The sequence below is a fragment of the Hydrotalea lipotrueae genome (assembly GCF_019249625.1).
In the GTDB taxonomy this organism is placed as follows: domain Bacteria; phylum Bacteroidota; class Bacteroidia; order Chitinophagales; family Chitinophagaceae; genus Hydrotalea; species Hydrotalea flava.
The window spans coordinates 1-166,030 of sequence record NZ_JAESDL010000005.1; the positions used below are offsets into that span (position 1 = coordinate 1).

The 166,030-nt window shown below is 36.1% G+C and carries 146 protein-coding genes, 6 tRNA genes, 1 other RNA gene, 2 pseudogenes and 2 riboswitches; of the genes and pseudogenes, 66 read left to right on the forward strand and 89 right to left on the reverse strand.

Annotated features, from left to right (window positions below; translation table 11 throughout):
- The first annotated feature begins 155 nt into the window (after positions 1–155).
- Positions 156–2,405 carry a Tex family protein gene (locus tag JK139_RS04610; protein WP_074420786.1) on the forward strand — a complete coding sequence of 750 codons (2,250 nt, stop codon included), beginning with the start codon at positions 156–158 and terminating at the stop codon, positions 2,403–2,405.
- A gap of 52 nt (positions 2,406–2,457) precedes the next feature.
- On the opposite strand, the gene JK139_RS04615 is transcribed toward JK139_RS04610, so the two are convergent.
- Both JK139_RS04615 and JK139_RS04620 read right to left on the reverse strand, forming a co-directional pair.
- Positions 2,458–3,762, reverse strand: a complete 1,305-nt coding sequence (locus JK139_RS04615) for a RagB/SusD family nutrient uptake outer membrane protein (RefSeq protein WP_074417787.1) — start codon at positions 3,760–3,762, stop codon at positions 2,458–2,460.
- A 24-nt stretch (positions 3,763–3,786) separates the two neighbouring features.
- Positions 3,787–6,711 carry a SusC/RagA family TonB-linked outer membrane protein gene (locus tag JK139_RS04620; protein WP_074419603.1) on the reverse strand — a complete coding sequence of 975 codons (2,925 nt, stop codon included), beginning with the start codon at positions 6,709–6,711 and terminating at the stop codon, positions 3,787–3,789.
- A 213-nt stretch (positions 6,712–6,924) separates the two neighbouring features.
- On the opposite strand from JK139_RS04620, the gene JK139_RS04625 reads away from it, so the two are divergent.
- On the forward strand, positions 6,925–8,079 hold the full coding sequence (locus JK139_RS04625; RefSeq protein WP_074420785.1) for an MFS transporter: 1,155 nt from the start codon (positions 6,925–6,927) through the stop codon (positions 8,077–8,079).
- 293 nt (positions 8,080–8,372) lie between these two features.
- On the opposite strand, the gene JK139_RS04630 is transcribed toward JK139_RS04625, so the two are convergent.
- The 3 genes from JK139_RS04630 to JK139_RS04640 all read right to left on the reverse strand — a co-directional run bounded on the left by JK139_RS04630 (position 8,373) and on the right by JK139_RS04640 (position 14,424).
- Positions 8,373–11,144 (reverse strand): OmpA family protein, encoded by a 2,772-nt coding sequence (locus JK139_RS04630; protein ID WP_074420447.1) that lies wholly within the window; start codon positions 11,142–11,144, stop codon positions 8,373–8,375.
- A 229-nt stretch (positions 11,145–11,373) separates the two neighbouring features.
- The gene (locus JK139_RS04635; RefSeq protein WP_074420448.1) at positions 11,374–12,357 is read right to left on the reverse strand and encodes a PorP/SprF family type IX secretion system membrane protein; all 984 of its coding nucleotides are present in this window, start codon (positions 12,355–12,357) and stop codon (positions 11,374–11,376) included.
- Between the two features lie 15 nt (positions 12,358–12,372).
- A complete protein-coding gene (locus JK139_RS04640; RefSeq protein ID WP_218330681.1) occupies positions 12,373–14,424 on the reverse strand; it encodes a gliding motility-associated C-terminal domain-containing protein in 2,052 nt (683 codons plus the stop codon).
- A gap of 121 nt (positions 14,425–14,545) precedes the next feature.
- Here JK139_RS04640 and JK139_RS04645 point away from each other — a divergent pair, with 121 nt between their 5' ends.
- From JK139_RS04645 to rplT, 4 genes are all read left to right on the forward strand, one after another.
- Positions 14,546–14,770 carry a hypothetical protein gene (locus JK139_RS04645; protein ID WP_218330682.1) on the forward strand — a complete coding sequence of 75 codons (225 nt, stop codon included), beginning with the start codon at positions 14,546–14,548 and terminating at the stop codon, positions 14,768–14,770.
- Between the two features lie 592 nt (positions 14,771–15,362).
- Positions 15,363–18,548: a WD40/YVTN/BNR-like repeat-containing protein gene (locus JK139_RS04650; RefSeq protein ID WP_218330683.1), complete on the forward strand. Its 3,186-nt coding sequence runs from the start codon at positions 15,363–15,365 to the stop codon at positions 18,546–18,548.
- 258 nt (positions 18,549–18,806) lie between these two features.
- Complete coding sequence (gene rpmI / locus JK139_RS04655; protein WP_074417781.1) at positions 18,807–19,004, forward strand: 50S ribosomal protein L35; 198 nt, start codon at positions 18,807–18,809, stop codon at positions 19,002–19,004.
- Positions 19,005–19,047: 43 nt separating this feature from the next.
- Positions 19,048–19,392 (forward strand): 50S ribosomal protein L20, encoded by a 345-nt coding sequence (rplT, locus tag JK139_RS04660; protein ID WP_068241817.1) that lies wholly within the window; start codon positions 19,048–19,050, stop codon positions 19,390–19,392.
- Positions 19,393–19,595: 203 nt separating this feature from the next.
- Here rplT and lpdA read toward each other — a convergent pair whose 3' ends face one another.
- The 3 genes from lpdA to JK139_RS04675 form a co-directional block, all read right to left on the reverse strand.
- Positions 19,596–21,002, reverse strand: coding sequence for a dihydrolipoyl dehydrogenase (gene lpdA / locus JK139_RS04665; RefSeq protein ID WP_074420440.1), 1,407 nt, complete (start codon positions 21,000–21,002; stop codon positions 19,596–19,598).
- 149 nt (positions 21,003–21,151) lie between these two features.
- On the reverse strand, positions 21,152–21,982 hold the full coding sequence (locus tag JK139_RS04670) for an SAM hydrolase/SAM-dependent halogenase family protein (protein WP_074420441.1): 831 nt from the start codon (positions 21,980–21,982) through the stop codon (positions 21,152–21,154).
- A gap of 27 nt (positions 21,983–22,009) precedes the next feature.
- Positions 22,010–22,813: an SDR family oxidoreductase gene (locus JK139_RS04675; RefSeq protein ID WP_074420442.1), complete on the reverse strand. Its 804-nt coding sequence runs from the start codon at positions 22,811–22,813 to the stop codon at positions 22,010–22,012.
- Between the two features lie 134 nt (positions 22,814–22,947).
- On the opposite strand from JK139_RS04675, the gene JK139_RS04680 reads away from it, so the two are divergent.
- Positions 22,948–23,020 (forward strand) — tRNA-Lys (locus tag JK139_RS04680).
- Between the two features lie 278 nt (positions 23,021–23,298).
- Here JK139_RS04680 and JK139_RS04685 read toward each other — a convergent pair.
- From JK139_RS04685 to JK139_RS04820, 28 genes are all read right to left on the reverse strand, one after another.
- Positions 23,299–23,628 (reverse strand): 2Fe-2S iron-sulfur cluster-binding protein, encoded by a 330-nt coding sequence (locus tag JK139_RS04685; protein ID WP_074420976.1) that lies wholly within the window; start codon positions 23,626–23,628, stop codon positions 23,299–23,301.
- Positions 23,629–23,636: 8 nt separating this feature from the next.
- Positions 23,637–23,966, reverse strand: coding sequence for a metal-sulfur cluster assembly factor (locus JK139_RS04690; protein WP_074420975.1), 330 nt, complete (start codon positions 23,964–23,966; stop codon positions 23,637–23,639).
- Positions 23,963–25,225: a hypothetical protein gene (locus JK139_RS04695; protein WP_074420974.1), complete on the reverse strand. Its 1,263-nt coding sequence runs from the start codon at positions 25,223–25,225 to the stop codon at positions 23,963–23,965. Before JK139_RS04695 ends, JK139_RS04690 begins: the two co-directional genes overlap by 4 nt.
- 4 nt (positions 25,226–25,229) lie before the next feature.
- A complete protein-coding gene (locus tag JK139_RS04700) occupies positions 25,230–26,060 on the reverse strand; it encodes a DUF2249 domain-containing protein (protein WP_074417774.1) in 831 nt (276 codons plus the stop codon).
- Between the two features lie 36 nt (positions 26,061–26,096).
- A complete protein-coding gene (locus tag JK139_RS04705; protein WP_179853779.1) occupies positions 26,097–26,261 on the reverse strand; it encodes a hypothetical protein in 165 nt (54 codons plus the stop codon).
- 348 nt (positions 26,262–26,609) lie between these two features.
- On the reverse strand, positions 26,610–27,551 hold the full coding sequence (ric, locus tag JK139_RS04710; RefSeq protein ID WP_074420514.1) for an iron-sulfur cluster repair di-iron protein: 942 nt from the start codon (positions 27,549–27,551) through the stop codon (positions 26,610–26,612).
- Between the two features lie 25 nt (positions 27,552–27,576).
- Entirely contained in the window at positions 27,577–28,038 is a 462-nt protein-coding gene (locus tag JK139_RS04715; RefSeq protein WP_074417771.1) for a hypothetical protein, read from the reverse strand.
- Between the two features lie 58 nt (positions 28,039–28,096).
- The gene (locus JK139_RS04720; protein WP_074419709.1) at positions 28,097–28,492 is read right to left on the reverse strand and encodes a group III truncated hemoglobin; all 396 of its coding nucleotides are present in this window, start codon (positions 28,490–28,492) and stop codon (positions 28,097–28,099) included.
- 57 nt (positions 28,493–28,549) lie between these two features.
- Positions 28,550–28,957 (reverse strand): cytochrome C, encoded by a 408-nt coding sequence (locus JK139_RS04725; RefSeq protein ID WP_074417769.1) that lies wholly within the window; start codon positions 28,955–28,957, stop codon positions 28,550–28,552.
- Positions 28,958–29,033: 76 nt separating this feature from the next.
- Entirely contained in the window at positions 29,034–29,306 is a 273-nt protein-coding gene (locus JK139_RS04730; RefSeq protein ID WP_074417768.1) for a hypothetical protein, read from the reverse strand.
- Between the two features lie 19 nt (positions 29,307–29,325).
- Complete coding sequence (locus tag JK139_RS04735) at positions 29,326–30,354, reverse strand: cbb3-type cytochrome c oxidase subunit II (protein ID WP_218330684.1); 1,029 nt, start codon at positions 30,352–30,354, stop codon at positions 29,326–29,328.
- A 20-nt stretch (positions 30,355–30,374) separates the two neighbouring features.
- Positions 30,375–32,555, reverse strand: a complete 2,181-nt coding sequence (locus JK139_RS04740) for a cbb3-type cytochrome c oxidase subunit I (RefSeq protein ID WP_228733121.1) — start codon at positions 32,553–32,555, stop codon at positions 30,375–30,377.
- A gap of 44 nt (positions 32,556–32,599) precedes the next feature.
- A complete protein-coding gene (locus tag JK139_RS04745; RefSeq protein WP_074420116.1) occupies positions 32,600–33,031 on the reverse strand; it encodes an RrF2 family transcriptional regulator in 432 nt (143 codons plus the stop codon).
- A 109-nt stretch (positions 33,032–33,140) separates the two neighbouring features.
- On the reverse strand, positions 33,141–34,703 hold the full coding sequence (locus JK139_RS04750; protein WP_074420115.1) for a TSUP family transporter: 1,563 nt from the start codon (positions 34,701–34,703) through the stop codon (positions 33,141–33,143).
- Positions 34,700–35,344: a DUF2490 domain-containing protein gene (locus JK139_RS04755; protein ID WP_074420114.1), complete on the reverse strand. Its 645-nt coding sequence runs from the start codon at positions 35,342–35,344 to the stop codon at positions 34,700–34,702. Before JK139_RS04755 ends, JK139_RS04750 begins: the two co-directional genes overlap by 4 nt.
- Before the next feature lie 77 nt (positions 35,345–35,421).
- A complete protein-coding gene (locus JK139_RS04760) occupies positions 35,422–37,092 on the reverse strand; it encodes an NADPH-dependent assimilatory sulfite reductase hemoprotein subunit (protein ID WP_074420113.1) in 1,671 nt (556 codons plus the stop codon).
- Between the two features lie 24 nt (positions 37,093–37,116).
- Entirely contained in the window at positions 37,117–38,811 is a 1,695-nt protein-coding gene (locus tag JK139_RS04765) for a diflavin oxidoreductase (RefSeq protein ID WP_074420112.1), read from the reverse strand.
- Positions 38,795–39,649 carry a uroporphyrinogen-III C-methyltransferase gene (cobA, locus tag JK139_RS04770; RefSeq protein ID WP_074420111.1) on the reverse strand — a complete coding sequence of 285 codons (855 nt, stop codon included), beginning with the start codon at positions 39,647–39,649 and terminating at the stop codon, positions 38,795–38,797. The genes JK139_RS04765 and cobA overlap by 17 nt, the downstream gene beginning before the upstream one ends.
- A 69-nt stretch (positions 39,650–39,718) precedes the next feature.
- Positions 39,719–40,630 (reverse strand): cysteine synthase A, encoded by a 912-nt coding sequence (cysK, locus tag JK139_RS04775; protein WP_074420110.1) that lies wholly within the window; start codon positions 40,628–40,630, stop codon positions 39,719–39,721.
- A gap of 16 nt (positions 40,631–40,646) precedes the next feature.
- Positions 40,647–41,495 (reverse strand): serine O-acetyltransferase, encoded by an 849-nt coding sequence (locus tag JK139_RS04780; RefSeq protein WP_228733122.1) that lies wholly within the window; start codon positions 41,493–41,495, stop codon positions 40,647–40,649.
- Positions 41,496–41,555: 60 nt separating this feature from the next.
- Positions 41,556–42,797, reverse strand: coding sequence for a sulfate adenylyltransferase subunit 1 (locus tag JK139_RS04785; protein WP_074420108.1), 1,242 nt, complete (start codon positions 42,795–42,797; stop codon positions 41,556–41,558).
- 20 nt (positions 42,798–42,817) lie between these two features.
- Positions 42,818–43,726, reverse strand: coding sequence for a sulfate adenylyltransferase subunit CysD (gene cysD, locus JK139_RS04790; protein WP_074420107.1), 909 nt, complete (start codon positions 43,724–43,726; stop codon positions 42,818–42,820).
- Between the two features lie 20 nt (positions 43,727–43,746).
- Positions 43,747–44,484: a phosphoadenylyl-sulfate reductase gene (locus JK139_RS04795; protein ID WP_074420106.1), complete on the reverse strand. Its 738-nt coding sequence runs from the start codon at positions 44,482–44,484 to the stop codon at positions 43,747–43,749.
- 276 nt (positions 44,485–44,760) lie between these two features.
- Positions 44,761–46,011 (reverse strand): NAD(P)/FAD-dependent oxidoreductase, encoded by a 1,251-nt coding sequence (locus JK139_RS04800; RefSeq protein WP_074420105.1) that lies wholly within the window; start codon positions 46,009–46,011, stop codon positions 44,761–44,763.
- Between the two features lie 18 nt (positions 46,012–46,029).
- Positions 46,030–47,031, reverse strand: coding sequence for a 4-hydroxyproline epimerase (locus JK139_RS04805; protein ID WP_218330685.1), 1,002 nt, complete (start codon positions 47,029–47,031; stop codon positions 46,030–46,032).
- A 109-nt stretch (positions 47,032–47,140) separates the two neighbouring features.
- Positions 47,141–48,616, reverse strand: coding sequence for an aldehyde dehydrogenase (NADP(+)) (locus JK139_RS04810; RefSeq protein WP_218330686.1), 1,476 nt, complete (start codon positions 48,614–48,616; stop codon positions 47,141–47,143).
- A gap of 54 nt (positions 48,617–48,670) precedes the next feature.
- The gene (locus JK139_RS04815) at positions 48,671–49,582 is read right to left on the reverse strand and encodes a dihydrodipicolinate synthase family protein (protein ID WP_228733123.1); all 912 of its coding nucleotides are present in this window, start codon (positions 49,580–49,582) and stop codon (positions 48,671–48,673) included.
- Positions 49,583–49,937: 355 nt separating this feature from the next.
- Positions 49,938–51,518, reverse strand: coding sequence for a S41 family peptidase (locus JK139_RS04820; protein WP_074420103.1), 1,581 nt, complete (start codon positions 51,516–51,518; stop codon positions 49,938–49,940).
- A gap of 102 nt (positions 51,519–51,620) precedes the next feature.
- On the opposite strand from JK139_RS04820, the gene JK139_RS04825 reads away from it, so the two are divergent.
- From JK139_RS04825 to JK139_RS04845, 5 genes are all read left to right on the forward strand, one after another.
- The gene (locus JK139_RS04825; protein ID WP_081301292.1) at positions 51,621–52,463 is read left to right on the forward strand and encodes an N-acetylglucosamine kinase; all 843 of its coding nucleotides are present in this window, start codon (positions 51,621–51,623) and stop codon (positions 52,461–52,463) included.
- Positions 52,464–52,472: 9 nt separating this feature from the next.
- The gene (murQ, locus tag JK139_RS04830) at positions 52,473–53,303 is read left to right on the forward strand and encodes an N-acetylmuramic acid 6-phosphate etherase (RefSeq protein ID WP_074420102.1); all 831 of its coding nucleotides are present in this window, start codon (positions 52,473–52,475) and stop codon (positions 53,301–53,303) included.
- Entirely contained in the window at positions 53,296–53,859 is a 564-nt protein-coding gene (locus JK139_RS04835; protein ID WP_074420101.1) for a hypothetical protein, read from the forward strand. The genes murQ and JK139_RS04835 overlap by 8 nt, the downstream gene beginning before the upstream one ends.
- A gap of 86 nt (positions 53,860–53,945) precedes the next feature.
- Positions 53,946–56,171: a patatin-like phospholipase family protein gene (locus JK139_RS04840; RefSeq protein ID WP_074420100.1), complete on the forward strand. Its 2,226-nt coding sequence runs from the start codon at positions 53,946–53,948 to the stop codon at positions 56,169–56,171.
- 52 nt (positions 56,172–56,223) lie between these two features.
- Positions 56,224–56,865 (forward strand): J domain-containing protein, encoded by a 642-nt coding sequence (locus JK139_RS04845; RefSeq protein ID WP_074420099.1) that lies wholly within the window; start codon positions 56,224–56,226, stop codon positions 56,863–56,865.
- An 18-nt stretch (positions 56,866–56,883) separates the two neighbouring features.
- On the opposite strand, the gene JK139_RS04850 is transcribed toward JK139_RS04845, so the two are convergent.
- The 4 genes from JK139_RS04850 to JK139_RS04865 all read right to left on the reverse strand — a co-directional run bounded on the left by JK139_RS04850 (position 56,884) and on the right by JK139_RS04865 (position 63,188).
- The gene (locus tag JK139_RS04850; RefSeq protein WP_074420098.1) at positions 56,884–57,651 is read right to left on the reverse strand and encodes a DUF4197 domain-containing protein; all 768 of its coding nucleotides are present in this window, start codon (positions 57,649–57,651) and stop codon (positions 56,884–56,886) included.
- Between the two features lie 132 nt (positions 57,652–57,783).
- Positions 57,784–59,064: a RagB/SusD family nutrient uptake outer membrane protein gene (locus tag JK139_RS04855; protein ID WP_074420097.1), complete on the reverse strand. Its 1,281-nt coding sequence runs from the start codon at positions 59,062–59,064 to the stop codon at positions 57,784–57,786.
- A 17-nt stretch (positions 59,065–59,081) separates the two neighbouring features.
- Positions 59,082–62,162: a SusC/RagA family TonB-linked outer membrane protein gene (locus JK139_RS04860; RefSeq protein WP_074420887.1), complete on the reverse strand. Its 3,081-nt coding sequence runs from the start codon at positions 62,160–62,162 to the stop codon at positions 59,082–59,084.
- Positions 62,163–62,441: 279 nt separating this feature from the next.
- Positions 62,442–63,188 (reverse strand): DeoR/GlpR family DNA-binding transcription regulator, encoded by a 747-nt coding sequence (locus tag JK139_RS04865; RefSeq protein WP_074420541.1) that lies wholly within the window; start codon positions 63,186–63,188, stop codon positions 62,442–62,444.
- A gap of 84 nt (positions 63,189–63,272) precedes the next feature.
- Between JK139_RS04865 and dnaG the strand changes: the two genes are divergently transcribed.
- A complete protein-coding gene (gene dnaG / locus JK139_RS04870) occupies positions 63,273–65,201 on the forward strand; it encodes a DNA primase (protein ID WP_074420886.1) in 1,929 nt (642 codons plus the stop codon).
- Position 65,202: 1 nt separating this feature from the next.
- On the opposite strand, the gene JK139_RS04875 is transcribed toward dnaG, so the two are convergent.
- The 7 genes from JK139_RS04875 to rpsO form a co-directional block, all read right to left on the reverse strand.
- Positions 65,203–65,730 carry a class IV adenylate cyclase gene (locus JK139_RS04875; RefSeq protein WP_074420885.1) on the reverse strand — a complete coding sequence of 176 codons (528 nt, stop codon included), beginning with the start codon at positions 65,728–65,730 and terminating at the stop codon, positions 65,203–65,205.
- A gap of 3 nt (positions 65,731–65,733) precedes the next feature.
- Positions 65,734–66,423, reverse strand: a complete 690-nt coding sequence (locus JK139_RS04880) for a YdeI/OmpD-associated family protein (protein ID WP_074420884.1) — start codon at positions 66,421–66,423, stop codon at positions 65,734–65,736.
- Between the two features lie 132 nt (positions 66,424–66,555).
- Complete coding sequence (locus tag JK139_RS04885) at positions 66,556–67,395, reverse strand: M48 family metallopeptidase (RefSeq protein ID WP_081301373.1); 840 nt, start codon at positions 67,393–67,395, stop codon at positions 66,556–66,558.
- 179 nt (positions 67,396–67,574) lie between these two features.
- A complete protein-coding gene (gene plsY / locus JK139_RS04890) occupies positions 67,575–68,222 on the reverse strand; it encodes a glycerol-3-phosphate 1-O-acyltransferase PlsY (protein ID WP_074420883.1) in 648 nt (215 codons plus the stop codon).
- A gap of 163 nt (positions 68,223–68,385) precedes the next feature.
- The gene (prmA, locus tag JK139_RS04895; RefSeq protein ID WP_218330687.1) at positions 68,386–69,201 is read right to left on the reverse strand and encodes a 50S ribosomal protein L11 methyltransferase; all 816 of its coding nucleotides are present in this window, start codon (positions 69,199–69,201) and stop codon (positions 68,386–68,388) included.
- Positions 69,202–69,283: 82 nt separating this feature from the next.
- Complete coding sequence (pnp, locus tag JK139_RS04900; RefSeq protein ID WP_218330688.1) at positions 69,284–71,443, reverse strand: polyribonucleotide nucleotidyltransferase; 2,160 nt, start codon at positions 71,441–71,443, stop codon at positions 69,284–69,286.
- Between the two features lie 159 nt (positions 71,444–71,602).
- Positions 71,603–71,872: a 30S ribosomal protein S15 gene (gene rpsO, locus JK139_RS04905; protein WP_068241899.1), complete on the reverse strand. Its 270-nt coding sequence runs from the start codon at positions 71,870–71,872 to the stop codon at positions 71,603–71,605.
- A 202-nt stretch (positions 71,873–72,074) separates the two neighbouring features.
- Here rpsO and JK139_RS04910 point away from each other — a divergent pair, with 202 nt between their 5' ends.
- A complete protein-coding gene (locus JK139_RS04910; protein ID WP_228733124.1) occupies positions 72,075–73,178 on the forward strand; it encodes a glycosyltransferase in 1,104 nt (367 codons plus the stop codon).
- Entirely contained in the window at positions 73,154–74,287 is a 1,134-nt protein-coding gene (locus JK139_RS04915; protein ID WP_074420880.1) for a glycosyltransferase, read from the forward strand. The genes JK139_RS04910 and JK139_RS04915 overlap by 25 nt, the downstream gene beginning before the upstream one ends.
- A 3-nt stretch (positions 74,288–74,290) precedes the next feature.
- Here JK139_RS04915 and JK139_RS04920 read toward each other — a convergent pair whose 3' ends face one another.
- The 6 genes from JK139_RS04920 to JK139_RS04945 form a co-directional block, all read right to left on the reverse strand.
- A complete protein-coding gene (locus tag JK139_RS04920) occupies positions 74,291–75,025 on the reverse strand; it encodes a tyrosine-protein phosphatase (RefSeq protein ID WP_074420879.1) in 735 nt (244 codons plus the stop codon).
- A 46-nt stretch (positions 75,026–75,071) separates the two neighbouring features.
- The gene (locus JK139_RS04925; RefSeq protein WP_074420878.1) at positions 75,072–75,536 is read right to left on the reverse strand and encodes an acyltransferase; all 465 of its coding nucleotides are present in this window, start codon (positions 75,534–75,536) and stop codon (positions 75,072–75,074) included.
- Between the two features lie 161 nt (positions 75,537–75,697).
- Entirely contained in the window at positions 75,698–76,720 is a 1,023-nt protein-coding gene (locus tag JK139_RS04930; protein ID WP_074420877.1) for a Gfo/Idh/MocA family protein, read from the reverse strand.
- A 9-nt stretch (positions 76,721–76,729) separates the two neighbouring features.
- Complete coding sequence (locus tag JK139_RS04935; protein WP_074420876.1) at positions 76,730–77,221, reverse strand: KdsC family phosphatase; 492 nt, start codon at positions 77,219–77,221, stop codon at positions 76,730–76,732.
- 17 nt (positions 77,222–77,238) lie between these two features.
- Positions 77,239–77,760, reverse strand: coding sequence for a UpxY family transcription antiterminator (locus tag JK139_RS04940; protein WP_074420875.1), 522 nt, complete (start codon positions 77,758–77,760; stop codon positions 77,239–77,241).
- A 118-nt stretch (positions 77,761–77,878) separates the two neighbouring features.
- Positions 77,879–80,020 (reverse strand): carboxy terminal-processing peptidase, encoded by a 2,142-nt coding sequence (locus tag JK139_RS04945; protein WP_074420891.1) that lies wholly within the window; start codon positions 80,018–80,020, stop codon positions 77,879–77,881.
- Between the two features lie 169 nt (positions 80,021–80,189).
- On the opposite strand from JK139_RS04945, the gene JK139_RS04950 reads away from it, so the two are divergent.
- The 8 genes from JK139_RS04950 (at position 80,190) to JK139_RS04985 (ending at position 86,428) form a co-directional block, all read left to right on the forward strand.
- Positions 80,190–80,263 (forward strand) — tRNA-His (locus tag JK139_RS04950).
- Positions 80,264–80,309: 46 nt separating this feature from the next.
- A complete protein-coding gene (locus JK139_RS04955; protein WP_074420874.1) occupies positions 80,310–80,918 on the forward strand; it encodes a DUF445 domain-containing protein in 609 nt (202 codons plus the stop codon).
- A gap of 124 nt (positions 80,919–81,042) precedes the next feature.
- Entirely contained in the window at positions 81,043–83,733 is a 2,691-nt protein-coding gene (locus JK139_RS04960; protein WP_081301371.1) for a TonB-dependent receptor domain-containing protein, read from the forward strand.
- A gap of 230 nt (positions 83,734–83,963) precedes the next feature.
- Positions 83,964–84,362, forward strand: a complete 399-nt coding sequence (locus tag JK139_RS04965; RefSeq protein WP_143439544.1) for a hypothetical protein — start codon at positions 83,964–83,966, stop codon at positions 84,360–84,362.
- An 18-nt stretch (positions 84,363–84,380) separates the two neighbouring features.
- Entirely contained in the window at positions 84,381–84,923 is a 543-nt protein-coding gene (locus JK139_RS04970) for an inorganic diphosphatase (protein ID WP_074420872.1), read from the forward strand.
- A gap of 51 nt (positions 84,924–84,974) precedes the next feature.
- A complete protein-coding gene (locus tag JK139_RS04975; protein ID WP_074420871.1) occupies positions 84,975–85,811 on the forward strand; it encodes a sulfite exporter TauE/SafE family protein in 837 nt (278 codons plus the stop codon).
- A 3-nt stretch (positions 85,812–85,814) separates the two neighbouring features.
- A complete protein-coding gene (locus tag JK139_RS04980; RefSeq protein WP_074420870.1) occupies positions 85,815–86,201 on the forward strand; it encodes a DUF1634 domain-containing protein in 387 nt (128 codons plus the stop codon).
- A 68-nt stretch (positions 86,202–86,269) separates the two neighbouring features.
- Positions 86,270–86,428: a hypothetical protein gene (locus tag JK139_RS04985; RefSeq protein WP_179855922.1), complete on the forward strand. Its 159-nt coding sequence runs from the start codon at positions 86,270–86,272 to the stop codon at positions 86,426–86,428.
- A gap of 45 nt (positions 86,429–86,473) precedes the next feature.
- On the opposite strand, the gene JK139_RS04990 is transcribed toward JK139_RS04985, so the two are convergent.
- On the reverse strand, positions 86,474–87,223 hold the full coding sequence (locus JK139_RS04990; protein ID WP_074420869.1) for a C40 family peptidase: 750 nt from the start codon (positions 87,221–87,223) through the stop codon (positions 86,474–86,476).
- Positions 87,224–87,294: 71 nt separating this feature from the next.
- On the opposite strand from JK139_RS04990, the gene JK139_RS04995 reads away from it, so the two are divergent.
- Positions 87,295–87,879 carry an RNA polymerase sigma factor gene (locus tag JK139_RS04995; RefSeq protein ID WP_074420889.1) on the forward strand — a complete coding sequence of 195 codons (585 nt, stop codon included), beginning with the start codon at positions 87,295–87,297 and terminating at the stop codon, positions 87,877–87,879.
- A gap of 40 nt (positions 87,880–87,919) precedes the next feature.
- The gene (locus JK139_RS05000) at positions 87,920–88,288 is read left to right on the forward strand and encodes a hypothetical protein (protein WP_074420868.1); all 369 of its coding nucleotides are present in this window, start codon (positions 87,920–87,922) and stop codon (positions 88,286–88,288) included.
- Between the two features lie 283 nt (positions 88,289–88,571).
- Here JK139_RS05000 and ssrA read toward each other — a convergent pair.
- The 4 genes from ssrA to JK139_RS05020 all read right to left on the reverse strand — a co-directional run bounded on the left by ssrA (position 88,572) and on the right by JK139_RS05020 (position 93,264).
- Positions 88,572–88,944: a transfer-messenger RNA gene (gene ssrA / locus JK139_RS05005) on the reverse strand.
- Between the two features lie 81 nt (positions 88,945–89,025).
- Positions 89,026–90,393 (reverse strand): RIP metalloprotease RseP, encoded by a 1,368-nt coding sequence (rseP, locus tag JK139_RS05010; RefSeq protein ID WP_218330689.1) that lies wholly within the window; start codon positions 90,391–90,393, stop codon positions 89,026–89,028.
- 92 nt (positions 90,394–90,485) lie between these two features.
- Complete coding sequence (locus JK139_RS05015; protein ID WP_074420866.1) at positions 90,486–91,646, reverse strand: 1-deoxy-D-xylulose-5-phosphate reductoisomerase; 1,161 nt, start codon at positions 91,644–91,646, stop codon at positions 90,486–90,488.
- Between the two features lie 124 nt (positions 91,647–91,770).
- Positions 91,771–93,264: a GH3 auxin-responsive promoter family protein gene (locus JK139_RS05020; RefSeq protein WP_218330690.1), complete on the reverse strand. Its 1,494-nt coding sequence runs from the start codon at positions 93,262–93,264 to the stop codon at positions 91,771–91,773.
- A 174-nt stretch (positions 93,265–93,438) separates the two neighbouring features.
- Between JK139_RS05020 and rplU the strand changes: the two genes are divergently transcribed.
- The 4 genes from rplU (at position 93,439) to JK139_RS05040 (ending at position 96,093) form a co-directional block, all read left to right on the forward strand.
- A complete protein-coding gene (gene rplU / locus JK139_RS05025) occupies positions 93,439–93,744 on the forward strand; it encodes a 50S ribosomal protein L21 (RefSeq protein WP_074419484.1) in 306 nt (101 codons plus the stop codon).
- A 64-nt stretch (positions 93,745–93,808) separates the two neighbouring features.
- Complete coding sequence (gene rpmA, locus JK139_RS05030; RefSeq protein WP_074419483.1) at positions 93,809–94,075, forward strand: 50S ribosomal protein L27; 267 nt, start codon at positions 93,809–93,811, stop codon at positions 94,073–94,075.
- A gap of 68 nt (positions 94,076–94,143) precedes the next feature.
- On the forward strand, positions 94,144–94,320 hold the full coding sequence (locus tag JK139_RS05035) for a hypothetical protein (RefSeq protein WP_218330691.1): 177 nt from the start codon (positions 94,144–94,146) through the stop codon (positions 94,318–94,320).
- A gap of 90 nt (positions 94,321–94,410) precedes the next feature.
- Positions 94,411–96,093, forward strand: a complete 1,683-nt coding sequence (locus tag JK139_RS05040) for a DNA polymerase/3'-5' exonuclease PolX (RefSeq protein WP_218330692.1) — start codon at positions 94,411–94,413, stop codon at positions 96,091–96,093.
- On the opposite strand, the gene JK139_RS05045 is transcribed toward JK139_RS05040, so the two are convergent.
- Both JK139_RS05045 and mazG read right to left on the reverse strand, forming a co-directional pair.
- Positions 96,090–99,851: a sensor histidine kinase gene (locus JK139_RS05045; protein WP_074419481.1), complete on the reverse strand. Its 3,762-nt coding sequence runs from the start codon at positions 99,849–99,851 to the stop codon at positions 96,090–96,092. The two genes, JK139_RS05040 and JK139_RS05045, sit on opposite strands and share 4 nt — an antisense overlap.
- Entirely contained in the window at positions 99,848–100,627 is a 780-nt protein-coding gene (gene mazG, locus JK139_RS05050) for a nucleoside triphosphate pyrophosphohydrolase (protein WP_074418416.1), read from the reverse strand. Before mazG ends, JK139_RS05045 begins: the two co-directional genes overlap by 4 nt.
- A 171-nt stretch (positions 100,628–100,798) precedes the next feature.
- Here mazG and JK139_RS05055 point away from each other — a divergent pair, with 171 nt between their 5' ends.
- Positions 100,799–101,629 carry a hypothetical protein gene (locus JK139_RS05055; protein WP_141676805.1) on the forward strand — a complete coding sequence of 277 codons (831 nt, stop codon included), beginning with the start codon at positions 100,799–100,801 and terminating at the stop codon, positions 101,627–101,629.
- Positions 101,630–101,689: 60 nt separating this feature from the next.
- On the opposite strand, the gene JK139_RS05060 is transcribed toward JK139_RS05055, so the two are convergent.
- The 5 genes from JK139_RS05060 to JK139_RS05080 all read right to left on the reverse strand — a co-directional run bounded on the left by JK139_RS05060 (position 101,690) and on the right by JK139_RS05080 (position 104,991).
- Positions 101,690–101,775 (reverse strand) — tRNA-Leu (locus JK139_RS05060).
- 44 nt (positions 101,776–101,819) lie between these two features.
- Positions 101,820–101,892: transfer RNA gene (locus JK139_RS05065), tRNA-Gly, on the reverse strand.
- Positions 101,893–101,972: 80 nt separating this feature from the next.
- Positions 101,973–102,176 carry a hypothetical protein gene (locus tag JK139_RS05070; protein WP_074418409.1) on the reverse strand — a complete coding sequence of 68 codons (204 nt, stop codon included), beginning with the start codon at positions 102,174–102,176 and terminating at the stop codon, positions 101,973–101,975.
- Positions 102,177–102,217: 41 nt separating this feature from the next.
- Complete coding sequence (locus tag JK139_RS05075) at positions 102,218–103,246, reverse strand: glycosyltransferase (RefSeq protein ID WP_228733125.1); 1,029 nt, start codon at positions 103,244–103,246, stop codon at positions 102,218–102,220.
- 116 nt (positions 103,247–103,362) lie between these two features.
- The gene (locus JK139_RS05080) at positions 103,363–104,991 is read right to left on the reverse strand and encodes an ABC-F family ATP-binding cassette domain-containing protein (RefSeq protein ID WP_074418411.1); all 1,629 of its coding nucleotides are present in this window, start codon (positions 104,989–104,991) and stop codon (positions 103,363–103,365) included.
- Between the two features lie 151 nt (positions 104,992–105,142).
- Here JK139_RS05080 and JK139_RS05085 point away from each other — a divergent pair, with 151 nt between their 5' ends.
- Positions 105,143–106,309, forward strand: coding sequence for a sensor histidine kinase (locus JK139_RS05085; protein WP_074418412.1), 1,167 nt, complete (start codon positions 105,143–105,145; stop codon positions 106,307–106,309).
- A gap of 107 nt (positions 106,310–106,416) precedes the next feature.
- On the opposite strand, the gene JK139_RS05090 is transcribed toward JK139_RS05085, so the two are convergent.
- The 3 genes from JK139_RS05090 to glgB all read right to left on the reverse strand — a co-directional run bounded on the left by JK139_RS05090 (position 106,417) and on the right by glgB (position 109,690).
- Positions 106,417–107,001 carry a phosphatase PAP2 family protein gene (locus JK139_RS05090; protein ID WP_074418413.1) on the reverse strand — a complete coding sequence of 195 codons (585 nt, stop codon included), beginning with the start codon at positions 106,999–107,001 and terminating at the stop codon, positions 106,417–106,419.
- 2 nt (positions 107,002–107,003) lie between these two features.
- Positions 107,004–107,534 carry a phosphatase PAP2 family protein gene (locus JK139_RS05095; protein WP_074418414.1) on the reverse strand — a complete coding sequence of 177 codons (531 nt, stop codon included), beginning with the start codon at positions 107,532–107,534 and terminating at the stop codon, positions 107,004–107,006.
- Between the two features lie 131 nt (positions 107,535–107,665).
- Entirely contained in the window at positions 107,666–109,690 is a 2,025-nt protein-coding gene (glgB, locus tag JK139_RS05100; protein WP_228733126.1) for a 1,4-alpha-glucan branching protein GlgB, read from the reverse strand.
- Between the two features lie 112 nt (positions 109,691–109,802).
- On the opposite strand from glgB, the gene JK139_RS05105 reads away from it, so the two are divergent.
- Positions 109,803–112,565: an outer membrane beta-barrel family protein gene (locus JK139_RS05105; RefSeq protein ID WP_218330693.1), complete on the forward strand. Its 2,763-nt coding sequence runs from the start codon at positions 109,803–109,805 to the stop codon at positions 112,563–112,565.
- A 60-nt stretch (positions 112,566–112,625) separates the two neighbouring features.
- The gene (locus JK139_RS05110) at positions 112,626–113,366 is read left to right on the forward strand and encodes a GLPGLI family protein (protein WP_218330694.1); all 741 of its coding nucleotides are present in this window, start codon (positions 112,626–112,628) and stop codon (positions 113,364–113,366) included.
- 54 nt (positions 113,367–113,420) lie between these two features.
- Here the strand turns inward: JK139_RS05110 and JK139_RS05115 are convergent, their stop codons facing one another.
- The 4 genes from JK139_RS05115 to JK139_RS05130 form a co-directional block, all read right to left on the reverse strand.
- Positions 113,421–115,277: a glycoside hydrolase family 13 protein gene (locus JK139_RS05115; RefSeq protein WP_218330695.1), complete on the reverse strand. Its 1,857-nt coding sequence runs from the start codon at positions 115,275–115,277 to the stop codon at positions 113,421–113,423.
- 22 nt (positions 115,278–115,299) lie between these two features.
- Positions 115,300–116,655: an SLC45 family MFS transporter gene (locus tag JK139_RS05120; RefSeq protein WP_218330696.1), complete on the reverse strand. Its 1,356-nt coding sequence runs from the start codon at positions 116,653–116,655 to the stop codon at positions 115,300–115,302.
- A 90-nt stretch (positions 116,656–116,745) separates the two neighbouring features.
- The gene (locus tag JK139_RS05125) at positions 116,746–118,029 is read right to left on the reverse strand and encodes a glucose-1-phosphate adenylyltransferase (protein ID WP_074420454.1); all 1,284 of its coding nucleotides are present in this window, start codon (positions 118,027–118,029) and stop codon (positions 116,746–116,748) included.
- A gap of 55 nt (positions 118,030–118,084) precedes the next feature.
- On the reverse strand, positions 118,085–119,500 hold the full coding sequence (locus JK139_RS05130; RefSeq protein ID WP_218330697.1) for a glycogen synthase: 1,416 nt from the start codon (positions 119,498–119,500) through the stop codon (positions 118,085–118,087).
- A gap of 147 nt (positions 119,501–119,647) precedes the next feature.
- Between JK139_RS05130 and JK139_RS05135 the strand changes: the two genes are divergently transcribed.
- Together JK139_RS05135 and JK139_RS05140 are read left to right on the forward strand one after the other, a co-directional pair.
- Entirely contained in the window at positions 119,648–121,261 is a 1,614-nt protein-coding gene (locus tag JK139_RS05135) for an MFS transporter (protein WP_218330698.1), read from the forward strand.
- Positions 121,262–121,293: 32 nt separating this feature from the next.
- Positions 121,294–122,268 (forward strand): ROK family protein, encoded by a 975-nt coding sequence (locus JK139_RS05140; protein WP_074420457.1) that lies wholly within the window; start codon positions 121,294–121,296, stop codon positions 122,266–122,268.
- Positions 122,269–122,353: 85 nt separating this feature from the next.
- Here the strand turns inward: JK139_RS05140 and JK139_RS05145 are convergent, their stop codons facing one another.
- Genes JK139_RS05145 through JK139_RS05155 form a run of 3 tightly spaced genes read right to left on the reverse strand, consistent with a single transcriptional unit; the run spans position 122,354 to position 124,181 of the window.
- On the reverse strand, positions 122,354–122,965 hold the full coding sequence (locus tag JK139_RS05145) for a low molecular weight phosphatase family protein (RefSeq protein ID WP_218330699.1): 612 nt from the start codon (positions 122,963–122,965) through the stop codon (positions 122,354–122,356).
- A 21-nt stretch (positions 122,966–122,986) separates the two neighbouring features.
- Positions 122,987–123,829, reverse strand: a complete 843-nt coding sequence (locus JK139_RS05150) for an arsenite methyltransferase (protein WP_218330700.1) — start codon at positions 123,827–123,829, stop codon at positions 122,987–122,989.
- Between the two features lie 19 nt (positions 123,830–123,848).
- A complete protein-coding gene (locus JK139_RS05155) occupies positions 123,849–124,181 on the reverse strand; it encodes an ArsR/SmtB family transcription factor (RefSeq protein ID WP_218330701.1) in 333 nt (110 codons plus the stop codon).
- Between the two features lie 149 nt (positions 124,182–124,330).
- A riboswitch (Fluoride riboswitch) is annotated at positions 124,331–124,397 on the forward strand.
- Positions 124,398–124,437: 40 nt separating this feature from the next.
- Between JK139_RS05155 and JK139_RS05160 the strand changes: the two genes are divergently transcribed.
- The 13 genes from JK139_RS05160 (at position 124,438) to JK139_RS05220 (ending at position 136,537) form a co-directional block, all read left to right on the forward strand.
- The gene (locus JK139_RS05160; RefSeq protein ID WP_218330702.1) at positions 124,438–126,153 is read left to right on the forward strand and encodes a DUF190 domain-containing protein; all 1,716 of its coding nucleotides are present in this window, start codon (positions 124,438–124,440) and stop codon (positions 126,151–126,153) included.
- Positions 126,154–126,173: 20 nt separating this feature from the next.
- Complete coding sequence (gene crcB, locus JK139_RS05165) at positions 126,174–126,542, forward strand: fluoride efflux transporter CrcB (RefSeq protein ID WP_218330703.1); 369 nt, start codon at positions 126,174–126,176, stop codon at positions 126,540–126,542.
- Between the two features lie 27 nt (positions 126,543–126,569).
- A complete protein-coding gene (locus JK139_RS05170; RefSeq protein ID WP_074419996.1) occupies positions 126,570–127,010 on the forward strand; it encodes a universal stress protein in 441 nt (146 codons plus the stop codon).
- Between the two features lie 25 nt (positions 127,011–127,035).
- Positions 127,036–127,105, forward strand: a riboswitch (Fluoride riboswitch).
- A 94-nt stretch (positions 127,106–127,199) separates the two neighbouring features.
- On the forward strand, positions 127,200–128,396 hold the full coding sequence (locus JK139_RS05175; RefSeq protein ID WP_218330704.1) for an MFS transporter: 1,197 nt from the start codon (positions 127,200–127,202) through the stop codon (positions 128,394–128,396).
- On the forward strand, positions 128,389–128,808 hold the full coding sequence (locus JK139_RS05180) for a hypothetical protein (RefSeq protein ID WP_218330705.1): 420 nt from the start codon (positions 128,389–128,391) through the stop codon (positions 128,806–128,808). The genes JK139_RS05175 and JK139_RS05180 overlap by 8 nt, the downstream gene beginning before the upstream one ends.
- Positions 128,809–128,848: 40 nt before the next feature.
- The gene (gene eno / locus JK139_RS05185; RefSeq protein WP_218330706.1) at positions 128,849–130,159 is read left to right on the forward strand and encodes a phosphopyruvate hydratase; all 1,311 of its coding nucleotides are present in this window, start codon (positions 128,849–128,851) and stop codon (positions 130,157–130,159) included.
- A gap of 1 nt (position 130,160) precedes the next feature.
- Positions 130,161–130,718, forward strand: coding sequence for an inorganic diphosphatase (locus JK139_RS05190; protein WP_228733127.1), 558 nt, complete (start codon positions 130,161–130,163; stop codon positions 130,716–130,718).
- Positions 130,719–130,816: 98 nt separating this feature from the next.
- Entirely contained in the window at positions 130,817–131,593 is a 777-nt protein-coding gene (locus JK139_RS05195; protein ID WP_218330707.1) for a metallophosphoesterase family protein, read from the forward strand.
- Between the two features lie 38 nt (positions 131,594–131,631).
- Positions 131,632–132,402, forward strand: a complete 771-nt coding sequence (locus JK139_RS05200; protein ID WP_218330708.1) for a metallophosphoesterase family protein — start codon at positions 131,632–131,634, stop codon at positions 132,400–132,402.
- A gap of 5 nt (positions 132,403–132,407) precedes the next feature.
- Entirely contained in the window at positions 132,408–134,105 is a 1,698-nt protein-coding gene (locus tag JK139_RS05205; protein WP_218330709.1) for a dynamin family protein, read from the forward strand.
- Between the two features lies 1 nt (position 134,106).
- The gene (locus JK139_RS05210; protein ID WP_218330710.1) at positions 134,107–135,420 is read left to right on the forward strand and encodes a MutS-related protein; all 1,314 of its coding nucleotides are present in this window, start codon (positions 134,107–134,109) and stop codon (positions 135,418–135,420) included.
- A gap of 83 nt (positions 135,421–135,503) precedes the next feature.
- On the forward strand, positions 135,504–135,920 hold the full coding sequence (locus tag JK139_RS05215) for an NUDIX hydrolase (protein WP_218330711.1): 417 nt from the start codon (positions 135,504–135,506) through the stop codon (positions 135,918–135,920).
- A gap of 149 nt (positions 135,921–136,069) precedes the next feature.
- Positions 136,070–136,537: an HIT family protein gene (locus JK139_RS05220; protein WP_218330712.1), complete on the forward strand. Its 468-nt coding sequence runs from the start codon at positions 136,070–136,072 to the stop codon at positions 136,535–136,537.
- 124 nt (positions 136,538–136,661) lie between these two features.
- On the opposite strand, the gene JK139_RS05225 is transcribed toward JK139_RS05220, so the two are convergent.
- Positions 136,662–138,860, reverse strand: a complete 2,199-nt coding sequence (locus JK139_RS05225) for an outer membrane protein assembly factor BamB family protein (RefSeq protein ID WP_228733128.1) — start codon at positions 138,858–138,860, stop codon at positions 136,662–136,664.
- 311 nt (positions 138,861–139,171) lie between these two features.
- Here JK139_RS05225 and JK139_RS15835 point away from each other — a divergent pair.
- The 3 genes and pseudogenes from JK139_RS15835 (at position 139,172) to JK139_RS05245 (ending at position 140,261) form a co-directional block, all read left to right on the forward strand.
- Positions 139,172–139,356: pseudogene (locus JK139_RS15835) on the forward strand (DUF4372 domain-containing protein).
- Positions 139,357–139,605: 249 nt separating this feature from the next.
- Positions 139,606–139,983 (forward strand): annotated as a pseudogene (locus JK139_RS15840) (transposase); the annotation flags it as partial.
- 2 nt (positions 139,984–139,985) lie between these two features.
- Positions 139,986–140,261 (forward strand): hypothetical protein, encoded by a 276-nt coding sequence (locus JK139_RS05245; RefSeq protein WP_074420009.1) that lies wholly within the window; start codon positions 139,986–139,988, stop codon positions 140,259–140,261.
- Positions 140,262–140,364: 103 nt separating this feature from the next.
- Here JK139_RS05245 and JK139_RS05250 read toward each other — a convergent pair.
- Positions 140,365–140,438: transfer RNA gene (locus JK139_RS05250), tRNA-Pro, on the reverse strand.
- A gap of 89 nt (positions 140,439–140,527) precedes the next feature.
- Here JK139_RS05250 and JK139_RS05255 point away from each other — a divergent pair.
- From JK139_RS05255 to JK139_RS05295, 9 genes are all read left to right on the forward strand, one after another.
- Entirely contained in the window at positions 140,528–141,790 is a 1,263-nt protein-coding gene (locus JK139_RS05255) for a dihydroorotase (RefSeq protein ID WP_218330716.1), read from the forward strand.
- An 11-nt stretch (positions 141,791–141,801) separates the two neighbouring features.
- The gene (locus JK139_RS05260; RefSeq protein ID WP_074420010.1) at positions 141,802–142,311 is read left to right on the forward strand and encodes a DUF4199 family protein; all 510 of its coding nucleotides are present in this window, start codon (positions 141,802–141,804) and stop codon (positions 142,309–142,311) included.
- Positions 142,312–142,318: 7 nt separating this feature from the next.
- Positions 142,319–143,260: a glycosyltransferase gene (locus tag JK139_RS05265; protein WP_218330717.1), complete on the forward strand. Its 942-nt coding sequence runs from the start codon at positions 142,319–142,321 to the stop codon at positions 143,258–143,260.
- A gap of 4 nt (positions 143,261–143,264) precedes the next feature.
- Positions 143,265–144,407, forward strand: coding sequence for a glycosyltransferase (locus JK139_RS05270; protein WP_218330718.1), 1,143 nt, complete (start codon positions 143,265–143,267; stop codon positions 144,405–144,407).
- An 11-nt stretch (positions 144,408–144,418) separates the two neighbouring features.
- Positions 144,419–145,444, forward strand: coding sequence for a GHMP family kinase ATP-binding protein (locus tag JK139_RS05275; protein WP_074420013.1), 1,026 nt, complete (start codon positions 144,419–144,421; stop codon positions 145,442–145,444).
- Between the two features lie 11 nt (positions 145,445–145,455).
- Positions 145,456–146,031, forward strand: a complete 576-nt coding sequence (gene gmhA, locus JK139_RS05280; RefSeq protein WP_218330719.1) for a D-sedoheptulose 7-phosphate isomerase — start codon at positions 145,456–145,458, stop codon at positions 146,029–146,031.
- 81 nt (positions 146,032–146,112) lie between these two features.
- Positions 146,113–146,802, forward strand: a complete 690-nt coding sequence (locus JK139_RS05285; RefSeq protein WP_074420015.1) for a nucleotidyltransferase family protein — start codon at positions 146,113–146,115, stop codon at positions 146,800–146,802.
- 26 nt (positions 146,803–146,828) lie between these two features.
- Complete coding sequence (locus JK139_RS05290) at positions 146,829–147,386, forward strand: D-glycero-alpha-D-manno-heptose-1,7-bisphosphate 7-phosphatase (RefSeq protein WP_074420016.1); 558 nt, start codon at positions 146,829–146,831, stop codon at positions 147,384–147,386.
- Between the two features lie 73 nt (positions 147,387–147,459).
- Complete coding sequence (locus tag JK139_RS05295; protein WP_074420017.1) at positions 147,460–148,446, forward strand: hypothetical protein; 987 nt, start codon at positions 147,460–147,462, stop codon at positions 148,444–148,446.
- Positions 148,447–148,589: 143 nt separating this feature from the next.
- On the opposite strand, the gene JK139_RS05300 is transcribed toward JK139_RS05295, so the two are convergent.
- Positions 148,590–148,663, reverse strand: a tRNA-Asp gene (locus JK139_RS05300).
- A 130-nt stretch (positions 148,664–148,793) separates the two neighbouring features.
- Between JK139_RS05300 and JK139_RS05305 the strand changes: the two genes are divergently transcribed.
- The 3 genes from JK139_RS05305 (at position 148,794) to cmk (ending at position 151,482) form a co-directional block, all read left to right on the forward strand.
- Entirely contained in the window at positions 148,794–149,789 is a 996-nt protein-coding gene (locus JK139_RS05305) for an acetyl-CoA carboxylase carboxyltransferase subunit alpha (protein WP_074418221.1), read from the forward strand.
- A 79-nt stretch (positions 149,790–149,868) separates the two neighbouring features.
- Positions 149,869–150,759, forward strand: coding sequence for a 4-hydroxy-tetrahydrodipicolinate synthase (gene dapA, locus JK139_RS05310; protein WP_218330720.1), 891 nt, complete (start codon positions 149,869–149,871; stop codon positions 150,757–150,759).
- A 39-nt stretch (positions 150,760–150,798) separates the two neighbouring features.
- Positions 150,799–151,482, forward strand: a complete 684-nt coding sequence (gene cmk, locus JK139_RS05315; protein ID WP_074418219.1) for a (d)CMP kinase — start codon at positions 150,799–150,801, stop codon at positions 151,480–151,482.
- Between the two features lie 78 nt (positions 151,483–151,560).
- Here cmk and JK139_RS05320 read toward each other — a convergent pair whose 3' ends face one another.
- Genes JK139_RS05320 through JK139_RS05330 form a run of 3 tightly spaced genes read right to left on the reverse strand, consistent with a single transcriptional unit; the run spans position 151,561 to position 156,105 of the window.
- The gene (locus JK139_RS05320) at positions 151,561–153,234 is read right to left on the reverse strand and encodes a sodium:solute symporter family transporter (protein WP_218330721.1); all 1,674 of its coding nucleotides are present in this window, start codon (positions 153,232–153,234) and stop codon (positions 151,561–151,563) included.
- A gap of 28 nt (positions 153,235–153,262) precedes the next feature.
- A complete protein-coding gene (xylA, locus tag JK139_RS05325) occupies positions 153,263–154,591 on the reverse strand; it encodes a xylose isomerase (RefSeq protein ID WP_074420019.1) in 1,329 nt (442 codons plus the stop codon).
- An 11-nt stretch (positions 154,592–154,602) separates the two neighbouring features.
- A complete protein-coding gene (locus JK139_RS05330; protein ID WP_074420020.1) occupies positions 154,603–156,105 on the reverse strand; it encodes a xylulokinase in 1,503 nt (500 codons plus the stop codon).
- A gap of 169 nt (positions 156,106–156,274) precedes the next feature.
- Between JK139_RS05330 and JK139_RS05335 the strand changes: the two genes are divergently transcribed.
- Positions 156,275–157,123 (forward strand): AraC family transcriptional regulator, encoded by an 849-nt coding sequence (locus JK139_RS05335; RefSeq protein WP_068242888.1) that lies wholly within the window; start codon positions 156,275–156,277, stop codon positions 157,121–157,123.
- On the opposite strand, the gene JK139_RS05340 is transcribed toward JK139_RS05335, so the two are convergent.
- The 4 genes from JK139_RS05340 to JK139_RS05355 all read right to left on the reverse strand — a co-directional run bounded on the left by JK139_RS05340 (position 157,124) and on the right by JK139_RS05355 (position 161,332).
- Complete coding sequence (locus JK139_RS05340) at positions 157,124–157,987, reverse strand: universal stress protein (RefSeq protein WP_074420021.1); 864 nt, start codon at positions 157,985–157,987, stop codon at positions 157,124–157,126. It abuts the gene before it with no gap.
- Positions 157,988–158,142: 155 nt separating this feature from the next.
- Complete coding sequence (locus JK139_RS05345; protein ID WP_218330722.1) at positions 158,143–159,033, reverse strand: OmpA/MotB family protein; 891 nt, start codon at positions 159,031–159,033, stop codon at positions 158,143–158,145.
- 158 nt (positions 159,034–159,191) lie between these two features.
- Entirely contained in the window at positions 159,192–160,583 is a 1,392-nt protein-coding gene (locus tag JK139_RS05350; protein ID WP_218330723.1) for a sensor histidine kinase, read from the reverse strand.
- A gap of 50 nt (positions 160,584–160,633) precedes the next feature.
- Positions 160,634–161,332 carry a response regulator transcription factor gene (locus tag JK139_RS05355; protein WP_176712979.1) on the reverse strand — a complete coding sequence of 233 codons (699 nt, stop codon included), beginning with the start codon at positions 161,330–161,332 and terminating at the stop codon, positions 160,634–160,636.
- Between the two features lie 183 nt (positions 161,333–161,515).
- Between JK139_RS05355 and JK139_RS05360 the strand changes: the two genes are divergently transcribed.
- Positions 161,516–162,919: a chloride channel protein gene (locus JK139_RS05360; RefSeq protein ID WP_218330724.1), complete on the forward strand. Its 1,404-nt coding sequence runs from the start codon at positions 161,516–161,518 to the stop codon at positions 162,917–162,919.
- Positions 162,920–163,017: 98 nt separating this feature from the next.
- Here JK139_RS05360 and JK139_RS05365 read toward each other — a convergent pair whose 3' ends face one another.
- Positions 163,018–163,356: a hypothetical protein gene (locus JK139_RS05365; RefSeq protein WP_218330725.1), complete on the reverse strand. Its 339-nt coding sequence runs from the start codon at positions 163,354–163,356 to the stop codon at positions 163,018–163,020.
- Positions 163,357–163,572: 216 nt separating this feature from the next.
- On the reverse strand, positions 163,573–163,884 hold the full coding sequence (locus tag JK139_RS05370; protein WP_218330726.1) for a hypothetical protein: 312 nt from the start codon (positions 163,882–163,884) through the stop codon (positions 163,573–163,575).
- 154 nt (positions 163,885–164,038) lie between these two features.
- Between JK139_RS05370 and JK139_RS15625 the strand changes: the two genes are divergently transcribed.
- Positions 164,039–164,167, forward strand: coding sequence for a hypothetical protein (locus tag JK139_RS15625; protein WP_262900165.1), 129 nt, complete (start codon positions 164,039–164,041; stop codon positions 164,165–164,167).
- Positions 164,168–164,219: 52 nt separating this feature from the next.
- On the opposite strand, the gene JK139_RS05375 is transcribed toward JK139_RS15625, so the two are convergent.
- A complete protein-coding gene (locus JK139_RS05375; protein WP_218330727.1) occupies positions 164,220–164,621 on the reverse strand; it encodes a hypothetical protein in 402 nt (133 codons plus the stop codon).
- A 4-nt stretch (positions 164,622–164,625) separates the two neighbouring features.
- A partial coding sequence (locus JK139_RS05380) for an RHS repeat-associated core domain-containing protein (protein WP_317196293.1) occupies positions 164,626–166,030 on the reverse strand: 1,405 nt, incomplete at its 5' end.

Here is a 166,030-nt window from a genome sequence, read left to right on the forward strand (position 1 = left end):
TTGCAACTTTTAAATTTTTATTGCAACAATATTTTTAATCGAACATTGAAAATTACTTTTTGAGGGTTGACTATTTATTTTAAAAATTTTTTTTTACTGCACAGCCCATATATTCGCTGCCCTAATTGATTTGTATATAAATAATTCATAAAACTATGTCTGAACAAAACATTATTTCGCTGGTTGCTGCTAACGTTCAAATTTCATTGAAGCAGGTTGAAACTGTTATTCAGTTATTAACCGAAGGTGCCACCATTCCATTCATTGCCCGATACAGAAAAGACCGTACCGGTGGTTTAGATGAAGTGCAAATTGAAAAAGTTCAGGAAGAGCATAAACGCTTACAACAATTTTTCCAATTAAAAGCCAGTATTGAAAAAACTATTACAGAACAGGGAAAAATGACAACGGCTTTACAGGAACAATTAAACAAAGCCACCACCGTTGCAACTTTAGAAGATATATATCTTCCTTTTAAACCCAAAAGAAAAACCAAAGCTCAAACGGCCCGTGAAAATGGATTAGAACCTTTAGCCACCTTAATTCTGAAACAAAAAAATATTGACCTCGAAGAGGCTGCTGTTCAATTTTTGAATGAAACCATCACAGATACCAATGCAGCACTGCAGAGCGCCAGAGATATTATTGCGGAAACCATAAATGAAGATGCTGAAATAAGAGCCAAACTCAGGTATTTGTTTGAACAAAAAGCGATATTTCAAAGTAAGGTACTCACTGATAAAGAAAATGAGGGAATTAAATTTAAAGATTATTTTGACTTTCAGGAACCTGTTTCCAAAATTCCTTCACACCGCATCCTGGCAATACTTCGCGGATTTTTAGAAGGGTTTTTACGAATCAGCATTGCCCCCAACGAAGAGGAAGCCATTGCTATTATAGAAGAAAAATATGTTACAACTTTTGGAAACCCATCGGCCGAACAAATCAAAAAAGCCATTAAAGATGCCTATAAAAGACTTTTGCAGCCTAGTCTTGAATCGGAATTAAGAACCGCCTTAAAACTAAAAGCAGATGAGGAGGCCATTCAGGTATTTGCTGAAAATTTAAAACAACTATTGTTGAGTGCGCCATTAGGCAGCAAAAGAATTTTAGCAATTGATCCCGGCTACAGAACCGGATGTAAAGTAGTTTGCTTAGATGAAACCGGAGCTTTATTACACCACGATTTGATTTATATACATGAAGCCAACAAAAAACAGCAAAGCGCTACCGTTATTGTATCATTGATTCAAAAATATGCTATTCAGGTATTTGCAATTGGCGATGGTACTGCCGGTAGGGAAACAGAGCAATTCATTAAACAACTGCAAACAGGATTGCCGGTGTTTTTGGTAAATGAAGATGGTGCCTCTATTTATTCTGCTTCTGAAATTGCCAGAGAAGAATTTGGTAATTATGATGTTACGGTTCGCGGAGCAATAAGTATAGGCAGAAGGTTAATGGATCCTCTGGCCGAATTGGTGAAAATTGATCCTAAAAGCATTGGTGTTGGCCAGTACCAGCACGATGTAAATCAATTCAGATTGAAAGAAAAGCTTGACCAGACTGTCATTAACTGTGTGAATGCGGTAGGCGTAAACATAAATACTGCCAGCAAACATTTATTAAGTTATGTAAGCGGTATTGGTGGCACATTGGCGGCACAAATTATTGAATACAGAAACACCATTGGAAAATTTACCGATAGAAAGCAATTATTGAATGTACCGCGATTAGGTCAAAAAACTTTTGAACAATGTGCAGGCTTTTTGCGGATACAAGCGGGTGATAATCCTTTAGATGCCAGTGCCGTGCATCCGGAAACTTATCCAATTGTTGAACAAATTGCCAAAGACTTACAAACAGATGTGCAACACATTATTGGTAATGAAACTTTATTGCAATCAATAAAACCTTCAAAATACATTTCTGAAACCATTGGTACTTTAACCATTCAGGATATTTTAAATGAACTGAAAAAACCCGGCTTAGACCCCAGAAATGAAATAGAGCAATTTGAATTTGCAGGTATTTACAGCATTGATGATGTAAAACCGGGTGTTATTTTACCCGGTATTGTTACCAATATTACCCGCTTCGGTGCTTTTGTGGATATTGGTGTAAAACAGGATGGTTTGGTGCATGTGAGTGAAATTGCCAATCGGTTTATTTCAGATCCATCAGAAGCATTAAAACTAAATGATAAGGTAAAAGTAAAAGTATTAGAAGTAGACGCAACCAGAAAAAGAATTGCCCTATCCATTAAACAGGCCGAGGAAACACCACAACAGTATAAAAAAACAAATAAACCGATCCACAAAAAACAGCATCAGCAAACTGACGATTTAAGTAATTTAAGCGTTACCGATGCACTTTCATTATTAAAAAAGAAGTTTGGCAAATAAAAAACAACCGCAGCAATTCAACTGCGGTTGTTTTCTGAAAATATTAGTATAATTAATTTTCTGAGAAAGGCAAAGGAAACTCTTTCCAGATATGATCGGTAGGGCGATCTAAAGGCAATGTGTTCAGTAAATTATACCTGCGCACATCAATCCATCTGTATCCTTCATAAAATAATGAGTACCTTCTTTGTTTTAACATTTCGGTAAGCAAGGCTGTCTGTGTTAAAGGGCCACTGTAATTCGGCAAGTTGTGCCCGTTACGAATAATATTAATAGCAGTTTGTGCATCGGTCAAAGCATTACTTTGAATTTTTGCTTCAGCATAAATTAATATCAATTCTTCATTACGAATGATTGAAACCGGATCTATATTTGTTTTGAATATAGCCAAATCGTAATTGCTGGTTAAACCACTTTGTGTAGCAGGTGCTGATCGTAAAGCTACTTTATGAATTCTGTCATCACCAGGCTCAATATCAGTAACATAGGATGGTTGCGCCAGGCGATTTTCACCGGTATTGTTTAAAGGCAGGTACAGTGGATTTAACTGATCACCGGATGCAGTAGAAAAAACATGATAAATACCTGTATTAAAATTTCCATTCAAATTAAAGAATGATGCATTTAAGTCAGTTAAAGCTGCCGTCCAGTTTTGTTGATAAACATCTACTCTTGCAGCCAGAGCTCTGTTAAACTGAACCAAACCGCTGGCTGTTGTAAAGCCGCTAAACCCAGATGACAAATTAAAAATAACATTACTTCCGTTTAAATCTGCCTGGCCCTGATTCAACAAGTTAGTGATTGCCGTTAATGCTTCATTCAAACTAACTATCGGTCCCATCTTATTATAATCAGCCACATCAACTCTGATACCATTTTCATAGGTTAAATTTAAATTCAATAACAGTTGATACGCAATAATGGTTTTGGCCCATCCGGTATAAGCCTTTCTTTGTGCATCAGTTAAATAAGATGAATTCGTTGCTGCCTGAATTAAGATATAAGCATTACGAATGGTATTGTAACGAGAACCCCAGGGATTGGTTAAATAAAATGTATTGTTATCCAAAATTGCACTCCCTGCGCCCAGTAAGTCGGATGTATAACGCGGTTCAGAACCGGAAAAACGATATCCTTCTCGTCCAATCATGCTTACCACATCCAAATATATAGAAACATTATTGCGCAAAGACGATTCAGTACCGGTTACCAGATTATTCAATTCGCTAATCGTAGCATCTGTGGTTATTTGTTGTGAAGTAGGGCCATTCAAATAAGGGATGGGTTCTTTTTTACAGGCAGTATTCATTAGAATAAATATACTAATGATGCCGATTCGTACAAGATATTTTTTCATATATAAATATTTTTATTTATAAAATTAGAATGCAATGGATACATGAAACTGAACACGTTTAGATGTTGGAAATGGTGTTACATCAACTCCGGATGAGAAACCCACACCAAAATTTGAGACTTCCGGATCGTAACCAACATATGGCGTAATTACAATAAGATTATTACCGGATACACCTAACTGAATTCTGTCAATATTTTTTATTTTATATGGTAGCGTATAATACAAACCAATTTCTCTGAATTTTACAAAACTTGCATTTTGCACAAATGGTCTGGATGAAACACCTAAAGCTGCAATTCTGTTTGCTCCTGCAGTTTTGCCATTGCTTTGCAGTACATCAAAATCAGGACTGGTACCACCTAAATCTGTTAACAACTGTGTTAAGTTAATCACATCGCCACCTTGTTTCCAATGTATTAAAAAGCGCAATGACCAGTTTTTGTGAATGGTAAAATCATTCAGAAAATTCATTTGAAAATAGGGCTCAGCATCGCCAAGTTTACCAACTCCACCATTCCCATTCAGCCCTACAATTTGGGTAGCAGTGGCACCTTGCTGGATGAAATAGGTACCCAGAGTGGTTCCAAATGCACCTAACGGAAAGGCAGGTATATTTAACTGTGTAATCAATGAACGGTTCATCCAAAAATTAGTAGTTGAACTCCATCTGAAATTTTTATTATCTACCGGTATGGCTTTTAAACTTAGTTCAACACCTCTGTTTCTTAAACTGCCTGCATTCAAATAGCGGGTACTAAAACCGGTTGATGCAGGTACCTGACCTTGTAACAGTAAGTCTTTCACTACTTTATTGTAGAAAGTTGCTTCCAAACTTAGTTTACCTTCTAAAACACTTACATCCACACCAGCCTCTAATTCTGTTTGCCGCTCTGAACCAATGTTGCCATCTCCTAAAACAGTAGTTACCAACGAGCCTGCATAACCTCCTATATTAGCAGAATTCAGTGGTGTAAATCTGCTGATGTAAGCAGGAAAATTACTTGACTCACCATAAGCAACTCTTAATTTCAAATCATTAATGGTATTGCTTTTCCAAAAATTCATTTTAGATAAATTCCAGGCCACATTGGCTTTGGGATAAGTAAAGTATTTTTTATAATCCCCATTGTTGGTTGACTGGTCAAACCGAACACCGGCAGTGATGTTCAAATAATTATTCAAAGCAAATTCTTCCTGCACAAATGCACCATCGTTTTTATATTTTATTCTAAACTGCGATACATTGATGGCGCCTGCCTGATCAAGATTTGTTTGTATACCAATTAATTGCGTTGCAACATTCAGAATATTATCATACTTGCCAAATTCATGCGTAATACCGGCAGTAGTTACAAATGAAAGTTTATCTGAAGGCTTATAAGAATTTACCAAAAAGCCAGCCCAATTGGTATTTACATTATTGGTATTTCCCTGAATACTATGTCCCTTTGTAGTGTTCACCTCAAATTGTAATGAAGATGGAAATAAGGCTGTTGTTTTTAAATTATAGTAATCTAAACCGCCACGTGCAATGAGTTTTGTTGTCATTTTTGCTGACTCCTGCAAAATGGCTTCTACATTTACTCCACCAATATACCGATTGGTTAATTCATTATTCGTCATCAAATCTCTTGTTTGCAAAGGATTGGAAGCCGCAAAAGGATTATTGGGATAAATACCATTGGCATCTGGAAACAATTGCGCAAAAGAAGGGGTAGAAGATAATGCCACTCCAAATGAAACACCGGCATTATCATTATTGGTTAGCCCTCGGTTTGCAGATGAATTTATATAAGTTGAACTATAACTTAGTTTAATTTTATCACTAATATGATGGTCAATATTTACCCGCAATGAATTATTAGCATATCCGGTACCTTTAATAATTCCATCTTCATTTCGTAAACCACCAGCCATATAAAAAGTGGTTTTATCATTTCCGCCACTAATAGATAAGCGGGAGTCGCGAATAAAGCCTTTTTGTCCATACATTTCTTTTTCATAATCATATAATTTTCCTGCTGCTTTGGCTGCATCATAAGCTGCAACATCCCAACCCTGATCCTGCACTATTTTATCGGTTAATGGTCGCTGACCTAAGTATTTAATAATTGAGTTGAATCCAACATCCTGTGAAAGATTAAAACGCGTTTTACCTGCACGACCTCTTTTTGTGGTGATAATGACCACACCGGCAGCAGCCTGTGCACCATAAATACTGGCAGCAGAAGCACCTTTTAATACCTCCACAGTTTGTATGTCTTCAGGATTTAAATCAGCAATTCGATTCGATGCATTATCCTGATTGGATGAATTCCCGGCGGTAGCAGCAGCAGTTACTGCATTCAAACCGGCAGAAGTGGCTGAATTGTTCACAATTACTCCATCTACCACAAACAAGGGCTGCGAATTTCCAAAAATGGTAGTAACTCCACGTAATTTAATAGATGTACCCCCACCGGGCGCACCTGAATTGGCAATAATATTTGCCCCCACTACTTTACCGTTCAAAGCAGCATCAAAAGTTTGAGCCGGTGCCGTACCTGCTAACTCACGGGCACCAATTACAGCAACTGCATTGGCAGCATTGCTTCTTTTAACTGTAGTTGCCAAACCCGTAACAACTACTTCATCTAAACGAGCATAGTCTTCCTTTAAAGCAATATTAAAGGAATTGGTTTCATTCGTAATTTTTAAAGTTTGTGTTCTAAAACCGGTAAAACTAATTTCAATGGTTGCACCAACAGATACTTTCAATGAAAAATTACCCTGCGCATCACTCATAGTACCACCTGTACTGCCTTTTACTGCAATGTTGGCGCCCGCTACAGGACTTGCATTTTGGTCTGTAATTTTTCCGCTAATGTTTTTTTGTTGTGCAAATGCTATTGCGGGCAAAAGCAACAATAGCCAACACAATAGCAACATACTTGATTTGTTTTGCATAAGTGTAGTTTTGGTGAAAAATCTGAATCTTAAAAATAGCTTATTATTATTGAATTTAAAACCGTTTTTAAATATTTTTATCATAATTAAATAATTTAGCAATTGATATAAAATATCATCCATATTTACGATCTCTGGCAGCTAAAAAAACATTGTAAAAATGTATTCAAAACAGAATTTGCAGACTACATACAATATCCCCAATTTTGCGCCATGCATTTACAAAAGAAAGATGTGGTTTTAATGGCCATTTGCACCGGATTAATTGTTGCCAATATTTATTACATACAACCCCTGATTGTTTTAATTGCACAAAGTTTTCATGTGCCGGAAAATGTAGCCGGAAGCACAACCTATTTAACACAGGCCGGCTACGCAACAGGGCTCCTGATTTTAGTACCCTTAGGTGATATGATGGAGCGTCGTAAACAAATTATTGCCACCACAGTATTGGCAATTGTTGCTTTGATAGGTGTAGCCAAAGCGCCCAATTTTTTAACCTTGCAGATTTGCTGTTTTTTTGTTGGCGCAGGCTCTATTGTACCACAACTTATTCTGCCATTGGCAGCTACCCTCTCCGATCCCACTCAAAGAGGTAAAGTAGTGGGAACCGTTATGAGTGGGCTTTTGGTGGGCATTTTACTTTCGAGAACATTAAGTGGAGCTGTTGCAGAATGGCTGGGTTGGCGAAGTATGTTTTGGATAGCAGCCATACTGTGCATTTTTTTAGCCTTTTTCATGCAAAAAAGATTTCCTCAAAATCAGGTTGTTTTTGAAGGCCACTATGGCCACCTGATGCAATCTTTAATTCATCTGATTAAAGAGCAACCTATTTTAAGAGAAGCTACTGCCATTAATATGTGTTGTTTTGCCGTGTTTGGCAGTTTTTGGACAACCATGGTTTTACTGCTTTCCAAAGCTCCCTTTCATTTTGCTACTCATCAAATTGGTTTATTTGGTATTGCCGGTGCGGCCGGTGCCATAACTGCACCTTTTGTTGGTAAATTAAGCGATAAGGGCACACCACGTAACACTTTAAAAGTAGGGTTATTGCTGTTTCTCATAAGTTTATCGGTTTTATATTTTGGCCGAAGCAGTGTTATACTGATGATTATTGGCACCATTTTGATTGATATTGCACAGCAATCCGTTCACGTTACCAACCAAACAAGGGTTTATGCATTGATGCCCGAAGCCCGAAATAGATTAAATACTATTTTCATGAGTCTTAGTTTTGTAGGCACCACATTGGGTTCTGCAATGGGGCTGTTGCTTTGGAAATGGGCATTGTGGCCTGGTGCAATAGCCGGATCCGTTAGTTTAATTATTTTAGGTTGGATTATATTTTTGCTAACAGGCAAAAAATAAATCATCGGTTTTTATATAGTATATAAATTGGCTTCTCCATTTTCTTGCATCAATGCCAGCTCAATAAAATAATAATACCGGCATTTGTTTTACATGGCATCGCCTGTTGCGTCGCAATCACTTCATCGTTCCGAAAATTTGGCAGCAGGCATACATGTATACATGTTCATCACATCCAAAATTTATGATTACGCGTTTCCCGTTCATCCAGTTACCTGTTGTATATAAAAAACCCTCTTCAAACAAAATTTAAAAAGGGTTTGCAATACCAAAGGAATAGAAATGGTTAGTAATTATTGCTTCTTCAATTTTACAAAGTAAATAATAGTATTATGCATTAAATCGTTCGAAATACTTACTTCAGTGCGTTTTCCCTGATCATCTGTAATTACCAGCAATGCAGAGTTAGGTGGTATATCGCCTAAATTCTCAGCAAAGAATATCATCTCATTCTTTTTCTCATTCGGCTCTACTGGCACTTTAAAAGTAATGGCTCTATCAGTTTTCAATTCCTGTTTGTACACCACTATTTCTGAATTGTAAATTACAGATACACTATCGTGATCAAAAGTCCCATTGTCATACAAATCAACATGTACAGAATCGGAGGTAGTATAAACCGTAAACACCTGATTGATGGATCTGTGATTAATGGCAGTTAACAACAATCTGCTCTTGATTTGTGAAATAGAATCGAGTGTGGCAATTTTTTTGTCTTTTTGTAACAACTCGTTTCCAATATGCGGTGGTATATTATTTTTAGTAATAGCTGCATTATTGTTAACTTTTGATGGTTTTGCAGTTACATACGGATTAGTATCCGCAACAGTTTGTTGATTTTTTTGTTTGTATGCTTCTGCACGTTTGGCTTTTCTTTCTGCCTGTAATCTGGCTTTGTGTTCAGCTGCTTCCCTTACCTTTTTTGCTCTTCTTAAGCGTGCAGCTTCTTCCTGCTTATGTTGTTTTAATTTTTTTTCTGCTCTCACCTCAGCTAAATGTTCTGCTCTGGCTCGTGCTTTTTCTTCCCGTAGTAATTGTCTTTCTGCTTTTAAATTGTTGTTGGATTTAGTTGTGGGTTCATCCGGCTCAAATCTGTACGGACGCCTTCCATTTCTAATATCATCTAAAATTTGGTCAATATCCAACTCCTTACCTGATGGAACCCATTTGGGATTTTTAGATCTGGTTACAATTACATCCGATCTGCGATTTACAATTTGTTGTGCAGTATCGTAAGTATCATCATCTTTACAAGGCAATATTAAATGCTGTTCACCATAAAAATCAACATTAATTCTGGATGCATTAATATGATGTTTAATCAGGTACATTTTTACTGCCAATGAACGGGCTTTCGATAAACGCAGGTTCAATTCAAATTTGCCTTTGCAATCGGTAAACGAACCAATTACTACATTTAATTCCGAATTTTCTTTCAATAATTGTATAATGGTATCTAAACTATTCCTGTCTTCCGAACGTACTTTCGCTTTGTAGAAATCAAAATTAACAGATACTCTTTTTACAGTTGCGTTGTTTAATGAATCGAGTATATGCCTGCGCATTTGTTCTTCATCACTTAACTTATTTACCGGCACTGTAATAACAGGGGGTGCATTTTGTACAGTAGTATTATCTGTTTGATTAGCTTTTGATGTATCAATAGCTGACTCTTTTGAAGTATCTGGTAATGGTGGTAATTTAATAGACTGAAAAACTTCTAAACAACAGGGTGATTCACGATCGGAAGTAAAATAAGCAGTATCGGCATCGCCAATGCTGTTGTAATAAATATCATCTTTTACAGAGTTAATGGGTAATCCCAAATTTTGAGCAGTATTCCACTGGTTGGTAACGATGTTGCCTTTACTTTTATAAATATCCATACCACCTAAACCAACTCTTCCATTCGAACTAAAATACAAAAGGGCACTATCCGCAATAAAAACTGGCGCAACATCATCTTCACTGGTATTAATGGCGGCACCTAAATTATCAGGTGTACCGGTTGGTAAACCATCTTCTAAAGCAATTTTCCAGATATCATATTTTCCCATGCCGCCGGGCCTGTCTGAAGCAAAAAATAAAAATTTACCATCTCTTGTAACAAATGGATGACGTGCATTGTGGCCTTTTGCATTCACCAAAGTATCTAAAGGATAAGGCGCATCCCACGGAGCATCCAAACCTGAACGTGTTGCGGCATATATGATGTATTTATTGGCTTCGTTTTGCTGATCTTCATTCCATCCGGTAAAATAAATATGCAATCCATCTGCCGAAAACTGTGCTGCGGCAGCATCATAAGCTAAACCTTGCGGAAAAGCTTTACTAATATTGTTTTGATTGGTATTAAACTGATACAGTGTTGATCGGTAGACTACCTGTTTATTTTTTCCAACAGTATCTGGTCTGGAACTGCTAAAAACAAAAATGCTGTCATTTAATTTAGTATACGCATAATTAGACCCTAACGCATTCACAGGTGCAGGCATTTTTTGTATTGAAAAACGTTGCAGGTTTTGTTGTTGTTCAATATTAAAACGACAATCTGCCATTTCTTTTAAAGCCAAAGCTGAGTAAGCATCTTCCTGTGTATGTTCTGCCGTAAATTTCGATAATGCTTTAATCGCTTTATCCGGTTCGTTCATGGCACGCAGTGATATTCCATACCATAAATAGGCCATGATATCCGGTTTTTTTTCAAGACTTAGGTATCGTTCATAGTTTGGCAAAGCATCCTGATAATCGTGGTATAACCGGTATGATTCAGCTAATTGATGGGTAATATAAATTTCTTTTGCCCCTTTTGGCTTTCTGCCGCTTTTATGCACTCCAGGTATATAAGGCAATACTCCATTCCCATTAGCAATGTTACCATTAAGTGCTTTATGATACAACTGTGCAGCTCCATAATAATTTTTTTCCTTGAACAACTGGTCTGCTCTTTTCGTGTAAGCTCTGACAGATTGACCATTTACAACAGATACGCAAAAAAACACCACTAAAAATATAGTAATGCGTTTAAATAAAAAACAGGTTAGTAATGTAACTCTATACAGCATGCTAATGTTATAAAAGAGATTTTCTATGTATGAATATAGGCACACTTTACAGGAAGGATGTAAAAACAGCCCAATAAGTTTTTAACATTATGTGGGTAACATTTATTGCATATTTGAAAATTTATTAGAAATTATACCGACGAAGCATGCAAAGTGTGCAGTATTAAAATAAAAAAGTTATTCTGTAATGCAACAGAATAACAATTCACTAACCTGAATAGCAGTTGGATTAAAGACGGGGACAAATAAACTTAGTAGCCGGTATTTTTTTGCGATGTACATAACTGATTGAAATTTCATAACCGCCCCGGTAAGCCGACGCACTGTTTAGGGTTGAAATATTGATATCATAACTAAGCCCCACAATAAAACCATTTAAATTAATTCCAATATTAGGCGCAATGGCATCATTGTTTCTGTACATAACCCCTGCAATAAGATCTTTGGTATAATCAAGTGTATAATTTAGATATAATCCACCGGCAATTTCAGATGCAGCACCCTGTCTTTCATAAATAACATGTGGCGTTAATTGCAATAAATCGTTCACTGCAATTCTGGTACCTGCATGAATGGAATAACGTACCGGTATAAAACTATTACTGGCTTGTAAAAATTTATCAGTTGGTTGTGTGGGATGGTATAAACTTACTCCAATAAATGGATTTACTTTTTTATTAGGATCACCATCATAATACATTACGCCAACGCTTCCATCCAAAGTATATGCTGATGTTTTTGAAAAAATTTCATTCGACGGAAAGGTGGGATCGTAACCTACCAATGGATTAAACTGGTTGCCAAATTTTAGTTTGGAAGGATCAACACCCCGATAAATAAATCCGAATTGAAATCCACCACTTAATCTTTTATATTCACTTAAATGAACTTGATAAGAAAGTGATAAATAACTATTGGTGTAATTATAACCACCATCGCCCGCTGATTGATTTAAAACCATTAAACCAACTCCAAAACTATTCGGTAATGCTGCATCTAAACTAATCCCTTTCGTTAATAATGGTGTAGCAACAGATGCCCATTGATTACGAATATTAGCTGTAGTTCGATAATCTCCGTCTATTACCCCTGTCATTGCAGGATTTAACCACATAGGGCTTGCATAATACTGTGTAAAATGAGGGTCTATTTGCGCTTCTGCAATAGAAACGCAAAATAATAAACCAATCATTAAGTATCTCATTTTAATCATACAATCCTGATTTCCTTAACGAATAAGTGTTATTGAACCCCTTCGTTTTACTTTTTCATTACTCTGTAATGTTGCTTCGAAGGAATAATAATATACACCTACCGGCATTTTTGTACCATTATAACTTCCATCCCATCCTTGAGATTGTGTGGAAGTATAAAAAATTAATTGCCCCCACTGATTGTATATAGACAATTTCATTGTCTTTATAGTATTCCCATAAACAAAGAATAAATCATTATTACCATCTCCATTGGGCGTAAATGAATTAGGAATAAAAATGGCATCACCAATAGGGTTTAAAGTTGTAACTGTAATACTGCCCGGTGCACTTTCCTGACAAGCCAACTTACCTAAGGCTTTTACTTTAAAATTGATAGTTTGGTTGGGTACTAATCCGGTTACCAATTCTTCTAAGGCAGTGAGGCCGGCAGCGGGTAACTGAAAGGTGGCACCGTTGTCTAAACTGATTAAATAACTCACTGCTCCTGGAACCGGTAACCAACTAAACAAAACACTGTTTGCGGTTATGGTGTCTGCCTGAACAACGGGTGTGCTTAATGCAGAAGCTACCTGAATGCCAATAGATGCATTTGTAGCTGCACAAATAGGTGGATTTGTGTTGGCTAATACAACATAATTGGTAGCCTGACTAATGGGTTGTGTTGTATATGAAGTACCAGTAAATAAAAGTGTATTGTTACCCACTTTATACCAATTATAATTTACGCCTGTTTCAGGATTCACTATGGATAATGTATCGGCTGTACCCGGGCAAACTGTATCTGATGTTGCCTGAATGGTAAAAGGTTTCGGACTTGTTGCAAATTGAACTTTTGTACTATCGGTAACCGTACAAATACTATCTGTTACTTTAACTTTATATACTCCATTTGAATCAACAGTAGTAGATGCCGTTGTATCGCCGGTTGACCATAAGTAACTGGTGAAGCCTGTACCGGCATTCAATACTTTAGAAGTGTCATTACAAACAGTTGTGGTAGCAGCTAACAAAGTTTTTAGCGCATCCACCTTTATTGTAACCTGATCTTTACAAACATAAGGACTGTCGGTATAGGTAACAGAATATGTGGTAGTTTGTGAAGGATAAACTTTGATGGTAGTAGTAGTATCACCGGTAGACCATACTAATGTTGGTTTGGGTTGTTTTATAAGAGAAGAATCAGGATAATATGCCCAAATTCCATCGATTCTAGCCCATATCACTCTTTTATCAACCGGATCATAATATGCATAACCGTTGGATGCATTTAAAGGAGCAGCAGGTGGTACTGCACCTGTTCCTACAAACTCACTGAATCCATTATCAGTTCCCCAGTTAAACCGAAAAGTTTTTTTGGTATTCACTAAATATTGATTCAATGGGTAATCGCCTGTTGGTTGAAATCCACCGAATAAATAAAATCTATTCTTGTCATAATCGTAAGTCATAGCACCTTCATATTGAATAGTGCTGTTATTAGTGGGCAAAATATTGGTAAAGGTATACGTATTTAAATCCAATGCATATAAATCTTTCAACCAGCAAAACATACCATTGGCTGTAGCCCAAGGACTTCCTAAAGAACAGGTGCCGCTTAATTCATTCCCATCGCAACTACCCTGCCCCGAAAATAAAAATAAAGTTTTCCCATCAGCAGATGTGCCCATTAAATTTCCACCTTTTGGTGGATTACAATCACTTAAATTGGGGCGTTTTTGTATCCAGGATAAATTATTTTCATAAATCCAGTTCTTAACAGTAAACCCACCATAACCTCCATAAAAACCGGGACTATTTGTTATGGGATTCCAGTATGAGCTGGCGTTATAGTCAGCATTATCAAAAGCACCGTTGCCTATTTGTGTCCATGCACCACCGGTAGCCGGTACTGCATAAACATTGTCTTTTCCTGCACGCCATAAAATCAGCCTGTTGTTGGTATAGTCATACGTAAATTCGGTATAGTTACCAGGCCATCCCGGCCAGTTATTGGCAAAAATTTCGGTACTGGTTTTGTTCTTTAAATCGTACCGAATAATTCTTTTGTTAATGATTGAATACAAATACTGATTTACCTTATCATAACCATATGCCTTGAGGTTAAAAGCAGTTTGGTCAATATTATTTCCACTAATTAATAATACCCAAACCCCGGGTGGTTCACTGTCAACATGTACCGGTTTAATGGCAGTAAGGGTAACGGTATCTCCTTTACAAATTGTGGTATCTTTTTGTACAATTAACTTAGCCGGACAAGAAAAAGGAGCAATTGCACTATCAAATGAAATGGATATAGGATTATGTTCGTTTGAAAATGCAGGTTTTATTTTGACAGATGTATTCCTTTCAAAGGAAGGGAATGTTATTTCCCCTAATGAACTGTTTGCATTATGTAAAGAATGTACATGAAAAAACCACCAGGTGCAAAACCCAGTAAACCAGTGCTAAAAACTACCAATAAGAACGATAAAGTAAAATACTTATTCATGCGTTCAAAATAAAAGTGATACTCCCGTTTTATATCCAAAAAAATTATTCTGAAACTGGGAGTCGTAATTGTTTTTTTTATTTTTCATGAATTATCACCCAGATAAGCATCAATGAAAAACCATTATATAATTACTTAATTTCATTAAACGGCAGAGGGAATAAAATATTGTATAAGCATGTTAAAATACACATTATTTTCAATAAAACCGGTATTCTATCGATAAATTCTAAGCAAATTATTATTTTTTTTAATTATATTTTATTTTAAATACTTGCATTACAGCCGGTAATAACTTTCTTCCACATTTTACAATTGTAATAAAGAAGATTCAATTTTTGCAAAACATGCTGCTTTTTTATAAACTTTTGGCGAAAAAGTGAAAATTCAGACATTATAAAACAATTAAAATAGCATAGTGTTGGTTAAAAGAAAAAAATAAATTTTAAATTTATATATTAGTATACTGGAAATATTTTTTCCGATTTTAATCATATTTACAAGACTAACACTATGCTTCCATTCAAATGCTTTTCTAAAAAAATCTGTTTAGGTATTTTATTGATAGGCACATTGCTGCAAGTATCTGCTCAGGATCAAAGCACTTCAAAAAACAAACCCGTCTATGACCTTCATTTATACAATGGGATGCATTGGCGTAATATTGGCCCATGGCGTTCAGGCCGGTGTTTGGCGGTAATGGGTATACCCAATGATCCACACACCTACTATGCCGGACAAACCGGAGGCGGCGTATGGAAAACAACAGATGGGGGTAATTCCTGGAAATGTGTATCTGATTCTTTTTTTACCTCAAGTTCAGTGGGTGCCATTGCTGTAGCACATATCAATCAAAATATAGTTTATGCCGGTACCGGTGAGGTAGAAATGCGTAACAATATTTCTTTTGGAGATGGTATCTACAAATCTACCGATGCTGGTAAAAGCTGGAAGCATATTGGCTTAGAAAAAACTTATGCCATTGGAACCATTGCCATTAATCCTGAAAATGATAATCAGGTTTATGCGGCTGCCATGGGTAAAGTATATGGAGCCAATAAAGAACGCGGATTATATCGTTCCAATGATGGGGGCAATACCTGGCAACAAATTTTGTATGTGAATGATAGTACCGGTTGTGTGGATGTGAAAATAGATCCGGTAAACCCATTCATTGTTTATGCTTCCATGTGGCAGGCTTATCGAACTCCTTATTCATTAAGCAGCGGTGGCAGGGGCTCGGGTTTATATAAGTCGCTGGATGGGGGCAATACCTGGCAGTTGCTTTCCGAAAATCCGGGTATGCCCAAGGGATTAAAAGGAAAAATGATTTGCACCATCTCTCCGGTGCAGCATGAAAGAATTTGGGCCATTGTTGAAAATGAACACAGTGGTGTATTTCGTTCAGAGGATGGTGGTGCTACCTGGCAATTGGTAAGTACCAAAAACGATTTAACCCAACGCCCATGGTACTTTAGCCAGATTTTTGCCGATACCAAAAACCCCAATACAGTTTATGTGTTGAATGTAGAATTTTGGAAATCGATTGATGGTGGCAGTAACTGGGAAAAAATTACCAATAGGCATGGCGATAACCATGATATGTGGATAAATCCTCAAAACCCATCTAACTGGATAATGGGCGATGATGGTGGCCCACAAATTACTTTTGATGGTGGTAAAAATTTTACTGCACCTGATTTACCTACTGCTCAGTTTTACCATGTAAACTTAGATAATGAATTTCCATATCATGTATATGGTGCACAACAAGACAATACAAGTGTTAGAATTGCCAGCCGAACTGCCAATGAAGCAATTGGTATACGTGACTGGTACCCGGTGGCAGGTGGAGAAGCCGGTTATATTGTACCTGACCCCCTGAATGCACAAATCACTTATGGAGGAGAATATGACGGACAACTTAGTACCTACAATAAATCAACCGATCAAAACAGAAATATATCCGTTTATCCCGAACAGCACAGTGGAGAAGGGGCTATTGTAATGAAATATCGCTTTAATTGGACCTATCCCATCGTTTTTTCTCCGCACAATAATAAAATGATGTATGTTACTTCTAATCATGTACACAGAACAACCGATGGCGGACAAACTTGGGAAACCATTAGCCCGGATTTAACCAAAAATGATCCGGCAACCCTTCAGCCCAGTGGCGGACCCATTACTTTAGATAACAGTTTAGCCGAAGTATACGGAACCATTTTTGCATTTGCAGAATCGCCTGTGCAATCAGGTGTTTTATGGGCCGGTTCAGATGATGGGTTGGTGCATGTAAGTAAAGATGATGGCAAAACATGGCAAAACGTTACACCATCGGCCCTACCAAAATGGGCACTCATTAGTTATGTGGAACCCTCTCATTTTGATGCAGCTACCTGTTATGTTGCTGCTACACGCTATCAAAGTGATGATATCAAACCCTATTTATTTAAAACACATGATTATGGCAAAACCTGGACATCTATTTCTGAAGGTGTTCAAAGCTATAACCGCTGTATTCGACAAGACCCAACCCACCAAAACATTTTGTATTGCGGCACAGAAACCGGTATTCTTGTTTCGTTTGATGAGGGAGAACATTGGCAAAGCCTGCAACTCAATTTACCCAACACACCGATAAGAGACATACAGGTACAAACCCGCGATAATGATTTGGTGGTTGCAACACATGGCCGGTCATTTTGGGTATTAGATGACATTACACCGCTTTACCAGTTAAATGAGCAAATGGCAATGAATAAGGCTTTTTTATTTAAACCAAAATGTACATACAGAACTCCTTTAGGGAATAATAACCCAACCCCACCCGTGCATGAGGGGCAAAATGCCCCTGCTGGTGCTATTGTGCATTATTATTTCAAAAATAAACCATCCGGTGAAGTTCGTTTAGCAATTCAAACTGAAAAGGGCGACAGTGTTATTACCTATTCTTCTCAAAAAAATTATTTTGGCGAACCCATCACCCCCACTCAAAATTTTATTGAAAATCGCAAGAAAAAACAATCCGGTATTTTAACAGCAGATAGCGGAATGAATACATTTATCTGGGATTTGCGTTACCCGGATGCAAAAGCTGATACTTCTGCCACTTTTGAAGGTGCTTTAACCGGCCCAGTGGCAGTGCCCGGAAATTATACCATTGCATTGTATGTTGGTGATAAATTGATTCAGAAACAACCCCTCACCATTGTAAACGACCCAAGAAATACATTTGGAACAAATGATCTGGCAAAGCAATTTGAATTAGCCCAACAAATTCACAATACACTCAATGCAATTGGAACTACAACAAAAAACATACGGCAGATCAGGAAAAAAATTCAGGATTTTGCCGGCATACTTTCCCATTCAGATTCTATTCAACAATTCAATGCACTAACAAAACCATTATTAGATAGTTTAACGATAGTTGAAACAACTTTAATGAATCCTAAAATTTTAGCAAGTGAGGATGATTTACGTTTTTCGGTTCGGTTAGAAGAAAAATTGTCGGCACTCAATGTAGCCGTTCAGCAAGCAGATGCCCCTCCCACTGCTTCTATGTACAGCAGCTATCAAAATCTAAAAGAGCAAATTGACATACAATTCAACAATTTTAGAAACCTGCTGCAAAAAAATGTTCCTGCCATTAATCAATGGATTGCGAATCAGAAACAACCATTTATTGCTTTATAAAACTAAAATTGAGTAAAAACCAGATGAAACTCACAGCCAGATCAGTGATAGGTAAACCGTTACCATCATTCTTTGAAAATGTTTGTTATACAGTCTGATCTGGCTATCATAAAATGATTGCAAAAAATATTATGGACTAATTTTGCTAAATATGTTTATTTATACCTACCTTTGCACTCCAAAATTTTCCCGTAAGGTTCAACAAGTGTATCCCCGTGGATACCACCAGCAGGGTGTAATCTGAATAAAAGATTATTTATGCCAAAAGTTAAAACAAACTCAAGCGCAAAAAAACGCTTTAAAGTTACCGGAACAGGTGAAATAACCTTCCAAAAAGCTTTTAAACGACACATTCTTACCAAGAAAACCAAGAAAAGAAAAAGAACGCTCAACAAAAAAGGTCTTGTTGGTCCTACCAACAAAGATTTTGTAATGCGCTTATTACGTTTAAAATAAAATTATTACACCATCTCTTTTAAAAGAGTTAAAATATTAAAATATGCCACGTTCCGTTAATGCAGTTGCTTCAAGAGCAAGAAGAAAAAAAATATTAGATCAGGCTAAAGGCTACTATGGTAAACGTAAAAACGTTTATACCGTAGCTAAAAACATTGTTGAGAAAGGGATGACCTACAGTTATGTTGGTCGTAAACTGAAAAAAAGAGAATATCGCCAATTGTGGATTGCACGTATTAATGCTGCCGTAAGAGAAGAAGGATTAACGTATAGCCAGTTTATTCACAAATTGTCTGTGAAAGGCATAGATTTAGACAGAAAAGTATTGGCTGACTTAGCCATGAATAATCCTGAAAGCTTTAAATCTTTAGTAGCTTCTGTGAAGTAAGAAAAAACAGACAGAATGAATCATTACCGGGCTTGTCCCGGTTTTTTTGTTTTAACACCCTCCCATACAAAGCAACCCATCAAAATTTTCACAAGCGTTCATTCAAAATTATTGTATATAAATTTTTTAACATATAAAACCATAAAAAAAATTCAGTGTTTCAATTGGCACTGAACTTTTTCTATGAGTAATTTACTTTACAACTAAATATCAATTGCTTCACCATAAGCAGCAGCAGTAGCTTCTTTCAAGCCTTCACTCATGGTTGGATGCGGATGAATGGCATTTAAAATTTCATGGGCAGTTGTTTCTAATTTTCTGGCAACAACGGCTTCTGCTATCATTTCTGTTACATTGGCACCAATCATGTGGCAACCCAGAAACTCACCATATTTTGCATCGAAAATTACTTTTACAAAACCTTCTGTAGCACCTGCAGCGCTGGCTTTACCGCTGGCAATAAAAGGGAATTTACCAACCTTAATATCATACCCTGCTTCTTTTGCTGCTTTTTCAGTATAACCAACACTGGCAATTTCGGGTGTACAATAGGTACAACCTGGAACATTGTTATAATCAATTACATCGGGCAAATGTGCTATTTTTTTTTCTAAATAAGCCATATGCTCTGCTGCATTAATTCCTTCTTTTGAGGCAACATGTGCCAAAGCCTGACCGGGCGTACAGTCGCCTATTGCATAAACACCGGGTATGGTAGTTTGCTGATATTTATCAACAATAATTTTACCTTTTTCGGTTTTAATGCCATTTTCTTCCAGCCCTATATTTTCTATATTGGCTACAACACCTACGGCACTTAAAACAATATCTGCTTCTAAAGTCATCATACTGCCATCCTGTTTCTTCACCTGTGCTTTAACGCCATTACCTGAAGTATCTACACTTTCAACCGATGCATTGGTAAAAATTTCAATACCTTGTTTTTTGTATTGTTTTTCCAATTCTTTTGAAATTTCTTCATCTTCTACCGGCACAATTCGAGGCATAAATTCAACAATGGTAACTTTTGTACCCATGCTGTTGTAAACATAAGCAAACTCTACACCTATTGCACCACTGCCTACAATAATCATGCTTTTGGGCTGACCCGGTAATACCATTGCTTCACGATAACCAATTACTTTTTTACCGTCCTGTTTTAAATTCGGCAATTCACGGCTTCTGCCACCGGTTGCAACCACAATATATTTTGATTCGATGATTTGTTTGGTACCATCCGCAGCAATTACTTCAACTTTACCTTTGCCTTTTACTTTACCGGTGCCCATAATTACGTCAATTTTATTTTTCTTCATCAAAAATTGAACGCCTTTACTCATTTTATCTGCTACACCCCTGCTTCGCTGAATTACGGCCGGAAAATCCTGCGTACCGGTTGCATTAATACCATAGTTAGCACTATGTTTTATGTAATCGTACACATTCGCACTTTTAATTAATGCTTTAGTGGGTATACAGCCCCAGTTTAAACAAATACCACCTAAACTTTCTTTTTCTATAATCGCTACTTTAAAACCTAATTGTGAAGCTCTGATTGCAGCGGGATACCCTCCTGGTCCGCTTCCAATTACAATAACATCGTATGCCATAATTTAAATAATTAAGATGAGTGGTTGAAAACAATATTGTACAACCAAAAAATAACAGATGCAAAAATACTGGCTAATCTGCAAATGGAAAAAAGAGAGTTCAAAAAGGAATAAGATTTCATTGCAAAAAATTCTTTATACCAATCAAATCATGATATTTTAAGAAAATAAATTCTTATAGTTTGATAAAATAAGGCATTGGCATGCAGACTGCCCGGTGCATTTTTATTGGCTACAAAACTGCGTAGACCAAATAATGCAGCCATTTTACCATTATTAACAGCCAGTTCTAAATATCCTGCAGCATTAAACATAGCCAGCACCTCGCCCCTGGGTACATCAGCATAACTTTTACTGATTTTATTGATGGCAACATTATTTGGGATGCTAATTTCAAATGGCCGGTTGACTGCTGCTTCCTGAAATTGCTGATTTGAAATATTGATAATTACGTTATCAAATTTATCAATAAATAATACCTGACCTTCTATCCAATCATTACCCATAGAGGGTTGTAAAGAAATTTTTTGTTGAAAAGTAATAGCTGTATCAGCAAGCCGGGTTAAGGGCTCTCCCTGCAATAATCTTCCAATAATGCCTGCCAATATTTGTGTAATTTCTAAAATAGTAGCAGCTGAATGAACTGAAATAGAAAATGGCTGAATATGTTGTTTATCAGCAATCATGGTTAGGAGGCCATTGTCAGGACATATAATAATTTGTCCATTTACTTCAGCTAAAATAAATTGTTCGTTATTTCCTTCAAAACAATCTACCAAAATTAAGTGAATGGTGCCTTTTGGAAAATATTTGAATGCATGATTACATATATATGCTACATGCGGATAATTATTAGCATTTAAATCGTGATTGATATCGACAATATTGGCTTGTGCAAATTGCGTAATTATCTGACCCTTAATAGCCCCTAAAATATAATCCTGAACACCAATATCGGATGATAAAGTAACAATTGACATGCTTGTGGAACGTTGGATGCAATAATATTATTTTACCAACTCACCTTGTTTATAAAAAAACTTTTTGATAAGTCGATCTGCCAGTGCTGGAAAAAATTTATTCAACCATACGGTTTGTTTTCCCTGCGAAGTAAGCACCAATGTACGTTTTCGTTTTTCAATTGCTTTCATGATATATATGGCACAGGTTTCTGCCGTCATTAATTTCGATTCATCCATCGGACTTTCACCTTGTGGTTGCGCATCTTTGTTTAACGCTGCATTGCGAATATTAGATGCAGTAAAGCCAGGGCAAACCCACATTACATTCACACCCTCATCCATTAATTCTGTTCTTAATGCTTCCAGCCAGCCATTCATGGCAAATTTTGAAGCAGAATAACCGCTTCGTCCCGGTAAACCCCTGTATCCTGCAATGGACGAAACACCCAGAACACTTCCCTTGTTTTGAATAATGTAGGGTAATGCATATTTTGTACAATAAACAGCACCCCAAAAATTTACGTCCATTAAACGTTTCAGCGTTTCTAAATTGGTTTCTTTAAAAAGCGAACGCATGGAAATGCCCGCATTATTAATTAAAATATCGATGGTGCCATACAATTTAATTACCGCATTTATAAAATTTTTACAATCAGTTTCATTGCTAACATCTGCAGCCTGAACCATTAAAGGTTTGCCTGCATGGATCGATTGTAAAACATATAATTTATCGTAATTACGGCCACAGGTAGCCACTTTAGCACCCTGCGCAATAAAAGCCTCTACCAGTGCCTTTCCAATGCCTTCAGAGCCACCGGTAATTACAACAACTTTATTATTAAATACCATGATTCAAATTATTATTTGCAAAAATAAGGTTCTGTTGTTGTAGGTTGTGAATAAATATCTTTACAATAGATTTGAAAAAAATTTGGACAGAAAAACTTTTCGCCTATTTTTGCACTCCCAAAAACAAACGGGATGATTCCGTAGCTCAGTTGGTAGAGCAATACACTTTTAATGTATGGGCCCTGGGTTCGAGTCCCAGCGGGATCACAAACAACAAAAAAGCCTTATCAATAAAATTGATTAGGCTTTTTTAATTTTGAATTATTGCCAGAAAGTATTGAATCACTCATCTGTAAAGTTTAAGTGGTAATACCTTAGTTTGTGCCTTAACATGCTTTCTTATAACCTTTTCAGTAATTCAGTAATTTTTAATAAAGCCTTCTTAAAACGGAACGTCATTGACGAAAAAAGCAAATAAGCACTACAAAAAAAAGAGGCTAAAGCCTCTTTTAGTAGATATTGGAACATGGGGGTAATAAGCACTTTCATTGCCATTCATAAATTTTCAGAACCGCATCCTGCAAACTATCATTAATGAATATCTGACAGGATAATCGAATATTTTTTTTCAACATAGCTGCTTTTTTCAATGTAGTCATTTCATTTCGTTGCAAGCCCTCCAACAAATTGGGTGCAGCTATTACTTCAATCATACAGGTACCGCATTTACCCATTCCCCTGCATTCTCCAAAATCTTCTACAATAAATTGATCTTCTAACAAATGCATCAGGTTTCTGTAAGCATTGGTATAGGTATGCACCTGCTTTGTTTCATTACCAAAATTTATATGAAAAGAAATGATATCGTTATGCATGAAAAGGTTTAAGCAATTCCTAACAATTTTTTACCCGTGTCTGTCATCATTTCAAAAGCCCACTTGGGTTCCCACACCAAATGAACCGTTACTTCATGATTTGGAAAGTCAACAGATAATACATTTTTTACGCCGAAAGTAATGGCATCACCCAAAGGACAATGCGGAGTAGATAAAGTCATTTCAATGGTAATATTGTTTTCGGAAAATGCAATATCATATATCAAACCCAAATCAACTATATTAATGAATAGTTCTGGATCAATTACCTGATATAATGCCTGCAATATTTTTGATTTTTCAGTATAAAATTGATCATTTATCGAAATTGTAATCATAATTTTTTTGTTTTATGTAATAAAATCGTGAATACATTCCACACAAATACAATAGCCATCAATAACCAAAGAATACTACCCGCCAACATCAAAATTTTTTCATTTAGCAATAGTCCGGCGCATAGCATTACCAGTGCAGCGATAAAAAAATAAAAATTTAGTTTTACAAAATTTTCATGATACAAATGTTTCGGCAATGGAACCTTTACTTTCCCATTCAAAGCTTTATAATGATCGTTCCATACAATAAACGGTAATGTTTTAAATGTTTGGCCTAAAATAATACCCGATAACCAACCCATTAAAATAAGTAACCCATATAATTGAATGCATGGCATACCCCAACCATGCATCAAAAAAGGGAGCAGAATTAGCGCTAGAAAAAGAAATAGAAATGAAAGTAAAGTAAACCGCATTTGAAAATCGAGTGGCTTTCGCACCCTACTTTTATAAGTAGCTAGAATATAAAATAACCAGCATAAAATACCTACAACAACCAATATGTAACTTATCCAAATGAAACCATTCCATAAACCCAATAGGGCTGCAATAATCAAAATAAGCAATCCGACATTTTGAAACCAAAATGCACCTTGCAAAAAACCATTGGGCCTATTTCTGCTCAATAAAAACATGGGTACCAGTTTAGAAGATACACCGGTAATTAATTGTAAAAACCAGCCTGCAAATCCAATATGCGCATGCATGGCAATCAATTTCAACTGACTTGAATTAAAAATTGGAAATACTAAATGGATAGCCAATAATAATCCGAAAATAGTGGTAACCAATAGCCAAAAAGCAGCACTTAGAACAAAACATTTTTGAATGGAATGCTTATTGCATGTTTTAGCAGTGCCCGTTGCGTTAATTGCATATAAAATTGCAGCTATTACAACCAATGAGCCGCCGGTAATCATCCAAAAACCGGTTAAAAAAAACCAAAAGGAAATGATGAGAATGATAACGCCGGGTAATAAAATAAAAAATGACAACAATGCCAGTACGTTACTAAATAAATTTCTTTCGCAAATTACAGGCAGTAACTGATACGAAGCGCCAAAAATTACCATAGTAACCCAACCCAAAGTTGTGGCATGAACAATTGCCAGAATATGCGGATGTAAAAATTGTACAATAACAATTTGATGAGAAAAAACAAGCAGGGCTGATAAGGTTAAGAAAAACAAACTCCCTACAGCATAAAATGGCAATACTGCATAACCTTTGGGTGCTTTAGCAATATTAATATCGGCCATAATTTTATTTTTTATGAATCAACATATTCACCTCAGTATCACTAATGCTGTGAATATGCACTATCCAGGATTGATCGGCCAGCGACTCCAACAAATACACAGGAATTCGCTTGTGATGTACCAATAAAATTTCATCATTCTTTAATTGTTCTAATTGAGAAAGTATTGCTTCCATAGGGCCGGGCATAGGTATTGAACGCACATCAATGGTAACAATTCTATGGGCAGTGTATTTATTGATGATTTGTTGAAAAGAATCAGTATCTTCCATAATAACAAAATCTTGTTGAGCTACTGCAACGTCTTTTTGCTTATCTACCTTCAGAAAATAAGTACGATACTCTGTATCAGATATAGTTTCGGTAAAAGACAATGCCTGATCTTTTTCTAATAAACGAATGAGTGGTACCGGAATAAATGAATTAATAATACAGAGAATGCTTTGCGGTGCCATACCTTTTAAACGTTGCATAATTTCTTTTAAAGGGTCGTTACCTGATTGTAGCATTGGCCGTACATCAAAAAAATGAATCTGCTCAATGGGTGTATGGATCAACCACTGGGGTTTTTCAACAGCGCTATTATTTGCAAGCGCATCAGTTGTTGATTCTTCAAAAACAAATCCGAGTGGTTGCAATGCTTTTTTAAAATCGTCAATGGTACAACCGCCCATTTTAGCAGCCTCAGCAATAGTAACTCTGGATGCCATTATTTTTCGCATCAATGGATTTCTTAATTTTTCCAAAGGCTTTGCCAAACTGGCAATGGCTTCGATTGCTGCTTTATTTTCTTGCAGAATTTTTGAAATTTTTGTATGTGAATCAATGGTATTCATAAATAATTTTTTTTATACACAGCTTGTTAGCAACTATCATTTTTGCTTCAGCCAGAAAACATCTGCATAATCATCTTCTGAATGCGCATTATGGAACGACGCCAATTTAATGTCTGCATTTGCCCAATCAGTTTCATTCATTTGTTGTTCAATTAAAGGAAATAAAATTCTTTCTTCAAATCGGGTATGTTGTTCAATCATTCAACAAGACTTTTGATGTGTTGAAATGATGTTTTCGTTGGACTAAAACATTGTTCAATTTGCATTTCAATATTTTTATGGTGCTAATAAGCAAACTTAATTTCAGGCATTGAAATATGACTAAACAATGTAACTTCCTCTTCACCAAAATGAAGTTTAAGATGGGTTTTCCGGAAATAATCAATATACTTTGCAAGACGCTCAACTGAAGTATGATTCTTTATGCCCTCTTTTAATTTTCAGCAAAACAAAAGAACAAAGTGATGCTCTTTAGACAATGGCACTAAATACTTTTTTAGTTGAATAGGTTTATTTGTCATATAGCATCACTTTAAATGGTTGAATAAATTAAGCTTGTTCTAATGCCAATGCTTTTGGAAAAAGAATATTATTTTCTAAATGAATGTGTAATAACAGATCAGATTCAAATTCCTTCATTTTATCAAACAAATAAGCATAGCTGTTGCAGGCATCTGTGGGAAGTGAATACTCATTGGTTAATTTTCTGAAAAACTTTAAATCTTCACCGGACACTTCATGTTCTGTAATCATCATTTTTATGGCTGCGGAAATTAAACCATCGGAAACGGTTACATTTTGATGATCTCTTTTTTTCTGAACCAATAATTTAATTTGAGGGAATAAAATTTTCTCTTCCTTTAACATGTGGCTATTCATATCACTTAAAAAAGCATGTGTTTTTTGAGAAAGTTCAAACAGCTCAGGATGATTAGTGCCATGGTGTTGGGCAACTTTATCGGCTAACTGGTCTATAATAGCAGATGCATCTTTTACATAACGGTGATGCGCTTGTACAATATAATCGGTCAAAAAATCAATTTCCCAGCTATTAAAATCCTGCGATGCTTTTTGAGTTTGATTTTCAACGGCCTCTAAAGCAGCTTTTACATCTACTTCAGCTACACCGGCCTCGGCAGCAGCTTCCTGAATTGTTTTATTCCCACCACAACAAAAATCAATTCCCATTTTTTTAAATACTTCTGCTTTACGCAGGTCTTTTGCTGCAATGGCGCCTACGGTATCTGATGGTGCAGCAGCAGGCTTTTTGGCTATTTTAACCTGCCACCATTGCGGGCCAGCTTCCAAATAATCCCAGGTAAAAATATTACCTCTTTCGCCTAATAACTGATAATAGAGCGGCTTGGGATCATGATCATTTAAAATTAAAAACGCCTCTCCTGCATTGAGTGCATCAAAATGCTGAAAAATGGTGGGATGTTTTAACCTTGGTGGTATTTGTGTTACATCTAAAGTTTGAATAGTACTCATAGTTGTGTTTTTAAAAAATGAATAATTATGGATGTTTAAAAAGAAAAACCTGAATGGAGAAATAAATCAACAAACCAATTTTAATGCATTCGGCACCAATGAAATAAATATGAAGTGATGAAGCGGGTAAACTATTTCCGGCAATAATAGCAGAAGCCCTTTTATCTAATTTTGGCAATAACCAAAAAGTTTCTAAAACTAAAATAACCAGTACAATAACAAAAGTGAAACACAGGTCGATTATAGCATGTAAATTGTTTTCGTTTACTGCAACGAACTGATAAATGAATACAACGGCAATAATGAAAGCCAGCGCCCATTCCACTTTATTAAGTGCGCTAAAAACCAATCGTCCAATCCCTAAACCAATAGGAAGTGTTACCCCCGGCGCCTTAAATTTAATCCAGGCCTCCATAAAACTGATGGCTCCGGTAAAACCAATCCAAATCAGTGCAGCAGATACCATTATATCATTTAACTTAGTCATTTTAAATATTTTAACTGTTTCAATCTCGAATTTGTGTAATGCATACACTTCTGAAACATTACATTAAAGGCTTTAATGTGTTTTTAGATAGATAATTGATCTTGCTTTCAAACATAACAGCCATTTTACCTGCCCGCCATTTAGCTTCGTCTGCTTTTATTCCTTCAAAATGAGTATCAATAGTTTCCATAAATAATGCTATCCAATGCTCAAAATGTTCGTGCTGCACCGGCAGGTTGGCATGCGGTAAAAATGGTGCACCGAAATAAGTATTTGCATCCAACAGAACTGTTTCCCAAAAGCGATACATCTTTTCTAAATGTTCGGGCCAATGGTTTTGAATAACGTTGTTAAAAATGGGTGCCAATAGTTCATCTTTTTGAACCTTATCGTAAAAACTATTTACTAAAACTTGAATATCCTGAAATGTTACTATGTCTTTTTTGGTGTGCATTGTGTAGTTATTAAAATGCCTTTTTATCTTTTATGATTGTAATTTTTTTAATGCGGTTTATTGCCGAATTGTTAAGTAACGTGCCAAATAAAATATTGCCCAGGCAATAAATGAGATGGTGATTACCCATACCCATGATGGTATACTTTTGGGAGATTCGCTGCCCACAATTAAAAATTCTTTTTGATTTCCTTTTCCATAGGCATTAATCATTAAGGGTAAAATACCATCTACTACAGCATTTTCCTTAATTCCTTCTACTTCAATGGCGGGGCCATTCCGTACAACAAAGGGCATAATTCGTATACCCTCCTTACCTGTAGGATCTTTACTTACAATACGAAGTACGTGATCCCCATCTACCAGTTTTCTGGTATCCAGTTCAAACCGTACAGGCGATTCAAAAGTTGCAATGGGCTGCACTTCATCATCAAGGAATACCGTAATAGTGCTTTTATCTTTCATGAATCATGCGTTTAAAATGATATAAATTGGCTGCAATAGATACTAAACATTTTTAATTTCAACAATTACAAATGTTTCAAAATCCATCTTTTTTAAATATCGTTTGTTTAATATGATTGGCATTGGTTTCTCCCGGTTTAATTAACCATTTTACCGAGTAATACAATGTAGCCAACACAATTATCATAGCAATGCTTACAATGAAATAATCCAAATTACCATCCGGACCCGGGCCATGGGTAATTCCTTTTAAAAATGCGGGCTGCTGTTCCTCACAGGCAGCGCATGCCCATACCTTACCGGTAAAATTGAGGAGAAGCAGAATAACGAAAAATATTTTTTTTATCATAACAAATAAATTTTGGTTATTACTTATTTTCAGTAGCAGAAGCTTTTGCCAAATCCACTAATTTTTTCACCTCATCGGCAGTTACGGTTTTGGCATTATTACCCCAGCTTGTTTTTTCATGATTCATGATGGCAGCAATTTCATCGGCAGAAAGATTATTATTAGTACCCACTGCAGGCATTGGGCCAAACCCCTCTTTTTCCCTTCCTGTATAACCATTCATAATAATATTGACCATTAAGGCAGCATTATCATCCAGCACTACTTTACTTCCCTTCAATGCAGGAAAAGCGCCGGGCAATCCCTCACCGTTAGCCTGATGGCAACTTTGACAATTGGCTGTATACAAGGTTTCTCCATTCAATACGGTAGCGCCGGTACTGGTACCTGTTTTTGCTTCAGATGCAGCCACTTGTTGCTTGTATAAAAAATCGGGAGAAGGGCTTCCATCGGGTAATTTAGTCTGTTTTAATGATTCGAGATAAGCCACCAATTGTAAAGCTTTGGGCGTAGCTACCACTTTACCTTTTCGACCATATAAAAAAGCATCCGGAACATTAACCACTACATCATTTTTAGCGGGTTGTTCTTTTATTTCAAATAACCAGGAATAAGTAGGCATTACAGATTCTTTTACTACAATTCTTGGATTATACAAATGCACCAGATTCCATTCTTTGCTGGGCTGGCGTAAGCCAATATTGGTTAAATCGGGCCCGGTTCGTTCAGTACCCATTAAAGTAGCAGTATTTACCCAAATACTCTGGCGATGTATTCCTGCATAATCAGCAGCAATGCTGGGGCGTTCACCCCAAACTTTATCCATAGCAATGTTTCGTACCTGTTGTGTATGGCAGGCAACACATCCGTTTGAAATAAATACTTCTTTGCCTTTAATGGCATCTTCAGACATCGGCGTGGCATTAGGCAATGGGGCATTGTTGTATTGATTGCGCCAGGCCGGCAAAATAGCAACCAATATTGTAAGGCCAATAAAGAATAAAGCCGCAGCTGAAAATAATTTCTTATGATTATCAAACAGTTCCATAATTGTATAGAATAAATAAATTAAATAATTGCTTGTGCTCCACTTTCACTTGAATTGTTTACAACTAACTTTTCCAAGGCCACCTCCGTTACATTCAATTCAACATTTCCTGAAAACATTTTATATAAGTTGTACGCAAACAGCAGATGTGAAAACCACATTAAACTTCCGCCAATAGCCCTCCACAACCAATAAGGCGCCATCATGACTACCGAATCAATAAATGGTTTTCCTTCTATCCACATATTCCCTTTTAATGTAGCCCCAATCATTAATGGTATGGTATAAAATAATAACCCCACCAAAGCAAACCAGAAATGTGCACCAATGGTAAGCTGTGGCGCCTCTTTTCCTGTTAGTCGCGGTACAACTGCATAAATACCAGCCCAAAGAAAAAAAGAAATGATACCATACATGGTTAAATGTGAATGTGCAACAGTAAAATCGGTAAAATGCCAGATTAGGTTAGAAGAACGAAAAGCCTCGGCCGTTCCCTGCATAGAACCCGAAAAATAAAAGATGATGCCTACCAGAAAGAAAGGCAAAGTATAACTATCAGATACCTTATACCATGCTCTTTTAAATGTCATTAAAAAGTTGGTGGTACCTGCAATTACCGGAATGGCCATACCTGCACTACCCACTATAGCAACAGTTTGCAACCACCAGGGTATAGCACTGAAAACAAAATGGTGTGTGCCAATTAACGTATAAAATAAAATCTGAGTCCAAAAAGCCAATATACCAAGGCTATAAGAATAGATGGGTCTATTCAGTTGTTGTGGCAAAAAATAATACACAATACCTAAAGTAAACAGCATAAACCACATACCCACGCCCTGGTGCATATAATAACCTTGTATGATGGTTTCGCCTAATGCATCCTGCCAAAAAGGAAGATATGCAACCATTGCAATGACCAACCCAAACATAATAGCGGAAACAATGTACCAGTTAGAAATATAAATTTCTTTGGTGGTGCGCCTGGCAATAGTTTGTAAAAAATTAATGAGGGTTAACACCAATCCTATTCCGAACAATGCCATTACCGGCCAAATATATTCACGATACTCGCCACCGGCATTATTAATGCCAGCCATTAAACAGAGTGAACCTAAAATAACTGCAGCATTAATAAAATAGAGCGTATACCATCCTTTTTTAAAACTGGCTAATGGTGCATTACTCACTTTTGGAACAATATAGTATCCTAAACCCAACATACCTAAAGAAGCCCATCCCCAAAATACCGAATTGGTGTGAACAGGTCTTAAACGCCCGAAACTTAACCAACTGATATGATCTGCATCTGGTGCTACAAATTTTATTCCGATGTACTCCCCTATTGTTGTTCCAAAAATTAGCCAAAAAGCGGCACAACCAATATACCATAATACCAATTTAGATAAAGCAGGGTCAATATTAGGGCGTTTCAAAGCACGTTTCTTTGCTGCGGCAATTGGCAATTCAGTCTGATCAGGATCAGTTTGTATCAATCCACGTTTATCTAACGGCGGGGCATTGCCTGATAATTCATTATTATGAAGTGAAAAATCTAAAGCAGCTTTTCTTTGCATCAATGCTGCATCTAAATTCACATCATCTTTTTCCTGCAAATACTCCGCCAGTTTTTCAGCTTCTGTAATTTTTAAATTATTTCGATATCGCTTTAAAACATTCATCACTTTTACAATCATAATAATAATCCCCAATAAAATGGGTGTTAAAATTAGAATTGTGGTGATGACAATTCCGGCCTCTCCGGTTACAGTTTGAGCCGGGTCCTGCGCCAATAATTGTTGTGCAAAAAACAGAAACACTAAGAACAAAAACATCTTTCCTGCAGTACCCACCCCACTATTTCCATTTTGATGATTGTTACGCTTTCTTTTTTGCTTCCATAAAAAATATTGATCAATCTGCTCAGCTGTAAACCGACTGATATAAGTGGATATGTTTTGTTCAATATTTTCCTGATCAGACTGAAGTTGTTCTTTATTCATTTCCTTTACTTTTAACTGAAGTACAAAGGCTGCCAGTAATATCAGAATTAATAATGTAATAATGATGAGCATGATTCCTGTAATGGATTGAAAACTAAATGAACTGGGTATACCATCCTGTGCAAATACATGGTTCAAAGGAAAAGCAACCAACAGCAATATTGCACCAATTAGAAGAAGGCTAAATTTTTTAAACATAAAAATATATTAAGAGGTTTTTATCTTTTATTAAAGCAAAAAAATTATCTTTTTAAAACGGCCAGCTTTTTTTCCAACAATTCATTAAACTCACCCAGTCTGGCACGTTGCAATAACTCAAAAATTTCAGCGCGTATTTTCTTAAAATCGTTATGAATAGGACATGGCGATTTTTCAGAACATTGTTTTAAACCCAATCCGCATCCGTTAAAAATTTTATCGCCATCTATTGCTTTCACTACATCGGCCAGTGTATATTGCAAATTACTTTCATCTAAATAAAACCCGCCAGTTGGGCCTTTTAAAGATTGTATTAAACCCTTTCTGCTCAAGTCTTGCAATATTTTCCCTAAAAAATATTCCGGAGAGCCAATGCCTTTAGCAATATCTTTAATACTCACCTTTATGCCGTGTTTAGACTTTTGTGCAATATATAAAATTGCCCGGATAGCGTATTCACATGTTTTTGAAAACATATTCATGGTTTGTGGGCACAAAAATAATATAAAATTAGAAATAAAGGAGTTTTTTATCTTTTATTAATAAAAATTTCTTTTTTCAACAATCAGATGTTTTTAAAAAAAGCTAAACAAAAAAGAAATGTAATGCCTTCCATAGTGTGATAATACTGGTTATCATGACCATTATACCAACCGCTACATACATTTTTTTGACAGGCAACCTCCCGGCCAATTTTGCGGCTACAGGCGCTGCCAAAACACCACCAATAATTAAACCGGCTACATCAAACAATGGAATATGTTTTAATACAATAAAAAAAGTAAGTGCGCTGGCAAATACAACAAAAAATTCAGCCAAACAAACCGAACCAATTACATAACGCGGATTTTTACGTTTTGAAATTAATGTACTGGTTACCAAAGTTCCCCAACCACCGCCGGCAAAAGCATCGGTAAATCCGCCAATACCCGCCAGCCAACCGGCACGGTTTACTTTATTGCCATTACGTTGTGCAGCAAATGCCTTGCGTATTATATGATATCCCAGAAATAAAGTGTAAAATGATAATGGAATTTTGATATAAAAAGCATATTGCTGCATCATACTTGCCAATGTGGCTCCCAATACAGCACCAAACATGCCCGGCACCACTAAACTTTTAAACAATTTTTTATTAATGTTACCAAACCGATGGTGCTGATAACCTGATACCCCACTTGAAAAAACTCTGGCAGCATGCACCCTGCTGCTTACAATAGCAGGATTAACACCATTGGCTAATAAAATTGTAGTGGAAATGGTTCCATAGCCCATCCCCAAAGAACCATCAACCAATTGTGCAATAAAACCTGTCAACAACATTATCGTAAATACTGGCCAATCCATCAATTCTATAAAACTGTTCAACCCGGCACGCCAGCTAAATGCAGGGATTAAAGAAAGAATGGTATGACCAAAGATCATGCATACAAAAGCAAACAAACACCATTTTACAATTTGTTGCCATTTTTTTTCCCTGGGGGTCTGCAATTTTATATCGTTCAATTGCATATTTTTTGCAACCAATGTTTGTGTAAGCTGATTGAGGTGCTTTACCTTATCAGCAAAATTTCCAGTCAATTGATTTCTAATGTGTTGCATATTATACAGCAAGGCATCTACGTCATCCGGTATTATTACATACAATAGTTCTTTTAATCGTTTTGCAATGGTAGGCGATTTACCATTGGTTGAAATGGCAATTTTTAAATTACCTTTTTGCACCACTGAACTCAGATAAAAATCACATAGTGCAGGTTTATCAGCTACATTCACCAACAAATTCATTGCATGCGCATCTGCCCGAATGGTCGCAGCCAACTCAATATTATTTACTGCAACAAACACCAATTGTTGATTTTTTAAGAAAGAAGGTTCATATTTCTGTTGTACAATAGTAATATGCGTATTAACTGCAGCAATTGCATAAATTGCCGGTTTAATTTCGATAGCTACAATTGTAATAGGTGTAGCAGGGGCATTTTGTACAATACTTTGCAGTTTTTCCATGGCAATATTTCCACCACCTACTATCAATACAGCCATTGTTTCTAATTTGAAAAATACGGGAAACAAATTGTTCTGCTCAGTACTGTTTGCATTTGCAGGAACTACCTCTAAATACGGTTGTATAATATTGGCATTCATGGCTTTGAATGGAATTCGTGATAAATATTGAATCGAATAATATGTTGGTTATCTCTATAATCCAACGCACCGACAGATTTATATTGGCATTGGTACATATATTGCAATTGACAGCTCAATGTTTTATGATGCATATAATAAATACCTGAAAAAATTCTCAACACATCCACAACATTGGTTTTATTGGCAACCAACATACATTCAGTACCGATTTCTACAACATAAATTGGTGAAACAGGAAATGCAACTGCCATTTTATTTCGCAATCTGCTGGCATAAACAAAAGATTGTGTGCCATCTACAGCTTTTTTTTGTAACCATCTTTCTTCCAAACGAGTTCTGTTCGTGAGGGTGAAGTGATTGATTGGAATTTGAAAAGCATTTTCCTGCCATAATCTATATTCATCTAAATAAATATTTTCAAGATGTAACTGACCGGCAGATTTAAAATAGGCAGCCCCGGTTGTAATTGTCCATGTCGGTGTGATTGAATAGGCAATCCCAGATCGTATGAGCATTTGCGATAATTGCGAAAACCCGTATTTGGAGCGCAACTGCATATCGCCGGAAATTTTCCATTTTTCAGAAACGGGTACTGAAAAAAAATAACCGGCCCAAACAGCGGAAGTACTTGTATTCACAGATTGTGCTGCAACACTGCAAAAAAAACCTGAAAATGAGATAGTATATATGATTTGCCTGATCAAAGCAAAAAATTTTAGGTATTAAAAAAATAATTATTCGCAAAATCACCAAAACGTTCACCTGATTTTCGATTCAATTTAAATTGCCGAAAGCAGTTATCTAAAGTTACAAGAATGGTTGCTTCTTCTAAATTTTCACGATATAGTTTATTGAGTCTGTATCCTTCATAATCGCCACCAAGATATAAGTTGTATTTACCGTATGCAGTGCCTATCAAACCAATTTCAGCTGCATATGAACGGGCACAACCATTGGGGCAACCGGTCATTCTAATAATAATCGCTTCTTGCTCTAATTCGTATTTTTTTAACAGCAATTCAATTTTAGTTAACAAATTGGGTAAATAGCGTTGTGCTTCTGCCAGAGCTAAAGGGCAGGTAGGAAATGCTACACAAGCCATTGACCGTTGCCTGACAGGTGAAGTAGACTCATTTTGAGTGATAATACCATATTCAGTTAAGATAGATGCAACTTTTGACTGATGTTGGGGGGCAATATCGCTGATAATTACATTTTGATTACAGGTAAACCGAAAATTTGCAATACCTGCCTGTGCAATTTTTAATAAAGCAGTTTTTAATTGAACGTGGGGGGTATCTGTAATTCTGCCATTTTCAATAAAAACAGTATAATACCATTTACCAACGTGGTTTTGATGCCATCCTAACTGATCGGCTCTTTCTACAAATTGATAGGGTTTTTCGGTTTCAAATGTATATCCGCTTCTGGCTTCAATTTCCTTTTTAAACCAATCTATACCATATTTATCAACGGTATATTTTAAACGTGCAAATTTTCTGTCAGCCCTGTTACCATAATCGCGTTGTATGGCTGCCACAGCATAAACTGTTTTTAAAACATTTTCCTCGCCCTGCACAAATCCAATCACCGTTGCTAATCTCGGATAAGTATCTGAATTACCATGTGTAGATGCCAGACCGCCTCCAATGGCTATATTAAATCCTATAAGCACATTATTTTCAATAATCGCAATTAAACCAATATCATTTGCAAAAACATCCACATCATTATTCGGTGGAATTGCAATGGCAATTTTAAACTTACGGGGCAAGTATCTGTCTTGGTACAAATCATCCTTTTCTGCTTCCGGTTCATATATTATTTGATCATCCAGCCATATCTCTGCATATCCTTTGGTTTTAGGAAGCAACCTGGCGCAGATTTTATCTGCAATGGCAAATACTTGTTCATGCACAGGTGAATAAGCAGGATGTGCACTGCACAATACATTCCTGTTAATATCTCCACAAGTGGCAATGGTTGTTAAGTCAGCATGATGAAATGCCTGCAATGTTGGTTTAATATTGGCTTTAATAATACCGTGCAATTGTATGGTTTGCCTGCTGGTTATTTTTATAACACCGGTACTATACGTACCGGCGGCATGATGTATGGCCACCCATTGCTGTGGCAACATAAAACCACCCGTTAATCGCAAACGAACCATGAATGTATACAAACGTTCCAATTTTTTTTCGGCGCGTTCTTCTCTTCTGTCCCGATCATCCTGTTGATACATTCCATGAAATTTGATGAGGGCCTGATCATCTTCCCGAATGGCACCCGTATGTTCATCCTGCAAGCTTTCAGCAAGGGTACCACGTAATCCGCGACTTGCCATTTTAATTTTTTCGATATTGGAAAGTTTAATATTATCTGACATACAAACAATTTTGTTTTTTAAAAATTAGTATACTTCCTTTACAAACCTGCCTTCATTTTTTAGCTGTTGAAAAAAAGCAACTGCATTTGAATATTTTCCTGAAGTTGCAATCATGTCAATAATTGCCTGATCTAGTTTTGCACCTGTAAAATCTTTTTCTCCACTTACAAAAACATAGGCACCCTGTTCTATCCATTGCATAAAAGTGGCTGCATGATGCTGTAACTTTTCTACTAATGTTGCAGGTTGCATTACATTATGTTGGAAGCAAAGATGTAACTGATGTATATGCCCTGTTGCATACCAATCTTGAATTTCGGTTTGATATAAAAAGTCAGTAGTGAAATTGTCTTCTTCAAAAATTAACCAGTTTTTTCCTTCTGCACCTGCATTATCGCGTTGCAAAAGAAAAGAACGAAAAGGTGCAATACCTGTTCCATGCGCTATCATTATTATGGGCACATCATCCTGTGGCAATTTGAAGCGTTTGTTTTTTTGCACAAAAAAATGAATGGGTGATTGGAGGGGCATTTCAGATAAATAATGTGAGCACAAACCATTTTTTTCAGCCTCATTTATATAAAATCTTTCCAGATTTATGGTTAAATGAATGGCATTTTCATTTGCAATAGGGGAAGAAGCAATGGTATACAATCTGGGCGATTGCGCCTGCAATAATGCTATGAATGGTTCTAATTGAGATTGAGTTTTTAATGGATAAATTTTTAATAGATCCAATAAATCCATTCTGGTTCCAGGAATATCCTGCTCAGTTAATGCTGCATATTTTTTTATTATCTTTTCAGATAAGTTCAAAATATTTAATTTTTTGCTCAACAATGTATCGATAGCATAGGACTCATCTTTATATAAAAATTTTTTTTCCGGATGTACCTGAAGTAAGTGTAAAATTTCATCCACAACATGAGCAGGATTTTCAGGATAAACACCAATGGAATCTCCCGGCTGATAATCAACTGAATCTGCCGCAATTTCAATATGAAATGTTTGTTTACAAGAACCTTTATCGTTCAATACTATTTTTTTATCAATCAGTCCGCTATAAGTTTGTTTTGCTGTTTTGGATACAATTGCAACGTTTTTAGATGCTGCATTATTAGATGCTGGAAAATTGTTGGTTAGCAATTTTTCAATGAGCCCATTAAACCAGTTATTGGCATCCGCTTCATAATCCACATCACATTTAGCCAGTTCATGAATTCTTTTTGCGCCTAACCTATTCAATTGCATATCCACATCTTCACCCGTTTTACAAAACAAAGGATAGCTGCTATCACCCAAACCAAGCACTGCATATTGCAAATGATTTAAGTTAATTTGTATTTGATGCAAATATTCATAAAATGAAAGTGCAGCAGCAGGTGGCTCTCCATCGCCCTGAGTGCTAATAACTACTACCAATAGAGATTCTTTTTCAAGATCTTTAGGTGTATATTGATCCAATCCAATTAATTTAACCAAACATTTTTTTTGTTTAGCCAGCGAAGCAAACTGTGTGGCCAATTGTTTGGCATTACCGGTTTCGGTTCCATACACAATGGTTAATTTAGGCTTAACGTTTGTAGCAGGTAAAGTGGCCACTTCTGTTGTATCCTGTTGAATAATTCCGGCAATATATCCGTTTATCCATATAAGCTCTTCTTTACTGGAACTTTGAACCAGATCGATAATTGTTTTCAGTTTAGGTGCGGCTAACATAAGGTTGCATTAATTCATGATGTAAATAAGATTCGGCAGTGCCGGTAACGGATGGAAAATAAAGCTCATGTTGTGGATTACTACTTTTAACCCAATTGAATTGATGGCTTAATGATGCCACTTTCCCAATAATTACCAATGAAGGGGAAAGAAATTGCATGGAACCAAATTGCAATAAAAAATTACGAACAGGAGCACTATACACCTGCTGCATAGGGGTAGTTGCCTGTTCAATAACGGATATCCATTTATGTTCATCAATACCAGACTGCCGTAAATGTTCAATTAAAGGTTCTAAAGTTTCAGATGACATATACCAAACCAAAGTATCATCTGTTTTGGCCAAATCGTGCCAATAGGAATCAGGAATTAAATTTGTTTTATAGTAAGTCAAAAAGCGGACTGCAGTGGCATAATTACGAGCTGTTAATGGAATACCTGCATAAGCCGCAGCACCCGAAGCGGCTGTAATACCCGGAACAATTTCAAAAGGGATGGAATATTTTTTCAAAATTTCCAACTCATCTAATACATTCGAAAAGAAAGACACATCTCCTCCTTTTAATCGAACCACCAATGGTTGTGAAGTTGCATACTGCACTAGCAAAGCATTGATGGTTTCCTGCGAAGTGGATAAGCCATATCGGCATTGCTTACCTACCGGGATGATGGTTGCATGTGGATTTACATAACGTTCCAGTATGGCTTCACTTACCAACCTGTCTACCAATACCACATTGGCCTGTTGTAAAAATTGAACCGCTTTTATAGTAACTAAGTCTGGATCTCCCGGTCCTGCACCAATGATGATTACTTTTCCTTTGTATGTAGTTTTCATTAGTCTACTTTTTTAGTAGGATAAAATATCAAAAAATTATCTCTAATAAGATTAGAGATAAAAATGTTTTTAAAACAATCCTTCAACAGATAAATAACGTTCGCCTGTATCGTAATTAAAAGTAAGGATTACATTATTTTCCGGAATGTCAGATAGTTGTTGTGCAATGGCTGCTAATGATGCACCTGTAGAAATACCTGCCAATATACCTTCTTTCTTTGCCAATTTTTGCGTATAATGAAAAGCATCATCTTTACTTACTTTAATGGCACCATCTAATAATTTAACATTCAGAATAGATGGAATAAAACCTGCACCAAGCCCTTGTAAAGGATGTGGCCCCGGTGCACCACCACTGATGACAGGTGATAATTCAGGTTCAACAGCAAAAATTTTGATGGAGGGCCATTTTTCTTTCAAAACTTCTGCAACACCGGTAATATGTCCACCAGTACCTACACCCGTTATCAAATAATCAATTCCATCCGGAAAATCAGCCACAATTTCATGTGCAGTAGTTTGATGGTGAATTTTCGTATTCGCCTGATTATCGAATTGCTGGGGCATCCAGGCATTATGATTATCATATACCATTTCGTTCGCTTTTTCTATAGCCCCCTTCATGCCTTTTTCACGAGGCGTCAACACAAATTCGGCTCCGTATAATGCCATTAATTTCCGGCGCTCAACACTCATGCTTTCGGGCATTACTAAAATAACTTTGTATCCTTTTACAGCAGCAACCATAGCAAGACCAATACCTGTATTGCCGGAAGTAGGTTCCACGATAATACTATCTGGATGCAGTAATCCTTTTTTTTCTGCATCTTCAATCATAGCCAATGCAATCCGGTCTTTAATACTTCCACCCGGATTCATTCTTTCCAATTTCATCCATACCTGATGTCGGGTTCCAAAAATTTTTTTTAACTGAACATGTGGTGTATTTCCAATAGTTGCTAATATATTGTCTGCCTTCATGATATGATGTATTAATTTAAATTACAAAATTGAGTGGTTCGGGAAATGGATTATTGTCTCTTACTTTAATTTCACTTTTGTGATACACTACCGAATATGGCTCTACACTATAGGTTAACCAAACATTGCCACCTATAATACTATCATGGCCAATAATGGTATCACCACCTAAAATGGTTGCACCAGAATATATCACAACATTATCTTCAATAGTAGGATGCCTTTTGGTGGCAGCATCTTTTTTATCAACACTTAACGCACCAAGCGTAACCCCTTGATATAATTTAACATGATTACCCAGCACACTGGTTTCGCCAATTACCACACCGGTACCATGGTCAATGGAAAAAGCATGGCCAATTTGTGCACCGGGATGAATATCAATTCCGGTTTTACTATGGGCGTACTCTGTAAACATTCTTCCTAAAATCTTTAAATTCAAATGCCATAATACATGCGAAAAACGGTAAACTGCTGTAGCAAAAAAACCGGGATAGGCTACTAATACTTCTTCCAACGTTTGTGCAGCGGGATCCGATTGTAAAATGGCATGTGCATCTTCTAATAATGCATCATACACATTCGGCAATTGTTCAAAAAAGCGGTAAATAATTGCATCTGCTGGCAATTCTTCCTGAATAAATCCTTTAATCATACTTTGAAAGCGTACCCTTAAATCTGCATAATCGCGTTGTATCGCCAACAATCCACCCTCTCCATTATTTTTTGGAATGAACAATAATTGAAATAAATCAGATACAAAACTTTCGGTTGCTGCTTTATCGGGAAAAACCTGAAAACATTTGTCGTTGCGCAGATATAACTTTTCTAAAAATAATGTTTCATCCATAATTGTATACAACATCTGGTTTTCAATAAAGTTTCCTACAACATTTTTGTAATAGATTCGTCTGTATTTTCCTTTTTACTGTAACATACAGGCACCTACTGTAACATTGGTTGCTTCATCAATTAATATAGCACCTCCATTTGCGCTAAGTGTGTTATAACTATCAAAAGCCAGTGGTGATGCTGTTTTCAGAACAATTTTAGCAATTTCGTTCAGTCCAATGTATGATACATTGTTTTTTTGTTCCAATGTATTTACATCTAAAGCATACTGTATTTCGCAAACCATACATTTTACCATTGTACTGTTTATCTGAAGCCAATAACGGTTTCCTTTTTGCAATGGTTTTGCATCCATCCAGCAAATTAAAGTTGTAATTTCTTTAGAAACAGTTGGTAACTGATGTGAAGGAACAATCAAATTTCCTCTGCTTACATCAATATCGTCTTTCAAATGTAACACAATACTTTGTGGTGCAAAAGCTTCGTTCACTTTTGTACCATTGTGTTCAATATAATCGATGGTGGTGGTGAGTCCTTCCGGAAGCACCGTTACGGCATCACCCTGCTTGAGTACTCCACTAATTAATTTGCCTGCATAACCGCGATAGTCGTGCCATTCAGGGCTTTGTGGCCGTATAACATATTGAACAGGAAAGCGGGTTATGTTCAAATTTACATCCTGATGAATGGAGATATTTTCTAAAAGTGATAATAAAGACGGCCCATCATACCAGCTTAATAATTCTGATTTTTCAACAATATTATCGCCATTCAAGGCACTGATAGGTAAATAAGTAATATTGTTTAATCCTAATGACTCAGCTACTGCGGCATAATCTATTACAATGTTATTGAAGGTATCTTCTGAATAATCCACCATATCCATTTTATTAATGGCAATAATGACATGCGGAATTTTTAACAATGCAGCAATGATGGAATGACGTTTGGTTTGCTCTACTACCCCATTACGAGCATCAATGAGAATGATAATCAAATTCGCATTCGATGCCCCTGTAACCATGTTGCGGGTATACTGCACATGGCCGGGTGCATCTGCAATAATGAACTTTCTTGCAGGTGTTGAAAAATATTTATACGCCACATCAATGGTAATACCTTGCTCTCTTTCTGCTCTTAATCCATCTGTCAATAATGCCAAATCAATCTCACCCAATGCTTTGTGTTTGGTTTGTTGCTGAATGGCAGTTAAATGATCAATCATAATAGATTTACTATCATATAACAATCGACCAATTAATGTACTTTTACCATCATCCACACTACCTGCAGTAATAAATCTCAGAATATCCATAAATTATTTTTATTATATTATTAAAAATATCCATTTTTTTTCCGGTCTTCCATTGCAGCTTCAGAAACCTTATCATCAATTCTGGTTTCACCACGTTCACTGGTTTTGGTGGCAATAATTTCTGCAATAATATCATCAATATTGGTGGCAGTTGATTCAATTGCGGCAGTACATGACATATCTCCAACTGTTCTATAACGTACTTGCTTTGTTGTGATACAATCATCTTCTGCAATTTGAATAAAGGGTGAAACTGCAACCAATTGTCCTTCATACTCAATTACTTCACGCTGATGTGCAAAATAGATAGAAGGCAATGCTATCTGATGCCGCTTTATATAATTCCAGATATCTAACTCTGTCCAATTGCTAATGGGAAATACCCGAACATTTTCACCTTTATGAATTTTACCATTGTAGATATTCCATAACTCGGGACGTTGCAGTTTGGGATCCCACTGCCCAAATTCATCCCGCACAGAAAAAATTCTTTCTTTGGCACGTGCTTTTTCTTCATCGCGGCGTGCACCGCCAATACATGCATCAAACTTAAATTCTTCAATAGCATCTAAAAGTGTAAAGGTTTGCAATGCATTTCTGCTGGCAAATTTTCCTTTAGGTTCAGGTAAATTTTTAGAACGCATGGTATCTTCCACCTTTCTAACAATTAATTGCTCACCTATTTCATGCACCAATGCATCTCTAAATTGTAATACTTCCGGAAAATTATGTCCGGTATCAATATGTAATAAAGGAAAGGGAAAATTGCCCGGCCTGAATGCTCTTAAAGCCAGGTGAACTAAAGTAATGGAATCCTTCCCCCCACTAAATAATAATACCGGTTTCTCGAACTGACCGGCAACTTCCCTAAAAATATGAATAGCTTCCGATTCTAATTGGTCTAAATGATCTAAATGATATTTTTCCATAACAACTACTTTAAAATTTTCTAACGATGAACAGTATTGTCAGCATGTACGTGCAAACCACATTCTTTTTTTGTGGCATCCTCCCACCACCATCTTCCGGCTCTAAAATCTTCATCAGGTTGTACAGCTCTGGTACAAGGTGCACAACCAATACTTACAAAGCCCCTGTCATGCAAAGGATTATACGGAACATCGTGTTGCTGAATGAAAGTTTTGACTGTTTCAGTTGACCAATGTAAAATGGGATGAAATTTAATCATTGCATTACTGCTGTCCCATTCCAAGATGGGTAAATCTTTTCTATCGGGCGAATGTTCGGCACGCAAACCGGTAATCCATACTGCATTACCCAGCAATGCCTTTTGTAAGGGTTCCACTTTGCGGATGAAACAACATTGTTTTCGGTTTTCGACCGAAGCATAAAAAGCATTGGGACCCTTTTGGGTTACAAAGTTTTGCAATGTGTTTGCCTCAGGATAATAAGCGGTTATTTGCGCATTGTACTTTTCTTTTGTTCTTTCCCAAACGGAATAGGTTTCAGGAAATAGCCTTCCTGTATCTAAGGTAAATATTTTAATATCCAGTTGATGTTTTAGAATCCAATAAGTAATGGCCTGATCTTCTATACTAAAACTGGTTGAAAAAACAACTTTACCCGGAAATTGAGCTGCCAAAAATTGCAGTGCTTCCAATTCTGATAATCCCTGAAGTTGCGTTTGAAAATGTTGAAGGTTGGGTGATATTTTTACTGATTCCATGATTTGCAATTGTTTGATTGAATTGAAATAAAATGCGGCTGCGGCTTCTGCTTCAACAACAACAATTGCACATATTGAAAGGGTATTTATTCATGAATTGAAATTATTAGTCTACTAATTTAGTAGGCAAATATAGTCTACCATTTTTATAGATTATTAAATTGAAGATTAAAAATTTATTAACCAGGCTCTCAGTGAGTTGAAACTCAATAAAAACAAATGTTATGCAATAATAAAATATTTGAAACATTGTAGTAAAAACTTAAAAATGCAGTATTAATCGAACCGATTTACCCGGAATGCATCCAGCGCAATGGATGATTTTTGTTCATTGATGATTTCAGTTACCAATTTACCGGTTCCGGCACCCAAACTGAGCCCCAACATAGAATGACCGGTTGCAACCACCAAATTTTTCCATTGTTTGGGCCTGCCTATATAAGGCAACCCATCGGCAGAACAAGGCCTGAAACCATACCAAATCTGCTCAACGGGTGGCACAGGAATCTTAAAATAAGGATAAAAGCGTTGTACTGCCTGTAACAAACCGGCAACACGTTTTATTTTAGGTGGTGTTGAGGTTGTGGTAATTTCCATGGTACCACCAAAACGAATTTTATTGCTGTCCATTGGTGTTAATGCCGCCCTGCCTTCTAATAGAATTGCGGGATAATTAATATGGTAAGGCGAATTTTCAAGCGTTACAGAATATCCCCTACCCGGCATCAATGGAATTGAAAAACGCAATTGTGCCGCCAATTCACGGCTCCAGGAACCGGTTGCCAAAACATATGCATCGGCTTCATATGTTGCTTTTGCAGTTACAATTGATTTTATTTGTTGATGTTCCGTATGAAAACCCTTTACTGCTTCATTTATCAACAATGCTACTCCGCTATTTTTTAAATATTGCAGTAATTGCGCCATAAGTTTATTGGGATACAAATGTGCATCGCACTTAAAATAAATAGCGCCGAGTGCATTGATTTTTGTTTGTGGCTCTTTGGCCTGTAATGCACTATAATCCAACAATTCCGTATCTATTAAGCCCAATTGATGTGCTTTCTCAACGGTATGTTTTGCGTGGTCAGCTCCTTTTTCGGTTTGAAAAATTTCTAACAGACCTTTGTGTTCATAAGAGAAATGAAAATTGGGTTGTGCTGCTAAGGTTTCGTAGATATGCTGGCTGAATAAAGCAATATCACGCAATGGAACGGCAGCTTTTTCAACCTTCTCCGGTGTAGCACTTCGCATAAATTGCCAACCCCATTCAATGAGCGATTTACTGAAACGGGGTTGTACATAAAACGGACTGGTATCATTCAACATCCAACGCAGGCCTTGTTTTACCACACCAGGTGTTGCCAATGGAATAAAATGACTGGGGCAAACATAACCTGCATTGCCATAAGAGCAATTGTTCAACATATCAGTTTGGTCAATTACCGTTACTTCATGTCCCGTTTGGTGCAGAAAATAAGCACTACTTAACCCAATAATTCCACCGCCAATTACAATTACTTTCATGGTTGCTTTTATTTAAAATTACAAAACCTGAAAACCCAATGCATAAGGATCATCATCTGTATCAATTTGAATGGTATTATAGCCGTATACTTTTGCCCAGCCTTCAATACCCGGCCTGATAGCAGGTTTGCCCCCTATCATCAGCTCTTCTTCAATAGTACCCTTGAATATGGAGCCGATTATACTTTCATGCACAAAAATATCACCCTTTTTTAATAACCCTTTGGTGTACCATTGTGCCATTCTTGCAGAAGTACCGGTACCACAAGGGCTGCGGTCAATGGCCTTTTCGCCATATACAACTGCATTACGGGCTGTTGAATCATGATTCAATACTGCACCTGTAAATAACACATGGCCGCAGCCTTTAATGGTTTCATTTTCCGGATGTACAAAATGGTGTTGCGCATTCACCGCTTTTTTGATGGAACGGGCAAAATAAATTAATTGATCAGCAGTATAATTTTCTAACCCTTTGAAGTTTTGCTGCACATCAATAATTGCATAGAAATTTCCTCCGTAGGCAACATCTACCAATAAACTTCCCAACCCATCACATTCAATTGCTATATCTTCAGCGGCCAGAAATGAGGGTACGTTAGTCAATTTAACATGGGTAACTTTTGGGTTTTCTTCTGTATATTCAATTGGCACAATTCCTGCCGGCGTTTCCAAACGCAAATGCCCAGGATGTTTGGGAACAATTAATCCCTCCTGAATGGCAATGGTAACAGTGCCAATGGTACCATGGCCGCACATGGGCAAACAGCCACTGGTTTCAATAAACAGCACAGCCATATCATTTTCGGGATGATGGGGTGGATATAAAATACTGCCGCTCATCATATCATGTCCACGGGGCTCAAACATCAAACCCTTTCTAATCCAATCAAATTCCTGCAAAAAATGCTGTCGTTTTTCGCTCATATTTTTTCCCTGCAAAACAGGGCCACCTCCGGCTACTAACCGTACCGGATTGCCGCAAGTATGCGCATCAATACAAAAAAATGTTTTTTTCATATATAGAAGGAGCTGCTGTTATTAATATTAAATACCGAAAAGGAAAATTTTTGCAAATTCCATGTATCCAAATCAATAAAAAAATAACACCATGAATATAAGCACACAGTTAAGAAACTATAGCCTCTTTGGTAAGCTGATTATTGACCATGCGCCAAATTTTGTATGGATTACTGTTCTTTAATTCAGCCGGTAATAATGATTCCGGCGCATTTTGAAAAGCCACTGGCCTTACCCATCGTTTTACAGCATGAATACCAACAGCAGTGAAACGACTGTCGGTACAGGCAGGATATGGCCCCCCATGTACCATTGCCGGACATACTTCAACACCGGTTGGTACACCATTGAAAACAATTCTTCCAGCAATTTCAGTGGCAATCAGTGCAATTTCAGGAAAATCCACAAAATCATTTTCGGTACCCATGATGGAAGTAGTGAGTTGTCCGCTTACTGTTTTCCAAACACCCAATAATTCCTGTATATCTGAACATTGCACTACCAATGAATATGGCCCAAACACTTCTTCTTTTAATAATGGATTGTTTAAAAAAACGGTAGCATCAACCACTGCAACGGTAGGCAAAGCATCCATTGGGTGCAATGCAGTTTTGCTCTGCTGTAACAGCATTACCCCTTTTTGTAATAATGCATTTTTCATTTTGGTAAAATAAGCCTGATGAATACCCTCGTGCAACATGGCTGCAGGTATAGAGGCTTCAATTTGACGACTTAATTCCTGTAAAAAAATAGTAAGCTGTTCATTTTTAATACAAAGTATTAAACCTGGATTGGTACAAAACTGTCCCATTCCCAAAACAATAGAAGCTGCATATTCTTTTGCAATAGCAGCAGTTTTTTCTTTCATGGCATCAGGCAATAACAGTACCGGATTAATGCTACCCATTTCTGCAAAAACTGGAATGGGCTTTTCGCGCTCAACGGCATAATTATACAAAGCCCGGCCTCCACTTAGTGAACCGGTGAAACCAACACCTGCCGTTAGCGGATGTTGCACCAATGCCTTTCCGGCTTCAAATGAACTATCCGTTACATGTTGTACGGTATACAAGGGCATATTGTTTTTTTGTATGGCCGTTTGTATGGCCTGAAATACCATTTGTGAAGTGGCCGGGTGTGCAGGATGTGCTTTTACAATTACCGGGCAACCCGCTGCCAGTGCACTGGCCGTATCGCCACCGGCTGTGGAATAGGCAAATGGAAAATTACTGGCACCAAAAACAACAATGGGGCCAATAGAAAACAACATTCTGCGCAAATCTGGCTTTGGCGGAGTTCTGTTTGGTAGGGCTGTATCAATTACCGCTTCCACCCAACTTCCTTCCATCAACATATCTGCAAACAGATTCAATTGACCAGTGGTTCGGGCACGTTCGCCACGTAAACGCTCAATAGATAAATTGGTTTCTGTTGCGGCCTGTTGCAATAAAGCATCACCAAGTGCATCTATTTCTGTTGCAACAGATCGAAGAAAAACAGCTTTCTGCTCTGGTACGTATTGTTTCAAAGCCTGCATAGCTGCAGCAGCATTTTCTAACACTTCATGAATGGAATTGGTTAACATAGTTCTGTAATTTGAATGGATTAGAATTGGCCATTTTTTGCCAACGCCTGCATTTTAAAATTTGGGCAATCCCGGATGCGTGGCAATGGCATGATGAATTAATTGCAGCAGTTGCTCATATTCTGCACCTTCAGGTACCAAACGTGGTGCCCGAACATAGGTACTACCTAAACCAGTTACCATTTGCGCCAGTTTAATATATTGCACTAATTTAGGATGAATGTCTAATTCCAGCAAAGGTAAAAACCAGCGATGTAGTGCAACCGCTTCATCATATCGTTTTGCTTTCACTAATTGATATAATGCAACCGTTTCTTTCGGAAATGCGTTCACCAATCCGGCAACCCATCCATCGGCACCCATCATAAAACATTCTGCAGCAATGGTATCTACACCGCACAATATGGAGAACCGGTTACCGAAATGATTTTTCAGCCTTGATACGTTTGTAACGTTTCGGGTAGATTCTTTAATAGCCACAATATTGGCTATTGGTTCCAGCGCTTCCAATATTTCGATGGTAATTTCTGTACCATAGTCAACCGGATTATTGTATAGCATTATTGGCAATGAAGTAGCCTCTGCAACGGTCTTTAAAAAATAAATTGTTTCCCTTTCATCGCTTTTATAACGCATAGGGGGCAACAACATAAAACCACTAACAAAATTTTTTGTACCAAGCTCAACTTGTTGAATCGCTTCATTTATAGTTGCCGCTGCAATGTTCAATAATACCGGAACGGTTCGGTTGCTTACAGCCGCTGCAGTTTGCAATAAAATTTGCTTTTCATCCAAAGTTAGCACTGCCGCCTCACCTAATGACCCGCCAACAATTAAACCATTTACGCCGGCAGCTAATTGCACATGAATGTTTTTGGAAAACAACGCCACATCAATCGTATCATTAGCGGTAAAAGGAGTAGTTAGTGCAGGAAAAATTCCTTTCCATTCTGTTACTGCCATCATTTTTTTTATAAAGCTAAGGAACTAAAGGAATTGAAAACACAGTTCAGAACAATTATTTTAAAAAGGAAAATACCCGTTGAAAAAACGATAAATCATTCCGATTGCCGGTTGCAACAATACATGCCGCCAAATGCGATAGTTCTGCTACCGGCGTCCAGTCATCTAAGCCTTCATACCAAACTTTATCTGATAATTTTTAAACCGCGTTTTGTTATTTTTCTTAAGTTAAAAGGGTCTATAATCAATTTATTTTTTCTTAAAATATAAATTTTTTTCACTCAGTAAATACTTTTTTTTCAATCAGGCAAAGCAATCTAATCAAATTTATTCTCTCAAAAACGAATTCGTTAAAAAACTATTGCATTTGTTGTACTGCTTTTTCAAAGGTTTCATCATTTGCATTCATAATTTCATAATAACCGGCAGAGCCAAAAAGCTGACGTGCCATTAAAGCCCTGATGCGTAAAGCCAGTTCTTTTTTTGCAATGTCGGATTGAGGCATCTTCAGTGTATCTGATTTAAGATAGGTTTCCAGTTCACTCCACTGGGCATTGTTCAATTGAAAAGCCTGTTCAAATGCACGAATAGTTTTAAAATTATCAAAATAACTTCTATTCCTTAGATAAAACTTATATACAAACCAGTTGATGGTGTTTTTTGAAAAAATTTTATTCAGCGAAGAACGTAACAAAGTAGTATCATACGGAACAAAAATATCAGGGGTAATTCCACCGCCGCCATAAACCAAATGCCCATTGGGTGTTTTGTAGGCGGGTCCTTTTAATTTAGAAGAATCTAATTTTAGCAATTCGCCATCATGAAAGCGGTTAATAAGTTCATCTTCATAAGCTTCTTTGCCTTTATTATAAGGCTTCTGAATATTTCTTCCCAGCGGGGTGTAATAACGTGCTACAGTTAACCGAAGTGCCCCTCCGTTACTTAGTTGAAATTGCTGTTGCACCAATCCTTTACCAAAAGTTCTGCGTCCAATAATGGTAGCGCGGTTCCAGTCTTGCAAAGCACCAGATAATACCTCACTGGCCGAAGCTGTGGTTTCATTCACCAAAACCACCAATGGATTTTTTTCAAAAATACCGTCTCTTTTACAGCGGTAATCTATTCTGGGAGAATGGGCACCTTCGGTATATACGATTAATTTTTCATCATCCAAAAACTGATCGGCAATAGCAGTAGCTTCCGTTAATATTCCGCCTCCATTACCACGTAAATCAAGAATTAATTTTTTCATTCCCTGCTTTTGCAAACTTTCTAATTTTTGCATAAACTCTTCAAAAGTACGCTCGCCGAAACGGTTAATTTTAAGATATCCAATTTCAGGTGTAACCATGTAAGCCACTTCAACTGAAGGTACCAGTATGCTTCCGCGTTTTACCGTAATATTTTTCAATTGACCGTTGCGCAACAATGTAATTTTTACTAATGAACCAGCTGGACCACGCAATTTATTTTTGATGCTATCTGGATTCATATTTCCTACTAACCCAATAGAATCGTTGGCTTTTAATAATGCATCTCCTACTGCAATACCTGCCTGAGCAGCCGGTCCATTCGGAACAACGTTTACCACATTAATGGTATCATTGAAAATTTGAAATTCAACGCCAATTCCCTGAAAATTGCCCATCAATTCTTCATTTACTTCTTTCACATCTTTAGGAGGAATATAAATGGAATGAGGATCCAAATTGGCCAGCGATTGTTCAATCACCACTTGTTTAAAACTATCCGGACGAATGGCATCAACGTATTTGTTATTAATTAAATCTATTACTTCCTGTACAGAAGAAGGGTTACCATTGTGCAAAAAACTTCCGGATGAGGTGGTAACATTTAGCTGATAACCGAGTACCATACCTATTACTAAAATAATGGATAATAACAATGGCAACCAAATACTTAATTTTTTTCCTGACATAATATGATGCTTCTTTGTATCTTAATTCAAGATTGCGAATATCCGTATTAATGTTGAAATGACTGATTCATTGTTCAACACTACCGTAAAAAACAATTTGTTATGGCTATTAAATTGATTGCAGACAATGGCGCTACCAAATGCGAATGGTGCCTGATTCAACCTCGCAAAAAAACAGTTTTTACAACACAGGGGCTAAGTCCGTATTTTCTGTCCAAAGGCACCATGATTAAAATTATACAAACAGAAGTTTTACCCCATCTAAAACAAGCACAGGCAATTGATGAAATTTATTTTTATGGCACAGGTTTAAGCAATATAAATCATGTTAAAATGATGCGGGCAGTATTAAAAACCCTGTTTAAACAGGCTGCTATTGAAATAAATACCGACATTCTGGCTGCCGCCAGAGCATTGTGTGGCCATGAAAAAGGAATTGCCTGCATTTTGGGTACCGGCTCAAACTCCTGTTATTTTAATGGCAAAAAAATTATCAAGAACAGTCCGGGTATAGGATATATTTTAGGTGATGAAGGCAGTGGCGCTTATTTGGGCAAAAAGGTAATTCAATATTATTTATACCAAACATTTGATGCCGACCTAATGGATCGTTTTAACCAAAAATATGCCTTAACACCAAAAGAAATTTTAGAAAATGTATACCAACAACCTTTGGCCAATCGTTATTTAGCCGGGTTTGCTTTATTTCTTGCAGAAAACCGCGGCCATTATATGATTGAAAATATTATAGAGGATGGATTGAATGATTTTTTTTATCAGCATTTATTAAAATACAAAGAAATTTGGGAATATCCTATTAATTTTATTGGCAGTGTTGCATTTGGATTTAGCGATATTTTGCAGGAACTTTGCCAGGTTTATGAAATACAAATTGGCAAAATACTGCAAAAGCCAATGCAGGGGCTGATTGAATACCACCGATAATTAAGTTTTATGCGTGAATTAATGAGAATTACAGAACAACCTTCTCCGTACAGACATTTAGAGAAAATGTCTATAAAAGAACTATTGCAAAAAATCAATCAGGAAGACAAAACCGTTCCGCTTGCTGTTGAAAAAGCCATTCCGCAAATAGAAAATCTGGTAGCTGCCATTACAGATGTAATGCTGGCCGGTGGCCGTTTATTTTACTTAGGTGCCGGCACCAGTGGCCGCCTCGGTATTTTAGATGCCAGCGAATGTCCCCCAACCTATGGTGTTCCTTACGGGCTGGTAGTAGGCATTATTGCCGGGGGTGATAAAGCCATTACCCACGCCGTAGAAAATGCAGAAGATAGCTTAGAACAGGGCTGGAAAGATTTAGAAAGCTACAGAGTAACAAAAAATGATTTTGTAATTGGCTTAGCTGCCAGTGGTACAACCCCTTATGTAGTGGGTACTTTAGAAGCCTGTAAAAAAAGAAATATACCCACCGGAAGTATTTCCTGTAACCCTCACTCTACTATCAGTTCAATAGCTGATTATCCGGTTGAAATAATTGTAGGCCCCGAATTTGTTACCGGCAGTACCCGCATGAAAAGCGGCACTGCCCAAAAACTGGTATTGAATATGATTTCAACCAGTGTAATGATTCAATTAGGACGAGTTGAAGACAATAAAATGGTAAATATGCAGCTCACCAACGCCAAGCTGGTAGACAGAGGTGCAAAAATGGTAATGGAACATTTGCACAACCATAACTACGAACAGGCAAAATCTTTATTATTGCAGTATGGCAGCGTAAAAAAAGCAATTGAGGCCGCCAGAACAAATCACCATGCATAATATTGAACCTTTTTATAACTGGCGGCATATTTATATTTCTGAAGAAGACAAACACTCTCCTTTCTATGGAAAAACATATAGTGAATTTGAATATTCACAAACCATCTATAACTATTATATTCATCCGCAATGGGACGATTTTGGAAGTAAAACACTGTACCTTAAAATACTTTTTGCAGATTACGACTATCATTATGCCATAATTGAAATGATTGGCGAATGGAATGATGCCATTGAAAACGATATTATGGAACTGAAGCGGGAAGTATTAGACCCATTATTTTCGGAACACATTACCAAATACATTTTAATTACTGAAAATGTATTGAATTTCCATAGCAGCGACAGGGAGTATTATCAGGAATGGTTTGATGAGGTTACCGAAGAAAACGGCTGGATTGTAGCTTTAAATATGCCTGAAGCCACACAACAGGATTTTAGAAAGAAAAAATTAAATTATTACATTGAACTGTTAGATATACCTGAATGGCGCGTTTTTAAACCACAACATTTATTTAGGAAAATTGATGATATGTTTCAAAAACGTTTGGAATAACAAAATACCACACTTCAATTCAAAGGATTCTAATACCCATTTTGTTACTCGCATGGTTTCCTGTAAATTCACATTTCATTCATGGTATGAAAGTCCTTACATTTTTTTTCCTGCTTTTTATACTTTCCACCAAATTGTTGGCGCAACATCCTGCAGTAGGATTAACCTTAAGTGGGGGTGGCGCAAAAGGATTAGCCCATATTGGCGTATTAAAAGCAATCGATTCTGCTCAACTACCTATAAAATATGTTACAGGCACCAGTATGGGTGCTGTAATTGGTTCTTTATATGCATTGGGATACTCGGCAGATACCATTGAACAAATAGCCAGGCAAACCAACTGGGATCAATTACTCTCCAACAATATTTCGCTCCGATCCTTCAGCATGCAGGAAAAAGTAGATTACGGCAAATATGCCATTGAACTGCCCTGGGTAAACAATAGCTTCCGACTACCCAGTGGCGTAATTGAATCAGAAGAGTTATGGCTAAAATTAAATGAATTGTACTTTCCTGCTTATAAAATAAAAAACTTTAAAAAATTTTCAAAGTCGTTTGAATGCATCGCCACAAACATTTCTACCGGCGATGGCGTGGTATTAGACAGTAACGAAATTGTATATGCCATTCGTTCCAGCATGGCCATACCTTCTGTTTTTACTGCCGTAAATTATCAGGGGAAAAAATTAGTAGATGGTGGCGTGGTAAGAAACTTTCCGGTAATTGATGCACAAAAAATGGGAGCAGATTTTTTAATTGGCAGTAATGTAGCCAGTGGCTTATTACCGAAAGATAAAATTAATAATATTATTCAGGTACTGTTACAAATAGCATTTTTCAGAAATGATGAAGATGCCATTAAAGAGAAAGCCCTTTGCAATATTTATATTCCGCATGATTTAGAAGATTACAACATGGGCAGTTTTGGCTCGGCTGATGAAATTATTGATTCAGGTAATAAAACCGGTGAAAAATATTATCCCATTTTTAAACATCTTGCCGATTCGCTGCAAGCTTTGTATGGCAATCTGCATTTTCAAAAACAGGCATTGCCAAACCTACGTGCAGTAAAAATTACTGCATGTAGTATAAATGGCCTGCATCAAACAGATGCCAATTTCTTTTTAAAAAGAATGCAGTTTACTCTGAACCAATGGTATACTGCAGTTGATTTGTCGGAACATATTCGCAAAGCCTTTGGCACGAGATATTACAATAAAATTTTATATTCATTGCTACCCATTACAGATAGTACTGCACAAATAGTATTTGATGTTGAAGAAAATCCCTTAACATTTGCCAAACTTGGCGTAAATTACAATCAGTTTACAGGCATTAGTTTAATTGCCAATATTACCAGTCGCGATTTTTTTACGCCCTATTCTAAAAGTCAGGTAACAGTAAATATTGGGGAGAATATGAGATTGCGCGGTGAGCATATTCAATATTTTGGCAAACACAAATTATTTTCATTGACTGCCACTACACAAATTGAATCATTAAACATTAACAGTTACAATAATTTTACCAAACAGGGATTATTTAAACAAGGCTATTTTTTGGCTGATGTTAATTTACGCTACTCGCCAACGCGTGAACTTTCGCTAGGTGCGGGCACCCGATTTGAAAATTTAAATTATCATCCACAATTGCCCGCAGCCTTTGAAGCCCGGGGAGGCATCAGTTATTTGAACCCTTATTTGTTTATCAAAGCCAATTCTTTAACCAACCCCATTTACCCGAAAAATGGCAGTAAAACAGATATAGAATTTGGAGAAGTCATCAATCAAAATCCTAATATAGAATATTATTTAAATGGCAATGAAATTTCTAATCCCGATTCACTTGGCATTCATTACAAAAGTTATTACAGAGCGTTTGTAAATGCCGAAAAATATATTCCACTCACCAAACGAAAAACTTTATTTACCCAATTTCAGGGCGGATTGAATTGGAGAAATACCGGTGATGTAATTAATGCCTTTAATGTGGGCGGCTTAACAAATGTGTATAAAAACCAAATTACATTTGCAGGATTGGCAGAAGGATCCGTTGTTACCAATAGCATTGCAGCCATGCAGGTTGGATTGCGTTATCAGATATTTAACAATGGTTATATCATCACAAAAGCCAATGGTGCTTTTTATGATTTTGTAGATGGAAATTTTATGCCTGAAAAAGCCAAATTTTTATCGGGCTATTCTATTTCATTTGGCTATAATTTTGTATTAGGACCATTAGAAATCAGTGCTATGTATTCTGATCAGAGTAAAATGTTGCTTCCTTACATTAATCTGGGTATTCCATTTTAATACCCAACAACCAGCTGAACAGATTGTTATACTTATAGCCAACAAACAATGAATGAATTGGATGGAAGATTATTATCAAATATTACGGGTTGCACCCAATGCCAGTGATGGCGCCATCAGAAAAGCGTATCGAAAATTAGCCATGCAGTATCATCCTGATAAAACCGGCAATTCAGAAATGTTGGATGATTATTTTAAAAAAATAAATGAGGCCTATACTGTTCTTTCCAATCCCGAACAACGCAGGGCCTTTCATTTAAAATATTATGCAGCACATTTACCTGCCTATACCATTACAAATGGTGCTTCAATATTGGCTGAATGTATACAACTACAGAAAAAAGTACTACAACAAGCCGATAACGTTAATGAAGATGCCGTATTATTGATGGTTACTGAAATTATTTTATCAGCCAATAATCTGTTGATTTTAAAAGAAGAATCAAATACAATTTTAATTGAAAAAATACGAAGCCAACTCATTGCTTTATTACATGCATTGAACTACAAGAACAGCCTGCAATTATATGAAACCATTGAAATCAGACTATCCTTTGATGGTACTACACAAAAAACTGCAATAGAAAAACTATTGCAGGAAAAGAAACAACGTTATTATTGGGATAAATATAAATTTTTTGTAGCCCTTTTAGCCGCTATTTTAATCTGTATAGGCATTTATAAGATTGCATAAAAGCCGGTATAGACTCCATTATTGCGCAAATACTTTTTTCAACAAATCGGTTGTTCGGGCAACAGGATCTTTTCTGATTTTTTGCTCTTCCTGTGCAACCTGATAAAACAAACCATCCAGCGCTTTTTCGGTAACATATCCTGTTAAATCAGGATTTATTTTTTTTACAAACGGAACTTTATTATAGGTTGAGAAAACGCTATTCCAGTATTTGGTAGCATCTACTTTCACCAATGATTGTTCAACAATTGGTTTAAAAGAAGTGGTTAATGATGCAGTTGTTTTTTCTCTTAAATAATGGGTAGCTGCAGAATCTCCTCCTTTTAAAAGTTGCATACCATCCTGAATGATCATGCCTTTAATGGCATTTACAAAAATAGGAGCAGCACTCTTTGCAGCATCTTCAGCAGCGCGGTTCATGGTTAAAATAGCATTATCTACTTCGTTACCCAAACCCATGTTACGCAATGTATTTTCAACTTTTTGAGCCTCAGGTGGCATTAAAATTTTAATAGCATTGTTTTTAAAATAACCATCCAGTGACGAAAGTTGTGTAACACTTTTATTCGCACCCACTTCCAACGCCTGTTTTAAGCCATCAATAATATCATCTTTAGAAAGCCCGGTACCTGAACCATTGCCCTTTACCAAATTACCCAGCGCCGCAACGCCATTCGCAACACTTGAATCTTTGGCATTATTTTTCAATAAGCCTTTTAAAAGTTGGGCATGGGAAGTAAATATTGAAAAACAAAAAAAACTAAGAAACACTAAAATCAATTTCATTATAAAAAATTTTACCAAATATAAATATGATTAATAACTTGATTTACTACTAACTTTTATAACAACAAATTTAAACAGCGAAACAAAAACTTATTTGAATCGCTGTTAAAAATAGTTAAAAATTGAACTATACTAAAAGGGAGGATCATTAGGCGTATTTGGATTATCATTTCTTTCGACAAATGGAAAAGGTAAATAGTTTCTTTTACGTTCAGAAACGTTTCTGTTAAATCTTCTTTCATCAATTAATTTTAAACCAGACATATAAAGTTCAATACATCTGTTCTTATAAATTTTGTTTAATAAATCATTTTGATCTGTATAACTAGTTGGTGGAAGGTTAGCACCAATCCCGAATGGATCTGAAGAAGGTGATTTAGTTACAACAATATTTAGTTGAATTAAAGCATTTGGCAAGTCATTTAGTCTGGCATAAGCTTCTGCCTTAATTAAAGTCATTTCTCCTGGCAAATAAACAGGTATACTACCTGTGGAAGTATTAAAAAAGCCTTTTATTCTATAAATTGGTGCAATGGCATTTGTAGATAAATAAAATGGTAAACGAGCATCACTCGGATCTGGCTGAATACCTGCTGGTAGGCCAAGATTACTATCTGTTGGCTGATATACATTATTTGTCGAGGCCGCAATTGAAAAAATTGGATTTAATGTAATAGTATTATAATTGAAAATAGATTTAGTACTTAAATTAACTAAGTTAGCTGCTGAAAGTGCATCAGAATAATTACCAACAAATAAAGAATATCTTGCCTTTAATGCGTATAAAGTATTCAGTAAATCTATACCTGCCGGTATATTATTCAAAAAAGAAGTATTTGGAGATGTTGTATTTATTACATTAATAGCATTATTTATAACACCAAGTGCTTTATTAAATCCATCATTACTACTTATAAAATTTACTTTAGAGCCAATGGTATCAGGGATATTGTTCCAAAAAGTTGCTAAATTTCCCATAGCTAAAGCTTTAAATATTGATGCATAAGCCAATAACCCACTTGCATAGCCCGGGTCTTTTACAACAGATAAATTATTCATGATATTATTTGCATCAGCTATAATTTTATTAGAAACAGACCACATACTTGTAGCAATTCCATTGGTGTTTAAAACAAAATTACCTCCTGCATAAAATTGCTGCTCATCTGTATTGCCTGCATTTACAACAAATAATTCATTTGCCAATAGGCCACTTGTTGAGATGTAATTGTATACATTACCTCCTCTGCCCGCAGTATACCAATTTTGCAATCCTACAGCAACGGCAGTAAGTGATTGAGGAGAATTAAAAGCCTGTTGGACAGATGGACCGGAAGGATCTGTAAATTTTTTTGAACATGAAGTAATTAAAATTACAAATAAAAATAGAAATACATTTATATTATTTTTCATAAAATAAAATTTAAAAATTAAAATTTAGTATTAATTCCTATACTGAATGTTTTAGGAATTGGCACGGTACCAAAATCAATACCACGTAGAATAGTACTTTGCCCGCCGGCATTTACTTCCGGATCGTACCCTTTATAGTTATCCCATGAAATTAAATTTCGTCCACTTAAATTTACAGTTAAATCTTTAAAATATTTTATATTACCAATTCGATAAGCAATTGAAATTTCTCTAAGTTTTACAAAACTACCATTATCAATTCTCCATTCTTGTATTGGATACACGCCGGCAACATAACCTCGAGGTATTTGCCCTAAATCTTCTTGCTGAGCTATAACACCATTATCTACCCCCTGTCGTGTTCTAAAATCAGCATTAAATACATCAACTCCTTGTACGGCATCTATTTGTATGTGTAATAAAAACTTTCGATAGGTAAAATCATTTGTAATTGTTCCTGTATATTTTGGATTGGGATTACCTATTACTTTCTGTAATACAGAACCGGAGGGGAGGCCAGACTGGTTTCTGCCCGGAGTATAATTCAGTACCGAATTTTGTGTTCCTGCTTCAGTTAGTGGTATTCCGGAAGTATTTTTAATTAATCCGCCATTGTTATCTCTGGCAAAGAATGTTCCATAAAAAACACCTATTGGTTGTCCGGCAATAATTGCAACCGGAGCACCTCCATTGGTATTATACAAAATAAGTTGCTGGCCGATATTGGTAGCTTCATTTTTATTGTGATTATAAATTATTGTAGATTCCCAAGTAAAATTTTTCTTTTGAACAGGAACAAGATTTAAGACAAGTTCGTAACCCTGATTTTTAAGTGAACCTATATTATCCCATAAACTCGAATAACCATTTGTAGGTGCAATTAAACGATTTATAATTAAATCGGTCACTTTCTTATTATAGTAGTTAAAAGTTACATTTATACGATTATTAAAGAATGCCATATCAGTTCCTATCTCAATCTCATTTTGCCTTTCCGGTTTAATATCTGGGTTTGTATATGCACTGCCGGTTTGGAAAGAAGCACGCCCTAAAAATGGAGAAGCAAATAGTGTATTAAACCTTCCATAAGCAGGTATTCCTGTCAAATTTCCTGATTCACCATAAGCTGACCTGATTTTAAACAGATTCCACCAATTTGATAATCTAAGTTTTCCCCAAAAATCAGTACCGGAAATAACATAGCTTCCACTAAGTTTTGTATATACCTGATTTCTTTGCGATGTGGCAAAAACTGATGAACCGTCTACTCTTATTGCCCCGGTAACAAAAAATTGATTCCTGTATTTAAAATTCTGTTGGATAAATTCTCCGGAAATTGAAACCTCACTTCGTTGATCAGATCCTGGTAACAAAGTACTTGCTCCACCTACCGATTGTACACTTGGTGGTAAGCCTCTCCCCTGCAATAATGTATAATAATTTTTAATATACTGTTGAGAATAACCAAGTTGAGTTACTGAAGAAAGATTTTTATTGATATTAAACCGATAAGTTAAATTAGCATCATGATTAATTTGAAAATAAGTATTTGTGGCTGTACTTGCATATCCATTTAATGTGGGATCTAATGTTGGCCCTCCGCCATAAAATGCAGTACTTACATTATAAGCATAAGGGGGTAAATAAGTAATTCCATTTTGAGCATAATTATCAATTCCCATGTGGTAATCAAAAGATAAATTTTTAATTGGATTTATTTTTAACCCAATACCACTTATTATTCTGCTAACAGTTTGCTTTTGTTTAAAATCTTCAATTACCGAAACTGGATTTACCCTTCCTCTTTCACCAACAGCCTGAATATTCCCTAATGCATCTCTCTTCTGAATATCATAATAATTACCAATAATAGTTACTGCATTAGTTGGCGAAAAAAAAGTATTACCATCTGGCTTTTCATTATCAAAATCGTAAATATAATTTGTAGTTAAATTAAAAGACATCCATTTTGTCATTATTTGCTCTAAATTCAATCGAAAACTATATCTGCTAAAATTTGTGTTTCTTATAATACCTTCATTATATAAATACCCAGCCGATGCATAATATTTGGTTTTATCCTTACCCCCGGAAACAGAAATATTATTTTCATTCCTTAACCCTGTTTGAAAAATATAATCTTGATAATTATAACGTTGAACAGCAGTAGTGTTTGTTATAGATGGCGTTAAAATAGTTTGGGTTTGCAACATAGGATCCCCGCCAAATTTAACAGGCGCAATATTTACCGGTATTTGTTTTCGAAGCTGATTAATTCCAACATTTGTTGAAAAATTAACAACAGGCGCTCCGATACTTCCTCTTTTTGTAAAAATTTGAATTACCCCTGCATTTGCACGTGATCCATAAACGGCAGTTGCAGCAGCACCATTTAATACCTCAATATGATCAATGTCTTCAGGATTTATATCAGCTAATCTATTGGTACCTATAGTACCTACAAAATTTTGCCCTGAATAACTTGGATCTGTATTTGTAACTCTGTTTGTTGAATTATCAACTATTACGCCATCTATTATGTAAAGCGGCTCAGATGAACCAGAAATCGTACTAATTCCCCGCAATCTCACAGATATCCCTCCTGCAGGGTCACCTGAATTTTGTGTAATCTGTGCCCCTGCTGTTTTTCCCTGCAAAGCAGCTAAAACATTGCCACTTGTAGCATTAGCTAACTGATCTGATTTTACAGTTGCAATATAACTTCCTAATTGACGCTTGGTAGTACCTTCAGAAGTACCTGTTACCACTACTTCATCTAATTGTGTTGCTAGACTTTGTAATATAATTACAACAGATTTTGTATTTACTTTAATGTGCTGATTTAAAAACCCTATATGTGTTACCATTAAAGTCTGGCCAATTTTTGCCTTTATAGAAAAAGCACCATTCTCGTCAGACTGTGAAACTATGTTTGTTCCTTGAACTTTGATTGTAACACCTTCTAACGGTAATTTACTTTCTGCATCTAAAATTTTTCCTGAAATAATAGATGTTTGCGCAGTTAGTTCTTGAATACTTCCTAAAATGAAAGTAAGAAACAAAATAAAGAATAAGCAGTTTTTAATTCTTCTTCTCATAAATAGAGTTTTGGTTAATTAAATATTTCCAGAAAGTAGCCGTAATCTATTTATAAAAAACATGAACAAATGCAGAATAACGCAATAAAACGCAATAATAAAATTATTTTTCTTCTACATAAATGTAAAGATGCCTTTTAATAATAGCATCACATAATTACATAAAAAATTCTAAGAAAAAAAATAAAAATCGGCAAAATTTTACATTTTTATTTAAAAAACGCAAAATATTGCAACATTAAAACAGCATAATACACCTTAAAATGCCTGAGATGGTACTTATAAAATTTGAAGACCGGCAGTTTTATAGGGCTCTAAGCGAGAATGTGTAGGCTCTAATTCAGTAATAAGGGTATGAATGGCATCTAATTTACAAACCTGCAAGCGTTGTACCGTGTTTACTTTTTCTGAAATAGCTAATGAAACCGTTTTTAACGCACTGCTAATCATGGCTCTTTTTACTTCAATTACTTCCCATTCTAAATCAGTAATGCCTTTTTCCGCGTCAATGCTATTAGTACCTAAAAAACAGATATCGGCGGTTATTTCGCTTAAACGAGTTACAACTTCGGCACCAACAGCAATTTGTGCGTTTTTAGACAGTAAATTTCCCAAAAAAATAACCTGACTGTTGGGATGATTTAATAACTCCAATGCTACCGGAAGGCTTACTGTAATGAATGTTACACTCAATTCTTTTGGTAAAACTTTTACCATTTCTACAATGGTAGTACCACCTGACAGGAGTACAAACATACCATCTCTTAATAAAGCAATGGCCTTTTGAGCAATCATACGCTTTTCTGTTTGCTGGTATACCACATTGCTCTGTAAAGTAAAATGGAAGGCTTTCGATAATGCACCACCATGTACTTTGGTTATTTTACCCTGCTCATCCAACTCCTGTAAATCGCGCCGAATGGTATCTTCACTTACATTCATTTGCACGCTTAAATCAGACGATAATACTTTGTTATGGATATTAATTTGTTGCAGAATATATGCCTGCCTTTCCTTTTTTAACATATTAATATTTTTGTAAGGCCACTAAACTACAAATAAATTTTTTAAACCACCTGCTAATTGCAGATATTCGTATTTGCAAATTGTATGATTACCCCACAAACCATAGAACAAATTAAAAACCGTATCGATATACTCGATGTAATTGGCGATTATGTAAAACTAAAAAAACGCGGTGCCAATTATTTGGGTTTGTGCCCTTTCCATAATGAAAAAACTCCTTCCTTCACCGTATCGCCGGTTAAAGAACTGTACAAATGTTTTGGATGTGGTAAAAGTGGTAATACCATTACTTTTTTAATGGAACATAACAAATTAAGTTATGTTGAGGCTTTAAAATGGCTGGCAGAAAGATACCATGTACCCATTGAAGAAACCGAGGTAAGTGCCGAACAGGTTCAACAGCAGCAAACTGCAGATAGCCTGTATATCCTCAACAGCCATGCCCAGAAATTTTTTTCAAATGCATTGTTTCATACAGAAGAAGGCCGGCAAATTGCACTGAGTTATTTGTATGAAAGAGATTTTTCCGATGCGATTATCGAAAAGTTTCAGTTGGGATATAACCCTTCCACCAATCATCCACTATCCAACTATTTAATCAGTTATCAGTTCAATCCCGAACTTTTGTTGAAGTCAGGATTGGTTGTTCGAAGAAATGAATCTGACTGGGTAGATAATTACCGGAACAGAATCATTTTTCCCATCCACAACAATACCGGAAAAATTATTGGCTTTGGGGCCAGAATTATTGGCAAAAACGATAAAGCACCCAAATACATCAATACACCTGAAAACGAAATTTACGTTAAAAGCAAAGTACTGTATGGTATTTACTTTGCCCGTCAGGCTATTGATAAGGCTGATGAATGTTTATTGGTGGAAGGATATACAGATGTGATTAGTCTGCATCAGGCAGGTATTGAGAATGTTGTGGCCAGTGGTGGCACTTCCCTCACTATCGATCAATTGCGCAACATTAAAAAATACACCAACAACTTAACCATTATTTATGATGGTGATACTGCCGGTGTTAAAGCAGCATTAAGAGGATTGGATATGGCGCTGGAAGAAGGCCTGAATGTAAAACTGGTACTGATTCCGGATAATGAAGACCCCGATAGTTATGTTCGCCAATTGGGATCCGTTGCCTTTAATGAATTTGTTGCTGCCAATAAAAAAGATTTTATTCTTTTTCAATTAGAGTTATTGCTGAAAGAGGCGGGGAATGATGTGGCAAAAAAAAATGCAGTGGTGAATCAAATTGCGGAAAGCCTCAGTAAAATTAATAAAGTTGAAGATTTTTCTAAACAGCATCATTATATAAAGCAAAGTGCTGCATTACTAAATGTAGATGAGGCAGGTTTATATAACCTGATTAATACCTACAAAAGAAATGAAATATCAAAAGCAGAAAAGAAAAATAGTTTTGCTGATGCTTCAACCACGTCTACACTGCCATCACAACCCAATACTGCAACCGAAGAAATTTCGTTGCTGCAACAGGATGAATTACAGGAACGTAATTTACTGCGTGCCTTATTGGAGCATGGTTTAAAGCAATGGGATGAAACCATGACGATGGCTGATTTTGTTTTTCAGGAAATTGAAAATTTTGAAATTGAAAATGATTTAATTAACCAAACCATTCAAGAGTACAGGCAGTTATATGAACAGGATAAACAACCCGATGCAAAAACATTTTTGTACCATGAAAACAATGCCATCAGGCAGTTGGTAATTACCACCACCGTTTCGCCATTTGAACTGAGCCAGAAATGGGATGAAAAAATTGAAGGCCTGAATATTACCAACCGGGATGTAGCACATCAGGATATTTTATTAAGCGTTGATTATTTTAAACTTAGGAAAATAAAAAAAATGTTTGTGCAAAACCAGAAAGATATGGAAAATGCAAGTATGGAGGAGCAAATACGTTTAATAGAAGTGCACAAGCATTTAAAAGCAATTGAACGGGAACTTACACAGAAAATAGGTACCGTTATTTTAAAATAATTTATTGCAGATCCATCTCCATCAGCATATCGCTGTAACTATATTGCAATAATTCTTCTTCATGTATATTCAGCGCATCCATATAAGCAGTACATTGTGCCTGCAATTCCTGTTCTGTTTTTTCGGGATGTAATAAATTACTGGCTTCTATTTCTACAAAAAAACCTAAGCCAACCACTTCATCGATATGAAATTTTACATTTTCAATGAAGAAAATTTTTCTTTTTTTATCAACCACAATTTTTTTACCAATTGCACGGGTTAACATATCTAACAGTATATTACTGTCTTTTACCTGTACCAATTGAAAATAAGATGGTTTGGGGCCTGACTGATTGGAGCGTTCATAATAAATAAGATTATTTTCAATATTTCCCTGACGCAATTTCAGTCTGCCGTTTTCAACCTTAAAATAAGTATCTTTCTGAAAGTCAATACCTTTAAAATCAGCACCTGCACCAATTAAAAATGCTTCCACTTTTTCGGGGTGAAAGCATTTTGCTTTAATTTCTATATTAATAAATGCCATAATTTATTTTTCGAGCGGATTTTTCTTACCCGCCATTAATTTTTCAATAACAGCTTCCAGCCTGCGCTGCCTGGTATCTTGTTTTTTTGCCCCTTCAATCCAGCTTACATATTCTTTTTGATGAGAAACCGGCAATGCAGCAAAAATTTCTTTTGCTTTTTTATGTTTCGTAAAAATTTTTTCTAATTCAACAGGCGGCACAATTAAATTCTTATCAAAATCAATTCTCTTTTTGGTTTCTTTTTTTGGTTCATTTTCAACCACACCGCTAACAGAAACAACGGTTTCTTCAACCACAACGGCAGAGGCAAGTTTTTTAAACCGCATCGCACTCCATACATGGTCAATTTCTACCTGATCAATTGTTTCATACCCTTTATCGGTTAAACAGGCCCAACTGCAATCTCTGTTTAAATCACTTACAATTTTGCTGGTTTGCTTTGGAAATGCTATCCAAAGTTTGCTTTCCATGTGTAAAGCTGCAAATACTTCTTTTAAAATAGTATTTAACTGGCAAATATTAATGGCAAAAATGAGTGCAAAATCAACCTTTTTCGACTTTAATAAAGGTGTAACATTTTTAGCGTAAGATAGCTTAACGAATTGTTTTTCAATGGAAGAAGGCAGTCCTTGTATAAGAATTGCCCTTTCATTATTTAATTCTAACTTTTCAAATAAACTCTGATTTGACATGCCTAAAACAAATTTCAGGTGATGTAATTGGGAGATGAACAGGATTGCAAAATTAATGAAAATAATCTGTTTTTGCCGATATTTTTAAGAATGAATCTTAAACAGGACAAATATTTACCGATTATTACCGACCTAATTACCTGATACCGGATGATAATAGGTTAATGCTTCGGGCATTAAAGCCTCTAATTTTTGAATTCTGTCTGCATCTGCCGGGTGATCGCTCAGGAAAACGGGTGGTTTGGCGCCTCCTAAAGCCTCCATTCTTTTCCAAAATGGTATCGCTTCCCGAGGGTCATATCCTGCCATTGCAGCGAATATGAGGCCATAATGATCGGCCTCATATTCCTGTTTTCGTGAGTTGGGTAATAAAACACCTACCTGAGCGGTAGGGGCATATACCTGATTAAATAAATTAACTGCTCTTGTATTGGTTGCCAAAGCCACATTTCCGGCTACTTCAATACCTTGTGCTAAAAGTTGCTGGCTCATTCTTTCACGACCGTGCCCTGCAACCGCATGGGTAATTTCGTGCCCTAAAACAATGGCTAATGCGGTTTCATTTTGCGTAACCGGTAAAATTCCGGTATATACTACCACTTTTCCACCGGGCATACACCAGGCATTAATTTCTTTACTATCTACCAAATTAAATTCCCAATGATAATTTTTCAGTGCGTTGGGTTGTCCATGTTCCGTATAATATTTCTGAATGGCTTCGGCAATTCTATGCCCTACCCTTTGTACCATTTCTGCATCTTTAGTAGTTGCAGGCACTACTTTATTAACCGACAAAAAAGATTGATATTGTGTAATAGCCATTGCCTGCACATCACTTTCAGGCACCAAACTTAACTGACTTCTTCCGGTAATAGAATTTCGGCTACAACCACTTATTGCCAGCATAAGTATACCAGAAAATGCAAAGAAATAATACTTTTTTAAAGCATAAAATAGATGCGCTGCTTTCATATAAATTTTTATTTAAAATAAAATCACATAATATTTTTAAATTATTTATATTTTTAGTTACGGTATTACGGCTCATACACTAATCAAACTAATGCCGAAGCGCATATATTCGCAGAATTGACAGAAAAATGATGTGCAATATAATTACACATAAAGTGAGGTATAGCAGTGCAATAGAATTATTCATTCCTTTTTTTTCGCCTGTCTCTGTGTTTCAGAATAGGAACTTTACTCTCAGTACCCTTTATCATACGCGAAATATTTTTTTGGTGCGTTAAAATGATCATCAGGGCTACAATTACAGCAAATATGCGGTACAAGGTTTCTTTTTCATTAAAAATAAAAAGTATTAAAACCATAAAAGCAACACCTGCCAGTATGGAACTTAAAGAAACAAAACGAGTTAAATACAATACAATTAAAAACACGCCTATACAACTTACTGCAACAATGGGTTGAATGGCCAATGCCATACCAAACAAAGTAGCTACACCCTTCCCTCCTTTAAATCCGGCCCAAATGGGGAAAATATGGCCAAGTACTGCAGCCAATCCTAATCCAATCATTAAATTGGTACGATGCAATTCATTGGTTAAATATTCAGGGTAAAGTATATAGAGCGAAGTAGCAACAACGCCTTTCAACATATCCATTATCATCACAAAAGTGCCCCATTTACTGCCCAGCACTCTGTAGGTGTTGGTAGCACCGGCGTTACCGCTGCCATAATCCCGAATATCGATTCCAAAAAAACGTTTACTTACCCAAACTGATGTAGGAACAGAACCAATTAAATAGGCTGCTATGATGAGTATGATCTCTTTCATTTGTACAAATGTCTTCTATTACAAGTTAACCACAGGTGTTATAAATAATTAAATTAAGAATTTATATATACTACACTGTAATTTATTGAAATTGGGATGCCAAATATAAACTTCCTTCCTTAAAAAATCAGAATTATTTCATATCGAAAATTAGTTAGAAAAATTATGCTTCAAATAAAAAAGTAATCCATCCATCTTTTTCCAATAATGCTTTTTGCTGCCAGGTTGATTTTTGATGAATGATGCTTTCTATTTCTGCTGCATCTGATACCAATAAACCACTTAATAAAATTAAGCCTTTTGATGGTAAATTTTTGATAAAATGATCAAGGTTATCTAAAATAATATTTCTGTTAACATTGGCTAAAATAATGTCAAATTGTTTTTCTGTGGCTGCTGAATTAGCTTGCTGAATGGTGCAATACTTTGTTTTGTTCATTTCAAAATTTTCAGCTGCATTTTGTATGCTCCATTCATCACAATCCACTGCATTTATAGAATTTGCCCCCAATTTTTCGGCCAAAATGGCTAAAATACCGGTTCCTGTTCCAAAATCGAATACTGTTTTTTGGTTAAAATCAATTTGCCGCATCAAGTTAAGTACCAAATAAGTAGTGGGATGATGACCTGTTCCAAAACTCATTTTAGGCGTAATAATAATCTCATGCTCCACATGTTGAATTGCAGGATGAAAGTCGGCTCTTATTCCTAAAAAATTATCCATCACAATGGGTGAAAAATTGGCTTCCCAGTTGGCATTCCAGTTTTGTTCAGGCACTTGTTCAATGGTAAAATGTACGGCATATTGATGTAATAAAGCTGTTAAAACTGGTTCATCAAAATCACTGTCAACAATATATGCCAATAAGTATCCGGCATTTTCTTCAAAACCATCAAAGCCTAAGGCTTCCAGTTGTGCAATAAAGATTTCTGTTAGGTCAACATCAAGTAATTGTATCTTCACTTTTGTGTAAACCATTGTGTATATATTAGTTTTTATTTCAAAAAAAAGCTGCCTACTATAACAGTAAACAGCTTTGTGCTAATAACAATTTAAAAAGTTATTGATTATTCAATGCATCGTCGGCCTGTTTGTTATTAGCATCAGGTTTGGGCATTAACACTTTACGGCTTAGTTTAAACTTACCGGTTTTGTTATCAATACCAATCAATTTAACTTTTAGTTTGTCTCCTTCTTTTAAAACGCCATCTAAATTTTCCAGACGTTTCCAGCTAATTTCACTAATGTGCAATAAACCTTCTTTTTTGGGAAGAAACTCAACAAAAGCGCCAAACTCTTTAATTCCTTTTACCACTGCATCATAAACTTCACCTACTTCAGGTACCATCACAATGGCTTTAATTTTGGCTACAGCTTTCTCCAATCCTTCTTTATTTGAAGAGAATATACTTACCTCGCCGGTATTACCAACTTCCTCAATATTAATGGTAGTGCCGGTTTCGCGTTGTAATTCCTGAATAACCTTACCACCAGGGCCAATAATGGCGCCAATAAATTCTTTGTCAACAATTATTTTTTCCATTCTTGGTGTATGCGGTTTTACTTCAGGACGAGCAGCAGGAATAGCAGCATACATTGCATCCAGAATATGTAACCTTGCAGTTTTAGCCTGATTCAATGCTTCACGCATTAACTCCATACTTAAGCCGTCAATTTTTATATCCATTTGTACACCGCAAATACCCTCACGAGTGCCTGTTACTTTAAAATCCATATCGCCCAAATGGTCTTCATCTCCTAGAATATCGGTAAGAATGGCATATTTGTTATCGCTTGAACGGGTAATTAAACCCATTGCAATACCACTCACATGTTTTGGGATAGGTACACCTGCATCCATCAGTGCCAAAGAACCCGCACAAACTGTAGCCATAGATGAGGAGCCATTTGATTCTAAAATATCGCTCACAATACGAGTGGTATAAGGATACTCATTACCTGGCATCATTTGTTTTAATGAGCGCATGGCTAAATTTCCATGCCCCACTTCTCTTCTACCCGGACCACGCATAGGTTTTATCTCGCCGGTTGAGAATGGAGGGAAATTGTAATGCAAAATAAATTTAGAGTAGTCTGATTTAGCTGCACTTTCAATTAACAACTGGTCTAATGGCGTACCCAGTGTTACAGTAGTGAGTGATTGTGTTTCGCCGCGGGTAAAAAGCGCTGAGCCATGCGGTGAAGGTAAAACATCAACCTCCATGGCAAGCGGGCGAATTTCTGTAAGCTGGCGGCCATCTAATCTTTTTCTCTCATCCAGCATCATATTCCGCACCAACTCCCATTGCAAATCATCAAAATATTTTTTTGCTAATGATTTGATGTTGTCATCCGCAGTTTCACCTAAATGTTCTATTAATGCTTTCTTCAGGTTGGTAAAAGCTTCTGAACGTTGATCTTTACTGCTGGCACTTCTGGCTATTTCTAATATTTTCTCAGCACAGAAATCATGTACTTGTTTTTGAAGATTTTCATCCTGTAAAGGTTTAGGATAATCTCTTTTAGCAGTAATTCCCTTTTTATCTCTTAATTGTTTTTGTGCTTCAATTTGAACACGAATGGCATTATGCGCCAATTCCAACACTTTTACCAAATCTTCTTCCTGACACTCTTTTGCTTCACCTTCCACCATCATCAGGTTTTTTTCTGTAGCTGCTACAATAAAATCCATATCAGCCTGCTCAATTTCTGTTCTTGCAGGGTTAATGATATAATTACCATTTACTCTGCCCACCCTTACTTCAGAGATAATTTCTTTAATTGGAATATCAGAAACAGCCAAAGCTGCAGATGCTGCCAAACAAGCTAAAGCATCGGGCAATACTTCTTTATCTGAAGATATAAGGGTGATTAACACCTGCACATCGCATAAATAATCTTCGGGAAATAAGGGTCTTAATGCACGGTCAACCAACCGTGATATTAAAATTTCGTAATCACTCAATCTGCCTTCCCTTTTGAAAAAAGAACCGGGAATACGACCGGCTGAACCAAATTTCTCCTGATAGTCAACACTTAACGGAAAAAAAGACTGCCCTTCTTTTGGTTCTTTATTGGCAACAACTGTTGCTAACAGGATACAATTACCCTGACGAACGGTAACCGCACCATCTGCCTGACGTGCAAGTTTACCCGTTTCTATAACCACTTCGGCACCACCGGGCAAATTAAAGCTTACTTGAATAGGTTGTGATAACATAATACGTTGATTTGTATTGAAATTTAGCCGGCCTGTTAATATATGGCATGCAATTAAATTGCAATAGATGATAAATAGTAAATACAGGTAACTGCTTTAAAAAAAGCTATTCCCAACCGAATAATTTACAGTCAGGAATAGCTTTAAAAACATGTCATTTTATTTTCTAAGCCCTAATTTTTCAATTAAAGCCCTGTAACCAGTCAAATTGGTTTTTTGCAAATAAGCCAATAAACGTTTTCTTTTACCAACCAGTTGCATTAAACCGCGCTGGGTAGAGTGGTCTTTTTTATTTACCTGCAAATGAGCACTGATTTGAGCAATACGCTCAGTAAGCAAAGCTATTTGACCTTCAATAGAACCGGTATTGGTTTCTTTTCCGGCAAATTGGGTTAAAATAGTAACTTTTTTTTCTTTTGTGATTGGCATCTCAATTTCTTTTTTGCGTCTTGATTATTTTTTCTGAAATATTGTGGCGGCAAAGGTAATAATTATTTTCTAAAATATTAGCAGCCTGTTTTATTTTATTATGTGCTTTGCAGAAATATATTTGAACATAGGATATTTAAAGAAAACAAAACCCAAAAACAGACGGAATGATATATTTGCTGCCTAACCTTAACCTGACAAATTGACCAGGATCTATTTTACAGTTACCAATTCATTAGTGTATGATCAGCGTATGCAACGAATATGTACCTCGCTTGCTAACAATGGTTATGCAGTTACTTTAATTGGCCGTAAATTAAAAAGTGATCCATTGCCGGGAAAAACAGCTTACCGCAACATCCTGCTAACCTGTTTTTTTTCAAAAACGATTTTATTTTATGCTGAGTACAATATTCGGCTGTTTTTTTATTTACTTACCCAAAAAATGGATATAATCTGCGCTATTGATGCAGATACCCTATTGCCCTGCCTATTTTATTCCCAACTTAAAAAAGTAAAAAGAGTGTATGATGCACATGAATATTTTTCAGAACAAAAAGAAATTGTAATCAGAAAGCGGGTACAATGGGTATGGCAATGCATTGAAAAATGGTGCATTCCGCAATTTAAAAATGGCTATACTGTGAATGAGTTGTTGCAAGTAGCTTTTCAAAATAAGTTTGGCGTTAACTATACCATCATCAGAAATCTGCCTGTACAACCTGCTGATTATCCATCCAACAATACACCATTGGCAAATACAAAAGTAATTCTTTACCAAGGAGCAGTGAACCATGGCAGGTGTTTTGAAACCTTAATTCCTGCCATGAAGCAGGTGAATGCACAGTTATGGATTATTGGCACCGGAAATTTTTTTGATACAGCCAAACAATTGATTGAAGCACATCAGTTACCCCAAAAAGTGATACTAACCGGTGCACTATTACCGGAAAAGCTCAAGAAAATTACACCCGGTGCGTATTTGGGCTTAACCCTGTTTGAAGCAAATGGCCTCAATCAAAAACATTCGCTCGCCAACAGGTTTTTTGATTACATCATGGCAGGCATTCCACAAATTTGTGTGAACTTTCCGGCTTATGCTGCCATTCAACAAAAATACCCCGTAACATATATGGTAGATGATACCCATGAAGATACTCTGGCAGCAGCAATGAACAAGTTATTGAATGATACTGTTTTGTATAATCAGTTACAACAACAATGCTATATAGCAAGAAAGGAACTGAATTGGCAAAAAGAAGAAATTAAATTATTATTATTTTGGAAAAACATTTGCATATCATAGATTTTACAGTACCCTACCCTGTTACACATGGCGGATTGTTTGACCTTTTTTACAAATTACCTGCTTTGCAACAACAGGACGTTCAAATACATTTGCATTGTTTTTTATATAACAATATGCAGCAGGATATTCTGAAGCAATTTTGCAACACTGTTCATTATTATCCTCGCTTAACCGGGCATCAGGCACTATCCATGCAATTACCACATATTGTTAGCAGCAGGGTAAATGAAGACTTGTTGCAAGCATTACTGCAAAATGATTACCCAATTTTAATGGAGGGCGTTCACTCTACTTATTTACTGAAGGATAAACGCTTTAATGCAAGAAAAAAATTTGTTCGCATTCATAACATCGAGCATTTGTATTATCGGGATTTAGCCAATACCAGTCATTCCTACTTAAAAAAAATGTATTATTTAAGAGAGAGCCGACTTTTAAAAAAATATGAAGCATCTATTGTAAATGAAGCCAATGCCTTTTGGGGTGTTACTCATCAGGATGTAAATTTTTTCAGAGAACAGTTTCATTGTACTACTATCGATTATCTACCGGTGTATTTACCCGATACATGGGTTGTTAAAACACTTTCAGCCATGGGTAGTTATTGCCTTTATCAAGGCGATCTCAGTGTTTCTATTAATGAACAGGCGGTATTGTGGTTATTAAAAAATGTTTTCAGTAAAATCAAAATTCCGTTTGTAATAGCCGGCAAAAATCCATCTCAATTACTCCAATCAAAAATTTATCAATATACCCATTGCTGTCTGGTAAGTAATCCTACTGAAAAAGAAATGCAGGATATGATTGCAAAAGCACATATTCATGTAATTTATGCTGAAAGTGATGCTGGCATTAAACTCAAATTGCTCAATGCACTTTTTAACGGAAGGCATTGCGTAGCCAATGCTGTGAGCATAAAAGGAAGTGAACTGGAAACACTTTGCCATATTGCATCGGATGCAGACAGCTTTTGCCAGGTTATTTCAAATTTATTCAACGCTCCTTTTAGAGCAGATTGTACCGTTATGCGAAAAGCAGTATTGGAAAAAATGTTTAACAATACAAAAAATGCACAACAGCAAGTGCAATGGATTTGGGGCGAATAAAAATTAGATGGTGTTGTTTTTAAAATGAGGATACACCTTTAGCATCTTATAATAGGCTGTAGTACATAAATAATGTAACGCAGCCATGTGTTGTGCATGATGCAAATCAGTACCCAATAAATCTATTAATTGAGCTGTTAACAATTTTTCTGCTGCTTGCTTTACATGCTTACCATAGTATCCGGTTAGTGAAAGTGCATTTAACTGTAGCCAGCAACCCTTTTCTTTCCATTGTTCATATTTATTCATTTGTTTATGATAATAATTGTATCGCTCAGGATGCGCCAAAACAGGTTGATAACCATCCAGAATTAATTGAAATACACATTGTTCCAGATAAGGGGATGGTGCTAAATAACTCATTTCAATTAAAATAATTTTTTTTTCACCGAAACAAAGAAATGGTTTCTTTTTTTCAACTGCTTCTACAAAATTTTCATCGGCCATGTATTCTGCTGCAGCTTCCACCTGCATAGCAATATTGTTTTCATTCAATACACGCTTCACTTTCTCCAATGCGGGTAAAATGGTAGTTGGTTTATTAGGATATATATTTCCTAAAATATGAGGAGTACAAATTATTTTTTTATATCCCAACTGCTGCATTTGCTGCAGTAGTTCAATAGAATCGTTGATACTTTTTGCACCATCATCTACCCCCGGTAAAATATGATTGTGCAAATCAGTTTGCAGAAAAGAAAAATCGCCCAAAACCTTTTTTTTGAATATTGAAAACATAACAGCGTTGTAAAAAGAGAATAATAGCTTGATTGACCTTTCAAATTTAAGTGATGTCTTTTAATTTCTTAGCAGGATTGCCTACATACACACCCGGGCGGGTGATAGATTTTGTTACCACTGCACCTGCACCGATTACTACACCGTCACAAATAGATACCGGTAATATAGTGGCATTGCTGCCAATAACTACATGATTACCAATATTCGTTTTTTTCCATAAATTTTTATTGCCTTCAGCTGGCCGGTCATTTACAAAAACATCATTAATAAACATGACGCCATGCCCTATAAAACAATGATGACCTATTGTTACCATTTCGCAGATAAAACTATGTGATTGAATTTTTGTGCTGTGTTCTACTATTACATTTTGCTGAATTTCCACAAATGGCCCTATAAAACAATCATTCCCAATAAAACAATTGTACAAATTACAAGGCTCTACAATTTGAACATTTTTTCCAAACTGAACATTGTGAATGGCAACTTTTTTAGAAATAAATGGCATATATCTGTAAGTTTCTACTTGCTTTATAATTTTAAAGTTACTGTAATGAAAATTAATGATAAGATACAGCTATAGCCTATTTTTTTTATAAAGTTAATGCACCATCCTATTTTTAGCAATCACCCCTTGAATAGTATAGCGATGCATTAAAAAAATTTGTTTTAAAAAGAATTATGCTGAATGCATTTGTGAATACTTTCTATTAATGCAACTGTTTGCATGGCTTCCTCATTTTGTATAATGGATGCTTTATTGTGCAGTAATATTTCTATAAAATGGGCATACACTTTATCATGATTACGTATTGAACCCTGATAACTTCCATAGTCATTCGCTTCGGCAGATGTTTCAGTGCAGGCAATATCTCCATGCTTCAAGGTTTGGAATGCAATATTGTCTAAATATTTTCCACCAATTTTAATAATACCGTTTTCTGCATTCAGTAATATGGAACCCTCGGCATTTTGCTGAAAAGCATTAATACTGTAATGAATACTGCCCAGTGCACCATTGGCAAACTGCAACTGCGCAACACCGGTATCTTCAAATTCAATGATGTTTTGATGTGCCAGATTGGCTGCTGATGCGGCTACAACTTTCACATCACTACCCATAAACCACAATAAAATATCAATAAAATGACTAAACTGTGTAAACAAAATTCCACCATCTAATTGTTTTGTTCCGCGCCATTTACTTTGCATATAATACGCCTCGTCCCGATACCATAAACAATTTAAATGAACAGAATAAATTTTACCCAATAGTGCCTGTTCAATGGCATGTTTAACTGCTAACACAGGTGGATTAAAGCGATTTTGCTTTACCACCATTAACAATTTTCCTGCCTGCGAAGCTGCATCAATCATTGCACGGCAATCCATAGCAGAAAGTGCCATCGGTTTTTCTACCAGTACATGAAACCCTGCATGTAAGCCCTGTATTGCCTGAGGAGCATGTAAAGCATTCGGCGTGCAGATTACCAATACTGCTGCATTTTTACATGCTGTAAGCAAATCATTCAAACAACCAAATGCCTTACAATGATATTGTTCTGCGAGTTGTTTGGCTTTGCTTTCATCCACATCACAAACGCCTTCCAATTTACCAAACTGATGCATCAGAGCAGCATGCCGAACACCAATATTTCCGCATCCAACCAAAATAAACTTTACAGATGTCATGATAAAAAATTAAGCGTCGATTAAACCCTGCTTAAACAACATTTCTATGAATTCTCTTACAGCACCTTCACCTCCTTTTTTCTCGAGATGAATAATGCCTTTTATATTTTTAACCTGCTCGACTGCATTAGCGGGGCATGCTGCTACTCCTACTGCTTTCAAAAGTTCAATACAATTAATATCATCACCAACATAAGCAGTTTCTTTCATGGAAATACCTTCTTTTTCACATATTTCTAAAGCTGCATCTAATTTATTGCCGAAACCTCTACCCTGATAAACATAATCAATCTTTAATTTTTCGGCCCTGCGTTCTACAATTTTAGTTGCTTCGGTAGTAATAATGCCTGTTTTAACACCCGCCTTGGTTAATAAATTAAAACCCATCCCATCGTGGGTATTGAATTTTTTAAATTCATCGCCACTTTCAGTATAATACATGCCTGCATCGGTCATTACTCCATCTACATCTGACAAAAACAACTTAATTTTTTTATACATAAAATATTTTTAATACATCATTGTATGGGCAACAGGTATTCAATTGAAAATTCAACCACCAAAACCTGTCCAAGTGTATCTAACTGAACATATACTTTTTTCTTGCCGGTTCGTAATACTTCACCTTCATTATCCATAAAAATACCGCCTTTAATTTTTACCCTTGTTTTTTCTTTTAATGCCTGCATTCCGGTTACCTGAATAGTTGTTCCGGGCATCAATAAATATTGTTTGATGATTTCTATTTCCTCATCTCTTATTATGGCAGGTTTGCCCAAATAATGAATAAAATTGATGATGCCATCTGTATCTAAAACAGCAATACGTTCCATTTCATTAATCCTGACAAACACGTAAGAGCGGAATAATGGCACTTCTATAATTTTTTTTCTATCCGACCATTGCCGTTCTACTTTCTGTACCGGGCACCAACTTTCAATTCCTTTCTGTAATAAAATATTATCTGATTTTTTTTCCCACCGGGGTTTAGTATACACTGCATACCATTTTCTTTCTCTGGATAACATAGTGCTTTGCATTCAATTACAAATGTAAGATTAGTTCTTTTTTCAAACACTGCTATCCAACAATCCCTTGAATGTTTTAAAAAGAAAGGGGTTGCTGTTGAATAGCAACCCCCAAATATTTTTTTGTGTTTTAATGTTGCTTCATGGCTGTTTGTGCCTTTCCGGCATCAATCATATCTGCAATTACTTTTGCTGACTGGTAGATGTACATATCTTTTGTACGATCTTTTAACCACTCCTGGTATCTTTTTCCTTTGGCTGTATCGGAATTGTTGTAATACATATCCTTATCAGATGGAAGTACCTGCAAATCCATTGGCGTTTTTAATTTCAATAAATTATTGTCTTGTTCTGCAGTTGCAATAATTTGTTGCTGATCCTTTTTAAATACAACATAATTCAACTGAACCGGCGCATCTGTTTTTTGTGCCAGCCATTTTGTATTGTTGTTGATCAAACTAAAGGTTTTATCGGCCTGAATAGCTTGATTTTCTTTTTGGATAAGTGCATTGCGGTCATAATTCTCCTGCCAGGTTTGAAAAGCAGCTTTTGCAATTTCATCCCAAGGCAATGCAGATGGATTATCTTTTTCACGCATTTTCATATAATCATACAAATCAGGGATGATTACATCGGGTGTAACACCTTTTAATTGTGTTGAGCCACCATTAATTCTGTAAAATTTCTGAAAAGTTAATTTCACTGCACCATTTTCAGTTCTGCCCGAAAAATTATCCAATGGTTTACCCAACGGAACATTTTTTTGAACGGTACCTTTTCCGTAAGAGCGGCTTCCAATAATAATACCTCTTTTGTAATCCTGAATGGCTGCGGCAAAAATTTCGCTGGCAGAAGCACTTCCTTCATTAATCATAACAGCCAATGGGCCATCGTATAAAACGGAATTATCTCTGTCAGTTAATACTGTTGAGCTGCCATCCTTATCCCGTACCTGAACAACAGGGCCCTGACCAATAAACAGACCCACCATTTGCACCACTTCATACAAAGAACCACCGCCATTAAACCTTAAATCCATCACAATACCATCAACATGCTGGTCTTTTAATTTCTTTATTTCTTTGGCCACATCTTCCGAGCTACGAGCACCATTTGCACGTTCAAAATCTGCATAAAACTCCGGCAAATAAATATATCCTATTTTTTTTCCATTTTGATTGATAACTAAACTTCTGGCAAATGATTCATCTAATACAACCTCACTTCTGATTAATGAAACCACTTTAATACTCCCGTCCGGATGTTTCACAGTTAATCTTACTTCAGTTCCTTTATCCCCTCTAATTAATTTAACAGCATCTGTAACATCATAACCTGCAATATCAACCGGTTCTGCATTGCCCTGGCCAACCTTTAATATAATATCATTGGCCATCAACTGACCGCTTTTCCAGGCTGCACCGCCATTTTGAATATTTACGATTTTAATATTTCCATCTGATTCTGTGAGCTGCGCACCAATACCAAAAAACCGGTTGCTCATCATTTCATCAAACTCTCTTTTTTCTATTGGAGGGAAATAATCAGTATGCGGATCCATCAGGCTGCAGATGGTGTTCAGAAATAAATTAAACCGTTCATCATCGTTAAATTTAACTTTAATGCGCTCAAAAATTTTATTTTCAGTTCGCAACACACTTTGCCTGGCCTCGGCCTCCAACTGGTGGTCGGTTTTATTTTTAATAGAATCAACCACAGCTTTCTGGCGCTGGTTTTGCAAATCATAAAACCGGTTAAGCGTAATATATTTCAATTTTTTATACCATCTTTCTTTTTTATCAGCTTCATTTCGGGGATAATCTAACTGATCTACATTGGTAATAATAGAATCCTGATTAGTAAAAGTGAATGGATGTGATAAAATTGACTTGTATAATTCTACAGTTTCAGCCACACGGGTATTATAAATGGCAGACACAGCTGGTACAAATGCAATGGGTGCACCATGAATTTCGTCATCAATGGTCGTGGAATATTTTTTTAATGCTTCAATATCTTTTTGAAGAAAAATGCTTTTATCATCATCAGCCCACATATCGGTTAAATATTTATTAAATACTTTTACGGAGAATGAATCATTGATTTTTTGCGGACTGTAATGTTCGGTTTCTAATAGTTGCCCAATTGTTACTAATAATTTTTGCTTTTGATTAATAGTGAGGTCATTTTTTGCGCTTAATGTAGTAAATGCTACAAAAGAAGCACCGAATAAAACCAATAATGCTACTAATACTCCTTTAGGACTCTTCATAAATTTTATAAAATTTTGCATATTAATCTTCAAAAATAGGTGAATTACAACTGTGGTAAAAGTAACGTTTCCCTATTAACAAAGGTTTTGGAATCTAAAACTTTCCATGAAATAAAAAATGTGTTTTGTGAAATGCTGAATTATCTTATTTTTGCAGCCCAATAAAACGGAGAGCGTAGCTCAGTTGGTTAGAGCGACAGTTTGTGGCACTGTAGGTCGTGGGTTCGAGACCCATCGTTCTCCCAGCCCTCCTTCCATGAAGGAGGGTTTTTATTTTGAAAACAATACTATGCATACCTGGTATTACCTGCTTCCTATCATTACCGCACTAACCGGTTGGTGTATTAATAGTATTTTATTAACATATTTATTTAGACCTTACCAACTCAAAAAGGTACTTTTCTTTTCCATACAAGGCATTTTGCCTTCAAAAAAAGAAAAAATATCCGTTTTATTAGCCCAGCATATTATTGAACAATTACCCATAGAAAGCATTATAAAAAAAAGTACATCGAAAGAAAGTATTGAAAACATGATGCCTTTGGCTGAAAGTGCCATTGATGAATTTTTAAGAAAAAAATTAGTGGAAAAAATGCCCATGCTGTCAATGTTTGTCAGCGACCGATTAATTAACGAATTGAAAAAAATTTTTATTGATGAGCTAAACACCCTGCTGCCTGCCATGATAACGAAGTACATGCAACAGTTCAATAATAAAGAACAATTAACACAACTATTGCAGGAATATTTCAAAAAGATGGACAACCAAACAATAGAAATGGTGATTCGTAAAAATACACCTGTTGTTGCAGTTTTTCAGTGGTGGGGAATGATAAGTGGTTTTTTGATCGGCTGTATCCAACTTTTGCTGCTTTATAGCATTTCATCGGTACATTAAGGCTTTTCATCGGTAACTGTGTTGAACTTATTCCATTCAAAATTGTCTTATTACCGTTTATATATACTTAGCACATTTTATATAAAAACGTAATTGAAATTTGCAATTGAAATTTACAAACACCATGAGGAAAATTACCTTAACACTTAGCTTCACTATTATTGTTGTAATTGCATACAGCCAGTTTCCGGCAGGCAGGCCCGGTGGCGAAGGAATGGGCGGCCAAAATATAAATATTGGCCATTTTTATGGAAAACTTGTAGACGCCAAGACCAATAAGCCCATTGTAGATGCAACCGTACAATTGATTGGAAACAAATTTGATACAGTTACTAAAAAAATGAAGGAAGTAATTTTGGCAACTGTATTAGCCAAACCAAATGGCGATTTTAGCTTAGAAAATTTACCAGTTTTTGGAACTTTTAAATTATCAGCAACTGCAATTGGTTATAAAGCCTTATCACAAAATTTATCATTTGGTATTAAATTTCCAGCAGGAGGTGCTACTCAGGATCCCAATTTTATGCAACAAATGCTGGGTATGGTAGATAAAGATTTGGGTAATCTTAAAATGGAATCTGAATCAAACGATTTGGGCAATGTAACCGTTTCCGCTCCTATTAAACAACAGTTTGAACTGGGTATTGACCGCAAAATTTTTAATGTAGATAAAAACTTAGAAAGCACCGGGCAAACCGCAACAGAGGTAATGAAAAATATACCTTCTATAAATGTAGATATTGATGGAAATGTTACTCTAAGAAATGCTACACCAACCATTTTTATAGACGACAGGCCCACTACACTTACTTTAGATCAAATACCTGCTGACATTATTGATAAAATTGAAATTATTACCAACCCTTCTGCTAAATATGATGCTTCCGGTGGCAATGCCGGTATTATAAATATTATTTTGAAAAAGAATAAAAAAATCGGATATAATGGCGGATTTAGAACAGGTGCAGACTCTTATGGTAAATTTAACGGAGGTGGTGATTTCAATGTTCGTCAGGGTAAAATTAATGCCTTCGTAAATTTTAGTTATAACCAGAGAAAATTCAAATCAAACGGCACCACTGATCAGAATAATTTCTTCAATCCTCCCAGTAATGTATACTCCACTCAGGATGCTGTAAACAATGGTGAATTTAAGTTTATTCGCGGTGGATTTGATTATTTAGCCGATAACAGAAATACCATTACCATTGCAGGTAACTATGTAAAAGGCCAATTCAATTCGAATACTACTCTAAATTCAGACTCTACAATTAGTTCTATTTATGCCGCCAATAACCAAGGCATCAGTAATGCAGACCGTAGTTTTGAAAACAAAGGTGCACAATTAGGCTATAAACACAATTTTGCCAAAAATGGAGAAAACCTTACTGCTGATTTAAATTACAATGCGAGTACCAATTATAGTAATTCGAATAATAATATCTATACTTATTTCCCAAATACATCTACACAAAAACAACCACCATTGCTGCAGCAAACCCTAACAGATGGTTCTCAGAAATATTATACTATACAATCAGATTATGAGAATCCAATTTCAGACAGCAAAAAGTTTGAAGCAGGCGTAAGAGCAGCTATCAGAGACTTTGGAAACAATAGCACCCAGTTAAAGTACAACAACAATACCGGCAATTATGATAAATTACCCGGTATCAGCAACAATTATAAATTCAATGACCAAGTGTATGCCGCATATGTTAATTACAAAGGCAAAATCAACAAATTAGGCTATCAAATTGGTTTGAGAGCAGAAAGCTCCAGTTACACCGGAACTTTATTAAACGTAAATGGCGCAGATTCTTCTAATTTTTCTGTTAAATATCCGGTTAGCTTATTCCCCAGTGCTTTCTTAACCTACAAATTAACAGATAAGCAGGATGTACAAATTAATTATTCCAGAAGAGTAAACAGGCCCAACTTCTTTCAGTTAATTCCATTCCCTAATTACAGTAATTATCCTGTTTCTGTAAGTGTGGGTAACCCGGTATTAAACCCTGAATTCACCAATTCAATGGAGTTATCTTATAACAATGCTTACAAACCAAAAGCCAATTTTCTGGCAACAGCTTATTTTAAATACACCACCAATTTAATTACGCAATACATATACAGAGGCAAAGACCAGTTAAACCCCAATACTTCCGACAGTATTTATTATTCAACCTACATTAATGCTAATAGCGGTATATCTTATGGTTTGGAATTAACCAACAATATGCCTGTAACCAAGTGGTGGGATTTGTTGCTGAATCTAAATTTATTCAATTCAAAAATTAATGCCAATAATATCAATGCCAATAATGGCAATGGCGAAGTGGCATTAGCTACCAATTCTATATTGAGCTATTTTGCTAAAATAAACAATAATTTTAAATTAGGAAAAGGTTACTCTCTTCAAATCAGTGGCAACTATCAGTCAAAAACTGTTTTGCCCCAAAGTAATAATGGTGGAGGCGGTGGGCCATTTAACCAGGTTCAAACAACAGCGCAAGGCTATTTATTACCACGCTGGAGCATGGATGCTGCCATTAGAAAAGACTGGACATGGAAAAAAGGGCAAAGCGGCTCTTTAACACTGGGTATGAATGATATATTTAGAACAAACTATCAGGAATCATTTTCAGAACAAACCGGTTTATTTAATCAGGATAACAGACGCATCAGCAACCCGCAAATTTTGCGTTTAACATTCAGTTATCGCTTCGGGAAATTTGATGCCAGCCTGTTTAAAAGAAAAAATTTGAAATCAACCCCCGATACCGGCAGCATGGATATGATGGGTGGCGGCAACTAAATAATTCCACTACCAATCGAAATGTATACAAGGGGCTGCTTCATTGCAGCCTCTTTTATGTGCACTATCAATTCAGTAGAAAAAAACATGATTAATTTTTGAAAACCGGATATCTCCTATTCAATTCTCAAGTTTCAATAGGTAAAAAATTCTGCTTCTTTGCTCAGAAACGGAATGCCCTACTAATTTTGTATGCAAATCAAACCATACCTTTGCAGCATTCAATCAATATGAAATATTTATTATTCATTTTTACATTGGTATTGATATCCTGCCAATCCAATAAAAATTACCCCGCAGCAGAAAATGCTTTTGATGCAGGCAGGGAATTTATTGATGCTTATTTAAAAGGTGATTTTAAAAAGGCTAATTTTTACATGCTGCAGGATGCTGAAAATAATGCTATCCTAAGAAAAGTTGAAATAACATACAAAAATAAGCCTGCTGAAATCAGGAACCAATATCAAACTGCTTCAATTAATATAAATAGCATAGAAGATGTTGCGCCCACAGAAACCATTATTAATTATGCCAACTCGTACGATAATGTTGCGCATAAAGTAAAAGTAATTTTGAAAGACGGGAAATGGCAGGTTGATTTAAAATATACACTTGACGGTAATTTATAAAAAAGATAACCATTGAATATGATGACAGTACTTCACCCATGGCATGGCGTTCATTATGGAGAAAATGCACCCAGAGTTGTAACTGCAGTGATTGAAATTCCTCAAGGCAGCAGATGTAAATATGAAATAGATAAGCCCAGCGGTTTATTGAAATTAGACCGGGTAATTTATTCTTCATTTTATTACCCTGTCAATTACGGATTTATACCACAAACTTATGGCGACGACAAAGACCCATTAGATATTCTGGTCATTACCTCGCTACCTGTTACCCCATTAACATTGATGGAAGCTAAAGTGATTGGTGTAATGCAAATGATTGATAGTGGTGATGCGGATGATAAAATCATTGCCGTTGCTGCCAACGATCCAAGTGTAAACCATTATAACAACATTGAGGAATTGCCCCGGCATTTTTTTGATGAGCTCCGCCACTTTTTTGAAGAATATAAAAAATTAGAAAATAAAACAGTAGTAGTAGAGGAATTTGGCGATAAAACCAAAGCACTAAAAGTAATTGAAGAAGCGATAGAAGGTTATAAGATTAAATTCGGTAAATAACCCATTTTTTCACTTTCTTAATTCTATCGCTTAATCATACATGTGCATTCAATGACTATTTTAACCTTTACCTTACTTATTTTTTTAGGATCATTATTGGCAGGCTTTCTGGGCTCACTTACTGGTTTGGGTGGTGGATTTGTCATCATCCCCATGTTAACACTTTTATTTGGTGTAGATATACGGTATGCCATTGGCGCATCGTTAGTAGCAGTTATTGCAACATCATCAGGTGCAGCTGCTGCGTATGTTAAAGAAGGCATTACCAATATCAGACTGGGCATGTTTCTTGAAATTGCCACTACTACCGGAGCCGTTTTAGGCGCTTATGTTGCAGTGTATACACCTACTAATACAATCGCCATTATATTTGGATGTATCCTTATGTTTTCAGCATATGTTTCTTTACAAAAGAAAAGTGAAGCCATACAACAAACTGATAAAAGTAAATTAGCCAGAACTTTTAAATTAAATGGCACCTACCCTACACCTGAAGGCGAAATTGCATATACTGTAACCAATGTAGTTGGCGGTTTTTTTACAATGATTGGTGCAGGCTTACTATCAGGGTTGTTAGGCGTTGGTTCTGGCGCATTAAAAGTATTGGCGATGGATAATATTATGCGTATTCCTTTTAAAGTATCTACCACCACCAGTAATTTTATGATTGGTGTAACCGCTGCTGCCAGTGCCGGCATTTATTTATACCGAGGCTATATTGACCCGGGTCTTTGTTTTCCCGTTACATTGGGTGTATTAGGTGGTGCATGGATTGGTTCAAAATTTTTAACAAACGCCAAAACCAGCCGATTAAGAAATATTTTTGCCTTTGTAATTATTGCCATTGCGCTGGAAATGTTATACAACGGCTTTACAAAAAAATTTTAAACCATGCGTAAGATTCTACAAGATGATGATTTGGAATTTGCAATGGGTAATCTTTTAAGATTGGGCGTAATTATTTCATCCATCATTGTTGTAATTGGAGGTATCATTTACTTATACAAACATGGTATGCAAATTCCTGAGTATGCAACTTTCACAGGTGATAAAAGCATGTTTAATGCAGTTACAAAAATATTTAAGGGTCTAAAAGAATGGAAAGGGCAGGCTATTATACAATTAGGCATTATGGTATTGATTTTTACACCGATTGCACGAATTATTTTTTCTTTTATCGGTTTTTTAATTGAAAAAGATTTGCTATACATGTTACTCACTCTTATGGTACTTGCAATTATCACCTTTAGTTTATTAGCTGGTACCAATATTGTATGAAAAAAAGTAAAAGAATCTTTTTGATTTATAAATTCCTGAAACCTTATTTTTGCTAAAAATTCATCAAAATGGAAAATAAAACTTCAACCGGAAAATACTGGATATTATTTTTACTCTCTTTGGTGTTGATTATTTTTATGCTAATTTCTCCGGATGTACGTCCCTATTTCTGGTTGGCTTTACCATTGGTTTGCACATTTTTTGTAAAAGCGTTAGATGTTATATAAAATTTACCTCAACACCATTTCATTTTAAAGCGCCCAATACTTTCCCTATTCCCTGAAAGTTTTAATCAAGCGCAATCGGTGGGTACGCTTTGAATGCAGCGTTGATATAATTCCCATCGCATCAATTGCATCAATTTTTACATAACCCGATGCATGAATGATAGTGTGTGTATTGAATAAAATACCAACATGGGTAATATGCCCTTCTTCATTATCAAAAAATGCGAGATCGCCACAATTGGCTTCCTCCAAAAAACCAATACTTTTACCCAATGCTGCTTGTTGATAGGCATCTCTCGGTAAAACTATATTGAAAAGCTTAAACACCTGTTGGGTAAATCCGCTACAATCAATTCCAAAAACAGATTTTCCACCCCACAAATACGGTGTTCCCAAAAAAGCACGGGTAATTCGTTGAATATTTTGTTCCGTAAAATCAAAATGAGCGGGTGGTTTTGCCTCTTTAAATGAAATATCAAACGGAGGTAAGGATATACTTGTATCATTCCAGGTTGTACCCATACTCACTCTCGTTAACTGATTGTTGATGATTACCTCATTAATGGGTTGATGATGCCATCCGTATGTTTCGGGTAAAAATGCTGTTTCAACCAACTGTATTTGCTGGCACCAACCTTCATAACCATCATAATGGCATTTCACTTTTATAAAATCCTGTAATCGTTCTAATACCGTAACAGATTCTAAAAATAACAACTCAGTTACCATCTCACTTTTATGCGTAGGTTCTATTCTTACAGGTGCAACGGCTACTATACAAACTGCAAAACTCATTGAATCAATTTTTAGCAATTTATGGATTAAAGATAAATGCGCATCTAAATAAAAATGCTTATTTTAAAATTGTGAAGTTGAATAAATACCAACATATTAACGATGAAGCTTTGCTGCAAGAGTTTTATGCTGATGGCAATACAGAATGGATAGGTATTTTATTAGAACGGTACACCATACTCTTACTGGGTACCTGTATGAAATATTTAAAAAATCAGGAAGCAGCTAAAGATGCTGTTCAGCAAATATTTTTGAAAGTGATGACAGAACTGCCAAAATATAAAGTACAATATTTTAAAAGTTGGATATACATGATTGCCCGAAATTATTGCCTGATGCAATTAAGAGATAAAAAAATTACTTATACACTACAGGAAGAAGCACCACTACTTGAAGCTGAAGGTAATTTGGCTGAATTATTAGAAAAAGAAAAACTATTGCAATGCATTGAAAATGCGTTAGATGATTTAAATGAAGAACAAAAAAAATGCATAACCCTTTTTTATTTGGAAAAGAAAAGTTACAGAACCATTGCCGCAATAACCGGATACAGCATATTACAAGTAAAAAGCCATATACAAAATGGGAAAAGAAATTTAAAATTATTGGTTGAAAAAAAACAACAACATACACCATCGGGAAAACAGCCTGAATAGTATTTTACCAAAAGCTGATTTCATTTAAAGATGCGATACCATGACACAAAAAACAACTAAAACAAATAACCAGCTCCCAATTACTGAAGAAACAATTCTTCACTATCTTGAAGGCAATCTTTCAGATAGGGCCATGCATGCATTTGAAGAAGAAATGGAATCTTCAGCTTTTTTAAGAGAAGCCATAGAAGGTTTAGAAACTTTTACTGATAAAAAAGCGTTAAGAGTATCAGTAAAACAATTACAAAAACAATTACGAAGAAGAACAGAGCATACCAGAAAAAAAAGATACCAGTTTTTCCAACAACGTCAGTTTCAGAACATCATCCTTATTGTGGCATTACTCTTATTAATATTTCTTGGCGTTATTGTGGTTCATTTTTTAAAGCTTCACCCGTTATTAAAATAGTCAGACCGTATCAATAAGCTTACTGGCGATTTAGACCAATCTTATTTCATTTTAAACAACAATATTGAAAAATGTACCGACTTAAATTATGTATACCAATTAGCAGCTCTGCCTGAGAAGCAGCAGCTCTTGAATAAATTGTTCGATAGAAAGCTTTACTACTTTGAGGGGTGTTATCGAACTTTTTGGATAATGCCATTGTTCGCTCATAACTCATTGATTCTCAAGGAAAAAAACTCCTTGATATTCAAAAAAAAGGCGATTTCATGACAAAAATCGCCTCAGGTGGACCTGAGGAGAATCGAACTCCTGTCCAAACATATTTACCATAAGTCTTCTACATGCTTATTTCATTATTAATTGTCGGCAATGAACCGGAAATGAACAAACCAATTCAATGCTTAGCTGTATATTCTTTTGCAATAGTCACAGCCTTCTATTGCAGCAACCTGTGTTTGTTTTGAGTCGGCGGCGGCACCTGGTAACAGATAAACCTGTGCGGCGGCCCGAATGACTGACTAATTACTAATTAGGCAGCCATGGCATACTGTGTATTGCCATTTAAAGTTTGAGTATTCAGATTTAAGTGCTAATTACCCAACGCACTGCATGCTTCCACTTACCGTAACCTATGCTGTCGAAACCAATACAGGCCCGGGTAGTTGAAAAAATCAAAGAACTTATTCAATTTCTTATACAAAGGTACTTTATTCTGTAAACACCTGCTATTTAAAATTTTAATGACTAAAAATTCGTAAAAAATCCAAGCCAAGTGCATAAGCCATTAAACTTAACAACAAAATCATGCCAACCATCTGCGCATACTCCATAAACTTATCGCCCGGCTTTCTTCCTGTAATCATTTCTACCAATGTAAACAAGGCATGGCCGCCATCTAAAGCTGGTATGGGTAACACGTTCATAAATGCCAGGATAATTGAAAAAATGGCAGTTAAGGTCCAAAATGACTGCCAGTCCCACACACCAGGGAATATACCACCAATACTTATTACACTTCCTAAAGAATCGTTTACTTTTACTTCTTTAGAAGTGAACAATAATTTAAGATTGCTAATATAATTAATGAGCGTACTGTAGCATTTTTCAATACCAACCGGAATGGCCTGTAAAAAAGAATATTTAATTTGCACGGTACCCAATACTTCGTCAGGTGTCTGAAAGCCAATACCGGATTTGATTTTAGGATTGGTATTATTTACAACAGTAGCCTGAATGGTATCAGTATTGTTTTGAATCAGGGTATACTGAATGGAATTTTTATTTTTTAAATCTTTCAAAACATCAAATGCCTGGTTGTTATACGAAACAGGTATTTGATTAATGGCAATAACCCTGTCGCCTTTATGTATAGCAGCATCACTGTTTATTTGTGTTCCGGGAAGCACGGTATCTACGATTAATGGAATACGAACATAGGTAAACCCACCCAGCTTATTTTTATTTAACTGTTCAATAAATCCGGGAGGTACATTTAAAATGGTATCTTTTCCATTTCTTTCAATGGTAATATTTGTAGCCTGGTTTAGAATAATTAATGAACCTACCGTTCCAATTTTTTCAACAGGTTTACCTGCTACTGCCACTATTTTATCGCCATCCTGCATTCCAATTTTTTTCCCAAGACTATCTACATACACCCCATATTTTAAATTCTGTGCAGGTATATATTTTTCGCCCCAGGTATACATAATACCAACAAAAATAACAATGGCCAATAAAATATTCACTGTTACCCCACCCAACATAATAATTAGCCGTTGCCAGGCGGGCTTTGCACGAAATTCATAAGGCTCAGGTGGTTTTTTCATTTGCTCTTTATCCATACTCTCATCAATCATTCCGGCAATTTTTACATAGCCGCCAAAAGGAACCCAACCAATACCATATTCCGTTTCACCTATTTTCTTCTTCCATAAACTAAACCAGGGATTAAAAAAAAGGAAAAATTTTTCAACCCTGCATTTAAACCATCTTGCAGGTAAAAAATGCCCCAACTCATGCAAAATAACAAGGATAGAAAATGACAGGATAAATTGTCCTGCTTTAATTCCCACTACACTCCAATCAATTACTAAAAGACTCATTCAATTTTAATATTTAGTTGACTTTTAATTTTTATACAACAAAATGATTGCCATTCAGTTGATTATTTGAACCTATTTTTATATAAGTTCCGTTACATCTGAATTAAAGAAGCTGCAAAATTACGCGCTTCGGCATCACTGTCAAAGTATTCGTCCAAGGTGGGCTGAGCAATGAAGGTAATTTTATTCATGGTTTGCTCAATCATTTCAGTAATATCCAAAAATCCAATCCTGTTTCTTAAAAAAGCATATACTGCAATTTCATTGGCTGCATTCATTACACAGGGAAGATTACCGCCTTTAAATAGTGCTTCCGTTGCCAATACCAAATTGCGGAAGGTGCGTAAATCAGGCTCTTCAAATTGAAGTGTTGCTGCTTTTTTAAAATCAAAACGGGGAAAATTATTGGGAATTCGTTGCGGAAATGCCAATGCGTATTGAATAGGTAGTTTCATATCGGGTAGGCCCATCTGCGCTTTGATGCTCCCGTCTTCAAACTGCACCATACTATGAATAATACTTTGCGGATGCACCACTACCTGAATTTGATCAGCAGATAAATTAAACAACCACTTTGCTTCAATCATTTCCAGACCTTTATTCATTAAAGTAGCAGAATCGATACTGATTTTTGCACCCATTGACCAATTAGGATGCTGCAATGCATGTTCTTTTTTTACATTCACCAAAAAATTTGGTTTTTTCCCTAAAAAAGGGCCACCACTTGCAGTAAGCACCACTTTTTCAGTTTTATTTCTTCCTTCGCCAATAAGGCATTGAAAAATAGCTGAATGTTCACTATCAACCGGAATAACAGGCACTTTATTTTCTAATGCTTTTTGCATGATGATGTCTCCTGCTACTACCAATGTTTCTTTATTAGCCAGTGCAATGGCTTTTTGATGCTTAATGGCTGTGAGTGTGGGTTTTAATCCTGCATAACCCACAATAGCAGCCAACATCATATCATAACAATTCATTGCTGCTACTTCTTCCAAAGCTTTTTCACCTGCAAAAACCTTTATTGGAGTATGTGCCAATGCCTCTTTCACTGCAATATATTTTCTTTCATCAGCTATTACTACACAATTTGGATTAAACTGAATTGCCTGTTGCACCAATAATGTATCGTTGGTTTGGGCAGTTAATATTTCAACAGAAAATTTATCAGGATTAGCTGCAATCACTTCTAATGCCTGTGTACCAATTGAGCCTGTTGAGCCAAATAAAGCAATTCTTTTTTTTATTGTCATTGAATTTTAGAATTAAAAAAGTACGCAAAGAAGTACAAAATAAGGTATTTACCACAAATATGCACTAACAGGCATTTTGTGTATCTATATTTTGGTGCATACCGTTGTTTAGCAAATGGTTTTTCTATTTTACAAAGGCTTGTAATGCATCGGCAATATTTCTATCATTACTTAAACGAGGCACTTTATTCTGTGCGCCCAGTTTTCCAATAGAACGCATATAATCAATAAATGCATTTTTTTGTAAGGGCTTTATTTCTAATGTACGCAAAATATTTCCTCTAATTAAATCATCATAATACACATTTTTGGCGCGTAAATTATTATCAACTTTTAAGGCAAATGCCGCCATATCTTTCGGCGTTTCTTCAAATTCAATATACCATTCATGAAAACTATTGCCTTTTTCTTTTGCAATGTTGGGCGCAACTGTAAATTCAATAATTTTTATTCCTTCTTCATTGGCTGCTTTCATTAAAGCATATTCTACCTCTTCCCCAATAACGTGTTCCCCAAAAGCAGAGATAAAATGTTTAATGCGTCCGGTTACTAAAATTTTATATGGATTGGTGCTGACAAATTTAACCGTATCACCAATATTATAAGCCCATAATCCAGCATTGCTGCTTATAATTAAAACATAGTTTTCACCAATCTTTACATCAGCAAGGGTAAGCCGGGTAGGCTTTTCATTGAAAATTTCATTGGCCGGAACAAATTCAAAAAAAATACCACTATTGGTATTTAGTAATAAACCCGGTGCATTGGAGTCATCCTGAAAAGCAAAAAAACCTTCACTGGCAGGAAACAATTCCAAACAATCAATTTGCTTACCAATGCTATTATACAATTTCTGCTTATAGGGCTCAAAATTTACACCACCCTGAATCATAATGCTGAAGTTTGGAAATACTTCTGCAATTGGTTTTCCTGTTTTTTCAATAAGCCTGTCAAAATACATTTGCATCCATGGGGGAATTCCACTAATGAGCGTCATATTTTCATGCAGGGTTTCTTCTACTATTTTATCTAATTTCATTTCCCAATCTTCAATACAGTTGGTTTCAAAGCTGGGTAATTGATTGGCTCTTAAATACCTGGGTACATGATGGTTTACAATACCGCTTAGCCGGCCGGTAGGAATACCGCCTACCCTTTCCAAAACCGGCGAACCACTTAAAAAAATCATCTTTCCCTTTGCAAAATCAAAATTTCCGGTTTCGGCCATGTAATATAATAAAGCATTACGGGCAGTATTAATGTGGTTAGGAATAGAATCTTTGGTAATGGGAATATATTTAATTCCCGAGGTAGTGCCACTGGTTTTTGCAAAATAAATAGGTTTGCCTTTCCACAAAACATTTTGGGTACCTTCTTTTATTTTTTCGATGTAGGGTTTAAACTGCTCATAATCCCGAATCGGAATTTTTTCAGCAAATTCAGCATAGCTATTAATTTCCTGCATTTGATGATCTTTACCGAATTTGGTGTTTTTGCCCACTTTTAAAAGCATTTTGAAAATGGCTTCCTGATCAGCCACAGCACTGAGCATACTTTTACGAATGGTTTTATGAATATGAAAAGCAAACGGACGGGCTAATAACGATTTTAAATTCATAATGGAGGGTATGCATCTACTATAAAAAGCACAAAAATAGCATTATACAACACCTTTCTATCAAAGAAGGTATTAATTTTATCAGAAAATAAGGGTTGAAGAACAATTATTTTGAAAAAATTTGCAATTTTTGGTATTGAAACATTACCTTTGCCGTCCTAATTTTGGATAGTTATGTTAGCAGTTGTAAAAATCGCAGGTCAACAGTTTAAAGTACAAGCAGGAGATAGTTTGTATGTTCCCCGCTTAGCAGCCAAAACCGGTGATAAAGTTGAATTTAAAGACGTTTTACTGGTAGATAATGCAGGCACACTTTCAGTAGGTAATGCAGTGAATGCTGTAGTTAAAGCTGAAATTGTAAATGAATTGGTGCAGGGAGATAAGATTATTGCTTTTAAAATGAAAAGAAGAAAAGGTTTTCGTAAAAAGCATGGTCACCGTACCCACTATACTCAAATTAAAATTGAAAGTATTGCTTAAATTGTTAAAACAATTTCAGACTTCATAATCTGATACCGTTTTAATTTTCAAAATCAAAAAAGTTATGGCACACAAAAAAGGTGAAGGCAGTGTAAAAAATGGTCGCGACTCGAACAGTAAGCGCTTAGGGGTAAAAATATTTGGTGGCCAGCCTGCTATCGCAGGAAACATCATCGTACGTCAACGCGGTACCAGTTACCATCCTGGAAAAAATGTTGGTGTTGGAAAAGACTTTACCATCTTTGCATTAACAGATGGAATTGTTGCATTTAAAAAGTCTAGAAATAACAAAACCATCATTTCAGTTTTGCCTGTAGAAGCTACTGCATAAAAAAAAATTTTGCAATACCAGAATAGTTGTTAATTTTAGGTTATTAACTAACCATTAAATTTCAACTTATGGCAAAAGCTGTAAAAAAAGCTGCTCCTAAAAAAGCTGCTGCAAAAAAAGCCGCTCCTAAAAAAGCTGCTGCAAAAAAAGCCGCTCCTAAAAAAGCAGTTGCAAAAAAAGCCGCTCCTAAAAAGGCCGCTGCAAAAAAAGCCGCTCCTAAAAAGGCCGCTGCAAAAAAGAAGTAATCTTCTTGTAAAAGAAGTAACAACTAACAAGTCCCGATTTATCGGGACTTTTTTTATTACATTTATCACTCATTTTTAACTACTCAGCTCATGTTAGACAACTATGCCATAGCAGATAATTTTACCTTGCTCTCTAAATTAATTGACATACATGGAGAAAACAGTTTCAAATCAAAATCGTATGCCAATGCAGCTTTTGTAATAGAAAAATTGCCCGAACAACTCTCTCAATTACCTGCCAATAAAATATTCAATATTAAAGGTATTGGTGAAGCCATTGGGAATAAAATTCAGGAACAATTAACAACCGGATCATTACAAATTCTAGAGGAATATATTCAAAAAACACCGCCCGGCATTATTAAAATGCTGCAAATAAAAGGATTGGGACCAAAAAAAATTAACAGTATCTGGAAAAATTTAGAAATAGAAACTATTGGTGAATTGTTGTATGCATGCAACGAAAACAGACTAACCTTATTAAAAGGCTTTGGCGCAAAAACGCAGGAAAGTATTAAAGAAAACATCAATTATTATTTAAATAATCTGGGTAATTTTTTGTATCAACAAGTTGAAACTTATATTCAGGCTTATCATCAAAAATTAACCAAAGTATTTCCAGAAGATTCATTTGTATTAACCGGCGCTTTCAAACGGCAATTAGAAACCATTGATGCCGCAGAATGGGTTACTACAACAAAACCCGATGCCTTAAAAAATTTTTTTGTAACAAACCAATATACCATTGAGGTTGACACACCCGATAAATTAGTGTTTAAAGGAACCGAAAATATAAAATTAATTTTTTATTTAACTTCTAAGCAAAAACTCACCTACCATTATTTTATTACCAGTTGCAGTAATGAATTTTTAGTGGAATGGGAAAAACAATTTGTATGGAAAGATGACAAATACTATGAAAATGAAAATAAAATATTTGAAGCAGCCGGTATTGCAGTAATACCAGTTTATCAAAGAGAACTTCCGGAAATTATCCAACAATATAAAACCACAAAAATTGCAACACCTATACAGATCAATGACATAAAAGGTATTATACACAGCCATAGCAATTGGAGTGATGGGCAACATACCATTGAGCAGATAGCCATTGCTGCCAAAGAAAAAGGGTATGAATATTTGGTAATTAGCGACCACTCAAAATCTGCATTTTATGCCAATGGATTACAGGAAGAACGTGTTCGGGCACAACACGCAGCCATTGATGTTTTAAATCAATCATTAGCACCATTTAAAATTTTTAAAAGTATTGAAAGCGATATCCTGAATGATGGATCATTGGATTATTCAGATGACATTCTGCAACTTTTTGATATTGTAATTGCATCCATTCATTCTAATTTAAAAATGACGGAAGAAAAAGCAATGAGCCGTTTATTGAAGGCCATTGAAAACCCATACACCAGTATTTTAGGGCATTTAACGGGCAGGTTATTATTAAGCAGAAAAGGGTATCCGATAAATCATACTGCCATTATAGATGCCTGTGCGAAGCACCAGGTAGCCATTGAATTAAATGCTCACCCCAGACGGTTGGATATTGACTGGAGGTACATAGATGCAGCGTTGCAAAAAAACGTTTTGATATCAATTGATCCTGATGCGCATGCTATTGAAGGTTTTGATGATTGTAGATATGGGGTATTGGTTGCACAAAAAGCCGGATTAACTCATACACAGAATCTAAGTAGTTTTTCTTTAGCACAGTTTGAAAGCTTTATTGCACAACAACACAAAAAAAGAAATGGCTAATCTGTTGCTGCATGAATAGGAATTTGAACATAAAACGTAGTACCAATGCCTTGTTTGGTTACAAACCAAATTTTACCATTTGCTTTTTCTACAATACCACGGCAAATAGCCAAACCTAAACCTGTACCAGATGATTTTGTAGTAAAATTTGGGGAAAATATTTTCCCGATGAATTCATCAGGAATTCCGGAACCATTATCGGTTACAGAAATTAAAATATGGTTGGCAACATTTGCCTGATACACGTGCACCGTTGGGGTGGAGACACCTTCTACTGCTTCAAATGCGTTTTTGATAAGGTTAGTAAACAATCGTTGTATTTGCGTTTTATCGGCATACAACCCATAATTACCCATTTCTTTTTTCCATGAAATTTTTACATAATTGTCTGCACTATGTAATTGCACCAAACTGCGCAACACATCTGAAACATCAAATTTTTCTAATTGTACATTACCAATATTTGCAAATTGTGAGAAATCGCCGGCAATTTTAGATAACTGATCAATTTGTTCAATCAAAGTTTGCGTAACCCGATTGGTTAAACTATTCAGTTGCTCCGGATCGTGTTGTTTATCGCTAATGGCATTTTGCAAAAACTGAATACTTAGTTTCATGGGAGTTAAAGGATTTTTGATTTCATGTGCAACCTGCCTTGCCATTTCACGCCATGCTCCCTCCCGTTCACTCTTAGCCAATGCATCGGCACTTTCCTCTAACTGGTGCACCATTCTGTTATATTCCTGAATTAAAACGCCTAATTCATCCTGCTTTTTCCAGGTTATCTCTTCATTCTTTTTCCCAAGCGATATAGCCTTCATTTTATCAGCAATCAATGAAAAAGATGCAGTTATTCTATTCGTAATTAAAAATGCAATGGCTCCGGCTACTAAAAATATAAATGCATTCAAATTAATCAGTGTAGCTAAAAAACCAGAGATTTCCTGCTTCAATTCAGCTTGTGAATTTAAGTATGGTATATTTAAATAAGCATAGGTATTACCCTGTTCATCAATAATGGGAGTATACACACTTAAAAAATTGAGGGTGCCAATATGCTCATCTTGTTCAAATCGAGATTTTTTTAGATGATGCAATTCATAATAAGCAAGTGGATTCATTTTGCTGTTTAATAAATGCTTGTTGTATATGTAAGGTTGTGTAGATGCTTTTAAATTTCCTGCAGCATCATAATAATTTATATCTACATTATGCATTTCTGCAATGTCAATAATCTTTTTTTCACGCACACCACCGGTAGTAAAATCATTCACTCCCACACCATCATCAAACACCATTTCAGCATTTATTTTATTTTGAATTTCAGTACCGATGAGCTGTACCGATTTAAACAGTTTATCCTCTTTATTTTTATTAAAACGGTTTATAAAAAATGAAATGGTGGCAGCACCTATTACAATGAATGAAAACAGGCTAATAGAAATAATGGTAAGGTTGATTTGAGAACGAATATCGAAAACAAATGATGTTTTAATTTCCTTCCAGCTAAACCTTTTTAACAACAGAAACTGAACGGTATTTAATAAAAATATTAATAATAAAAATGAACAAAACAGGTAGGCAAATAGTGTGAGTGATTCTAATATCCATTCGTTTTTCCGAACAATGAGTACCTGCCTGCCATTTTCGGCATTATACCATAATTCATTATAACCATTTTTATTGATTACATTAAACTGCGCCAAACTACTCATTTGTTTATTGACCTGTATAGGAAAACTGTAATCATTATAACTACTCACTATTTTTCCATTGTTGTACACTGCATAGGCATAATTCCCATTTAATTCATTAGAAAAATAATTTATTTGTGTAAACAATTCCGGATATAATGCTTCACTGGCAAATTTTTTGGGAATCACAATTACGAAGAAATAACCAAGCACATTATTTTCAGATGATTTAATATCTTTTTCAAAAAGATAGCCTAACCGATTGCCATTTGTAGTGTAAGTATACAAACCCGGAATAGAAGTAGATTTTGCCCTGCGCAATACAATGGTGCGGATGGTTGCATAATTGGTTGAATCATCATTATACAATGGTTGGAATAAACTATCGAAAGTATAGATGTGTGTTTCATATTTATTTAAATAGCCAGAGAAATTACTACTGATAAGACTATCTTTTAAATACTTATTGGTAAAATCAGAATCTAACCGATCAAAATTTTGTAATAAAAACCGGTCATCAAAATTGGTCATGGCAATATTCAACAAATTTTCTCCGGATGGATCGGCCTGCGATGCTAATTTTTCTGCAATACGTTTTCTTTGCTCTATTTCAACCAGTTTATTTTGATACATGACCATAGCTGCAACAGATGCAGCAAAAAACATTACCCAAAAAATAAAGAATGTAGTGTGATACAATGGTCTGTCAATATCATGTTGCCGGTAGTAGAAAATAATAAAAAAAACCAATAACCAGGCTAATACTGCAATATTGGTAATGGTAGATGATCCCCCAATTTTTATACTTGCATATAATAAACCCTCTACTGCTATAATAAACAATTGAATATTCAGTGGAATTTTTCTGGAATACACCCTTCCTAATAATAATTGAGCAACAGAAAAAAATGAAAGCGTAAGTAAACATAAAATGGCAAAACTAACTACGGTATATATATCCAGACTAAAGAAGTTTGCTACATCAAATGAAATTTTAGAATCAAGTACCAGACTTTTAATAATACCTGCAAACAGAAAGCAAATGGCACCCAGAATAATGATTTGCACATATGCAACTATGGTCATAACAGTTTCAGAAAAATGAAGTTTTAACTGTAGGTGCAAATTGTTCTTGTAAAAATTAATCAGCCAGAATAATATCACTACATTAATTAATAAATCGCCTAATGAGGGATGGATGGCATTGGATGCATAGATAGCCGGATCAAAAAGCGGCAGTTGAGAAAAATCAAAAGGAAAAGGAAAATAGTAACTGAGTATACGCAGTGTGATAACAGATACCGATAAAATAACAAAACCCTGTAAAGCCTTTTCATGCCCGGCCAATTCAATAGCAATGGCATTTAAAAAAAATAATAGTAGTATAATACTCAGGGTTCTTAGAATGATGGTGGTGGTATTATAGGGAGAAAACGTTTTGCCTGATTGAAGCTGAATGCCGCAAAGTGCTGTTCCATTTAAACCGTAAATGGGATATCCATCCTGCACACTAGTGATTTCATATAATTTTCCCAAACCTTGAAAACCATCAAAATCAGGTTGTAAATATTTGTTCTGTATAAAATAGGCATGGTATATTGGAATTAAACCAACCACCATTATTTTTTTGCCTCCTAAAAAAATGTATTTCTTAATTAATTCAAAATAACCGTTTTGATAGTTTACAAAATGAATGGTATTTGGATGATACAAATCTGCATCATCTACATAGTATTGGTTGGTATTCCAATAGCTTAAAATAGCATGGTTTAAATCATTAAACGTGTAGATAAAAAAACCAAAATTTTGGTTCAGTGGTTTAGATTCAGAGGGCAATAAAACACTATCACTCAATAATCCACTTAATAATACTTTATCAGAAGATAATTGTATAAATGAATTTTCCCTATGCGATAAATATTGTTGAATTTTTGTTTGAACTTTTACCGGAGAAGTATAATAGGTAAAATAATTAGATAATATAAATGAAAAGGTAAACAACCATGCAGCTATAATCATCAAATAGCCATGCCGGTATGCTGCATGTTTAATTATCTTAATCAAGATGGTTCATTTTTAATTTGCGCTTTAACCTGATTCCACAGCACATCCATTTCAGCCAGACTTAAATCAGCAAGATTTTGCCCTTGTTCAGTTGCAATTTTTTCCATACCCTTAAATCTTCGTATAAATTTTTTATTGGTTTTTTCCAGTGCTGTTTCCGGATCAACGTTCAAAAATCGTGCAAAATTTACCAGACTAAATAATACATCTCCAAATTCTTCTTCAATATGCTTTGCATCATTTAAAGCTACAGCCTCTAGCAATTCATTGGTTTCGTCTGTTACCTTATCCCAAACCTCCTCTTTCTGCTGCCAATCAAACCCTACCTGCTTTACTTTTTCCTGTATTCGGGTAGCTTTTATTAATGCGGGCATAGCTGCCGGAATACCAGAAAGTACACTTGTTTTACCTTCCTGTAATTTAATTTGTTCCCAATTTTTTTTCACATCTTCAGCATTTTTGGCAACAATATTGCCATAAACATGCGGATGGCGATGTATTAGTTTTTCACAAATCTTTTCAATTACATCCTGCATACTAAATGCATTTATTTCACTTGCAATTTTTGAATAAAAAACAATATGCAACAGAAGATCGCCCAATTCTTCTTTGATAGACTCCCAATCGCCGGTATCTATTGCATCTGCCAATTCATAGGTTTCTTCAATGGTCATTGGTTTTAAAGATTGAAGTGTTTGTTTTTTATCCCATGGACATTTTTCTCGCAGTTCATCCATGATGGTTACCAATCTTTGTAAATCAACATTATCTGCCATAAATTTGTTTTTATTATCAAGCATACCGCACTAAAAAACTATATCAAACAAGTACACAGGAGCATGTTTACGGTTCATTAAAAGTACACAACAAATTGGTTATAAGCGTGCATAGTTTTGCATTTTTTTGAGTTTGTATAATATAGATATACATTTGATATAAAAACATTCATGCATTACTTCAGTTTGATTATACTATTCATGAGCTGCCAGTGGGCACATGCACAATATTATTATAACGATATTATAGCTGCCAAACAAAGTATCCAAAACTATATACACATCAAAAACCAAAAAATTAAAAGTATAGATGTACAAAGCTTTGATGAAAATAATGAGCCGGCCAAAGGGTTTGCTTTACAACAATTATTTACAAATAATTGGACTAAAATGATACTCAGTACACAAAATGCTACCGGAGAAAAATCTACGCTTATCACCTATTATAAAAACAATTTGGTGAACAATACGATTGAACGTACCAACCACATTGAAACAACTACCAACTATACTTATGATGCAAAAAATAATATAACCGAAATTCTATCTGTTACAAAAGACAGTATCTATCATTACCAAAATACAGAAAAACATATCTGGCATTATTTATCTGGTGGTGCACCGGCAGATATGATTAAAATTAAAAATAATTTAGATACTACTTTTGTTCATTTTACGTATGATGAGCATGGCAATGTAGCAGAGGAAAAATGGATTAGAATGGGAAGATTAATAGAAACATATTATTACTATTATAACGATATGCACTTGCTGACAGATATTGTTCGTTTTAACAGAAATGCCAGAAAATTATTACCGGATTATTTGTTTGAATACAATTCAATGCGACAGTTAAGCAGTATGACACAGATTTCTCCAAACAATAATAGTTATTTGGTATGGAATTACAGTTACAATAGTGCAGGTTTAAAAGAAGAGGATATTTGCAGAAACAAAGAAAACCAATTGGTAGCGCGATTTAAATACGTGTATCACCAATAAATTTTAGAAGCATTGCAGCAATAAAAAAAGTCGGGATAGAAATTATCACCGACTTTCTTGTGCCCCAGGCGGGACTTGAACCCGCACGGCCGTTGCTGACCACAGGATTTTAAGTCCTGCGTGTCTACCAGTTCCACCACCAGGGCTTCCAAAAAAAATTCCATCCAAAAAACGATGGAATATTTTTCAGAGCGGAAGACCGGGCTCGAACCGGCCACCCCAACCTTGGCAAGGTTGTGCTCTACCAAATGAGCTACTTCCGCTTTTTATTTTTGTAAGAACTAATTTATTGGGAGTGCAAATTTAGGTATCTAATGTTCCCAACAAAATTTTTTTGTAAAAATTATTTGTATTCGGGTGTATATTTTGTGCTACCCTGAATTTCTACATCCGGTTTACCCTTGTAACGTTTTTGGTACAATTTATAACAACCTCCTAAAAAGAAGGCTACAATACAAAATACCTGCAGGTAAAATAAAAATCTGGAAGTACTTACCCAGTTGCGGGTAACATCTTTCTTGGCGTTTTCATTCATTTCTTGTAACATAGTGTTTCAATTGCTGTGCAAAAATAAGGTACCTGATTAAATTATGAGCGCTTCTTTTCAACAATTTCTGCAAAGGTTTTTTTGTGTTTAAAAAAATAATGCCATACTATACTGCCCGAATATACACCTTGCAATGACTTCAATGGTTTTTTTAATTGATTTTGTGCTTTTATGTTATGTAAATGCCTAAGTACATACCAATGAGCCTGAGCAACAGCAGTAAAAAATGCAGTATTGCCATTCAGCAAACTTTTCCATGCAGATAATGCATCTAAAAAAAAGCGGAGTGTTAATTTCCAGTATTTTTCTTTTGGTGGTAAATGCATTACCAACATCATTAAATTATTGCGAAAGTTTAAATAAATTTTTCTCCCACCCTTTTGCAAAGTACCTGCCCCAACATGATATACTACACTTTCCGGGCATGCAAAAATTTTATACCCTGCCAGTTGTATGCGCCAACATAATTCAATTTCTTCCTGATGTGCAAAAAACGAGTCGGTAAAACCATTAAAAGCATGAAACACTTTGCTTTTAATAAACAATGCAGCACCACTTGCCCAGAATATAGGTGTAACGGTGTTGTATTGACCGGCATCGATTTCCATATTATCAAAAACCCTACCCCTTGCAAATGGATATCCTAAAGCATCCATCCATCCACCACAAGCACCTGCATATTCAAATTGTTCTGGTGCATAATAAGATAACAGTTTGGGCTGGCAGGCTGCAATCGTATCATCTGCTTCCATTAATGCAATAACCGGTTCAATCCATTGCGGTGTAACCGATACATCTGAGTTTAATAAAATATAATATGCAGCATCAATTTGGCGTAAAGCCCAGTTGTAACCTCCCGCAAAACCATCGTTTTGTTGATTCATCAAAATTTCAACCTGCGGAAAATTTGCTTGTACAATTGAGATAGAATGATCTGTAGAAGCATTATCGGCAACAATAATCCTTTTGTTGGGATAGGTAGAAGCCAATACAGAAGGCAGGAACTGCTGCAAATAATGTGCACCATTATAATTGAGAATTACTACTGCTACTGTTGGAAAATTTTCCAAACCATTCATTTTACGAAAATAAGACGAGTTTTATAACATCCTAAACATTTTCTGCAAAAGTACCTGTAACAATAGCAATGCGCAGTTCCTGCCATTTTTCATGCATACAGTTCATTTTACAATTTATACAATTGTTCCCTTAGATCGTGAATACGTGCATCTTCCATATAATCATCAAATGTGGTAAGGCGGTCAATAATACCATTGGGTGTTAACTCAATTACTCTGTTAGCAACAGTTTGCATAAAAGTGTGGTCGTGCGATGTAATGAATACAATTCCCGAAAAATTCTGACAACCTTCATTAAAGCTCTGAATACTTTCCAAATCAAGATGATTGGTAGGCTGATCTAAAATGATGAGATTCGGATTTTGCAACATCATTCTACTAATCATACACCTCACTTTTTCACCACCACTTAAAACATTCGTTTTCTTCATAATATCATCCCCGCTGAATAGCATTTTTCCTAAAAATCCTCTTAAAAAAGGCTCATCCGCATCGGTAACATGCGGCGGTACAAATTGGCGCAACCAATCCATTAATGTAAGCCCGTCTTCAAAAAATTCACTATTTTCTAATGGAAGATAAGCTTTGGTTATGGTGGTACCCCACTCATATTTGCCTGTTTCCGGTTTTAAATGGTCATTAATAATCTCAAAGAAACGGGTTACAGCCATTGGATTTCTGCTAAAAAAAGCAATTTTATCTCCTTTGTTTACCGTAAAATTCACTTTTGAAAAAAGCAGGTTGCCATCAATTTTCGCAGAAAGGTTTTCAACATTTAATATTTGATTACCCACCTCGCGTAAGGGCTGAAAAATAATGCCGGGATATTTACGGTTGGAAGGTTCAATTTCTTCAATAGTTAATTTTTCTAATGCTTTTTTTCGTGCAGTAGCCTGTTTACTTTTACTGGCATTGGCCGAAAAGCGGGCAATAAAATCAAGTAAGGCAGCACGTTTTTCTTCCACTTTTTTATTCTTATCACTCATCTGGCGAAGCATTAACTGAGAGGATTCGTACCAGAAAGTGTAATTACCGGTAAATACTTTAATTTTAGCGCGGTCAACATCAGCTACATGGGTACAAACTGCATCTAAAAAGTGCCGGTCGTGACTAACAACCAAAACAATATTTTCATAATCAGCTAAAAAATTTTCCAACCAGCCAATTGTTTCAATATCTAACCCGTTGGTAGGCTCATCTAATAACAAAATATCCGGGTTACCAAATAGTGCCTGTGCCAGTAAAACCCGTAATTTATAAGTACCTGGAATATCTTTCATTAAACTTTGGTGTATATTTTCACTAACACCAAGGCTACTTAAAAGGCTTCCTGCATTGCTTTCGGCCTCATAACCACCCATTTCACCAAATTCGGCTTCCAATTCACCGGCCTTCATGCCATCTTCTTCCGTAAAATCCTCTTTTGCATAAAGGGCATCCCGTTCATGCATCACATCCCACAAACGTTTGTACCCCATTAACACGGTTTCAAGAACCGTATAATCATCAAAAGCAAATTGATTCTGATTTAAAACAGCCATCCGCTCACCCGGAGTAATATCAACGGTTCCCTTATTCGGTTCTATTTCACCACTTAAAATTTTAAGAAAAGTTGATTTTCCTGCGCCATTTGCGCCAATTACACCATAACAATTTCCTTTAACAAAATTTACATTTACTTCATCAAATAAAACACGCTTACCATAAGCCAGTGTAATGTTTCTAACACTAATCATTCTTTTTAGGGTTTTACAGGCTGCAAAACTAAGGGTTAAGCCGTTAATTCGTTAATTTAGGTTGTTTGACGCGTTATTACCGGAAAAACAACGCTATGCAGGCAAATTACAAATATGCTTATTTTGCCTATTTTTAATACGTATTTGCTTTATGATTCAATACTGGCTAAACTGGAAATCACTCATTGCCCTTATTGCCCTTTTTATTATTAGTGGCACTATTTTCTATTCCAATTACTTAGCCAATAAAATTAAACAGGAAGAGCAAATTAAAATTGAGCAATGGGCCGAAGCGGTTAAAAGCAATGCTTCTAACCTTATAACGGACACCAATTTAAGTAGCCGGATATTAGCCGAAAACAGTCAGGATATTCCCATTATTGTTGTTACAGAAAAAGGCGTTTTATTGGATAGTAGAAATTTAGATTCCATTCAACTCAAAAATCCGGCTTATTTGCACAAAAAAATCAATACATTTAAAGCATTGCATACACCTATTGAATGGAAAAACCCGTTAGATTCCACACAAAAAAATATTGTTTATTATGGCGAATCGCATTTATTGAACGAGGTAAGATATTACCCCATTGTACAATTGATGATTGTGGGATTGTTCCTTATATTTTTAATTGTAGCGCAAAGAACGGCCTATCAGAACAACCAAAATCAGTTATGGATTGGCATGGCCAAAGAAACTGCACACCAATTGGGTACGCCGGTAAGCAGTTTGCAAGGCTGGATTGAAATGCTGAAAGAAATACCCGGCACAGATAAAATAGTGAACGAAATTGATAAAGATGCGAACAGGCTGCTTTTAATTACAGACCGCTTTGGAAAAATTGGCAGCATACCGGCATTAGAACCGACCGATTTAGTGTTGAAAATTGAGCAGATGGTTGATTATATCAAAAAACGCTCTGGCAAACAAATACAATTTGAAATGATTATATCTGAAGCGCCTGCAATCACCCATATATCGCCTGCTTTATTTGATTGGGCAATTGAAAACCTGCTAAAAAATGCATTAGATGCTATGGAAGGAAAAGGAAAAATTACCATTCAATTAAAAACAGCACATGAACAGGTTTTGATTGACGTGAGTGATACCGGAAAAGGTATTAGCAGAAAAAATTTGCCTGCTGTTTTTAAGCCTGGATTTACTACCAAAAAAAGAGGATGGGGACTTGGTTTAACCCTAACCAAACGAATTATTGAACAATACCATCAGGGCAAAATTTTTGTTTTAAACAGTCAGCCGGGTAAAGGCACCACTTTTCGTATTGTTTTGCCCAAACACACCGGTACCTGTATCATCTGATGCTTATTTGGCTGAAAAGCTTTATAATTTATTATTTGTTTCTATTCTGAATATACCACAAGTACCGGTATAAATTTCAGAAATTGCAGGGGTTAATTTCTATTGAATTAAACCATTGGTGTGGTTGTAAAATAACGTTTTTCAATCCATAAATACAATCGGGAAATAATAAAACCATTGGCTACGGCTATGAATATGGGAACTACCACATCGCTGGGATAGTGTACACCTAAATATATCCGGCTGTACGATACCAATGCAGCCCATAAAAACAGGATGAGTGTAAGTTTGGGCATTTGTTTTTTTATTGAAAAGAAAAAATAAAAAGCCAGTGAAAATGTATTGGCTGCATGTGAGGAAACAAAACCATACATACCACCTCTGTAATTATTTACATAATGCAACAAATTTTCTAATCCCGGTTCATGGCTGGGCCTGAAACGGTGAAATATGGGTTTGAAAACAGAAGATGCCATTTGATCGCTGATAGTGAGCAATACTGCCACTAGTAATACAAAAGGTATGGCCTTTTTCTTCAATTTTGAAATGATGAGTAACAATAGCAATACATAAAATGGTAACCAGGAGTATTGCCCGCTACACCAGTACATAAACCCATCAAAAAAAGCATTATGGTGTCCATTTACAAATAACAATATTTTTCGGTCTAATTGTTCCAAATATTCTAACATAACTAATATTTAAATTGCGCTTTGTAACGAGGTACCGCATATTTTAAAACAAGCGGAGCAGCAGCACCAATTATAATGCCACCTAAAACATCGGTAGGATAATGTACACCCAGTGCCATTCTGGAATAACCCACCAACATTGCCCAAATTAAAACAGGAATGGTGTATTGCCATTTATGATACACCACAATAATACTGACACAAATTACAAAAGCATCGGTTGTATGGCCTGAGGGAAAAGATGGGCTTCCTCCGGCCGTTAACTTTTCAATAAAAGGATACACTTTAAAAGGCCTGGTTCGGTTAATGGAAAATTTTAAAATAGTGGAAACAATTTCAGCCAGCAACATTGCAAACAAAATAAACCACGCTCTGAATTGAATGAATTTATTTTTTTGCCAATAGCCAACAATCAGCATAATAACAGGAACTGCTATTGCAAATACATAAGCAGTGTTCGTAATAAAATGTATGATAGGATCAAGCCATACAATACGATGGTGGTTGAGCCAGTTTAATAATTCAATATCCATATAAAAAATTGCCGGATGTGTAAAGTTGCACCTTAATAAAAGCCGGAAAAATACTTATTTAATTTTCAATTCACTGCACAAATCCTGTTAAAAAACGATTGAATTGATTGCTTTTGAGGATTCAGTCAAGGTTATTTTAACACTATGGCAGAAAGTGCCGGTAAATGTACTTTTATACGATACCATTCTTCATCTATATACACTTTTTCGCCTACAATACTTGTATTTTGTATATCGCCGGTGCCATAAAATGCTTTATTATCACTATTAAAAATTTCTTTCCATGCTTGTTTGCCATATACATGTACTTCCCAGTTATGATGCACCACCGGCGTCATATTGAGTAGAATCAGCAAATCATCAGCAGCCTTTTTTCCTTTTCGTTTAAAAGCCATGATACATTCTGACCTGTGATTTAAATCAACCCACTCAAACCCTTCAGATGAAAATTGTAATTCATACAAGGCAGGTTCTGTTTTGTATAATTGATTGAGCTGCTGTACACATTTTTGCAAACCCAGATGAGGCGCATATTGTAACAATTCCCATTGCAATTCACTTTTATAGTTCCATTCATTGGTTACGCCAAATTCATTGCCCATAAATAATAATTTCGCACCGGGATGGGTAAACATGTATACATAGAGTACTCTTAGGTTGGCAAATTTTTGCCATTCATCGCCCGGCATTTTATAAATCATGGGGCTTTTGCCATGCACCACTTCATCGTGACTAAGAGGAAGCATAAAATTTTCGTCATAAAAATACATCATGCTGAATGTAAATTTATCCTGTAGTGCAGATCTAAAAATAGGATCAACTTTAAAATAGTCTAAAGTATCGTGCATCCATCCCATCATCCATTTCATTCCAAATCCCAAACCCCCTTCAAAGGTTGGTTTGCTGATTTTTGGCCAGTCTGTTGCCTCTTCGGCAATGGTTTGAATATCCGGAAAATCACGATACAATGTTTCATTTAAATCTTTTACAAAGGCAATGGCTTCTATATTACCATTTCCTCCAAATTCATTGGGTTCCCATTGACCTTCGTTTCTACTGTAATCCAATCGAAGAATGGAACTTACCGCATCAACACGTAAGCCATCTGCATGAAATGCATCACACCAAAATCTGGCATTACTAATCAAAAAACTTTTTACTTCACCACGTTTGTAATTAAAGATATAGGAGCTCCAATCGGGATGATAACCTTTGCGCATGTCTGCATACTCATAGGTATGTGTTCCATCAAACAAAAACAGACCATGTGCATCATAAGGAAAATGAGAAGGTACCCAATCTAAAAAAACACCAATACCTGCCTGATGCAATGCGTCAATTAAATGGGCAAACTCCTGCGGGTTGCCAAAGCGTGAAGTAGGTGCAAAATAACCGGTACCCTGATACCCCCAGCTTCCATCAAATGGATGTTCCATAACAGGCATAAACTCAACATGTGTAAACCCCATTTCTTTTAAATACGGCACCAAACGTTCTGCAATTTGATCATAAGAATTGTATATTTCTTCATTGTTTTTATCGGGACGCATCCAACTGGCCAAATGCATTTCATATACAGATATGGGTGCAGTTAAACTGTTTTTTTCTTTTCTGCTTTTCATCCATTCGGCATCCCCCCAGTTATAATCGGTTTGCCAGGCAATAGATGCTGTAAATGGCCTTTTTTCCCAATAATGCGCAAACGGATCTCCTTTATCTAATGCTAAACTCTGGTAACCAATGATGTGGTATTTATAGGCTTCGCCCGCTTCCACATGTGGTATAAACCCCTCCCAAATACCGGAATGATCTAACCGTACCATTAAAGGATGCGCTGTTTTATCCCACTGATTAAAATATCCAATTACACTAACATACGTTGCATTAGGTGCCCAAACAGCAAAATAAGTACCCTTTGTACCGGATACTTCAATTTGTTTATTGCCGAATAAATGATATAAACAATAATGTGTTCCCTGTTGAAAATTGACAATATCATCTTCTGTAAAAAGTGAATAATTCCACACTGAACGCTGTGTATCAACGAATTGAACCGTTTCATAGGGTGGCATTAATCCGGCTTTTAAAGCAACAACACCAACCAAATTTTGGTTATTGCCTCCATTTTTAATATTTTTTTTTGTAGAATTAGACATATTACTTATTTTGTCGAATATTAAAAATAACTAACCTTTGTTTAACCTGCGTATTCCGGACTACAATTTATGCTTTTAAAATGAATTGAAGTTATTAACATGAACAGTGCTTATGAGAAAATTTTTGCCAATATCCATTTTGCTATTTGTTTCATTGCATTCGGCTGCACAAACCATCCGTATTAAAGGAACTATTTCCGATACTACTGCACATATCACATTATCCAATGCAGTTGTTGCAGTTTTAAGAGCCAATGATTCTGTTTTACTGCATTTTACCCGTACACATAAAAATGGAAGCTTTGAAATGAATGCAATACCTGCCGTAAAAAGTATTGTAATGGTGTCGTATCCGAATTATGCTGATTTTATTGATACACTGTTTATAAAACCGGGACAAATCCTTATTGATTTAGGCAATATTTATTTAGAAACAAAAGCCCATTTACTGCAGGAAGTGATTGTGCAACAACGGGTTGCTGCCATAAAAATAAAAGGTGATACTACCGAATTTAAGGCGGATAGTTTTCATACCGGCCCCAACGCGAATGTACAAGATCTTTTAAAACGATTACCCGGCATTCAGGTAAATGCCAAGGGTGAAATAACGGCACAAGGTGAACGGGTTAGAAAAGTATTGGTGGATGGGGAAGAGTTTTTTAGTGATGACCCTGCAGTTGTAACACAAAATTTAAGAGCAGATTATGTAGACAAAGTGCAGGTTTACGATAAAAAAAGTGAACAAGCCGTTTTTTCGGGTATTGATGATGGAGAAAAAACCAAAACCATTAATTTAACTTTAAAAGAAGATAAAAAGAAAGGCTATTTTGGAAAAGTAGAAGCCGCAAGCGATGCCACGCAATATCATTATGAAAAAGCCATGGTGAACTCCTTTCAAAAGAAACGAAAATTTGCAGCTTATGTTACCAATGATAACACACGTTACGAATCATTAAACTGGAACGAAAAAAGTAATTATGGTAATGACTTAAACAGAACTACCGATGTGCAGGATGATGGCAGTATTTGGATTAGCCAAATGAGTGATGAGTTTAGCAACGGCTCCGGCTTGCCTAATTCAACCTCTGCAGGTGCTACTTATGGAAATAAATGGAATGAAGACAAACAAAACATTAATGGCACTTATCAGTTCAATCATTTAAATATCATTGGTCAAACCAATTCCATTACACAGTATATTTTACCTGATACTACTTTTATTAATAAAGTGCAACAAAATGCCGACAACACCCGGCAAAGGCATCGGATGAATGCTGTGTATGAATGGCAGATAGATTCAACCAGTTCATTAAAAGTTACATTAACGGGTTCGCAGATTAAAAAGAACGACAATAACCTGTACACCGGCCAGTCAATTAGCCAGGAAGGACAAATTATCAATCAAACCGATAGAACCACTACATTAGATGGTACTGAAAATAATTTTTTAAGTAATTTTTTCTGGCGAAAAAAATTTAAAAAAGCTGGACGTACCATCTCTTTTAATGGAAATCTCAATTTTTCAGGCAGAAATAATACCGGCTTTTTAATAGCACAAAACAGCTTTTATGACAAAACCGGTTTTTTATCAACGGCACAAAATATTGATCAGTATAAAACCAACAATGAAAATCTTTCCGGGGTAGATGGTAAATTGGTGTACACAGAACCATTATGGAAAAAAACATTTTTAGAACTCAATTATCGTTTTGGCTTTTCAGGTAATGATGCGCAAAGAAACACCTTTGCAAAAGATAGTATTAATGGGAAATATGATATTGGTGTTGATTCGCTGACCAATCATTTTAAATACAACATCAATAGCCAGTCTGGCGGCGCCACTTTCCGGTACAATGCAAAGAAATTTAATTTTTTTGCAGGTTCCGGTATAGGTATAACTACATTCAATTTAAATGATATATTGCAAAATACCCATCGTACTATTCAGTTCACCAATTTTTTGCCCACAGCGGCCATCAACTTTACTCCTAAAGCACAAAGAAAAATAAGTTTAACCTATACGGGTTCTATCCGAAACCCTACCCTGATTCAAATTCAGCCATTCGTTGACAATACCGATCCTTTAAATATTAATATTGGCAACCCCAATTTAAAACAGGAATTCAATCATCGCTTTCAATTATCAGTATCAGATTTTAAAGTTTTAAAAAGCAGAAATATTTACATTAGTGGAAATTTTAATTTAACAAACAATGCCATCAGCTCATCAAGTGTGGTAGATAGTTCAGGCCGAAGAGTGAATCAGGCGGTAAATGTAAACGGAAACTATAGTGGCAATATTTTTATGTTCTATAGTTTTGAAATAGTACCTACATGGATTGCCGGATTCAGCAGTACACCGGGCATAAATCGGTATATCAATTTTATTAACGGTGAAAAAAATATTAACGACAACCGAAATATAAATATTGGGGTTTATTTTGGCAGATGGAGCGCTAAGAAAGTAAATTTTTATGTAAATGCCGATTTTACCAGGAACTATTCCCGTTCATCCATCAGCCCTAACATTATTACCCGTTACTGGACATACACACCATACATTAACTTCACTGCCAAACTACCGGCTAAGTTATATTTTGAAGCAAACAGTAATATCACCATCTATCAAAAAACAAGTGTGTTTACCGGCAATGCAGATGTGTATCTGGTAAACGCATCCCTCAAAAAAACATTTACCAAAAATGATAACTGGGAGCTAAAATTTTCTGTGAATGATTTGCTGAATCAAAATAAAGGTATCAACAGAAATATCAGCAGTAACTTTATTGCGCAGACCACGCAACAAACTATTCAACGATATTTTTTGCTGAGTCTTGCTTATAATTTTAATAAAAATGGTAAACCCGCTCAGTAAAAAAATAGGTTGCATCAACTGTATTGAATCAACAATAAAAATAACCAGACGAAAATATTTATGAAAAACATCCTTTCTTTTTTTATACTCCTGCTATTGGCAATACAGGTATCTGCACAAGTCAATTTTATATATGCAGGAAAAGTATATTATGAAAAACGGGTAAACCAATACCAGCTATTAGATATGGATAATGATAATGAATGGGCACAGCTGATGAAAAAAAATATGCCTAAAATAGTGGTGAACGATTATGTACTAAACTTTAATAAAAATTATAGCCTATTCCAACTCATAAAAGAAAATGATGATACCAAATATATTTTTGGCATGAAGCCCTCTGAGAATGATAAGATATGGAAAGATTTATCCAAAAACAGAATAGATATGCAGCGCGATGTTTTTGAACAGACCTATTTTTTACAAGATACGCTACGACAATTAGAATGGCGTATTACCGGCGAAACCAGAGATATTGCCGGATTTGAATGTAAAAAAGCGGTTACTAAAATTTGCGATTCAGTATATGTTGTTGCATTTTATACCGATCAAATTCCGGTGAGCAGTGGCCCGGAAAGTTTTAGCGGATTACCAGGTTTAATTTTAGGCTTAGCCATACCACGATTGTATACTACCTGGTTTGCCACTAAATTAGAATTAACTGAACCTGCTGGCAGTATTGCTGAACCTAAATTAAAAGGTAAAATAACCAATTGGCTGAACCTGCAAAAGGATCTGAATAAAGGGATGAGTGACTGGGGAAAATCAGGCCCTAAATATGTTTGGAATGCATTATTATAAAATTGCCCGCAAGCAATTTTTGCTTCCGGGCAATGATTGGAAAAAAATCATGAATTATTTTTTCAATTCAATAACCATCAAAGTTTTTGGCATTACTTCAAAATTACTTTCAACAGTACTACCATTTGTTACATCAATCCCTTTTGTAAAACCCGCCGTGCGTTCCGCATAATTACTGAATTTTATTTTTTGAGATTTTTCATTGGTATTCATTACACACATAATGGTTTGGTTGGGTGTATATCTGAAGTACACATATAACCCATCTTTCGGCACATATTGCATTAACTTACCTGATGTTATTGCAGGTGATGTTTTCCTGAAATTTGCCAGCGTTCTGGTATATTGCTGTACCTCTAATTCCTCTTTTGAAAGTCCTTCTCCGGTAAATGCATTCTTCTTATCTCCTTTCCATCCACCCGGGAAATCTAAACGCACCCATCCATCCGGATTGGTAAATCCTTTCATGAGTACTTCAGTACCATAATACATTTCCGGTATTCCCCGGCAGGTTAACAACCAGGCAATACCCATTTTTTGTTTGGCAACATCTTCTTTCACTACTGAAAAAAAACGGGACAAATCATGATTGTCTAAAAAAATCACATTCCGCATGGGGTTTGTATATAAAAAATCTTTTGCCAGTGTGCTGTACAATCGGTTTACACCTTCCGTCCAGCCAAAAGGCTGATTCACTGCGGGTAAAATACCATCAAATAACATTTGAAAATCGGTTGCACCCTGTAAATTACTTTTAAAAGGTATTTGAATTTTATTATCAACAAAATAGGCCTGACTGGATACCCCATGCACCCATGTTTCGCCAAACATGGTAATTTTTGGAAATTCTTTTTCCAAAGCTGCATTACAACGGTTCATGAAATTTAAATCATTATAAATGTAAGTGTCAATCCGCCAGCCATCAACGCCAAATTTTTCAACACTCCAAATGGCATGTTGAATTAAGAAATTGGCTACATAAGGATTGTTTTGATTTAAATCGGGCATTTTTTCTGTAAACCATCCATCGCTGGTAATTTTTTTATCGATAGCAGCTGCATAAGGATCGTATAATGGTTGATCTTTATACGATGTTTGGGTAAATTTTGGCCATTGATGAAACCAGTCTTTAGTTGGTGGATCTAAGAAAAAGATGTTTTTACTGCCTACATGGTTGTACACTGCATCCTGAATTAATTTCATACCTCGTTTGTGTAGTTCATCACTCAGTTTAAGGTACATTTTTTCTCCACCTAATCTGGGTTCTATTTTATAATGATTGGTAAAAGCATAACCATGCTCGGTTCTGTTAGGTTCATCATTTTCAATAACCGGTGTAAGCCATAATGCAGTTACTCCTATATTTTTTAAATAATCCAAATGGTTGATGATTCCCTGAAAGTCGCCACCATGCCTTAAATAAATAGAATCGCGATTCAATGATTGGTCGCGCATGCCCGGAATTCGGTCATTGGTGGTATCGCCATTACTAAAACGGTCTGGTATAGCCAGATAAATAAAATCGGCGGCATTTACACCTTGCGCAAACTGTGTACCGTTACCCTTTCTTCTGGCATACAATGGCCATTGAAGCGTTTGTTTTGAATTGCCCGCCCAAAAAACGATAGGTACCATACCGGGTTTAGCTGCTTCGGTAATATTAATATCAACTGCTACATATGTTTTATTATCTAATGGATGTACTTTCAACAATTGTACACCCGGATAATTGATTTGAATTTGACCGGTTGCAATGGCATCGGGCGTAGCACTTTTAATGAGCAATTGAATTTGATGCTGCTGCATGCCTACCCACCAGTTGGATGGATAAACAGCTGCATCCTGTGCGCAGACTACTGAAGGAACAAATAGAACGAAGAGAACGAAATACCATAAATTGTTTTTGAGCATAACAGTATAATTTTAAAATCAATCAGGAATTTGTTGTTTTAATGACAGTTTTTGCGAAGATGCCGGCCAATATCATAGAAACACCTGCCAGTCCAATTACATGGATGGGTTTTTCTCCCAACGCTGTAAGTGCAATACCACCCAATAAGCCGGCAGCAATTTGCGGCACAGTAATGGTAACATTAAAAATTCCCATGTAAACACCGGTTTGTCTGGCAGGTAATGAAGCAGATAAAATTGCATAAGGCAAAGCCAAAATAGCAGCCCATGCAATGCCTACACCCAACATAGGCAGTAAAAGCCAATACTTATCGGTTATAAACATCATAGATATTAAACCAATTCCACCGGCCATTAATGAAAGCATGTAAGTATTTTTTCTGCCAAAGCGGTTCGCCAATGGAGTGAGTATCAGCGAGTATAAAGCAGCAAATACACTGTAGGCTGCAAAAATTACACCTGTCCAGTTTCCGGCTTCATTGTATTCCTTCGATTCCGGATTAGTGGTTTGCCAGATATGTTGTGCAATACCCTGTGTAGTGTACACCCACATTAAAAAAAGCGAAAACCAGGAAAAGAATTGCGTTACAGCCAATTGCAGCATGGTAGCCGGAATGTTTTTAATTAAGGTTAGAAAACTAACTTTTTCTTTATTTTCATTTTCATCAATATTGTTGTATTGGGCATATTCTGCAGGAGGATATTCTTTTGTACGAAGCGATGTCCATAAAACACTTAACAACAATGCACCGCCACCAAAATAAAACGACCAGATAACGGTAGGGGCCACTTTCTGTCCGGGGCCCGGCTCATTGGCAACGCCTAATGTAGTTAAAATAAAAGGAAGCAACGATCCAAGAACAGCACCTGCATTAATTAAAAAGCTTTGGATAGCATAACCCTCGTTACGTTGGCTTTCAGAAACCATATCACTCACCAATGCACGAAAAGGCTGCATGGTTACATTAAAAGAAGTATCCATTAACAATAGCATGGTAGCCCCAAAAAAGAGCGGCGGCAACAATTCGGCAAAATGCTCAGAATTGGGCATAAAAAACATCGCCATTGCCGAAACAATAGCCCCACCTAAAATAAATGGAATTCTTCGGCCCAAACGAGTCCAGGTTTTATCGCTGGATAAGCCCACTATCGGCTGTACAAAAAAACCGGCTAAAGGTGCGGCTAACCAAAACAAACTTAAATGGTGCGGATCGGCACCAATAGCAGAAAGTATGCGGCTGGTATTGGCATTTTGCAAAGAATATCCAATTTGTACACCTAAAAATCCGAAACTGATATTCCATATTTGCCAAAAACGCAATCGGGGTTTGCTTGAGGAGACAGAATTGGAAGTAGCAGGGGTCTGGGCACTTGGCATGACAATCGTTTAAATTAATATGTATTTTTTACACAAATATAAAAATAGCAAAAAAACATCTTGTTAAAAAGATGTTTTTCAAACATACAATTATATTACAAAACCATCGGGTAAAATGGCGCCTTTTTTTACAACCACAATACCATCTTTAATGGTATATAAAGGATGATCCGTATTATCTAAGTGGCTACCCCCATTTATGCGTACATCATTACCAATACGGCAGTTTTTATCAATAATGGCATTTTTAATATAGCATCTTTCTCCAATACCAATTTTCGGAATGCCTTTACTAACATTTTCTGCCATCACTTCTAAGGTTTCATAATAATCATTACCCATTATGTACGCATTTACAATAGTTGAACCATGCCCAATTCTAGCCCGAATACCTACCACACATTTTTCCATTCTACTGGCTAAAATGATGGAGCCATCTGAAATAATGGTTTTTTCTAAAGTGGTACCACTGATTTTTGCAGGTGGCAACATCCGGGCACGGGTATAAATAATTCTGCTATTGTCGAACAAATTAAACAATGGAATTTCTTCTGTAAGCGCCAAATTAGCTTCAAAAAAGGAATAAATATTTCCAATATCTGTCCAATATCCATCATACTGAAAACTCAAAACATTATATTTTGCAATAGATTGTGGCATAATTTCTTTTCCAAAATCAGTGGCTTCAGGATATACTTCTTTCAACAAATTGTATAACACCTGCTTATTAAAAATATAAATACCCATTGAGGCTAGATAAACACGCCCCTGTTGTTGCATCTCTGCCCCTGTATCACTAATCCATTCACCCAATAATGCCGGTTTCGGCTTTTCTATAAATGAAGTAATACAGTTTGTTTCATCGGTTTTCATGATTCCAAACTCTGATGCTTCTCGTGCAGGAACCGGAATGGTAGCAATAGTAATATCAGCTTCTTTGGCTTTATGCGCTGCAATCATGGCATCAAAATCCATTTGGTATAATTGATCACCACTTAAAATTAATATGTAATCAAATTCTAAATTATCAATATGGCGTAGCGATTGGCGTACCGCATCGGCTGTACCCTGAAACCATCCCGGATTATCGGGTGTTTGTTCTGCAGCCAGTATATCTACAAACCCTGTACTGAAAGCACTAAAATGGTAGGTGTTTTTGATATGTTTATTCAACGATGCTGAATTAAATTGTGTTAATACAAACATGCGGTTGATATTGGAATTAATACAATTACTAATAGGTATATCTACCAACCGATATTTTCCTGCAATAGGTACCGCAGGTTTTGAGCGGGATGCAGTGAGTGGATATAACCGGGTACCTGCACCGCCTCCTAAAATAACGGCTACTACAGACTGACTAAGCGTTGACATAAAATTCAATATTTAAGGTTAGATGAATGTATATAAAATTGAGTATTCTAAAACATTACAAAACAGATTGGTATACCATAATGTATTCATTCACAGTTTTATCCCAACTATGATCAATATTCATCATTGTTTTGCGCATAAGCGATAGTTGCACTTTATCCTGATACACGCCTACAGCACGGCTTATAGAATAATAAATATCGTGAATACTGGCATGATTAAAACGAATGCCAAATCCTTCCCAATCGCCCATATCAATTACCGTATCCTGCAAGCCACCCGTACTGCGCACCATGGGCACAGTACCATAACGCATGGCATACATTTGGTTTAAACCACAGGGTTCTACCCTACTGGGCATGAGTAAAAAATCGCCACCGGCATACATTTCATGCGATAAGGCTTCATTATAGCCAATTACTGCATGATAATATCCCGGATATAAATTATTCATCATACTCAACTGCCATTCAATGGCTGTATCGCCGGTACCAACAATTAAGAAAGCAACTGAATCTTTCATACCATGTAAAATAACCTTGATACTTTCAGGCAAAATATCGGCGGCTTTTTCTCCTACTAATCTTCCAATAAATATAACCAATGGAACTGCCTCATTTAAACCAAATTGCTTACAAAGTGCCTGTTTGTTTTTTTCTTTTCCTTTATCAACCGTTTTTACGTTATAATGATGTTTTAAATAGGTATCGGTATCGGGGTTCCAAACATCATTATCTATTCCATTTAAAATGCCAATACATTTCCCTTTTTCATATTCAAACAAGGCTTCCAAACCATTACTATTGTATTTTAATTCATTTAAATAGCTCCAGCTTACGGTGGTAACTTTCCATGCACATTTTATGCCACTTGCCAATGGGTTGATGGTATTATTCCAATCTAAATCACCCCATTTCCAACTATCATAAGCAGGTAACCAATGGCTTTTGTCCCACCCCATCCAACCCTGGTATTGTGCATTATGAATGGTAAGTATAGTAGGCACTGATTGGAGTTTTCGATAATCAAAACAATTTTTAATCATAAAAGGAATAAGCCCGGTATGGTGGTCGTGGCAATGGATAATATCGGGCCGGTGTTCCCAGGAACTCAACCAGTTTAAAATGGCAATTTGAAAGGCGAGATAACGGTAACTGTCATCATCATAACCATAAATTTTATCTCGATCTAATAAACCATTGATGTCAACTAAATATAAATCAAAACCTAATTTATGGGTAGCTTCCTTTATAATGGTGTAATTATAATAATGTCCGCCAATGGCTAAATATCCTTTTGCATCAACCTCCCAGCTGTTTTCATATAAGAATTTGGTACGGTGCATAGGCATTACCACTTTGGCATGATGCCCGGCTTTATTTTGGTATTTTGGCAATGCCCCAACCACATCGCCCAATCCACCAGCCTTTGCAACGGGATAGCATTCTGCACTTACATGAATTATTTCCATAGCAATCAATTAATTATCTGCTTGAAGTTAAGAATGAAATAGATACTAATGCATATTTTCAATTAATTTTTTAAGGATTACAAAATGTATCTTACTTTACAGCCATAATTAGCAACCCATTTTTTAAAAACTTATTTAACGATTGTTATGAACCAACCTGACGCTCCAAAAATTAAAACAAATGGAAGTGCCCTGGCCTCATTGGCATTGGTATTTTTTTTCTGGGGATTTATTGCTGCCTCTAACAGCATTTTTATTCCTTTTTGTAAAAGTCATTTTCATCTTTCGCAATTTGAATCACAGCTTATTGGTTCATCGTTTTATGGCGCTTATTTTATTGGCTCATTGTTGTTGTACCTTATCTCCAGCATGGTGGGGTACGATATCTTAAACAAGATTGGATATAAAAAAGGCATCATTTACGGACTACTCATTTCCGTTGTAGGCGCATTGGCCATTATACCTTCTGCCAATGCAAACTCATTTCCTGCAATATTGGTTTCTTTTTTTGTAGTGGCCTTAGGATTTTCATTGCAACAAACTGCAGCACAGCCTTTCGCCATTGCATTGGGTGACCCGGCCACAGGCTCGCACCGCTTAAATCTTACCGGTGGTGTCAACTCTTTTGGAACCACACTGGGCCCCATTATTGTCAGCTTTTTTCTGTTTGGCTCAGTTGGAACAGCCATTGAGAATGTAACTGTAACCAATATCAATAATTTATATTTAATAGTAGCCGGCGTATTTTTAGCAGTGGCACTATTTTTTGCACTTTCAAAAAAATTACCCGACGGCAAAAATGAAGCAAAGTTTGAAGCTTCAAAAAATGCATCTAAATCTTTAATGATTCTTACCGGATTAATTATTGCCATCATTATTGTAGGGCAGTTAACCAACATTGAAAAATTACCATTACTGATTGTAACCTTATTCGTTGTTTTCTTTACCTTATTTTATTCAAACAACAAAGCCATAAAAAATAATGAAGGATGGGGCGCCATGAAATATCCGCAATTGGTATATGGCATGATAGGAATTTTTATATATGTAGGAACAGAAGTTACTATTGATAATAATTTTGGTGCTTTATTAAAAACCCCGGGTTACTTAACACAAATTGGTTTAGATGAAAGTAAAATTTCAAAATTTGTTTCGTTATACTGGGGTAGTTTAATGATTGGAAGATGGACAGGTGCTATTGGGGTATTTAATTTATCGAACATGGGTAAAAAAATTGCCACAATTGTTGTACCCTTTATTGCATTTGGCGTTGTGTTGTTTGTAAACCATTTATATGGAAATGATATTATGGAATTATTACCCTATACTATTTGTATAGTTATTGCCATTGCCGCATTTTTTTACGGACAGGAAAAACCTGCAAAAACCTTATTAACACTGGCAGTATTAGGAACCATTTCTATGATTATTGGCACTACATTATCAGGCATTGTATCTGTGTATGCCATTATATTTGGCGGATTGTGTTGTTCGATTATGTGGCCTTGTATTTTTTCGCTGGGTGTTGCCGGATTGGGCAAATATACCAGCCAGGGTTCTGCCTTTTTAATTATGATGATTTTAGGGGGAGCGGTCATTCCTCCATTTCAAGGGGCATTGGGTGATGCCTTTGGTATGCATCCTTCCTATATTGTTGCCGCATGCTGTTTTGCTGCATTAGCATTTTTGGCTATTAAATTAAAATCTGTTTTAAAAGCACAGGGATTAGACTTTGATTCACAAGTGGCATCAGGTCATTAATCTATAATTATAATTTTTCAAAAGTATTATTCATGTCAACCTCAACTTCCACACTTGATTCATTGGCCATTGGTATAGATATTGGCGGTACCGGAACTAAATTTGGTATTGTTGACCGTTTGGGAAATGTTTTGTTTTCATCAGAAATCAGCACAAAGAAACACACTGAAATTGAAACTTTTATTGCAGACCTGCAACAAAATTTAGCTCCGCTTATTGAAAAAGCAGGAGGCATTGGCCGTATTAAAGGTATTGGTGTAGGTGCTCCTAATGGCAACTATTACACCGGCACAGTAGAATATGCGCCTAATTTACCCTGGAAAGGTATTTTGCCAATGGCAAAATTGGTTCAGGATGAATTTAAGTTGCCGGTAGTATTAACCAACGACGCCAATGCTGCTGCGTTAGGCGAAATGATGTATGGCGCTGCCAAAGGAATGAAAGATTTTATTATGATTACTTTGGGTACCGGTGTGGGCAGTGGTATTGTGGCCAATGGTAAACTCATTTATGGTCACGATGGTTTTGCAGGTGAATTAGGTCATACCACCATCATTCCCGATGGCAGATACCATCCGGGTACCGGCAAAAAGGGGTCTTTGGAAAGTTATGCATCAGCCACCGGCGTTACTACCACTGCACATGAATTGTTGGCCAATAGTAAAAGAGAAAGTGTTTTAAGAAAAATTCCGAAAGAAAAAATAGATTCTAAAAAAGTTTATGAAGCCGCTATTGCAGGTGATAGATTGGCTCAGGAAATTTTTGAATTTACCGGTAAAATTTTAGGAATGGCATTGGCAAATTTCATTATGTTCTCCAGCCCTGAAGCGATTATATTGTTCGGTGGACTTACCAAAGCCGGCGATTTAATTTTAAGCCCTACTAAAAAACATATGGAAGAAAACCTGATTCAGGTATTCCAAAACAAAGTAAAAATTTTGGTGAGTCACCTTAACGAATCAGATGCTGCCATTTTGGGTGCATCTGCCTTGGTTTGGGATATGTAATAGTAATGTTGTAAAAAGGCTTTTGTTTTAATTCAATGGGATATCATTAAACACAACGATATCCCATTGTTGTTTCAATACTACACTATTTTACCAGCGAAAAAACATACAATGTTTCTAATGCAATTTGACGGCAACGAGCATCATAAGCTGCATCTTGTTCAGGGGTACCATCATATAATTTAGGATCTTCATAGGTGGTAGCCACTCTACCGGTAGCTCCCGGTATAAACGGACAGTTGGTCTCTGCCTCACCACAAGTCATGATCGCTAGAAAGTTATCTTTTGGATTAGAAGGATGGTTATACACTTTAGAAAAACAGGTTGTACATGCTTCTTCACCATAACAAACTTTGTAAACCGGATTGTTTGGTTGACCATCTGAATGAATGATAAACCCCACTTTTTCTAACGCATGAATGGCATTGATATTAAAAGCAGTTGCCTCTGTTCCACCCGAAAAAGTATGGATATTGGGTATGCCATAATATTCAGCAGCTGTAGCTGCCCAAACCTGTCCAAAATGGCTTCGGCGTGAATTATGGGTACAGATATACACCAGATTTACCGATTTACCGGCAGCACGTTGCTGCAACATGTAATCGCAGATTTTTGAAAGCAATGGTTTTCTTTCTGCAGCAATAGAATGGAATTGTTGCGTTAATGTTTCGCAATAAGACTGAATAGCAGTATACATAAATAAAATTTACAAATTCAATTAGCAACAACCCGGCGCACAACAGCCGGCGGTTTGTTCCTGCTTCTGTGCAAATACAGTAATACTAAATATACCGGTAGTGCCATTTTTAAAGGTTGCTATTTCTTGCGGAGTTAAATAATTTAATAAAATATCATCGGGTATGATGATTGGTTTTTCTTTTTGAATGGTAATATTTTCAAATCCATTTACCCGTATCAATTCCAAATAAACATCTTTCTGAATAGCACCAGATACACAGCCTGCATACATTTCAGCATCCTTACGTAATGCTTCAGGCAGATTTCCTACCAATACCACATCAGAAATACTAAAATGGCCACCCGGTTTCAACACCCGGAAAATTTCTTTAAACACACCATCTTTATTGGGTACTAAATTCAATACACAATTGCTTACTACTACATCGGCAACATTGGCAGTAACGGGCATTTGTTCAATATCGCCCTGTCTGAATTCTACATTGTTGAAACCTAATTTTTCAGCATTGGCACGTGCTTTTTCAATCATAGCAGGTGTAAAATCAATCCCAATTACTTTTCCTGAAACACCAGTGGCTGCTCTTGCAACAAAACAATCATTACCAGCACCGCTTCCCAAATCAATAACAGTATTGCCGGGTTTAATTTGTGCAAATTGCGTAGGCAAGCCACATCCCAAACCTAAATCAGCATCAGAAGTATATCCTTCTAAAGTAGTATAATCATCACTCATTATGTTGTACACTTCAGTTGAACAGCCTCCGGCACCGCAACAGGAAGCGGCATTAGTAGCTTTATCCTGCAAAGCAATTTCACTGTATTTTTGCCTTACCAATTCTTTCAATTCATTATCAGTTTTCATATTATTTTAATTTTTATAATCAACAACATTGGTCTTTTAAATCGGATGCTGCAGCAAAAAATTTAGCAAATAAATCGCTATACTTTGCCCAAGTTTTTAAATCAATACAATAACATACATTCACGCCTTCCACAGTACCTTGAATAATACCCACATTTCTTAATTCTTTTAAATGCTGTGATGTAGTAGATTGCGCTAGACCGGTTTCTTCTACCAAATCGCCACAAACACAGGAATTCTTTTTTAATAAAGCCTGAATAATAGCAATACGTGCAGGATGGCTCAATGCTTTGGCTATTGCAGCAATTTCATTTTGCTGCTTAGTAAATAATTCTATTTTTGAAATGCCCATTGATAGTGTTTAAAATAATATCGCAATATTACGATTAAATAAAAGAATAAACAAATTATACATTTCAAAAAAATTAGAATGAAATTAGAAATAAGAAAAATGATTATTCCATTTTTTTCTGACACAATTGCATTGTATCTTTGCAGCATATTTACAAGGGTGATGGTGTCCACCGATTAACTGCCCGATAAAAGGGATGATGGCGCCTACAAATTAAGATTCGAAAATATTTTTAAAGATTCATTAATTTGTAGGAATGAAGCGAATAAAAAATTCTTTTGAGCACGTATTTATTGTCTCACACCTGATTCAATGGACACTGTTTGTAATCCCGGTTTCCCTCTCGGTAGGTACTTTGGTTGCATGGTTTTTATGGCTGTTGGATAAAGCCATTCATTTCCGCTACACACATCTCTGGCTCCTATGGTTATTACCTGTTGCAGGTGTTGCCATTCATTTTTTGTATCAATTTTCCGGTAAAAATGCAGAGGGCGGTAATAATTTAATTATGGATGAAATTCATGAACCCGGCGGTGGCGTACCGGCAAGAATGGCACCATTGGTTATTGTTGCCACCATCATCACACATCTTTTTGGCGGCTCAGCCGGTCGTGAAGGTACTGCCGTGCAGGTGGGTGGCAGTTTGGCAAATTTCTTTGCAAGGCAATTCAAATTAACGAGAGAAGATGTAAGAATGTTACTCACTTCCGGTGTTGCAGCCGGTTTTGGTGCCGTATTTGGCACACCCATTACAGGTGCAATTTTTGCATTAGAAGTATTAGCATTAGGCCGCATTAAACATGATGCACTACTGCCTTGCTTTATTGCCAGTTTTCTTGCCGATATTACCTGTGGCGCCTGGGGCATTCATCATACCCAATACCATATTCTGTTTGCTTCAATAGATAAAACTTACTTTAAATATGTTCACTTCGATTTATTGCTGCTATTCAAAGTAATTGGAGCTGGTATTTTATTTGGATTAGCCGGTTTTGCTTTTGCTGAAACAGCACATACAATTAAAAATTACAGCAATAAATGGATAAAACAAAAATGGATGATTCCGGTAGCAGGCGGCCTGATCATTATTACACTTAGCTATATTATTGGAACGCAGGATTATTTAAGTTTAGGAGTAACCAACCCCAACAAAAATGGGGTAAGCATCATCAGCAGTTTTCATGAAGGAGGTGCCACCTATTTTAGTTGGTTTTGGAAATTATTGTTTACTGCTATTACCTTAGGAATGGGTTTTAAAGGTGGTGAGGTAACTCCTCTGTTTTTTATAGGAGCTGCATTGGGTAATACACTGGGTGTTATTACAGGTGCCCCTATTGATTTAATGGCCGGATTGGGCTTTATTGCCGTATTTGCCGGAGCTACCAATACGCCAATTGCCTGTACATTTATGGGCATTGAATTATTTGGCGGCGAAAATGTAATATACTATGCCGTTGCCTGCTTTACTGCCTATTATTTCAGCGGCCATTCAGGCATTTACCATGCACAAAGAGTAGCAGTTTCTAAAGTAGGAAATTTACAACACTATACAGATAAAACCTTACACGATGTAAGAGATAAACGTATTAAAAAAAGAAAACAATGGTTAAAAAAAATCAAGAGCCACTCTCTTGGAAAATTAGAGATTTACATTGAGCCGGCCCACAAAGTAAGACATGGTGACAGAACCTTATTCAGAAAATTATTTCCAAAATCGGCCTACATGCATATTGTAGCTGAGGCAAAAAAAGATGGTATTATCAATGCATCGGCACATAGTACCCATACCAGCTTTAGCACAGATGGTAATATTATAACTTTTAGTGCTGAAGGCGATAATTCAAAACTGGCCATGTGTGTGGAATTAATTGACAAAAAAGAAAAATTAGAAAATTTTTTCCTGAAACACAAAGACCTGTTACAATCAAAAATTGTAATTTACAAAGAAGTTGAATTTTGGGACATTGATTAATCTGTTTCAATTTCATGATTATGAAGAACTTGCTGATTATAGCTTTAGGTGGTGCAGTGGGTAGTATTTTACGCTACCTGGGCCAGGTAATGGTGAACAAAATTGGCTCATTCAGTTTCCCAATGGGAACTTTTTTAGTGAACATTTTGGGATGTTTTATCATCGGCCTGCTTTATGGTATTGCTAATAAATACACTTGGCTAACTTTAGAATGGCGCCTGTTACTGATTACCGGTTTTTGCGGTGGCTTTACAACATTCTCAAGTTTTTCTTATGAAAGTATCAGCTTAATCAGACAGGGTAATTTATTTTACTTTTTTCTGTATGCATTATTAAGTTTAACAATCGGTATACTAGCCACATTTGGAGGAACTACTTTAATTCGGTAATTTTAAATACATGAAATATTTTTATTTATGGAATATAAAAGAATATTAATTGCCGTTGATGATAGTGCTTATGCCATAAAAGCAGCCAGAGCCGGTTTTACATTGGCACAGGCTTTAGAAGCTGTGGTAGGTGTTGTATACGTGATTAATAAATCGAAAGAAGTAGTGAGTGCCGATTTGGGCATTACCCCGGAACAAAGCAAAACTTTGCTGTTACAGCAAGCAGATAAAACCATTCAGCAATATATTGAATTGTATGATGGCAAAACAGAGGTTTTTCGTTTTACACCCGAAGGTATTCCGGAAAAAGAAATTTTAAACATTGCTTCGGAATGGGAGGCTGATTTAATTGTAATGGGTACCCATGCCCGCAGTGGATTAGACAGAATTTTAACAGGCTCTACGGCTGAATATATTATTCGGCATTCTACCATACCGGTATTGGTTACCCCACCTCGTATGACATAAATAAAGTCTATGAAACACACATTGCTAATTTTCAGGTGATGGCGTTCCACCCAATTTAACCGCCTTTTACAAAGGATGATGACGCCTGGCTTTCTTTTTGAACATCCCTCAAATATTGCAGGTATTATACACTTGGATATATTTTGATGGATGCTTAAAAAGTCATTTTATTTCATCCAATTAAAAAAAATGCAATTAAAAAGAGCCACAGTTTTTGTAATCCTTTTAGGATGCACCAGTCTTTTCTCTGACATGACTTATGAAGCCGCCAGAAGCATCAATGGACCCTATCTGGAAGTGTTGGGCGCTTCAGCAACAACAGTTGGCTGGATGGCAGGATTAGGAGAATTACTGGGTTATAGCTTAAGAGTGATTTCAGGTTATTTGAGTGATAAAACAAAAAATTACTGGACCATTACAGTAGTGGGCTATTTCATTAATTTATTGTCAGTTCCATTACTCGCTTTTGCAGGTTTTTGGCAACTCGCCATTATGCTAATGATATTAGAACGCGTTGGAAAAGCCATCAGAACACCTGCCAGAGATGCCATGCTTTCTTTCGGCGCACACCAGATGGGGCAAGGCTGGGGATTTGGCCTGCACGAAGCATTAGACCAAACCGGTGCTACCATTGGGCCATTATTGGTAAGTGCAGCATTGTTTATCAAAAACAATAATTATCAAAGTGCATATATCATTTTATTTATACCAGCCATTATTGCCATTGGTCTTATCATTTTTGCAAAAAGCATTTATCCGCATCCGGAAAATTTAGAGATTAAAACAAAATCGCTTGAAACCAAAGGATACCCTAAACTGTATTGGCAATATTTACTGACCATTGCCTTTATAGCACTCGGATATGCCGATTTTCCCCTCATTGCCTTTCACTTCAAAAGCGCCAATTTAATGCCGGATGACGTAATACCCTTGCTGTATGCATTGGCAATGGCCAGTGATGGAATTGCTGCTTTAATTTTAGGTAAAGTATTTGATAAAGTAGGCACAAAAGCACTCATCATTGCTTTACTCATTGCTATGTTTTTTGCCCCCATGGTGTTTCTGGGTGGAATAAAATGGGCCATTGCCGGCATGGTAATATGGGGTATTGGCATGGGGGCACAGGAATCGATCGTAAAAGCTACGGTTGCACATTTTATACCACCTGAAAAAAGAGGAACAGCCTTCGGGATATTTAATGCCGTATTTGGATTATTTTGGTTTGCCGGAAGTGCTTTTATGGGCTATTTATATGATGATTCTATCCCAATATTGGTAGCATTTTCCATAATCGCCCAACTCATTGCTGTAGTGCTGTTGTTAGCCATTTCAGGAAAAATTCAACATTATTTTATCACACAACAAACAAATGCAACACATGTATAAAATTCCGGAAAATCAACAACATGTATTCAATGCAGTAGCCTACATGATTGAAAAAAAATTATTAGACATGCAGCTACAACTGCTTGCACACCGACATCCATTGAAGCAGGTGTCTATTCAATATGTATATTTTGCGGATGCACAATTGCTATCACAAATACATGAAAAATTAAACGCATTATATCAATTGCTTTCAGAATTTTGTATGGCCTATCAAATACCCACCCAACCAATAAATTTTAAAAAAGAATTAAATGTAAAAGCTAATTTTTTGTGGGAAGATATTACCGGTGCGAGAGCCGGTTCGATGAAAGGATATGGCATTACTGACCCTGAATTGATGGACGATTACCAACAAAAAATTAATGCATTTACGGATGGTATCAATGAAATGATACACATTTTAAACTGAGCAATTCATTTTATTTATTCAAACACATAAATACAACAATATGAAAATTTCAGAAATTTATGCAAGAGAGGTTTTAGATTCAAGAGGTAATCCAACCGTAGAAGCAGAGGTTACCATTGAAGCCCCATTGAAAGGCAGTAAAAAAATGGTACGTAACATTAAAGGCCGCTCCATTGTTCCATCCGGTGCCAGCACGGGAGAACTGGAAGCTGTAGAGTTACGCGATAATGACCCTAAAAGATACGGCGGCAAAGGCGTTACCCTGGCTGTTAACAATGTAAACAAAACCATTGCCAAACAATTTACAGGTAAAATATTTGAATCGCAGCAGGCCATTGATAATGCCCTGATTACATTAGACGGCACTCCCAACAAAGCCAAATTAGGCGCCAATACAATTTTAGCTGTATCAATGGCTTATGCCCGGGCAATGGCAGCTACATTAAACATGCCTTTATATCGGTATTTTAATACCTCCGGAAAATTTACCATGCCCGTTCCTTGCATGAATGTAATCAATGGCGGAAAACACGCAGACAATAATGTAGATTTTCAGGAATTCATGATTGCACCCCACAATGCACCTTCTTTTAAAGAAAGTATCAGGATGGGTGAAGAAACATTTCATGCACTTAAATCCATCCTCAATAAAAAAGGGTATTTCACCGGTGTGGGTGACGAAGGTGGCTTTGCGCCTAACTTAAAATCGAATGAAGAGGCGGTTGAAGTAATATTAGAAGCTATCCAAAAAGCAGGATATACACCCGGAAAAGATATTTCGCTTTGTATTGACCCTGCTACCAGCGAAATGTGGGAAGATGGACACTATGTGTTTTTTAAATCTACCAAAGAAAAAATGAGCTCAGAGGGACTTTTAAATATTTGGGATAGCTGGATAAAACAATACCCTATTATTTTATTGGAAGATGGTATGGCTGAAAATGATTGGGGGGGCTGGAAATTATTAACCAACCAATTAAAAAACAAAGTTGAATTAACCGGTGATGATATATTCTGCACCAACCCATCCATTTTACAAAGAGGCATTGATGAAGGTATTGCCAATTCTGTTTTAATTAAACTAAACCAAATAGGAACCGTAACAGAAACCATTGATACCATCCAAATGGCTTACAAAAACAATTATAACTGCTTTATCTCACACCGCAGCGGCGAAACGGAAGATACCACCATTGCAGACTTAACAGTAGCTACCAATGCAGGTCATTTAAAAACAGGCAGTGGTTGCAGAGGTGAACGTATTGCCAAATTCAATCAATTGCTCCGTATTGAGGATGAATTAGGCAAAGCAGCAAAATTTGCAGGCATTAAAGCATTTAAAAACCAATAATATGAGTGATACAATTATTCTACAAGTACAACACCCCTGGCATATTTCAATTGGCAATAATGTTCCCAATGTAGTAACAACTATAATTGAAATACCCAAGGGCAGCAGAATGAAGTATGAATTAGATAAAGCTTCGGGTTTACTGCGATTAGACAGAGTACTATATTCTTCCATGTATTATCCCATGAATTATGGTTTAGTACCACAAACCTATTTTGATGATGGCGATCCACTCGATATTTTAGTGATGTGTTCCTTCGATATACAGCCGCTTTGTGTAGTAGATGCACGCATTATTGGCATCATGCACATGGAAGATGAAAATGGTATTGATGATAAAATAATTGCAGTGGCTCACCACGATCCGGCTTATCTGCACATTCAAGACTTATCAGATATACCTGATCACCACATGGTAGAATTAAAAAACTTTTTTGAAGGATACAAAGCTTTGGAAAACAAAGTGGTTACCGTTGGTGATATGTATGGAAAAAAAGCAGCACAGGAATGTGCAGTTAGAAGTCATCAGTTGTATAAAGAAAAATTTGGTATTCAATAATGGTGAGAATCGGCTGAAACAATGATAAATTACCTGAATTAACCCATTGCAATGTCTGAGTCTAATTCAGGTAACTTAATTATCTATTTAAAAAATTTATGATGAAAATTGCTGTATTTAGTGATGTGCATGCGAACCTGCCAGCTTTAAAAGCAGTATATGCGCATATTGAAAAACAGCAACCGGATGCAATTTATTGTTTAGGCGATTGGGTAAACCAAAACATTTGGAATAATGAAGTTATTGATTTTATGCAGCAACATCATATTCCTAGTGTATTGGGCAATCATGATGAAGGTATTGGCAACAATAAAGCAAAATACCCATTTTCGTATGGCAGCAGAGAAGAAATTGATTGGGGATTGGATGCCATTCAATATTCATTACAACAAATAACAGAAGATCGTAAAGCTATTTTGCGTGCATTACCTTTAAAGCTAAAAGTAAAATTATTAACAGGACAACAGCAACGAACTTTATTGTTTGCACATGGCACCCCCAAAAGTAATACAGAACGCATTTATCGTTTCTACAAACAAGCAGAACTATCTAAAATATTAGATGATGAAGCGGTAGATGTTTTGATGATTGGGAACACACATACATCATTTCACAAACAAATAGAAAGAATCATCAATGGCAAAAAAACCTACCAGCACATTATTAATCCCGGTTCAGTTGGCAGCCCTAAAGATGGGAGCTGGCATGCCTGTTATGCCATAGTTGAAATTGATACCAAAAAAGATATTAAATATAACCCTGAAGCATTACAAGTAAATTTTTACAGGTTAGATTATGATATTGATACCGTAATTAAAGGAATAAAAAACAGCCCCTTACATATTTACTATGCGGTAAGATTACTCAAATACTAATAACATGAGTGGCCGAACAAAATCAAAAATAGATAATTATGAAAATAGCATTGATTAGCGATATACATGGCAATTTACCGGCTTTAAAAGCTGTACTCAACGATATTAAAAAACAACAACCGGATGCTATTTTCTGCCTGGGCGATTTGGTAAATTTTGCAGGATGGGATAATGAAGTGATTGACCTGATTAGAAAAAATAATATCCCTTGTTTACAAGGCAACCATGATGAAGGCATTGGTTATTTAAAAAAAATATTTCCTTATTCTTTTGCCAACGAAGCCCAACAACAATTTGGAATCGATTCCATCCGTTGGGTGAATGAACATATAACCAATAGCAACAGGGCTTATTTACAAAATTTACCTTTCCTTTTTAAAATAGAAATCAAGGGGCTGTATCATACCATTACCATTGCAATGGTGCATGGCAGCACTACTTCAAATTTAGAATATGTACAAGAAAGTACAGATGATGCCTATTTATTAGAAATGATGGAAAGTATTGAAGCGGATATTTTGTGCATGGGACATACGCACAAACCCTGGCACAGGCCTATATTTTGTGAAGCAGAAAATAAAAAAATATACCGACATGCCGTCAATGTAGGCTCCGTTGGCAAACCCAAACAAGAGAATAATAGAGCTTGTTATACCCTGTTAAACATAAAGAATGATGCAGCATTGTCTGAACCAGCTGCAGTTCATGTACAGTTTGAATTTGTACATTACCCTGTAAAAACAGTTATCAAAAAAATTGCTTCGCTCGGTTTATCAGATGCATATAATAATTTTCTATTAAACGGATAACCCTTATGTCAACCGGTGCCCAAAATATTCAATTATTACATCAAACTGCCATTCAATTAGAGCAGCAAAACCTGGCTGATGAAATTATGCAATTACAGCATAAATTGAGTAGCGCAGAAATAAATGTTGTGATTACCGGCTTTTTTAAAAGAGGTAAATCTTCACTCATTAATGCGCTTATTGGCCAAAATATAATGCCCACCGGTGTAGTTCCGGTTACAGCCATTATTACATTATTAAAGTATGCTGCTTTTCCCGGAATTGAAATTGTGTACAAAAATAACCAAACAGAAAAAAATGACCTTCACTGTTTACAGCAATATGTGAGTGAAGAAGAAAATCCGGAGAATATAAAAAATGTATCGCATGTTATTGTGTACCATCCTGCATCCATACTTCAGCAAATTACCATAGTCGATACGCCGGGTGTAGGCTCATCACTGGAACACAATACCGATACCACCCTGCAATTTTTAACAAAAATTGATGTAGCCATATTTGTACTAAGCGCCGATATGCCCATCTCAAAATCAGATATTGAATTTTTAGCACAACTGAAATTGCAGGTAAATGATATTGTTTTTGTTGAAAACAAAAAAGATTTGCTCAATATATCCGATTTAGAAAAAGTGCTGGCGCATAATAAAAAAATTATTGCGGAACATTGCAACATACCCATAGCAGAAATAGACATTATACCGGTTTCGGCCAATACTCATTTAGCCGGAAATATGGCTACTTCCGGAATAGATAATCTACTTCAGTTACTGGAAAAGAATATTGCACAAAACAAACCAACCATTGTTCAACAAAGTACAAAAAGGCAATTGGCATTGATTGAACAAAGCATTCGTTTATTCATTCAATTAAGACTTGATAATTTGCAAATGCCTGTTCAGGAATTGAACCAGCGAATCAGCAATTTTCAGGCCACCAAATCTGTTTTATTGAATGAAATAGAAGGCTTTCATGCCATATTGCAACACTATATTCAAAAACTCAATGAAACAGTTGATACCCAATGTAATGACGCAGCTAAAGCAATTGAAACAGAAATCATAGCCTGTATTGAAAGTTATTTACATCCCTCTTTTCAATTATTAGAGAAGCCGGAACAGCATAAATTAATTAAAGCGCTCAATCAAATAATACGAGCAGGGTTTGAACAGTTGAAAACGCAATTGGAACAAAGCAGCAAAACCCAATTCAAACAAATACTTGAACAATATTTATTTAACGCAAAAAACATTTTACACAACATTGCCATTCATTTCTCCGATTATCTGAATACTGGTATTGAAACAATTGTTGAAAAATTTGACTGGAACGCATACACTGCTTCTTATATTACTTTAAATGGGCTTGATAAAGAAGCCATCATTACTAAAAGCAATCCACCTTTTTACCTCACCAAAAAAAGCAAAGAAAAGCACATTGTGCAATCTGTTTTGCAGCAATACCATGAAATTATTGTTCAAAATACTGCCTCTATTATTTACGAGACGCAATATAAAATACAGGAATCGTTTCGAAAGTTCAATGCAGATTTTAAAATAAGGGTGCAACAATTACTGCAAACATTGGAACAGGAAATGAGAATAACCATAGAAAAAACAAAAGCATTAAATTTCAATACCCACGAATCTATTTTCGCTTTAGAAAATATGAAAAGCAGGTTAAACGATTTTTCCAAAACCGGTTAATATGGATTCGCAAACTTTGTTAGATTTAGAAATACTGGAATCAACAGATGGAAAAAAAAATCATTTATTCCATTTGCTGAACCATACCATTACACAAGGTGGCGAAGATATTTTAAAACAAAAATTGGTGCAACCATTTTTATCTGTACAAGCTATACATAAAACACAAGCAGCAATTCAACACTGCATGCCATTTGTGCTCCAATGGAAACAAATCATATCAGAACGAATTATAGTTATGGCTGAATTATATCTGCAATCAAACATCCAAATAACTATTTTAGAAGAAAGTTTTATTGATAAGTGCAGCGCAAAGTTGTTTCAATGGCAGCATCCCGATTATTTTCATTACCTGCATACCAACATTGTATCGCTACAAAACTTATTTTTCAGTTTAGATGATTTTCTTTCCAAAAGTTCACTTTCAAACCATTTATCTGCCAGCACTATACAACATAAAATAAAAACTATTTTAGAAAAAATTATAAAACCGCATTCTGCCAACATAGCAAAACGTAGTGCATTTACCACCCTTTATATAGATAAATTGTTAAGAAGTACTGAAGCCGATTCTATTAAAAATATTTTAGAATGGATATATGAAACTGATGCCATCATGTCTATGGCTACAGCCTGTAGCATTTATCAATTACAATTTCCTGAAATAAGTGAAGAAAGTGGCATTGAAATAAGTAAACTACAACATTTACTTGTACAAAACCCTATTGTAAATAATGTTTCATTAACAAATCAAAATGTAATGTTTATAACCGGACCAAATATGGCCGGAAAAACCACTTATTTAAAAGCAATTGCCCATGCCATAATATTAACGCATATAGGTATGGGTATTCCTGCAAGTGCGGCGAAAATAGGAATAGTGAATGATTTATTTTCATTTATAGGTATTACTGACAGCATTTCAAAAGGAGAAAGTTATTTTCAGGCAGAAATTAACCGAATTCAATTTTTGGCAAATTCATTACAAAAGAACTATCAAATGGCAGTAATTATTGATGAACCATTTAAGGGTACAAATATTAAAGATGCTTTAGACTGTAGCATTTTATTTACACAATTAGCATTAAAATGGGCAAAAAGTTTTTTTATTATCGCCACGCATTTAACAGAGGTATATGATAGTTTACATACGAATAATAAAATTGTATTTTATTATTTTGAAACCAGGCAAGAAGGTGATAAATTAATTTTTGATTACAAATGCAAACCCGGCTTATCAAACCAACGATTAGGTCTGGCCATATTTAAAAAAACAGGATTACCTGAACTAATGCAACCTAAAAAACAGGATTGAATAAAATAGGCAAATGAGCCTTACATACATGCAAAAAATACTACCTTTAAAACGAACTTTTGCTATACCATTAAAATAAAATTATGAAACCAACTGTTTATGCTGCCGGTGGAATTGTTTGGAATGAAAACGATGAATTACTCATGTTACTCAGATATGGAAAATGGGATTTACCCAAAGGTCATTTACTAATGAATGAGAGCTACGAACAATGTGCTTTGCGGGAAGTAAAAGAGGAAACCGGATTAAAAACGCTTGAAATTACCGGTAGTGCAGGTATAACACATTATGAATATTTTGACAATACTTTACACCAGAAAGCCATCAAAGAAATTCATTGGTTTGAAATGAAAACAATCACCCATTTAGATGTGATGCCCGAATTAAAAGAGCAAATAGAATGGATACATTGGATTCAAAAGGATGAGATTCAAAAATATTTATACAACTCGTACGATAATGTGCGTAACATATTGGGAAAATATGTTACTAAAATATAAATAATATTTTATTTGCATGTAATACAATAAGGTATATCCGGCACTACTTTTCATCGGTTTATATAAGCATTTAACCAAGGGTTTTAAAACTATTGCACTGTGGTGCATTTGGGCAAGTTTGTTTAATTTTGTAAGAATAAAAAAAATCTATGCAAGATTGTCCCTTTTGCAACAAACAAAAAAATGATTTCTATTTAGAAACAAAAAATTTTGCAGTAATATACAATATATCTCCAATACTTCCCGGGCATTCATTGGTAATTCCGAAACAACACAAGGAAAGTTTGTTTGAATTAACAGATGATGAATTAGCAAAATTTATGCAATTGGGAAGAACCACTGCAGCCTTATTGTGCAAGGTATTTAACACGAACGCTTTTAATTGGGCTATTCAGGAAAGGGAAGTTGCCGGACAATCGGTTGCACATTTACATATGCATGTAGTACCCAGAAGATTGGGTGATATGGTAAATCCCGGCGACTGGTACCAACGTTTAGAAAAAATTGAATCGGGCGATATTGATACGTATGAACGTTTTAGATTATCGGAAGAAGTATTACACACACTTACCCAGAAAATGAAACAGAAAGCCATTGCATTTGGATTAAGAAAATGAAAAACGTTTCAATTATTTTAAACTAATGTTCAACTATTGACGTAGAAAAGTTGCCACTACAATCTGGCGTACAAGTGTGCGACGCAACAGTTGTTGCCATACCAACAAAAAGCCGGTAACAAAATTATTTTTGTGCATCAGGCAAGGCAAATGCCACATAACTATCGCCGGAAGGTTTTTTTAATTTTCCTCCACCACAGGCAATAACTACATATTGTTTGCCATTAACTGCATAAACGGCAGGTGTTGCAAAGCCGCATGCAGGTAAATCAGCCTCCCACAATAACTTGCCATTCGTTTTATTGAATGCACGAATTTTAGCATCGCTGGTGGCAGCAATAAACAGCAAGCCGCCGGCCGTTACCACAGGGCCACCATAGTTTTCTGTACCGGTATGAATACCTTTTGCTTTCCATTCAGGATAATCGCCTATAGTGTCTTTCCATACCAACTGTCCAGTGTTTAAATTGATGGCTGTTAAAGTACCCCAGGGGGGTGCCACTGCCGGATACCCTTCACGCGATAAGAATTTATTGTAGCCCGTTGAGGTATAGGGCATATTATCCCATTTAGTGGTTGTTTTAGCAGGTGCAATAAATTTTTGATGTTGTTGTGAAGATATTGCAAGCACATAGGTAGCCAATGCATTTTTTTCTTCCGGCGTTAATTGTTGAAAAGAAGGCATCATTCTTCTGCCCGAAGTTAACAATGCCTCAAATTGATTTTTATTGTACTTTTTATTTATTTGAAAAAGCCAAGGATAATTACCACTGCCTTGCATTAACGTACCATGACAAGCCATACAATGTGTACGGTACAAACGAATACCCGCCTGAAGATTGGTTTCACCGGCAGGTGGTACCTTATTTTTTGCATCCACCATGGTTAAAACCCATGGCATTTCGCTGGCATTTACATACAATATACCCGTTGTTGGATCTGCTGCAGGCCCACCCCACTCTGCTCCGCCATCAAAGCCGGGAAAAATAATCGTACCTTCTTTTGAAGGAGGAATAAACAGCCTGCCTGTTTTATAACTGGATAGCCTTTGTTGCAGTTCATGAAAAGAGGAATCGGGAACTAAATGATTCAAATCTTTTTCAGTAAGCGATTGCCTTGCAAAAGGAGCGGGTAAAACAGGATAAGGTTGTGTAGGTGCAGGTTGTTCACCAGTTAATTCGCTGAAAGTGGGTACGGGCCGTTCCACAATAGGAAATACCGGCTTACCATTTATTCTGTTGAATAAAAATATAAAACCGGTTTTAGTGGGTTGTGCTACTGTTTCAATTTTTTTACCGTTTATTGTAAGGGTAAGCAAAGCCGGTGCAGTTGGTAAGTCACGATCCCACAAATCGTGGTGTACGGTTTGATAATGCCAGATTTCTTTACCATTGTTGGCATTTAAAGCAATAAGTGTATTGGCAAAAAGATTATTCCCAAGGCGTAAACCGCCATAAAAATCATACACAGCAGATCCTGTGGGTACATACACAATACCTTTGTTTTCATCCATACTAAAACCCGCCCAGGCATTCGCACCACCTACCTGACGGTAAGCAGAGGTATCATCCCAGGAATGAAAACCAGGTTCGCCGGGTTGCGGAATGGTGTGAAATATCCAGCGCAATTTGCCGTTATGTACATCGTAAGCACGCACATCACCTGGTGCTGCAGGCATTTCTTCAGCAACACGGGTACCAATAATAATCATGTCTTTGTAAATGATACCCGGAGTAGTGGAAGCCACATATAACTGTTGTGCCCTTGTCCCCAAATTTTGATGCAAGTCAATGCTACCCCCATTGCCAAATGACAGGATTGGCTTTCCATTGGATGCATTGATACAATACAATTTAGCACCGGCAGCATAAAATATACGACGATCGTTTGCTCCATTTGCGTAATAGGTAACACCTCTGCATACATTCATCATAAAATAGCCGGAAGTTTTGTCGTTTCCTGCCGTATCTGATAATGGATTAAAGCTCCATTGGTGTTGACCATTGGCTGCATCTAATGCAAATAATTTTAATTGTGGAGAAACACCGTATAAAATGCCATCTACTATAATGGGATTGACCTGTATTTGGGTAGATTCACCGGCATCGCCACAATGATACTCCCAAACGGATTTTAACAAAGCAACATTATTAGTATCGATTTGCGTGAGCGATGAATAATGATTGTTTTCTTTATTGCCGCCGTATACCTGCCAGGAGGCATATTGTTGCGACTGTTTAGAGTGGCAAGCCATCAACATACCCAATATCAATGCTATGCAGCCAATATGGATAGATTGTTTGGAAAATAAAAGTGTTTTCATATGCATATTTTGAGCCAACAATTCTTAAAACAAGAACAATAGCATCGTTGAAAATAAACAATCTTTCTGACTTTTGAATGAATTGGAACGAGAGAAGTTTATGGATTGCAAATCAATTTAGCGGCCGTTGGTTCCAATTTTTTTATGTGCAGAATGATAGAAGATTTTTTGGCAAAGTAAAATTGACCAAAAACCTTAACAAAGCATACAGTGTCTTGTCCGACAAAATTATAATCAAAATTCATTAGTGTCCGGTAAAAATATTTATTAGTTTGAGAATCTTAGTATAAATATGTTTCATGGGAAATTAAGTGAATCAGGGCAAATATGTTTTTTCTCAAATTGTCACATTTCTTCCTGCTCGAATTTTTGATCGTTGTGTTAATTCTTTCCAAGGAGATAAATGGGTCAAGCATTTTACCGTTGGAACCAGTTAATGTGCATGATTTTTGGACAATTAAGTAATCGTGATAGCCTGCGTGATTTACTTGTTTGATTAACTGCACATAAAACAAAGCACTATCATTTAGGATTGGGCAGAAGTATTTCCAGATCAAATCTATCCGAAGTAAACGAAAAACGAAATTAGCAAATTTTTGAAATGATTGCAGAAGCTCAGAAAATATGTATCTCTTATACTGATTTTAATTTGTTAATTAAGGGTAATGTTTACGTTTTTGATTCTACTATTGATCTTTGTCTAAATGTTTTTTGTTAGGCAACTTTTAGAAGAGCAAAAGGTGCAGTTAAATTGCACACATTACTTGATATAAAAACTGCTATTCCTATCTTCATGCATATCACGCCAGCAAGTGTTCGTGATGTAAATGGATTAGATTTTCTCACCTTTGAAACAGGCAGGTATTATACCCTGGACCGTGGTTACATTGGTTTTAATCGCTTATCGGCTATTGATAAGCATGATGCATTTTTTGTAATCCGTGCAAAAGTTAATCTTAAATTTACAAGAGTCTCTTCTGAGAAACATGATAAAGCAAATGGGGTGCTCTGTGATCAACGAATGCTTCTGCAAATGCGGTTAAAACTCAAATCTATATCTCTATATCGCCATCATTACTTATACAATTGTAGCTATCATCAAAGCAACTTGAACATCAATTAGAAATGCTGGAAGAACGTTTGGTAATCAATGAAATTTCAAAAGAGCAATACCAAAAATTCTCAAAAAAATACATTGATGCTATTAGAGAACTTAGCGAAGAATTAGAACAAAAACAAAACATGAGTTCGAACCTTGAAAAAGCTATTGATAAAGGATTGAAAATTGCTAAAAACATAAGCCAGATGTGGATTACAGCAAAATATTTGGAAAAGAAAAAGTTGCAATATCTCATATTCCCTGATGGAATGGTGTACGATAAAAAAAATAACACAGTTTGAACCTCCATAATAAATACCCTATTCTCCGCCATTGCTCAACACCATTGTATTACAGCCAAAAAAAGAGACAACCTTTTGCAAGATTGCCTTTTAGGTAATAAAGTCGGGTGGACTGGATTCGAACCAGCGACCCCTTGCACCCCATGCAAGTGCGCTACCGGGCTGCGCCACCACCCGAACTAATTGGGTTTCTTCCCCGAGGGGCGGCAAATATAAGAACAAAAGAATTTTTCAGGCTATATTGCACAAAATTTTATCAGCAATCCATGAAAATTCTTTTAAAACAGGTTGCCATCGCAGATAATAATAGCTCTTATAATGGTACCATTCAGGATATTTTTATTGAAAATGGAAAAATTATTGCCATTGAACCCAACCTGCATCAGGATGCAGATCAGGTCATTGCATTGCCCAATTGTTCGGTATCGCAGGGCTGGATAGACCCGTTTGTTCATTTTTGCGACCCAGGCTTAGAACATCGCGAAACCATCCATTCCGGTGCAGCAGCAGCAGCAGCAGGCGGATTTACAAGGGTTGCTACCCTACCCAATACCATTCCCTGCATTCAAAATAAAACACAGGTTGATTATTTAATTCAGGCATCGCATTCAACCAAAATATCTATACACCCCTTGGGAGCGGTTAGCAAAAATCTGGAAGGAAAAGAATTGGCTGAAATGTACGATATGCAACAAGCCGGGGCTTTGGCTTTTTCAGATGGCTTGTTGCCCATACAATCTTCAGGCCTCATGGTAAAAGCGCTGCAATACATTAAAGCTTTTAATGGTATTATTATTCAGATACCTGAAGATGTAGCCATAGCACCACACGGATTGATGCATGAAGGTGTTGTTTCTACCTGCTTAGGACTTCCAGGCAAACCGGCTATAGCAGAAACCCTGATAATTGCCAGAGATATTGATCTGGTGCAATATACCGGCTCTGCCATTCATTTTACGGGTATTAGTACTAAAGCCTCAATAAATTTAATTGCCGCTGCAAAACAAAAAGGATTAAATGTTACCTGTTCCGTAACACCTCATCATTTATTTTTTTGTGATGAAGACTTAAAAGATTATGATACCCATTTAAAAGTAAATCCCCCATTGCGCACAAAAACCGATATGCTGGCTTTACGCGAAGGCTTATTGAAGGGAACAATTGATTGTATCAGCACGCATCATTTACCATTGGAAACCGACAGAAAAGTTTGTGAGTTTGAATATGCCAAACCGGGAATCATAGGGTTACAAACAGCCTATACCATTATAAACAGTTTATTCCCTAATACCAATGCGGATTTGCTAGCAGATTGGCTAGGTAATCGTGCACGCAGTATTTTTAATTTACCCGATGCAGCTATCATGCCGGGCAATGTTGCAGAACTTACTTTATTCAATACAAATGATGGAAGTGTATTCACTACACAGCACAATCAAAGTAAATCGGCCAATAGCCCCTTTTTCAATATACCGCTTACAGGAAAAGTTTATGGCATTATTCACAAAAATCAAATTCACTTGAATTAATCAGTTGAAGTATGGAGGTTTCGTGTACATCACATATTAAAAAGGGCATTATCATCGCTGGGCTTATCATGCTGCTCAATGCCATTGGCCAGATAACAGAACTTATTTATCTGCCCTGGTATGGCTTTATTATTTTATCGGTATTTATTGTTGCAGCCTTCATCAGTACCTGGTTATTTAACCATCAAACAAAAGGGGTAAAAGGTTTTTCATTGATTTTAAGCCACGGCTTTAAAACAGTGGCCGTTGCTACTGCATTATTTTTTGTGTATAATTTTATAGCTATGCATTATTTGTTTCCGAATTATGTAAACCACCAAATTAGTTTATTACAAGAGGAAGTAAAAAAACATGGAGAGGCCATTACTAATTTACCGGCCAATATAAATCGTGCTAAACAAATTTGGATGAATACGCAATTGACAGGGGTATTAATTTTATTTTTATTAGCCGGAGGTGCGGGTGCATTATTGGCAGCTGTGGCAGTACCTAAAAAATATCAAACAACCACTACTCAATAAAAATAGAATGGATATATCAATTGTAATACCATTACTGAATGAAGCAGAATCACTACCGGAACTATGCCGGTGGATTGATAAAGTGGCAACGGAAAATGAATACCGTTATGAAATTGTTTTGGTAGATGATGGCAGTACCGATAATAGCTGGGAAGTAATTATGAACTTATCAGTTGCCAATACAAATATCAAGGGCATTAAATTTCAACGGAATTATGGAAAAAGCGCTGCGCTAAATGAGGGATTTAAAGCTGCGCAAGGTGATGTAATTATTACCATGGATGCTGATTTACAAGACTCGCCCGATGAAATTCCCACACTTCGGCAATTAATTGTGCAGGATGGATTTGATTTAGTGAGTGGCTGGAAGAAAAAAAGATACGACAATACACTTACAAAAAATATCCCTTCTAAAATATTTAATGCTGCAGCCCGATGGAGCAGCGGTATTCCTTTACACGATTTTAACTGTGGATTAAAAGCTTATAAAAAAAAGGTAGTAAAAAGTATTGAAGTATACGGCGAAATGCACCGTTATATTCCAGTTATTGCCAAATGGGCGGGCTTTAGAAAAATAACGGAAAAAGTAGTGGCCCACCAACCCCGTAAATATGGTGTTTCAAAATTTGGATGGGAAAGGTTCATCAATGGCTTTCTTGATCTGGCTACTATTAGTTTTGTAAGCCGTTTTGGAAAAAAACCCATGCATTTTTTTGGATTATGGGGTACTTTGTTTTTTATCATTGGCTTCATTAGCAGTATCTATTTAATCATTGCAAAATTTATGGAGGCTGATTTTTCTTTAACCAACCGACCTTCATTTTATATTGCCCTTACTTCAATGATAATTGGCATGCAACTATTTTTAGCCGGTTTTATTGGAGAGCTGATTGCCCGCAATGCATCGGAAAGAAATGTTTATTTAATAGAAGAAAAAATACGCATCTAATCGCATGTCAGCAACAGTAATCATCATAGGGCCCGCATATCCTTTACGAGGTGGACTGGCATCTTTTAATGAAAGGCTGGCACGCCAGTTTAAAGAAGAAGGTTTTAATACCCCCATTTATACCTTTTCTTTACAATATCCTTCTTTTTTGTTTCCCGGAACTACGCAATACTCAGCCGAACCTGCACCACAAGATATCGCTATTAAAGTGTGTATAAACTCCGTGAATCCATTCAATTGGATCCGCGTTGGATTACAGTTAAAAAAAATGCGTCCAAAATTCATTGTAGTGCGCTATTGGTTGCCTTTTATGGGCCCATGTCTGGGTACTATTTTACGTATTGCCCATCAAAACAAATACACAAAAATTATTTGTATTGCCGATAATATAATACCCCATGAAAAAAGGCCGGGCGATACAGCTTTTACCCAATACTTTACCAAAACGATTGATGGTTTTGTAACCATGAGCGATAAGGTGTTGAAAGATTTAAAACAATTTACACAAAAACCTGCGTTAAAAGTAGTGCATCCGCTATACGATACTTTTGGAAGTATTATTCCTAAAAATGAGGCCAGAGTGCATCTTCATTTACCTGAACAAGAAAAAATTATTTTGTTCTTTGGTTTTATCAGAGCCTATAAAGGGCTTGATATATTATTGCAGGCTATGCATGAACCTGCTATTCAACAAGCCAATATTAAATTGCTAATTGCCGGCGAGTTTTATGAAGACAGGCAAAAATATGATGCCATCATTCAAAACCTGGCTTTACAATCGCAATTGTATTTGCGCACAGATTTCATTCCGAATAGTGAAGTAAAATATTATTTAAGTGCTGCAGATTTTGTTATACAACCTTATAAAAATGCTACCCAAAGTGGCGTTACCCCATTGGCCTATCATTTTGAAAAACCTATGCTGGTAACCAATGTGGGTGGCTTACCCGATTTGGTACCCCATTTAAAAGCAGGAATTATTACGGAACCAAACCCGGAAGCCATTGCAGCAGGTATTATTCAACTGTATACATTAGGAGAATCTTATTTTTTACCGCAACTTCGTGAAGAAAAGAAAAAATACAGTTGGGCTCAGTTAAGCAATGCCCTGCTGCAATTAGCAGAGAATGATTGTATGAAACAATAACCTTCCATGGTATGATATACAGAAGTAAAACGCCCTTACGGTTAGGCCTTGCCGGTGGAGGTACCGATGTAAGTCCATATAGCGATGAATTTGGCGGTGCTATTCTAAATGCCACTATTTCATTGTATGCATATGCTTCTATTGAACCTATTCAGGAAAATGGTATTATAATAGAAGCCATTGACAGAAGGGAAGAGCAACGTTTTGAATGGATGCCGCAATTACCAATTGACGGGCAATTAGATTTAGCCAAGGGTGTTTACAACAGAATTCAAAAAGATTACGGGCTGCCGCTTACCGGTTTTAAATTGTCCACTTTTGTTGATGTACCCTCCGGCAGTGGTTTGGGCACCTCCTCTACCCTTGTAGTGGCTATTATAGGTGCATTTGTAGAAATGCTGAAATTACCCTTAGGCGATTATGATATTGCCCATTATGCTTATGATATTGAGCGAAACGATTTAAAATTAGCAGGTGGTAAACAAGACCAATATGCAGCTACTTTTGGTGGTGTAAATTTTATGGAATTTTATGCATCAGATAAAGTAATTGTAAATCCACTCCGCATTAAACAAGAGTATTTGAATGAATTAGAACATAATTTGGTATTGTATTACACGCAAACCAGCAGAGAATCGGCTGATATTATTAAAGAGCAACAAAAAAATGTGCATGCCAAAAATGAAAAAAGTATTGAAGCCATGCATCAATTAAAAGAACAATCTAAAATGATGAAGGAGGCTTTATTAAAAGGCCGTTTACATGAAATTGGAGAAATATTGGATTTTGGTTTTCAGGAAAAAAGAAAAATGGCACACAATATCTCCAACTCTTTTATTGAAGATATTTATCAGTCCGCCCGACTGGCTGGCGCTACCGGCGGAAAAATTAGTGGTGCCGGCGGTGGTGGATTCATGACTTTTTATTGCCCTAATAATACCCGTTATAAAGTTATTGATGTATTGAATAATTTTGGCGGAATTGTAAAACCCTATCAGTTTACACAACATGGACTAACCAGCTGGACGGTTCAATAAAAAAATGTATTATGCAAAACAAATTTAAAGAAGTTATCAACGCCTCAATTGAGGTAAAACAAGCCATATTGCAGGATGCCAATATGCTGCAAAATTTAGAGCAGGCCATTGAGTTAATTACCAATGCCTTTAAAAATGGCAATAAAGTTTTGTTTTGTGGTAACGGAGGCAGCGCTGCCGATGCACAACATTTAGCAGCAGAATTTTCAGGCCGTTTTTATAAAAACAGAAAGGCATTACCGTCTGAAGCCCTGCACTGCAATACCTCATACCTTACTGCTGTTGCCAATGATTATAGTTATGATGTAATTTATGCCCGAATTATAGAGGGTACCGGATTACCGGGTGATGTATTGATAGGTTTAAGTACATCGGGCAATTCACCCAATATTTTAAAAGCATTTGAAGCCGCAAAAACCAACCAAATGATAACTATTGGCTTTACCGGCAGTACCGGCGGTAAAATGAAAGATTGTAGCGATATTTTATTCAATGTGCCTTCAACTGATACACCACGTATTCAGGAAAGCCATATTATGCTGGGTCATATTATTTGTGAAATGGTAGAAGCGAATTTGTTTACATAAAACAACCGCCCATTACATTCACTATTACACCGGTTTTATAAACAAGCAACCGGTTTAACGCAATCATTTTAGAAGCACAACATGAATGAAGCCATTATACTTGCAGGGGGCATAGGTACCCGATTAAAAAGCGCTGTGCCCGATTTACCCAAATGTATGGCTCCGGTAAACGGCAAACCTTTTATTGCATATATCATAGCCCATTTGCAACAACAGGGTATTAACAGGTTTATTTTTTCTTTGGGCTACAAACACCAATATTTTACGGAGTACTTGCAACAACATTTGTCAGCAGAAAGCTATACCATTGTAACAGAGCAGGAACCTTTAGGCACCGGTGGCGCTATTCAGTTGGCCTGTTCGGTTGTACAATCAGAAAATGTATTGGTTACTAATGGAGATACCCTTTATACCATCCAATTTGCAACATTTATGCAGTTCCATCTTAACAAAAAAGCTGCTTGCGGCCTTTGTTTAAAACCAATGGAACACTTTGATAGATACGGGGCCGTTACCATCAATGAAAACAATGAAATTATTGCCTTTCATGAAAAAAAACATACAGAAAAAGGCCTGATAAACGGAGGCGTATACTTATTAAATGTACACCGGTTTTTAGCCAACAAATTGCCTGAAAAATTTTCTTTTGAAAAAGATTATCTTGAACAAAAAACCGGCAAGAACGAATTGTTTGGCTATGTGCAGGATGAATATTTTATTGATATCGGGATTCCGGATGATTATTTAAAAGCACAAGCGGAACTCAGTTAACCATTGGCAACCTTAAATACAGTTTAATGAATCATTTACCGGACATTAGCCAGGAATGGACTTTATTTTTAGACAGAGATGGCGTAATCAATGCCGAAAAAAAAGACGATTATGTATTGTCGTGGAACGAATTTCATTTTTTACCTGGGGTAAAAGAAGCATTGGCATTATTGAACCCATTGTTTAAAAGAATTGTAGTGGTAACCAATCAAAAATGTATTGGAAAAGGCTTGTTAACAGTAGATGGCCTTCATATCATTCATACAAATATGCTGCAGGAAATACAGGAAAAAGGGGGCAGGATAGATAAAATTTATTTTTGTCCTGATTTATCGGATGATTCACCCAACCGAAAACCCGCTCCCGGAATGGCTTTTCAGGCAAAAGAAGATTTTTCTGAAATAGACTTTTCAAAAAGTATGATGATTGGCAACAAATTATCAGATATGGCATTTGGCAAAAATGCCGGAATGTATACCATTTTTGTTGCAACTACTAATCCTGAAACACCATATCCACATCCACTGATTGATGCAAGATTTGATGATTTATACCATGTAGCAAAGGCTTTAATAAAAGCATAAAATTCATCCTCATTTTTGCATCAAAATCAATAAGCAGGAGTGGTGTTGTATCTTAGAGGCATATTTTATCAACATGCGCAGTACTGTTATTGTATTTTTAATGCTTCTACCCTTCTTTTCCTTCACGCAGGAAATACCGGCAACTTCTATACAAGCCATTCAAAAAATAGAAAACCTGCTACAAAAAGATGCGCACAATATTGTATATGCCAACGACTGGTTAGAACGTTTTCAGGCCGATAGTGCATTTATACGAAATTTTGTAAAAGCATTAAAAACACCATACTCATTTTATTATCCTTTCGATTCGGTTCAAAACATTTCCAAACTATATGCGCCGGATAGCAGCTTCAGAATATTTACCTGGCAGGTAATGAAAGATTATTCTTATTACCGGCAAAGAGGGGCCATTCAAATGCGCACTGCAGATGGCAGTTTAAAATTATTCCCTTTATTCGATGCTTCCGAATTTACCAAATCGCCTACCGATTCCATACGCACCAACAATAACTGGATTGGTGCCATATATTATAAAATTATCCTTACTACGTATCAAAATAAAAAATATTATACACTGTTAGGATTAGATGAAAACAATGCACGCAGTGAGAAGAAATGGATAGAAGTATTAACATTTAAACCCGATGGTCTGCCACAGTTTGGTGGCAATTATTTTAAATATCCGGCAGATGGAATTAAACCACCGCAACCTGCTTATCGGTTTTATTTAGAATATAAAAAAGATGCAGGCGTACGCATGAATTACGATGCAAAATACCATGCCATTATTTTTAGCCGGCTGGTAAGTGAATCGCCCGATGAAAAAAATACCTATAACTTAATTCCTTATGGCGATTATGAAGGGTTTAGATGGGTGAATGGTTTTTGGGTGTATGTAAACAATCCATTTCAAAATATCATTTTCGATAAAAATCAATCCGATTTACCTGCACCAATTTTAGATGAAAAAGGCAACAGAAAGGAAAAAGTTTTAGAAGAAATTTCCCGAAAAAATATGGAAAAAGCACAGCAAAAGAAGGATAGTATACAGAACCAATAATTCATCAATCTTAAATCAACATTTTTTTAGTCGAGTATCATGATTTGTTGAGCAAAATCATACCCCCATTATTTTTAGCAAAAATCATTTCATCTCAAAAACAAAAATGCCTCGTAAATAATACATTTACAAGGCATTTATTGCGGACCGGACGGGACTCGAACCCGCGACCTCCGCCGTGACAGGGCGGCATTCTAACCAACTGAACTACCGATCCTTTTCCCATTTTTAGGTATTTACTCCTGTTTTCGGGACGGCAAAGATAAGGGGATTGATATTTTCAAAACAAATCTTTTCTAAAAAAAATTACAAACCCTAATTTTACCGCATCAATCATACTTTTAACTATGCCACAATACCCCAACAGACAATTCCTCGACTTCGAACAACCTATTAAAACCTTGTACGAAGAAATAGAAAAATTAAAACAAACTGCTGAAAAAAGCAAAATAGATATGAGTGACAGCATTCAGAAATTAGAGAATGCTATCATTGAAAAAAGAAGAGAAATTACCGCTTCGCTTACACCATGGCAAAGGGTACAGTTGAGCCGCCACCCCGACAGACCCTACACTCATAAGTACATTGAAAAAATGTTAACCAATTATGTAGAACTCCATGGTGATAGAAACTTTCGCGATGACAAAGCCATGATTGGCGGTTTTGCACAATTAGATGGCGAAACAGTAATGGTAGTTGGGCAACAAAAAGGTATTAATACCAAAATGCGCCAACAGCGTAATTTTGGTATGGCCAATCCGGAAGGTTACCGAAAAGCACTTCGGTTAATGAAGTTGGCAGAAAAATTCAATAAACCTGTGATTACTTTTATTGATACACCCGGTGCCTATCCAGGATTAGAAGCAGAAGAACGTGGACAAGGTGAGGCTATCGCCCGTAACATTTATGAAATGATTCGTTTAAAAGTTCCCGTTATCTGTGTCATCATTGGCGAAGGTGCCAGTGGCGGTGCACTCGGCATAGGTGTGGGCGATAAAATACTCATGATGGAAAATACCTGGTACACCGTTATATCGCCTGAAAGCTGTAGTTCTATTTTATGGCGTAGCTGGGATAAAAAAGAAGTGGCTGCTGAGCAATTGCGCCTTACTTCAGTTGATATGAAAGGATTTGGACTGGTAGATGAAATTGTACCTGAACCAATAGGTGGTGCACATTGGGATTATAATCAGGCAGCTGCTCTTTTAAAAACATCTATCAGCAATGCATTAGCGTTAGTGAAAAATACAGACCCGGAAATACGCATTCAACAAAGAATTGAAAAATTTGGCAAAATGGGCTTTTGGGATGAATTGCCTGTTGAGCCGGCTGAAGCACAATAAGTATCGTCCCTTGCGTCGCACACTTGTACTACAGTACACCATGCAACAAAACAACAATTAACCATCATTATTCTATACAATGAACTCTCTACATCAAATATTGAAAGGTACCGGTGTTGCTATTATTACCCCTTTCACTGCACAAAAAGCTGTAGATTATCCTGCACTTGGCCGGGTAATTGAACATATTATTTCCGGTGGTGCCGAATATATTGTAACATTAGGCACAACAGGAGAAACTCCTACCTTAACCAAAGACGAAAAAATTGAAATTGTACACTTTACTTTTGAAAAAGTAAACAACCGGATTCCTGTAGTGGTAGGTATTGGTGGAAATAATACCCAATCTGTAATAGATGATGTACAATCCTATCCACTTGAAAAAGCCGCTGCTATTTTGAGTGCTGCACCCTATTATAACAAACCATCCCAGCAGGGTATTTATGAGCATTATAAAGCCATTGCCCAATCTGCACCCAAACCGGTTATTTTATACAATGTACCCGGCCGTACCGGCAGAAATATAACGGCAGCTACTACACTGCGACTGGCACACGAAGTACCCAATATTGCAGGCATGAAAGAAGCGAGTGGCGATTTTCAACAATGTATGGATATTTTACGCGACAGACCATCTGATTTTTTAGTAGTAAGCGGCGATGATGCTATAAGCTTACCACTGATTGCATTGGGAATGGACGGTGTTATCAGCGTAGCAGCCAATGCATTCCCAAAAGAATTTTCTACTATGATACGGTATTGCCTTGACGGCAATTTTAATTTGGCCAAACCCTTACACTTCAAACTTTTACAGGCATTCGATTATATGTTTGTTGAAAATAATCCGGCAGGTGTAAAAGCATTTATGCATCATTTAACCCTGATTGAAAATTCCGTTCGTTTACCGGTGGTGCCTGTAAGCACAGAATTAGACCAGAAAATACAAAAATGGCTGCAACAGTTTCAGTAGCAAACCGTTTTCTACTGTTTGCGCATTCTAAAGCATTGTATGAAGAAAATAATCATAGCAATAGATGGTTACTCATCCTGCGGTAAGAGCACATTAGCCAAAGCATTGGCTAAAAAATTACATTATGTTTTTATTGACAGTGGCGCTATGTACAGAGCCATTACTTTGTATTTCATTCAACATAAAATTAAAACCAATCATGAAAACGAAGTTGCTGAAGCTTTAAAACATATTCATTTGGCATTTGAGTTTCATCCGGAAACAGAACAAAATAACATGTTACTGAATGGGATCAATGTAGAAGCCGAAATAAGAAATATGGCAGTAAGTGCAAAAGTGAGTGAAGTGGCCGCTATACCCGCCGTTAGAAAATTTGCAGTTGCACAACAGCAGCAAATGGGCCGTTTAAAAGGCATTGTTATGGATGGCAGAGATATTGGTACCACTGTATTTCCACAAGCAGAATTAAAAATATTTGTAACTGCCGATCCTGCCATAAGGGTTGAACGCCGTTTTAAAGAATTGTTTGCACAGAACAAAAATATAACGATTGAAGATGTAAAAGCCAATTTAGAAATGCGGGATTATATTGACACCAACAGAACGGAAAGCCCACTACGTAAGGCAAATGATGCTAAGGAATTAAATAACAGCAACTTAACCAAAGAAGAACAGTTAAACATTGCGTATAAATGGGCAATGGAAACGACTCACCAAAAATAACTTTCAATATCCCTTATATTGAAAGTGGCCTGCATTAAAAAACAGGCCATTTTATTCAAAAAACTTGTATACTTATTGCTACCAGAAAACGGTATACAATGCCGCTATAATGCCACAAACAATCAATACCCCTACCGTAAAAGCGGGGCTTAGTTTAAACATGGAACGATCAATTTCTAAACCTTTGGTAGTTTCGCCTCGCCTGTTTTCAATCGTACTGATAACATACATTCCAAAAATGCAAATCACAAATACAAGACCCATTCTGTCTAAAAATGGAATTTCAAAAACACCTGATTCATTAGGTACTGCAAACCCATAAGGTGACAAGAAAGACAGATTTATGAGCATTGGCAAAAATTTAAAAACAATTGACATAGCAAAGCCGCCAATGGTAGCAAATAAAGCTGCATTTGAAGTGGTTTTCTTCCAGAAAAAACCCAGTATAAACATGGCAAAAATACCCGGTGATACAAATCCAGTATACTCCTGAATATACTGAAAGCCTCCTTTTTTATCGATGCCCATTAAGGGCGCAATGATGATAGCCAGTATCATTGCCACTACTACTACAATTTTTCCTACAACAACTGTTTTTTGTTCAGTAGCAGCCGGATTAATTTTTTTCTTATAAATATCTAATGTAAAAATGGTAGAAATACTATTGGCTTTACCGGCTAATGAAGCTACTACTGCAGCGGTAAGTGCTGCAAAAGCAAGCCCTTTTAATCCTGCCGGTAATAAATTCAATAAAACAGGATAAGCTTTATCGGTATTTACTTCGCCATTCTGTAACATAGCATGTTGAAAATCGCCCTGTTGGTATAAAACAAATGCAGCAATACCGGGTAATACCACAATTACAGGCATCAACAACTTTAAAAAAGCAGCAAACAATAATCCACCACGTGCAGTTTTTAAATCGGCTCCTAATGCACGTTGGGTAATATATTGATTACAACCCCAGTAATTTAAATTTACGATCCACATACCGCCAATTAAAACTGTTAATCCGGGCAAATCAATATAATTCGGATTATCTCTTTTCAAAATCATATGGAAATGATTATTGGCATGTGTCATCATTAAATGAAACCCTTTTAGCAAACCTGTTGCACCAAATTTATCGGCCACTAAATTTAAAGCAAGGTAGGTAGTCACCAATCCACCTAATATTAAAAAGAAAACCTGAATAACATCCGTATATCCAATTACTTTCATACCACCCAGCGTAATAAAGATGGCAAACACGGCCAATAAATACATACAAAAAGTAGTGTTAATACCCGATATGCTGTTAATAGCCAAAGCACCTAAATATAAAATGGAGGTAAGATTCACCACTACATACAACAACAACCAAAATACCGCCATAATCATTGCTACGGTTCCATTGTAACGCTGGCTAAGGAACTGAGGCATGGTGTAAATCTTGTTTTTCAAATAAACAGGTATGAAAAAAATGGCCACAATCATTAAAGTAGCTGCAGCCATCCACTCATAAGTAGAAATTGCAAGGCCCATTTTAAACCCATTACCACTCATGCCAATGAACTGTTCGGCTGAAATATTTGAAGCAATTAATGATGCACCGATGGCCCACCAGGTTAAAGAACCTTCTGCCAAAAAATAATCGTGTGAGGCAGTGGTGGTTACTTTCTTTTTTCGTTTATACACCCAATATCCATATACCGAAACAATAATAAAATAACATAAAAAAACTAAGTAATCGAATAAATGAAGGCCTTGCATACTTGGGATTTATTGATGAATAAACAAATTAAATATAACGATTAATAATGCTTTCAAGATATTCCTGTTGACCACTAATTGTAGCAGGTGTTCCTTGTTTAACAGCAAAATTTCTTAAATCTTCCAATGATAATTTACCCTCTTCAAAAGCTTTGCCCTCGCCGGAATCAAAACTGGCATACCGTTGGGTACGTATTTTTTTGTAATCAGATTGGGTTAAAATTTTATCGGCAATTTCCAAAGCTCTGGCAAATGTATCCATGGCACCAATATGGGCATAAAATAAATCAAGGTTATCGGTAGAATTTCTTCTGCGTTTCGCATCGAAATTAATACCACCGCCTTTAAATCCACCTGCTTCCAAAATAACCAGCATAGCTTCTGTTATTTCATTGATATTATTGGGAAACTGATCGGTATCCCATCCATTTTGATAATCACCACGATTGGCATCCATACTGCCCAATACACCTGCATCAACCGCTACTTGTAACTCATGTTGAAAAGTATGTCCGGCCAGTGTAGCGTGATTTACTTCAATATTCAATTTAAAATCATTCAATAAATCATATTCACGTAAAAAGCCAATCACTGTTTCACTATCATAATCATATTGATGTTTGGTAGGCTCACAAGGTTTGGGTTCAATAAAGAAAGTGCCGGTAAAGCCATTTCTTCTGGCATAATCTTTTGCAGTATGTAAGAAGCGGGCCATGTGTTCTTTTTCACGCTTCATGTTTGTGTTCAACAAGCTCATATAGCCTTCTCTTCCACCCCAAAACACATAATTGGCACCGCCCAAAGCAATGGTAGCATCTAATGCAGCTTTTACCTGAGCAGCAGCATGTGTTAACACTAAAAAATCAGGATTAGTAGCTGCTCCATTCATGTATTTGCGATGGCTGAATAAATTAGCAGTACCCCACAATAATTGCACACCACTATCTGTTTGTTTTTGCTTTGCATATTCAACCATTGTTAACAAGCGCTTTTCGTTTTCAATCAAATCATTGGTAAAGTCTACCACATCTACATCATGAAAACAATAAAATGGCATATTCATTTTGGTGATAAATTCAAAAGCAGCATCCATTTTATCTTTGGCACGTTCTATAGGATCTGCCTTCACATTCCAGAGATACAAATGTGTTGGCTCACCAAACGGATCAGCGCCATTACCAACAAACGAATGCCAGTAAGCACAAGCAAAACGTAACCATTCTTTCATGGGTTTGCCCGCAACTACTTTTTCAGCATTATACCATCTAAAAGCAAGTGGATTGTCGGTTTCCGGCCCTTCATATTTTATTGCGCCGGTTTCTTTAAAAAACAATTGGTTTCCTGTTACTACATTCATATTATTACAATTTAAAGTGATTGAATAGGATTGCTTAATTTTTCATTTAATAATGCTTCCCACCGGTTATAAATCTGACTATATAGTTCCATTTTATTTTTATCGGGCATCATAACGGCAACGGGTTGCTGATGCTGCATTGCTTCCTGAATAGAGTTGTAGGCACCTGCTCCAATTGCTGCGCCCATGGCTGCGCCAATACTTCCATCGTTGTTATACAAATGCAAGGGCACACCGGTATTTTGAACAAAAATATCAGCAAACACCTCACTCAAAAACATATTGGCTTTTCCGGCACGGATAACCTTGGGTACCAGTTTATTTTCACGCATTATGTTTAGGCCATATTTAAAAGCAAATGCAATACCTTCCTGTGCTGCTCTATATAAATGTGCTGAAGAGTGTATATTCAAACCAATGTTTGCAATATGCGCCTGTAGGGTTTTATTTTGCAATATCCGTTCGGCACCATTACCAAATGGTAACATCAAAAGTCCATCACTCCCAAACGAAACTTGTGCAGCCAAATGGTTCATTTCTGCATAAGATATAGACGCACCGCTAATTTTTCGCAACCAACTATTTAAGATGCCTGTACCATTAATACAAAGCAATACGCCAATACGTTGTGCATCATTGGTATAATTTACATGCGCAAAACTATTGATGCGGGATTGCCGATCGAAAACAAGCTGGTCGGTAACCCCATAAATAACACCCGATGTTCCTGCTGTGGCAGCAAATTCGCCGGGTTCAGATACGTTGAGAGAAAGTGCATTGTTAGGCTGATCGCCGGCTTTGTAAGTAATCGGTATGCCGGGTTGCAATTGAAGTTGTGCGGCTACATCGGGTAACAATGTACCATGTTCTCCAAAAACAGGCTGAACAGTGGGAATATAATCTGCACTAAAACCAAAATAATGCATAACAGCAGCAGATAGTTGACACTGTTGAAAATCCCAAAAAACTCCCTCCGACAAAGCTGATACCGTTGTTGTGGTTTGTCCGGTAAATTGTAATGCAATATAATCACCTGGTAAAAGTATCTGATAAATCTGATTGTAGAGGTGTGGTTCATGCTGTTGAACCCAGGCTAATTTAGAAGCAGTAAAATTGCCCGGTGAATTGAGTAAATGCGTTAAACAATAATTTTCACCCATTGCTTGAAATGCTGTATCGCCAATAGTTACGGCTCGACTATCGCACCAGATAATACTATTTCGGATTACCTCATGCTTTCGATTAATCATCACCAATCCATGCATTTGATAGGCAATTCCAATGGCTTTAATTTCTTTTGGAACATACTTTTGGGTAGCATGGGCTTTTAAAATAGCCTGTTGAACATCCTCCCACCATTGGGTGGGTGCCTGTTCGGCCCATCCATTTTCAGGGGAAATTATAGCACGTTCTTTTTCGGGATATTGCACTGTTACAACAATGCGTGCTGTTGCAATTTCAACTACTGAAACTTTAATGGAGGAAGTTCCTACATCTATTCCTAACACATACATAATAAAACATTTTCAATATGGCAATCAAATTTTGCTGTTCAACACAATTCAAAAGTAGGTGGTGCACAGAGATTGAAACAACTGCTATTTTTAAAAAGAAATATTCTATCTTATCATTTTTACCTAATTTTCAGAATATTTTCTGATAAAATAGAGGTTATTTTCAATTATGCAACCACTCATTCAAAAAATTCATATTGCACAAGACAGCTCATTTGCGTGCCGAACCTATAGAACACCAAACTTTGAAACCAATTGGCACCAGCATGAAGAATATGAATTAATTTTAATTACCGAAGGTCAGGGAACGGCCTTAATTGGAGATTATGTTGGTAATTATACAGTAGGAGATATCTTTTTTTTAGCCGGAAATTTACCACACTGGTTTAGAAAAGCACATCATAAAATGATAGGCAGTGCCATTGTTGTGCATTTTACCAAACATTTTTTAGGAGAGTCATTTTTAATGTTACCCGAATTAAAAAGCGTTTATCATTTACTAACTGGAAATAATAATGGATTGCAACTTCAAAAAACTTTGCAAAATAAGATTGCAAAAGAAATAAGTGCCTTAGAAAAATTAAACGGATTAAACAGTATTACACAATTATTGCATTGTTTGCATGCTATTAGCACATCAAACGAATATCAGGTTATCACTGCCAACTTTTCGCTAACTCCCTCTTCCAAAGAAAACTCAGTGATTGAAAAAGTATTTGAATACTCATTAAAAAATTACCTGAAACATATTACTTTGGAGGAAGTTGCAGCCATTGCAGAAATGAGCATTCCAACATTTTGCCGATTTTTTAAAAAAAATATTAAAAAAAGTTATTTTGATTTTTTACAGGAGCTGCGTATTGGACATGCCTGTAAACTTTTACAAACAGGTAATCATAATATTTTAGATGTTTGTTATAACAGTGGGTATAATAGTTGGGCACATTTTAGCAAACAATTTAAACAGGTAAAACAGGTAACCCCATCTCAATATAGAAAACAGTTTAAGCTGGGTTAATTAAATGGCAGGTTGCAGCATTAACACCTGCAAAGGAGATATCGGACTCAAAAAATCGGCCAATGAACGTTTAATAATACTTTTTTTACCGGGTGTTCCTTTTTCAGGATTAATAAGAATCATGTCAGCATTTACCTGATGCGCATATTTAATTAATATTTCAGGTGCATATACGCCAGAAAGCATTTTATAGTGGGGATTGAACCCCTCGTCTTTTAATTTTTTATACGTTAAATAAAACACATCTGCTATTATTTTTGACTGGGCTTCATTATCATTTAAAATGGTGATAATATAAATCTGAGCATTGTATTTCTTTGCAAAAGCAGAAGCCAATTCTATTTTTTTATCGGGCAAAAACGAATATACCGGTATTAAAATAGATTTGATGGAATGATTCATGGTTCCCGCATTCACACTTAAAACCGGACAGCCTGCGTGTTGGATAATATAATTGATATTGATGCCTGTTTGGTAAAAAATATTTTTTAATGTTTGACGGATAGACAATACCAGATCAATAGATGCGAGATTGATGTATTGCACCAATGCATGATTAACAGAGGCATCTACAACAATCTGAGTATATATGATTGCATCCGGAAATGCCTGAAATACCCTGGCCTGTATTTCATTCAACAACATTTCTGCTTCAATTTTTTTTTGCCTGATACGGCTATTTTTTAAAGCTCGTTGTTGTTGCGGTTTAAGGCCAATAAATTTTCTCCAGCTAAAATATTTAATTACCCAAACAAAATGCAGTTCGGTGCAGGGATGTTCATACAAATCTTTTAACTTATGAATTGCAATTTCTGCATCAATATTATTATGAATGAGAATTAATATTTTTTGGAAGGGCAGCATTTACATAATTTAAACAAAACAAACATACGTTACCGAAATTAACAGGCTATTAGTGTGAAATTAGAAGTATATTAAACATAAAATAAGAAAGCCGCACTTAGAAAAGTGCGGCTTTTAATTAACCCTGCTTGAGTATATGAGAAAACCTTAAATATTTATTGGTTATTTTTTTCGAGTAATTTGAAGAACTGATCTAATTGTGGTAAAATAATGATTCTTGTTCTTCTATTTAAAGCTCTGCCTTCTTTGGTATCATTAGATGCAACGGGTACATACTCACCTCTACCGGCAGCAGTAATTCGTTTAGGATCTATTTGATAGTTATGTTGTAAAATTCTTGTAACAGCAGTAGCACGTTTAACACTTAAATCCCAGTTGTCTAATAATAATCCATTTCGATAAGGTTTAGAATCGGTATTACCTTCTACCATAAAATCAATATTAGGATGTGCATTCAAAACTTTAGCTACTTTACCCAATACTTCTTTTGCCCTGTTGGTAACATTGTAGCTACCACTGTTGAACAATAATTTATCAGAAATATCAATGTACACTACATCTTTTTCAACTTTAATATTAATATCAGTATCATTAATATCACTTAAAGCACTTTTCAAATTCATTACCAATGCCATGTTTAAAGAATCTTTCCGGGCTAAAGATGCTTGCAGGTTGTTGATGTACAAATCTTTTGCATTTAAATTGGCCAATGATTGTTTGATACTCTCTGCCTGAGATCCGGAAACAACAGAAAGATCTTTTAACTGATCGAGTACTCTGGTACTGTTTTGTTTCAGATAACCAATCTGGTTATTCAAATCATCAATTCTGGCTTGTAAAGCTGCTTTTTGTTTGGCAAAATCGCTTGCCTGATCATTCAGATTTTTCATATTACCCTGACATTCCCTTAATTCATTTTGCTTGGCAACATAAGCGGAATCTAATTGATTGTATTTGGCTTCGGCAGTACGTAATTTTTTGGGGCTAACACAGGCTCCAAATAAAATAAGAGAGGAAGCAATGAGTAAAAGACTGGGAAGTTTCATTGTGGTGTATTTAATTTTTTCATGCAGCTTTTCAAAACATAATACAACAAAATGTACTTTTAATATGCTTTGAAAAGGTTGTTTTTTTACAACAGGATGCAAGATAGAATGGTACAATTAATCGGTAATTAGTATTGCATTAGAAAGCAATTAGAAATTTAAATAAGATGGAATGACCTGCCAATGGGTAGAATAATTGTAAATTCTGAGCCTTTTCCTTTTTCACTTTTGATGATGATATTACCCTTGTGCATTTTTATAATTCTGAGTGCCAATGGGAGGCCTAAACCAAAACCTTGTTTATTATCCCCTTCTTCGCCCCGATAAAAAGGCTGAAAAATAAGATCAATATCGCTTTGAAGAATGCCCGGTCCGTTATCACTGACCATAATATTCAACTCATTTTCAGAAAATACCAGCGAAACATTTGCAGTATGATTATGTGAATACTTACAGGCATTTATAACAATATTTCTGATGGCACTGTATAATAAATCTACATTTCCAAATACTAATAGTTTGTCTTCATTTTCCGGAAATGTTTCAAAGTGTAGCTCTACAAAATATTTGGCATCTGCTTTACGTAATTCAACCGGTAAACGCATTAATAATTCATCAATCCTAACTAACGATAGTTCAATACCATCTGATGTACCACTTGCTTTTGCAATTTCTAATAAACTACGGGTTAACTGGTTCAGGTTTTTCACATCATCGTACACAGAATAAATGACCGACTTATATTCTTCTGCGGAACGTTCATTTTGAAGTGTAATTTCTAATTGACTGGAAATAGCTGTTAAAGGGGTTGATAATTCATGAGAAGCATTGGCAATAAACCTACGTTGAATTTCAAATGATTCCTGAAGGCGGTTTAACAACTCATTAAATGTTGAAGACAATTGGTACAGTTCATCTTGGGGTTCTTTTATTTCAATTCTGCGAGATAAATTTTGAGAGGAAATTTCTTTTACTTCTCTTGTAATTTTTTGAATGGGGTGTACTATTCTTTCAGAAAAGAATAGCCCCGAAAGAAATGTGATGAGAACACCTAAAATAAAGCTGAAGAATAAAATCCATTTTAATTCATCTAATTTTTGTAACCCATCTTTATCAAATGCGGCACCAACTACAATATAATTGTGTGCATCATCCAAATAGTTTACAGCCACTACATCTCTTCCTTCGTAATTAAAAAAATAGATTCCTTTTGTTTTTGCCCTGTTTAAAACAGCACTATTAACATGTACCGGTGCTATATTTTCGTCCGCATAACTATATATAATTTTACCGGAGGCATCAAACACCTGAAAGCTTTTCTGGTCTAAAGATATCTGCGTTATTTCATCAATGCGCCGTAATAAATTTGGATTAATACCAGTAACTTTTAATAATAAACTTACTGTTGTAATAGCTCTGTTCTTTATGCGTTCCCGAAATGAAAATGCCCTGTTTAGATTGGAAAAATAAAAGATAGACAGGCATAATAAAAGCAGAATACCAGACACCACCAGTGTAAACAAAAATGTAATTCTATACTTAATATTCATATTGCTGCTTTAATCATTTCCTAAAAAGTATAAAAACAGGCTATTTATGTTTACCGGTTGTGTTCTTCCTTTAATACATACCCCATGCCTACCTGTGTATGAATTAATTTAGTTGGAAATTGTTTGTCAATTTTATTACGCAAATAGTTTACGTACACATCAATTACATTGGTTTGTGTATCAAAGTCAATATCCCAAACGCTTTCAGCAATATCTGCCCTGGATAAAACACGATTTCGGTTACGCATAAAATATTCCAACAACTGAAATTCTTTGGCAGTAAGAATTATTTTTTTATCGCCTCGTTTTACTTCCTTGCTATCTAAATTCATTTCCAGATCTGCCACACGTAAAATATTGCCCATGGGCATTTGCTGATTGATGGTTCGCTTCAGCAGCGCCCTTATTCTAACCAATAACTCTTTAAACTCAAAAGGTTTAATTACATAATCATCCGCACCGGCATCAAAACCTTCAATCTTATCATCGGTTGTGCTAAGCGCAGTGAGCATGATTACCGGTATGTGCTGATTTTGGGTACGAATAAATTTGCATAAATCATAACCATTCATGCCTGGCAAATTCACATCTAATATAATTACATCATATTCATGTTGCTGGAAGAGTCGTTTGGCAATAGCCCCATCAAAAACAGCTTCTACATAATAGCCATTTTCTGTTAAGCCTTTTTTTAAGGCCTGAGCAATTTTAGTTTCATCTTCCACTAATAAAATCTTTCTTTCATCCATATGAATATTTTAGAACTATATTTTTTGAATCATTTTCATTATTTTCACCTCAATCCATCAAATGATCAACCTAATTCTAATTGGTTATTAATATCCGGAACGCATTTTTTTTAAGACCTTTGCGATTCGAAAAAATGGATTTAGTGAAATTTAATATCAAAAATAGTTATAGAATCCGAATACATGGCGATAAAAGGCAAAATTAGAGCAATTGGTAAGCAGATTTATGACAGATTGCATAATGACAGGCTTAGAAAAAACATTTTGAGTGCTATACCTTATTGGGTTGCCTCTTTATTGGTGGGATTGATTGCAGTGTACTATGGCAGAGCATTTTCGTGGGCCGAAAATATGGGAATGCAATTATTTACAACACACCGTTATTTATTATTTATTATTCCCCCCATTGCATTTGTGGTAGCCTGGTGGTTGGTGAAACAATTTGCACCATTTGCCAGGGGAAGTGGTAATCCGCAGGTAATTGCTGCCATTGAACTGGCTAAACCACATAATGAAGAAAAACTGACGAAGCTATTGGGTTTAAGAATTATTTTTATTAAAATATTATCCAGTTTGGTATTTATTTTTGGTGGGGGTGTTATTGGCAGAGAAGGCCCTATTATACACATTGGCAGTTCTGTATTTAGAAAAGTGAATGAATGGTTACCCGACTGGTGGCCCAAAGTTTCTAAACGTTATATGATTATGACAGGTGCTGCCGCCGGTCTTGCAGCCGCCTTTAATACCCCTTTGGGTGGTATTGTGTTTGCCATGGAAGAACTCACCAAAACGCATATCAGTAATTTTAGAACCTCCATCTTCTCTGCTTTAATTATTGCCGGATTAACTACACAGGCATTGGCAGGTCCCTTTCTGTATCTGGGCTATCCGAATGTAACCCATCTATCTAATTTTGTATTTATTCCTGTAATTATTGTAGCCATTATATCGGGTGTAGGAGGTTCAGCTTTAGGATATTATGTTTTAAAAATATTAAAGTGGAAAGAAAGTTTTAAACACACTTATCAAACCATACTATACATTGTAATTGGCGCTTTTATTTTAGCATTCATGGCCTATTTTATTGATATAAGGGTACTAAATTCAGGAAAAGATTTAATGACCAACACCTTGTTTAGTAGTGATAAACACTTACCCTGGTATTTGCCCATTTTACGTACGGTAGGTATTATTATTTGTAATCCTATGGGCGGTGCTGCGGGTATTATGGTAAACTCACTCAGTGCGGGGTCAACAGTAGGTGCTGTTGTGGGCGGTTGGCTCCATCTTTCTGCCACAGATACCAATGTGCTTATTTTGGCCGGCATGGCTGCTTTTTTAACCGGCATCAGCAGAACACCCTTTACCTGTGCTATTTTAGTATTAGAAATGACTGATCGGCATACACTTATTTTTCACTTATTGCTCGCAGCAATGGTAGCCAATATGGCTGCACTGATTATTGACAGACATTCATTTTACGACCGTGTGAAAGATAAATTCATTGATGAATTAAACAAGGAAGAAGAAATGGAGAATGAGAAAAAAAACAATAGCGTAGCACCAACTTTATCCTCTAATTCATAATATACTACCAATGCCTGATTCAAATTTAAAACCATTGGAATTGTTTTCACAAAGTTTTTGGTTTTGGTTAATGAATATATAAATACATCCTTTCACATTTAAATAGTACTGTTTATATATTCAATAGTCTGGTAAGAATTTGATGTGGAAATATGAAAAAGTTGGATACAATAAAAGGTAAAAGAAAAGGGATTAGTTATGTGTGAAAACAACAAAGCCCTTGAAGATATTCCCGCCATTGTTAAGCCAAACGGATAATAATGCGTCTCTTCAAGTATTGGTCCTCGTGTATGCACTACCTGTACATTATCAAAGAACACATCTACCGGACTTTCATTGCTGCAGTAAATATAAATATACCCATTTTTAGGTATTTGTATACCCTGCATACTGGCATCATTGTGGTGGTCTTTTACTACACCACTACTGCCTACCACACTAAAGCCATCACTAATATACTGAAATTGGTAATTCTATACAATTTAATTGATATAAGACTTTTGCAGAAATTGCATGGGATAATAATACCAAAATAAAAAAGACAACCTTTTGCAAGATGGCCTTTTGAAAGAATATGTTGGCAGTGGTGGGGTTTTGATATAGAGGTGATTATTGGATGAAATTTGCCACGGGTAGCTGGAAGCTACAAGAAATTACGGCGTAGGCAAAGCCATACGCTGAGGGGAAATTTTTATGTTGGATAAACTTAAACTACGCTTAGGTTGGGGGGGTGCACCGTTTAATGCTTTAGAAGATATGCCGCTCATAACTAAGCCGAACGGATAATAATGGCTCTCTTCCAAAAGCGGCCCTCGTGTATGCACTACCTGTACATTATCAAAGAACACATCTACCGGACTTTCATTGCTGCAATAAATATAAATATATCCGTTTTTCGGTATTAGTATACCCTGCATGCCGGCATCGTTATGGTGGTCTTTTACTACTCCACTACTGCCTACCACACTATATCCTCCGCTAATATACTGAAATAATAATGCTATACAAAATTATTGATATATTGAATGAAAATTGGTGATGATAGATGAAAACTACAAAAATGTGCGGCGTAGGCACAGCCATACGCCGAGGGAAAAATTGAATTTTCGATAAACTACGATGAGATGGGTAAAGCTCATTGCAGAGCTTGAACCCGAAGAAAAAAATATGGTCTTTAAAATGATTGATACTTTCCTGACTAAGAAAAAATTTAAAGACTTCTTTGCTAAAAATATCGCTGCCCTGTAAATTAACAAAAGCCCAGACTTGCCGGGCTTTGTTGTTTTAATTCTGTTTCGTTTTACAATTCTCCCCTGTTTTTCTTTGCCATCAGGTACATGGAAGTAATTAATAATAGAAAAGATAAAATAAGATAACCAATAATGATTAATCTTCCCTTAGTTTTATCTTGTGGGTTTTCTCCTTCATAAGTCTTTACTATTTCTAAATACTTCTTCTTATGAAGAAATGTAAAATACAATATTAAAACAAGTACAAAAAAGCACATGCCAATTTTCAATCCTGTATCTAATCCTAAATCTATTTTATAACCAAATAAATAGGAAATAGAAATGATGCTGTACACATTTAAACCCAATGTCATCGCCATTAAAAATATGGCATAATACTCAGCAACCAAACCGTTCCCGACACTTATCATTAGTTGATATAATCTATAAAACAAATAGCTTAATAGTTTCATAGTATTATCTCTTTGGAGTTGTTAAAGGGTCGCCCCAACCTTGAAAAGCACCACCCGCATCAAAAAGAAAATAAGTTGCACTTACTCCAAAACCGATAGGTCCTAAAAATCCAACATAGCCCATTCCAATATCAAGTGCAGATTTCATCCATACGGAATTATTTGTTCCTCCATTGTTATAATAATTAATTGCAAGTCCGCCAGAGATTACAGAAGATGTTACAAATGTTGCACCTCCTAATACCTTCATCCCCTTGACATATTTCAAATCATTTATTGCAGGGCTTGATTTTGCAGCATAGTTTATTAATTCTCCTTTAGCTCCTTGACCAACATCAAAAGCTCCTATGCCTGTATTCACGTTATTCCACATGGCAGCAGTAGAATTGTCACCCCCATTACCTTGTGCAGACAGCGCATTCTCCAGCTCTTCATTTGTAACAATATGCCAATCTCCGTTTTTTCCTAGTTCAACTGTTCCTGCATTTGAAACGTACCGTTTCTTTTCTGAACCATCTCCATAATATTCTTCATTCGGATTTTTTACATCATCAGCTTTCTTTACATTATCGTCCCAATAAACCCTACCGGTTGTTTTATTATGTATCCAATCATCATTTGAATTTTGTTTAATACTGAATCTTTTAGCAGGCCCAGCAGATCCCGGATAAAACTTAATATACTTCCAACTCTTAAATGAAGCTGCTGAAGTAGTATTGTCTCTTACACCATATTCACCTTCATATTCCTCCGCTTCCATTCCATCTTTATCTATAAACCGTTCCGGGTTATCCAACGCATAGTTATAGGGAGAAAAGCGGCGCATTTGTTCAGCCAATGGGTCAACTCCATTCCACCTGCCTAATTGGGGGTCTTGCAGCCGGGCACCAAAATCATACAGTTCTATACCACTGCCATCACTAAACTCCCGGTGCTGTAATTCCTTGCCGTTGTATTTGTATTTGTTCTCTATACCGCCTGCTGCTTTACTGCTGATGCCTGCCATGGTGAGACCAAACGGATAGTAATGCGTCTCCTCCAACAAAGGCCCTCGTGTATGCACTACCTGCAAATTATCAAAGAACACATCTACAGGACTTTCATTGCTGCAATAAATATAAATATACCCATTTTTAGGTATTTGTATACCCTGCATGCTGGCATCATTGTGGTGGTCTTTTACTACACCACTACTGCCTACCACACTAAAGCCTCCGCTAATATACTGAAATTGATCATTCAAAATAATATAATTTATATAAGCCCTCGGTACGGTAGAGGTGGTGGGTAACCTGCCGGATGTTAAAAAACTACCCACGCCACTACTATTGCTGCCTATACTACTTAGCTGGCTTCCCGTTAATGCCCCATGGGTGGCCGCTGCTAAGGGATTGGCGGGTGTGCCCAAT

Bases quoted from the DNA above. Each gene is read 5' to 3' on its own strand.
- JK139_RS04610 (WP_074420786.1), top strand. From the start codon at position 156: ATGTCTGAACAAAACATTATTTCGCTGGTTGCTGCTAACGTTCAAATT.
- JK139_RS04615 (WP_074417787.1), bottom strand. From the start codon at position 3,762: ATGAAAAAATATCTTGTACGAATCGGCATCATTAGTATATTTATTCTA.
- JK139_RS04620 (WP_074419603.1), bottom strand. From the start codon at position 6,711: ATGCAAAACAAATCAAGTATGTTGCTATTGTGTTGGCTATTGTTGCTT.
- JK139_RS04625 (WP_074420785.1), top strand. From the start codon at position 6,925: ATGCATTTACAAAAGAAAGATGTGGTTTTAATGGCCATTTGCACCGGA.
- JK139_RS04630 (WP_074420447.1), bottom strand. From the start codon at position 11,144: ATGCTGTATAGAGTTACATTACTAACCTGTTTTTTATTTAAACGCATT.
- JK139_RS04635 (WP_074420448.1), bottom strand. From the start codon at position 12,357: ATGATTAAAATGAGATACTTAATGATTGGTTTATTATTTTGCGTTTCT.
- JK139_RS04645 (WP_218330682.1), top strand. From the start codon at position 14,546: ATGGCAGTAAGGGTAACGGTATCTCCTTTACAAATTGTGGTATCTTTT.
- JK139_RS04650 (WP_218330683.1), top strand. From the start codon at position 15,363: ATGCTTCCATTCAAATGCTTTTCTAAAAAAATCTGTTTAGGTATTTTA.
- rpmI (WP_074417781.1), top strand. From the start codon at position 18,807: ATGCCAAAAGTTAAAACAAACTCAAGCGCAAAAAAACGCTTTAAAGTT.
- rplT (WP_068241817.1), top strand. From the start codon at position 19,048: ATGCCACGTTCCGTTAATGCAGTTGCTTCAAGAGCAAGAAGAAAAAAA.
- lpdA (WP_074420440.1), bottom strand. From the start codon at position 21,002: ATGGCATACGATGTTATTGTAATTGGAAGCGGACCAGGAGGGTATCCC.
- JK139_RS04670 (WP_074420441.1), bottom strand. From the start codon at position 21,982: ATGTCAATTGTTACTTTATCATCCGATATTGGTGTTCAGGATTATATT.
- JK139_RS04675 (WP_074420442.1), bottom strand. From the start codon at position 22,813: ATGGTATTTAATAATAAAGTTGTTGTAATTACCGGTGGCTCTGAAGGC.
- JK139_RS04685 (WP_074420976.1), bottom strand. From the start codon at position 23,628: ATGCATAACGATATCATTTCTTTTCATATAAATTTTGGTAATGAAACA.
- JK139_RS04690 (WP_074420975.1), bottom strand. From the start codon at position 23,966: ATGATTACAATTTCGATAAATGATCAATTTTATACTGAAAAATCAAAA.
- JK139_RS04695 (WP_074420974.1), bottom strand. From the start codon at position 25,225: ATGGCCGATATTAATATTGCTAAAGCACCCAAAGGTTATGCAGTATTG.
- JK139_RS04700 (WP_074417774.1), bottom strand. From the start codon at position 26,060: ATGAATACCATTGATTCACATACAAAAATTTCAAAAATTCTGCAAGAA.
- JK139_RS04705 (WP_179853779.1), bottom strand. From the start codon at position 26,261: ATGATTGAACAACATACCCGATTTGAAGAAAGAATTTTATTTCCTTTA.
- ric (WP_074420514.1), bottom strand. From the start codon at position 27,551: ATGAGTACTATTCAAACTTTAGATGTAACACAAATACCACCAAGGTTA.
- JK139_RS04715 (WP_074417771.1), bottom strand. From the start codon at position 28,038: ATGACTAAGTTAAATGATATAATGGTATCTGCTGCACTGATTTGGATT.
- JK139_RS04720 (WP_074419709.1), bottom strand. From the start codon at position 28,492: ATGCACACCAAAAAAGACATAGTAACATTTCAGGATATTCAAGTTTTA.
- JK139_RS04725 (WP_074417769.1), bottom strand. From the start codon at position 28,957: ATGAAAGATAAAAGCACTATTACGGTATTCCTTGATGATGAAGTGCAG.
- JK139_RS04730 (WP_074417768.1), bottom strand. From the start codon at position 29,306: ATGATAAAAAAAATATTTTTCGTTATTCTGCTTCTCCTCAATTTTACC.
- JK139_RS04735 (WP_218330684.1), bottom strand. From the start codon at position 30,354: ATGGAACTGTTTGATAATCATAAGAAATTATTTTCAGCTGCGGCTTTA.
- JK139_RS04740 (WP_228733121.1), bottom strand. From the start codon at position 32,555: ATGTTTAAAAAATTTAGCCTTCTTCTAATTGGTGCAATATTGCTGTTG.
- JK139_RS04745 (WP_074420116.1), bottom strand. From the start codon at position 33,031: ATGTTTTCAAAAACATGTGAATACGCTATCCGGGCAATTTTATATATT.
- JK139_RS04750 (WP_074420115.1), bottom strand. From the start codon at position 34,703: ATGAATGCCAATATTATACAACCGTATTTAGAGGTAGTTCCTGCAAAT.
- JK139_RS04760 (WP_074420113.1), bottom strand. From the start codon at position 37,092: ATGTCAGATAATATTAAACTTTCCAATATCGAAAAAATTAAAATGGCA.
- JK139_RS04765 (WP_074420112.1), bottom strand. From the start codon at position 38,811: ATGTTAGCCGCACCTAAACTGAAAACAATTATCGATCTGGTTCAAAGT.
- cobA (WP_074420111.1), bottom strand. From the start codon at position 39,649: ATGAAAACTACATACAAAGGAAAAGTAATCATCATTGGTGCAGGACCG.
- cysK (WP_074420110.1), bottom strand. From the start codon at position 40,630: ATGAAGGCAGACAATATATTAGCAACTATTGGAAATACACCACATGTT.
- JK139_RS04780 (WP_228733122.1), bottom strand. From the start codon at position 41,495: ATGTTGTATACAATTATGGATGAAACATTATTTTTAGAAAAGTTATAT.
- JK139_RS04785 (WP_074420108.1), bottom strand. From the start codon at position 42,797: ATGGATATTCTGAGATTTATTACTGCAGGTAGTGTGGATGATGGTAAA.
- cysD (WP_074420107.1), bottom strand. From the start codon at position 43,726: ATGGAAAAATATCATTTAGATCATTTAGACCAATTAGAATCGGAAGCT.
- JK139_RS04795 (WP_074420106.1), bottom strand. From the start codon at position 44,484: ATGGAATCAGTAAAAATATCACCCAACCTTCAACATTTTCAAACGCAA.
- JK139_RS04800 (WP_074420105.1), bottom strand. From the start codon at position 46,011: ATGAAAGTAATTGTAATTGGCGGTGGAATTATTGGGTTAAGTAGTGCT.
- JK139_RS04805 (WP_218330685.1), bottom strand. From the start codon at position 47,031: ATGAAAAAAACATTTTTTTGTATTGATGCGCATACTTGCGGCAATCCG.
- JK139_RS04810 (WP_218330686.1), bottom strand. From the start codon at position 48,616: ATGTTAACCAATTCCATTCATGAAGTGTTAGAAAATGCTGCTGCAGCT.
- JK139_RS04815 (WP_228733123.1), bottom strand. From the start codon at position 49,582: ATGATGGCAGTAACAGAATGGAAAGGAATTTTTCCTGCACTAACTACT.
- JK139_RS04820 (WP_074420103.1), bottom strand. From the start codon at position 51,518: ATGTCAGGAAAAAAATTAAGTATTTGGTTGCCATTGTTATTATCCATT.
- JK139_RS04825 (WP_081301292.1), top strand. From the start codon at position 51,621: ATGGCTATTAAATTGATTGCAGACAATGGCGCTACCAAATGCGAATGG.
- murQ (WP_074420102.1), top strand. From the start codon at position 52,473: ATGCGTGAATTAATGAGAATTACAGAACAACCTTCTCCGTACAGACAT.
- JK139_RS04835 (WP_074420101.1), top strand. From the start codon at position 53,296: ATGCATAATATTGAACCTTTTTATAACTGGCGGCATATTTATATTTCT.
- JK139_RS04840 (WP_074420100.1), top strand. From the start codon at position 53,946: ATGAAAGTCCTTACATTTTTTTTCCTGCTTTTTATACTTTCCACCAAA.
- JK139_RS04845 (WP_074420099.1), top strand. From the start codon at position 56,224: ATGAATTGGATGGAAGATTATTATCAAATATTACGGGTTGCACCCAAT.
- JK139_RS04850 (WP_074420098.1), bottom strand. From the start codon at position 57,651: ATGAAATTGATTTTAGTGTTTCTTAGTTTTTTTTGTTTTTCAATATTT.
- JK139_RS04855 (WP_074420097.1), bottom strand. From the start codon at position 59,064: ATGAAAAATAATATAAATGTATTTCTATTTTTATTTGTAATTTTAATT.
- JK139_RS04860 (WP_074420887.1), bottom strand. From the start codon at position 62,162: ATGAGAAGAAGAATTAAAAACTGCTTATTCTTTATTTTGTTTCTTACT.
- JK139_RS04865 (WP_074420541.1), bottom strand. From the start codon at position 63,188: ATGTTAAAAAAGGAAAGGCAGGCATATATTCTGCAACAAATTAATATC.
- dnaG (WP_074420886.1), top strand. From the start codon at position 63,273: ATGATTACCCCACAAACCATAGAACAAATTAAAAACCGTATCGATATA.
- JK139_RS04875 (WP_074420885.1), bottom strand. From the start codon at position 65,730: ATGGCATTTATTAATATAGAAATTAAAGCAAAATGCTTTCACCCCGAA.
- JK139_RS04880 (WP_074420884.1), bottom strand. From the start codon at position 66,423: ATGTCAAATCAGAGTTTATTTGAAAAGTTAGAATTAAATAATGAAAGG.
- JK139_RS04885 (WP_081301373.1), bottom strand. From the start codon at position 67,395: ATGAAAGCAGCGCATCTATTTTATGCTTTAAAAAAGTATTATTTCTTT.
- plsY (WP_074420883.1), bottom strand. From the start codon at position 68,222: ATGAAAGAGATCATACTCATCATAGCAGCCTATTTAATTGGTTCTGTT.
- prmA (WP_218330687.1), bottom strand. From the start codon at position 69,201: ATGGTTTACACAAAAGTGAAGATACAATTACTTGATGTTGACCTAACA.
- pnp (WP_218330688.1), bottom strand. From the start codon at position 71,443: ATGTTATCACAACCTATTCAAGTAAGCTTTAATTTGCCCGGTGGTGCC.
- rpsO (WP_068241899.1), bottom strand. From the start codon at position 71,872: ATGCCAATCACAAAAGAAAAAAAAGTTACTATTTTAACCCAATTTGCC.
- JK139_RS04920 (WP_074420879.1), bottom strand. From the start codon at position 75,025: ATGTTTTCAATATTCAAAAAAAAGGTTTTGGGCGATTTTTCTTTTCTG.
- JK139_RS04925 (WP_074420878.1), bottom strand. From the start codon at position 75,536: ATGCCATTTATTTCTAAAAAAGTTGCCATTCACAATGTTCAGTTTGGA.
- JK139_RS04930 (WP_074420877.1), bottom strand. From the start codon at position 76,720: ATGACATCTGTAAAGTTTATTTTGGTTGGATGCGGAAATATTGGTGTT.
- JK139_RS04935 (WP_074420876.1), bottom strand. From the start codon at position 77,221: ATGTATAAAAAAATTAAGTTGTTTTTGTCAGATGTAGATGGAGTAATG.
- JK139_RS04940 (WP_074420875.1), bottom strand. From the start codon at position 77,760: ATGCAAAGCACTATGTTATCCAGAGAAAGAAAATGGTATGCAGTGTAT.
- JK139_RS04945 (WP_074420891.1), bottom strand. From the start codon at position 80,020: ATGAAGAGTCCTAAAGGAGTATTAGTAGCATTATTGGTTTTATTCGGT.
- JK139_RS04955 (WP_074420874.1), top strand. From the start codon at position 80,310: ATGCATACCTGGTATTACCTGCTTCCTATCATTACCGCACTAACCGGT.
- JK139_RS04960 (WP_081301371.1), top strand. From the start codon at position 81,043: ATGAGGAAAATTACCTTAACACTTAGCTTCACTATTATTGTTGTAATT.
- JK139_RS04965 (WP_143439544.1), top strand. From the start codon at position 83,964: ATGAAATATTTATTATTCATTTTTACATTGGTATTGATATCCTGCCAA.
- JK139_RS04970 (WP_074420872.1), top strand. From the start codon at position 84,381: ATGATGACAGTACTTCACCCATGGCATGGCGTTCATTATGGAGAAAAT.
- JK139_RS04975 (WP_074420871.1), top strand. From the start codon at position 84,975: ATGACTATTTTAACCTTTACCTTACTTATTTTTTTAGGATCATTATTG.
- JK139_RS04980 (WP_074420870.1), top strand. From the start codon at position 85,815: ATGCGTAAGATTCTACAAGATGATGATTTGGAATTTGCAATGGGTAAT.
- JK139_RS04985 (WP_179855922.1), top strand. From the start codon at position 86,270: ATGGAAAATAAAACTTCAACCGGAAAATACTGGATATTATTTTTACTC.
- JK139_RS04990 (WP_074420869.1), bottom strand. From the start codon at position 87,223: ATGAGTTTTGCAGTTTGTATAGTAGCCGTTGCACCTGTAAGAATAGAA.
- JK139_RS05000 (WP_074420868.1), top strand. From the start codon at position 87,920: ATGACACAAAAAACAACTAAAACAAATAACCAGCTCCCAATTACTGAA.
- rseP (WP_218330689.1), bottom strand. From the start codon at position 90,393: ATGAGTCTTTTAGTAATTGATTGGAGTGTAGTGGGAATTAAAGCAGGA.
- JK139_RS05015 (WP_074420866.1), bottom strand. From the start codon at position 91,646: ATGACAATAAAAAAAAGAATTGCTTTATTTGGCTCAACAGGCTCAATT.
- JK139_RS05020 (WP_218330690.1), bottom strand. From the start codon at position 93,264: ATGAATTTAAAATCGTTATTAGCCCGTCCGTTTGCTTTTCATATTCAT.
- rplU (WP_074419484.1), top strand. From the start codon at position 93,439: ATGTTAGCAGTTGTAAAAATCGCAGGTCAACAGTTTAAAGTACAAGCA.
- rpmA (WP_074419483.1), top strand. From the start codon at position 93,809: ATGGCACACAAAAAAGGTGAAGGCAGTGTAAAAAATGGTCGCGACTCG.
- JK139_RS05035 (WP_218330691.1), top strand. From the start codon at position 94,144: ATGGCAAAAGCTGTAAAAAAAGCTGCTCCTAAAAAAGCTGCTGCAAAA.
- JK139_RS05040 (WP_218330692.1), top strand. From the start codon at position 94,411: ATGTTAGACAACTATGCCATAGCAGATAATTTTACCTTGCTCTCTAAA.
- mazG (WP_074418416.1), bottom strand. From the start codon at position 100,627: ATGGCAGATAATGTTGATTTACAAAGATTGGTAACCATCATGGATGAA.
- JK139_RS05055 (WP_141676805.1), top strand. From the start codon at position 100,799: ATGCATTACTTCAGTTTGATTATACTATTCATGAGCTGCCAGTGGGCA.
- JK139_RS05070 (WP_074418409.1), bottom strand. From the start codon at position 102,176: ATGTTACAAGAAATGAATGAAAACGCCAAGAAAGATGTTACCCGCAAC.
- JK139_RS05080 (WP_074418411.1), bottom strand. From the start codon at position 104,991: ATGATTAGTGTTAGAAACATTACACTGGCTTATGGTAAGCGTGTTTTA.
- JK139_RS05085 (WP_074418412.1), top strand. From the start codon at position 105,143: ATGATTCAATACTGGCTAAACTGGAAATCACTCATTGCCCTTATTGCC.
- JK139_RS05090 (WP_074418413.1), bottom strand. From the start codon at position 107,001: ATGTTAGAATATTTGGAACAATTAGACCGAAAAATATTGTTATTTGTA.
- JK139_RS05095 (WP_074418414.1), bottom strand. From the start codon at position 107,534: ATGGATATTGAATTATTAAACTGGCTCAACCACCATCGTATTGTATGG.
- glgB (WP_228733126.1), bottom strand. From the start codon at position 109,690: ATGTCTAATTCTACAAAAAAAAATATTAAAAATGGAGGCAATAACCAA.
- JK139_RS05105 (WP_218330693.1), top strand. From the start codon at position 109,803: ATGAGAAAATTTTTGCCAATATCCATTTTGCTATTTGTTTCATTGCAT.
- JK139_RS05110 (WP_218330694.1), top strand. From the start codon at position 112,626: ATGAAAAACATCCTTTCTTTTTTTATACTCCTGCTATTGGCAATACAG.
- JK139_RS05115 (WP_218330695.1), bottom strand. From the start codon at position 115,277: ATGCTCAAAAACAATTTATGGTATTTCGTTCTCTTCGTTCTATTTGTT.
- JK139_RS05120 (WP_218330696.1), bottom strand. From the start codon at position 116,655: ATGCCAAGTGCCCAGACCCCTGCTACTTCCAATTCTGTCTCCTCAAGC.
- JK139_RS05125 (WP_074420454.1), bottom strand. From the start codon at position 118,029: ATGTCAACGCTTAGTCAGTCTGTAGTAGCCGTTATTTTAGGAGGCGGT.
- JK139_RS05130 (WP_218330697.1), bottom strand. From the start codon at position 119,500: ATGGAAATAATTCATGTAAGTGCAGAATGCTATCCCGTTGCAAAGGCT.
- JK139_RS05135 (WP_218330698.1), top strand. From the start codon at position 119,648: ATGAACCAACCTGACGCTCCAAAAATTAAAACAAATGGAAGTGCCCTG.
- JK139_RS05140 (WP_074420457.1), top strand. From the start codon at position 121,294: ATGTCAACCTCAACTTCCACACTTGATTCATTGGCCATTGGTATAGAT.
- JK139_RS05145 (WP_218330699.1), bottom strand. From the start codon at position 122,965: ATGTATACTGCTATTCAGTCTTATTGCGAAACATTAACGCAACAATTC.
- JK139_RS05150 (WP_218330700.1), bottom strand. From the start codon at position 123,829: ATGAAAACTGATAATGAATTGAAAGAATTGGTAAGGCAAAAATACAGT.
- JK139_RS05155 (WP_218330701.1), bottom strand. From the start codon at position 124,181: ATGGGCATTTCAAAAATAGAATTATTTACTAAGCAGCAAAATGAAATT.
- JK139_RS05160 (WP_218330702.1), top strand. From the start codon at position 124,438: ATGAAGCGAATAAAAAATTCTTTTGAGCACGTATTTATTGTCTCACAC.
- crcB (WP_218330703.1), top strand. From the start codon at position 126,174: ATGAAGAACTTGCTGATTATAGCTTTAGGTGGTGCAGTGGGTAGTATT.
- JK139_RS05170 (WP_074419996.1), top strand. From the start codon at position 126,570: ATGGAATATAAAAGAATATTAATTGCCGTTGATGATAGTGCTTATGCC.
- JK139_RS05175 (WP_218330704.1), top strand. From the start codon at position 127,200: ATGCAATTAAAAAGAGCCACAGTTTTTGTAATCCTTTTAGGATGCACC.
- JK139_RS05180 (WP_218330705.1), top strand. From the start codon at position 128,389: ATGTATAAAATTCCGGAAAATCAACAACATGTATTCAATGCAGTAGCC.
- eno (WP_218330706.1), top strand. From the start codon at position 128,849: ATGAAAATTTCAGAAATTTATGCAAGAGAGGTTTTAGATTCAAGAGGT.
- JK139_RS05190 (WP_228733127.1), top strand. From the start codon at position 130,161: ATGAGTGATACAATTATTCTACAAGTACAACACCCCTGGCATATTTCA.
- JK139_RS05195 (WP_218330707.1), top strand. From the start codon at position 130,817: ATGATGAAAATTGCTGTATTTAGTGATGTGCATGCGAACCTGCCAGCT.
- JK139_RS05200 (WP_218330708.1), top strand. From the start codon at position 131,632: ATGAAAATAGCATTGATTAGCGATATACATGGCAATTTACCGGCTTTA.
- JK139_RS05205 (WP_218330709.1), top strand. From the start codon at position 132,408: ATGTCAACCGGTGCCCAAAATATTCAATTATTACATCAAACTGCCATT.
- JK139_RS05210 (WP_218330710.1), top strand. From the start codon at position 134,107: ATGGATTCGCAAACTTTGTTAGATTTAGAAATACTGGAATCAACAGAT.
- JK139_RS05215 (WP_218330711.1), top strand. From the start codon at position 135,504: ATGAAACCAACTGTTTATGCTGCCGGTGGAATTGTTTGGAATGAAAAC.
- JK139_RS05220 (WP_218330712.1), top strand. From the start codon at position 136,070: ATGCAAGATTGTCCCTTTTGCAACAAACAAAAAAATGATTTCTATTTA.
- JK139_RS05225 (WP_228733128.1), bottom strand. From the start codon at position 138,860: ATGAAAACACTTTTATTTTCCAAACAATCTATCCATATTGGCTGCATA.
- JK139_RS05245 (WP_074420009.1), top strand. From the start codon at position 139,986: ATGCTGGAAGAACGTTTGGTAATCAATGAAATTTCAAAAGAGCAATAC.
- JK139_RS05255 (WP_218330716.1), top strand. From the start codon at position 140,528: ATGAAAATTCTTTTAAAACAGGTTGCCATCGCAGATAATAATAGCTCT.
- JK139_RS05260 (WP_074420010.1), top strand. From the start codon at position 141,802: ATGGAGGTTTCGTGTACATCACATATTAAAAAGGGCATTATCATCGCT.
- JK139_RS05265 (WP_218330717.1), top strand. From the start codon at position 142,319: ATGGATATATCAATTGTAATACCATTACTGAATGAAGCAGAATCACTA.
- JK139_RS05270 (WP_218330718.1), top strand. From the start codon at position 143,265: ATGTCAGCAACAGTAATCATCATAGGGCCCGCATATCCTTTACGAGGT.
- JK139_RS05275 (WP_074420013.1), top strand. From the start codon at position 144,419: ATGATATACAGAAGTAAAACGCCCTTACGGTTAGGCCTTGCCGGTGGA.
- gmhA (WP_218330719.1), top strand. From the start codon at position 145,456: ATGCAAAACAAATTTAAAGAAGTTATCAACGCCTCAATTGAGGTAAAA.
- JK139_RS05285 (WP_074420015.1), top strand. From the start codon at position 146,113: ATGAATGAAGCCATTATACTTGCAGGGGGCATAGGTACCCGATTAAAA.
- JK139_RS05290 (WP_074420016.1), top strand. From the start codon at position 146,829: ATGAATCATTTACCGGACATTAGCCAGGAATGGACTTTATTTTTAGAC.
- JK139_RS05295 (WP_074420017.1), top strand. From the start codon at position 147,460: ATGCGCAGTACTGTTATTGTATTTTTAATGCTTCTACCCTTCTTTTCC.
- JK139_RS05305 (WP_074418221.1), top strand. From the start codon at position 148,794: ATGCCACAATACCCCAACAGACAATTCCTCGACTTCGAACAACCTATT.
- dapA (WP_218330720.1), top strand. From the start codon at position 149,869: ATGAACTCTCTACATCAAATATTGAAAGGTACCGGTGTTGCTATTATT.
- cmk (WP_074418219.1), top strand. From the start codon at position 150,799: ATGAAGAAAATAATCATAGCAATAGATGGTTACTCATCCTGCGGTAAG.
- JK139_RS05320 (WP_218330721.1), bottom strand. From the start codon at position 153,234: ATGCAAGGCCTTCATTTATTCGATTACTTAGTTTTTTTATGTTATTTT.
- xylA (WP_074420019.1), bottom strand. From the start codon at position 154,591: ATGAATGTAGTAACAGGAAACCAATTGTTTTTTAAAGAAACCGGCGCA.
- JK139_RS05330 (WP_074420020.1), bottom strand. From the start codon at position 156,105: ATGTATGTGTTAGGAATAGATGTAGGAACTTCCTCCATTAAAGTTTCA.
- JK139_RS05335 (WP_068242888.1), top strand. From the start codon at position 156,275: ATGCAACCACTCATTCAAAAAATTCATATTGCACAAGACAGCTCATTT.
- JK139_RS05340 (WP_074420021.1), bottom strand. From the start codon at position 157,987: ATGCTGCCCTTCCAAAAAATATTAATTCTCATTCATAATAATATTGAT.
- JK139_RS05345 (WP_218330722.1), bottom strand. From the start codon at position 159,033: ATGAAACTTCCCAGTCTTTTACTCATTGCTTCCTCTCTTATTTTATTT.
- JK139_RS05350 (WP_218330723.1), bottom strand. From the start codon at position 160,583: ATGAATATTAAGTATAGAATTACATTTTTGTTTACACTGGTGGTGTCT.
- JK139_RS05355 (WP_176712979.1), bottom strand. From the start codon at position 161,332: ATGGATGAAAGAAAGATTTTATTAGTGGAAGATGAAACTAAAATTGCT.
- JK139_RS05360 (WP_218330724.1), top strand. From the start codon at position 161,516: ATGGCGATAAAAGGCAAAATTAGAGCAATTGGTAAGCAGATTTATGAC.
- JK139_RS15625 (WP_262900165.1), top strand. From the start codon at position 164,039: ATGAGATGGGTAAAGCTCATTGCAGAGCTTGAACCCGAAGAAAAAAAT.
- JK139_RS05375 (WP_218330727.1), bottom strand. From the start codon at position 164,621: ATGAAACTATTAAGCTATTTGTTTTATAGATTATATCAACTAATGATA.